Source organism: Flavobacterium sp. LHD-80 (assembly GCF_030929605.1).
Classification (GTDB): Bacteria; Bacteroidota; Bacteroidia; order Flavobacteriales; family Flavobacteriaceae; genus Flavobacterium.
Genome location: NZ_JAVFVS010000004.1, coordinates 519,043 through 749,728, shown reverse-complemented (window position 1 = coordinate 749,728; position 230,686 = coordinate 519,043). Strand labels below are relative to the sequence as shown.

188 protein-coding genes, 1 tRNA gene and 2 riboswitches (2 of these 191 running past the window's edge) are annotated in these 230,686 nt (G+C 33.7%); of the genes, 89 read left to right on the top strand and 100 right to left on the bottom strand.

The annotated features are described in order from the left end of the window. Together RB619_RS07765 and RB619_RS07760 are read right to left on the bottom strand one after the other, a co-directional pair. Positions 1-358: the 5' portion of a DUF3127 domain-containing protein gene (locus RB619_RS07765; RefSeq protein WP_308096065.1), read on the bottom strand. Its footprint begins 14 nt before the window's first position; 358 of the gene's 372 nt are visible here — the first part of the coding sequence; it begins with the start codon at positions 356-358; its stop codon lies beyond the left edge, outside the window. A 31-nt stretch (positions 359-389) separates the two neighbouring features. Then, on the bottom strand, positions 390-1,265 hold the full coding sequence (locus RB619_RS07760; protein ID WP_308096062.1) for a flavin reductase family protein: 876 nt from the start codon (positions 1,263-1,265) through the stop codon (positions 390-392). Between the two features lie 160 nt (positions 1,266-1,425). On the opposite strand from RB619_RS07760, the gene RB619_RS07755 reads away from it, so the two are divergent. After that, the gene (locus RB619_RS07755; RefSeq protein WP_308096060.1) at positions 1,426-2,577 is read left to right on the top strand and encodes a HAMP domain-containing sensor histidine kinase; all 1,152 of its coding nucleotides are present in this window, start codon (positions 1,426-1,428) and stop codon (positions 2,575-2,577) included. A gap of 100 nt (positions 2,578-2,677) precedes the next feature. Here RB619_RS07755 and RB619_RS07750 read toward each other — a convergent pair whose 3' ends face one another. Both RB619_RS07750 and greA read right to left on the bottom strand, forming a co-directional pair. After that, a complete protein-coding gene (locus tag RB619_RS07750; protein WP_308096057.1) occupies positions 2,678-3,067 on the bottom strand; it encodes an HIT family protein in 390 nt (129 codons plus the stop codon). 72 nt (positions 3,068-3,139) lie between these two features. Beyond that, a complete protein-coding gene (gene greA, locus RB619_RS07745) occupies positions 3,140-3,616 on the bottom strand; it encodes a transcription elongation factor GreA (RefSeq protein ID WP_053472608.1) in 477 nt (158 codons plus the stop codon). 155 nt (positions 3,617-3,771) lie between these two features. On the opposite strand from greA, the gene RB619_RS07740 reads away from it, so the two are divergent. Continuing rightward, positions 3,772-4,185 carry a hypothetical protein gene (locus RB619_RS07740; protein ID WP_155101260.1) on the top strand — a complete coding sequence of 138 codons (414 nt, stop codon included), beginning with the start codon at positions 3,772-3,774 and terminating at the stop codon, positions 4,183-4,185. Positions 4,186-4,230: 45 nt separating this feature from the next. Here the strand turns inward: RB619_RS07740 and RB619_RS07735 are convergent, their stop codons facing one another. The 5 genes from RB619_RS07735 to RB619_RS07715 all read right to left on the bottom strand — a co-directional run bounded on the left by RB619_RS07735 (position 4,231) and on the right by RB619_RS07715 (position 10,502). Further along, positions 4,231-6,381: a TonB-dependent receptor domain-containing protein gene (locus RB619_RS07735; protein WP_308096051.1), complete on the bottom strand. Its 2,151-nt coding sequence runs from the start codon at positions 6,379-6,381 to the stop codon at positions 4,231-4,233. 269 nt (positions 6,382-6,650) lie between these two features. Continuing rightward, entirely contained in the window at positions 6,651-7,052 is a 402-nt protein-coding gene (gene arfB / locus RB619_RS07730) for an alternative ribosome rescue aminoacyl-tRNA hydrolase ArfB (protein WP_308096049.1), read from the bottom strand. Next, positions 7,052-9,166: a DUF4301 family protein gene (locus RB619_RS07725; protein ID WP_308096046.1), complete on the bottom strand. Its 2,115-nt coding sequence runs from the start codon at positions 9,164-9,166 to the stop codon at positions 7,052-7,054. The genes arfB and RB619_RS07725 overlap by 1 nt, the downstream gene beginning before the upstream one ends. Beyond that, positions 9,127-9,750 carry a nicotinamide riboside transporter PnuC gene (gene pnuC / locus RB619_RS07720; protein ID WP_308096044.1) on the bottom strand — a complete coding sequence of 208 codons (624 nt, stop codon included), beginning with the start codon at positions 9,748-9,750 and terminating at the stop codon, positions 9,127-9,129. The genes RB619_RS07725 and pnuC overlap by 40 nt, the downstream gene beginning before the upstream one ends. Before the next feature lie 23 nt (positions 9,751-9,773). Beyond that, a complete protein-coding gene (locus RB619_RS07715) occupies positions 9,774-10,502 on the bottom strand; it encodes a geranylgeranylglyceryl/heptaprenylglyceryl phosphate synthase (protein WP_308096041.1) in 729 nt (242 codons plus the stop codon). Between the two features lie 93 nt (positions 10,503-10,595). Between RB619_RS07715 and RB619_RS07710 the strand changes: the two genes are divergently transcribed. The 3 genes from RB619_RS07710 (at position 10,596) to RB619_RS07700 (ending at position 11,956) form a co-directional block, all read left to right on the top strand. Further along, positions 10,596-11,192, top strand: coding sequence for a Crp/Fnr family transcriptional regulator (locus RB619_RS07710; RefSeq protein WP_308096038.1), 597 nt, complete (start codon positions 10,596-10,598; stop codon positions 11,190-11,192). An 81-nt stretch (positions 11,193-11,273) separates the two neighbouring features. Beyond that, complete coding sequence (locus RB619_RS07705) at positions 11,274-11,561, top strand: hypothetical protein (protein WP_308096035.1); 288 nt, start codon at positions 11,274-11,276, stop codon at positions 11,559-11,561. Next, the gene (locus RB619_RS07700) at positions 11,558-11,956 is read left to right on the top strand and encodes a group III truncated hemoglobin (protein ID WP_308096032.1); all 399 of its coding nucleotides are present in this window, start codon (positions 11,558-11,560) and stop codon (positions 11,954-11,956) included. Before RB619_RS07705 ends, RB619_RS07700 begins: the two co-directional genes overlap by 4 nt. 98 nt (positions 11,957-12,054) lie before the next feature. On the opposite strand, the gene RB619_RS07695 is transcribed toward RB619_RS07700, so the two are convergent. After that, entirely contained in the window at positions 12,055-12,705 is a 651-nt protein-coding gene (locus RB619_RS07695) for a 4'-phosphopantetheinyl transferase superfamily protein (RefSeq protein ID WP_308096030.1), read from the bottom strand. Positions 12,706-13,019: 314 nt separating this feature from the next. Here RB619_RS07695 and ahcY point away from each other — a divergent pair, with 314 nt between their 5' ends. The 9 genes from ahcY (at position 13,020) to RB619_RS07650 (ending at position 21,240) form a co-directional block, all read left to right on the top strand. Continuing rightward, positions 13,020-14,336, top strand: a complete 1,317-nt coding sequence (ahcY, locus tag RB619_RS07690; protein ID WP_308096028.1) for an adenosylhomocysteinase — start codon at positions 13,020-13,022, stop codon at positions 14,334-14,336. A 238-nt stretch (positions 14,337-14,574) separates the two neighbouring features. Then, complete coding sequence (locus RB619_RS07685; protein WP_308096026.1) at positions 14,575-16,893, top strand: patatin-like phospholipase family protein; 2,319 nt, start codon at positions 14,575-14,577, stop codon at positions 16,891-16,893. A 230-nt stretch (positions 16,894-17,123) separates the two neighbouring features. Beyond that, positions 17,124-17,408, top strand: coding sequence for a hypothetical protein (locus tag RB619_RS07680; RefSeq protein WP_308096024.1), 285 nt, complete (start codon positions 17,124-17,126; stop codon positions 17,406-17,408). 52 nt (positions 17,409-17,460) lie between these two features. After that, positions 17,461-17,793: a multidrug efflux SMR transporter gene (locus RB619_RS07675; RefSeq protein WP_308096022.1), complete on the top strand. Its 333-nt coding sequence runs from the start codon at positions 17,461-17,463 to the stop codon at positions 17,791-17,793. 74 nt (positions 17,794-17,867) lie between these two features. Then, a complete protein-coding gene (locus RB619_RS07670) occupies positions 17,868-18,332 on the top strand; it encodes a GNAT family N-acetyltransferase (protein WP_308096020.1) in 465 nt (154 codons plus the stop codon). 137 nt (positions 18,333-18,469) lie between these two features. Further along, entirely contained in the window at positions 18,470-19,312 is an 843-nt protein-coding gene (locus tag RB619_RS07665; protein WP_308096018.1) for a methylated-DNA--[protein]-cysteine S-methyltransferase, read from the top strand. 111 nt (positions 19,313-19,423) lie between these two features. Then, positions 19,424-20,137 (top strand): 2OG-Fe(II) oxygenase, encoded by a 714-nt coding sequence (locus tag RB619_RS07660; RefSeq protein WP_308096016.1) that lies wholly within the window; start codon positions 19,424-19,426, stop codon positions 20,135-20,137. 262 nt (positions 20,138-20,399) lie between these two features. Beyond that, a complete protein-coding gene (locus RB619_RS07655) occupies positions 20,400-20,645 on the top strand; it encodes an Ada metal-binding domain-containing protein (RefSeq protein ID WP_308096014.1) in 246 nt (81 codons plus the stop codon). After that, positions 20,632-21,240 (top strand): alpha-ketoglutarate-dependent dioxygenase AlkB, encoded by a 609-nt coding sequence (locus RB619_RS07650; protein ID WP_308096008.1) that lies wholly within the window; start codon positions 20,632-20,634, stop codon positions 21,238-21,240. The genes RB619_RS07655 and RB619_RS07650 overlap by 14 nt, the downstream gene beginning before the upstream one ends. 1 nt (position 21,241) lies before the next feature. Here RB619_RS07650 and RB619_RS07645 read toward each other — a convergent pair whose 3' ends face one another. Both RB619_RS07645 and RB619_RS07640 read right to left on the bottom strand, forming a co-directional pair. Further along, complete coding sequence (locus RB619_RS07645; RefSeq protein ID WP_308096007.1) at positions 21,242-21,565, bottom strand: MmcQ/YjbR family DNA-binding protein; 324 nt, start codon at positions 21,563-21,565, stop codon at positions 21,242-21,244. A gap of 55 nt (positions 21,566-21,620) precedes the next feature. Next, entirely contained in the window at positions 21,621-22,376 is a 756-nt protein-coding gene (locus tag RB619_RS07640; protein ID WP_374119676.1) for an NUDIX domain-containing protein, read from the bottom strand. Positions 22,377-22,671: 295 nt separating this feature from the next. On the opposite strand from RB619_RS07640, the gene RB619_RS07635 reads away from it, so the two are divergent. Continuing rightward, on the top strand, positions 22,672-22,929 hold the full coding sequence (locus tag RB619_RS07635; RefSeq protein WP_308096001.1) for a hypothetical protein: 258 nt from the start codon (positions 22,672-22,674) through the stop codon (positions 22,927-22,929). 48 nt (positions 22,930-22,977) lie between these two features. Here the strand turns inward: RB619_RS07635 and RB619_RS07630 are convergent, their stop codons facing one another. The 11 genes from RB619_RS07630 to RB619_RS07580 all read right to left on the bottom strand — a co-directional run bounded on the left by RB619_RS07630 (position 22,978) and on the right by RB619_RS07580 (position 40,613). Continuing rightward, complete coding sequence (locus RB619_RS07630) at positions 22,978-25,206, bottom strand: glycoside hydrolase family 3 N-terminal domain-containing protein (RefSeq protein WP_308095999.1); 2,229 nt, start codon at positions 25,204-25,206, stop codon at positions 22,978-22,980. A gap of 14 nt (positions 25,207-25,220) precedes the next feature. Then, positions 25,221-26,645 carry a glycoside hydrolase family 30 beta sandwich domain-containing protein gene (locus RB619_RS07625; protein WP_308095997.1) on the bottom strand — a complete coding sequence of 475 codons (1,425 nt, stop codon included), beginning with the start codon at positions 26,643-26,645 and terminating at the stop codon, positions 25,221-25,223. A gap of 2 nt (positions 26,646-26,647) precedes the next feature. Beyond that, on the bottom strand, positions 26,648-27,487 hold the full coding sequence (locus tag RB619_RS07620) for an endonuclease/exonuclease/phosphatase family protein (protein WP_308095995.1): 840 nt from the start codon (positions 27,485-27,487) through the stop codon (positions 26,648-26,650). A 62-nt stretch (positions 27,488-27,549) separates the two neighbouring features. After that, positions 27,550-28,626, bottom strand: a complete 1,077-nt coding sequence (locus tag RB619_RS07615; RefSeq protein WP_308095992.1) for a glycoside hydrolase family 16 protein — start codon at positions 28,624-28,626, stop codon at positions 27,550-27,552. Positions 28,627-28,661: 35 nt separating this feature from the next. After that, entirely contained in the window at positions 28,662-30,404 is a 1,743-nt protein-coding gene (locus tag RB619_RS07610; protein WP_308095989.1) for a cellulase family glycosylhydrolase, read from the bottom strand. A gap of 36 nt (positions 30,405-30,440) precedes the next feature. After that, positions 30,441-31,916, bottom strand: coding sequence for a glycoside hydrolase family 30 beta sandwich domain-containing protein (locus RB619_RS07605; RefSeq protein ID WP_308095987.1), 1,476 nt, complete (start codon positions 31,914-31,916; stop codon positions 30,441-30,443). A gap of 28 nt (positions 31,917-31,944) precedes the next feature. Beyond that, positions 31,945-33,414, bottom strand: a complete 1,470-nt coding sequence (locus RB619_RS07600; RefSeq protein WP_308095984.1) for a glycoside hydrolase family 30 protein — start codon at positions 33,412-33,414, stop codon at positions 31,945-31,947. A gap of 91 nt (positions 33,415-33,505) precedes the next feature. After that, the gene (locus RB619_RS07595) at positions 33,506-34,957 is read right to left on the bottom strand and encodes a glycoside hydrolase family 30 protein (RefSeq protein ID WP_308095982.1); all 1,452 of its coding nucleotides are present in this window, start codon (positions 34,955-34,957) and stop codon (positions 33,506-33,508) included. A 140-nt stretch (positions 34,958-35,097) separates the two neighbouring features. Beyond that, on the bottom strand, positions 35,098-35,916 hold the full coding sequence (locus RB619_RS07590) for a hypothetical protein (RefSeq protein WP_308095980.1): 819 nt from the start codon (positions 35,914-35,916) through the stop codon (positions 35,098-35,100). A gap of 66 nt (positions 35,917-35,982) precedes the next feature. After that, a complete protein-coding gene (locus RB619_RS07585) occupies positions 35,983-37,488 on the bottom strand; it encodes a RagB/SusD family nutrient uptake outer membrane protein (protein ID WP_308095977.1) in 1,506 nt (501 codons plus the stop codon). A 14-nt stretch (positions 37,489-37,502) separates the two neighbouring features. Next, positions 37,503-40,613, bottom strand: a complete 3,111-nt coding sequence (locus RB619_RS07580; protein WP_308095972.1) for a TonB-dependent receptor — start codon at positions 40,611-40,613, stop codon at positions 37,503-37,505. A 345-nt stretch (positions 40,614-40,958) separates the two neighbouring features. Between RB619_RS07580 and RB619_RS07575 the strand changes: the two genes are divergently transcribed. Then, on the top strand, positions 40,959-43,829 hold the full coding sequence (locus RB619_RS07575; protein WP_308095970.1) for a triple tyrosine motif-containing protein: 2,871 nt from the start codon (positions 40,959-40,961) through the stop codon (positions 43,827-43,829). Between the two features lie 37 nt (positions 43,830-43,866). Here RB619_RS07575 and murF read toward each other — a convergent pair whose 3' ends face one another. After that, positions 43,867-45,153, bottom strand: coding sequence for a UDP-N-acetylmuramoyl-tripeptide--D-alanyl-D-alanine ligase (gene murF / locus RB619_RS07570; RefSeq protein WP_308095968.1), 1,287 nt, complete (start codon positions 45,151-45,153; stop codon positions 43,867-43,869). Positions 45,154-45,268: 115 nt separating this feature from the next. Then, a complete protein-coding gene (gene gldJ, locus RB619_RS07565; protein WP_308095965.1) occupies positions 45,269-46,954 on the bottom strand; it encodes a gliding motility lipoprotein GldJ in 1,686 nt (561 codons plus the stop codon). A gap of 212 nt (positions 46,955-47,166) precedes the next feature. Here gldJ and porU point away from each other — a divergent pair, with 212 nt between their 5' ends. From porU to RB619_RS07525, 8 genes are all read left to right on the top strand, one after another. After that, complete coding sequence (gene porU, locus RB619_RS07560; RefSeq protein WP_308095963.1) at positions 47,167-51,003, top strand: type IX secretion system sortase PorU; 3,837 nt, start codon at positions 47,167-47,169, stop codon at positions 51,001-51,003. 42 nt (positions 51,004-51,045) lie between these two features. Continuing rightward, a complete protein-coding gene (gene porV, locus RB619_RS07555; protein ID WP_308095961.1) occupies positions 51,046-52,251 on the top strand; it encodes a type IX secretion system outer membrane channel protein PorV in 1,206 nt (401 codons plus the stop codon). A gap of 75 nt (positions 52,252-52,326) precedes the next feature. Then, positions 52,327-52,809, top strand: coding sequence for a cytidine deaminase (gene cdd, locus RB619_RS07550; RefSeq protein ID WP_308095958.1), 483 nt, complete (start codon positions 52,327-52,329; stop codon positions 52,807-52,809). A 158-nt stretch (positions 52,810-52,967) separates the two neighbouring features. Further along, on the top strand, positions 52,968-53,966 hold the full coding sequence (gene pdhA, locus RB619_RS07545) for a pyruvate dehydrogenase (acetyl-transferring) E1 component subunit alpha (protein WP_035645485.1): 999 nt from the start codon (positions 52,968-52,970) through the stop codon (positions 53,964-53,966). 4 nt (positions 53,967-53,970) lie between these two features. Beyond that, positions 53,971-55,611 (top strand): 2-oxo acid dehydrogenase subunit E2, encoded by a 1,641-nt coding sequence (locus RB619_RS07540; protein ID WP_308095954.1) that lies wholly within the window; start codon positions 53,971-53,973, stop codon positions 55,609-55,611. A gap of 94 nt (positions 55,612-55,705) precedes the next feature. After that, positions 55,706-57,559, top strand: coding sequence for a leukotriene A4 hydrolase C-terminal domain-containing protein (locus RB619_RS07535; RefSeq protein ID WP_308095952.1), 1,854 nt, complete (start codon positions 55,706-55,708; stop codon positions 57,557-57,559). Between the two features lie 520 nt (positions 57,560-58,079). Continuing rightward, the gene (locus tag RB619_RS07530) at positions 58,080-58,631 is read left to right on the top strand and encodes a carboxymuconolactone decarboxylase family protein (protein ID WP_308095949.1); all 552 of its coding nucleotides are present in this window, start codon (positions 58,080-58,082) and stop codon (positions 58,629-58,631) included. Positions 58,632-58,699: 68 nt separating this feature from the next. Next, positions 58,700-59,590: a helix-turn-helix domain-containing protein gene (locus RB619_RS07525; RefSeq protein WP_308095947.1), complete on the top strand. Its 891-nt coding sequence runs from the start codon at positions 58,700-58,702 to the stop codon at positions 59,588-59,590. Here the strand turns inward: RB619_RS07525 and RB619_RS07520 are convergent. After that, positions 59,587-60,831 carry a glycosyltransferase family 4 protein gene (locus RB619_RS07520; protein WP_308095945.1) on the bottom strand — a complete coding sequence of 415 codons (1,245 nt, stop codon included), beginning with the start codon at positions 60,829-60,831 and terminating at the stop codon, positions 59,587-59,589. The two genes, RB619_RS07525 and RB619_RS07520, sit on opposite strands and share 4 nt — an antisense overlap. A 114-nt stretch (positions 60,832-60,945) precedes the next feature. Here RB619_RS07520 and RB619_RS07515 point away from each other — a divergent pair, with 114 nt between their 5' ends. Together RB619_RS07515 and RB619_RS07510 are read left to right on the top strand one after the other, a co-directional pair. Beyond that, complete coding sequence (locus RB619_RS07515; RefSeq protein ID WP_308095943.1) at positions 60,946-61,527, top strand: tRNA-(ms[2]io[6]A)-hydroxylase; 582 nt, start codon at positions 60,946-60,948, stop codon at positions 61,525-61,527. 42 nt (positions 61,528-61,569) lie between these two features. Then, positions 61,570-64,326, top strand: a complete 2,757-nt coding sequence (locus RB619_RS07510) for an AsmA-like C-terminal region-containing protein (RefSeq protein WP_308095941.1) — start codon at positions 61,570-61,572, stop codon at positions 64,324-64,326. Between the two features lie 292 nt (positions 64,327-64,618). Here RB619_RS07510 and rpmA read toward each other — a convergent pair whose 3' ends face one another. Both rpmA and rplU read right to left on the bottom strand, forming a co-directional pair. Then, complete coding sequence (gene rpmA / locus RB619_RS07505; RefSeq protein ID WP_012023622.1) at positions 64,619-64,879, bottom strand: 50S ribosomal protein L27; 261 nt, start codon at positions 64,877-64,879, stop codon at positions 64,619-64,621. A gap of 24 nt (positions 64,880-64,903) precedes the next feature. Beyond that, positions 64,904-65,341 carry a 50S ribosomal protein L21 gene (rplU, locus tag RB619_RS07500; RefSeq protein WP_026728576.1) on the bottom strand — a complete coding sequence of 146 codons (438 nt, stop codon included), beginning with the start codon at positions 65,339-65,341 and terminating at the stop codon, positions 64,904-64,906. A gap of 275 nt (positions 65,342-65,616) precedes the next feature. Between rplU and RB619_RS07495 the strand changes: the two genes are divergently transcribed. Further along, positions 65,617-66,939, top strand: a complete 1,323-nt coding sequence (locus tag RB619_RS07495; RefSeq protein ID WP_308095937.1) for a pitrilysin family protein — start codon at positions 65,617-65,619, stop codon at positions 66,937-66,939. Positions 66,940-66,951: 12 nt separating this feature from the next. Next, complete coding sequence (locus tag RB619_RS07490; RefSeq protein ID WP_308095934.1) at positions 66,952-69,000, top strand: pitrilysin family protein; 2,049 nt, start codon at positions 66,952-66,954, stop codon at positions 68,998-69,000. A gap of 213 nt (positions 69,001-69,213) precedes the next feature. On the opposite strand, the gene RB619_RS07485 is transcribed toward RB619_RS07490, so the two are convergent. After that, positions 69,214-70,080 (bottom strand): DMT family transporter, encoded by an 867-nt coding sequence (locus RB619_RS07485; RefSeq protein ID WP_308095932.1) that lies wholly within the window; start codon positions 70,078-70,080, stop codon positions 69,214-69,216. A gap of 100 nt (positions 70,081-70,180) precedes the next feature. Here RB619_RS07485 and RB619_RS07480 point away from each other — a divergent pair, with 100 nt between their 5' ends. Next, on the top strand, positions 70,181-70,558 hold the full coding sequence (locus RB619_RS07480; protein WP_308095930.1) for a heavy metal-associated domain-containing protein: 378 nt from the start codon (positions 70,181-70,183) through the stop codon (positions 70,556-70,558). Between the two features lie 57 nt (positions 70,559-70,615). Here the strand turns inward: RB619_RS07480 and gldD are convergent, their stop codons facing one another. The 4 genes from gldD to mutY are packed head-to-tail and all read right to left on the bottom strand — an operon-like array spanning position 70,616 to position 74,021. After that, positions 70,616-71,176 carry a gliding motility lipoprotein GldD gene (gene gldD, locus RB619_RS07475; protein ID WP_155101310.1) on the bottom strand — a complete coding sequence of 187 codons (561 nt, stop codon included), beginning with the start codon at positions 71,174-71,176 and terminating at the stop codon, positions 70,616-70,618. A gap of 1 nt (position 71,177) precedes the next feature. Further along, positions 71,178-72,473 carry a gliding motility-associated protein GldE gene (locus tag RB619_RS07470; protein WP_308095926.1) on the bottom strand — a complete coding sequence of 432 codons (1,296 nt, stop codon included), beginning with the start codon at positions 72,471-72,473 and terminating at the stop codon, positions 71,178-71,180. 23 nt (positions 72,474-72,496) lie between these two features. Beyond that, positions 72,497-72,937: a single-stranded DNA-binding protein gene (locus RB619_RS07465; RefSeq protein WP_308095924.1), complete on the bottom strand. Its 441-nt coding sequence runs from the start codon at positions 72,935-72,937 to the stop codon at positions 72,497-72,499. A 37-nt stretch (positions 72,938-72,974) separates the two neighbouring features. Beyond that, a complete protein-coding gene (gene mutY / locus RB619_RS07460; RefSeq protein WP_308095922.1) occupies positions 72,975-74,021 on the bottom strand; it encodes an A/G-specific adenine glycosylase in 1,047 nt (348 codons plus the stop codon). A gap of 140 nt (positions 74,022-74,161) precedes the next feature. Between mutY and RB619_RS07455 the strand changes: the two genes are divergently transcribed. Next, positions 74,162-74,452 (top strand): HU family DNA-binding protein, encoded by a 291-nt coding sequence (locus RB619_RS07455; protein WP_007805026.1) that lies wholly within the window; start codon positions 74,162-74,164, stop codon positions 74,450-74,452. A gap of 385 nt (positions 74,453-74,837) precedes the next feature. Continuing rightward, positions 74,838-76,382 (top strand): ribonuclease E/G, encoded by a 1,545-nt coding sequence (locus RB619_RS07450; protein ID WP_308095920.1) that lies wholly within the window; start codon positions 74,838-74,840, stop codon positions 76,380-76,382. Between the two features lie 253 nt (positions 76,383-76,635). Here RB619_RS07450 and pbpC read toward each other — a convergent pair whose 3' ends face one another. Further along, entirely contained in the window at positions 76,636-79,011 is a 2,376-nt protein-coding gene (gene pbpC, locus RB619_RS07445) for a penicillin-binding protein 1C (protein WP_308095918.1), read from the bottom strand. 155 nt (positions 79,012-79,166) lie between these two features. Continuing rightward, positions 79,167-84,836, bottom strand: a complete 5,670-nt coding sequence (locus RB619_RS07440) for an MG2 domain-containing protein (RefSeq protein WP_308095916.1) — start codon at positions 84,834-84,836, stop codon at positions 79,167-79,169. A 231-nt stretch (positions 84,837-85,067) separates the two neighbouring features. Between RB619_RS07440 and RB619_RS07435 the strand changes: the two genes are divergently transcribed. Beyond that, positions 85,068-85,595 (top strand): hypothetical protein, encoded by a 528-nt coding sequence (locus RB619_RS07435; RefSeq protein WP_308095914.1) that lies wholly within the window; start codon positions 85,068-85,070, stop codon positions 85,593-85,595. Positions 85,596-85,597: 2 nt separating this feature from the next. Here RB619_RS07435 and RB619_RS07430 read toward each other — a convergent pair whose 3' ends face one another. Beyond that, a complete protein-coding gene (locus tag RB619_RS07430) occupies positions 85,598-86,041 on the bottom strand; it encodes a nucleoside deaminase (RefSeq protein WP_308095913.1) in 444 nt (147 codons plus the stop codon). 59 nt (positions 86,042-86,100) lie between these two features. Between RB619_RS07430 and RB619_RS07425 the strand changes: the two genes are divergently transcribed. Genes RB619_RS07425 through RB619_RS07415 form a run of 3 tightly spaced genes read left to right on the top strand, consistent with a single transcriptional unit; the run spans position 86,101 to position 89,884 of the window. Then, a complete protein-coding gene (locus RB619_RS07425; protein WP_308095911.1) occupies positions 86,101-87,021 on the top strand; it encodes an energy transducer TonB in 921 nt (306 codons plus the stop codon). A 39-nt stretch (positions 87,022-87,060) separates the two neighbouring features. Then, the gene (locus tag RB619_RS07420) at positions 87,061-88,848 is read left to right on the top strand and encodes a 1-deoxy-D-xylulose-5-phosphate synthase (protein ID WP_308095909.1); all 1,788 of its coding nucleotides are present in this window, start codon (positions 87,061-87,063) and stop codon (positions 88,846-88,848) included. A gap of 34 nt (positions 88,849-88,882) precedes the next feature. Further along, positions 88,883-89,884, top strand: a complete 1,002-nt coding sequence (locus RB619_RS07415) for a DUF3078 domain-containing protein (RefSeq protein ID WP_308095907.1) — start codon at positions 88,883-88,885, stop codon at positions 89,882-89,884. Between the two features lie 93 nt (positions 89,885-89,977). On the opposite strand, the gene RB619_RS07410 is transcribed toward RB619_RS07415, so the two are convergent. After that, positions 89,978-91,324, bottom strand: a complete 1,347-nt coding sequence (locus RB619_RS07410; protein WP_308095905.1) for a deoxyguanosinetriphosphate triphosphohydrolase — start codon at positions 91,322-91,324, stop codon at positions 89,978-89,980. Between the two features lie 90 nt (positions 91,325-91,414). After that, positions 91,415-91,876: an Lrp/AsnC family transcriptional regulator gene (locus RB619_RS07405; RefSeq protein ID WP_129053166.1), complete on the bottom strand. Its 462-nt coding sequence runs from the start codon at positions 91,874-91,876 to the stop codon at positions 91,415-91,417. Between the two features lie 158 nt (positions 91,877-92,034). Here RB619_RS07405 and metE point away from each other — a divergent pair, with 158 nt between their 5' ends. Next, positions 92,035-94,359, top strand: coding sequence for a 5-methyltetrahydropteroyltriglutamate--homocysteine S-methyltransferase (gene metE, locus RB619_RS07400; RefSeq protein WP_308095902.1), 2,325 nt, complete (start codon positions 92,035-92,037; stop codon positions 94,357-94,359). A gap of 302 nt (positions 94,360-94,661) precedes the next feature. Here metE and RB619_RS07395 read toward each other — a convergent pair whose 3' ends face one another. Beyond that, positions 94,662-95,249, bottom strand: a complete 588-nt coding sequence (locus tag RB619_RS07395; RefSeq protein ID WP_308095900.1) for an outer membrane beta-barrel protein — start codon at positions 95,247-95,249, stop codon at positions 94,662-94,664. A gap of 185 nt (positions 95,250-95,434) precedes the next feature. Continuing rightward, on the bottom strand, positions 95,435-96,019 hold the full coding sequence (locus RB619_RS07390; RefSeq protein ID WP_308095898.1) for an outer membrane beta-barrel protein: 585 nt from the start codon (positions 96,017-96,019) through the stop codon (positions 95,435-95,437). A 146-nt stretch (positions 96,020-96,165) separates the two neighbouring features. Here RB619_RS07390 and gldA point away from each other — a divergent pair, with 146 nt between their 5' ends. Beyond that, positions 96,166-97,062 carry a gliding motility-associated ABC transporter ATP-binding subunit GldA gene (gene gldA, locus RB619_RS07385; protein ID WP_308095895.1) on the top strand — a complete coding sequence of 299 codons (897 nt, stop codon included), beginning with the start codon at positions 96,166-96,168 and terminating at the stop codon, positions 97,060-97,062. A 307-nt stretch (positions 97,063-97,369) separates the two neighbouring features. Here gldA and RB619_RS07380 read toward each other — a convergent pair whose 3' ends face one another. The 15 genes from RB619_RS07380 to RB619_RS07310 form a co-directional block, all read right to left on the bottom strand. Next, the gene (locus RB619_RS07380; protein ID WP_308095893.1) at positions 97,370-98,779 is read right to left on the bottom strand and encodes a pyridoxal-dependent decarboxylase; all 1,410 of its coding nucleotides are present in this window, start codon (positions 98,777-98,779) and stop codon (positions 97,370-97,372) included. A gap of 116 nt (positions 98,780-98,895) precedes the next feature. Further along, a complete protein-coding gene (locus RB619_RS07375; RefSeq protein WP_308095892.1) occupies positions 98,896-100,119 on the bottom strand; it encodes a dicarboxylate/amino acid:cation symporter in 1,224 nt (407 codons plus the stop codon). A 161-nt stretch (positions 100,120-100,280) separates the two neighbouring features. Further along, positions 100,281-100,934: a class I SAM-dependent methyltransferase gene (locus tag RB619_RS07370; protein ID WP_308095889.1), complete on the bottom strand. Its 654-nt coding sequence runs from the start codon at positions 100,932-100,934 to the stop codon at positions 100,281-100,283. A gap of 201 nt (positions 100,935-101,135) precedes the next feature. Then, positions 101,136-102,092, bottom strand: coding sequence for a methylenetetrahydrofolate reductase [NAD(P)H] (gene metF, locus RB619_RS07365; protein WP_308095887.1), 957 nt, complete (start codon positions 102,090-102,092; stop codon positions 101,136-101,138). A gap of 164 nt (positions 102,093-102,256) precedes the next feature. Then, positions 102,257-104,932 (bottom strand): methionine synthase, encoded by a 2,676-nt coding sequence (gene metH / locus RB619_RS07360; protein ID WP_308095884.1) that lies wholly within the window; start codon positions 104,930-104,932, stop codon positions 102,257-102,259. Positions 104,933-105,170: 238 nt separating this feature from the next. Next, the gene (locus tag RB619_RS07355) at positions 105,171-105,614 is read right to left on the bottom strand and encodes a hypothetical protein (protein WP_308095883.1); all 444 of its coding nucleotides are present in this window, start codon (positions 105,612-105,614) and stop codon (positions 105,171-105,173) included. Between the two features lie 3 nt (positions 105,615-105,617). Beyond that, complete coding sequence (locus tag RB619_RS07350; protein ID WP_308095882.1) at positions 105,618-106,622, bottom strand: homocysteine S-methyltransferase family protein; 1,005 nt, start codon at positions 106,620-106,622, stop codon at positions 105,618-105,620. Between the two features lie 337 nt (positions 106,623-106,959). Next, positions 106,960-107,076, bottom strand: a riboswitch (SAM riboswitch). Positions 107,077-107,427: 351 nt separating this feature from the next. Then, positions 107,428-108,480 (bottom strand): NAD(P)/FAD-dependent oxidoreductase, encoded by a 1,053-nt coding sequence (locus RB619_RS07345; protein ID WP_142450282.1) that lies wholly within the window; start codon positions 108,478-108,480, stop codon positions 107,428-107,430. 98 nt (positions 108,481-108,578) lie between these two features. Further along, positions 108,579-109,160, bottom strand: coding sequence for a bifunctional precorrin-2 dehydrogenase/sirohydrochlorin ferrochelatase (locus tag RB619_RS07340; RefSeq protein ID WP_115888196.1), 582 nt, complete (start codon positions 109,158-109,160; stop codon positions 108,579-108,581). A gap of 100 nt (positions 109,161-109,260) precedes the next feature. Continuing rightward, positions 109,261-110,034, bottom strand: a complete 774-nt coding sequence (cobA, locus tag RB619_RS07335; RefSeq protein WP_308095881.1) for a uroporphyrinogen-III C-methyltransferase — start codon at positions 110,032-110,034, stop codon at positions 109,261-109,263. Beyond that, complete coding sequence (locus RB619_RS07330) at positions 110,027-112,117, bottom strand: HEPN domain-containing protein (RefSeq protein ID WP_308095880.1); 2,091 nt, start codon at positions 112,115-112,117, stop codon at positions 110,027-110,029. Before RB619_RS07330 ends, cobA begins: the two co-directional genes overlap by 8 nt. A gap of 81 nt (positions 112,118-112,198) precedes the next feature. Beyond that, the gene (locus tag RB619_RS07325; RefSeq protein ID WP_308095879.1) at positions 112,199-113,443 is read right to left on the bottom strand and encodes a GTP-binding protein; all 1,245 of its coding nucleotides are present in this window, start codon (positions 113,441-113,443) and stop codon (positions 112,199-112,201) included. Positions 113,444-113,594: 151 nt separating this feature from the next. Beyond that, the gene (gene cysD, locus RB619_RS07320) at positions 113,595-114,494 is read right to left on the bottom strand and encodes a sulfate adenylyltransferase subunit CysD (RefSeq protein ID WP_035645595.1); all 900 of its coding nucleotides are present in this window, start codon (positions 114,492-114,494) and stop codon (positions 113,595-113,597) included. 151 nt (positions 114,495-114,645) lie between these two features. Beyond that, positions 114,646-115,356 (bottom strand): phosphoadenylyl-sulfate reductase, encoded by a 711-nt coding sequence (locus RB619_RS07315; protein WP_308095878.1) that lies wholly within the window; start codon positions 115,354-115,356, stop codon positions 114,646-114,648. 27 nt (positions 115,357-115,383) lie between these two features. After that, complete coding sequence (locus RB619_RS07310; RefSeq protein ID WP_308095877.1) at positions 115,384-116,319, bottom strand: sulfite exporter TauE/SafE family protein; 936 nt, start codon at positions 116,317-116,319, stop codon at positions 115,384-115,386. Between the two features lie 278 nt (positions 116,320-116,597). On the opposite strand from RB619_RS07310, the gene RB619_RS07305 reads away from it, so the two are divergent. Next, positions 116,598-117,380 (top strand): sulfite exporter TauE/SafE family protein, encoded by a 783-nt coding sequence (locus tag RB619_RS07305; protein WP_308095876.1) that lies wholly within the window; start codon positions 116,598-116,600, stop codon positions 117,378-117,380. An 87-nt stretch (positions 117,381-117,467) separates the two neighbouring features. Here RB619_RS07305 and RB619_RS07300 read toward each other — a convergent pair whose 3' ends face one another. The 11 genes from RB619_RS07300 to RB619_RS07250 all read right to left on the bottom strand — a co-directional run bounded on the left by RB619_RS07300 (position 117,468) and on the right by RB619_RS07250 (position 128,618). Next, entirely contained in the window at positions 117,468-117,878 is a 411-nt protein-coding gene (locus tag RB619_RS07300) for an Rrf2 family transcriptional regulator (RefSeq protein WP_026728538.1), read from the bottom strand. Between the two features lie 132 nt (positions 117,879-118,010). Next, a complete protein-coding gene (locus RB619_RS07295) occupies positions 118,011-118,556 on the bottom strand; it encodes an RDD family protein (protein WP_308095871.1) in 546 nt (181 codons plus the stop codon). Between the two features lie 73 nt (positions 118,557-118,629). After that, positions 118,630-119,160, bottom strand: a complete 531-nt coding sequence (locus tag RB619_RS07290; RefSeq protein ID WP_308095870.1) for an alpha/beta hydrolase — start codon at positions 119,158-119,160, stop codon at positions 118,630-118,632. A 99-nt stretch (positions 119,161-119,259) separates the two neighbouring features. After that, on the bottom strand, positions 119,260-120,432 hold the full coding sequence (locus RB619_RS07285) for an aminotransferase class I/II-fold pyridoxal phosphate-dependent enzyme (protein ID WP_308095869.1): 1,173 nt from the start codon (positions 120,430-120,432) through the stop codon (positions 119,260-119,262). A 171-nt stretch (positions 120,433-120,603) separates the two neighbouring features. Further along, entirely contained in the window at positions 120,604-121,029 is a 426-nt protein-coding gene (locus RB619_RS07280; RefSeq protein ID WP_026728534.1) for an OsmC family protein, read from the bottom strand. Between the two features lie 77 nt (positions 121,030-121,106). Continuing rightward, positions 121,107-123,521 carry a bifunctional aspartate kinase/homoserine dehydrogenase I gene (gene thrA, locus RB619_RS07275; protein WP_308095862.1) on the bottom strand — a complete coding sequence of 805 codons (2,415 nt, stop codon included), beginning with the start codon at positions 123,519-123,521 and terminating at the stop codon, positions 121,107-121,109. Between the two features lie 2 nt (positions 123,522-123,523). Next, positions 123,524-124,507 carry an alpha/beta fold hydrolase gene (locus RB619_RS07270; RefSeq protein ID WP_308095861.1) on the bottom strand — a complete coding sequence of 328 codons (984 nt, stop codon included), beginning with the start codon at positions 124,505-124,507 and terminating at the stop codon, positions 123,524-123,526. 79 nt (positions 124,508-124,586) lie between these two features. Continuing rightward, positions 124,587-124,695: riboswitch (SAM riboswitch) on the bottom strand. A 270-nt stretch (positions 124,696-124,965) separates the two neighbouring features. Continuing rightward, complete coding sequence (locus RB619_RS07265) at positions 124,966-125,169, bottom strand: hypothetical protein (protein WP_308095860.1); 204 nt, start codon at positions 125,167-125,169, stop codon at positions 124,966-124,968. A gap of 555 nt (positions 125,170-125,724) precedes the next feature. Next, positions 125,725-126,813: an aspartate kinase gene (locus RB619_RS07260; RefSeq protein ID WP_308095855.1), complete on the bottom strand. Its 1,089-nt coding sequence runs from the start codon at positions 126,811-126,813 to the stop codon at positions 125,725-125,727. Positions 126,814-127,048: 235 nt separating this feature from the next. Continuing rightward, complete coding sequence (locus RB619_RS07255) at positions 127,049-128,353, bottom strand: O-acetylhomoserine aminocarboxypropyltransferase/cysteine synthase (RefSeq protein ID WP_308095854.1); 1,305 nt, start codon at positions 128,351-128,353, stop codon at positions 127,049-127,051. Positions 128,354-128,432: 79 nt separating this feature from the next. Next, the gene (locus RB619_RS07250) at positions 128,433-128,618 is read right to left on the bottom strand and encodes a hypothetical protein (protein ID WP_308095850.1); all 186 of its coding nucleotides are present in this window, start codon (positions 128,616-128,618) and stop codon (positions 128,433-128,435) included. Between the two features lie 802 nt (positions 128,619-129,420). Here RB619_RS07250 and metK point away from each other — a divergent pair. Next, the gene (gene metK, locus RB619_RS07245; protein ID WP_308095848.1) at positions 129,421-130,671 is read left to right on the top strand and encodes a methionine adenosyltransferase; all 1,251 of its coding nucleotides are present in this window, start codon (positions 129,421-129,423) and stop codon (positions 130,669-130,671) included. Between the two features lie 121 nt (positions 130,672-130,792). Here the strand turns inward: metK and RB619_RS07240 are convergent, their stop codons facing one another. The 4 genes from RB619_RS07240 to RB619_RS07225 all read right to left on the bottom strand — a co-directional run bounded on the left by RB619_RS07240 (position 130,793) and on the right by RB619_RS07225 (position 138,514). Then, complete coding sequence (locus RB619_RS07240; protein WP_308095846.1) at positions 130,793-132,259, bottom strand: M28 family peptidase; 1,467 nt, start codon at positions 132,257-132,259, stop codon at positions 130,793-130,795. A 283-nt stretch (positions 132,260-132,542) separates the two neighbouring features. Further along, complete coding sequence (locus tag RB619_RS07235) at positions 132,543-134,786, bottom strand: hypothetical protein (protein WP_308095842.1); 2,244 nt, start codon at positions 134,784-134,786, stop codon at positions 132,543-132,545. 92 nt (positions 134,787-134,878) lie between these two features. Continuing rightward, positions 134,879-137,533, bottom strand: a complete 2,655-nt coding sequence (locus RB619_RS07230) for a carboxypeptidase-like regulatory domain-containing protein (protein WP_308095839.1) — start codon at positions 137,531-137,533, stop codon at positions 134,879-134,881. A gap of 63 nt (positions 137,534-137,596) precedes the next feature. Further along, positions 137,597-138,514, bottom strand: coding sequence for a GLPGLI family protein (locus RB619_RS07225; RefSeq protein ID WP_308095836.1), 918 nt, complete (start codon positions 138,512-138,514; stop codon positions 137,597-137,599). A gap of 234 nt (positions 138,515-138,748) precedes the next feature. On the opposite strand from RB619_RS07225, the gene RB619_RS07220 reads away from it, so the two are divergent. Next, the gene (locus tag RB619_RS07220) at positions 138,749-139,564 is read left to right on the top strand and encodes a hypothetical protein (RefSeq protein WP_308095834.1); all 816 of its coding nucleotides are present in this window, start codon (positions 138,749-138,751) and stop codon (positions 139,562-139,564) included. Beyond that, positions 139,564-140,178 (top strand): deoxynucleoside kinase, encoded by a 615-nt coding sequence (locus RB619_RS07215; RefSeq protein WP_089052568.1) that lies wholly within the window; start codon positions 139,564-139,566, stop codon positions 140,176-140,178. The genes RB619_RS07220 and RB619_RS07215 overlap by 1 nt, the downstream gene beginning before the upstream one ends. A gap of 439 nt (positions 140,179-140,617) precedes the next feature. On the opposite strand, the gene RB619_RS07210 is transcribed toward RB619_RS07215, so the two are convergent. From RB619_RS07210 to RB619_RS07190, 5 genes are all read right to left on the bottom strand, one after another. After that, positions 140,618-143,170, bottom strand: coding sequence for a sodium-translocating pyrophosphatase (locus RB619_RS07210; RefSeq protein ID WP_308095830.1), 2,553 nt, complete (start codon positions 143,168-143,170; stop codon positions 140,618-140,620). Positions 143,171-143,282: 112 nt separating this feature from the next. Then, positions 143,283-143,813, bottom strand: a complete 531-nt coding sequence (locus RB619_RS07205) for an inorganic diphosphatase (protein WP_035645638.1) — start codon at positions 143,811-143,813, stop codon at positions 143,283-143,285. Between the two features lie 111 nt (positions 143,814-143,924). Next, positions 143,925-144,524, bottom strand: coding sequence for a DNA-3-methyladenine glycosylase 2 family protein (locus RB619_RS07200; protein ID WP_308095827.1), 600 nt, complete (start codon positions 144,522-144,524; stop codon positions 143,925-143,927). Between the two features lie 234 nt (positions 144,525-144,758). Beyond that, a complete protein-coding gene (locus tag RB619_RS07195; protein ID WP_374119674.1) occupies positions 144,759-147,263 on the bottom strand; it encodes a DUF5686 family protein in 2,505 nt (834 codons plus the stop codon). A gap of 64 nt (positions 147,264-147,327) precedes the next feature. Then, positions 147,328-148,305: a pyruvate dehydrogenase complex E1 component subunit beta gene (locus RB619_RS07190; protein ID WP_308095820.1), complete on the bottom strand. Its 978-nt coding sequence runs from the start codon at positions 148,303-148,305 to the stop codon at positions 147,328-147,330. A 492-nt stretch (positions 148,306-148,797) separates the two neighbouring features. Between RB619_RS07190 and RB619_RS07185 the strand changes: the two genes are divergently transcribed. The 4 genes from RB619_RS07185 to RB619_RS07170 all read left to right on the top strand — a co-directional run bounded on the left by RB619_RS07185 (position 148,798) and on the right by RB619_RS07170 (position 152,308). After that, entirely contained in the window at positions 148,798-149,544 is a 747-nt protein-coding gene (locus RB619_RS07185) for an electron transfer flavoprotein subunit beta/FixA family protein (protein ID WP_140508076.1), read from the top strand. Between the two features lie 76 nt (positions 149,545-149,620). After that, positions 149,621-150,589: an electron transfer flavoprotein subunit alpha/FixB family protein gene (locus tag RB619_RS07180; protein ID WP_308095815.1), complete on the top strand. Its 969-nt coding sequence runs from the start codon at positions 149,621-149,623 to the stop codon at positions 150,587-150,589. Positions 150,590-150,750: 161 nt separating this feature from the next. Further along, on the top strand, positions 150,751-151,374 hold the full coding sequence (locus tag RB619_RS07175) for a bifunctional nuclease family protein (protein WP_133523313.1): 624 nt from the start codon (positions 150,751-150,753) through the stop codon (positions 151,372-151,374). Positions 151,375-151,456: 82 nt separating this feature from the next. After that, positions 151,457-152,308, top strand: a complete 852-nt coding sequence (locus tag RB619_RS07170) for a thymidylate synthase (protein WP_308095811.1) — start codon at positions 151,457-151,459, stop codon at positions 152,306-152,308. A 40-nt stretch (positions 152,309-152,348) separates the two neighbouring features. On the opposite strand, the gene RB619_RS07165 is transcribed toward RB619_RS07170, so the two are convergent. Beyond that, positions 152,349-152,645 carry an isoamylase early set domain-containing protein gene (locus tag RB619_RS07165; RefSeq protein WP_115888168.1) on the bottom strand — a complete coding sequence of 99 codons (297 nt, stop codon included), beginning with the start codon at positions 152,643-152,645 and terminating at the stop codon, positions 152,349-152,351. A gap of 243 nt (positions 152,646-152,888) precedes the next feature. Between RB619_RS07165 and RB619_RS07160 the strand changes: the two genes are divergently transcribed. The 4 genes from RB619_RS07160 to RB619_RS07145 all read left to right on the top strand — a co-directional run bounded on the left by RB619_RS07160 (position 152,889) and on the right by RB619_RS07145 (position 155,740). Continuing rightward, positions 152,889-153,227, top strand: a complete 339-nt coding sequence (locus RB619_RS07160) for a 2TM domain-containing protein (RefSeq protein ID WP_308095808.1) — start codon at positions 152,889-152,891, stop codon at positions 153,225-153,227. Positions 153,228-153,245: 18 nt separating this feature from the next. Beyond that, positions 153,246-153,728, top strand: coding sequence for a dihydrofolate reductase (locus RB619_RS07155; RefSeq protein WP_308095806.1), 483 nt, complete (start codon positions 153,246-153,248; stop codon positions 153,726-153,728). A gap of 571 nt (positions 153,729-154,299) precedes the next feature. Continuing rightward, positions 154,300-155,031 carry a bifunctional demethylmenaquinone methyltransferase/2-methoxy-6-polyprenyl-1,4-benzoquinol methylase UbiE gene (ubiE, locus tag RB619_RS07150; RefSeq protein WP_133523318.1) on the top strand — a complete coding sequence of 244 codons (732 nt, stop codon included), beginning with the start codon at positions 154,300-154,302 and terminating at the stop codon, positions 155,029-155,031. Between the two features lies 1 nt (position 155,032). After that, entirely contained in the window at positions 155,033-155,740 is a 708-nt protein-coding gene (locus RB619_RS07145) for a porin family protein (RefSeq protein WP_308095803.1), read from the top strand. Between the two features lie 9 nt (positions 155,741-155,749). Here the strand turns inward: RB619_RS07145 and RB619_RS07140 are convergent, their stop codons facing one another. Beyond that, positions 155,750-156,478, bottom strand: a complete 729-nt coding sequence (locus RB619_RS07140) for an RNA methyltransferase (protein ID WP_308095801.1) — start codon at positions 156,476-156,478, stop codon at positions 155,750-155,752. Positions 156,479-156,515: 37 nt separating this feature from the next. On the opposite strand from RB619_RS07140, the gene RB619_RS07135 reads away from it, so the two are divergent. From RB619_RS07135 to accD, 3 genes are all read left to right on the top strand, one after another. After that, complete coding sequence (locus tag RB619_RS07135) at positions 156,516-159,089, top strand: BamA/TamA family outer membrane protein (RefSeq protein ID WP_308095799.1); 2,574 nt, start codon at positions 156,516-156,518, stop codon at positions 159,087-159,089. A 60-nt stretch (positions 159,090-159,149) separates the two neighbouring features. Beyond that, the gene (gene fbaA, locus RB619_RS07130; RefSeq protein ID WP_308095797.1) at positions 159,150-160,217 is read left to right on the top strand and encodes a class II fructose-bisphosphate aldolase; all 1,068 of its coding nucleotides are present in this window, start codon (positions 159,150-159,152) and stop codon (positions 160,215-160,217) included. A gap of 112 nt (positions 160,218-160,329) precedes the next feature. Next, positions 160,330-161,184, top strand: a complete 855-nt coding sequence (gene accD / locus RB619_RS07125) for an acetyl-CoA carboxylase, carboxyltransferase subunit beta (protein WP_026983883.1) — start codon at positions 160,330-160,332, stop codon at positions 161,182-161,184. A 189-nt stretch (positions 161,185-161,373) separates the two neighbouring features. Here accD and RB619_RS07120 read toward each other — a convergent pair whose 3' ends face one another. Beyond that, positions 161,374-162,261: a cupin-like domain-containing protein gene (locus RB619_RS07120; protein ID WP_308095792.1), complete on the bottom strand. Its 888-nt coding sequence runs from the start codon at positions 162,259-162,261 to the stop codon at positions 161,374-161,376. Positions 162,262-162,350: 89 nt separating this feature from the next. After that, a complete protein-coding gene (locus tag RB619_RS07115; protein ID WP_308095791.1) occupies positions 162,351-163,598 on the bottom strand; it encodes an ABC transporter permease in 1,248 nt (415 codons plus the stop codon). Between the two features lie 165 nt (positions 163,599-163,763). Here RB619_RS07115 and purH point away from each other — a divergent pair, with 165 nt between their 5' ends. The 6 genes from purH (at position 163,764) to rodA (ending at position 171,039) form a co-directional block, all read left to right on the top strand. Continuing rightward, positions 163,764-165,290, top strand: a complete 1,527-nt coding sequence (gene purH, locus RB619_RS07110; RefSeq protein ID WP_308095788.1) for a bifunctional phosphoribosylaminoimidazolecarboxamide formyltransferase/IMP cyclohydrolase — start codon at positions 163,764-163,766, stop codon at positions 165,288-165,290. 56 nt (positions 165,291-165,346) lie between these two features. Further along, on the top strand, positions 165,347-166,375 hold the full coding sequence (locus RB619_RS07105) for a rod shape-determining protein (RefSeq protein ID WP_008466528.1): 1,029 nt from the start codon (positions 165,347-165,349) through the stop codon (positions 166,373-166,375). Between the two features lie 112 nt (positions 166,376-166,487). Continuing rightward, the gene (mreC, locus tag RB619_RS07100; RefSeq protein WP_308095786.1) at positions 166,488-167,312 is read left to right on the top strand and encodes a rod shape-determining protein MreC; all 825 of its coding nucleotides are present in this window, start codon (positions 166,488-166,490) and stop codon (positions 167,310-167,312) included. Beyond that, positions 167,305-167,811, top strand: a complete 507-nt coding sequence (locus RB619_RS07095) for a rod shape-determining protein MreD (protein WP_308095784.1) — start codon at positions 167,305-167,307, stop codon at positions 167,809-167,811. The genes mreC and RB619_RS07095 overlap by 8 nt, the downstream gene beginning before the upstream one ends. Next, positions 167,808-169,787, top strand: a complete 1,980-nt coding sequence (gene mrdA, locus RB619_RS07090) for a penicillin-binding protein 2 (protein ID WP_308095782.1) — start codon at positions 167,808-167,810, stop codon at positions 169,785-169,787. Before RB619_RS07095 ends, mrdA begins: the two co-directional genes overlap by 4 nt. 16 nt (positions 169,788-169,803) lie before the next feature. Next, on the top strand, positions 169,804-171,039 hold the full coding sequence (rodA, locus tag RB619_RS07085) for a rod shape-determining protein RodA (RefSeq protein WP_308095780.1): 1,236 nt from the start codon (positions 169,804-169,806) through the stop codon (positions 171,037-171,039). A 332-nt stretch (positions 171,040-171,371) separates the two neighbouring features. Here the strand turns inward: rodA and RB619_RS07080 are convergent, their stop codons facing one another. The 6 genes from RB619_RS07080 to xrtF form a co-directional block, all read right to left on the bottom strand. Further along, positions 171,372-172,058 (bottom strand): VTT domain-containing protein, encoded by a 687-nt coding sequence (locus RB619_RS07080; RefSeq protein ID WP_308095778.1) that lies wholly within the window; start codon positions 172,056-172,058, stop codon positions 171,372-171,374. A gap of 137 nt (positions 172,059-172,195) precedes the next feature. Beyond that, positions 172,196-172,537, bottom strand: coding sequence for a heavy-metal-associated domain-containing protein (locus RB619_RS07075; protein WP_308095775.1), 342 nt, complete (start codon positions 172,535-172,537; stop codon positions 172,196-172,198). Between the two features lie 63 nt (positions 172,538-172,600). Next, positions 172,601-174,610, bottom strand: coding sequence for a TonB-dependent receptor domain-containing protein (locus tag RB619_RS07070; protein WP_308095773.1), 2,010 nt, complete (start codon positions 174,608-174,610; stop codon positions 172,601-172,603). A 104-nt stretch (positions 174,611-174,714) separates the two neighbouring features. Next, positions 174,715-175,113 (bottom strand): hypothetical protein, encoded by a 399-nt coding sequence (locus RB619_RS07065; RefSeq protein ID WP_308095771.1) that lies wholly within the window; start codon positions 175,111-175,113, stop codon positions 174,715-174,717. Between the two features lie 46 nt (positions 175,114-175,159). Continuing rightward, positions 175,160-175,606 (bottom strand): exosortase F system-associated protein, encoded by a 447-nt coding sequence (locus RB619_RS07060; protein WP_308095770.1) that lies wholly within the window; start codon positions 175,604-175,606, stop codon positions 175,160-175,162. Beyond that, positions 175,596-176,132, bottom strand: coding sequence for an exosortase family protein XrtF (gene xrtF, locus RB619_RS07055; protein ID WP_308095769.1), 537 nt, complete (start codon positions 176,130-176,132; stop codon positions 175,596-175,598). The genes RB619_RS07060 and xrtF overlap by 11 nt, the downstream gene beginning before the upstream one ends. A gap of 71 nt (positions 176,133-176,203) precedes the next feature. Here xrtF and RB619_RS07050 point away from each other — a divergent pair, with 71 nt between their 5' ends. The 21 genes from RB619_RS07050 to rpe all read left to right on the top strand — a co-directional run bounded on the left by RB619_RS07050 (position 176,204) and on the right by rpe (position 202,161). Beyond that, entirely contained in the window at positions 176,204-176,659 is a 456-nt protein-coding gene (locus tag RB619_RS07050) for a GAF domain-containing protein (RefSeq protein WP_308095768.1), read from the top strand. Between the two features lie 31 nt (positions 176,660-176,690). Beyond that, complete coding sequence (locus tag RB619_RS07045; RefSeq protein WP_308095767.1) at positions 176,691-177,302, top strand: hypothetical protein; 612 nt, start codon at positions 176,691-176,693, stop codon at positions 177,300-177,302. A 130-nt stretch (positions 177,303-177,432) separates the two neighbouring features. Beyond that, positions 177,433-178,380: an energy transducer TonB gene (locus RB619_RS07040; RefSeq protein ID WP_308095766.1), complete on the top strand. Its 948-nt coding sequence runs from the start codon at positions 177,433-177,435 to the stop codon at positions 178,378-178,380. A gap of 163 nt (positions 178,381-178,543) precedes the next feature. Further along, positions 178,544-178,810, top strand: coding sequence for a 30S ribosomal protein S15 (gene rpsO, locus RB619_RS07035; RefSeq protein WP_007804772.1), 267 nt, complete (start codon positions 178,544-178,546; stop codon positions 178,808-178,810). A 166-nt stretch (positions 178,811-178,976) separates the two neighbouring features. Beyond that, entirely contained in the window at positions 178,977-181,112 is a 2,136-nt protein-coding gene (locus RB619_RS07030) for a polyribonucleotide nucleotidyltransferase (RefSeq protein WP_308095765.1), read from the top strand. A gap of 263 nt (positions 181,113-181,375) precedes the next feature. Continuing rightward, positions 181,376-182,179 (top strand): hypothetical protein, encoded by an 804-nt coding sequence (locus RB619_RS07025; RefSeq protein ID WP_308095764.1) that lies wholly within the window; start codon positions 181,376-181,378, stop codon positions 182,177-182,179. A 19-nt stretch (positions 182,180-182,198) separates the two neighbouring features. Beyond that, positions 182,199-184,961: a TonB-dependent receptor domain-containing protein gene (locus RB619_RS07020; RefSeq protein WP_308095763.1), complete on the top strand. Its 2,763-nt coding sequence runs from the start codon at positions 182,199-182,201 to the stop codon at positions 184,959-184,961. 18 nt (positions 184,962-184,979) lie between these two features. Continuing rightward, positions 184,980-186,152: a DUF4249 domain-containing protein gene (locus tag RB619_RS07015; protein WP_308095762.1), complete on the top strand. Its 1,173-nt coding sequence runs from the start codon at positions 184,980-184,982 to the stop codon at positions 186,150-186,152. 71 nt (positions 186,153-186,223) lie between these two features. Beyond that, positions 186,224-187,828 (top strand): hypothetical protein, encoded by a 1,605-nt coding sequence (locus RB619_RS07010; protein WP_308095761.1) that lies wholly within the window; start codon positions 186,224-186,226, stop codon positions 187,826-187,828. Between the two features lie 241 nt (positions 187,829-188,069). After that, positions 188,070-188,462, top strand: a complete 393-nt coding sequence (locus RB619_RS07005; RefSeq protein ID WP_308095760.1) for a hypothetical protein — start codon at positions 188,070-188,072, stop codon at positions 188,460-188,462. Positions 188,463-188,874: 412 nt separating this feature from the next. After that, positions 188,875-190,206, top strand: a complete 1,332-nt coding sequence (locus RB619_RS07000) for a tetratricopeptide repeat-containing sensor histidine kinase (RefSeq protein WP_308095759.1) — start codon at positions 188,875-188,877, stop codon at positions 190,204-190,206. Then, the gene (locus RB619_RS06995; RefSeq protein ID WP_308095758.1) at positions 190,199-190,945 is read left to right on the top strand and encodes a response regulator transcription factor; all 747 of its coding nucleotides are present in this window, start codon (positions 190,199-190,201) and stop codon (positions 190,943-190,945) included. Before RB619_RS07000 ends, RB619_RS06995 begins: the two co-directional genes overlap by 8 nt. A 190-nt stretch (positions 190,946-191,135) precedes the next feature. After that, on the top strand, positions 191,136-191,387 hold the full coding sequence (locus RB619_RS06990) for a hypothetical protein (RefSeq protein WP_308095757.1): 252 nt from the start codon (positions 191,136-191,138) through the stop codon (positions 191,385-191,387). A gap of 174 nt (positions 191,388-191,561) precedes the next feature. Beyond that, on the top strand, positions 191,562-192,281 hold the full coding sequence (locus RB619_RS06985; RefSeq protein WP_308095756.1) for a hypothetical protein: 720 nt from the start codon (positions 191,562-191,564) through the stop codon (positions 192,279-192,281). A 19-nt stretch (positions 192,282-192,300) separates the two neighbouring features. After that, positions 192,301-195,036: a carboxypeptidase-like regulatory domain-containing protein gene (locus RB619_RS06980; RefSeq protein WP_308095755.1), complete on the top strand. Its 2,736-nt coding sequence runs from the start codon at positions 192,301-192,303 to the stop codon at positions 195,034-195,036. A 5-nt stretch (positions 195,037-195,041) separates the two neighbouring features. Further along, a complete protein-coding gene (locus RB619_RS06975; protein WP_308095754.1) occupies positions 195,042-196,280 on the top strand; it encodes a DUF4249 domain-containing protein in 1,239 nt (412 codons plus the stop codon). Further along, positions 196,268-197,989, top strand: a complete 1,722-nt coding sequence (locus tag RB619_RS06970) for a hypothetical protein (protein ID WP_308095753.1) — start codon at positions 196,268-196,270, stop codon at positions 197,987-197,989. The genes RB619_RS06975 and RB619_RS06970 overlap by 13 nt, the downstream gene beginning before the upstream one ends. A gap of 159 nt (positions 197,990-198,148) precedes the next feature. Next, positions 198,149-198,700, top strand: coding sequence for a sigma-70 family RNA polymerase sigma factor (locus RB619_RS06965; protein ID WP_308095752.1), 552 nt, complete (start codon positions 198,149-198,151; stop codon positions 198,698-198,700). Next, complete coding sequence (locus RB619_RS06960) at positions 198,690-200,138, top strand: hypothetical protein (protein ID WP_308095751.1); 1,449 nt, start codon at positions 198,690-198,692, stop codon at positions 200,136-200,138. The genes RB619_RS06965 and RB619_RS06960 overlap by 11 nt, the downstream gene beginning before the upstream one ends. Positions 200,139-200,220: 82 nt before the next feature. Continuing rightward, positions 200,221-201,084: an RNA polymerase sigma factor RpoD/SigA gene (locus RB619_RS06955; RefSeq protein ID WP_007804760.1), complete on the top strand. Its 864-nt coding sequence runs from the start codon at positions 200,221-200,223 to the stop codon at positions 201,082-201,084. A 414-nt stretch (positions 201,085-201,498) separates the two neighbouring features. Beyond that, entirely contained in the window at positions 201,499-202,161 is a 663-nt protein-coding gene (rpe, locus tag RB619_RS06950; RefSeq protein WP_308095750.1) for a ribulose-phosphate 3-epimerase, read from the top strand. Here the strand turns inward: rpe and RB619_RS06945 are convergent. Then, a complete protein-coding gene (locus RB619_RS06945) occupies positions 202,138-202,926 on the bottom strand; it encodes a DNA/RNA non-specific endonuclease (protein ID WP_308095749.1) in 789 nt (262 codons plus the stop codon). The two genes, rpe and RB619_RS06945, sit on opposite strands and share 24 nt — an antisense overlap. Before the next feature lie 93 nt (positions 202,927-203,019). Next, positions 203,020-205,203 carry a carboxy terminal-processing peptidase gene (locus RB619_RS06940; protein WP_308095748.1) on the bottom strand — a complete coding sequence of 728 codons (2,184 nt, stop codon included), beginning with the start codon at positions 205,201-205,203 and terminating at the stop codon, positions 203,020-203,022. 213 nt (positions 205,204-205,416) lie between these two features. Here RB619_RS06940 and surE point away from each other — a divergent pair, with 213 nt between their 5' ends. From surE to RB619_RS06915, 5 genes are all read left to right on the top strand, one after another. After that, entirely contained in the window at positions 205,417-206,196 is a 780-nt protein-coding gene (surE, locus tag RB619_RS06935; protein WP_308095747.1) for a 5'/3'-nucleotidase SurE, read from the top strand. Further along, positions 206,189-206,461, top strand: coding sequence for a hypothetical protein (locus RB619_RS06930; protein WP_308095746.1), 273 nt, complete (start codon positions 206,189-206,191; stop codon positions 206,459-206,461). The genes surE and RB619_RS06930 overlap by 8 nt, the downstream gene beginning before the upstream one ends. Before the next feature lie 68 nt (positions 206,462-206,529). Beyond that, a complete protein-coding gene (gene lpxB / locus RB619_RS06925; protein WP_308095745.1) occupies positions 206,530-207,648 on the top strand; it encodes a lipid-A-disaccharide synthase in 1,119 nt (372 codons plus the stop codon). Between the two features lie 12 nt (positions 207,649-207,660). Further along, a complete protein-coding gene (locus RB619_RS06920; protein WP_308095744.1) occupies positions 207,661-208,146 on the top strand; it encodes a C40 family peptidase in 486 nt (161 codons plus the stop codon). Positions 208,147-208,191: 45 nt separating this feature from the next. Further along, on the top strand, positions 208,192-210,228 hold the full coding sequence (locus tag RB619_RS06915; protein WP_308095743.1) for a ComEC/Rec2 family competence protein: 2,037 nt from the start codon (positions 208,192-208,194) through the stop codon (positions 210,226-210,228). Between the two features lie 7 nt (positions 210,229-210,235). On the opposite strand, the gene RB619_RS06910 is transcribed toward RB619_RS06915, so the two are convergent. The 6 genes from RB619_RS06910 to RB619_RS06885 form a co-directional block, all read right to left on the bottom strand. Next, entirely contained in the window at positions 210,236-210,685 is a 450-nt protein-coding gene (locus RB619_RS06910; protein ID WP_308095742.1) for a thioredoxin family protein, read from the bottom strand. Positions 210,686-210,932: 247 nt separating this feature from the next. Further along, positions 210,933-211,385, bottom strand: a complete 453-nt coding sequence (locus RB619_RS06905) for a thioredoxin family protein (RefSeq protein WP_308095741.1) — start codon at positions 211,383-211,385, stop codon at positions 210,933-210,935. A gap of 221 nt (positions 211,386-211,606) precedes the next feature. After that, positions 211,607-212,074 (bottom strand): thioredoxin fold domain-containing protein, encoded by a 468-nt coding sequence (locus tag RB619_RS06900; RefSeq protein WP_308095740.1) that lies wholly within the window; start codon positions 212,072-212,074, stop codon positions 211,607-211,609. A gap of 52 nt (positions 212,075-212,126) precedes the next feature. Then, on the bottom strand, positions 212,127-213,611 hold the full coding sequence (locus RB619_RS06895) for a peptide MFS transporter (RefSeq protein WP_308095739.1): 1,485 nt from the start codon (positions 213,609-213,611) through the stop codon (positions 212,127-212,129). 1 nt (position 213,612) lies between these two features. Next, on the bottom strand, positions 213,613-215,289 hold the full coding sequence (locus tag RB619_RS06890) for a peptide MFS transporter (protein WP_308096170.1): 1,677 nt from the start codon (positions 215,287-215,289) through the stop codon (positions 213,613-213,615). Between the two features lie 35 nt (positions 215,290-215,324). Then, complete coding sequence (locus RB619_RS06885; protein WP_308095738.1) at positions 215,325-217,496, bottom strand: S9 family peptidase; 2,172 nt, start codon at positions 217,494-217,496, stop codon at positions 215,325-215,327. A gap of 180 nt (positions 217,497-217,676) precedes the next feature. Between RB619_RS06885 and RB619_RS06880 the strand changes: the two genes are divergently transcribed. Further along, the gene (locus RB619_RS06880) at positions 217,677-218,990 is read left to right on the top strand and encodes a hydroxymethylglutaryl-CoA reductase, degradative (RefSeq protein ID WP_308095737.1); all 1,314 of its coding nucleotides are present in this window, start codon (positions 217,677-217,679) and stop codon (positions 218,988-218,990) included. A 102-nt stretch (positions 218,991-219,092) separates the two neighbouring features. Next, on the top strand, positions 219,093-220,001 hold the full coding sequence (locus tag RB619_RS06875; protein ID WP_308095736.1) for a GYDIA family GHMP kinase: 909 nt from the start codon (positions 219,093-219,095) through the stop codon (positions 219,999-220,001). A 9-nt stretch (positions 220,002-220,010) separates the two neighbouring features. Here RB619_RS06875 and RB619_RS06870 read toward each other — a convergent pair whose 3' ends face one another. From RB619_RS06870 to RB619_RS06840, 6 genes are all read right to left on the bottom strand, one after another. After that, complete coding sequence (locus RB619_RS06870; RefSeq protein WP_308095734.1) at positions 220,011-220,454, bottom strand: hypothetical protein; 444 nt, start codon at positions 220,452-220,454, stop codon at positions 220,011-220,013. Positions 220,455-220,724: 270 nt separating this feature from the next. After that, entirely contained in the window at positions 220,725-222,824 is a 2,100-nt protein-coding gene (locus RB619_RS06865) for a peptidylprolyl isomerase (RefSeq protein WP_308095732.1), read from the bottom strand. A gap of 108 nt (positions 222,825-222,932) precedes the next feature. Beyond that, positions 222,933-224,192 carry a hemolysin family protein gene (locus tag RB619_RS06860; RefSeq protein WP_308095730.1) on the bottom strand — a complete coding sequence of 420 codons (1,260 nt, stop codon included), beginning with the start codon at positions 224,190-224,192 and terminating at the stop codon, positions 222,933-222,935. 202 nt (positions 224,193-224,394) lie between these two features. Beyond that, the gene (gene lptC, locus RB619_RS06850) at positions 224,395-224,946 is read right to left on the bottom strand and encodes an LPS export ABC transporter periplasmic protein LptC (protein ID WP_308095722.1); all 552 of its coding nucleotides are present in this window, start codon (positions 224,944-224,946) and stop codon (positions 224,395-224,397) included. 50 nt (positions 224,947-224,996) lie between these two features. Next, a complete protein-coding gene (locus RB619_RS06845; RefSeq protein ID WP_308095720.1) occupies positions 224,997-226,226 on the bottom strand; it encodes a hypothetical protein in 1,230 nt (409 codons plus the stop codon). After that, positions 226,219-226,953, bottom strand: coding sequence for a type III pantothenate kinase (locus RB619_RS06840; protein ID WP_308095718.1), 735 nt, complete (start codon positions 226,951-226,953; stop codon positions 226,219-226,221). The genes RB619_RS06845 and RB619_RS06840 overlap by 8 nt, the downstream gene beginning before the upstream one ends. 104 nt (positions 226,954-227,057) lie before the next feature. Here RB619_RS06840 and RB619_RS06835 point away from each other — a divergent pair. The 3 genes from RB619_RS06835 (at position 227,058) to RB619_RS06825 (ending at position 229,318) form a co-directional block, all read left to right on the top strand. Continuing rightward, positions 227,058-227,133 (top strand) — tRNA-Phe (locus tag RB619_RS06835). Between the two features lie 449 nt (positions 227,134-227,582). Beyond that, a complete protein-coding gene (locus RB619_RS06830) occupies positions 227,583-229,079 on the top strand; it encodes an MFS transporter (protein WP_308095716.1) in 1,497 nt (498 codons plus the stop codon). Between the two features lie 14 nt (positions 229,080-229,093). Beyond that, positions 229,094-229,318, top strand: coding sequence for a DUF6814 family protein (locus RB619_RS06825; protein ID WP_155101478.1), 225 nt, complete (start codon positions 229,094-229,096; stop codon positions 229,316-229,318). A gap of 141 nt (positions 229,319-229,459) precedes the next feature. Here RB619_RS06825 and RB619_RS06820 read toward each other — a convergent pair whose 3' ends face one another. Continuing rightward, positions 229,460-230,686, bottom strand: partial view of an alpha-amylase family glycosyl hydrolase gene (locus RB619_RS06820; protein ID WP_308095713.1) — the 3' end only. The gene runs 1,647 nt beyond the window's last position; 1,227 of the gene's 2,874 nt are visible here — the last part of the coding sequence; its start codon lies off the right edge, out of view; its stop codon occupies positions 229,460-229,462.

Genomic DNA, 230,686 nt, shown 5'->3' with positions numbered 1-230,686 from the left:
CGTCTGGTTCGTCTTCGTTAATGCTAGCTGCTGGAGCAAATGTCTCTGCTGCTGGCATTGGAGCTCCTTGTGCTGGACCTTCTGGAGCTAATCTTTCGATTCTCCAACCTTGAATACTATTAAAATATCTAGTTTCACCTTGTGGGTTAACCCATTCTCTTCCTCTTAAATTGATAGAAACTTTTACTGCTTCACCTTGCTTATAGCTGCTTAATAAATCGCATTTATCTTGTGTAAATTCGATTAAAATGTGCTGTGGATACTGCTCATCTGTAGTAACTACTAATTCTCTTTTTTTGAATGAAGCACTAACTTGTTGCTCAGGATTAACCACTTTTACTTTTCCTATAACTTCCATCTTCGTCTATAATTAATTATTGTTTCTATTCTTATTTTTTAGCTAAAAGCACTTTCCAAGCCGATTCAATATCGTCATTATTCAGATATTTTTTGGCTTCTAAATGCACTTTTTCCTGATCATCTGAGCTTAAAACTCCTTTCACAGAAAAATTTTCTTTCACAAATATACTAACTTCTTCCATTGTAGGCAAGGCCTCAATATTTCCGAGCTTACCAAGATCATTTCCAGTAAAAACAGGGCTTTCCTTGATATAATTCGGAATTGCATCGACACCTACGCCAAGAGTTGTAAGCGGTTTTGGCACTTCAAAAAGCCCTTGATTAGATCTTGAATACCAGTCTTTTCCAAGTCGTGAAACCAAATCAATTTTATGCTGATCAATTGCTCCATTTTCATCTAAAATAGATTCATGAATATGCATTTTAACCACTTCACACAAAATCAAATTTCCTGCTCCGCCTTCTGTTCCTAACGGAATAATCTGCGTTATCTTACATTCAAACTGCACCGGAGATTCTTTTACACGATACGGTTTTACCAAATCTGACGGAATTTGTGTTAAACCAGCTTTTATAAATTCGTTTACACCTTCTGCATATTCGGTGCTTGCTAAAGAAGTCTGCTGTACCAAATCATAATTCACTACATTAATTACAACTTCGCGTGTTGCTTCGGCATTAATTAAAGTATGTTTTACAGTATTGTCTCGAACTCGTCTCGCTGGCGAAAAAATCAAAATTGGAGGATTGGCACTGAACACATTAAAAAAGCTAAAGGGAGACAAATTAGGAATTCCTTCTGCACTAATTGTACTTGCAAATGCAATAGGACGCGGTCCTACTGAACTTTGCAGATAACCATGCAATTTTGCCGTTGGTATCTCTTTTGGATCGATGCTAATCATAATTTTTTCTTTTTAACCAAACCTCATTTTGGTAACTGCAAAAGTATAGAAATGGTTTAATTCGAAGAAATAGTTTAAGACATAAAAACAAAAATCTTTAAACAAATGCAAAATATAAAATGCGTTTATTTCGTTATATTTATACCTCAAAAATTAATTTATGCATTTTTCTGAACGCAGAAATACAACTCGCTGGGTTATAATTCTTATTTCCTTTTTAATCATTACATTGATTCTTTGGAACACTTATACTTTTTTCCAAATTTTCAAAAATGAAGAGCGTCTGAAAATGAAGCTTTTTGCCGATGCGCAAATTACAATTGTAAATGCAGATGAAAATACAGATGTCGAACTGCCTCTTCAAATTTTCAGCAACAATACTTCGATTCCAGTGGTATTAATGCTTTATGACAATGTCGTAAGTTCAAAAAATGTTCCTGATGAAATCCTGAATGATAAAAAACAGCTAAAAGCTTTTTTAAAGAATTTAAGCAGTGAAAATGAACCTATAACTTTTGAGTACGCTCCAGGAAAATACCAACATTTGTATTATGGCAATTCGGCTTTGCTTAACAAATTAAAATATTATCCAATTGCTTTATTGCTTATCGTATTTCTCTTTGTTGCTTTGATTTACAACTTTTATAAAAGCACAAAAATGGCTACGCAAAATAAGCTGTGGGCAGGAATGGCAAAAGAAACGGCACATCAAATTGGTACGCCTTTGTCATCCTTAATTGGCTGGATTGAGATTTTAAAAACAGAAGATATTGATTCGTCTATCACTTCAGAAATTGAGAAAGACATCACACGCTTACAGACAATTACCGATCGTTTTTCAAAAATTGGTTCTGTTCCTGTTTTAGAAACGCATGATATTGTTACTGAGACTTTAAACGCTTTTAAATATTTACAATCGCGTTTTTCAAAACAAGTTGCTTTCTCTTATCATACGCCTCAAGACCCTATTATGGTTCAAATAAATCCAATTCTTTACAGTTGGACAATCGAAAATTTGGTAAAAAATGCCATTGATGCCATGAAAGGAAAAGGAAGTTTAGAACTTCAAATTGAACAAGATGTAAATCACGTAAAAATAAATGTAAAAGACTCTGGAACTGGAATACCAAAAAAGCAATTCAAAACCGTTTTTGAAACTGGTTTTACGACCAAAAAACGTGGCTGGGGTTTAGGACTTTCGTTAACTAAAAGAATTGTTGAAGAATACCATAGCGGCAAAATCAAAGTTTTACATTCTGAAATTGGAAAAGGAACTACTTTTCAGATTCAGTTAAATAAAAAAATGCAGTAAAATTAATTACTGCATTTTTTTTATTCTTATTAAAACCAAACTTTGCGGGGCTTCGGCTTCGCTCAGCCTGACAAATAGTTTGCTTTATCTTTCTAATGATTTACAAATTCGCTTGGATACTTTTCGCTAAAGCTTCAAACTCTTCTTGAGAAAGTTTTACTTTGTTTTGAAAGCGCATCTCATCCATATGGTTTAACGGAATCAAGTGCACATGCGTGTGAGGAACTTCTAATCCTACAACTGCAACACCTACTCTTTTGCACGGAACTGTTTTTTCTAAAGCGATTGCTACTTTTTTGGAAAACTTCATCAACCCTAAATACAGCTCATCATCCATATCAAAAATCTTATCGATTTCTTGTTTCGGAATGCAAAGTGTGTGTCCTTTTGCATTTGGGTTAACGTCTAAAAAAGCCAAAAAGTTGTCGTCTTCAGCAACTTTATATGCCGGAATTTCTCCATTTACTATTTTAGTGAATATTGATGCCATTTTTTCTGGTTAATCGTTTAACTGTTTATTCGTTTAACCGATTAAACAGTTAAACGATTAAACTAAAAATATTTAGTCTCTTGAAATTTCTAAAATTTCAAATTTCAAAACACCATTTGGAACCGTGATTTCGGCTACTTCTCCAACTGATTTCCCTAATAAACCTTTTCCAATAGGAGAAGTTACTGAGATTTTTCCAGTTTTCAAATCGGCTTCACTTTCTGCAACAAGTGTATATTTCATTTCCATTCCGTTGCTTTGGTTTTTGATTTTCACATTCGATAAAACCAAAACTTTCGAAACATCTAATTGTGATTCGTCAATTAATCTGGCATTAGAATACACTTCTTCCAGCTTAGCAATTCTCATTTCTAATAAACCTTGTGCTTCTTTTGCTGCATCATATTCTGCGTTCTCAGATAAATCACCTTTATCTCTTGCCTCTGCTATATCTTGAGATGCCTTTGGACGCATTACACTTTTTAAATGCTCCAACTCATCTTTTAATTTTTTTAATCCTTCTGCTGTATAATAAGATACTTTACTCATAACTTCATCGTTTATATAAATACAAAAAATCCCATCGGGACGGGATTTTGTATTACAAATATACTATTATTTTTAATAGTACATAATTATATGTTAATCATATAAAAATCAAAACTAAATATTTTATTTTTGTTTCCTTAATCCTTACTAAAAGAATGAAAAAAATCTGGCTCTTAATCGTCTTTGTTTGTGCACTTTCCGCCTGTAGCGACAGCGAACGCAGCAACAAAAATCCTTACATTCCAAACTACTCTGTAAATTTATCTGTTGACATGAATTTGCCAGCTTATTCGAATTTAAAATTTGTAAGTAATGGAGTCATTGTTCCTAACTTTGGAGCAAAGGGAATTATTGTTTTTAACGCAGGAAGCGGTTACAATGCTTTTGATGCTGCCTGCCCTAATCAGGAACTCACTTCTTGTACAGCAATGACAATTGACGGCATCAACGCAGTCTGTTCTTGCGACAAAACGCAATATAGTTTATTTACTGGCCTTGGAGGAAAAGAATATCCTTTAAAACAATATCGTGTCGAAGTCATAGGATCTGTGATTCACGTTTATAATTAAAATAAAAAAAGCCTGAAAGTTTAAATTTTCAGGCTTTTTTATTTTTTAGAATTTCAAAGTTAATCCGGCTAAGAAATTAATTCCCGCCTGAGGATAATAGTACGGATAAACATCCCACATATATCCGTTTGAAACATATTTTTTATCTAAAATATTGTTCACCATACCTGTGATCATAATAGATTTGAAAACCGATTTTGGCTTTATTTCATAAGATACATTCAAATCGTTTACAAAATAATCCGCCAGTTTTGCCGATGGCAATTCAATATTATTCATGTATTGCTCGCCAACGTATTTTTGCAATAACGAAATATGTAAACTCTGAATTGGACTATATACAATTATATTTCCTGCGATAACTTCTGGAGAATACGCAATTTTAGTTGTTCCGTAATTTTGTCCTTCAACAGCCAAATCAACATTTTTATTGCTGCTTAAAGTAAAGTTTGGTCGAAGAATAAATTGTTCCGAAAGTTTAATTGTAGCATCAAATTCAAATCCTAAACGGTAACTTTTATCCGTATTAGAGCGAATTGGCGCACCAACATCGTCTAATGTTCCAGTTAATATCAACTGATCTTTGTATGCCATGTAATAGAAATTAGAATTCAGCTGGAAGCTTTCCGAATTGAATCTCCAACCTAATTCAAAATCATTCAGTTTTTCTGGTTTTACATTTCCGCCTTCATAATCTGTTCTATTTGGTTCACGATTCGCTCGCGCATATGAAAAGTACAAAGTGTTTTTTTGATTGATTTCGTAGTTCAAACCCGCTTTCGGATTGAAGAAATTGAAGTTGTCATCAACTAAACCTGTTTCAGCACTATTCGCTTTATACTTTACATTTCGATATTGAAGATCTCCGTAGAAACTCAATTTCTCTGTAAACTGATAATTTGCTTTCGCGAAAATATTACCATCAGTTTTTGTTGAAAAATCGTCATAATAATGATCTCCCAATTCTGAGTTTGATGCATATCTCGCCCAAATCACTTTCCCGTAATGATCACCTTCGTATTTATTCCAGCCTCCGCCAAAAATAACATCCAGTTTTTCATCTTTATATTTTAACGAAAAAGTGGTTCCGTAGAAATCATTATCCAACCATTTTTGGCGTACTAAATCTGTTGTCGTGATTGTACCAACGGGATCTAGATTATAATCGGCCATATCAGCATCTTCTTTATAATTTTCGTAATATCCTTTTCCTTTTGTATAGTGAAAAGCTAAATTACTGCTCCATTTATCCGAAAATGATTCGCTCCAATGCAATTGATAATGATCTTGTTTGTAATTATCAGTCTCATTATCGTAAAAACGAACATTTCCAGATTCGTCTGTATACATACCAGCTGAGTTGAAAGTACGATTTTCATTCATCGTTTCGGGATCAATTCCGTTCCAAGATTGATATGTTTTCTCGGTTCCACCAAAAACCAAAGCTTTAATTAAAGTTGTTTTGCCAACATAAGTTCCCTGCAAGAAATAAGATTTCAAATCAGAACTCGCTCGATCAATATAACCATCCGATTTAATTCTAGACAAACGTCCAGCCAATTCGAAATGATCATTTAATAAACCTGTGCTGAATTTTACTGTATTTTTCTGCGAATTAAAACTTCCAAAAGAACTTGAAATTTCGCCATTTGCTTTTGAAGCGTAATTATCTGTCAGCATGTTTAAACTTGCTCCAAAAGCTCCAGAACCGTTTGTAGAAGTTCCAACGCCACGCTGTAATTGCAGACTTTCGACAGAAGAAGCAAAATCAGGCATGTTTACCCAAAAAGTTCCTTGACTTTCAGCATCGTTATACGGAATTCCGTTAATAGTGACATTTACTCTCGTCGCATCGCTTCCACGAACGCGGATACCGCTATAACCTATTCCGTTTCCAGCATCAGAAGTTGTAACTACCGAAGGAAGATAATTCATTAAAGTAGGAATATCTTGTCCAAGATTTCGGTATTTAATTTCTTTTTTATCCATATTACTAAACGTAACTGGAGTTTTTGCAGTAACACGAACAGCTGAAACCAATACATCATCAAGCTGATTTACTTTAGTAGAATCTTGTTCCTGAGAAAAAGAGAAAAGAGAATAGAATAAAGAGAATAGAGTAAAGAAAATAGATTTTTGGTTCAACTTAGAACCTTTGCAACTTAGTACCTTAGTACCTTCAAAAAGTGTTTTCATTCGTAAAAAATTACGAATAAAAGGGGGAATTATTCTTTTGTTAAATTAATAAAATTGTTTCACGACAAAATAAAGTGTGCACGCTCGATAGTGTCGTTTTTTCCCTTAGCAACATTACTCGCTCAGGTTCTTTGGGTATGATCTCAGCTCGTTATTTAGAGCACCCCTTTGAGACAGTGCAAATATAGAAAAGTATTAAGAGAAATGTATAAAGTATTAAGATTTTTCGTTTTTGAAGTTTCTTAATACTTAATTCTAAAATCTTAATACTAAAAATCAGGTTTTCTTCGTGATTGTTTTAAATCAGAAACATTTTTTTTATCCTTAATTCTTTTTTTAATTACAGATTTCGGAACTTTTGTAGCTTTTCTAACCTTCGGAACAAACAATCCTTTTTTGATTATTTCCAAAAAACGTTTTATAACAATATCTTTGTTTTTAAGCTGGCTACGATCTTCGTCGCAATTTAAAATCAGCATATTTTCAGAAGTTAAACGTGCGGCAATATTAGTTTGTAAAAGCAATTTTTCTTCTTCAGACAAGCCTTGTGAAGCATTTAAATCAAAAGACAAAACGACTTTTGAAGAAACCTTGTTCACATTTTGCCCGCCAGCGCCACTGCTTCTAACGGCTTTAAAAGTTAATTCTGATATGATTTTATCGATATCCATTATTGTGGCTGATGCGGAGCTTTCAGTAAATCGTTTACCGTTTTCACCGGATTAAAAGTAATTAACGGAACGGCAACAAAAATAGTCAGCCAGTGCGCCATTGATCCGTTCCATAATCCTGGTAATTCGTAATTTTTAACCGTTTTGCCATCAACGCTTTTCTCAACGATAAAACCTGTTTTTTGATCCACAAAACTCTGCAAATCAAACTTCTCTCCTTTATAATTTTTAATTCCGCAAACTAAATCTACTGGATTAAAGTGAGTTGCTTCAGCTAAAATTTTAGACTGTTTTTTATCTGATAAATCAACTTGAGAAGTTTCGACAATCTGAAGTGATTTTATTCCTTTATCGTTCATTACCCAAAACGGTCCTCCGCCAGGTTCACCTTCATTTTTGACCATTCCGCAAACTCTGATTGGACGATTTAAAAGCTCTTTTATTTTGCTGATTTTATTCTCAAAAGTAAACATCTCAAAATCGCTTGATATCTCAATATTTAGTTCTTCCGACAGAAAAAGAACCATTTCATCTAATTGGCTTTCTCTTATTTTTTCCTGATCAATTGCATTTAAAAAATTGAAAACTTTTTGTTGCGCTTCAATCAAAATTCCTGCCAGTGCTTTTTTGTATAATGTAATTTTATCAATATGATTTTGAATCACATTGTCAATATTTTTAATGAAAATAACATCAGCTTCCAGCGCATTTAAATTCTGAATCAAAGCACCATGTCCACCCGGCCTGAAAATTAGCGCTTCATTTTTATCCCTAACCAATCTATTTTTTGTGTCAACTGCAATTGAGTCTGTTCCAGCATTTTGATAAGAGTAACCAATATTAATTTGAATACCAGAATCCTTCTCCACTTTTTGCTTAAGTACATCAATTTCTTTTTCGAATAATCCTTGATGCGCCTGAGTTACTGTAAAATGGAGATTCGAAACTTTATTTGAAGAAGCATAATGAACGCATTCATTCAAATGTTCTTCAATAGGATTTGCAATATGATCTTTATATTTATGAAAAGGCAAAACTGCTTTTGGTTTATCTGCAAAAGCAAAATAATCCTGAGAAAGCAATGTTTTTATGAAATAGTAATTTTTATAATCGCGTTCTAAATTTTCAAAATCAGGATAAATTGATTTCAGTTTTTTATCAATTGCTTTAAAAAACGGAAACTTATCCATTGCTACAATAAAAATTGAAAGCTCTTTGTCTTTTTGTCTGTTTATGTAAGCGTTTATAGTCTCTTTTTCAATATCGAAATCATTTAAGAAAGCTCTTAAAAACTTAAACATTCTAGTAGCGGCGCCAGAAGCCGGAACGAATTTTTTAATTTTAAGTTTTTCTTTTTGCGAATCAAAAAAAGCAGCTTTTTCTTCAAATTCTGATTCCGAAAAAGCTAAAATTCCGTCTTCAATTGTTGCTGGACTTATTAAGTTACTTTTTGTGATTCCTTTTTTAAAGATTTTCAATTGCTTTAAAACATTATCAAAAGAAATTCCGCGCTCATACAATTGAACAAAATCTTCTGACGAAAAACCACGTTCTTTAGCCATCGCAAGTTCATCAATAATTGCAGTTGCTTTTGCCAAACGGCTTTCTTTATCGCCTGACAATGTTATAAAGGGCTTTCTTGTATCAATTAAAGTTTGCTTAAAAACAGAAAACACTGTTTCTCTTCCGTTTGGAGAGTCTCTAATATCATCTTTTTCCCAAGGAACATCAATATCCGTCAGGAAAAACAAATCGTATTCATGCTCAAGTGCAGCTTCATTTAAAAGCGGATCACAGAAACCATAATACATTTCAGAAAAAACTTTGGTAACCATTAAATTGGTGTCGCAGAACAGGTATTTTTTTGCTTGAGAAAGCTTTTCGTTTTCTAAAGCAGTTTGTCCGTATGCAATTGGCATCATATCATCAGCTACGCAAATATGCTGATTTTCTTCCCATTTTTCCTGCAAATAATCGCGTGCAAATTCAGGAACCCATTCGGTTTCGTAGTAATCTGCAAGCTGTTTTGCTAAAGTTGTTTTTCCCGTGCTTTCAGGACCAAACAAAGCAATTTTTATGATAGTTGTTTTTTGCTGTCTAAGATTTTTCTCCATTCTAAATAAGCTGAAATAGCCAAAATTGTAAAAATTAAATATTGAAGTGACAGCATCCCTAAGCCACGGTAGGCATAAAGAGGCACAACAATTATATCGCCAATAATCCAAAGTGTCCAGTTTTCGATTTTTTTCCTGGCCATGTACCACATTCCCGCAAAAAATATTCCCGATGAAATCATATCGACATAATTGTCTGGATTGATTTTATAATCGAAATATTTATAAATCCCGAAAACTACAAAAACGGTCACAATAAACAGTACGATTCCGATTATTTTTTCATTAAAATTTGTACGAGTAATAGGTAAATTATCTTCAACCGTTCCTCCTCGCGCCCACACATACCAGCCATAAATGCTCATAATTGAAAAATATCCGTTGATAATCATATCGCCAATGTAACCTGCGGCATATAACAGATATACCGAAATTACAGTCGCAATTAATCCTGTTGGATATACCCAAATATTCTCTTTTTTAGCAAACCAAACACTTAAAATTCCGAAGACAAATACCAAAAACTCTAAAGCAATATGCCACAATGGAGCATTTTTGTAACTGTCAAGAAAAAAATCTATCATTTGGTCTGGTTATTTGGTTGTTTTTATGATTCAAAAAAATGACTGTCGTTTTCAAAAGCAGTTCCAATAACTACTAAATCTGCACCTGCTTTGTATGCGTTTTGAATTCCGTGCAAATCTACAATTCCTCCTCCAACAATTATAGGAATTTCTATATTTTGCGAAATTAACTGTATCATTTCCAGCGGTACTGCGTTTTTAGCACCACTTCCGGCCTCTAAATACATTAATTTGTTCCCAAGCATTTCTCCGGCTTGTGCAGTTGCCAAAACCAAATCAAAATTTTCTCGATTCAACGGTTTTGTTTTACTAACGCGTGCTACCGCAGTTTCATTGCCACTTTCGATCAAAATATATCCCGTAGAAATAACCTCTAAATTTGTCTTTTTAAGAATTGGCGCCGCCTGAACCTGATATTCAATCAAATAATCCGGATTTCGGCCAGATAATAACGATAAAAATAAAATTGCATCGGCCTGAGGTGAAATTTGCGAAGGATCGCCTGGAAAAATAATCACAGGCAAATTTGTTTTTTCTTTTAACTGCGCAATTAATTCTTCTAAAATTGTATTTTCAACAATACTTCCTCCCACAAAAATATGCGTAGCCGGAGATTGATTTATTTTAAGTAATAAATGATCTAGATTTTCCAATGCAATTTTATCAGGATCTAGTAAAATGGCCAATAATTTTTGTCCACTTTTCTTAGCATCTAAAATCTGTTGGTGTATATTGAGTAATTTTTGCTCCATAATGGCCGTAAAAGTAAAAAGTTTTTGACGTAGAAGAACTATTTTGAATGAATTATATTTGTACAATCATCACTGATAACCAATGAAAAAATTATGATCACTACATCATTATTAGAAAAATATGGCGCCTTAAAAAAATCCTTCGAAAAAAATGATCTTATTTTTGAAGAAGGAAATTTGCCTACACATTATTACCAAATTATTTCGGGTGAAATTAAAATGAGTAATTATAATGATGACGGACGCGAATTTATTCAAGGTATCTTTTATAAAGATCAATCTTTTGGGGAACCGCCTTTATTTTTAAATCAAAAATATCCTGCGAATGCCATTGCTGTTGAAGACTGCGAAATTTTTCTTCTTCCAAAGCCAACCTTCATGAAACTGCTTGAAGAAAATCCTGTAATAAGCATTAAAATAATCGAAAACCTCGCCCAAAGATTATATTATAAATCTGTTATGGCTGCTGAAATTTCAACTCACGAGCCAGAACATCGAGTTTTAAAATTAATCGATCACGGAATTGCTTATTTTAATTTTAAAAAAGAATCTAATGGCTATCTCATTAATTTTACCCGACAGCAAATTGGTGATTTAACCGGACTGCGTGTCGAAACAGTAATCAGAACAATAAAAAATTTAGAAAAGAAAGGTGAATTAAAGATTATAAACCGAAAAGTATATCGATAAAAAAGTTCTTGTTTTATGATTTTAATCATAAAATGCAATTGTATTGTGCCTGTACCTTTGTGGTATAAAAATCACAATATCATGACACTATATCAATCAACATTCGACATTTTTAATAGAAATTATATGGGTTCTGCTGCAATGGCAGTAATTGGCCAAAGCTGTTTAGGTGGCGCCGCTGCCATGTACGTTTTAGCAAACGGAACTTCTATTCCGCAAATGATTCAGCTTGCAATTATTGTATTAGCTTGTGTATTTGCAAACACTTCAATATTAGCACAAATGAAGCATAAAACAGTTTTTAACTTTATTCTTTTAAGTGGAATATTAAGCGTATTCTTTATACTCTTGAATAGTTTTATTCTATGAAAAAACAAATAGAAAACAGAGCTGATGTTTCTTTTTTAGTACATCAGTTCTATGCTAAAATAAGAGCCGATAAAGAAATCGGCTTTTATTTTAATGAAATGATTACCGATTGGGATGCGCATCTCGAAAAACTGACTGATTTTTGGGAAACTAATTTATTTGCCGTGCGCAAATACAAAGGAAATCCGCATGCTGTTCATAATGAAGTTGACGAGCATTTTGGAAGCAAAATTACAGCAAACGAATTTGGAATTTGGCTGAATTATTGGGCGCAGACATTAGACGAACATTTTGTAGGCGAAAATGTAGAAACGCTAAAACGTCGAGCAAGAAAAATGAGCACTTTTTTATTTGTAAATATGTTTCAGCATCGACAAAAGGAAAGTGAGATTTAATTAGTTTCTTCAATGTTTGCAAGTAAGGTATGTTATTTCGAGGAACGAGAAATCACAAGATTGTGATTGTGACTGCAAACTGCCACTGCGACTAAAAACTATTTTTCAAACGCATAAACCAAAGTAAAAGTTCCTTCAAAATTATCTGATTTAACTTCTTGATACTGCACATTAAAATCTTTTACCAAATCATCAAAATGGAGACTTGCCTGCGTTTGAGTTTTATCTAACGAAAAATCTTCAACCTGAATATGGTCTTTAAAACTGATTCCTTTTTCATTTCTAATTTTAAAGATTGCTTCTTTAGCGCCCCAAATTACAGTTAGTTTTTTAATATATTCTGCTGTAAATTCTGGTTGTAAATAACTGCATTCAAAGTCAGTAAATTTATCTGCAATTCGCTGAATCTTTTCGCGTTGCAATTCCATGTCAATCCCAACAGTTTCATGACTTATAATAATTGCTGCAAAATGGTACGAATGTGTTATTGAAATATAATTATGGCAATCGAAATAAGGTTTTCCAAATTCGTCATAATGCAAATCTTTATCTGTAAAACCCATTTCCTGAATCAGCATACGAACACTCAAAAAAGCACGCTGATGCATTTGCGATTTCATTCCGTCTAGTCTCTTTTGTGTTTTTTCTTTCAACACAACTTTACTCAACAATTCTTCTAGAGATTCTGTTATTTCCCAAATTAAAATTTTTGTCGTTTCGTTGAACTGTATGATCTGAAATAAAGGCATTCTTTTTAATTGTAAATTATGAATGGTTAATTATAAATATGGGTGGCACATTTTAAACCATATATGTCATTTAAGAAAATATAACTGTTGGCTCAAAAATGTATTAGTAAATATAAGCAATTCAGTGCAAAGGTAATAGTTTCAGAATCTTTTTAAATGAACTTACATCGCTTATATGGTTTAAAAACGATTCCTAAACTAACATTCTAAAGATTAAGAATTTAAAGATTTCACAAATCTTAGAGAAAGTAGTAAAAATAAAAAGCTATTCCTTAAATTTGCAAAAAATTTACAATTATACAAATATAATATAAATGAGTACATCGACTACGCCTTATGTGGCTTTCAAAGTAAAAGACATTTCTCTAGCGGCTTGGGGAAGAAAAGAAATTGAATTAGCAGAAGCTGAAATGCCAGGTTTAATGGCGCTTCGTGCTGAATATAAAGACGAACAACCTCTTAAAGGTGCTCGTATCGCTGGATGTTTGCACATGACAATTCAAACTGCTGTTTTGATTGAAACTTTAATTGCTCTTGGTGCTGAGGTTACTTGGTCTTCTTGCAACATTTTCTCTACTCAAGATCAGGCTGCTGCTGCTATTGCTGCTGCTGGAATTTCAGTATATGCTTGGAAAGGTCTAGACGAAGAATCATTTGACTGGTGTATTGAGCAGACTTTATTCTTTGGTGAAGACAGAAAACCATTGAACATGATTCTTGATGATGGTGGAGATTTGACTAACATGGTTATTGATCGTTACCCAGAATTAGTTGCTGGAATTAAAGGTCTTTCTGAAGAAACTACAACTGGTGTTCACAGACTTTACGAAAGAGTAAAAGCTGGAACTCTTCCAATGCCTGCAATCAATATTAATGACTCTGTTACTAAATCTAAATTTGATAACAAATACGGTTGTAAAGAATCTGCTGTAGATGCTGTACGTCGTGCAACTGACTTAATGTTAGCTGGAAAAAGAGTTGTAGTTTGCGGATACGGTGATGTTGGAAAAGGAACCGCTGCTTCTTTCAGAGGTGCAGGTTCTATTGTAACTGTTACTGAAATCGATCCAATTTGTGCTCTACAAGCTGCAATGGACGGTTATGAAGTTAAAAAATTAAACACTGTAATTGCTAATGCTGATATCATCATTACAACTACAGGAAATAAAGATATCGTTCTTGGAGAGCACTTCGAGCAAATGAAAGACAAAACTGTTGTTTGTAACATTGGTCACTTCGATAACGAAATTGATATGGCTTGGTTAAACAAAAACCACGGTGCATCTAAAATCGAAATCAAACCTCAGGTTGACAAATACAACATCGCTGGAAAAGATATCATCATCTTGGCTGAAGGTCGTTTAGTAAACCTTGGTTGTGCTACAGGTCACCCAAGTTTTGTAATGAGTAACTCATTTACAAACCAAACTTTGGCTCAAATCGAATTATGGAACAATAGTGCTGCTTACAACAATGACGTTTACATGTTGCCAAAACATTTAGATGAAAAAGTTGCTGCTTTACACTTAGCTAAATTAGGCGTTGAACTTGAAGTTTTAAGAGAAGATCAAGCTGCTTACATTGGTGTTGAAGTTCAAGGTCCATTCAAACCAGAATACTACAGATATTAATCTATTTTAGATTTCAGTCCCGAGGCTTCGGGATAGATTTCTGATTTTTTAGAAATATATTTCAAACCCGACAGGTTTTAAAAACCTGTCGGGTTTTCTATTTTTAAGTAATAAATAAAATGTCTTTTTCGATACAGAATAAAGATTTCTTTCAAAAAATATGCTTTTCTAAGAATAACTCCTTAATTTTAAGAATTAAAATAAGTTACTATTTCTCAACTACATAAACACTGTACTCTTGAAAAAAACATCTTATTTATTCGTCTTCTTGTTTTTATTGTGTCTTCCGCACATCATTTTTTCTCAGGAAAAAAAACCTAAAGTCGTTTTAGTATTAAGCGGTGGCGGTGCAAAAGGAATTGCGCATATTCCGCTTTTGCAAAAACTGGATTCTCTGCACATTGTTCCGGATCTTATTGTTGGAAATAGTATGGGAAGCATTATTGGCGGTTTATACGCCATGGGATATTCCGGAGATAGTATCGAAAAAATCACCAAAAATATTTATTGGGACAAACTCCTTGGCGGAGGGCAATCATTGCGATCTGTAAGTGCAGAAGAAAAAAGAGAATTTCAAAGATATGTAGTGGGAATTGGCGTTAAAGATGGGAAACTTAATAGTATTGGTTCTCTTTTAAATGATCAAAATCTGAGGGAATACCTTTCCGAATTAACCTTTCCCGTATATAATGTTAGAGATTTTGATAGCCTACCAATACCTTTTAGAGCCATGGCTACAGACTTGGTTGAGGGAAAAGAAGTTATTTTAAGCAAAGGCAGTTTAGCTTATGCTATGCGGGCAAGTATGTCATTGCCTGCGATTTTCAAGCCAATGCCTTACGAAAAATCAGTATTAGTAGATGGAGGAGTCTTAAATAATTTCCCGACTGATGTTGCTCAAAAAATGGGAGCTGACATTATTATTGGGAGTGATGTTGGTGGCGGATTGGAACCCATAGACAAACTGAACAATGTTATGACAATATTGATGCAAACCAGTATGTTTCCGAGTAATATTAAGAATCCTGAAAATCGTGATCGCTGTACAATATTGGTTGACCATTTACCTAACTTGCGTTTCTCTACCGCCGATTTTGCAGATAGCAATGAAATTTACAAAGACGGTAAAATAGCAACAAATCAAAATCTTCCGGCTTTAATTGCTTTGTCCGAAAAACTAAAGGGATTTTCGCAACGAACTCACGCATTGCCGGATATGCCCAAAGAATTTGTTCTAGACACGATCGTTTATAAAAAAATAAGCCCTGAAAACCTTCCTTTGGTTGTTGGAAGAGCGAATTTGAAAACGCATGTAAAATACACGACCAAAGATTTAATAGCAGGAATTAACAGAGCTATGGGAACTAATCTCTTTGATGAGATTACATATAGCTATTTTGTCAAAGATGGCGACAAACTCGGAATTACCTTGTTTGGATTTGAACGCGCTAAAAATCAGCTCAACACCTCAATCCACTATGACACTTATAGAGGAGTCGGAATCATTTTTAATTACACCGGAAGAAACATTCTAGCAGACGCTTCTCGCCTTCTGGTAACGGTTGATATTGCAGAACAACCCAAAGCCAGAATCAATTATCAAAAGAATTTTGGCGGGCATAGAGAATGGTGGTGGGCAACTGAAGCTTATGGAGCTTTGTTGCGACAAGAAATTTACATAAACGGAAAGGCATCAGACAACATGCTTTATAATGCTTTTGAATTCAACAATGAGATAAACAGAAATTTAAATTCGCTGAAAAGTTATTTTGGTTTTGGCCTAAACTATCACTACACCAATTTAAAACCAAAATACGATCGAGAATACAATCCTAATGCAATTTCAATAAACAACTACAGCTTTAACAATATCGAATTCAACATGCATTATTCGTACAATGACATGGATAAAGTTTTCTTTGCTACAGAGGGAACCATTATAAAATCAAATCTATCACGTTCATTTCTAACCAATATTGACGCCTCTTTCTCTGACCCAGCTTTAACATCTATTTCCGGCTCAACAAATGGTTACACAAAATTTGGCTTAGGTATTGAGAAGAGAATATCTTTAAAAAAGAAAATTACAGGAATTGTTGGGTTTGATTCTTATTTTATCTTTCAAGATAAACTTAAAGACGATCAAATTCCGTTTTCAGGATTTGGATATGCTTCAAAATATTTCTTGGGAGGCATTATTCCAAGTTCTGGCGCTAATCGTTTTTCATTTGCTGGTCTTCACGAAGACGAGCTCAATGTAACACAATATCTAGGACTTAGACTCGGATCTCAAATAAATCTAACTGGAAAAATTTATCTGACACCTCATTTTAATATTGCAACTGTTGGTTTTGATACTTTTGATGATTACATCGACCATGCCTTTAGCCCAAAAGGAAATTGGGATGATAATATCGAGCCTAGTCTTGTAATATCTGGAGGAGCCGCAATTTCGTACCAGTCTATTTTAGGCCCAATTCATTTTGACACATCGTGGATAAATAATATAGACAAAGTAAGATTATTTTTCAGCGTTGGATTATCACTCAATCCATAGCAATTTTGTCAATCTAAAATTATCAGGGCGTGCCACCATTTAAAAAAAGGCCTAACTATGCTTTGCGCGCATTAGGCCTTTTCTTAAATGCTGTCGGGCTATCCGGGCTACTTCGGTAGCTTCCTCCTATCCCTCACGCGCACGTAAACCAAGAACTTTAAATATTGTGTTATTATTTTATGCCTCCTGAAATTTTAAATTTAAATTTGAACTCTAGAATATCAAAAAAAATGATCGAAAAAGTTTTATGTGAAACACATGGTTTAAAAGAAATGACTTTTGCCTGTATTCACATTGCAATGGCAATAGACTCAAAAGAAAAAGTAGGTTTTTATTATTCAGAAGTCAAAGAAGATCTTCCACAAATTGCATGGTGCGGACAATGCGAACAATGGCTTCTTGATAATGGAGAAGAGTGGACTGCCGTTTTTCAAGCCAAAGCCGATTTTAAAATGCTGTGCATTGATTGTTTTGATGCAGTAAAAAACAATGAAACAGAAATTCATATTCGATAAATAAATTCTTTTCGGTTTCAAACAAAGCTTAACTTTGTAAAAAACACAAACCATGAAGAACTTTTTATTTTTATTCGTTGCCATAATTTTCGAAATCATAGCAACTTCGGCATTAAAAAAATCTTCAGAATTTACTAAATTAATTCCGAGCATCATCACCGTTATTGGTTATTGCGGTGCGTTTTATTGTTTAAGTTTTGCGATCAGAACTATTCCTGTTGGTTTTGCTTACGCAATTTGGTCTGGAGTTGGGATTGTTTTAATTACAGCAATTGGTGCTATTTTCTTCAAAGAAATACCAGATTTACCAGCAATAATTGGCTTGGCTTTGATTGTAATTGGCGTGATTATAATTAATGTTTTTTCTAAAACTGTGGCACATTAAAATCTTTTGATTCAATTTCTGATAGTATCAAATGATACTATCACGAATCCTTAATTAAGGAAATATATTTAGCTATGAACTTTCGAAAAGCCACAATCTCAGATCTTCTAGAAATGCAGAAATTGTTTGTCCAAACTATTCAATCTGTCTGCAAAAACGATTATAATCCTGATCAGATAAATGCTTGGGTCTCTGGAGCAGAAAACACACAACGCTGGGTTGACGTTATCGAAAAACAATTTGTTTTACTTGCAATAATCGAAAACAAAATTGCTGGTTTCGGAACTTTGAAAGACAGCAATTACATTGATTTATTCTTCATTCACAAAGATTTTCAACGAAAAGGAATCGCCAACAAAATCTTTAACGAATTAGAACTTGAAGCTAAAAATCATCATTCAAAATCTATAACTTCTGATGTAAGTATAACTGCAAAACCATTTTTTGAAAAGAAAGGATTCGCTGTAAAAACCATACAAAAAAACATAGTAAAAGGCGTTGAGATTATAAATTACAAAATGGAAAAAGAATTGAAATAGTTTGTTTCAAGTTTCACGTTCCAACTCAACTTGAAACCTGAAACCTGAAACAAAACAAGCAAAAAACCATTTCCGCAAGTTTCGGATTTTATACCCGCCAAAACCAATCGATCTTTGCCTTATAAAATGGAAAGAAAATGAACACACAAGAAACCATTAATTATAATCGTATTGCAGAAGCCATCGATTATATCAAAGCAAATTTTAAAGATCAGCCTAATCTTGATGAGGTTGCAGAGAAAGTGCATTTGAGTCCGTTTCACTTTCAAAGGCTTTTTAGCGAATGGGCAGGCACAAGTCCGAAGAAGTTTTTGCAGTATACAAGTTTAGAGCACGCCAAGAAATTACTCAAAGAAAATCAGGCAACAATATCTGAAACGGCTTTTGAAACGGGCCTTTCAGGAACCAGCCGACTTCATGATTTATTTGTAAATATCGAAGGAATGACTCCTGCAGAATATAAAAATGGCGGAAAAAATCTCGAAATAAACTACAGTTTTGCCGAAAGTCCGTTTGGAAATATAATTGTCTCTTCAACTCAAAAAGGCGTTTGTTTTATGGCTTTCGCCGAAAGTGAAGAAATCGGATTTAATGATTTAAAACACAAATTCCCGAATGCAACTTTTTCTCGAAAATTAGATCTGGCACAGCAAAACGCTCTTTTTATTTTCCAAAATGACTGGAGCAAATTATCCGAAATAAAACTGCATTTAAAAGGTACCGATTTTCAATTGAAAGTCTGGGAAACCTTGCTTAAAATTCCGATGGGACAACTTTCAACTTACGGAACTATTGCACATCAAATTCAAAAACCCAATGCTTCACGAGCGGTTGGAACAGCAATTGGAAGTAATCCTGTTGCATTTTTAATTCCGTGTCATCGTGTCATTCAATCTTCTGGAATTTTCGGTGGCTATATGTGGGGAAATACCCGAAAAACAGCCATAATTGGCTGGGAAGGCGCGCAGATAAATCCATAGTTATTCTGCCACGAATTACACGAATGTTCACGAATTATTTTTTTTATCAATCAGAATAAAAATTTGTGCAATTCGTGTAATTCGTGGCAAAAAAAACAATCTAAAATAATTATGCAAAATATACAACACAAAATTGCTTCTCAAAACTGGGAAAGCATCACCGAATCTATGCACGAAAATGGATTCACAATAATTCCAAACATACTTACTAATGAACAATGTGAAGACTTAAAATTCGATTATGATAATCCAAATTTATACCGAAAAACGGTTGTCATGGAACGCTATCGCTTTGGTTTAGGTGAATACAAATATTTCAACTATCCGTTGCCGGATTTGATTCAAAACATAAGGTCATCAATTTATCCGAAATTGGCACCGATCGCAAATGCATGGATGAAAGCGTTAAATATCAATACTTTTTTTCCTGAAAAACACGAAGAATTATTAAAACAATGTCACGACAATAATCAACTCAAAGCAACTGTTTTAATTCTTAAATACGGTAAAAGCGGATTCAATACTTTGCATCAGGATTTATATGGAGATGTTTATTTCCCAATTCAAATAGTACTTTTTCTAAACGAACCCGATGAAGATTTTACCGGCGGAGAATTTGTATTGACACAACAAATGCCAAGAGCACAATCAAAGGCAATTGTGTTGAAACCAAAAAAAGGAGATATTTTAATTTTTACAACCAATTTTAGACCTGTAAAAGGAACAAAAGGTTATTATCGGGTTAATATGAAACATGGTGTGAGTGAAGTTCATTCTGGCGAGCGATATACATTGGGGATTATTTTTCATGATGCACTTTCGTGATTTTTGTTCGCAAAGTCACGAAGTCGCAAAGTTTTTTTAACAACGTTTCCATACAGTTTGTCATTTCGACGAAGGAGAAATCTTCGCGAGAAGCTCGACAAAGATTGGAGTATTGTTGCGGAGTTACTTGCGAAAATTTCTCCTTCGTCGAAATGACAAAAATGAGAAAAAACTTTGCGCCTTCGCACCTTTGCGAGAGATTTACACGCTTGAAGGCGTACTCTTGTACATCTCTCTACAATAAAAAATATATCTAAAATAAATGATTCAACACCAAAAAATATCTAATGCAGAATTGCTTCTTAAAATTAAAAATGCGGAAATTTGTTTTGGTGGAAACCAAAAATTAAAAATCTACGGAACTTTAAAATGTTCTTCGGGAAAAAGAATGAAACGTGAGAATCGCGTTTTCTTTTTATCTGAAAATGAAGCCAGACAAAACGGTTTCAGACCTTGCGGACATTGCATGAAAACCGAATATCAAAACTGGAAAAATGGACTTATTTAATCCCGAAAGTGACGAAAACACAAATCTGCTTCCGAAAGACGGAACTGTAAATTATTACGGAAAATTATTTCCCAGAACAGAAGCTGATTTTTATCGTGATACTTTATTAAATACAATCGAATGGAAAAACGATGAAGCAATAATCTTTGGAAAATTAATTTTGACCAAACGAAAAGTGGCTTGGTACGGTGATCAAGAATTTGAATATACCTATTCGAATACAACAAAAAAAGCACTTCCTTGGACAAAAGAATTACTGGAATTAAAGAAAATCATTGAAGAAAAAACGGGAGAAACGTTCAATTCCTGTCTGCTCAATTTATATCATTCTGGAGAAGAAGGAATGGCTTGGCACAGCGATGCTGAGAAAGATTTAAAAAAGAATGGCGCGATTGGTTCGGTAAGTTTTGGTGCTGAAAGAAAGTTTGCTTTCAAACATAAAGATTCAAAAGAAGTTGTTTCTCTAATTTTAGAACACGGAAGCTTATTGGTTATGAAAGATGAAACGCAAACGCATTGGTTGCATCGATTACCTCCAACAAAAACAACTCAAAAACCAAGAGTAAATTTGACTTTTAGAACTATTGTACGTTAAATTATTTCTTCTTTTTTGGAGCTACATTTTGGTAAGAAAGTTTCAAAGCATCTTCAAACATTTCGTGTCTTACTTTTGAAAGTTCAACAATTGTCCAACCTTGTTTTCCCCATTTATTTGGAATTGGATAAAAAATCATTTCGCTTGAAGCACAAAAAACAGATTGATCGATTTCGTTTAATTTTAGAACGGCACGATTATTTTTTTCATCAAAAGTGGCAAAAATTTTCTTGTTGACGCGAAAAGAGGTTTTCTCGAAATGCGGTTCTTCAGTTGCATCTGAAAATGCTAAAGCTAATTTTCTGAAAGTTTCAAAATTTACCATTGCATATCGTTTTAGTAAACCTGACAGGTTTTTGTTGACTATATTTTACTGTTTCTTACCAACCCTGATTCAATCCGTTTTTCAGGACTTCATCATATTTTTCTTTATCGAAAGAATATAAGTTTGGCGCTTTGTGTGCAACATTGCTTTTCTTTTCGTCAAGCTTATTGAGAATTCCGATATTAGTTATTTTTCTAAGAAAATTTCTTCTATCCAGTTTTTTGTCCAAAATCGTTTCATACAATTTTTGAAGTTCTGGAATCGTAAATTTCTCAGGCAATAAATTATAACCAATTGGCATTAAATTCAATTCAGTTCTCAAAGTGTTCAATGCTTTATCCAGAATTTCTTTGTGGTCTAAAATAAGTTCCGGAACTTCTTTATGGTCTATCCATTCTACAATTTCACGATCGCTCGAAGGTTTTGGGATCGTTTTTAAAAAATCAACCAAAGCATAATAGCCAATTGTAACAAAACGGCGCATTAACCATTTACCTTTTGCCTCTTCGATTTGTAAATATTCTAGAACCTGTTTATCAAAGTGCTGATCGTTTCTTTTTACTTTTCCAAAGGTGGCAAACTGTCTTAAAAAAATACCATCAACGCCAGTTCTGTCGTTTAAAATAGTTACCGCTGCAGTATCAATATCCTGATCTACAGGAATAAATCCACCGGGCAACGACCACTTCGGATTTTGGTCTACTTTGATAAGCAAAACCTTAAGCTGGTTATCGTGAAAGCCAAAAATGACACAGTCAATCGACAGCCCAGGCTGATAATTTTCATTATTTTCTATGATGTCTTTTAGCATTTTTGACATTTAATTGCGCCTTTTTCTTTATCAAATAACCCTGCAATTTACTCTATTTTTATAAAAACAAAACAATTAACAACGTTTAAAGACAAAAATAGCATTTGTTAAATAAGTGTGTCGCTCACAATTTTAACTTAAAATTAAAATCAAATATAAAAAAAATAAGTACATTGCGTCATAATAACACATTTAAATAATTTTGTTATTATTTTAAACAATACAGTAAGAAAATTAAGATGTAAATTTTGAATTTACCTCTTTTATATACATTCAGAAAGTCAATGTGAGAGCTATGAGTACGAATCCATTAAAAGATATAAACAAAAGAATAAGAACCAAAATCTGGACTTCTTTCGGATTTGTTTCGAAAACGTATTTATTGGAAGAATCTATAAAATACAGCCAACAGCAAGAAAAAATTTTCAACGAAATGATTGTTGAAACTGAAGCAAAAGATAAAAAGGCAAAACGCGAAGCTTTTGACAAAGCTTTGTACGCATCATACAAAGGAATTGGCGCTATGGATTTTATAAATACTGTTTTGAAATAATTCAAAACCTTTATAAAATCCATAACGCCAATTTAAAATTGACTTCTACTATTGTACTAATTCAAAGTCTGCTCTAAGTTTTATATCTGCTGACGAAGCTCCAATCATTACTTCGAAATCTCCTGGTTCAGCAACCCATTCTAATTTATTATTGTAGAAAGAAAGTTTCTCTTTGTCAATTGTAAATTCAATTGTTTTAGATTCTCCCGCATTTAATTTCACTTTTTGGAAATCTCTTAATTCTAAAACTGGTCTAACAACAGATCCGAATTTATCTTTCAAATACAATTGCACTACTTCTTCTCCGGCCACTTTTCCAACATTTGATAATTGGAAAGAAACTTTGATTGTCTCATTGCTTTTGATTTTTGCAGATGATAATTTCAAACCTGAATAATCAAATTTTGTATAACTCAAACCGTATCCGAATGGGAATTTTGGTGAGTTTTTCAAATCAATATAAGCCGAAACATAATTTTTTGAATCTTCATTTTTAGCTGGTCTTCCAGTACTGAAATGATTATAGTAAATTGGAATTTGACCAACTTCTCTCGGGAAAGTCATAGGCAATTTCCCTGACGGATTATAATCTCCAAATAAAACATTTGCGATTGCATTTCCAGCTTCTGTTCCTAACCACCAAGTGTATACAATTGCCGGAACGTTGTCTGCAGTCCAGTTAAAAATAAGTGGTCGTCCTGCATTTACTAAAACAACAACTGGTTTTCCTGTTGCCTGAATCGCTTTTACTAGATCTTCCTGAACACCTGGCAAATGCAAATCGCTTCGGCTTTTTGCTTCACCACTCATGTCGTGTCTTTCACCAATACTCAAAATAACAACATCGGCTTGTTTTGCAGTTTCTACTGCTTCAGCAAAACCATCTTTATTGTCTCCAGTAACATCACAACCTTTCGCGTAAAGTAATTTTGTATTTTTCCCTACTTTATTCTGCAAACCATCCCATTGTGAAACTACCCATTTATCGTAATTTACATCCGGCAATTCAACAGACCAAAATCCCATATTGGCTTTGTATTCTTTTACCATTGGCCCAATAAACGCAATTGTTTTTAGGTTTTTAGAAAGTGGCAAAGTTTGATTATCATTCTTTAATAAAACAATACTTTTTTGTGCTACTTCAAGCGCTGCTTTTCTGTTTTCAGAATTGTTTAAAACTTTCTCAGCTCTTTTATCATCTGAATATTTGTAAGGATCATCAAATAAACCTAATTCAAATTTTTTACGTAAAATACGTTTTACTGCATCATCAATCAAATCAATAGAAACTCTTCCTTCTTTTACTAAAGCAGCAAGATTGTAACGATACGCATTACTTTCCATGTCCATATCACTTCCTGCAGTGATTGCAGAATAGGCCGCTTCTTTAAGATCTTTTGAGTAACCGTGTGCTACCATTTCTCCAATTGATCCCCAGTCAGAAACTACGAAACCTTGAAAATTCCATTTTCCTTTTAAAATATCACGCTGTAAATGTGCATTTCCTGTCGCAGGAACTCCGTTTAAATCATTAAATGAATTCATAAAAGTTGCCGCACCAGCATCTAAAGCCGATTTGAAAGGAGGTAAATACGTTTCAAGCAACATTCTTTCACTCATATCAACAGAGTTATAATCTCTTCCTCCAACACCTGCGCCATAAGCCGCAAAGTGTTTTACGCAAGCCATAACCGAGTTTAAATCGCCTAATTTATTTCCTTGAAAACCTTTTACACGTGCATAAGCAATTTTAGAACCCAAGTAAGTATCTTCTCCAGCACCTTCCATAACTCTTCCCCATCTTGGATCACGGCCAATATCAACCATTGGAGCAAATGTCCAGTGAATACCGCTTGCTGCCGCTTCTGTTGCTGCAACTCTAGCTGCTAATTCGATAGCAGGCAAATCCCAGCTTGCTGCTTCAGCTAACGGAATTGGAAATGTTGTTTTATACCCATGAATAACATCTTGACCAAACAACAACGGAATTTTTAGACGTGACTGCATCGCTAATTCCTGATATTGTCTTGTATATTTTGTTCCAATGATATTCAGCATCGAACCAATTAAACCTTGTTTAATTTCAGATTGTTTGTTCGGATTTATCGTGATTGGCCCTGTTGCCTGATTATCACCCGTATATTGATTAAGCTGACCTATTTTTTCTTCAATAGTCATTTTTTTCAACAGATCATTCACTTTTTGATCTATTGTCTGCTGTTGTGCCACCGCAAAAAGCGAGGCCATCAACAAGGCAAATGTGGTTAATTTCTTCATGAATTTAATTTTGATTACCAAACGTAAGTTGCAACTGCGCCAGCGTTTAAAGTAGTTGAAATTTGTTTTTGATTGTATTTGATATTGAATGTCTCTGCTTCAGTTCCATCATTTTCAACAATTAGCACAATTTGTCCTGATGGTGTTTTGAAAGCAACATTATGTAAATTACCAGCGATATTACTTCCAATTCTTACTGATCCTTCAGGAATAAATTTTGAAGCATGACCAATAATATAATAGCCTACTTCTCTTTTAATATTCTGATTTTGATCGATCATTAAAGCGCCTTTGCAAGTAGAACATCCGCCTGGCGTAAATGGTTTGTAGTTTTCATCATTTGCCAATCCCCATGAAAGTGCATTTTTACTCCAGTTACGCATTGAACCAATCACCACATTTTTTACACTCCATTTCAAATCATTTTCAAAACTGCTTTTTGAACCGGTATACTGTTCTGTAAAATATAAATCTTTGTCTGGAAACGCATCGTGAACTGTTGTCAAAGCGTTGATATCACCTTCGTATAAGTGAAAAGCAGAACCAGTAACAAATGGATATGCTTTTGCATTTTTTAAAATCGTCAAAGGATATTCTGGTTTATTGCAATTGTGATCGTAAACAATAATTTTGGTTTTAATTCCCGCTGCTTTGAAAGCTGGTCCTAAATTATTTCCAATAAAATCTGCTTGTTGTTCAGCCAACATCAACATACTAGGATTGTTTCCAGGATGCAAAGGCTCATTTTGAGGCGTTATGGCATCAATTACAATTCCTTGCGCTTTCATTGCTTGAATGTATTTCACAAAATATTCAGCATAAACTTGGTAATATTTTGGCTGTAAACTACCTCCTTTTGAGCTTCCGTTATCTTTCATCCAAACTGGAGGCGACCACGGAGAACCCATAATTTTGATTTTCGGATTTATAGCTAAAATTTCTTTTAAAACCGGAACCACATCTTTTAAATCTGGGCCAAGATTAAAATGTTCCAACTTTAAATCGGTTTGGCCTTCTGGCATATCATCATACGAAAAAACTACTTCATTCAAATCTGAAGCACCAATACTGATTCTTAAATAACTTATACCAACTGCATCATTTTTTCTTGAAAAAAGCTCTTGAAGCAATGCTTCTCTTTTTGCCTTATCCAATTTCAAGATAGTCTGAGCACTTCCTCCAGTTAAAGAAAATCCAAAACCTTCAATAGTCTGGAATTTTTGCGAAGCGTCAACAGTGATGGTCTGATTCGAATTTACATCAGAATTAAAAACCAATTCTGGCTGTTTTTTCAATTTTGATGTTTCATCTGTGGTTGTAATCCAAGATGCAGCTTTTCCAGTATTGGAAGCTGTACTTTTTGAAGAACCGCATTTTATTTGAACTGCTATTAAAGGCAGTAAAAGTAAAATTTGAAGTTTTTTGCTACTATTTTTCATTTTTAATCTACTTCTATTAAAACAGGTAAATGATCTGATGGATATTTTAAATCTTTAGAATCACTTAAAACTGCATGTTTATAAATCTTTAATCCGCTATTTTTTGAAACAAAAATGTAATCAAGCAATAAGGTTACAGGTTTGTCATGTTTAAAATCGTTGAACGTTCCAGATGGTCCAAAAGGTTTTTCAACTGAAACATCTTTCGTGTCATCCATTACTTTTTTTACTTCCAAAATTTGTTTTGTATCAGGCTCCGAATTAAAATCTCCCATTAAAAAAGCAGGATATTTTTTTGCATTAACTACCGTAATTTTTGACAAAACAAGTTCAACGCCTTTTACTCTGGCAACCTCTCCCATATGATCCAAATGCAGATTAAAAACATAAAATATTTTCTTCGTTTTTAAATCTTTAAAAAGACCATACGTGCAAATTCTATTGTACGTCGCGTCCCAACCTTTTGAAATTACATCTGGCGTTTCTGAAAGCCAAAACGTATTAGACTCCAATAGCTGAAAACGTGCTTTTTTATAATAAATCGTACAAGCTTCTCCTTTTCCAACACCTTCTCTTGCAACTCCAAAATTTTTATATTCAGACAAAGCCGAAGCTATATCTGTAACCTGATTTGGAGTCGCTTCCTGAACTCCAAAAATATCAGGACTGTAAAATTGTATTTGAGAAGCAAAATAATTCTTTCGATTTGGCCACGCATTTTCTCCGTCAGAAGCAATATCCAAACGAATATTGTAGGTCATAATTTTTAGATTTTGGCCATAAAATGAATTACTTACAAAAAGCAAGAATACTGCTACACTAACTTTAATTATCTTTTTCATATTTTAAAAAATTTTAATCTGTAAAGCTAGTGTTTCCGAGACTTTACAGAAAAAAATTAATGTTAATTGTACACTCTTACGTAATCAACTTCGAAAGTTGCATTTGTAAAATTAGGATCAACAGTTCCACCAAAATTCCCTCCCATTGCTAGATTCAAAATCAAGAAAAAGTTGGCATTAAATGGTGTTGAACTAGTGTTTCCGTATGTATAAAATAAATTGTCGTCGACATAAAATTTAATGCTTTGCGCACTCCATTCGGCTGCATAAACGTGAAATTCTGTTGCTGAATTTGGAACTGTTGTTATAGCAGTATCAGGCGTATTCCCTGAACGTCCCGGCGAATGCAAAGAAGAATGGTTTACATTTGGATTATTCCCAACCGATTCTAAAATATCAACCTCACCACAGGCTGGCCACGGAGCTGTATCAATATTATCGCCCAACATCCAGAAAGCTGGCCATGTTCCTCCACCAACTGGCAATTTTGCGCGAACTTCGGCACGGCCGTATTTAAATGAGAATTTCCCTTTTGTAAGCAATCTTGCCGAAGTATAATGGCTTCCCATATATTCTTCTTTAATTGCTTTGATTTTTAAAAGTCCATTTTCAACAATTACATTTTCAGGACGAGTGGTGTAATATTCTAATTCATTATTTCCCCATCCGTTTCCAGTTCCTGTATTGTAACCCCATTTTGCGGTATTTGGAGCGCCATTTACGTCAAATTCATCAGCCCAAAGTAATTTTCTCGCGACAAAAACATTTACCGAAGTTGTTGTGCTTACAAACTGTAATCCGTTGTATGCAGAAACTATAATTGGGTAGCTTTTAGTTCCAGAAGTTGTAAACTCATAAGTTAAATCGCCCGCTGTAATTTCTTTTGTCTGATTATCAATCACCACTTTATATGATGTTGCATTTGAAGCTGTAATTGTCAATTTTACTTTTCCGCTTCCGTCGCCATCGGGTTTATCAGCAGTTTTGCCAATTACTTCTACAGTAACAGAAAGATTTGAAGGTCCGGTTGCTACGGGTGGTGTTTCATCACCTGCATCATTGCCACTGCTACAAGACAGGCTGACAAACAGCAATGACAACAAAAAACCTGTTTTCTTCATTAAATTATATAGTTTCATTGCATTTAGTTTTGATTAGTTTTTAATTGCGAAGCTTATTTTTTTGCCTCAGAAAAATCTAAATAATTCAAATTGAAGCCTCCTTTTTCAAAAACAGCTTTGATTTTATTTGTTCCTGCTTGTAAATCTACTCCAGATAAAACAACGGTTTTCCATTTATCATTTCCACCAGTTGCAGGAAGTACAATCGATTCTGATTTTTTACCGTCGGCTGTTTCAAAATGCACTTTTCCTTCTGATTTTTCGCTTGAATAACGTATGGTAACTTTGTATTTATTTTGCTTTTTAACTTCTGAAGTGAATTGAAGCCATTCGCCATCTTCAATAAAAGAAACTTGATAACCATTTGATCCAGCGTCTTTGCAAGGCAAAATATCTACGCCGTCATTTCGCATGGTATTTCCTTTGTTCCACTCATCAAACTTTCCTGTTTCAACTCTGTAATTGATAAAATCTTTATCAGAATAAGCGTATTCGTTTGTTCCCAAATCATATTGCGTTGCAGCAATTTTTCCAGGAATAGTGTGATTTTTATACGGTTTTGTGTCGTTTGTTTGAACTTGTCTGAACATTGCATCGACTACATCTGGCTTAACGGTTACGTTTTCCATTTTGTAATTATCAGCCATTTTCATAAGCGTTTTCTTTGCAAACTCTGGACTTGGTTTTTGCCCTCCATCTTTCCAATATTTCAATAAAACATCATATTCTGGAATTTTAGTAACCGAAGCCACACCAGCAATATTCTCGATTTTTTTCATTGGCCAAAATGCCCATCCAATGTTGTTTCCTTCAACCAAAGTCAGAACATCCTTAAACCAAACATTTGAATTTTCTCCACTTTCTCCTAACCAAATTGGTACATTGTATTGTTTTCTGTAATCCAACATTTTTTGAATTGAACCTACAGTGTTATAGTTCCAATATTTATGGAAACTCAATGCCATATTTTCATCCCATAAAGGAAAAATTCCGTTATAATTATTACCCCAGCAATTTCCTTCAATAATAACCATGTGGTTGGTATCGACTTCGCGAATTGCTTTTGTAACCGCTACCATTAAATCTCGTAACGGTCCGTTTGAATTTTCATCGCAACCATTTTTATTAGTTCCTGTGAAGTTCCAGTTTGGCTCGTTAATGATATCATAACCACCAATCCACGGATTATCTCTGTAACGAGAAGCCAGTTTTTTCCATAAAGCAATCATTTTTTTCTGATTCGCTTCACTGTTCCAAAGTGATGGCTTTGTAGTATCGTAATCAGAAATCGCAGCATCATTTCCTTGTCCGCCCGGCGCAGCGTGCAAATCCAAAATCAAATACAATTTGTTTTCAGCACACCATTTCAATAAATTATCGGTCATCGTGAAACCTTCTTCTAGAAAAGTAATTTCACCATTTTTTTCTTCCTGAATTGATGGCGTATACAAATTATAATGCATTGGAAGGCGAACCGAATTGAATCCCCATTTTGCTAACGAATCAATATCTCTTTTCGTGATTCCGTTTGCTTTATAAGCAGCATAAAACTCTTTAGTTCCCTGGTCGCCAATAACGTCCTGAATTTTTTGTTTGATCTGATATTGCGGACTCGCGAATGGCTGTGTCTGCAACATATAGCCTTCCTGAACCATCCAGCCACCAAGGCCTAATCCTCTTAAAATTATATTTTTGCCGTTTCCATCAACAATATTTTGTCCGTCTCTATGCAAAAAACCTTGTGCAAAAGAAACAGCTGTCAATAAAAACAATGCTCCTGTAATTATTTTTTTCATGCCGAAATTATTTATCCGTCGTTGTAAACTGCGTTATTATTTCCAAGTAAATGTTCCTACTGATCCTCCATCTAGAGTAACCGTAACCCATTTATCATTGAATTTAATATTGAAAATTTGCATATCAGCTCCGTCATTTTCAACAATTAAAACTTTTGAACCTGTTGGCGTAATGAAAGCGACATTTTGAAGACTTCCGCTAATATTACTTCCAATTCTAACAGAACCAGCTGGAACAAATTTCGACGCATGCGCAATAATATAATAAGCAACATTACGCTGAAAACTTTCACTTGAAGTTATGGTTAAAGCACCTTTGCACATATTACATCCGCCTACAGTATGAGGTTCGAATGAACCGTTATTAGCTAAATTCCATTCTAATGCATTCTTACTGTAATTTCTCATTGAACCAATAATTACATTTTTAAGATGCCATTTTAAATCGCCTCCAAATTCGCCTGTTGACGAAGTCCATTGTTCAGTGAAATACACGTTTTTAGTTGGAAAAGCATTGTAAACATTTGAAAGAGCGCTGATATCTCCAGCATACAAATGAAATGCTGAACCGTCTACAAAAGGAAATGCACCAGCATCACCCAAAATTGTTGTTGGGTAACTTGGTTGATCACAGTTATGATCATAAGCAATAATTTTTGCTTTTATTCCCGCAGCCTTAAATGCAGGCCCAAGATTTGTTTTTATAAAATTTGCCTGTTCAACAGCAGACATGTACATACTTGGATTGTTTCCATCATGCAAAGGTTCATTTTGAGGCGTTACTGCATCAATGGTAATACCTTCAGCTTTCATTTGCTGAATATATTTTACAAAATATTTGGCGTAAACATCATAATATTTTGTTTGCAATTTTCCTCCAATAAAACTGTCTTTATCTTTCATCCAAAGTGGTGCTGACCATGGAGTTGCTAAAATTAAAATCTTTGGATTGATTGCCAGAATTTCTTTCAAAAGCGCAATTACGCCAGTTTTATCTTTATCTAAACTAAATTTTGCCAAATCCATGTCTGTTTCTCCTGTTGCAAGATCGTCATATGTAAAAGGAGATGCATTTAGATCAGACGCACCAATACTGATTCTGATGTAACTGATTCCGATTGAAGTTTCGCCTGAACCAAAAAGTTCTTGTAAAAGAGCGCTTTTTTTCGCTGGAATCATTTGATTGATTACATCGGCACTTCCTCCGGTAAGAGTGTATCCAAAACCATCAACAGTCTGATATTTTATTGCTTCATCAACAACAATATTAGGAAACGTATTATAAGTAGTTCCAAATCCTAATGTTGTTGCCTGTTTAGCCAAAAGAACACTTTGATTGCTTTTTGTAAGCCAAAAATCAACATCATTTGTTACCGTCACCGGCGGAGTTACAACTGGCGGCGTAACTGGTGGCGGATCAGTCGCGTCATTTGAAGAGGAACATTTTACTTGAGCAAATATTGCTGAAGCAAAAAATAATGCTTTTATAGTGGTTTTTAAATTGAATTTCATTTTTATAGTTTTTTTAGTTAATAGACCGCTAGTAAACAATAGTTTGAATAGCGTGTGCCGGGATAGTAATAGTAGTTTTTAAAGTGTTGCTGGTTAAATTATACACAACATCTTTATCGGATTGGTTCATTACGATAGTGGCAATTTTTCCGTCGGTATTTTTGAATGACGTACTTAAAAGGGTTTTATCACTAATTGTCTGTGTTATACGTTTTGCATTTGCATGAATAAATTTTGAGAAATGACCAATATAATAATACATTGGTGTGTAGATTAATTCATCTTTAGTAACATCGGCGTGAATTGGTGCAAAACAAAAATTACCAACATGATTTGGACCTCCGTTTTGGTCAAGAAGAATATTCCAGTCTGTCCAGCCTACTGTTCCGTTGTTAAAATCATTAATCATGTTAAGACCATAACGTTCGGCATTTCCCCAAAACTGAAATCTTGTAGCATCAAATTTTTCAATACAGCCTTCTGTAAATAAAAGTCCTTTATTTGGAAAAGCTTTGTGAACTTCGCCCACAGATTCAAATCTTGGTGGTCCGCCACTCCAAGTTTCGTACCAGTGAAATCCAATTCCCCAAGCAAATTTTGAAACTTCAGGATCAGAGAAAACAAGATTAGCGCGTTTTTCAAGCATTTCGCCACGGTTGTGATCCCAAATAATTACATTTTTTGAACCAAGTCCTTCTTTTTGCAAAGTGGGTCCAAGGAAGTTTTTCAAGAAATCTCTTTCGGCTTCAGGCGTATAAATACAAGATTCCCATCTTTGTTTTGCCGCTGGTTCATTTTGAATGGTTAATCCCCAAATTGGAATACCTTCTTTTTCGTATGCTTTTATAAATTTCGCATAATAATTAGCCCAAGACTGAGCAAACTCTGGCAACAAAACGCCGCCGTGCAAAATATCATTATTGTCTTTCATGAAAGCTGGGGGACTCCACGGACTGACAAATAAAGTTAATTTCCCGCCGGCTGTTTCGATTGCTTTTTTTAGAAGTGGAATTCTATATTTTTGATCATGATCAATGTTGAAGGTTTTTAATTCCTTGTCACCTTCTGCAATGTAAGTGTAACTGTCACTGCTAAAATCGCAGCTATGAATGTTGGTTCTGGCTAATGAATAACCTATCCCTTTGTTTTTGTCGTAGTAAGCGGTTAGAAATTCCTGTTGCTTTTTTGGAGATAGTTTTGCAAAAACTTCAGCGCTTGCATCTGTAATCGCACCTCCAATTCCAAGGAAAGTCTGATCTGTATGTTCAGGATCTACATTGATAGATACTGATGAAGTTGTTTGTTGTGATGTGTTGTTTGAAATTAAATTATTCGATAATGATAATTTAAAATTCGTGTTTTCGGCTGTAGTGTAAACCGTTATTTTTTTATTTGATTTGGAATCAGAAACCGCAGAAGCACCTGCAATTTTTGATGAATTACAACTAAATTGCAGTAATAGTATTGGGACGATTAAAAGGCTGCTTATGGCTTTCATTATACTTTAAAAAAATCGATTTAATTTAGAAAAAGTAAATTGAGGGTCAATATGGATGATTCAAATCAACCCTCATTATTTACAAATAATATTAATATACAAGTGTTTGTATAGCATGCGCAGGAATCTTAACTACAGTCTTTTCAGCTGCTATAATTAAGTTATAGGTAATTTCTTTGTCTGACTGGTTCATGACAATTGTTGCCATTGTACCATCAGTATTTAAAAATGAAGTGCTCAATAAAGCGCTTCTGCTCACAGCAGTACTAACTCGAACTGCATTTAAGTGAATAAATTTTGAAAAATGTCCGATATAATAATAAGATGGCGTATAGATTAATTCACCAGTTGTTGTATCAGCGTGAATTGGTGCAAAACAGAAGTTTCCAACGTGGTTTGGTCCTCCATTTTGATCTAAAAGAATGTTCCAGTCTGTCCATCCAGCTGTTCCATTATTAAAATCATTAATCATAGAGATACCGTATCTTTCACCGTTACCCCAAAACTGATATTTTTTGGCATCAAATTTCTCAACACATCCTTCAGTAAATAAAAGACCTTTGTTAGGGTAAGCTTCGTTGACTTTTCCAACATTGTCAAACATTGAAGCCCCGCCAGACCATGTTTCGTACCAATGGAATCCCATTCCCCAAACGTACTTTGAAGCTTCTGGATCAGAATAAATTACATTTGCTCTGTAGTTCATCAAATCACGATTGTGATCCCAAACAATGATTTTTACATCTCCAAGTTTTTCTTTTTTCAAAGTTGGCCCAAGAAAGTTTTTGATAAAATCTCTTTCGGCTTCGGCAGTATAAATACAAGATTCCCAAGTTTGAACCGCCATTGGCTCATTTTGAGTGGAAGTTCCCCAAATCGGGATTCCTTCTTTCTCGTATTCTTTTATAAATTTGGCATAAAAATTAGCCCAAGTCTGATAATATTCAGGCAATAAAGTTCCACCTTTAAGCACATTTTTGTTGTCTTTCATGAAAGCATTTGGCGACCATGGAGCAACATAAGTTGTTAATTTCCCGCCAGCCTTCGCGATAGCCTGTTTGATTAACGGAATACGAAATTGTCTGTCATGCTCAATAGAAAAGGTTTTTAAATCCTTATCGCCTTCTTTGATATAAGAATAGCTTCCACTGCTAAAATCAGAACTCTGAATCGTTGTTCTTAGCAAAGAATAGCCTATACCTTTTTGTTTATCGTAGTAAGCATTTAAGAATTCTGCTTGTTTTTCTTTTGAAAGTTTAGCAAAAATTTCGGCACTCGCGTCTGTAATTGCGCCTCCAATTCCCATGAAAGTCTGAAACTTTTTTGATGGTTCAACAAATACAGATGATTCTACTTCTAGAGGCTGTTTTGATGCTGAAAAAGTTAAATTATCAGTAGATGTTAATCTTAAATTAGAATTCTCTGCTGTTGTATATACGGTTATTTTTTTTCCGTTGGTTGTAAATTCTTTTTTTGCTTTGGACTGGGCAAAAACAGCCACTGAAAACAAAAAACATAGAATTTTTAAACTATTATTTTTCATTCTTTCCTTATTAATTTATTTCTAATTACAAGTTCTCAGAAACTCATTTCCTGACAGCTTAAGGAAGGATTTAAAAAATAGCCCATACTCATAACGATTATGGGCTATTTACAACCAAACTTAAACTTAACTTAACTTTATTATTTTCCGCGTAATTCCACGCCTTTGATTGTGATACCGCCTGGAGCAATTCCACCACCGCATCTAATCATTAAATAAATTTTACCTGTAATATCAAATTTTACAACATTACTGATTACACCTAATCTAACATTTTTAGTACATCCAATAGCAGATAATTTACCAGAAACTGGAGTGTTTCCACAACCATCCCAAGTATTTAATCCCATTACTTTTCCACCATCACTGTAATCTCCAGTAATAGTTGCAGGATCTACTTTACCAGCGTAAACTTCAAACCACATATCTTTTGAAGCTCCACCAGAAATAACCATGTCAATTGTGTATTCTTTGTCTTTGATAACGTCGATTGCTTGATAAATTCCAGCATGACCACCACTTACAGTAGCACCTTTTGCACTATATGTCCAGTCTGCACCAGTACCGTAAATTACTTTTTTCCAGTTAGCCTGATCCGCAGCAGTTGCAAAAGAACCTCCTTTTACAAGGTTTCCTTTCACAGGATCTGAAGTTGCAACAGTAACTTGAGTAGTAGCAGTACCTAAAGCTCCTCCTGCTCCAACAGCTGTGTGCGTAATAGTGTAAGTTCCAGCATCTGGAAGAACAATAGTCTCAGTCATTTTTCCTGGAGAAGCACCAGTTCCAGTATCCCACATTGATGAGATTACACCTTTAGGCTGAGCAACTGCAAGATAAGTATTTACTGCACCAGCAACTGGTGTAAAAGTAAATGAAGCATCAACGTTTGAAGCTATTAGAGTATTAGGATTAACCTCGTCGTCACAGCTTGTTAGTGTACCTAATGCTATAGCTAGCATTAGGAATACACTTCTTTTTATATTTATATTTAGGTTCATTTTTTTCGGTTTTTTTGGTTAATTCTACTATTGATAGTTAGGATTTTGTTTCAATTTAGTTCCATTTAACTCAGTATATGGAATTGGGAAAATCTCATCTGTACCAGCGTTGAAACCTCTGTCAGATAATGCAGCTGCTGCATCTCCCCATCTTACTAAATCAAAAAATCTATGTCCTTCACCAGCTAACTCCATTCTTCTTTCAGCTTTGATAGCGTCTAATGTTACAGGAACAGATGCCAAACCAACTCTAGCTCTAACTGCATCAAGCAATGCTTGTGCTCTAGGTCCAGAACCTAATGCTTCTGCTTCCATCAAGTACGTATCAGCAAGTCTGATGATATAAGAATCTTGTTTGTAGTTTAACTCAGCAGCACCTCCACCAGTACGAACATCAGCTGTTCTAGGAAGGAATTTGTTCAAGAAATAACCTGTATCTTGGTAACCACCAATATAATCAGCTTCTCCAGCTGTTTTAAGCGCTTTTACGTCAAGAATTGTAGCAGCAAAACGTGGATCGTTTTTCATGAAATCATACAATTTTTGAGTTGGAACACTAAAACTCCATCCTGCTGGAAGATCTGGCGCGTTAGAACCTTTTTTAGAATAACCTCTAGGTCCAACCATAACGTTTAATGAGTTTCCTTCATCTCTTCCAGAACCCCAGAAATCCCAGTTTGAGTTTCCTGCACTAGAGTGAGATACTTCAATTAATGACTCTGAATTGAATTTGTTAGCAACAACCCATAAATCACTGAATTTAGCAAGTAATTTATTTCCGTATTGATTTGCTGCACCTGGAGTTCCATTTACTTGAGCCAAAACTGCAGCCGCCTCAGGCTTTTTACCTTCAAATAAATATACTTTTCCAAGTAATGCTTGTGCAGCACCTTTATTAAATCTTCCACCTTCAGTTGCTACATCAATAGTATTTGGCAAACCAGGAATTGCTTCAAGCAAATCTTTCTCGATTTGTGCGTAAACTGCCGCTGGTGTAGCTTGCTCTGGGCTGTAAATAGTTCCAGTGTTTAAAGGCTCCAAAATCAAAGGAATGTTTTTAAACAATCTTACTAAATTGAAATAGTAAAGTGCACGAAGTGTTTTTGCTTCAGCAATAAATCTAGTTTTCTTATTAGCATCCATCGTCGCAGCTGGAATTTTTTCAATCAAAATGTTTGCTCTAGAAACACCTTGGTAATGATCACTCCAGTAACTTCCTGGAACTAAGATCGAACTAAGTGAGTGTGTAGAGAAATTTTGAATTCCAGTACCGTCTGTAGGACCACCTCCACCAGCATAGAAATCATCAGATCCAGCATTTAGCATTGCTACCAAGTTCTCAAAACCACCTGTATTTTTTCTAATTGGATCATAAGTTCCAATCAAAGCAGCGTAACACTCTGATTCATTAGAAAAGTAAGTACTTGTGTCAAATTTTCCTTGCGGGTCAATGGTTACGAAATCTTCAGAACAAGATCCTAAAGCTGCCATTGCCAAAGCAATATATATGTATTTAAAATTTTTAGTTTTCATAATTCTTTAATTTTTTAAAATTGAATGTTTGCACCAAACAAAATAGATCTCGCTTGTGGATAAACTCCTTTATCTACACCATAAACTTGACCTCCAATTTCTGGGTCATATCCTGTATATTTAGTGAATGTGATTAAGTTTTCTCCTGTTAAGTAAAAACGAACTTTATCTGCACCAATTTTAGATGATATTGTACTTGGCATTGTGTATCCAAGCTGAACGATTTTTAAGCGTAAGTAATTACCATTTTCTAAATAAAAATCAGACATGTTAGTGAAGTTTTTATTTGGATCGTTATTACTTAATCTTGGATAATCATTTGAAGTTCCTTCACCAACCCAACGCTCTAAAGCTTTTGTCTGGTAGTTTGCATTCAAGATATCAAGTCTTCTTAACCCTTGGAAAATTTTGCTTCCAGCAGATCCTTGAGTAAAGGCCATGAAATCAAAGTTTTTGTAATCTAAGTTTACTGTAAGACCAAAAGTATATTTAGGCAAGTTAGTTCCTAAAAATTGTTTGTCATCATCAGAAATAGCTCCATCACCATTTGAATCTACCCAACGGAAATCTCCAGGCTTAGCATTTGGCTGGATTAAACCTCCTGATGCATTTTTGTAAGCTGCAACTTCTCCTTCGTTTTGAAAGATTCCTGCAGTTTTGTATCCATAAAATTCATTGAAAGAATGTCCAACTTGAGTTCTTGTAACAGGTCCCATAGACTGGAAACTAGCATCTCCAACAATGTAATTTGTAGATGAACCTACATAAGTGATTTCGTTTTTCAAGTAAGCAACGTTACCGTTAACTCCTAAGTTAAAATCACCAAGTCTTTTCTTGTAACCTAATTCAATCTCAAAACCGCTGTTGTCCATATCTGCAATATTAGCAGAAGGTGCATCAACAACTCCAACATAACCAGGAATAACAACGTTTCTTAAAATTCCTGAAGTAGTTTTTTTGTAGTAATCTACAGCAAGTGTGAAATCATTGAATAGTTTTGCATCAAGACCAACTGTTGTTTGTGCAGTTTCTTCCCATCCTAAATCAGCATTTGGCAAAGTAGAGTTACCGTAACCTGTTGTGATATTACCATTATTTCCTACTGCATAGTTATAACCTCCAACAACTAAAGCTCTGTATTTGAAATCATCGATGTTATCGTTACCAACAACTCCGTAACCTCCACGTAATTTTAATGTATTAACTACATTGTTTTCTTTCCAGAATCCTTCTTTCGAAATAACCCATCCTAAAGAGAATGAAGGGAAAACTCCGAATTTTTTGTTTTCACCAAAACGAGTTGATCCATCACGACGAACGATCCCTGTGAAAAGATATTTCTCTTGAAAATCGTAGTTAGCACGTAAGAACAATGAAGCTAATTTGTGCTCTGTTTTATCGCTAGTAGATGTTGATCTATCTGTTTGTGGAATATCGAAGTTCCAAGAAGCATCTTTATAGCTAGTGATTGGAAGTCCAAACATTGTAGTATTAACAGTAGTACCAATGTTTTCTACATAAGCACCTTGTCCAGCTAATACATTTACAGTATGATCACCAAATTTATTAGAGTAAGTTAAAATGTTTTCAAGAGTCCAAGCAAATGATTTCTCATTGTTCTGATTGTAATTGTTTCTATCAGCTTTAACGTTTGGATTTAAGAAGAAAACAGGAGTAAATGCTTGACTTCCCCAGTAAGCTAATTTACCACCAAGAGTAGTTCTGAATTTCAAGTGTGATGTAATGTTAGCCTCTAAGTAAGCATTTCCAACAAAATCATCAGACCAGTTGTAACCACCTAATCTTGTTTGAGTATAAGCTAATGGATTACTCATCTCTTGCTGAACTAAAGTAGAAATTCCGTAAGGATTTCCATTTGCGTCTCTAACAACATTTGGATTAGTATAAAAACCTGTGTTAGTGATAGCAGGATCTGTTTCAACTAATGGAGTAATAGGATCTAAGTTGATTGCAGAACTTAAAGGTCCTCCAAACTCACTATTTGTATTTCCAAGTGAAGCCGATTTTTGGTGTGTATATCCAAAAGTTTGACCAAAAGTAAAGTACTCAGAAATTTTGTGAGTTGAGTTTAAACGGAAATTTTTCTTTGTGTAGTTAGAAATATCCGTTGTAACAATACCTTCTTGATCTTGGATTCCGAAAGAAGCATAGAAAGTAGATTTTTCACCACCACCGCTGAAGCTTAATTCGTGCGTGTATCTGAAAGCTGAATCATTAAAGATTGCATCTTGCCAATCTGTTCCTTTACCTAAAGAATTTGGATTAGCATATTTAACAGGACCTCCGTCTGCTAAAGATTTTTCATTCATAATTGCTCCATACTGTGTAGCATTAAGCAAATTCAATTTTTTAGCTGGTCCAGAAATACCTGCAAAACCATTGTAGTTTACAGAAATTTTACCAGATTTACCTTTTTTAGTAGTAACTAAGATAACCCCAGTCGCAGCACGAGTACCGTAGATAGCAGCTGAAGCAGCATCTTTAAGAACCTCGATAGACTCGATATCACTTTGATTGATGAAACCAATTGCACCAGCATCTACTGCAATACCATCAATAACCCATAGAGGATCATTTCCACCTTCTCTAAAAGTAGTTATACCTCTAATACGTACCTTCGAAGCTGAACCAGGCTGTCCAGAAGTAGATGCAACAGAAACCCCTGCTACTCTACCTTGTAAAGACTGCTCAACACGCCCGTTTGGTACTTTCTCTAAATCTGCAGCTTTAACGCTAGAAATTGCTCCAGTAACTACTGATTTCTTTTGAGTACCGTATCCAACAACCACAACCTCATTTAATGACTGTGATTCTGGTTTTAATTGAAATGTAATTTTTGTTCTTCCGTTTACAGCTTCGCTAATTGTGCTGTAACCAATAAAAGTAACTGTCAAAACACCATTTGACGGTACTTGAATTTGGAATTTTCCGTCAAAGTCTGATGCAGTAGACTTTTTTGTACCTTTTAATACTACAGTTGCACCAGGAACTGGCATTCCACTTTCATCGTTTATTATTCCGTTTACCGTGACATCCTGAGCCACAGCTATAACCGAGAATAACAGAGATGAAATACAAAAAATAAGTAATTTTGTTAATTTCATTTTTCTAAAAATTTTGGTTAATTAATTAGTAATTTGATGCAATAATAATGTTATTTTTTTACTATCAACAAGTAAATTTCACTACAAAAACACATCAACTCAATTTTTTATACATTACAAAAACACATCATTTTTTTTTCAAATATTTGACTTACAGTAATTTAAAATTAAAAATTAAGATGTTATCGAAATGTTAATTATAAAAATAAACACTACAGTTGTATAAGATTGCTTATTTTTATCAATAAAATAGCTTTCTACAACGAGATAGTAGCGAGATTTACTTTATAAAACACTACAGACAAGGCATTTAACGCTCAAAATTTAAAAATTCTGAAAATTTTTATGAAATTGACAAAATCATATTTTATTATTACTTTTTTTACATTATTCACAATCAGTTTTTTTGGCCAAGTTAAAAACATTGGACTTCCTGATGTAAGAAATTACAAACGAAATGAATATAAAGGAGGAACTCAAAACTGGAATATTGGACAAGACAAGAACGGAAACCTTTATTTTGCGAACAATAATGGTCTTTTACAGTTTGATGGTTCTTCGTGGAGAAAATATCCGCTTCCGAATTTAACTTCTGTACGTTGCTTGAAAATTGCCAATGACGGAAAAATATTTGTGGGTGGTTATAATGAGTTTGGATACTTTAAACCAAACGAAAAAGGAAGATTGCAATACACATCATTATCAAAGCAGGTTGATAAAAACAAAATCAAAATAATCGACTTTATCTGGAAGATTCATTCTTTTGGAAATCAGACGATTTTTCAGTCTTTTGCGAGAGCCTATATCTTTAAAAACAACAAACTGACTATTCTAAAAGCACCTAAACGATTTCAGTTTTCATTTGTGGTAAACAATAAGCTTTATTTTCAGGACATTGAAAAAGGAATATTAGAATATAAAAACGGAAAACTTTACAGCTTACCAAATACAACAAGCTTTAACAATACTGAGATTTGGGCAATGTACAGCCTGACAAAAGATAAAATCTTAGTAATAACTCTTGAAAAAGGCTTATTTATTTATGAAAACAACACTGTAAAACCATGGAACACCGAAGCTAATAACTTTGTAAAAAAGAACAATTCATTAGGAGGCGTTACAATTAACAATAGCTTCATTGTTTTAAATTCGGTTTTGGACGGAATAGCAATTTGTGATTATAACGGAAAAATTATCCAGCATTTAAATCGAAAGAAAGGCCTGCAAAACAATACGGTTTTAACTTCTTTTATTGATAACAAAAACAATCTTTGGCTTGGTCTTGACAACGGTATCGCATTCGTAAATGAAGGTTCTCCGTTTACTTATTTCGGTTTCAGTTATGACATTAGTACTGTTTATGCCTCAGTTATACATCAAGGCAATCTATATGTTGCAACAAACCAAGGAGTTTTTTATCATGCATGGAACAACAGTTTTAAAGAAGATACTTTTAAACTTGTTGAAGGAACAACAGCTCAGTCTTGGAATGTTCAGGTAATAGACAACCAATTGATTTGTTCAAACAACCGTGGAGCATTAGTGATTTCAGGAGGAAAAGTAACTAATACGATCGATTCTAAAGGATATTTCGGCTTTAAGAGCATTCCAAATCATCCTGGCTTTTTTATTGGCTCCAATTATGATGGTTTTGCCATTTTTCAAAAAACAGCAAACGGTTTAGTACATAAAAATCAAGTTATCGGATTTGATAAATCTTCAAACAGCTTTGAGCTTGATGATTCTTTTTTATGGCTTAAAAAAGACGAATCCATATACCGAATGTCACTTAGTAGCGATTTAACTCGATTTTCTTCTATTAAAAAAATTGATCAGCTTACATCCCAATATAAAAACATTGGAAGTATTCAAAAAATTGATAATCAATTATACTTTCAGACAAACAATCATTTTCATAAATATTCTAAAGAACAAGATTTATTTTATGAAGACAAAAACATGTCTAAATTGTTCAAAAACATTCCTGTTATTAATAGCTTAACCCAAGATTCTCAATCTAATTTATGGTATGCTTTTGATGAGTCTCTAGGTGTTTTAATGAAAAAGAACAACTATTATACTAATATTGTTGCGCCATTTTCAAATTTGACTGGTAATTTAGTTAGCAGTTATTTATCGGTTAACACCATTGATTCAAACAATATTTTCATTGGATTAACAGACGGATTAGCACATTATGACCCTGAATTGCTTAATAATTTTGTTACCAAACCAAAAGCCTTTATTCGAAGTTTTTCATTTCCCGGCGACACCATTATCTTAGGAAACAATCAGAACAAAATTGAAAATATCCGAATTCCATATTCATCAAACCATGTTCGTTTTACATTTTCATCGCCTACTTATGAAAATTTGGAGAATGTCGAGTTCTCATATCAATTAGAGCCTTTTGACGACAAATGGAGCAATTGGTCAACTATTTCTATAAAAGAATATACCAACCTTCGCGAAGGCGAATACACTATGAAAGTTAAGGTAAGAAACAGTTACGGAATTCAATCTGAGCCGTCGACAATATCTTTTACCGTTTCTCCACCATGGTACCGACATTTCTTAGCGTTAATGATTTACTTTATTTTAATAATAATTGCTATTTATGTGATTTCTGATAGAATTAAAATGAAGATCAGAAAAAACAAATACTACGAAACGATCGAACAAAGAAGATTGTATCTTGAAAAAGAATCCAGAATTAGACAAGAACAATACGATCTTGAAAAAGAAATTGAAAAGCTGAAGAATGATAAGCTTCAAATTAAAATCTTAGCAAAAGATAAAGAACTAGTTAACAACTCTTTACAAGTTGTAAAGAAAAATAAAATTTTAAACGGAATTATTCACAAGTTAAAAGAGATTGACGTTGAAGCACTTGATGATTCAACGAAGTTTCAAGTCAGCAAGCTGAATAAAAGTATTGTGAAAGAAGTAAATACAGATAAAAGCTGGAAAGATCTGGAAAAACACATCAAGAACGTGCATTTCGAATTCTTAAAACGACTAAAAGAGAAATATCCAACTATTTCACCACGTGAACTTGATTTATCGACTTATTTATTAATGAATATGTCGACAAAAGAAATTGCAGAAATCATGAATATATCAACCGGTGGAGTTGAGTTAGCCCGATACCGTCTGAGAAAAAAACTCGGACTGAATAAAAAAGAAAATTTAATCGGATTCTTGATGAGTATTTAAATAAAAAAAGCCATTCGTTGTTGCGAATGGCTTTTTTTTATGAAATATACTCCAATGTTCGTTCCAAAGCCATTCCTCTAGAACCTTTTATTAGAATTGTATTATTATCAAAATGAAGCGTTTTTAAATAATTAGAAAAATCATCAAATGTTTCAAAAAACTGAAGTTTATCGTTCGAAATTTTATTCTCATAAAACATCTTTCCTATCAAATAACAAACTGATTCCGTTTGACTTGACAACGATTCTACAATGATTTTATGCTCTTGTGGGCTTTCTGCTCCTAATTCAAACATATCGCCCAGAATCATTATTTTATTCTGATTGTCCAATTGTAAAAAATTAGCAATTGCAACCGCCATACTGCTTGGATTGGCATTATAAGCGTCTAAAATAATTTGATTGGAACCTTTTTTCAGTAATTGTGATCTGTTATTCGCTGGAATATAATTCTCAATTGCTTCTTTAACTGCTTCATCAGCCACTTTAAAATAGTGACCAATAGAAACTGCCGCGTTTATGTTATTTGAATTATACAAACCAATTAAATGCGATTCAACACTGAAATTATCATAATCGATTACTACAAAAGGATTTGCCTCGATTTTTTTGATATTTAAATCAGCCACTTTATTATTCAGTCCAAAAGTAAATGATTTTATTCCAGCCGATTTTTCAATCTGAATTGGATCATCAAGATTCACAAAAGCAGTTTTATTATTTTTTGCCAAATACTGGTACATTTCACTTTTTCCTTGAATTACACCTTCTACTCCACCAAAACCTTCTAAATGCGCTTTTCCAAAATTGGTAATATACCCATAATTTGGCTGCGCAATTTCACATAAAAATTCAATTTCTTTTTTATGATTTGCACCCATTTCTACGATTCCAACTTCCGTTTCTTTAGTAAATGAAAGCAAAGTCAAAGGAACACCAATATGGTTGTTCAAATTCCCAACTGTAGCCTTTGTTTTGTATTTCTTAGAAAGAACAACATTAATAAGTTCTTTTGTGGTTGTTTTTCCGTTACTTCCTGTCAATGCTACTATTGGCAATTTCAAATAAGCTCTGTGAAATTTAGCCAGCTCTTGCAGTGTCTCCAAACTGTTTTGAACCAAAATAGTTCTTTCATCAATAAAGTATGATTCATTGTCAATAACAACAAACAATGCGCCCAACTTTAATGCTTCTTCAGCAAAAGTATTAGCATCAAAATTTTCTCCTTTAATAGCAAAAAACATAGAATCCTTTTCAATTTTTCTAGTATCAATTGAAAGCGATTTACATTGCAGAAACAGATTATGAATGTCTTGAATATTCATTTATATTTTTTTTAATAGATGATAAAAGTAGAAAAAAAACAATAAAAAAATTCCAAATTCCAGACTGAATATCAGCTTTGGAATTTGGAATTTTTTATATTGGAATTTCTAAATCTTAATTCCTTGGTGATTTTCTTTTTTCAGATTTAGATCCTACTCTTGACATTGCACATCTGAAACCAATGTAATCAGTTGCCATATCTTGAGGGAAATATCTTCTTTGAGCTGGGTCTAACCAGTAAGCTCTGTCTCTCCAAGAACCTCCTTTGTAAACTCTTACTTTATCATCAATCAAAGTAGTACGTTTACTAGAGTTGTCATACTTTCTGATCATTTTTCCTAAACTGTCAGTTGTAACGTTATGTTTAGGTGAGTTGTACATTGCTTGATCAGCTTTAGGTCCAGACTCTGAATCACCGAAGTCAAAATATCTAGAAGATTGTTTATCACCATCTCTATAGTTGATATTATTACTTGTGCTAAAGTTTTGTCTTAAATAAGTTTCTTGTTCGTCAACAGGAACCTGAGCAATTTCTCCCGGAAGATTTCTTGCTACAATTTTACCGTTGCTTAAAGTATCATACTTAATATTAGAAGTTGAAACGATTTCGATTTTACCATCTTTGCCAATTTTGTTTTTAGCATAAAGGTTACCTCTAAAGTAGTTGAAGTCGTTTGCTTCGTTATCAATAATAGGTCTGTAAACATCAGCTACCCATTCTGCAACGTTACCAGCCATATCATACAATCCAAAATCGTTTGCTCCGTAGCTTTTTACTTTATTAGTGATATCAGCTCCGTCATCAGACCAACCTGCAATTCCACCGTAATCACCGTTTCCTTGTTTAAAGTTAGCCAATTGATCACCTCTGTTTTTACGTTTTGATGAACGAGTATAATCTCCAGACCAAGGGTATTTCTTTTGTCCTTTGTAAATGTTGTATTCTCTTTGTCCAACATCTGCAGCAGCAGCATATTCCCATTCAGCCTCAGTAGGAAGTCTGTATTCTGGCAAAATAACTCCTGAAGAACGTTGTGCGTACACATTTTTCTCTTCTGGAACTACTCCGTCTTTTCCTGCTTTTGGTCTTCTTCCGCTAGGGTTTTTCTTTAATACAATTTCTTCATTTCCACCGTAAGTTGTAGATGGAGAAGCTAAATAAGCCTCAGTATTAAATAAACTTTCAGCGCTTACATCTTGTGTTTTAGCACCTTTTTTGATGTATCCGTCTTTTTCTAAAACAGCTTCGTTTACACGGTCTGTTCTCCATTTACTGAATTCAACAGCCTGAATCCAATTTACACCAACTACAGGATACTCAGCATAAGAAGGATGTCTTAAATAGTTATTAGTCATCGTTTCGTTATATCCTAAACGATTTCTCCATACTAATGTATCAGGAGATGCTCCCTCGTAAATGTTTTTGTAATTTTCTTCTGTTGGAGGGAAAACTTTTTTCAACCACTCAAGGTATTCTAAGTACATACCGTTCGTAACTTCGGTTTCATCCATATAGAATGACTGAACGTGTTGTTGAGTTGGTGTGTTATTCCAATCGTGCATAACATCATCCTGTACTTTACCCATAGTAAATGTACCTCCTTCAACAAAAACCAAACCAGGACCAGCCTGTTGTTTTTTCCCTGCATTTCTAGCAGCCGTTCCATTCTGACTATCTACATCCCATCCTGTCGCTCGAGAAGCGTGAGAGGAACTCGATTTTTTGCTACAACTAGCCGTGCCCAACATCAATACCATTGACATCATTAATTGCAAGACTACAATTTTGTTTACTTTCATACTCATTCTTAGGTGATAAATTTAGGTGTTGCAATATAATAATTAACATTTAATTAGCAACATCTGTTCTAATAATTTTATTTAGCTGTTTTTTACCAGAAAATAACCTATAGTTACGAACGCAAAAATATACTTTTTATTATTACTATAACATTAAATACTATATTTTTACTTACTAAAATATTTTACAAATAATTTCGTTTTCTCAACCTATGAAACAAGCCCTAATTTTATATTTTTTTTTAATTCCGATTCTTGGTTTTTCCCAGATAAATGGGAGCTTAACGATAGATTGGCAAGGCAAAAAAGAAATGAGTTTTGGCGATTTCAAAACTACGATTCCTTATTTTTCAGGAAACAGCTTTCGGTATGATACTACTAAAAAAAGCATAACATTACTCCTCAATTTAACCGAATCGAGCTACGCAGCGAACTCTTCAATTCAATTGTCGAATATTATTTACGAAGCAATTTCAGTTAATGATCTTGGCGATTTAACTCCAGAAAACATCCCCGAAAAACCAAATGAAACGTTAAAAACGACTTCATCAAGAGATCAAAAGCAAATTTTTCTTTCACTTTCACCAATTATTCGAGAAGGAAATGGTTTTAAACGAATAAGGTCTTTTTCGTATTTTTCAAACGGAACATCATCAAAAAACAACAGTACTTTTTCTTCTCAAAAAACAAGTGTTATTTCTAATTCTGTTTTAGCTTCAGGTGATTGGTATCGTTTTTACGTTGAAAAATCAGGCGTTTACAAAATATCAAAATCATTTTTGCAGAGTCTGGGGCTTGATGCAAGTAAAACAGATCCTAGACGAATTAAAATTTATGGAAATGGAGGGCGAATGTTGCCTCTGTCTAACAACACTTTGTATCCAAATGATTTAACTGAAAACGCTATTCAGATCATTGGAGAAACAGACGGAATCTTCAACAACGAAGATTATATTCTTTTTTATGCTGAAGGAGTTGAGAACTGGAATACCGAAAGCCAGACCAATCTTAACTTATTTGACTCAAAATCATATTATTATATTACAAGTGCTGGTGGCGACGGAAAACGAATTTCAAACTTAGGCCAGCCTTCTGGCAATGCAACTTTAGAACTAAACACGTTTGATGACTATCAATACCACGAAATTGACCAAACCAATATTGCACATTTAGGACGCCAATGGTTTGGAGAATCATTTGATATAAATCAAGAACAGGAATTTACTTTTGCATTCCCAAATCTAGACACCTCCGTTCCAGCCAAAATAGAAGTTGTTGCCGCTTCTGCAGCCTTTACCCCTACTTCATTTGCTGTAAGCGCAAACGGGCAAAGTATTGGAACCATCAATTTCAACACACTCGTTTCCAGTTCAGATATTAAATTCTACACCGGTAAATTAGCCGCAAACACAACTTTCACAGGTTCTGAAAGCGTAAAAATAAAACTTACCTATAATAATAACGGTGTACCGGGATCAAGAGGGTACCTCGATTACATCAATATAATTGCAAAAAGAAAACTGCTAGGAAACGGAAAACAATTTAAGTTTCAATATGATTTAGCCGGATCTACACCAGGAATTGTAAATTACACAATTGGAAACGCTACGGGAATATCTCAAATTTGGGACATTACCGACATATATAATGTATCTAAAGTTGAAAATTCAAATCAGGCAAGTTTTAGCCTCAAGGCATCGCTTGGTGAAATTAGAAAATATATAGCCATTGATGCTTCTGATTACTTTACACCTTTAAAAGAAAGCCAATCAAAAGTTACTAATCAAAATTTAAAAGGAACGCTTTTCAAAAATGCTCAAAACAGCTTTCAGGATATTGATTACGTAATTGTTTCTCCGAAATCTTTAGTTTCTCAAGCTGAAAAATTAGCAGCTTTTCACCGAAGTTATTCTAATTTAAATGTAAAAGTGATTTCTTTAGAAAATATCTATCAGGAATTTTCATCAGGAAAACAAGACATTTCTGCCATCAGAAACTGCATCAGATATATTTATGAAAACGCATCGTCGCCTGACAAAAGAATCAAATATGTAAATTTATTTGGAGACGCATCATACGATTATAAAGATAGAATTTCCAACAATACCAATATTGTACCTATATATCATTCCTTAATAAGTAATACGACAGGCGAAGCTTCGTTTGCATCTGATGATTTTTACGGATTAATGGATGCTGAAGAAGGAAACGTGACTAATTTTTTTGGTGGAATTGATATTGCAACTGGCCGAATGCTTGTTTCTGACAATGCGCAGGCTAACGAAATGGTAAATAAAGTTTTAGAATATCACGACACAAAATCATACGGAAACTGGAGGAATAATTTTGTTTTAGTAAGTGATGATTCTGATCAAAGTTCTGATGCAACGCTTCAATCGCGCCAAAATGCATTAGCAGATGTTATCGCAACTCAAAAACCTTTTTTCAATATTGACAAAATCATTTTAGACTCTTATACCCAAGAAGCTTCGGCAGGAGGATCGAGATACCCAAAAGCCCGAACTGATTTATTTAATGCTTTCGAAAAAGGTGCTCTAGTTTTCAATTATTTAGGGCACGGCGGGGAAGACGGATTGGCAAGTGAAAGAATTTGGGAGAAATCAGACGGACAAAATCTTAACAATCAATACAAATATCCTTTATTCATAACTATTACCTGCGAATTTTCAAGATTTGACGATCCAACTAGGCCAACTGCTGGAGAATATACCTATTGGAACCCAAAAGGAGGCGCGATTTCAATGCTGACGACAATTCGTTCTATAGGTCAGTTTAATGCAGAAAATTTCAATGATAGCTTAAGCAAAAATTTATTTTCTTACGGATCAAATCAATACACAACTATCGCTGAAGCGCTTCGAATTTCAAAAAACGAAAACCCGAGCTCGTCGAGCAACGTCATTTTTTATATTGGAGATCCAGCAATAATGCTTGCAATTCCAAAACCACGAATTAATTTAACAAAAATAAACGATATTGTGATTTCTCAGGCAATTCCTGATTTTAAGTCACTTTCAAAAATTAAGATTTCTGGCGAAATCACCGATGAAAACAACACACTTTTAAGCAATTACAACGGCGAACTCGCAACCGCAATTTTCGACAAACTAATTACAGCATCCACTTTAAACAACGATGGCTTCAGCCCATCTATGTCATTTAAAACTTTAGGAGAAACAATTTTTAGAGGCAATGCTACTGTCACAAACGGTCAATTTGAATTTAGCTTTGTTGTCCCTAGGGACATTCGAATCAATGTCGATTATGGCCGAATTAGTTTTTATTCAAAGAAAAACCAAACCTTAGAAAATCAATCTGGCTATAATACCACTATTAAAATAGGAGGAATAAATGAAAATGCACCTCAGGACAATATTAGTCCAAAAGTGAAGTTATATATGAACGATGAAACATTCGTTTCGGGTGGTATTACAAATGATTCTCCTTTTCTTTTAGCGTTTCTTGAAGACGAAAACGGAATCAACACAGCGAGTGGAATTGGGCATGATATAGTGGCAATATTAGATGGAGATGTTAGTAACCCCTACATTTTGAATGATTATTATCAAACAAAATTAGACGATTATACTAATGGCAATTTACGCTTTCCGCTTCGAAATTTAAAAGCAGGATTGCACACGATAAGCTTTACAGCATGGGATGTTTACAACAATCCCGTTACAAGTGAAATACAATTTATTGTTGTTGGAGATGAATCATTATCTTTAACCCACGTTCTTAATTACCCGAATCCATTTTCAACCTACACACAATTTTGGTTTTCGCACAACAGACCTTATGAACCACTGGAAGTTCAGGTACAAGTTATGACTATTACAGGAAAAGTAGTCTGGACGAAAAACCAAATTATTACAACTGAAGGGTTTCTGTCAAGAGAAATAACTTGGGACGGAAAAGACGATTATGGTGATCGGATAGGTAAAGGAGTTTATATTTACAAACTGACTGTCAAATCAAATTTGACAAACAAAAAAGCAGAAAAATACGAAAAGCTTGTCATTTTATAATAATATATATATTTGTACCACAAAATACCATTAAACCCCTAAATGAAAAAAATATCACATTTATTAATTTGTTTTTTAATTATTTCATACGCAAAAGCCCAAGAAACTCGACCTATTACAACCGGAGTTCCTTTCTTATTAGTTGCTGCCGATGCAAGAGCAGCAGGTTTAGCTGATCAAGGAGTAGCTACTTCGGCAGACGTTTTCTCACAGCAGTGGAATCCCGCCAAATATGCATTTTCTACTGATGCACAAGGGCTTTCAATCAGTTACACTCCTTATTTGACTGATTTAGCAAATGATATTTCACTTGGACAATTAACCTACTACAACAAAATTAGTGATCGAAGTGCCTTTGCAGGAAGCTTTCGCTATTTCGGTTTTGGAGACATCGAACTAAGAAGAACCGGTGACCCAAATGAAATCCCGAATATTGTATCGCCAAACGAATTTGCATTAGACGGATCGTACTCACAAAAATTAAGTGAGACCTTTTCGATGGCCGTTGGCGCAAGATACATTCGCTCAAACTTAAAAGTAGCTTCAGAAGATGTCGATGCAACTGCTGGAAAATCATTTGCTGTTGATGTTGCCGGATTTTATCAATCTGAAGAAATCGCTTATAGTGATTTCAACGGAAGATGGAGAGCCGGATTTAACTTTCAGAATATAGGTCCAAAAATTAGTTATGACAATGACGATTTAAGCGCTAATTTCTTGCCTGCTAATATGCGTCTTGGAGGTGGTTTCGACTTCATTCTTGATGAATATAATAAAGTGGGAGTAAGTGTCGAATTCACAAAATTACTTGTACCAACTCCTCCAGGACCTGGAACACCAGTAGATTTAAATGGCGATGGTGATTATACTGATCCAGGAGAAACCACACAAGAGCAAGCAAACACAATTGCTTACAACAAATATAACGACATAGGCTGGTTTGAAGGGATTTTCAAATCTTTTGGAGATGCCCCTGGCGGTTTTAGCGAAGAATTAAAAGAAGTTACTTATAGTCTTGCAGGAGAATATATGTATCAAGATGCTTTTGCATTTCGCGCTGGATATTTTCACGAAAGCCCTCAAAAAGGAGCCAGACAGTTTTTCTCTTTAGGAGCTGGTTTCAAATATAACATCGTAAAAGTTGACGTTTCGTACTTATTCTCAACTTCAAAAGTTAAAAATCCGTTAGAAAACACACTTCGTTTTTCTTTAACGTTTAACTTTGGAGACAAATATGACGAATATTAAACGATCTAAAATAAAAAATAACAACAATCCAAATTTCTATTTTTAGGAATTTGGATTTTTTTTCCGATAAAAACAATGAAAGAAATCAATATTACATCATCATTTTTAGTTTACAACGACATCACAGAACTTTCAGAAGAAATTCAGGATTTAATGAATCAAGCCGTTGAAATTAGAAAAAAAGCATATGCACCATATTCTCAATTTAAAGTTGGAGCCGCATTATTACTAGATAACGGAAAAATAGTTTTAGGATCAAATCAAGAAAATGCGGCGTATCCGTCAGGATTATGCGCAGAGAGAGTTGCGATTTTTCATGCTGGAAGTATTTATCCAGAAGCTAAAATCTTAAAAATAGCTATTACAGCTGCTTCAGACACCAATCAAACCACCGCTCCTATTCCGCCTTGTGGTTCTTGCCGTCAATCAATAGCAGAATATGAAATCAAACAAGATACCCCTATAGAAATCTATTTTATGGGTGAAATAGGCGAAGTTTATAAATCTGCATCCCTAAAAAATTTGCTCCCTTTTATGTTTGACAAAAAGTTCTTGTAAAAAAAAGCCAAAAAGTAGCGTTTAAATTTTAGTTCTTAAATGTAATGTCTTATTTTTGCATCCCGACCTTTCGGGCGCAAATTTGTGGGAGGAAACTATTTTGCGTTATAGGCAACAATTGATAACACAAACAAACTTTAGCAAAAGAAAGAATTCAGATGAAAGAAGTTACAAAAGAAGTATATTTAAAGTGGTACGAAGACATGCTGCTTTGGAGAAAGTTTGAAGACAAACTTGCAGCGTTATACATTCAACAAAAAGTTAGAGGTTTTTTACACCTATATAATGGTCAAGAAGCTGTATTAGCAGGTGCATTGCACGCTATGGACTTGACTAAAGACAAAATGATTACTGCTTACAGAAACCACGTACAGCCAATTGGTATGGGCGTTGATCCAAGAAATGTAATGGCTGAGCTTTTAGGAAAAGCAACAGGAACCTCTAAAGGTATGGGAGGTTCTATGCACATTTTCTCTAAAGAACACCGTTTTTATGGAGGACACGGAATCGTAGGAGGTCAAATTCCAGTAGGAGCTGGTTTAGCTTTTGCTGATAAATATTTCAACACTGGCGGTGTTACTATGACTTACTTTGGTGATGGTGCTGCTAGACAAGGTTCTCTTCACGAAGCTTTCAACATGGCAATGTTATGGAAACTTCCAGTTGTATTTATCGTTGAAAACAACGGTTATGCAATGGGAACTTCTGTAGAAAGAACTGCAAACCACACTGACATCTGGAAATTAGGTTTAGGTTATGAAATGCCTTGCGGACCTGTTGACGGAATGAACCCAGTAAAAGTTGCTGAAGCTATGCACGAAGCTATCGAAAGAGCGCGTCGCGGAGACGGACCAACTTTCCTTGAAATGAAAACGTACCGTTACAGAGGACACTCTATGTCTGATGCACAATTATACCGTTCTAAAGAAGAGGTTGAAGAGTACAAAAAAATTGACCCAATTACACAAGTTCTTGATGTAATCTTGGATCAAAAATATGCTACAGAAGAAGAAATTGAAGTAATTGACCAAAGAGTTAAAGACTTAGTTGAAGAATGTCAGAAATTCGCTGAAGAATCTCCATACCCAGACTTACAGCAATTATACGATGTAGTATACGCACAAGAAGACTATCCATTTACACCTCATAAACTATAACATCATGGCGATTAAAGTAACAATGCCTCGTTTGAGCGATACTATGACGGAAGGAACGGTAGCGACTTGGTTAAAAAAAGTAGGCGACAAAATTAGCGAAGGAGATATCTTAGCTGAAATTGAAACAGACAAAGCAACAATGGAGTTCGAATCTTTTAACGAAGGAACTCTTTTACATATCGGAATTCAAGCTGGAGAAACTGCTCCTGTTGATTCATTATTAGCTATCATTGGTAACGAAGGAGAAGATATTTCTGCTCTTTTAGCTGGTGGTGATGCTCCTGCTGCTGAAGCTCCAAAAGCGGACGCTCCTGCTGCTGAAGCAAAAACTGAAACTGCTGCTCCTGCAAAAGCAGCAACTGAATTACCAAAAGGTGTTGTAGTAGTAACTATGCCACGTTTGAGTGATACAATGACTGAAGGGACAGTAGCTACTTGGTTGAAAAAAGTGGGTGATGCTGTAGCTGAAGGTGATATTTTAGCAGAAATTGAAACAGACAAAGCTACTATGGAGTTTGAGTCTTTCAATGCTGGAACATTATTATACATCGGAATTCAAGAAGGAAACACTGCTCCTGTTGACAGCTTATTAGCTATCATTGGGCCAGCTGGAACTGACATTTCTGGAATTGCTGACAATTATACTGCCGGAGGCGCTGCACCTGCAAGTGCTCCTACTGCTGAAGAAACAAAAGCTGCTCCTGCTGCTGAAAAAGCACCAGAAGCTGCAAACAATACTTCTGACGGAAGAATTCTAGCTTCACCTTTAGCTAAGAAAATTGCTTCTGATAAAGGAATTCAATTGAACCAAGTTAAAGGTTCTGGAGAAAATGGACGTATCGTAAAAAGCGATATTGAGAACTTTACCCCATCTGCACAAGCACAACCTGCTGCTTCTGCACCTGCTGCAAAACAAGAAGCTTCTGCTCCTGCTGCACCAAAAGTTTTTGTTCCTGCTGGAGAAGTTTTCACAGAAGAGATCAAAAACTCTCAAATGCGTAAAATCATTGCAAAACGTCTTGCAGAATCATTATTCACTGCTCCTCACTACAACTTAGTGATTGAAGTAAGCATGGACGAAGCAATGCAAGCAAGAGCTGCTATCAACAGCGTTCCAGATACAAAAGTATCTTTCAACGATATGGTAATCAAAGCTTGTGCTTTAGCATTGAAAAAACATCCAAAAATCAACTCTACTTGGAAAGAAGATGCTATCATCATCAACCACCACGTAAACATTGGTGTTGCTGTAGCAGTTGAAGACGGATTAGTAGTTCCTGTATTGAGATTTACTGACGCTATGAGTTTATCTCAAATTGGTGGTTCAGTAAGAGATCTTGCTGGAAGAGCTAAAAACAAAAAATTAGGACCACAAGAAATGGAGGGAAGTACTTTTACAGTATCTAACCTTGGTATGTTTGGTATTACTGAATTCAATTCAATTATCAATCAACCAAACTCTGCTATCCTTTCTGTAGGTGCAATTGTTGAGAAACCAGTAGTTAAAAACGGTCAGATTGTAGTTGGAAACACAATGATGTTATCATTAGCTTGCGACCACAGAACAATCGACGGTGCAACTGGCGCTCAGTTCTTACAAACATTAAAACAATACATTGAAAGCCCAGTTACAATGTTGGCGTAATCTTTGTTAATTTTATAATTAAATCCCGTCCCGAAGTTTTTCGGGACGGGATTTTTTGTTTAATTTTCATCCTCAAAATTCAATACTTCATAATATGAAAAAACTAATCCTTGTAACTTTATTCTTGACAGCGATTGCCTGCCAGAAAAAAGAGCAAACAGAAAAACCGGCCACTGTTGTAGATGAACACAGTTATTCTAAACCAGAACTTGCCGTAGCAAAACACCTTGATCTTGATATTAAAGTTGATTTTGACACACAAACCATTTCAGGAAAAGCATCGTGGACGATTGACAATATCAGCAAAGGAACAGAAATTATTTTCGATGAAAACACTTTAAATATTACCAAAGTTACTCTGGGACAAGGCGAGGAAGAAAAAGAAACTAAATTCGAGCTTGGAAAAGACACTGAATTTCACGGAAAACCGCTTCATATTACTATTGAACCAAATACAACTAAAGTAAACATCTATTACAATACAACAAAAGATGCTGTTGCGCTTCAATGGCTAAAACCAGAACAAACAGCAGACAAAAAGAAACCGTTCTTATTCTCACAGGGAGAAAGCGTTTGGTCTAGAACTTGGATTCCGTGCCAAGATTCACCTGGAATTCGTTTTACTTATAATGCAAAAGTTACGGTTCCTAAAGATTTATTAGCTGTGATGAGCGCTGTAAATCCGCAGAAGAAAAATGATACTGGTGTTTATACTTTCAAACAAGACAAAGCAATTCCGTCTTATTTAATGGCAATTGCAGTTGGAGATATTGAATTTCAAGCCATTGACAAAAGAACTGGAGTTTACGCAGAGCCATCTGTTTTAAAAAGCGCAGCTTATGAATTTGCTGAACTTGGCAAAATGGTAAATGCTGCTGAAAAATTATATGGGCCTTACCGTTGGGGACGTTACGATGTATTGGTTTTACCTCCAAGCTTCCCTTATGGCGGAATGGAAAATCCAAACTTAACTTTCTTAACTCCAGGCGTTATTGCAGGAGATCGTTCACTTACAAGTTTGCTAGCACACGAATTAGGCCACAGCTGGAGCGGAAACCTAGTTACAAACGCAACTTGGGATGATATTTGGTTAAATGAAGGTTTTACAACTTATGTAGAACACAGAATTGGCGAAGCAATCTTCGGAAAGAAAGAATTTGAAATGCAAAATGTTATCACCAACAAAGAATTGACTGATAATGTTGCAGAATATGGAGATACAAATCCAGATACAAGATTAAAAGTTAGTTTAACAGGAAGAAATCCTGATGATGGAATCAGTCAAATTCCGTACGTCAAAGGATATGCTTTTTTAAGAGTTATTGAAAATGCTGTGGGACGTGACAAATTCGATCCGTTTATCAAAAATTATTTCGATTCGCATGCTTTTAAATCAATTACGACAGAAGATTTCGTGAAGTATTTAAACGAAAATCTTATTAAAGATGACAAACCATTGGCTGATAAAATCAAATTAGAAGACTGGATTTACAAACCAGGAATTCCATCAAATATTCTTCCAGTAAGTTCAGCTGATTTTGATGCTATTGACGCAATTCAAAAAAGCTGGAGAGAAACTGGCGTTGCAGGTTTAAGCAAAAAAATCACAACGACAGCAGAAAAACAGCATTTTATAGATCATCTTCCTGCTGATATTACTGCAAAAGAAATGGGAGCGATTGACAAGGAATTCAACTTTACAAAAGGCGGTAATTTCATTATCAAGCGTCAATGGTTTGTTCAAGCATTACGTCATCAATACAAACCTGCTTATCCTGCAATTGAGCAATTCCTGATCGGAATCAGCAGAACAGGTTCTGTAATGATGCTTTACAAAGAAATGGTTAAAACTCCTGAAGGAAAAGTTTGGGCAAAACAGGTTTTTGATAAAGCAAAATCGGGTTATCATGCAACAACTATTCAGGCTGTTGAAGGGGTTTTGAAATAAGTTTTTCTAGAATATAATTTTAAAAATAGGTTGTTCCTTAGGAACAGCCTATTTTTTTTACGCCTTATTTGTCATTCCGAGGAACGAGTAATCTCCGCAAGAAACTCCTCAATCAGAATCGACAATCTTTGCAGAGCCACTTGCGGAGATTACTCGTTCCTCGGAATGACAAGATTGCGAAAAAACTTCGCGAAAAACTTTATAATTTCCGGCAAAATAAACGAAAACATTCTTATAAAACCGAGTGCCCTAGCCCAGATTGCAGTGGAAAGCCCGGAACCGCAAACCCTTATTTTTCTTGCCAGAAAACAGCGACCAACGGAAGCTCGTTTTATGGCTTAGAAAAATAAGGGTTTGCGGTGAGGACTTGAAACGGAAAGCTGGATTAGCTCCTGAAAAAACAGCAAGGGAAAATTGTCCATCACATAGCGTCAATCCTCCATGTTCTAAAATCTGTAATCGTTGCAACTTTGTAATGTCAAAAGACAACAACAAATAACAACTTAAAAAATTAAATAAGATGGCACGATTAACAGCATTAAACCCAGAAGAAGTAACAGGAAAAACTAAAGATTTATTCAACGCAGTTCAGGCAAAATTAGGCGTTGTTCCAAACATGATGAGAACAATGGGAAATTCTCCAGCAGTTCTTGAAGGATATCTAAACTTAAGCGGCGCATTAAGCCACGGAAAATTAAGTGCAAAAACAGGTGAATTAATTGCATTAGCAGTTTCAGAAAGTAATTCTTGTGATTACTGTTTAGCAGCGCATACTTTTATTGGAGAAAAATTGGTAAAAGCAGATCCAGCTGTTTTACACGCCGCAAGAACAGGAAACTCTACAGATGCTAAAACTGAAGCGATTTTACAATTGGCTAAAACATTAATCAGCAAAGGTGGTTTAGTAAACGACGAAGATGTAAACAAAGCGAAAAATGCAGGAGTTTCTGATGCTGAGATTGCAGAAACTATTGGTCACGTAGCTTTGAATGTTCTAACCAACTACTTTAACAACGTAGCAAATACAGAAATTGACTTTCCAGCAGTTTCTAACTTAGAATTACACAACTAATACAAACAAAAAACAAGCTATAGAGATAGTTGTGAATTCATTTCATGACTATCTTTATATTTTTAAAAATGAAACCGAATATGAGCTCTCAAAATGTTTTCACTTTAATAAATCCGCAGAATGGTAATTTGGCTTTCAAAATTCTTTCGTTTGATGACAACAGCCATTTCGACCATTTACAGCGAAACAATTATTATTCTTTGATTTGGGTGACCAAAGGAAAAGGGAAAGTAAAAGCTGATTTTGCAGAACATCATTTTGAAGAAAACTCACTCCTCGCCTTTTCGCCTTATCAGCCTTTTATGCTTTGTGTAAACGAACCGATTGAAGGAATCGCGATTCACTTTCATCCTGATTTTTATTGCATTCACATGCACCAAAAAGAAGTTTCGTGTAACGGCGTCTTATTCAACAATATTTACCAACCTCCCTATGTTCAGGTTACAGAACAGGCTTCGCAAACTTTTAAAATGGTGATTAACCAAATGAAAGCTGAAATTCAGAATGCAGAATTGGCGCAATATGAATTGCTTATTTCGTATTTAAAAATATTCTTAATCACAGCTTCTAGATTAAAAACAGAACAATTAGAAGAAATGAAATCAGTACCAGATTCAAAAGAACCTGTTATTTTGCAAAACTTGAAAGATGCAATTGAACTGAATTTTAAAACCAAACATTCCGCAGGAAATTATGCCGATTTGCTTAATATTTCTCCAAAAGCATTAGCCAAACTAGCTAAGAATTATTTCAACAAAACCTTAACCGATTTAATATCGGAAAGAATTATTATCGAAGCCAAAAGAGAATTATACATGACCAACAAAACGGTCAAAGAAATCGCTTATGAATTAGGTTATGACGACGAACATTATTTCAGCCGTTTCTTTAAAACAAATGCCGATGTTTCACCTCAGATTTATCGCGAAACAGTTGGGTTTGGCAAAATGGAAGCTTAATTTTTATTCTTCGCTTCAATCCATTTTGACATATACATCGTGCTTTTATAAGCGTGATGTTGGAGCAGATTTCCCATAAAATTATGAAGACGATGACTTTCGGAATCAGCTAAAAGAGAATTTATCAATGAAGTTAATTTGTCTGAATAATTACTTTTTTGATAACACTCATTAATGATTGTAATTCCATTTTTTTGAGATTCTTTCCAGAGATTTTCATCTTGATAAAGTTCGATTGCTTTTTTTGCAAAAGCTTCGGGATTGTCTTCGATAAAACCATTCCAAGGTAAATCTAAATGCATGGCTTCTGAACCAATTGAAGTTGTTGCACTTGGTGTTCCGCATTGCATGGCCTCTAATAATTTTCCTTTTAAACCTGCACCAAAACGAATTGGAGCTAAAACAACTCTGGCATTTTTCACCACTTTATTAGCATCTTCTGCCCTTCCCATTATAAAAAAACTATTTTTAGGCTGATGCAATTGCAATACTTTTTGTGATGGATATGCACCATAAACTTCTAAAACAGCTTCTGGAAAATCCTTTTTTATAAACGGCCAAATTGCTTCTTTTAAATGCTGGACGGTATTCCAATTTGGTTCGTGAAGAAAATTTCCGATGAAAACAAAATTCTTTCGATCTTCAAAAGAGGGTAATTTCATCAGCTCTTCCTCATTCATTTCTTCAACTAAAAACGGAAGATAAAAAAGTAAATCATTACTTATTTTGAAAACATCGTTCAGAATATTCATTTCAAATTCTGAAATAATCAAAGACAAATCGCATCTTAAAATACTGGCTACTTCACGTTTTGCGACTTCTTCAGACAACAAATCCGAAAGCTCAAAAGTTCGTTTTTCCTTAAAAGCTTTTTGTCTTGCAGTTCTTAGACAATGCAAATCTTCAGTATCTAAAATTCTGATTGCTTTCGGGCATTTTTCGATTACTCTCCATCCAAATTGTTCTTCGATCATAAATCGGTCAAATAAAACTACATCTGGATTTAATTCGGAAGCAAAATCATCAAAACTGGAAGAATTAAGTTCGATACTTTTTTTAGAAACTCCAAATTCAGCTAAATCAACCATAAAATCACTGTCCTGCGCGGCGCTGGCAAATGTAATTTCGAATCCTTTTTCTTTGAAAATAGAAATCAACTGCATCATTCTTCCACCAGCAGCAGAAGAATTTGGCTCAGGCCGAACAAACCCAATAATTAAAAGTTTTTTTATCTGATTCATAATATTTGTTTCATATTACAAAATAATGCTTTTTTCCGCGGATTTGCACCCAATTTCCTGAGATTCGGTCATAAAAAAACACTAATTTTGTAGGAACATTTTTTTTAAAGAATTATGCTGGGATTAAAGCTAGCCACAGACCCTCGTTGGGTAAATATAGTGGAATCAAATATCGAAGAAATTTTAACGGATCACGCTTGGTGCGAGCAAAAAGCGGCTTCAAACGCAATAAGCATTGTTACCTATAACTCTGAATTAGAGGAATTAGTGACTGAAATGCTGGTAATTGCCAGAGAAGAACTGGAACATTTACAAATGGTTCATGATGTAATCAAAAAACGCGGACTTACTTTGGGGCGCGAGCGAAAAGATCATTATGTAAATGAACTTTTTAAATTCATGAAGAAAGATGGCAGCCGAAGAGACGCGCTTTGTGATCGATTATTATTTTCGGCCATGATTGAAGCAAGAAGCTGTGAGCGCTTTAAAGTACTTTCAGAAAATATTAAAGATCAAGAATTAGCTAAATTCTATCGCGATTTAATGATTTCTGAAGCTGGGCATTATACTACTTTTTTAGGATTCGCCAGAAAATATCAAGACAATATTGACATTGACAAACGCTGGAAAGAATGGATTGAATACGAAGGCTCCATCATAACCAATTACGGAAAAAACGAAACTGTACACGGGTAATTTTTTCTGAATATTTTCTAAAAACAAATACCACATTTTGACATGACTGCAAGTAAAAAGAAATCCATTATATTAAAAACCCTTAAATATCTTGGAATAACCTTTGTTGTTATTATAGGATTATTGTTTTTAACGCCAATTATTTTTGCGGACAAAATTAAAGAACAGATTAAAAAAACGGCAAACGAAAAGCTTAGTGCAGAATTAAATTATTCTGATGTTTCTGTTTCATTTTTTCATCATTTCCCTTCGCTGACTTTAACTTTAAGCGACTTAAACCTTAATGGATCTGCTCCTTATGCTAAGGAAAAATTCATTACTGCAAAGGAAGTTTCATTTGGAATAAATGTTGCCAGTCTGGTTTTCAGCAAAACGGTAAAAATTGATCAAATTTACTTATCAGATTGTTTTATCAATGTAAAAGTAAATGCAAAAGGTGAAGCCAATTATAATATTTACAAATCTTCAAAACCTTCAAATCCGAAAGACAGTACCGAAACTGCTTTAAAATTGGAACGAATTGAAATTTTAAACAGCAAAGTAATTTATGACGACCAGTCGACTAAAGTGCATTTTGATGCTTTTGGTTTTAACTATTTAGGGAAAGGAGATTTAAACCAATCGATTTTTGATCTTTATTCAAAAGCCAAAGTTGAAAAACTGAATATTGTTTATGAAGGCGAACCTTATTTGATGAACAAAAAAATCGATGCCGATTTGATTACAAAGGTAAATGTGAATTCATTATCTTTCTTCTTCCAGCAGAACAACTTAAAAATCAACCAGCTTCTTGTTGATTTTAAAGGAAAATTTGACTTTTTGAAAGACGGCTACAACATGGATTTTGTTATCAAATCAAACGACAGCAAACTCTATGATGTTTTCACTGCTTTGCCCCCAAAATACATAACTTGGCTTTCTAAAACCGAATTAAAAGGAAATACCAATCTTCTTTTGACATTAAAAGGCGATTATATTGCTTCACAAAATGTTGCACCAGAACTTGATTTGGATGTAAAAATCGACAGCGGATTTGTGAACTACAATAAAAGCGCTTTTCCGGTTTCCAATTTAAATCTAGACATCAAAACAAGAGTTCCGTCATTAAATCCAGATCTAGCTATTATTGATGCTAAAAATGTGTCATTAAACATAAATCAGGATTATTTAAAGTCGAAATTTTATGTAACCGGCGTAAACACACCAGACATCAATGCTGATTTTAAAGCAAAAATTGATCTTGGAAAATTGATGTCCGCTCTTGGAATTCCGAATGTCGTTTTAAAAGGAAATCTTGAAGGCGACGCAAAAGTTGACGGAAAATTTGACCAGAAAAAAAGGCTTTTCCCAAAAACTCAAGGAACGATTGATTTGGTAAACGGCTATTTAAAAACGCCTTATTACCCGAATCCAATTACCAATATTACTATCAAATCAAAAATTGATAATCAAAAAGGAACTTACGACGATTTGAAAGTAAAACTAAAACCAGCTCAGTTTACTTTTGAAGGAAAGCCTGTTTTTGTTGACGCCGACTTAAGCAACTTTGATGACTTATCTTATGATATTAAGGCCAAAGGCGAACTTGACGTAAACAAAATTTACAAGGTTTTTTCGCAAAAAGGACTTGATTTAGACGGTTTCGTAAAAGCTGATGTAGTTTTGAAAGGAAAACAAAGCGACGCCGAAAAAGGCAATTACAGCAAACTAAACAATAAAGGAACGCTTGAATTAAGAAATATCGGCATTACATCAGAATATCTGGCTAAAAAATTCATCATCAAAGAAGGAATTTTTAAAATCAATCAGGATAAAATGTACTTCAATAATTTCCTAGCCGCTTACGGGCAGTCCGATTTTAGAATGAATGGTTATTTACAGAACGTTTTTAATTATGCAACCACAAATACAGGCGTTTTAAGAGGTTCTTTTAAATCTTCATCACGTTATATTAATGCTGACGAATTCATGTCTGAAACAACTTCAGGAACTTCTGTAACAGCAAATTCGGCTCCAAAAGCAGAAGCTAAATCAGGAAGTACACAAACCGGAGTAATTATTATTCCAACAAATCTGAATTTAAACTTCACGGCTAATGCTCAAAAAGTTAATTTCGACAAATTAAATCTTCAAAATGCTACCGGAAACCTAAGCATGAACAAAGGCAAGCTGACGATGCAAAATACAGGTTTTGACCTAATTGGATGCAAAGTAACTATGAATGCCAATTATCAAGCTGTAACTCCTCAAAAAGCAAATTTTGATTATGCGATAAAAGCAACCGATTTTGACATAAAAAGAGCGTATAACGAAATTGAAGTTTTTAGAAAAATGGCCAGCGCCGCCGAAAAAGCACAAGGAATTGTTTCTTTGGATTATCAGCTAAAAGGCCGTTTAAATGCAAATATGGAACCTGTTTATCCTTCTCTGGTTGGAGGCGGAACGCTTTCTGTAAAAGATGTAAAAGTACGAGGGCTGAAAATGTTTACTGCGGTAAGCAAAGAAACCAACACAGAGTCAATAAAAAATCCTGATCTTTCGAAAGTTGATATTAAAACTACGATCAAAAATAATATTATGACCGTTGAGCGTTTTAAATTTAAGTTTGCCGGTTTCCGACCAAGAATTGAAGGCAAAACAACTTTAGACGGAAAATTGAATTTAAAAATGCGTTTAGGATTACCTCCTTTTGGTATTTTCGGAATTCCGCTTACAGTTACAGGAACCCAGGATAATCCAAAAATAAAGGTTGGTAAAAAATCTGAAGATTTAGAAGAAACTAAAGATACTGAGGAATAAAAATTAAATTCCAAAATTGGAAATTCCAAATTCCAATTTTTATCATACGCCTTTGTCAAAGTTCAAAACTTTGACAAAGGTTTTTGTTACTTTCAAACACTCAGCATAATCTTGTAATCCTGACGGAGGAAGGATCACACTAGAAACTCGACAAAGATTGGCGACTTTGATTGCGGAGTTTCGCGTGTGATCCTTCCTCCGTCAGGATGACAAAACTGTGAGCAGAAATTATTATAAACAAAAAACCCGATCATTTCTGAACGGGTTTTTTATAAAAAGTAATCTATGATTATTATGCCTCGAATGGGATAATAGATACATAAGATTTGTTATCTCTTTTCTTTTGGAACTTAACAACTCCAGCTACTCTTGCGTGTAGTGTGTGATCTTTACTGATGTAAACGTTTTCACCTGGATTATGTTTTGAACCTCTTTGTCTAACGATGATGTTACCAGCAATAGCAGCTTGACCACCATAAATCTTAACGCCTAGACGTTTTGATTCTGATTCTCTACCATTCTTCGAACTACCGACACCTTTCTTGTGAGCCATGACGTATGAGTTTAAATATTGTTATTATTCTTTAGTAGTCTCTTTTTTTGCTTTTGGAGCTGCTTTTTTTGCTTTTGGAGCTTCTACTTCTTCAGTAGCTGCTTCTTCTGCTACAACCGCTTTTTTAGCTGCTGCTTTTTTAGTTCCTCCTGCTGCAGTAATACCTTCAATTACAATTTGAGTAAGATATTGTCTGTGACCATTTCTTTTTTTGTATCCTTTTCTTCTTTTCTTTTTGAAAACGATAACTTTATCACCTTTTAAGTGTTGTAACACTTTAGCTTCTACTGAAGCACCTTCTATAGCTGGGGCGCCTAAAGTTACATTTCCGTTATCATCTAATAAAAGAACTTTGTCAAAAGAAACTTTTGAACCTTCTTCGTTAGCTAAACGGTGAACATAAACCTTTAAGTCTTTGCTTACTTTAAATTGTTGCCCTGCTATCTCTACGATTGCATACATATCAAATTGATTTATTGATTTTTAAGGTTGCAAATATACAACTAATAATTTACTACGCAATCCCTTGTAGCAAAAATATTTTCTTTGGCTTTAAAGACTGTTTTACAAGGTTTTCTAATGATTTCTAAAATAAAAAAAGATGTAAAATACTATTAATTTTTACTGGTAAATACATAAATTTTAAAACAATACACAAAAAAGACTATTTTTGAAGTAACTATAATCAACTTTTTGCTACCTATTTATTTTAGGTATCATAAATTTATTAATCGTATATGAAAAATTCTATAATGATGTTAAGTGCAGCACTAATGCTCGGCGGAGTAGCTCATGCTCAAAAGGTAGCTTTTGAAGAGTATAATTTAGATAACGGAATGCATGTAATTCTGCATAACGACCCATCAGCACCAGTAGTTATAACTTCTGTAATGTATCACGTTGGCTCAAAAGACGAGCGTCCTGACAGAACTGGTTTTGCACATTTTTTCGAACATTTATTATTTGAAGGAACTCAAAATATAAAACGTGGTGAATGGATGAAAATCGTTACTGCAAACGGAGGCGTAAATAATGCCAATACTTCAGACGACAGAACTTATTATTATGAAGTTTTCCCATCAAACAATTTAGAATTGGGTTTATGGATGGAATCTGAAAGATTAATGCATCCTATTATCAATAAAATTGGAGTTGATACACAAAATGAAGTCGTAAAAGAAGAAAAAAGAATGCGTTACGACAATCAGCCATACGGAAATATTCTTCCGGAGGTTAAAAAGAATATGTTCAAAAATCACCCGTATCGCTGGACAACTATCGGCTCAATGAAAGATTTAGATGCTGCAACTCTTGAAGAATTTCAGGCATTCAACAAAAAATTCTACACACCAAATAATGCCGTTTTAGTTGTTGCTGGAGATTTCGACAAAGCAAAAGCCAAAGAATGGGTTCAGAAATATTTTGGTCCGATTCCAAAAGGCGAAGAAGTAAAAAAACAAACTTTTACCGAAGAGCCAATTACGCAAACAATAAAAGCAACTTACGAAGATCCTAATATTCAAATTCCGATGGTTGTTGCGTCGTATAGAACGCCTTCAATGAAAACCAGAGATGCACGAGTTTTAGATTTAATCTCCTCTTATTTAAGTGACGGAAAAAGCTCAAAATTGTACAAAAAAATCGTTGACGATAAAAAAATGGCACTTCAAATTGGTGCTGTAGGTTTTAGTCAAGAAGATTATGGAACCTACATTTTATACGGTTTGCCAATGGCGCCTTATACAACAGCCGATATTTTAAAAGAAATGGATGAAGAAATCGTAAAAATTCAAACCGATTTGATTTCCGAAAAAGATTACGAAAAATTACAAAACAAATTCGATAATAATTTTGTGAACGCGAATGCAAGCGTAGAAGGAATTGCTGAAAATCTTGCTTCTTACTACCTTCTTTATGGCGATGTTAACTTGATCAATACTGAAATTGACATGTATCATTCTATAACGAGAGAAGAAATCAGAGAAGTTGCCAAGAAATATTTAAACCCGAACCAACGCTTGATTTTAGATTACATACCAACCGTAAAATCTCAGAACTAAGAATATCGAATCATGAAAAATATACATACTTTTTTAATCCTTTTTTTCCTAACTGGAATTATGACAGCACAAGATCGTCCACAACCAAAACCAGGAAACGCCCCTGTAGTCAATATTAAAAAGCCTCAAACTTTTATGTTGGCAAACGGCATGAAAGTTTTAGTTGTTGAAAACCATAAATTACCAAGAGTCAGTTTCAACTTAACCCTTGACAACGCACCTTTTACCGAAGGAAACAAAAAAGGTGTTGATGAATTGACAACAAGCTTAATTGGCAATGGAACCAAAAAAACAACCAAAGAAGCTTTTAATGAAGAAATTGACTTTTATGGAGCCAATATCAACTTCACCTCTCAAGGTGCTTATGCAAGTGCTTTGTCAAAATATTCAGGACGTGTTTTAGAACTTTTGGCAGAAGGAGCTTTACAGCCAAATTTCACTCAAACCGAATTTGACAAAGAAAAAGCCAAACTTTTAGAAGGACTTAAGGCCGATGAAAAAAGCGTTCCTGCCATTGCTAATCGTGTTGTTGATGTTTTGGCTTTTGGGAAAAACCATCCTTCAGGAGAGTATTTATCTGAAGAAACAGTAAAAAATGTAACCCTTGCAGATGTTCAAGCAAATTACAATACGTATTTTGTTCCTGAAAATGCCTATCTAGTAGTTATTGGAGATGTTAAGTTTAAAGAAACTAAAGCTGCCGTAGAAAAACTTTTTAGTGGATGGAAAAAACAAGCTGCACCAAAAAACACGTATCCAAATCCTGAAAATGCATCTAAACTTCAAATTGATTTTGTAGATGTTCCAAATGCGGTTCAGTCGGAGATTTCATTGGTAAATATTGTGAATTTAAAAATGAGCGATCCTGATTTTTTCCCTGCTGTTATTGCAAATCAAATTTTAGGAGGTGACTTCAACAGTTATTTAAATATGAATTTACGCGAACAACACGCGTGGACGTATGGCGCAAGTTCCAACATTGGAAGCGGAAAATATGTAACGAAATTCAGAGCTTCATCAGCAGTTAGAAACACAGTAACCGACAGTGCAGTAGTTCAATTCATAAAAGAAATCAAAAGAATCCGCACAGAAAGAGTTGATCCAGAAGTTTTACGAAATGTAAAAGCAGGATACATTGGCCGCTTTGTTATGCAGGTTGAAAAACCTCAAGCCGTAGCGCGTTATGCTTTAAATATTGAAACAGAAAAACTTCCAGCTGATTTCTACGAAAAATATATCCAAACCATCAATAATGTAACGGCTGATGATATTTACCGCGTTGCGAACAAGTATTTTTTGCTTGACAACATGCGAATTGTTATTGCGGGAAAAGGTTCTGATGTGATTTCTGGCTTAGAAAAACTTCAAATTCCGATTTATTATTTTGATAAATACGGAACTCCCGTTGAAAAACCAGCAACTAAAAAAGAAGCTCCTTCAAATGTTACAGCACAAACCGTTTTCCAAAATTACATTAAAGCAATTGGCGGTGAAAAAGTAGTAACAGCCGTAAAAACACTTTACATGAACGGAAGCACTACAATTCCGCAAGCTCCAACTCCACTGACTTTTACTTCAAAATTAGATTCAAAAGGAAAAATGATGGTTTCACTTGCCATGGGAACTATGAATTTAATGAAGCAAGTTGTAAATGATAAAGGCGCGTATATTGAGCAACAAGGCCAACGTAAAAATTTAGAAGGCGATGATCTTAAAGAAATGAAGGCTAACGCCGCACCTTTTGAAGAATTGCAATTGCAAAAAAGAACTGATTTAAAAGTTGACGGCATCGAATCAATTAACGGAAGCGACGCTTATGCGATAAAAGACGGAAAAACAACTTATTTCTATGATGTAAAATCAGGATTGAAAGTTGCAGAATCTAAAGTTCGTGAACAAGGCGGAAAATCAACTACACAAATAACAAACTTTGGTGATTATAGAGAGGTAAAAGGAGTAAAAGTTCCTTTTAATCTAATTCAGAATGTTGGTTTTGAATTAGACATCAAAATGTCTGATATCAAAATTAACGAAGGAGTTTCTGATGCAGATTTTCTTTAGAAGTTTCTAAGGTTCTGAGATACTAAGATACTAAGATTCTAAGATTCTAAGTTTTTTTCTCATAGGCTTTGTCAAAGTTTAAAACTTTGATAAAGCTTTTTTTTTATCAATACGTTTGTCAGGCTGAGCGAAGTCGAAGCCCCGTCCCAATTGGCACGCCCTTCTCCCGAAGCCTCGGGATCGCTCAGGGTGACATTCGTTAAGAACAATCTCTTATTTCTTCGCCGACAAATAAACCCCAATCAAAATAATAAACGCACCAAAAAATTGAATCAGAGTAAGCATTTCATTATCCAATAATCCCCAAAAGAAAGCCACAATCGGAATTAAATAAGTAACCGAAGTCGCAAAAACAGGAGACGATATTTGGATCAATTTAAAGAACAAAACATTTGCAATTCCGGTTCCTAATACGCCCAAAATCATCACAAAAAATATGGAATGCTGTGTGACATCAATATTTATTCTTTGAGGAATATCAGTTGTGCTTAAAATGATTAATGCAGGCAAAAGCAAAACGGTAAAATTTCCGGTCGTAATGCTTAACGAATTCAAATCAGATAAATACTTTTTGATCAAATTCACATTTATAGCATAACAAAGCGTTGCAATTACAACCAAAACAACATAATAATAGTTCTGACCTGGATGTGCTGATGCACCGCTCAAAACCAATAACAAACATCCAACCAAACCAACAAAAACACCTAAAACTTGTCGCTTTTGAAATTGAATTCCAAAAATAAGTATTCCTAAAACCAAAGTATTTAAAGGCGTAAGCGAATTTAAAATAGCTACAATCGAACTATCAACTTCTGTTTCAGCAATGGCAAAAAGATAGGCCGGAGCAAAAGTTCCAAAAAGTGAAGTGATGGCAACAAATTTCCATTGACGGCGCGAAATCTTCTTCAGACTTTTAAATCCTATAATCAACAAAAACAAAGCGGCAAAAATAATTCGGAATGAACCAACTTGAATGGCTGTTAAACCAACCAATCCTCTTTTGATCAAAATAAAAGAACTTCCCCAAATAAGAGAGAGAACCAACAAATAAGCCCACTTTAATTGTTTTGCATCCATAAACACATTTTTACTGCAAATTTGTATTATTTTTACGAACTGACCTCTTGAATTTTATTAATTTTGCAACAAACATATTGACAACTTAAAATTCTATATAATGAAATTCACTAAAATAATAGCATCGTTAGTTATTGCCGGCTTAGTATTCGTTAGCTGTAAAAAAGAAGAAGACAAAAACTTAGCCAACATAAAACCTTTAGAAACAACTACTACAGAACACAAAGTAATCGCAGCTGAAAATGTTCAAACAGCAAGTTTCGAAATCGAAGGAATGACTTGTGCAATGGGATGCGCTAAAACAATTGAAAAAGAATTATCAAATCTTGACGGAGTTGAAAAAGCCGTAGTTGATTTTGACAAAAAAACAGCAACGGTTACTTTTGACAAAACAATTCAAAATCAAGAGTCTTTGACTAAAATTGTTCAAGGAACTGGAGATGGAAAAACATATAAAGTTTTGAATTTTAAATCTTAAGTTGAAATTTTACAAAACAAAAAAAGGCGTTCAATTTGAACGCCTTTTTTATTTACTTTATTTCCACTTCAAAGTTTCCATCAATCTTTGCATATCATTCTTGATATAACTCGCCGCCGGCATAATTGAATCAAAATTAGGTTTAGCGTAAAAATAAACTGAACCCGTTATAAAGTGCTTTGTACTATCTGTAACGTAAAATTGAGAGTTTGTAGCTGCGTTTCCATCTACTTGATAAAACATTCCGTAAACCTTTTTTTCGGGATTTAAATACGGTTGTTCTAAAATATCATCAGCTTTGATAACGTGCTCGTAAGTCAGTTTTTGAGCATCTTTTAAAAGTTTATTAATATCGCCGTGAACTGGCTTATAAGTCAGATAAATAGTGGCTTTCATTTTTGGGTAGGTAATCGCAAATCCGCAATCTTTTTCACCTTTAATAATTGCCGCTTCATTCATATCAAAAGCAAACGGACAGTTATTTTCAAAATGAACATATTTTGCTTCTGGATAATCTAAACGCAGAAAACTTGCCGGTTTTGGCAATACATCATCTTTACAACTTACTACAGTCAGAGTCAGTAAAATTACTGCTGTTGAAATTATCTTTTTTAACATTTTAATCTATCGTTACTTTTATTTGTTTTACACGCTTTTTATCTACCGTTTCTATTGTAAAAACACAGTTTTCAAAAGCTATTTTTTGATCTTTTTTCGGGAAATTTCCTAAAATTTCCAAAATAAATCCGGCTAGAGTTTCTGCTTCGCCTTTTCGCGCCTCAAATAAATCTTCATCAACATCAATAATTCTGTAGAAATCTTTCAAATTGATTTTTCCTTCAAACAGAAAATTCTTTTCATCGATCTGCGAAAAATTCAAATTTTCATCATCAAACTCATCACTAATATCTCCAACTATTTCCTCTATAACATCTTCTAAAGAAACTAATCCAGAAGTACCACCATATTCATCAACCACAATCGCCAAATGGCTTTTAAGGCTCTGAAAATCCTTTAGTAAGTTATCCAGTTTTTTATTCTCAGGAACAAAAAAAGCTTCTCTCATTAAAGAAGTCCAATCGAACTCTTCTTTATCAATATAAGGCAGTAAGTCTTTAACAAACAGAACGCCTTCAATTTGATCTATATTGTCTCGGTAAACCGGAATTCTCGAAAATCCTTTTTCTATAATTTTAGAACAAACTGTCGCAAAAGGCTCCGAAATTTCTAAAGCAAAAATATCAATTCGCGGACTCATAACCTGTTTGGTATCTGTATTTCCAAAAGAAACAATTCCTTCTAATATTTTTTGTTCTTCAGTTGATGTTCCTTCAGAATCTGTAAGTTCCAACGCCTGAGAAATTTGATTTATAGAGAAACTGTTCTTCTGCTTCCCTAATTTATGCTGCAAATATAGAGTAACACTGCGCATTGGCAAACTTATTGGCGAAAGTAATTTGTCTAAAAAAGCGATTGGATAGGCAACTCGTTTTGCGAATTTCAGATTGTTCCGACTGGCATAAACTTTAGGCAAAACTTCGGCAAATAACAAAATCAGAAAAGTAACCAGAATTACTTCTAAAAAGAATTTGAAAGCAGGTGAAGTTATATGAGAAAAGATATTTCGGCCAATAAAGGAGAACAAAATAACAACCCCGATATTCAAGAAATTATTAGCAACTAATAAGGTTGCCAACAATTTTTTAGGCTTATCCAAAAGATTTGAAATAATTTTTCCCTTTGAGTGGTTTTCCTGCAGGGCTTCGTCTAAATCTTTTTGAGATAATGAAAAAAGAGCGATTTCGGCGCCTGAAACAATGGCTGATAGAAACAGCAAAATAAATATTCCGACAAAACCAATGATTAAATTAGTGTCTAAAGTTGTAGCAAAAAGTAAACTGGGCTCTGGGTCCAAACTGAAAAAAATTAGTTAAACAATCAAAAAGGCAGGTCGTTTACAGGCAAGCCTTCATTTGCTGCGTCAAAGTTAGTGTTTTTTGTGGATTCTGACTCGTGATTTGGCTTATGATTTCCAGTTTCTTTTTTGGTAGTCAAGAAAGTAAACTCTGTTACCTGAATTTCTGTAGTGTATTTTGTTGTACCATCTTCCGCTTGCCATTGACGTGATTTTATCCGGCCTTCAACATATATTTTATCTCCTTTAGATAAATACTTTTCACAAATTTCGGCGGCTTTATTACGTACAACTAAATTATGCCACTCTGTCGAAGTTATTTTTTCGTTTGTAGTTTTATTGATGTATACTTCGTTTGTAGCCAGCTGAAAACGTCCTATGCAATTTCCTCCATCAAAATAATGCATTTTTACATCATCTCCCAAATGGCCAATTAACATCACCTTATTTAATGTTCCGTTCATAGTTTTTTTGTGGTATTTCTACCAAAGATACATTTTTTTAGCAATTTATTTCCTGCTTTTCAATAAAATTATAAATCACAATTGGAAAAGGAAAACTTTTTAACTCACTGGCATTCACACCGTTCTGTAATTCTTCACTTATTTTCACTTTCCAGAATTGTATATGAAGATGTTGATGTGAAAGTTTGTGCAAAACGGTGGTTTCTATACATTCCTCTATACCTATAATAGTATAGGAAGAAAAAATGTCGTTTTGAACTGCTTTTGAAACAATATCAAGGCCAACAATTTCATCAGTTTCTAAAAGCGGAAATTCATATAAGTTATGCCAAATTCCTTTAGCAGTTCTTTTTTGAATCAAAGTATTTCCTGAAACATCTTCTAAAACCAAATAATTAAAGAAGCGGTTTGTCACTTTTGTCTTTTTCAATTTTACAGGCAAAGCATCTACTTTCTTTTTTTGCAATGCGGCGCAACTATCATTGAAAACACAAATCATGCAATTTGGACTTTTAGGAACACATTGCAATGCACCAAATTCCATTATCGCCTGATTAAAGATCGCTGGATTATCTTTTGGCATTAATTCAGAAGCCAATTCCGCAAATTCTTTTTTTGTACCTGGCAAAGCAATATCCGATTCAATATCAAAATAACGAGACAGCACTCTAAAAACATTTCCGTCAACAACAGGAACAGCTTCATTATAAGAAAAAGAAGCGATGGCGGCCGCTGTATATTCGCCTACTCCTTTCAGTTTTAATAAACTTTTATAGTTTTCTGGAAAAATCCCGTTAAGCTCATTTGCCACATATTGAGCTGTTTTATGCAAATTTCGAGCTCGAGAATAATAACCTAATCCCTGCCAAAGTTTTAAAACCTGCTCTTCTGATGCATTTGCCAAATCAAATACAGTAGGAAATTCCTTCGTAAAAGCAAAAAAATAAGGCATTCCTTGAGCAACTCTCGTTTGCTGCAGCATAATTTCTGAGAGCCAAATTAGGTACGGATCGGCCGTTTTACGCCAAGGCAAATCGCGCTTGTTTTGTAAATACCAATTTATCAATACGTTATGAAAATCCATTTAAAAATACTTAGAAAACAAAAGTAAATGTTTATGTAATTAAAATTTAACGATTTAGCTTGATTAATTATTTTTTTAATTCCTATATTTGCAAACTCAAAAAAATAGTACATCATTTATAAAATAAAATAGGAAAGAAAATGACGAAAGCAGATATCGTAGCGAAAATTTCAGAGAAACTAGGTCTTGAAAAAGGAGATGTTCAAGCAACAGTAGAAACTTTTATGGAAGAAGTTAAAACTTCATTGGAAACTGGAGACAATGTTTACCTAAGAGGTTTCGGAAGCTTTATCGTTAAAACAAGAGCTGAAAAGACTGGTAGAAACATTTCAAAAAACACTACAATTAAAATTCCAGCACACAACATCCCTGCGTTTAAACCTGCAAAAGTTTTTGTAGAAGGAGTAAAAACGAACAACGAAGCAAAATAATACTATTAATTAACATAAAATCTGACACGATATGCCAAGTGGTAAAAAAAGAAAGAGACATAAGGTAGCTACTCACAAACGTAAAAAAAGAGCGAGAGCTAACCGTCACAAAAAGAAAAAGTAGTTTTAAACTACTTTTTTCTTTTTAAACGTTCATTGAAATTGAAAATTAGTATTCAGTCATCAGTTTTTAGTCTTCAGTCTACTGATTACTTAGAACTGCAAACTGCCAGCTAGTTTTCGCCGGGTTAATACCTGTTAAAAATATTGTTTAATCCATCCTTACAATTCAGTTATGAGTTATGAGTTATGAGTTATGAGTTGCAAAACTTGAAACTTGAAACCCAAAAACCTGAAACTAAAAGTCTGGATAAAAATTTACAGTGTGAATAAAGAATTAATCATTAGATCTAGTTCTGATGCAGTAGATTTTGCCTTATTAAAAGATGGAAAACTAATTGAATTACACAAAGAAGAAGAGAAAAGCAACTTTCAGGTTGGTGATATTTTTATTGCCAAAATCAGAAAACCAGTTGCTGGACTTAACGCCGCTTTTGTAAATGTAGGCTTCGAAAAAGATGCTTTTTTACATTATCACGATCTAGGTCCAAACTTAGCTTCTCAGCTGAAATTCATAAAACTTGTAAGCGCAGGTAAAATAAAAGATTTCTCCCTAAAAACCTTTCAGTTTGAAAAAGAGATTGACAAAGATGGCATCATTACTGATATTTTAAGTGCCAATCAATCTGTCTTAGTTCAAGTAGTTAAAGAACCGATATCGACCAAAGGTCCAAGAATAAGTGCTGAGCTTTCTCTTGCTGGAAGATTTATCGTTCTAGTTCCTTTTTCTGATCGTGTTTCTATTTCTCAAAAAATAGAAGACAAAAAAGAAAAGGATCGTCTAAAAAAACTTGTTCTATCGATCAAACCTAAAGGATTTGGTGTTATTGTTCGTACAGTAGCCGAAGGCAAAAACGTAGCCGAATTAGAAAAAGATTTGCAGAACCTGCTTGGCAGATGGACTGCAATGTGTAAAAAATTACCAACTGCTCATCATCCATCAAAAGTATTAGGAGAGCTTAATAGAGCTTCTTCAATATTAAGAGATGTATTTAACGATACCTTCAGCGGTATCCAGATAGATGATGAAGAGTTGTTCCACCAAACGAAGGAATATCTGCAAGAAATTGCACCTTCGAAACAATCGATTGTTAAGTTTTATCAATCAAATGACACTCCAATTTTCGAGAAATACAATATAGAGAGACAAATCAAAACTTCTTTTGGCCGAACTGTTTCCATGAGTAAAGGTGCTTATCTTATCATAGAACACACTGAAGCATTGCACGTTATAGACGTCAACAGCGGAAACCGTTCTAACAAAGCAACCAACCAGGAAGATACCGCCATGGAAGTTAATATGATTGCCGCTGCAGAAATCGCCAGACAATTACGTCTGCGAGATATGGGCGGAATTATAGTTGTTGATTTTATCGATATGTCTAATCCAGAAAACAGGAAAGTTTTGTTCGACTTCTTGCGAGAAGAAATGAGCGACGATAAAGCAAAGCATAAAATATTACCGCCGAGTAAATTTGGTTTGGTCCAAATTACCAGACAGCGCGTAAGACCAGAAGTTAACATTAAAACTAGAGAAGAAGATCCAAATAAAGTCAACGGTGAAATTGAAGCACCAATATTAATAATTGACAAGATCACCTCTGATTTAGAAAGACTTTTAAAAACCCACAATAAAGTTGTGCTTAATACACATCCATTTGTGGCTGCATACCTCAGCAAAGGTTTTCCATCATTACGTTCAAAATGGTTTTTTGAACATAAGAAATGGGTGAAAATCATACCTCGTGACGCTTACACGTACTTAGAATACCATTTCTATGATAAAAAAGGAAATGTTATTTCAGAATAAAAAACAAAACCGCCCCGATGCATCGGGGCGGTTTTTTTATGTCCTTTTTTTCGCCACGACCCGAGCGACAGCGAACAGGCGAAGCAATTCACGAATTTGCACGAATTAATTTGTATCAATTGGCGTAATTAGTGGCAAAAACTATTCTCGAACTATTTCAATGCTTCTGAAAAATGATGTCACCCTGAGCGGAGTCGAAGGACGCTCCAATTGGCACGTGGGCTTCGACTCCGCTCAGCCTGACAATCCGTTATTATTCTCTTACTATTTCAATTTTCCGTCTAATTTCATTTCCAGAAGCATCCACAACTGTAATATAATGTGTTCCTGTTGTTGGTGTAATTGGCAATTCATGAAATGTTTTTGTAGTTGCTTTATAAACATCATCTACATACCAAAACAATTCTTTATCCCTTTCTGAATACGCTACTTTTAAAATTACAGGCTGTACATTACTATTGAAATCTTTAGTCAAATAAATTTTGCTGTTTGTTTTTGGATAAATAAAATCCATTGTTGTGGTTTGCGTTCCTTCACAACCTTCTTTAAAAGGTGGCAATGGTAAATATTCAATATGCTGGCTTTTATAATACCAAGCCATAACTGGGGGCAGAACAAACCAGTTCTTATTTACTATATTCTCAACACTTTCACAACTGCTGTTTACCTGAAACTGCTCTGTTTTATCTAAATGAATTGTTTTATGATAGGGACAAACTTTTGTTGATTTTCCTTTTTTTGAAACCCACTGTTTAATTTTAGGACAGTTTTCTTTGGCCAAATAACCGCTTAATCGGCAAACCTCAACTTCTTCTAAATCTTTATAAGGCGTATCAAACCATCTTTGTCTTGGCAATAAATTAAAAACGTCAAATAAAATGGGCGCAGCGCTGGTAACTCCAGTTAAAGTCGGTCTTCCTTCTCCGGTTGCATTTCCAACCCAAACTCCCACTACATATCTGGAATTTGTTCCAATGGCCCACGCATCTCTATTCCCGAAACTTGTTCCTGTTTTCCAAGCAATTTTCAACGAACTGTCATAAAATTTCCAAGCTTCATCTCCTTCAGGCCTGTTAACTTCTTCCATTGCATTATATGTTAACCAAATTGATCCTGCACCCAAAATATTCTTTTGATCTGTTTCTGAACCAAAATCGGGTTTGAAATCATTTTTATAATTTAATTCTGTAAACTCATTTGTTCGATATTTTGCTTGATTCTTCATATAATAATTTAACGTTGAAGACAAATTCGCATAGGTTCGGCACAAATCCCACAAATTACTTTCGGCACCACCTAAAATAAGCGACAAACCGTAATGATCAGGCGTTTTATTAATATCTCTCAATTTAAATTTCTGCAGTTCTTCATAAAATTTATTGACCGTAAATTCCTGAAGCATCAAAACCGCCGGAATATTCAGTGAACGTGACAATGCCCGGTGTGCTGGAACAGCACCGTCAAATGTCAAATTGAAATTTTGAGGCGTATAACCTGAAATTTGCGTTGGAATATCGGCAACTAAAGTATTTGGCAATAATTCTCCATCGTCCAACATTGCTGCGTACAAAAGCGGTTTTAGAATACTTCCTGTACTTCTTGGCGCATCAATAATATCAACATCTTTTTGGTGATCTTGGTCTGCGGGAGAATTTCCAACATAGCTCATCACATTTCTGTTTTGAACATCGATTACCAAAATTGCTAAATTATGGACTTCATTCTGTTTGTACTGATTGTAATAATATCTCGCAATTTGATTTACTCTATTCTGCAATGCATAATCTATTGTTGTTTTTACTCGTGTTCCTTCTTCATTTTTAGCCACTCTTTGCAGTAAATGTGGTGCAATTTGAGGCAAATCATACGGTTTTTGAGGCAAAGGTTCTTCTATAGAAAGTTCATACGTCTGCTTGTCAATTATTCCTTCTTGATAAAGTTTCAACAACAATCTGTTTCGTTTATTCAATAATTTTATCTGATTTTTTCCAGGATAAATTAAACTTGGTGCATTTGGCAACACAGCTAAAACAGCATTTTCTGCCCAAGATAATTGATTGGCTTGAACGCCAAAATAACGCCAAGAAGCCATTTCTAATCCCACAACATTTCCTCCAAATGGCGCATGTGCAGCATACATTTCAAGAATTTCGTCTTTAGAATAGCCTAATTCTAATCTTGTTGCTAAAATAATTTCGATTATTTTCTCGAAATACGTTCTGTTTTTTCCTTTTCTAGATAATCGAATTACTTGTTGTGTCAATGTACTTCCACCTCTGACTACTTTTCCAGCTTTCTTATTTTGTTTAAAAGCATTTATCATAGCGCCCGGATTAAACCCTGGATGTTTGTAGAAATACTCGTCTTCAAAATAAACGATGCATTTTTTAAATTTATCTGGAACGCTGTCCTGCGCTGGAAATCGCCATTGTCCGTCGCGGGCAATTTTGGCTCCTAGCAATTCTCCTTCATTGCTTTCAATTACAGTTGAGTAAGGTTCTTTAAACAAAGTTCGCGGTATAGAAAAATAATAAAGTAGCAAGAGCAGAAATGCAATTGCTGATTTAATTTTATTTCTTTTTATCCAGTTTATAATGCGTTGAAGAAACGCTTTTAGTTTATTTTTCAAGACTGTTTTAATTTAACCGCAAAGAGCGCAAAGTCATCCGCAAAGTTCGCAAAGTTTTTTGCCCACAGATTTTACTGATGAAACAGGTTTTCGCGGATTAATTTAGTAAAATCTGTACAAATCCGCTCAATCCGTAAAACCCGTGGGCTATTTTTTTATTTCACAACCTCAACCCAGAATCCTTTTGTTCTTGCTAAGAAAGAATTATCATACATGGCTTCACATTGCAATCCAGGCAAATAATAATTTCCTAGATACGATGCGTTTAGCAGAATTCGGAAAACTTTGGTTTCTCTTGATTTCATTCCGAAGTAGAAATTAGTTCTGTCGTCACGAATATCGATATAATCCGCAGTATTATTTACGGCATCTCCATAATCTGTGAAACGAGTATTTACAATTTCGAAGCCAGAAGGCAGAATTTGAGATAATGCGACATTCTGAATACTTTCATTCCTTTGGTTTTTAATTGTAACCTCAGCAATAAATTCTGTTCCTTGATTAATTTTTGAAACATTAATAACACTTCCTTTTCTGTTTTTGAAAACAATAGAAGCCGAAACATCAGTTTGAACTGCATTTTCCTGTCCAATTGGCAATATTCCTGTGTTCAATACACGAACATAAACTGTATTATTTTTAATATTTTTCAGTGTAACACTATTTGTTCCGCTAGCAGTAGGCAAACTACGGTCAGCGATTGTTTTTTGCGTGTTTATCGTTTCTCCTTTGCCGTTTTTGCTAAATTGAAGATTGATTCCTTTTGGACCATTCCCAATTGCAAATTTCGACATCGAATACAAACAATAAGCCGTAGTCTGTGTGCTCATCCATTGATTAGCGGACATTTCTTTTGCCAATTTTGAAGCCGTTGTAAATGCTTTTTGTTTTTGTCCCAAAAGCAGTAATGTTTCCAAAGCCATTGCACGGTTTCTTTCACTTGAGCCGTAATAGTAATAACTATATCCATCTGAATCGCCATCAATACTTGTTGTCAAAAATAAACTTTGTCCAGCCGATTTTTGTCCTGCCAAAACATACGCTGCTGCCAAACGAAGTTTACTTTCATTAGAAATGCCTTTTGTTTCTCTCAATCTGTTCATTGATGATAAATCGGCGTTTCCTGCTAAAGCCAAAGTATATAATCTGTAAGCCTGAGCTAGATCATTTCCGTATTTCGGTTCAAAACGCCATTGTTTTGCTTCTTTTTGCTGGTATGAAAGCCATTTTGATTTGAAATTAATTGGCAATACATATCCTTTTTTCTCAGCTTCGATTAAGAAATGTCCAGCGTAAGATGTTCCCCAATCATCAGCGATTGCATTTCCTTGCCAATACGGCATTCCGCCGTTAGACAATTGGAAATTTCCTAGTCTTGCAATTCCTGCCGTGATATTCTTTTGAATTAATCCTTTGCGAATTGCATCAATGTCAGCAACGTCTCCTAAATACAATTGCGGAAAAACTGATGAAGTGGTCTGCTCTACACAACCATGCGGATACTGAATCAAAAATTGCATTCTTCCATTCAAATTCATTGATGGCATTGAGGAAACTTCTAATCTCGCTTTATTACTTCCAGCTATACCAAATGTCTTCCACGAAAGTGTTTTGGTGCTGTTTGGAGCTAAAACAACATCAGTAAAAGTACTCGTAACCGGATTCGGATTTGTCATGTCAATTTCGACATCATAACTCGATTTTTCATTTCCTGAAGTTGCGATAACCTGAACTTTAGCTATTCCTGTAGCTGAACCAACAACCAAATTGAAATACGCCATTTTTTCGTCTGGCGAAGTAAAAGTTAAGGATTGAGTAGCACTTCCCATTACTTTTAAACCATTGCTAGTTTTAATCTGAATTGAAACATTTTTAATATTATTCTCTGTTGCAAAAACAGTAACCGGAATTGTTACTTTTTCTGAAGGCGAAATTTTTCTCGGCACCGATGCCAAAACCATCAACGGACTTTTAACTGGAGTGGCTTTTTCAACACTTCCATAAGCACTTGTATTGGCATCTCCAGCAACAACCATAGTTCTCACAGAGCCAATGTATTTTGGCAATTTTAATTGATGCGATTTTGTTTGTCCTTTTTCTAGTTTAAATGGTCCATAATACAATACAACAGGTTTAAATCGGTTTGCTTTTTTAGCTTTTCCGCCACCTAAATCCTGATCTCCACCAATACTGAAAATCTGATTTATTTTTCCGCCGTAAGCACCAATTACATCATCATAAACATCCCAAGTTTTTACACCTAAAGCTTCACGAACATAAAAACTATCCCACGCATTTGGCGTTTTAAAACGAGTTAAATCCAATAGTCCTTCATCGACAACAGCAATTGTATAGGTCATTTCTTTGCCAGATTTCTCTCCCACTTTTACCGTAAACGGCTGTTCTGGTTTCAAAATATCCGGCATAATAATCGTTGGTGCCAAAATCGTGTTTTTGTCTACGACTTCAATCGGAACAATTCCGTACATACGAATTGGAGAATCATTTTTAGTTGAAGCGTGAGGCTGTAATAATGTAATATTGAAATATACATTTGGCGCCATTGCAGAAGTAATTGGAACTTCGACTTTGGTTTCTCCTTGTTTTGTTTTTGCCCAAAGTGTCTGAACCACTTTTGATCCGTTTTCGATTGAAATCAAAGCGCGTCCGCCTTCACTTGAAGGGAATGAAATTTGTGCTTTTTCTCCAACGGCATAATTCTTTTTATCTGTAGAAAACACCAACATATTGGCTGTTGAAGCATCTCTATTTCTTGTTTTTCCAGACCAAATTGGCCAGTCTATATTTACAGTTAAAGCCGTTGCATGTCCGTCCGCACTGTCTGAAACTCGAATCAAATAACGTCCCCACTCTTCATCAGTTAAAGAAAACTGAACACTTCCTTTTCCGCTTGAATCCGTATTTATTACAAAAGTTTTATACGAAGTTGTCGCATTCGAAGAATTATAATTTGATAAATTATCGCTCGAAGCATCCCACCACCAGCGCCAATCTACTTTAAAAACTTTTACTTCTAAGTTTCGTACTGATTTTGGTCTTCCATTTTCATCCACCGTGACAATATCAAAACGATTATTCGTTCTTGTTTCAAGCATATTGTACTTGTTTAACTCCGGAGACTTAATTCCGACATACGTTTTATACGGAGAATAAGTTGTTGACATAACATCTGTACTAAAATCACCGCCTTCTTCATACACTTTTGTGATGAAAGAAGCGCGCAACATTCCCGGCGCCTGACCTTGTAATTTTGGCTGAATATTTACTGATGCTTTTCCGTTTTCATTTAATTTTCCAGAGAAAACGTTGATTTCTTCTGTGCTGAATTGACGAACTAAATCATCAAAACTATATTTCTCATAACCTTTAAATGTTGTTGTCTGTGGCGAAAATTTAGCCTGCATTTCTACATTTAAATTTTTAGCAATTGCGCCATGAAGCCAAGTCACTTCGAGATTATCGGTATTTGGATAAGATGACGAAAGTGTTTTTCTGGTAAAAGTATTTTTGATTCTTAAACGATTTGGTTTGATCGTTTCAATTTTGATGCTTTTATAAAATTTCGCCCCGCCAACGCTTACCATTGCTTCCCAATTTCCTGTTGGTGCGTCTTGGTTTGTTGGAACCGTAAAAGCATAATGATTCAATTCATTTGTTTTTTGAACTGTCTGATAAACCGTTTTTCCGTTCGGATCGTTTAATCTGAATTTAATTGGATGTGATTTTGGCAATTTGTTAGACGCATCATTTAAAATGAAAGACAAATACAAATTATCGCCCGGACGCCAAACGCCACGTTCGCCATAAATAAATCCTTTTAAGCCTTTTTGTAAAGTCTCACCGGCAACATCAAAATTACTTACAGATAATGAAAGTCCGTCGTCGAGTTTCACATAAGTCGATTGCTGGCCCAAAGTTACAATTGCAAAATAAGCGAATTTATCCAATTGAAAAGATGCAATTCCTTCACTGCTGGTTGCTTGTGTTCCTATTTTTTGCTGTTGAAAATTATATAAATCAACTCTTGCATTCGAAACTGGTTCTGTTGTAACTATATTATTTACCGCAAAAACATACGATTTATTTTCTCCTCTTTTTGCAATAACTCCCAAATCTGTTGCTAAAATATTGGTTGCAATTTTGGAGTTGTAATAATACGAACTTGAACAAGGATCTTGACTTTCTCTCCACTCATAATCATCATAATAATAATCGTCGTATGAGTTCCCACTGTAGTTTACATCATTTTCATCAACTTCTTCTTCCTCTTCATCATTTTGATCAGCATCTGAAGTTGCACATTTGTAAAGCGAATATTTCTTTTTAAAGACAAATTCAACTCTATAAATTGCTCCTGGTTCGGGCGTAATTAATTTGGATAAATCCAATGCAAAAGTGTTCCATTTACTCGGATTAATAAGTTTGCTTTCAATTAAATTCAGTGTTGTTTTTGCAACAGGCTGTGCCACTTTCTTGAGATTTTGGCCTCCGTTTAATTCATTATATTGAAGAAACTGCAGAATATTGTTTTTATAGATTTTATAAACCTTCACGTCAACTGCACTCAAGTTTACAGCTTCAAAATTCAATTTCAAATTATTTGAACTTGGCAGAATTGTTCCGTTTTTAATAAAGCGGACATTTGGTTTTATCTGATCAAAAGAAATTTTCTCAGTAAAGTTCGCCTCCAGTTTTTTGCCATATTGGCTTTCAATTCCCTGAAAAACCTCAAGCGTTAAATCTCCAACGACAATCTCATCAGAAGCTGTTTCTTCATTTTGAACCACTTCTACAGGTTCATCTACCGCCGCCGCTGCACTATCTACAACAACTGCTGCAGAATCCACCAGTGAAACTGCTGTTTCTTCAACAGCAACCGGATTCGGCTTTTCTTTTTTAGCTTCCTTTTCATTATTAAAATAAACCTTCAGCAAATTTCCTTGTGTAGAAAACTTCAAATTATTTGTATTCTGAATCGAAACTAAACCTTTAAAATCCTGTCCTTTTTCTAGAGGTTCTGAGAAATTAATCGAAATCGACTGATTATTTCCATCCGGAACTTCAACTTTTACGATTTTAAATTCGTTTATATTGGTAATTGGGAAATCGATTTGTCCTTTCTGATCAATATCAAAATCACTTCCATCGTATAAAATTTCCACATTTGTTGCTTCAGAATAACGCTGAATACTATCAATGATAAAGTTGAATTCTTTGCCGAAACCTGATGTTTTCTCAAATTTAATTTTAAGATTATTTCCTTTTTGTTTGGCTTCGACTAACTTTCTAGCGGTTTCAACATCAATATTATCAGCAGTTTTTAAAACACAGTTCAAATATTGATATTCTTTGCTGTACGACTGAATATCGGCCGTATTGATCGTAAAATCTTGTTTTATTGTTTTTACTGTAAAGTTGAATTCAGAAAGGTCTTTTTCTTTCTCTTTTGGAAGTGCAATAAGTTTATTCAGCTTTAAAGTGACCTGATATTCTGTACCTGGTTTTAGCTTTTTTTCTGGAATAAAAGCAATTGTATTTGGCGAAAGTGCTACCACTTTTCCGTCAACGCTTGGCGAAATATCAAATAAATCGCTGTCTAAAACTTGGTTGGCTTTCCATTCTTTTTTATCAAAAGCCAAAACTACCCTAATATCAGATTCCGACGAGACTATTCCTCCCGTGAAACTGACTATATACTCTTTAAATAATGAAAAATCAGAATTAAAATCGGCTGCTGATTTTCTGCCGCAAGATTGAAAAATAAAAAACACACAAAACACGAGAACTAATCCTTTTGCTTTCACTTTTATTTAGAGTTAATGGGTTACAATTTTTAGGAAATATGAGAACATTTTAACATTTGACTGTTACATCCTACAACTATCAAACGATTAATATATTGTAGTAAATATAAAATATTTTCTGCGCTTTTTTAAGAAGAAATTTCTTTAGTAAAACATTTAACTTTTGTTGAAGTATAAAGCCCGTTTTTAATCAAAAAATAATATCTTTCGGAGGCTTTTAATTTTTAAATTATGTCGAAATATTCCTCAGAAGATGAGTTCATGATAAAGAACAAGTCGGTAATTGTATACCTTTTTCTAATAATAGCTTTTATTATATCTGTATTATATTTCGACTATTTTGTTCTACCGACTTCAAAAACAAATGACATTATAACGCATTATGCAATAAGAACATCTGGCGGAAAAAATGGTTCTAAACAAAAAGTTTCTTATCATTATTATACACAGAAGGGATTTACGTTTTCAACTGCAAAAGATTATATCGAAGAAAATGATATCGAAATTCAATATTCATTATTATTTAAATCCGTTACAGAAGTAAGATCAAAGAGCAAAGACTACACAAATCTTCTTTCCAACGATTTAAGCGTCAATGGAATTCAGTTTTACTTTTGTGGAGTGCTTCTCCTTTCAATAGCGATAAGTGTAAAAATATTGTTGTCAAAAAAAGGTTTTTCTGAAAACACATTTTATAATATCGTTTGTTTTAACGGTTTTATGATTTTTGTATGTCTTTATATGACGTACTTATTTTGAAGTTATTTACGTCTTTCTAGAAAAAAACGTTTCATCAAATCTGCCGCTTCGTTTGCCATAACTCCAGAAACAACGGTAGTTTTAGGATGCAATTTTGTTCCCATAGCAATGAAACCGCGCTGTTCGTCGCGTGCGCCAAAAACAATTTTTGAAATTTGACTCCAATACAATGCACCGGCACACATTTGACAAGGTTCAAGCGTTACATAAAGTGTGCAATCCTTCAAATATTTCCCGCCAAGAAAATTTGCAGCTGCAGTTATGGACTGCATTTCGGCATGAGCGGTGACGTCGTTTAATAATTCAGTTAAATTATGACTTCTTGCAATAACTTTATCAGCTACAACAACAATAGCTCCAACAGGAATTTCGCCTTTTAAGTAGGCTTCTTCTGCTTCCTGCAGGGCTTTTTTCATAAAATATTCGTCGGTGAAAGGATTTTCCATAAATGCAAAAATAAGGTTTTGAAATAATTTTTATTACATTTAATTTCTGATATCTGAATATGGAAAGAAAATACAAAATAACAATTCCTGAACCATGCCATGAAAATTGGGACGAAATGACGCCAAAAGATAATGGTCGTTTTTGTATGAGTTGTTCTAAGACGGTTGTTGATTTTACATCGATGATACCAGAGGAAATTCAGCATTTTTTTATTCAGAATCAAAGTGAAAAAATTTGCGGAAGATTTAGAAAATCGCAAATAGAAACGATCACAATTCAAATTCCGAGTCGGGTTTTATATTCACAAACACAGTATCATAAAATATTTTTGCTTGCATTGTTTATTGCGATGGGAACCACTTTGTTTAGCTGTCAAGACAAAGACGGAAATAAGAAAAAAATTGACACAATTGAAGTCGTTGAAGATTCTGCGAAGAATCATGACGAGAAGCTACAACAAATTCCGCCTCCACCGCCTCCACCCAAACAAAAAGGGAATCATAAGAATTCTGAAAAGCTAAATAAAATGATTAGCGGAGAAATAATCCCTGAAAATCAGACAACAAACGATAATAAGTCCAAAGATAAAAAGACAGCGTTTTATTCTTCTACTGAAAAAATAAACTGTGAAAAAACAACTAAACAAGATTCTATTGTAGAAGAAGACAACACTTTTTATATGGGTGCCGCTATTGAAACAACGGCACATTATCCGGATGGAATTAATACCTTTTATCAATTGTTTTTAAAAGAATTTAAGATGCCTGAAGAAGTTGAAACTCCCAAGACCCCAGTTATCGTTTCGTTCGTTATAGGAAAAGATGGTTCTTTATCAACATTTGAATTCCCAAAAAATGCAGACCCAAAAATAAAATCTGAAATAATACGGGTCTTAAAAAAATTGCCTAATTGGAAACCTGGAACACAAAACGGCAAGAAAACCATGATAAAATATAGCATGCCGATAGCATTTCAATAAAATTAAATTTAAAACCGTAAATTTGCTTTTTACCTTACAATGAAAAGCAATTTACTTTCAAACATATACAATCCCGCTGATTTACGTCTACTCGACGAAACTCAATTACCACAGCTGGCGAAAGAATTACGAGATTTTATAATTGATATTGTCTCTGTAAAAGAAGGCCATTTAGGAGCCAGTTTAGGAGTTGTAGAACTTACAATTGCTTTGCATTATGTTTTTAATACTCCAGAAGATTTATTGGTTTGGGATGTGGGACATCAAGCGTACGGACATAAAATTTTAACCGAAAGAAGAGAAAACTTTCATACGAACAGACAAATAGACGGCGTTTCTGGTTTTCCAAAAAGAGCTGAAAGTGTTTACGATACTTTTGGAGTCGGGCATTCTTCTACTTCTATTTCAGCTGCACTCGGAATGGCGATTGCGTCTAAATTAAAAGGCGATTTTGATAAACAGCATGTTGCTGTAATTGGCGACGCCTCAATTGCAAGCGGAATGGCTTTTGAAGGCTTAAACCACGCCGGAGTTACTGATGCTAATATTCTAGTTATTTTAAATGACAATGCTATTGGGATTGATCCAAGCGTTGGTGCATTAAAAAAATACTTGACTGCCGTTAAAAACGGTAAAAACCCGAGACAGAATAATATCATCAAATCGCTGAATTTTGATTATTCGGGACCAATTGACGGACATGATTTTCCAACATTGATCAAAGAATTAAATCGATTAAAAAAGATAAAAGGTCCAAAGTTTCTTCACATTGTAACCACAAAAGGAAAAGGTTTGCAACAAGCCGAGGAAAATCAGGTGAAATATCATGCACCAGGAAAATTTGACGCTTCGACCGGAGAAATTCATATAAAATCAGAAGAAAATCTTCCTCCAAAATATCAGGATGTTTTTGGCTTAACTATTTTAGATTTGGCCAAAAAGAATGAAAAAATTATCGGAATCACGCCCGCAATGCCATCCGGAAGTTCCTTAAAATTCATGATGGATGAATTGCCCCAGCGTGCTTTTGATGTTGGAATTGCCGAACAGCATGCTGTAACACTTTCTGCCGGAATGGTAACACAAGGCATGATTGTATATTGCAATATTTACTCTACTTTTTTACAACGTGCTTATGATCAAGTGATTCACGATGTTGCTTTGCAAGATTTACCAGTTATTTTTTGTCTTGACAGAGCTGGATTAGTCGGAGAAGACGGCGCAACACATCATGGGGTTTTTGATATTGCTTATTTAAGAGCAATTCCTAATCTGATTATCTATGCGCCAATCAATGAAATTGAACTGCAAAACATTTTATACACGGCACAATTAGGACTAAATCACCCAATCGCGATTCGATATCCGCGTGGAAGAGGTGTTTTACCGAATTGGGAAGTAGAAAATTTCGGACATTATGAAAAAATTGAAATTGGCCCTGCAAAATGTCTAAAAGATGGTACGAAAGTTGCTGTGCTTTCGACCGGAACAATTGGAAATAATGTTATTGAAGCTTTAAAAGAATGTGGCAATCCAGACAATATTGCTCATTACAGCTTCAGCTTCATTAAACCATTAGACATCAATACATTAAAACACATATTCTCAACCTTTGAACAGATTATTACAATTGAGGATGGGGTAAAAAATGGCGGTTTTGGAAGCGCTATTTTAGAATATGGTGCAGCAAATAATTTTAAAAATAAGATTGAAATTTTAGGTATTCCTGACCATTTTATTGAGCATGGAAGCATTCCGGAACTGCAACATTTATGTAAAATTGACGTTAAAAGTTTAATAAATCTTTTTTCAAACGATTCAAAATAATTATTTTGCACAACCAAAAACTAAAATAAACCTAATGAAATTATTGCGTTCTACCCTTTTGCTGTTATTGCTATTGTGTACTTCACATAACTTTGCTCAGATTATTCAAACTACTTTAGATCCTAATCAACTACCAAAACTCCCATCAAACTGGACTAAAAAAAATCAACTGGGATTTGATATTTCTGAGATCGCGTTTGTAAACTGGAGTGCGGGGGGAACAAGTTCTATTTCGGGTTTATTTAAAGGCGAATTTGGAAGAACTTACATCAAAGGAAATCATAAGTGGGTAAACGAGCTTATTGTTAAATACGGTTTAAATAAGCAAGACGGAATTGAATTAAGAAAAACCGATGACGCCGTTCAATTCAATTCAACTTACGGTTTTAGAAAAGATACCGTTTCAAACTGGTATTATTCTTCAAAATTAAATTTCAATACGCAATTTACAAACGGTTACAATTATCCAAACCGAGACGTTGCGATTTCGAAACCATTTGCGCCAGCTTACATTTTCCTTGGAGCCGGAGCTGAGAATTCAAACAAAAAGAAAAACAGAACTTTCTATTTCTCTCCAATAACATTAAAAACAACTTTGGTTTTAGATCAATATTTAGCAAATCAAGGAGCATTTGGGGTTAAAAAAGCAGTTTATATTGTAGATCCTGCTGATCCAACTGCTAAAATATTAGTCGAAGAAGGTCAGAAAGTAAAAGCCGAGTTTGGTATACTTGCTACAGGATATATGAAAACAGAAATTTACAAAAACGTTTTCTACGAAAATCGTCTGAGTTTATATACCGATTATTTGAATAAATTTGGAAACGTCGATGTCGATTATGACACCAAATTAGATCTTGTTGTTAATGCTTACGTTAAAGCAAATATAGGTTTGCATATTGTTTATGATGACGATATTAAAACCAAAAAAGATGTTATTGACCCAACTACAGGAGCAAAATCACAAGTTAACGACGGACCACGAACGCAATTACGTCAAGTTCTTGGTGTTGGTCTAGTGTATGCTTTTCAATAAATTACTTCAATAAATTACTTCAATAAATATAAAGAAAGAGCCGATAAGACATATTTGTTTTATCGGCTCTTTCTTTTATAGGTAAACAGGAAGTTATCTCTTTTTTCGCCCCTGAATCATTTCGTACAATTCCAGTGCATTTCCATCTGTCAAAAGCGAAACATAATGACAAATATGAAGCAAACGCTCGTATAAATTGCCTTTTTCTAAATGATGTTTTTCAGGAAGCATTTTCAGGATAAGTTTATCATAATTGGAAGCTGTTCCTTCATATTTATTATTAAATGCCGTAATGAATTTATCTAATAAAGTCTGGATAATCTGGTAACCTACAATTTCCTTTTCGATTACTTCACGGCTTTGATAGATTTTATCGACACTTAATTTGATGATATCATTCATCTGCGCTTTGTATTTGCTTTTATCTGTTAAAGCAAAAGGGAAATTTCCAGCTAAAATTGCTTCTTCATTTTCAATAAAAACATCAACAGCATCATTAATCAGAGCACCAATTGCCAAAGCACGTAAATAACTGATTCTATCTTCTTTGGTTTCTAATAATTTGTATTTGGCAACACCAATATTATCTTTTACCAATTTAATTAAATATTCTAAAGCATAATCTTCAGAAACCAAACCTAAATTGATTCCGTCTTCAAAATCGATAATCGTGTAGCAAATATCATCTGCAGCTTCGACTAAATAAGCCAAAGGATGACGTTCAAAACCAATATCTCCTTCTTCTTTATTAGCAATCATTCCCATATCCTGAGCAACTTCTTCAAAGAATAGTTTATCCGATTGAAAGAAACCGTATTTTTTATCCGAAATATTGGTCGTTGGTTTTTTAGGAAGACTCTCTTTTGGGTATTTCATAAAGGCCCCTAAAGTCGCGTACGAAATTCTAAGTCCCCCTTCAATTCCTGGACGGCTTGCTGTAAGTACCGAAAATCCGTTGGCATTTCCTTCAAAATCAATTAAATCCTGCCATTGTTTTGCGGTAAGCTTGTCTTTGTATTTTAATCCTTTTCCGATTGAAAAATATTCGCCAATCGCTTTTTCACCAGAATGTCCAAAAGGCGGATTCCCAATATCGTGCGCCAAAGATGCGGCCGCAACAATAGCGCCGAAATCATTCATATGATAACCGTGAATTTCTTTTAAATAAGGATATTTTTCAATGATTTTTTTACCAACCAAACGTCCTAAAGACCTTCCTACAACAGAAACTTCTAAACTGTGCGTCAATCTTGTATGAACAAAATCTGTTTTTGAAAGCGGAATAACCTGTGTTTTATCCTGCAAAGATCGAAACGCCGATGAAAAGATAATTCTGTCATAATCGACTTCAAAACCTAAACGTGTATCATCTTGTTCTACGCGTAATCTTTTGCTTGTATCTCCTTGACGTTTTAATGATAAAAGTTGTTCCCAGTTCATTTGATTTTAGATTGCAGATTATTGATTTTAGATTTTAGATTGAGGATCTAAACATCAAAAATACATTTTATTTTAAGATTTTCTTTCTCTTTAAAATTCTAATGCCGTACTATGCTTAATTTCTCCCATTACAAAAATACTATTCGTATTTCCAATGTTTTCAATTGTTGACAATTTATTCATTACAAAATCCTGATAACTAGCCATATCCTTTACTAGAATTTTTAGCATAAAATCATAATCGCCGGCAATATTATAGCATTCAATAATTTCAGGAAGTGCGACAATATCTTTCACAAAATTGCTTCCCACATTTTTGGCGTGTTCTTTTAGGCGGACGTTACAAAAAACCGTCATGCCGCGATTCATTTTTTGCTTGTCTAACAACGCTACATATTTAGTTATAAAACCATCTCTTTCTAATCGTTTTATACGTTCATAAACTGGCGTAACCGTTAAGAATAATTTACTTGCAAGGTCTTTTGTATTGATATTGGAGTTCTCCTGAAGATGTTTCAGGATCAGCAAATCGGTTTTATCTAGATTTTCCATAGTTTTTTTTACTGCTAAAGGTTCATTTAAAAGATAATCACAGTAAATAAATCTTTAAATTAAGGTCTAAAAAATACATTTTACTGAAATAAAGCTCAAATATAAGTTTTAAAATCCATTAACATAAATTTGTTCAGTAAAAAATACTGAATCAAAAAATGAAAACAAACAACTTAGGTTACCCACGAATTGGCAGCAACAGAGAACTTAAAAAAGCATCTGAATTGTACTGGGCTGGAAAAATTTCTGCTGACGAACTTATCGCAACCGGAAAAGAAATCCGCAGCAAAAACTGGCATTTGCAAGCCTCAGCAGGCGTTGATTTAATTCCGTCTAACGATTTCTCTTTTTATGATCAAGTTTTGGATTTAACTTTAACTGTTGGAGCAATTCCGGCACGTTATCATGAATTAGCAAAAAACAATTCGGCTTTAGATTTGTATTTTGCAATGGCAAGAGGATCACAAAAAGAAGGTCAAGATGTTGTGGCAATGGAAATGACAAAATGGTTCGATACCAATTACCATTATATTGTTCCTGAATTCACGAAGAACCAAAAGTTTGAATTGTTTTCTGAAAAAATAATCAATGAATTCAAAGAAGCAAATGCTATCGGAATTAAAACAAAACCCGTTTTAATTGGACCAGTTTCGTATTTATTGTTAGGAAAAGAGAAAGAAGAAGGTTTTCACAGAATTGAGCTTATTGATGCTTTGCTTCCGGTTTATTTCGAAATTCTAGAAAAATTACAAGCCGAAAACGCCGAATATATTCAACTTGACGAACCTTTCTTAGCCTTAAATTTAACGGATAAAGAAAGAAACACTTTTACTAGTGTTTATAACGAAATCAACATTCGTTTTCCAAAACTTAAAATTGTTTTAGCGAATTATTTTGACTGCTTTGGAGAAAATCTTGAAACTGCTTTGGCTTTGCCCGTTGACACTTTCCATTTAGATTTGGTTCGTTGTCCGCTTCAGTTAGATGATATTTTGGAGTCTGGAAAATTGGCTTCAAACGCAAATCTTTCACTTGGAGTTGTTGACGGAAGAAATATCTGGAAAAATGATTTCAAAAAATCATTAGAAATAATCAAAAAAGCGGTTGATGCTTTAGGTGAAAGCCGAATTTTAGTTGCGCCTTCTTGTTCTTTAATTCACAGTCCGTGCGATTTAGATTTAGAAACAAATGACGAAACACTAACGCCAGAAATCAAACAATGGCTAGCTTTCGCGAAGCAAAAAATCAATGAAATTGTAATTTTAAAGCAATTATCTGCTTCAAACGAAATTGACGTTAAAAACTCTATTGATTACGAAAGAAATGTAATTGCAAATGAAAACCGCAAAACGTCAAAACTAATTCATAATAACGAAGTGAAAGCGCGTGTTGCCGGAATTACAGTTTCTGACGACCAACGAAAAAGCGCATTTTCTGTAAGAAGAAAAAGCCAAATCGAAGCTTTAAAATTACCATTATTTCCAACAACAACTATTGGATCTTTCCCCCAAACCGCTGAAGTAAGAAGCTGGAGAGCAAAATTCAAAAAAGGAGAATTATCTACTGAAGAATACAACGATTTAATCGAAAAAGAGACCGAAGCTACCATTCGTTTTCAAGAAGAAACCGGAATTGACGTTTTAGTTCACGGAGAATTTGAGCGCAATGATATGGTGGAATATTTTGGCGAACAACTATCTGGATTTACATTCACTAAAAATGGCTGGGTTCAAAGTTACGGAAGCCGTTGTGTGAAACCGCCAGTTATTTACGGTGACGTTTCAAGACCAACTCCTATGACTGTAAAATGGTCAAAATACGCGCAATCTTTGACTCCAAAATGGGTAAAAGGAATGCTTACAGGTCCGGTTACAATTCTGCAATGGTCATTTGTTCGTAATGATCAGCCTCGTTCTGAAACTTGTACACAAATCGCTTTGGCCATTCGTGATGAAGTTGTCGATTTAGAAAAAGCTGGAATCAAAATTATCCAAATTGATGAACCAGCAATTCGCGAAGGTCTTCCTTTAAGAAAAGAAGAATGGGCTAAATATTTAGATTGGGCTGTTCGCGCTTTCCGTATTTCTGCAAGTGGCGTAAATGATGACACCCAAATTCACACACACATGTGTTACAGTGAATTCAACGACATCATTCAAAATATTGCCGATATGGATGCCGATGTCATCACAATTGAATGTTCTCGTTCGCAAATGGAGCTTTTAGATGCGTTTGCCAACTTTAAATATCCAAACGAAATTGGACCAGGAGTTTATGATATTCACTCGCCTCGTGTGCCTTCAAGCCAAGAAATGGTGAAATTATTAGAGAAAGCTTCGGCTGTAATTCCGGTAGATCAGTTATGGGTAAATCCTGATTGCGGACTAAAAACCCGTCATTGGGACGAAACTAAAAAAGCCTTAATTGAAATGGTAAATGCAGCACAAGAAATGAGAACTGCAGTTGAAAATCCTGTGAGTTAATACTTTTATTTAAATATAATTTTTGTTTTTTTATGTCAGCGAGTGGAGCCCAAAATTAGTTATGATTCGGTTTTGGCTTCACTCTTGCTGGCATTATTTTTTTTATTTAGAAGCAGAAATTTCGTTTTTATAACACGTTCAATCCCGCTATCCGCTATATCTTTTCCTGGCTAAAGAAGCCAGAAAAAGGATACCACTTCTATCGGGGCTAAGCTAGAACTTTTTATTTTCAGAAGACATTTTAGTTTAAAAAAAAAGCATCCATTAAAACGGATGCTTTTTTTTTATATGCTGTTTCGAAATTAAAAATTCTTTGAAACTCCTACAGAAAATGCTTTTCCTAAATTAAAATTAAAGCTCTTAATAACATTTACACCATCTTCATAATTATAAGTATTATAGTTTAAGCCTCCAATATTAAAATTCAAACCAAATCCCTTATGAACATTAATGAAAATTGCAGGAGTAAGACCAACATAAAACCCATTGGCTTTATTATCTGTCGAAATAGCGCCATTAATGCTGGTATTTTTTTGATTAATAAAACCTGATCCTAAATCTACGTAAGCAGAAAAAGTTTGATTTAAAGGTTTAGTATAACGCAAAAAACCTCCTAAAGAAAAATAATCTGATTTGTTTTCAGAATATTGAACTGTACGGAATTCCGTTTTTGAGGTTCCAATTCCTCCTTCAATACCAGCAGTCCAGTTTTCATGAAATTGGTATCCCACTTTTGGCGAAAAAATAAAAGATCTGGATTTAGTTTCTGAACTTTCTGCTGATCCATTCTGAGAATTATATTCAATACTTCCCATAACTAATATAGATCCTTTTTGAGCATTTGCATAACTGCATAAAGTTAATGCAAGAATAAGTAACATTTTTTTCATGTGTGTATGTATTAAAATTTTGTAAGTATTTCGCAACAACAATGCCACTATTTTTAATCATTCTAAACATAAAACAAAACAAACTGATTCACAGCCACTTAATCGAATAAAAAATTATCTGATTCCCGAAAAATAAAAAAGCACCCCAAATTGGAGTGCTTTCTGAAATTGAATAAAAATTAAGATTAGAAGTTTTTAGAAACTCCAATATTAAATGTCTGACCAAAGTTGAAGAAGAATTTACTGTAATCTTCTCCATTGTTATCAAAACTTAATGTTTCGTAACCTAAACCACCAATATTGAAGTTTAGACCAAAACCTTTTTTCATGTTAATAAAAAGTGCTGGAGTTACACCAATGTACGTACCATCTCCTTTATATTTCACATAACTTTTTCCGTTATTAGCGTAGATCTTGTTTTTTTCGCTTTGGAAACCTGCTCCCATATCAGCAAAAACAGAAAATGTTTGGCTTAACGGTACAGAATAACGTACAAAAGCTCCAATTCTAAAATTGTTGTCTTTACGGTTCGAACCTACTACATCAACATCAGATGAACTTGCAGAGATCTCTCCCCCCACAGTCCAATTATTATTAAATTGGTAACCTACTTTTGGGGAAAAAGTAAATGTACTTGTTTTCTCTTCGCTAAATTGGTATTCTGATTTTTCAGAAGTGTAACCAATGTTTCCAGCTACTAAGATTGTTCCTTTTTGCGCATTTGCAAAACTGCAGATAGCTAGGGCAGCTATCACTAAAAATTTTTTCATGATTTGGGTAAATTTTAATTTAGCATTCCTTTAACAATAACGATGCCGTGAATAAAGGGCTCTCCTCTTTTTTATCATTATTTTTAAAAGACAAAATGTAGCAATCGAAACTATTTCTGTTTACTTTTGCAGTAAATAAAAAGTCAATGTCGATAGAAGTAAACAGCATATCAAAAAGTTACGGAGAGCAAAAAGCTTTAAATGAAATTTCTTTTAAAATTGAGAAAGGAGAAATCGTTGGATTTCTTGGTCCAAATGGAGCTGGAAAATCTACTTTAATGAAAATTTTGACCACCTATTTACTTTCCGATAGTGGCTCAGCCCTTGTAAATAGCCACGATGTCATGACAAACACTAAAGAGGTACAACGCTCGATTGGGTATTTGCCAGAACATAATCCGCTCTATTTAGATTTGTATGTTCGTGAGTATTTGGCTTTTAATGCCGATGTTTATAACGTTCCAAAATCACGAATCGAAGAAGTAATTCAACTGACAGGACTGACACCAGAAAGCCATAAAAAGATAAGCCAATTATCGAAAGGATACCGCCAGCGCGTTGGACTTGCGAATGCTTTATTGCACAATCCCGATGTTTTAATTTTGGATGAACCAACTACAGGTCTGGATCCGAATCAGTTAATGGAAATTCGAAATGTAATCAAAAATGTAGGGAAAGATAAAACCGTTTTTTTATCAACACACATTATGCAGGAAGTCGAAGCAATTTGCGATCGTGTCATCATTATTGATAAAGGACAAATTGTAGCTGATAATAAATTAGACCATTTAGTGTCTGCCAATAAAGAGCAAGTTATTGAAGTTGAGTTTGATTATCAAGTAGAACAACAGCTTTTGGCTAAGCTGGAAAATATCACTTCATACGTTAACACACATGACATGACGTGGGAACTGACTTTTGTAACGGAAAAAGACATGCGTCCAGCAATCTTTGATTTTGCCAATGAAAATGGATTAAAAACTTTACAACTGAATCAGAAAAACAAAAATCTAGAAGCTGTTTTTAGAGAAATTACGAAGTAGTTTTTCAAAACAATACAATATTAAAACCAATTTGTTCTTAAAGAATAAATTGGTTTTTCTTTTTTCAGCTGACTCTTAAAACTTTCTTTTTAAATACACTTTAGCAACTCGTTTTCAAACGATTAATAATTTATATACTTTTTTTATTTATTTTTATTTAGACTTGATATAAATAGTCTTATATTTGCAAAGAGAAATGGTACAATTTCATACTTTAATCAACCTTTCGATTCTTGTTTTTTGTTTTTTTTTGTGTTAGTAAAGAGCCTGTATGTAGTTAACAGGCTCTTTTATATTTTTAGATCCTCTATATTTCCAGATCTAAAATTGAAGTTTTCATTTCCTCAATAATAATCTTAATATCCTCTTCGGTTGTGCGCCAATTCACAAAAGAAGCTCTGATTCCTTTTCTATTTTGATAAAAAGTTGGTGTCATAAAAACTTTTCCTCTATCATTCAAAATCGTCAAAAACTCATTTACTTTCTCCTGATTGTAATTTCCTTTTAAAGTAAAACAAACATTATTAAGACGAATTGGAGCTAATAATTCAAAACTTTCCGTTTCAATCAAAGCGTTGGCAAAATGAAGTGCCAATGCCGTACTGTTTTCAACAATATCTTTAAAACCGTCTTTTCCATAAGCGCGCAAAGCAAACCACGCCGGAAGTGCACGTAAACGTCGTGAATTTTCAGGAAGCACATTTAAATAATTAAAATTCTCCAGAGGATTTCCTAAATAAGGCGCATTAGAATTCTGGAAAGTTTCAATCTGTAAACTCAAATGCTCTTTTTTTAGCAAGTAAAAAGCACTTTCATAAGGTACATTCAGCCATTTATGACAATCTATTGTAATGCTGTCTGCACCCTCCCAGCCCTCAACTAAATGTTTGAATTTATCTGAAACAGCAGCAAATCCGCCGAAAGCAGCGTCAATATGCCACCAGAAATTGTGTTTTTTGCGTAATGCTGCAATGGCTTCAAAATCGTCAAAATCTGCAGTGTTAACCGTTCCTGCACTTGAAATCAAGATAAAAGGTCTTCCGTTTAATTTTTTAATATTTTCTTCTAAATCAGATAAATCAATCGCTTCACGGTTACCTTCTATTGTTTTTATAGCCGTATAATTTTGACTTCCAATTCCTAGCATTGACAAACATTTAATAGAAGAAGAATGCGGTGTCGCGGTTAAAATCGGAATTGATTCTGAGATTCCTTCTTTTGCAAAATCTTTTCCTAATTGCTTCCCAAACCATTGTCTAGCAACACCTAAACAGGTAAAATTAGACATTGTAGCGCCAGTTACAAATCCACCTGAGAATGTATCGGGCAATTCTAGCAACTGCAGTAAAAAATTAATTGTTTCAAATTCAATTAATGCCGATGCACCGCCCTGTGCTTTTATGGCCTGTGTATTTTGATCGTAAACTGAAGCCAGCCAATCTCCGACAATTGACGCTGGAGTTGAACCTCCGGTAACAAATCCTAAATAACGCGGTCCCGGTGAAGAAACCATAAGTGGCGCCAATCTTTCGTTAAATTCTTTTAATGTTTCAATCGAACCTAAACCAAATTCATTTAATGTGCCTGAAGGATCAATTGTGTTTTTATTTGAAGTAGGAATCGTTTCGAGATTATTTAAAAAATCAATTCCTTGTTGTTTTGTTTTTTCTAAGATATTTTCTAAATCGTTTAGATCGTGTTGCAGTATTGTGTTCATATTATATAGTATTTGATCTATCACAAATTGTCAAGCTGAACGAAGTCAAAGTCTTAACACAAAGTGAATGAAAGTAAGTTTTAGAATTATTTTTAAGAATGAGAAACTTTATAAAGCTACCATTTCGTTTTTTCTGAAAATCGCGAAACCATCATTGAACAAATTACATCTCCATTTGCATTTAACAAAGTTGCAATTGGGTCTACTAAAGTTCCTAAAATCATGGCGACTGGCAGTGCTTGTTCCATTGGGAAACCATAAACGGTTATGGCTAGGATTTCACCAATATAACCTCCATTTGGAATTCCACCTTCAACGATCGAAACAATTACAGTGATTCCTAAAGCCAAAAGAATCGTCATTGGGTCTGTAAAATCTTTTCCAAACATGGCGAATAAAAAAATTATTTTTAAGATAGATGACATACTCGAACCGTCTTTATGCAAAGGCGCACCAAGCGGAATGACCAAATTACGAACATGTGCCGGAATTCCCATTTTTTCTGCTGCTTCTAAATTGGCCGGAATCGTAGCAATACTGCTGCAAGTTCCTACTGCAGTTAATGACGGCGCTATATTATTGCTCCAAAAAACTTTAAAAGCCCTTTTTCCTCCGGCAACAAGTGCATACAAACTAAAAAACACAAAGAAATAAAAGATACAAGCAGCGTAATAAACTGCCATAGGTTTTGCATAAACTCCTAACAATTGTGGTCCGAAAACACCAACCTGATAAGCGAAGTAAGCTCCCAAACCAATTGGAGCAAATTTCATTATAATATTCAATAACTGCTTCATTACCTCGTTTCCAGAATCTAGAAAACTCTTGAAAGCATTTCCTTTTTCCCCAGATTGTAATGTTGCAAAGCCAATTAAAAATGAAAATATAATCAAAGCCAGCATGCTTTTTCGCGAAAGCAATTCAAAGAAATCATTTGCAGTAAGCAATTTTGCAATTTGATCACCAACTGAACCTGATTCAATTTTTTCAAACGGAACTTTTGCAATAGCGATATCTTCATGAATTGGAAAAAGATAAACAGCACAAATCATCACAATTGCTGAAATAAGAATTGTTGCCAAAAACACCAATACCATAATGATAAACAGTTTTCCTAATTTCTCCGTTCGTTCCAAATTAGCAATCGAAGAACCAATCGTGAAAAAAATAAGCGGAATAATAGCTGTAAAAAGCAAATTCAGGAATATATCACCAAGTGGTTTTATCACCAAAACTTTTTCCCCAAACACCAATCCAAAAATACTCCCGATTATAATACCGCCCAAAAGCAAAAGTATACTGCTATAATTCTGTAAAAAATTTATTTTTTTAACTTCCATAGTTGCTAAGATTATAATTCAAAGATTAATAATAAGGAATGAAAGTACTAAAAAAAACGGCGAGAATTAATTATTTTTTGCCACGGATTGAAGGGATTTACACAGATTAAAAAATCCTTTTAAATCTTTTATCCCGATAGCTATCGGGAGTGGCAAAAAAACTATTTTTCCAGAACAATCGTAGTAAAAGTCCTGTCGGCAAGTTCGCCCGTTTTGCTTTTTACTTGTTCTGCCTGACTTTCGATATAAACAATTTTAAAAGGTGTTTTACCAATTAATTTTTGTGCTTTTTCTGTACTGTAAAGCTCAAATTCAAATTGTGTAAATGGAAGTTGCTTCATGAAATCTTCTTGAGCAAAGGTTACACAGAAATTCCCATTTTGCTTTAGAACTCTATAGATTTCGGCAAGCAGTTTTTCTGGTTCCTGCCAAAAGTAAATTGTATTTACAGTAAATATTTTATCGAAAGATTCATCTTCAAACGGAACTGCGTTTCCGTCATAAAGTGAAAAGAAAGCTTGTTTTTGAGAGACAAAATTTCGGTTAATCTGGCGTGCTTCCTGAAACATCAGTTCCGACATTTCCAGTCCGTAGTATTTTAGATTGTCTGCTTGTTCGAAAAGAAATTCAACATGCCCCCCATTTCCGTGACCCAATTCCAGAATTTTATTTTCTTTAGAAATATTGAGATTCTGAATCGAATGCTTGGTCATATTGATGTTTGTTTCATTCATCATATTTCCCATTTCGATTCCCTTTTCTCCCGTTGGATGTTTTAATTGAGAGGCTATGGCTTGTAGTTCTTCTTGTTTCATGACACGAAATTTAAACTTCTAAATTAAACAAAATCCTTCAGCAATTTATTGTTACTTAGCTCGGATCCCAACTAACGCTTGTTTTGTCATTTCGACGAAGGAGAAATCTCCACGAGAAGCTCGACAAAGATTGGATTCTCGTTACGGAGTTACTTGCGAAGATTTCTCCTTCGTCGAAATGACAAGTTTGAGTAGAAAGCCTTAAAAAACCTGACTCGCGATCTGGCGAATATTCTCTGATTTCCCCATTGAATAATAATGCAAAAACGGAACTCCAGCTGCTTTTAATTCCAATGACTGCTGAATCGCCCATTCTATTCCGACTTGTTTGATTTCAGCGTTGTTTTTACATTTGTCAACCGCATCGATTAAATCTTCTGGAAGATCAATTCTAAAAATCTGTGGTAAAACTTGCAAGTGTCTTTGAACAGCAATTGGCTTAATTCCAGGAATAATCGGAATTGTGATGCCCATTTCTCTTGCTTTTTCTACAAAGGCAAAATATTTAGAGTTGTCAAAAAACATTTGTGTTACCACATAATCTGCTCCTGCGTCAACTTTTTCTTTTAATCTTTTCAAATCTGATTGTAATGATGGTGATTCTAAATGTTTTTCAGGATAACCTGCAACACCAATGCAAAAATCAGCTTTGTTGTCGATATCCATCACTTCATGCAGATATTTTCCGCAGTTTAGATCATTGATTTGTTTTACCAAATCAATCGCATAATGATTTCCACCAACTTTGGGCACAAAAGATTGTTCGTCCTTCATTGCATCACCGCGAAGCGCCATTACATTGTTGATTCCTAAATACTGACAATCAACCAGCATATATTCGGTTTCTTCTTGTGTAAATCCACCGCAAAGCAAATGCGGAACAGTATCAACATTATATTTATGTTTTATAGAAGCGCAAATTCCAAGTGTTCCCGGGCGCATACGAGTCAGTTTTTTGTCCAAAAGCCCGTTACCACGATCGATGTAAATATACTCTTCGCGAGAAGTGGTTACGTCAATAAACGGCGGTTTAAACTCCATCAACGGATCGATATTATCATACAATTCCTGAATGCTTTTCCCCTTTTGAGGCGGAATAATTTCAAATGAGAATAGTGTTTTTCCTTTGGCGTTTTCTATATGCTCTGTTACTTTCATTTCTTAAGTTATGGGTTATGAGTTAAGTGTTTTGAATGGGTTTGTGTAAAAAATCTGAATCAAAAACTTAAATCAAATATTTGTTGCTTCAAGTTTAAAGTTTCAGGTTTCAAGTTGCTGTAGAGAACTTGAAACTTTAAACCTGAAACCTGAAACTTTTTTTGTTAATCTGCTATATTAGGATTTAACCATTTCATAGCGTAATCTGTTGGGACATTACGTCGTTTGGCGTAATCTACAACCTGATCTTCTTTTATTTTTCCGAGTCCGAAATAGCGGCTTTTTGGGTTCCCGAAATAATATCCAGAAACCGATGAAGCTGGCCACATTGCCATACTTTCTGTCAACGTTACTCCAATTTCTTCGGCTACATTTAAAAGCTTCCAAATCGTTGGTTTTTCCAAGTGATCTGGACAAGCTGGATAACCTGGTGCCGGACGAATTCCTTTATAATTTTCTTTAATCAATTCTTCGTTGGTTAACGATTCCTCTGAATCATAACCCCAGAAATCTTTACGCACTCTCTCGTGAAGATATTCGGCGAAAGCCTCAGCAAAACGATCCGCAAGCGCTTTAACCATAATCGAATTATAATCGTCTAGATTTTTCTCATATTCTGCTGCCCATTCATCAACACCAAAACCGGTTGTTACGCAGAAAGCTCCCATATAATCTTCGATTCCGCTGTCTTTTGGCAGAATAAAATCGGCTAAAGCGATGTTCGGCGCGCCTTTTGTTTTTTGTGATTGCTGACGAAGCGTTAAGAATTTCTCTAAAACTTTTCCGTTTTCATCACGCAATTCGATATCGTCATCATCAACCTGATTCGCAGGGAAAATTCCGTAAATACCTTTTGCTTTTAGTTTTTTCTCTTCCAGAATTACTTTCAGCATTGCCTGCGCATCGTTAAAAACAGAAGTCGCTTGTTCTCCCACAACCTCATCCGTTAAAATCGCAGGATATTTTCCGTACAATTCCCAAGTCTGGAAAAATGGTGTCCAATCAATATATGGAACCAAAACATCCAATTCAACTTCGACAACTTGTTTGCCAATTACTTTAGGTTTAGTTGGTGTGTATTCCGACCAATCCAATGGTAATTTATTTTTACGGGCATCTTCAATCGTCAGGAAGTTTTTATCTCTTGAACGATTTAAAAATGTTTCTCTAAAAGAATCGTATTCTGCACGAATATCTGCCGCATATATTTTTCGATTATGATCTAACAGATTTCCTGCAACCGTAACAGCTCTTGAAGCATCGTTTACGTGAATTACAGTTTCTCTATATTGAGGCGCAATTTTCACGGCGGTATGCGCACGTGAAGTTGTTGCCCCTCCAATCATAATCGGAATTTTAATTCCTTGTTTGTCTAATTCTTTGGCCAAATACACCATTTCGTCAAGCGAAGGCGTGATCAGTCCGCTTAACCCGATGATATCTACATTATGTTCAATCGCAGCCGAAATAATTTTTTCCGGAGGCACCATAACGCCAAGATCTACAATCTCGTAATTGTTACAAGCCAAAACTACAGAAACGATGTTTTTTCCAATATCATGAACATCACCTTTTACAGTTGCCATCAAGATTTTTCCGTTTCCTTGTTTGTCTCCCGCTTGTTTACTCGCTTCGATAAATGGCAATAAGTAAGCCACTGCCTTTTTCATTACACGAGCCGATTTTACTACCTGAGGCAGGAACATTTTTCCGCTTCCAAATAAATCTCCAACCACATTCATTCCCGTCATCAAATTGATCTCGATAACTTCAATTGGTTTTGTCGCTGCCAAACGCGCTTCTTCAACATCTTCTTCAATAAAAGCATCAATTCCTTTTACCAATGAATGCGTAATACGCTCCTGAACGGTTCCAAAACGCCATTCTTGAACTGCTTTTTCGTCGCTTTTTACTTCTCCCTTTACATTTTCAGCAAAGTCCAGAAGTCTTTCAGTCGCATCGTCGCGTCTATCTAAAATTACGTCTTCAACGTGTTCTAATAAATCTTTCGGAATATCATCGTAAATTGTAAGCATTTCTGGATTAACGATTCCCATCGTCATTCCGTTTTTAATCGCATGGTATAAAAACACCGAGTGCATCGCTTCACGAACCGTATCATTTCCTCTAAAAGAAAACGAAACGTTACTCACTCCACCGCTAATATGCGCATGCGGAAGATTTTCACGAACCCATTTTGTCCCTCTAAAGAAATCCAAAGCGTTTAATCTATGTTCTTCCATTCCCGTTGCAACCGGGAAAATATTCAAATCGAAAATGATATCCTGCGGAGGGAATCCTACTTTATTCACCAAAATATCATACGAACGCTGACAAATCTCCACTCGACGATCATAATTATCGGCCTGACCTACTTCGTCAAAAGCCATGATAATTGCCGCCGCTCCGTAACGCTTGATTAATCGCGCGTGATGAATAAAAGCTTCTTCTCCTTCTTTTAACGAAATCGAGTTTACAACGCTTTTTCCTTGTACTACTTTAAGACCGGCTTCAATGATTTCCCATTTCGAACTATCGATCATAATCGGCACTCTCGAAATGTCTGGTTCTGCAGCAATTAAATTCAAAAATTTAGTCATCGCAGTAACACCGTCAAGCATTCCTTCATCCATATTAATATCGATGATTTGTGCTCCACCTTCTACCTGTTGTCTTGCAATATCAAGCGCCTCGTCATATTTCTCTTCCTTGATTAGTCTCAAGAATTTTCTTGAACCGGTTACATTCGTACGCTCACCAACATTCACGAAAACACTTTCCGGCGTAATAATCAACGGTTCTAATCCTGATAATACAAGGTCTCTTCTTTTTTCTGTCATTTCTTTCTAAGTTACTAAGATCCTGAGATTCTAAGGTTCTAAGTTTTTTATTCTATTTTCTTTCCTGCGAGGTTTTTAAAACCTTGTAGGTATATTCGTTTTCAATATTTTAATTTGGGCGTGTCCTTCGGGCGGGCTATCCGTTACAAGTCCTCGCACTTCCTTCGTCAGGCTGTGGGCTTTTCACTTCTATCCCTCACGCAAACTCGGTTTCATAATAACTTTTTTTTTACCAAAATCATTTCCACTTTGATTTCTCTATGTACTTACAAGTTACACCCCCATCATATATATAGTATTTCGTTCTAGTAAAACCTGCTTTTACTAACGCAAGTGAATCAGGCTTTAATTCCTCTTCTAAAATTATATAATGTTCTTCAGGTTTATTTAAATCATATTTTATTTTATAAAATTTATCTTTTAAATCAGAGCCATTTTTCACAGAAACCTGTGATAGAATCTTTCCATTCGAATAAAAATAATATCTTAAATAATCTTGTCTTCCCTTGTGTTCAATTCTAGTTGCAAAACCAATCGTTTCGCCTTTAAATGTTTTCTTATACTTGTCGAATTCATTACTATTATAATTCCCTTTAATAATAAATAAAATTGTCCCTAAAAGAGAGATAATAAGTATTACCCAAGTAGATTTTTTATTAAATTCTTCGCTTTCTTCAAACATTTTCTAAACTAATACCGGCGCCACTCTTGGCTTATAATCCTTCGCAACCTCAGCCATTAATCGAATATGATCTGGAGTTGTTCCGCAACAACCGCCAATTATATTAATCAAATTATCCTCTAAATATTCTTTGATGAAAGCCTGAGTTTGTTCTGGCGTTTCATCGTATTGTCCGAAAGCATTTGGCAAACCTGCGTTTGGATGTGCCGAAACATTAAAACTTGTGTTATGCGCTAATGTTTTTAAATACGGTTTCAGCAAATCAGCTCCAAGAGCGCAATTGAAACCTACGCTTAATAACGGAATATGTGAAACTGAAATCAAAAACGCCTCAACTGTTTGCCCAGAAAGTGTTCTTCCTGAAGCATCGGTAATTGTTCCTGAAACCATGATTGGAATATCGAGATTGCGTTCTTCTTTTACTTCTTCAATTGCAAAAAGCGCGGCTTTTGCGTTTAATGTATCGAAAATGGTTTCTACTAAAAGTAAATCACAGCCACCGTCCATTAACGCCTCAGCTTGTTGTTTGTAGGCAATTCTTAAATCGTCAAACGTTACAGCTCTGTAACCCGGATCGTTTACGTCTGGTGACATACTTGCTGTACGGTTTGTCGGTCCGATTGAGCCGGCTACGAAACGAGGTTTTTCTGGATTTTTTGCGGTAAACTCATCGGCTACTTGTCTTGCGATTTTTGCCGATTCGTAGTTTAACTCGTAAACCAAATCTTCCATGTGATAATCGGCCATACCGATTGTCGTTCCTGAGAAGGTATTGGTTTCTACAATGTCGGCACCGGCTTCATAATACGCGGCGTGTACATCGCGGATCGCTTGTGATTGTGTTAGAGATAATAAATCGTTGTTTCCTTTTAACGGATGTGGAAAATCTTTGAAACGCTCTCCTCTGAAATCTTCTTCGGAGAAATTATAGCGTTGCAACATCGTTCCCATTGCTCCATCAAGGATTAGGATATTTTTTTTTATTGCTTCTTGTATCGTAATTGCCATATTTTTTTGTTTTAGCTACTAAGACGCTAAGGTTCTAAGATGCTAAGTTTTTTTATTATGATTGTGAAGGTTCTTTTAAACCCGATAGGTTTTTAAAACCTGTCGGGTTTAGCCTTCGATATTTTTTCACATTAATTCCAAAAGTTCACTATTGCTGGCTCATTAGCCCCGATGGAAGCAAATATCCTTTTATTCTGGGGTTCAGAATAAAAGATATTTGTATACAGCGGGAACTATTGACTGCAAAAATGCGCCAATGATTCGCTCCTGATACAGAATCTGTTTCAGTAAATTATATGTTATCGAGAAAAGTTTTGAGAAATACGAGTATGTATTTGTGTTATCTATCTTTAATACTGGAAAATGTCGTATAAAGTAGAATTTAGCACCTTCTTTATGATAAAGGGTTGCTAAGGTTTCATCGGGTCTATCCCTCCGCCTTTCGTGATAACTGACAATAATTTTAAGAACAGCGCAAAGGTATGAAATAGGCTTTCGATTTGCAAATGTTTTTTTTTTTAAAGATGCTAAGACTCTGAGATACTAAGATTCTAAGTTTTTTTTCTTTTTACGCAATTTAGCTCCGGAGGAGCATAATATTTATAGAAAAACGACGAGCGCAACACAAAAGCTCCAGCGGAGCGACATATATTTCGCTCCGCTGGAGCTCTTTTGCAAACGAATAATTTCTTTTCTATAAATATTTCATCCCTCTGGGATTAATTAAAAAAGCTCAAACTAAAAGTTTGAGCTTTATATATAAAAATCTTAGCACCTTAGTCCCTTAGAACCTCAGCACCTCAAATTAAACTATCGCTTTAACAACCGCTTTTGGTGCTTCTTTACGAGTTCCGTCGAAACCGTCTACTCCTGAAACTGTTGTATATTTCAATACGTATTTTTTTCCTGGATTGATGATTCCGTATGCGGCCTGGCACATTAAAGTTGCTTCGTGGAAACCACAAAGGATCAACTTTAATTTTCCTGGATATGTGTTTACGTCTCCAATAGCAAAGATTCCCGGAATGTTTGTCTGGTAATCTAATGCATTGTTTACTTTGATGGCATTTTTCTCGATTTCTAATCCCCAGTCGCCGATTGGACCTAATTTTGGTGTTAATCCGAAAAGCGGGATGAAATAATCACATTCGATTTTACGGTGTGCTCCGTTTTCTTCGATGTCTAATGATTCAACGTGCTCAGCACCATTGATTCCGATAACTTCTGCCGGTGTGATTAATTTGATTTTTCCAGCTGTTTTTAATTCCTGTACTTTTTCTACAGAATCTAAAGCGCCTCTAAATTCGTTTCTTCTGTGAATTAAAGTTACTTCTGAAGCTACATTTGCTAAGAAAATACTCCAGTCTAAAGCTGAATCTCCTCCTCCTGCAATTACAACTCTTTTGTCTCTGAATTTCTCCGGATTTTTGATGAAGTATTTTACTCCTTTATCTTCATAAAACTCGATATCTTCGATAAGTGGTTTACGAGGCTCAAAACTTCCTAAACCTCCAGCAATTGCAATAACTGGCGCGTGGAATTTAGTTCCTTTATTTGATGTTACAATGAAAGATCCGTCTTCTTGCTTTTCAACTGTTTCAGCACGTTCTCCTAATGTAAATCCTGGCTCAAATTGTTTGATTTGCTCCATTAAACCGTCAACTAAATCACCGGCTAATACTTCTGGAAAACCTGGAATATCATAAATAGGCTTTTTAGGATATAATTCTGAAAGCTGTCCTCCTGGCTGAGGCAAAGCATCTAAAATGTGGCATTTTAATTTCAATAATCCTGCCTCGAAAACGGCAAATAAACCTGTTGGGCCTGCTCCAATTATAAGTATATCTGTTTTAATCATTATGGTTGTTGTTTATAATCATTCTTAATAACGCAAAGAAACGAATAAATCCTTGTACTTTCAATGATTTTTATCATTAATTTCTTTCCGAAACTTTTTTACTCTTTATTTTTTAATGAAGAGGTTATCTCGTTCATTCTTTTAACCTTTTCTTCAAAATTGCCTTTTAAGGTTTTTCTGTATTCATTCAGATTTTCAACCATTTGATTGATATCTTCTGGAATTACTTCTTCGAAAAACTCACGCAATCTTTTTGCTGTTGTTGGAGATTTTCCGTTTGTTGAAATGGCTATTTTTACATTTCCTTTTGTTACGATTCCGCCTAAGTAATAATCACATAAATCGGGCGTATCGGCTATATTGCAAATCAAATAGCGTTTTCTCGACAATTCGTAAACTCTTTTATTCACTTTTAAATCGTCTGTACAGGCAATTACCATGTGACGCTTTTTGAGCATTTTCTTTTTGAACTTCGCTTCCGTCAATTTAATTGAAGGATGATTTTCGGCTAAAACTTTAATTTCCAAATGAAAATCCGGCGCTACAACCTCAACATTTGCATTTGGACTCGACTTTAACAAAAAAGAAAGCTTCTCCAAACCTACATTTCCTCCTCCAACAATTAAAACATTCAGATTGTGAAGTTTTAAGAATATTGGATATAATTCGTTCTGTTCCATTTTAATTTAATTTCATCTAAACAAAATTAGATGATTTTTTGATGCATATTGAATTAAATATCCATGCGTTCCCGAGGTTGAAACCTCGGGCTATGTTTTATTATCTTGTGATTTCTTTTGATAGAAATTCTTCGTAAAATCCTTTTAATTTGTTGCTTTCGCGGACAACTTCGCCTAAAACAATAATCGACGGTGAACCTAATTCTTTTTGTTTTACAACTTCTAAAATCGAATCTACTGTTCCAACTCCAACTTTTTCATCTGCTGTTGTTCCGTTTTGGATGATTGCAACGGGTAAATTTCCTTTGTCTTCTTTTTGAAACAAATCGATGATTTGAGGCAATTTGTGCATTCCCATTAAAATCACAACTGTTGCAGAAGATTTGGCTGATAAGGCAATATCTGAAGATAATTTTCTATCTGATGTTGTTCCGGTAATGGCCCAAAAGCTTTCTGAAACGCCACGTTTTGTGATTGAAATTCCCTGACTTGCGGGAACTGCAACTACTGATGAAATTCCTGGAACTACGATGGTTTCTATTCCGAAACTTTCTGCAAAATCAATTTCTTCACCGCCTCTTCCGAAAATAAATGGATCTCCGCCTTTTAATCGAACTACGTTTCCATACGTCAAAGCATTATCTACAATCAACTGATTGATTTGATCCTGCGTGTAAGCATGATTTCCGATTCTTTTTCCAACAAAAATTCGGATCGCATTTTTAGGTGCGTAATCCAGAATTTCTTCGTTGGCCAAAGCGTCGTACAAAACCACATTAGCTTCAGCCAATGCCTTTACAGCTTTTAGCGTAAGTAAATCAGGATCGCCCGGACCTGCACCGACTAAAGTTATTTTGGGTTTTATATTAAGCATTTTCTAATTCCTGAGCTCTGAAAGTTTCGATTTTATCAAAGAAAACAACTGCCTGAGCAATGTAATCTTTAGCGAAAGCTTCTGATGGTTCATTTTTATTGATTTGGTAAACCAAGTCTTTAAAAGTTGAGTTTAATTCGATTTTATTATTTTCAACAAAAACAGTATCAAACAAGTCTACAATTCCTGCGTGGTGATTTGTTTTTTGGTTTTCTGACAACAATAAAGCTTTTGCTCCATTTACAAATCCAGCGTAAGCATGATAGATTGCATCTGACCATTTTTTCTCGTCGAAAGATTCTTGAGCCAAGATTAATTTCTCTTTTGCTTCGAACAATAATGTTGCTACTAAATCGATCACAACTCCGGCGCATTCTCCAACTCCAACTGCTTTTACATAGTTGTCTGCATTACCCCAATCCACAAAATCGGCTTCTGTTAAATTGGTTACATCAGCATACGGTTTTAAGATTTCGTAGAAATATTTTTCTCCTTTTGTATCATAATAATCCAGGAATTTTTGCCCGCTTCCGTTAGCATCAAAATCATTTAAAATGGTACGCAACGCATCAGGACCTCTACGACTAGGCACTTTGATTACTTTATCTGCAAAACGTCCTGCTCCGTTTCCTAATCTTCCTCCGCCTAACAAAACCTGTAAAGCCGGAGCCACCAGTTTTCCTGAGTTGATAGACATTCCTTGGAATCCAATTGCAGACATATTATGCTGTCCGCAAGCATTCATACAACCTGAAATTTTAATTTCGATTTCGCTGTTGTTTAAATACTGAGGATATTCTGCCGTTAAAACTCGTTCTAATTCTTCTGCAATACCGGTACTACTTGCAATCCCCAAATTACAAGTATCAGTACCCGGACATGCCGTAATATCTCCAACTGAATTATATCCTAGCTGAACAAAATCCAACTTCGCTAATTCTTGATAAAAGAATGGTAAATTCTCTTCTTTTATGTGACGTATTACAATATTTTGACGCAATGAAAAACGTAATTCATTTGCTCCGTAATTCTTAATTAAATTGGCTAACAATCGTGCTTTATCTGTATAAAAATCTCCTAATAAAACTTTGATTCCAATTGCATAATATCCGTCTTGTTTCTGCTTGATTACATTCGATTTTTTCCACGCTTCGTATGCTTTTGAATCTTCGATTGTAACTTGCGGAACTTCTAATAATGGTTCTGTAATTGGGCCGTCAAAAGCCGTTGTATCAATTTCGTATGTTTCAAAAGCGATTGCTTTTTTCTCTTGTTCAACCAAATCAAGGAAAACATCTCTTCCCATTTCTTTGATTAAGAATTTCATACGCGCTTTCATTCTTTTAGCACGTTCTCCGTATCTATCGAAAATACGGATGATTCCTTCTGCTGTTGGAATGATTTCGTTAACTGGAACAAACTCTGAAAGCAATTCGGCATGCGCTGGCTGAGATCCTAAACCTCCTCCAAACATGATTTTAAATCCGCGTTGTCCGTCTTTAATTTTCGGAATAAATCCTAAATCATGCAAATAACTCAAAGCCGTATCTTCGTCTGAAGAAGAGAACGAAATTTTGAATTTACGTCCCATTTCCTGACAAATCGGGTTTCTTAGTAAGTATTGAAAAAGTCCGTGTGCATAAGGCGAAACATCAAATGGCTCGTTTACATCAACTCCAGCCAATTCGCTTCCTGTAATATTTCTAACGGTATTTCCACAAGCTTCACGAAGTGTGATATCGTCTTTAGCCAAATCTGCCCAAAGTTCTGGTGTTCGGTCTAAACTCACGTAGTGGATCTGGATATCCTGACGTGTTGTAATGTGCAAACGCCCTGTAGAATATTCATCAGAAACTTGCGTGATACGTACTAATTGCTCGCTGGTCACTTTACCATAAGGCAATTTGATACGAATCATCTGAACGCCTTCCTGACGCTGACCGTAGATTCCACGCGCTAAACGTAGACTACGAAAACGTTCATCATCAATTTTTCCTCCACGGAATAAATGAATCTTTTTTTCTAATTCGATAATCTCCTTCTGAACTACCGGATTTTCTATTTCTGTTCTAAAACTTTCCATTTCTCTTTAGTTGTTGGTTGTCAGTTGTTGGTTGTTGGTTTGCTGGCAGATAACTATCAACCAAAAACCATCAACTATCAACTAGCGAATGAATCCTACTCCTGCTGTTGTGTTTGTTGCTGTATCAATTAAGATGATAGCTCCGTTTGATTTGTTTTCGTTGTATGAATCAAAATATAACGGTTTGCTTAATTTGATCGTTACTTCTCCAATTTCGTTAATTGCCAATTGTGAAGCTTCTGTCGTTCCTGAGTAATCTGTAGCAATTGTATTTTTAATGCTTTCTACTTTTGCTAAAACTCTGTTTGTATTATGCTGTACCAAATATTTAGTTCCTGGAACCAGTTTTTTACTGTCCATCCAACAAACTGTTGTGGTAATGTCTTTTTCAATTTTTGGAAGCTCGCATGATTTTACAATCATATCACCTCTCGTTACATTGATATCATTTTCTAATTCGATTGTAATTGAAGAACCTGCAACGGCTTCGTCAAATGTTTTATCGAAAAAGTGAATTTTAGATACTTTTGATTCTGTTAAAGAAGGAAGAACCGTTACAGCATCTCCAACTTTAATTGAGTTTCCGTATAATTTTCCTGCGTATCCTCTGAAATCGTGATATTCTTCTGTTTTTGGACGAATAACGGTCTGAACTGGAAAACGTGCTTTTCCTGCTTCAAAAACATCAGAAGCGTGTAATCCTTCTAAATGTTCCAAAACTGTTTGTCCATCATACCAAGGCATATTTTCTGATTGATCAACTACGTTTCCGCCGTTGATTGCACTTAACGGAATGTAACTTACATTCTGCTCCTTGAAAGTACTTTTTGCATTTAATGCCTGAAAATCAGCTTTGATTTTATTGAAAACTTCTTCAGAATAATCAACCAAATCCATTTTGTTAATCGCAACAATTACCTCTTTTACTCTCAATAAATTATTGATGAAAAAGTGACGGTATGTTTGCTCAATAACGCCTTTTCTGGCATCAATTAAAATGATAGAAACCTGAGAAGTCGAAGCACCTGTAACCATGTTTCTTGTATATTCTACGTGACCCGGAGTATCGGCAATAATGTAACTTTTCTTTGCAGTCGAAAAATAAATATGCGCAACATCAATCGTGATTCCTTGTTCTCTTTCTGCTACTAAACCATCCGTTGCCAAAGAAAAATCAAGATAATCGTAACCTTTTTGTTTACTGCTTTTTTCGATTGCTTCTATTTTATCAGTCGTCAATGATTTTGTATCGTACAATAATCTCCCGATCAAAGTACTTTTTCCGTCATCTACACTTCCTGCTGTTGCTATTTTTAAAACGTCCATTCTGTAATATTTTGTTTCAGGTTTAATTTTTGTTTCAAGTTGAAAAACTTTGTCTAAAATTTAAATCTGTATGTTTTTGCTTTCTTGATTTTTACTTTTAAAATTTCGTTCCGAATTGCATTTACAATTAACAATTCATAATTAACAATTATTAAAAGTATCCTTGTTGTTTTCTCTTTTCCATTGCCGCTTCAGAACGTTTATCATCAATTCTCGCTCCTCTTTCAGAAATTGTTGATTCTCTAATTTCGCCTACAACTTCTTCGATTGTTGCTGCGTAAGATTCAACTGCTGCGGTACAACTCATATCTCCAACGGTTCTGAAGCGAACAATTCTTTCTTCGATTTGTTCGTCTTCTTCTTGGTACACAAAAGGAGAATGCGACCAGATTAAACCGTCTCTCAAAAAAACTTTTCTTTTATGTGAAAAATAAATTGACGGAATTTCGATGTGTTCTTTTTCGATATAACTCCAAACATCTAATTCTGTCCAGTTTGAAATTGGGAAAACACGAACGTTTTGCCCATTTTCAATTTTTCCATTCAAAATATCAAACAATTCAGGTCTCTGATTTTTTTCGTCCCATTGTCCGAAATCATCACGAACTGAAAAAATACGTTCTTTAGCTCTTGCTTTTTCTTCATCACGACGCGCACCTCCAATACAAGCATCAAACTTAAATTCTTCAATTGCATCTAAAAGTGTTGTAGTCTGCAGGCTGTTTCTACTAGAATATTTTCCAGTTTCTTCAACTACTTTTCCTTCATCAATAGCATCCTGAACATTACGAACGATCAACTCTAAACCTAATTCTTCTACTAATTTATCTCTGAAAGCAATGGTTTCAGGGAAATTATGTCCCGTATCTACGTGCAATAGAGGAAACGGAATCTTAGCAGGGAAAAATGCTTTTTGCGCCAAACGCACTAATGTGATAGAATCTTTTCCTCCTGAGAAAAGTAAAACCGGTTTGTCAAACTGTGAAATTACTTCTCTGAAAATGTATATCGCTTCACTCTCTAAAGCGTTTGTTTTTAATACTGAACTCATTGTTTTTTTGTTTGATATTTTGATTGTTTCAAGTTTTAGGTTTCAGGTTTCAGGTTTCAAGTTGTCACCTCATCTAAAAATCTCCACTCTTTATTCTATAATCTATATTCTATTCTCTGCAGAAGTCTTGCCTCTTGCTTCTTTCTTCTACTTACTCTTTCTTAGCACTATGAAGCCCACACTCTTTATGGCTTGATTCCCACCACCATCTTCCGGCTCTGATGTCTTCTCCAGGAAAGATTGCTCTGGTACAAGGCGCGCATCCAATACTTACGAAACCTTGTTTGTGCAATGCATTTTGAGGAACATTGTTTTCAGACAAATACGTTTCAACTTCTTCTAAAGTCCATTTTAGCAACGGATTGAATTTTATGATTTCGAAGTTTCCATCGTATTCAAACAAACTTAAATCATGTCTGTTTTCTGATTGTTCAGCTCTTAGTCCCGTAATCCAAACTGAGTTTCCTGCCAAAGCTTTTCTCAACGGAACAACTTTTCGAATAAAACAGCATTCTTTTCTGTTTTCAACTGAATCGTAAAAGCTGTTTGGGCCTTTTGTTTTTAGAAGATTTTCTACCGCAGTTGCTTCTGGAAAAAAAACTTCAATAGGTCTTTTATACTTTTTTAATGTTTTATGAAAAACGTCATATGTTTCTTGAAACAATCTTCCTGTATCTAAAGTAAAAACGGTAATATCAGTATTGCTTTTTGCAATAAAATCTGTAATTACCTGATCTTCCTGTCCAAAAGATGTTGAAAAAATTACTTTTCCCGGAAATTTTTCTGCTAAAAAAACTAAGGTTTCGTCAAGCGAAAAATCTCTTGTTTTATCTAATAATTCTTGTACAATAATCGCACTCATAATCTCTCTTCCTTTCTAAACTTATTTTTACAATAATTTAGATAATGTTTTTAAACTCAATAATATAATTAGAATTCCAACCGCAATCATCATTGGTTTTCTTTTGATTTTATTTACTAAAAAAGCTCCTAATGGTGCTGAAATTACGCCTCCTAAAATCAAACCAAAAATAACCTGCCAACCATGAATTCCTCCAAAAAGCATAAATATTATACCACTTGCAAACGAAATTGCAAACTCAGCTGCATTTACAGAACCTATAGTATATCGTGGATTTCTTCCTCTTCCTAATAATGTTGAAGTTACAATTGGCCCCCAACCGCCGCCACCAACAGAATCCATAAAACCTCCAAAAGTGGCTAAATATCCAAGTTTTGTAGTTTTCTTTTTAACGATTGTCTTCCTTAGTGCTTTTTTAATAATTATAACTGCCAAAACAATCATATAAACTGCAATAAAAGGCTTAATAACATCTCCGTTAATAACATCAGACAATAAATAAGCTCCTGTTATAGCTCCTAAAACACCCGGAATTAATAAATGCTTTACCAGTTTTTTATTAATATTTCCGAATTTATGATGCGAAATCGCCGATGCTCCTGTTGTAAACATTTCTGCAACGTGAACTCCTGTACTGCTAATAACAGGCGGAACTCCATATGCCAGCAAAAACGAGGTACTAGTTGCTCCATAACCCATTCCTAAAGTACCATCTACTAATTGAGCAAAAACACCAATCGCAAAAAACACTAAAAACTCCTGGTTAAAACCTTCAACAAATCCGCTCCATGAGAACTCTGTGTAGTGATTATAAATTAAGGTAGTCAACAAACCTACCAATAGAACTAAAGGCACTACAACCCATAGTTTTTCTTTTATTGATGCATCTGACCTAACATCGTAATTGTTGATTTTCAATTCTTTTTCCATACTCTTTGTACTGGCTTTTGATGCAAAATCCATTACCCTATCGGGTTAATAGATTACTATGCAAAATTAATACTTATTTCTAAATATCAAAACATTATTTAATTTTTTTACAGCACTAGTTCTCTTTACGTTAAGTAAGCGATACTTTTTTCCGATTTTAAAAATTCGTTTCCAAAATTAAAATCATACAACACTGTATTACAGCAAAATAAACAAGTAATGACATTTGTTTACAAATATAACATTTTAAAGTCTACCATATCTATAGGATAATTATAAAATTGTTATTATTTTTACGCCAAACTTTTTTTATGGATTTTCAGATTGGTCTTGTAATTGCCGGGTTAGTAGTTGGTTTTATTGTTGGTTTAACAGGTGTTGGTGGAGGCTCTTTAATGACCCCAATTTTATTATTTTTTAATATTCCGCCAACAACGGCAGTAGGCACAGATTTACTTTATGCCGCTTTTACGAAAGCTGGAGGAATATTTGTTCACCACAAAAAAGGAAACATAAACTGGAAAATTACAGGATGGCTAACATTAGGAAGTGTTCCCGCTGCTTTAATGACTTTATGGATATTAAACAGCATCAAAACAGATATTGACACTATTAATCGCGTCATAAAAATCAGTTTAGGCTGGGCATTATTATTCACATCTATTGCTATTATATTCAAAAACAAGATTCTGAAATTCTCTCAAAAACATGCTGGAGATAAATTCCACAGTGAAAGTCACACTCAAAATATGCTAACTATTGGAATTGGAGTTTTACTTGGTGCAACGGTAACGGTAACATCTATTGGCGCAGGTGCGCTTGGTACGGTAACTTTATTTTTTCTTTATCCACTATTACCATTACCTCGTTTAGTTGGAACTGAAATTGCTCATGCTGTTCCACTAACACTTGTTGCTGGTATTGGGCATGCTTCAATGGGAAATCTGGATATAGGATTACTTGGACAGCTTTTAATGGGATCACTTCCTGGAATATACATGGGAAGTATGCTAAGCGGAAAAGTTCCGGATCAATTTCTTAGAAATGCTATAGCAGTAATGTTATTCTTTACCGGATATAAATTGATTTTCTAACTATAAAGTTTCACCATATAAGTTATATAAGCTCATTTTAGACTTTGCGGTAAAGCTTAAATTAAATGAACTTATATGGTTTAGAAATTAAAAAGCAATATCTGCCAAAGAATTGCTTTCTAATATTTTAAGTGTATTATCTCTAACTTCTGTCATTAATCGTCGGGCAGCGCAGGTAGATTCGTCATCACAATCATCACATCTTTCGTAAAAATTATGACTTGCACACGGAAGAAGTGCAATTGGTCCTTCAAGAATTCGGTAGACTTTAGCCATACTAATATCTTTTGGATCTTTGATTAGATAATAACCACCGCCTTTTCCTTTTTTTGCACCCAGAAAACCTGAATTTCTAAGGAGCAACAAAATACTTTCTAAAAACTTAATCGAAATATGTTCGTTTTTCGCAATTTCAGCAATCTGGACAGGTTCGTTATTTTCTCGTCTCGCCAAATAAGTTAAAGCTTTAATTCCGTATTTTGTTTTCTTTGAAAGCATCTTTAAATTTTAAATTGCAAAATAATTGTTCAGAATTTAATGTTCGAAAACGATACATTTTATTTCTACAACAAAAATAGGCTTTTTAAATGAGATTACTAACAGAATAGAAATTATATTCTACTTATTCTATCAGATTACTTCGTTACTTCCAATCAAATTGAATTCATGGAATGATTTTATTTCTTCAACAAGTGCTTTTTTATTCACAACATAAGTATCAGACATAGAATCGTGCCATCCTCTAGTTCCTAAACAGGAAAATATTTCGAAGGGAATAAAACGGCATAAAGTTCTTCTTAAAATGGTGGCGAAATCTGGTTTTTCGCCATATTCATCAACTACAGTAGTTCCTGTAATAAATTTGCCTAAAGATCTTCCAAATAATCCCTCTGTCAATAAGTAATAAAAAAAGTAAATAAGCATTATTACAAAATTCCATCCAAAATCCCCTAATTCGTCCATCCAGATACTTAAACCTGTCAAACCAAATAAACCTATAAGAACACCAGCAAAAACGCAGATTCCCATAAATAATAAAATTACAAATATGACATCTAAAATGTAATTTAAAAAGCGAATTCCAACTGAAGCCAGCAATCTATCATCAAGAATATAACCCGAATTACTCATATACGAATTGGTGATTTTATAAGTATTAGTTTTAGTTCCTAACAAAAATATATTTTTTGCTCAAATTACACCAAAAAGAATGACGATTTTTAATAGTATAAAATTCACAGCCAAAAAACTACGTTTTGACTGTTTTCAGAATCTCATCGCAAATTAGTTGAGCATTCTTATTTTCTAAATACAATTGATGTTTTTGGTTATCGAAAATTTCAGAGGGAACATTCAACTTCTGGAACCATTCAAGACTAGGTTTATTTGAGTCATTTTCTCCAAAATACAATTTGATATTGCAGTTAGGCAATTTATCTTCGTATCGCAGTCTGGTTGATGAAACTGCAAACAAACAATCTGTTTTTAAAGCTTTTAAAGAAGCTTTCCATGCAATTGTTCCTCCTATACTAAATCCTAAAACTATTACTTTTTCATTTTCTAATTGGAGTAAATTTTCAATTGCCTTCTCAATTCCACCATTTAAAAATTGGCTGTGTATTTCTGTTTCTGTAAGATCAAATGCATGAAGGTTTGCTAATTTGAGAACGTCATAATATTGAATCTCAAAAGTAGATTCTAATTTATCTGTATAGAATTTTATCCAATTAGGATTTTCTCCTCCAAATAAATCCGATAAAATAAGTAATCTGGGTTTCATGTTTTACTTTTAAAATTGCTATTTCCTGAATTAGAAATTTCAATATACAAAAAAGGGCTATTTTAAAAAAATAGCCCTTTAACTTATTATATTTTATATTTATTCCAGCGCTTGCTTCAAATCTGCAATTACATCTGCAACGGTTTCTAAACCTACAGAAACACGAACTAAACCTTGCGTGATTCCAACTGCCAATTGATCTTCTTCAGATAATTTACTGTGTGTTGTAGAAGCTGGGTGCGTTACAATTGTTTTTACGTCTCCAATATTTGCCGAAAGCGAACACAATTTAATTTTATCCAAAAACTTTCTTCCTGCTTCAAGCCCTCCTTTAATTTCGATAGCAATAATGTTACCGCCTAAAAGCATTTGTTTTTTAGCAATTTCATATTTTGGATGTGATTTCAAAAACGGATATTTCACACTATTTACATTCGGATGACTTTCTAAAAACTCGGCTACTTTTAAGGCGTTTTCGCAATGTTTGTCAACACGAACTGCCAAAGTCTCTAAACTTTTAGACAAAACCCAAGCATTAAAAGGTGACATTGCCGGTCCTGTATTTCTTGAAAATAAGTATATTTTACGAATTAACTCAGCATCTCCAACGGCAACTCCGCCCAAAACACGACCTTGTCCATCGATTAGTTTTGTTGCCGAATGAACTACGATATGAGCTCCATATTTGATAGGCTGTTGAATATATGGCGTAGCAAAACAGTTATCGATTATTAAAATCAAATTGTGTTTTTTAGCAATTTGACCTAACAATTCCAAATCAATTACATCTACACCTGGATTTGTAGGCGTTTCAGCGTATAAAATCTTCGTATTTGGCTTAATAAAACTTTCAATAGTTTCTGGTTTATTAATATCAAAATAAGAAGTTTCAATTTTCCATTTTGGGAAATACGTCATGAACAATGCATGAGTTGATCCAAAAACACTCCCAGCAGAAACGATATGATCTCCTGATTCTAGCAATGCGGCAAACGTAGAGTATATCGCTGCCATTCCGGTTGCAAAAGCGTAACCTGTTTCGGCACCTTCCATTGCACAAACTTTGTCTACAAATTCTGTTGTATTTGGATTGCTAAAACGTGAGTAAATATTGCGGACTTTTTCTTCCGTAAAAGATGCTCTCATATCCTCGGCATCTTCAAATACAAAACTTGACGATAAATATAACGGAGTTGAATGTTCCTGAAATTGTGTTTTTTCTAAATGTGTGCGTATGGCTTGTGTTTCAAAACCAAATTCTTGTTCGTTCATTGTTTTTTATTTAACACGAATTGCACTAATTAGCACGAATTCGCCTGTTTTTAAAATTTCACAAAGACTCGCAAAAGAAACTCAGAGATTCACTAAGCATTTTATGCGAATTTTTATTACTTAACAAGTCCAAAGAATTATCTAATTCTCAAATTGACTAATTTTCTAATTCTATAAAGCTTCGTTGTTCAAGACAACTTTATACTTAATGGTTGCAGTTGGCTCAACAGTTTTGGCAACTGAACAGTATTTCTCAAAAGAAAGCTGTGCCGCTTTTTTAGCTTTTTCAGGATTTATTTCTCCTTCTAGATAAAAAACCACATCGATTTCTTTAAAAGGTTTTGCTTCTTCAATCTGAACGCGTGTTCCTTCAACCTCAGCGTTAAAAGAAGTAATTTCCTGACGCTGTTTTTTCAAAATCGAAATCATATCGATCGCACTGCATCCGGCAACGCCCATTAATACAAGCTCCATTGGACTTGCACCTAAATCGCTTCCGCCAAATTCAGCTCTGCTGTCAACGTCAACTACATGTCCGCGTTCATTTTTTACTTTGAAATGAAATGCGTCGTTTACTCTGTTTAAGGTTACTTTCATTGTGTTGTTATTTTTTTTGTTTTTTGTTTGAGTTCAAATCAGAAATCTAAAATCTGCTCTCTAAAATCTAAAATCAATTACCCTTTATCAGACAATCTCAAAATATCTCCAAAAACGCCTCTTGCCGTAACCGCAGAACCTGCACCGGCTCCTTGAATCACAATTGGACGATCTCCGTAAGATTCTGTGTAAATTTCGAAGAAAGAATCAGAACCTTTTAAACCACCAAGAGCAGTGTCTGAAGGAACAGAAACTAATTTTACTTCTAGATTTCCTTTATCATTTTGCAAATCACCAGACAATTCACCAATGTATCTTAATACATGATTTGGTTTTTGATCGGCTTTTATTTTCTCGTAAATTGGATCGAATTCTTTTAATTTGGTTAAGAAATCAGCAACATTTCCATCTCTTAAATGTTCCGGAATTAGATTTTGAATTGAAATTTCTTCAAACTCATTCTGCAAATCTAATTCTCTAGCCAAGATTAATAATTTTCTACCCACATCATTTCCGCATAAATCCTCACGAGGGTCGGGCTCTGTATATCCGTTATCAATTGCTTCCTGCAGAATTTCGCTGAACGGAGCATCTTTTGCAGAGAAATTATTGAATAAATAACTCAACGTTCCTGAGAAAACTCCTTTAATTTTTGTGATGTTTTCACCTGAAAGATGCAGTAATTTAATTGTGTCGATTAATGGCAAACCTGCACCAACATTGGTTTCGTATAAATAATTCTTTTGGTTTTCAGCCAAAGCTTTTCTCAATTCTTTGTAAAAACCATACGTCAATGTGTTGGCTACTTTATTCGAAGAAATCAAATCAAAACTGCTTTCTACAAGCGGAATATAATTTTCTACAAATGATGCACTTGCCGTATTATCAATCGCAATTAAGTTTTCTAAATGATGCTCATTTGCATAAGCGATAATATCATTAATTGAATATTCTTCGCCTTTTGTCTGGATGTCATTTTTCCAGCTTGAAGTTACGCCATTTCTGTTTAATAAAAGCTTTTTAGAATTTGCAATTGCAAAAACATTCAACTTAACATCTTTACGTTTTTCAATCGCTGCAGCCGATTCTAAAATTTGATTAATCAACGTTCCGCCCACTAATCCATGACCAAAAATGGCGATGTTGATTTTTTTAGAAACTCCAAAAATCTCTCCGTGAATTACGTTTAAAGCTTTGTTCAATTCTTCTTTCTTCACAACCAAACTCACGTTTTTACCCGTAACCGTGTTGTTGAATAAAATTGGAACTATTTTGTTTTTGATTAAAGCAGTATATGGTTTGTGGAAAGTACTTAAATCCTGCCCAATAATCGAAATTACCGAAACATTATCTGTTACTGTAATCTGATTTACATCTTTAGAATAAAAGTCGTTTTCGAACTCTTTTTCTAACTCCACCATTGCAAGCGTCGCTTTTTCTTTGGCCACAACCAATCCGATTCCTCTTTCTGAAGAACCTTGCGAAATAATACTTACGCTGATGTTGTGATCGCCCATTACTTTAAAAATACGGGCATCAACTCCAGATTTTCCAAGTAATCCACGTCCTTCAAGATTCACCAAAGACACATTTTCTAAAACAGAAAGCGTCTTGATTCCTTCTTTAGCAGAATCTGAAGTGATTAAAGTACCGCGATTTTCGTGGTTGAAAGTATTTAAAATACGAAGCGGGATGTTTTTTTCTAATAGTGGAATAATCGTTTTTGCATGCAAAATTGTTGCTCCAAAATTAGCCAACTCGTTTGCTTCATTAAACGACAAATATTCGATTTTTTTAGCGTCGGCAACTAAATCAGGATTTGCTGTGTAAATTCCGTCAACGTGCGTGAAGTTTTGAAGTTCTTCAGCATTTAAATAATTGGCAATCAACGAAGCTGTATAATTACTTCCGTTTCTTCCCAAAGTAGTAGTGTCGTTGTTATTATTTGAACCAATGAAACCTGTAACAATATTTACCGTTTCACCATTATGAAGTTTGAAATAATTGATAACGTTTTTCTTTGAAAGTTGTTCCAAAGGCTGCGCGTCACCAAATTTTGAGTCAGTTTTGAGTAATTCTCTCGTATCAACAAAGTTTGCTGGAATGCCTTTTTCAAGTAAAATAGCGGTCAATAATTTAGCCGAAAGCAATTCACCTTTCGACAAAATCTGATCTTTGATTTTATTGCTGTAATCGCCAATCAAGCTTACGCCTTCAAAAAGTTTATCCAGAATATTGAATTCTTCAGACAAATCTACCTGACCATAATCAGAAGTTTGATATGCTTTAAAACTCTCCAAAAGCGGTTTGTAATTCCCGTTTTTGGCAGCAATTCTTAAAATATCTTCTAATTCATCTGTTGCATTTCCTCTTGCAGAAACGACTACGGCAATTTGCTCGCCTTGATTTACTTTATCAGAAATGATTGAAACGACTTTATTTAGCCCTTCTCCGTTCGATAATGATTTACCTCCAAATTTTAATACTTTCATTTTTATTTTGCTATTATTTCTGCCTTAAAAATATCGGCAAGTAAAAGATCTAATTGTTTGTACTCTATTAAAAAAGCGTCGTGTCCGTGAACCGAATCTATTTCGCTGTAAGAAACATTTTCTTTGAACTTTTTTAATTCATTATAAGTTTCCAGATTTTCTTTTGGTGTAAAAAACAAATCTGAGTTGATTGCTATGATATGAATCGATGCGTTTGATTTTGATATTAACGCCTCGAAATCCTCACTATTTCGGGTAATATCTATAGTTTTAAGCAGTTGGTTCATCAATTTATAAGATGCCAATTGAAAACGCTGCTGTAATTTTTTTCCGTGATGCGCCAGCCAGCTTTCAATATTAAAAATCAAAAGATCCTGATTAATGGTTCGCTGAAATTTTTCCTTGAATGATTCTGGAGAACGGTAACAAAGCATGGCGTGGATTCTGGCATCTTCAATTGGTTTTGAAGAATTATTCAGAATCTGCTCTTGCAGATAACAATTTGCAATCATCCAGTCGGTAGATTTCCAATCGGTTGCAATCGGAATTAAATGTTCTGTAATGTTTGGTTCCAATGCCAAGATTTCCCACGCAATTCCACCTCCAACAGAACCTCCAATTATAGCAAACACTTGTTCGATATGAAGCGCTTCTAATCCTTTGATAAAAACTCTTGCAACATCTCTGGTTGTAAAATCGTGATAATTCTCAATTACAAATGAATCGTTCCCGTTTCCTGGAACATTAAATGCCAAAACGGTGAATTTATGGGTATCAATTGTTTTTCCGTCGCCAATTAAGTCATTCCACCATCCGTTTGGGCCAGTCACTTGCGCATTGCCTGTCAAAGCATGGTTGACCAAAACAATTGGTGCTGTATGCAAAGGCAAACCAGAAAGCGTAAAACTTAACGGTAATGATGAAAATATCGCACCACTCTCTGTGATGAAATTTTGAATTATAATGGGATTGGGTATATTTTCCAATTTCAAATCTTTTTAATTATGATTTGTATGTGGAAATATTAGAAAGAAAGTCTAGAGTTTGAAACTAGAAAAATTCTTGTTGTTATCTTTCCACGTTTGGGCGTGGTAGAATGCAGCACCTTCTTCGAATTAACGAAGGGTTGCTAAGGATTCATCGGGTCTAATCCCTCCTCCTTTCTTTATAACATTTCAATACGTTTTTGAACTTAACGGTGCAAATTAACTACTAATTTCTTAAACTAACAAATTTTATCGAAACTGATTCCTCAATTTCTTAAACATACTTTAAAATAAGTCGATCCCGAAGCCTCGGGATAAAGTCATAAAGTCAAAAGAATTGGCATCAAATAATGCAACAATCTCTTTGTTTATTAAAAACTATTATACGCAAAAAATTACCGAACAAAATGCCCAGTAAAATTAAGCCGGTTTTACCCTATTTTATGATGCTTTTTGATTTAGATAAAAAGCGTTTCATTCTCTTTTGAATACATTAAGAACAATAAAGAATCTGATTCTTTTTTTACCTCTTTTTTATCTGTCTCCGTTAATCCGAATCTTGGATGAACCAATTCATTTGTTGGCGGCGGCGGATTGTTTCTTTTAGCTCTTATGCTTTTCAATGTCAAAAATGTTTTTGATAAGTAGTTTAATGTGCTCATGATATTTAAGTTTAAGTTAGTTTGCGTTTTATAATCTTTACTTTTTCTTTAATTCTTTGTTATGCCAGTCAAATGGAATAAAAAAACCCTTTCGGATTTTTAATACCAAAAGGGTTTAAGTTTTTATAGAACTTATATATACTTTTAGTATCAACAGACGCGTACACAAATACGTGCGACGTTAAACATCTTGTTCATCTGTAGGGATTTATTCATTTGTTGTTTGACTTCTATTTGAAAAAAATTCTGCATTTAATTTTCTTTAATGAGCTTTTTGATTTGATTAACTTCAAAAAGCGATTGTTTATTTTAACAATTAAGCGTCTCTTTTTAACAGATCTTACTTGTCTTACAAATTTGCGATATTTTTTTTAATTTTCCAAGTTATAAAAGCTTAATTTTTCTAAAAAAACGTTAAAAAACAGCTTTTTGCCGTTAAAAAACATCTTACAAAATCAAGATTTCAAATTAAAGAAGTTTTATCTTACAAAATATTAACTAACTTTTTCTGTTTCAATCTGTCAAAGAACTATTTTTCTATTATTTAAAAACCACTTAAAGCCAGACAGCTTCTTTATTTTTGATTTTTTCGGCTACTTTTAAAATATCTGTTATAATTCCTCTCGAAATTGCCTGTTTGCACGGTGACGCTCCTTGTATAACAATAGGAACATCAGCATACGATTTTGTGTAGATTTCGAAAATAGCATCTGATCCTTTTAATTGACCAATTGCAGAGTTTGCAGGTTCTGAAACCAGTTTGACTTCTAGAGTATTTTTTTCGACATCAAATTCACCTACATATCGCAGTACATGATCTTCTGCCTGAGTGATTTTTGCAATCTTATACCATTTATCAATTGCTTCCTTATTTAAGATGCCATTTTTCTCCAAATGTTCTTCTCTTATAATAGGATTGATTTTTATATCAGATAATTCGAATTCCTTCCCAATTTCTCGAGTCAAAATCAATAATTTTCGAGCCGTATCGTTTCCTGACAAATCTTCTTTAAAAGTAGAACGCATCAACCCCAGAAGACTGGCATCTTTTAAAATTGATGAAAAAGAATTTTCTTCGGCAGAAAATCGATTAAAAACATAACTCAGATGATCCGAAAAAACACCTCTAATCTTAGTGATTTTTTCGCCAGAATAATACAAATCTCTTAATGTCTGTAAAACCGGAAATCCTGTATCAACTGAGGTTTCATACAAAAATTCTTTATCGAATTTCTTAAGGTTTTCTCTCAATTGTTTATAAAGATCAATCGGGAGCGTATTGGCTTTTTTATTGACGGCGACAATATTAAAACCGTTTTCAATCAAAGTATTATAATGACTAATCAGTTCGTCACTGGCCGTAGCATCAACAGCAATCAAGTTTTCGAATTCATTTTCTTTTGCAAATTCAACAATGTCTTCAACCCTGAAAGGAACAGCCAATTCTCTAAAATTGGTTTCCCACGCATATCCAACGCCTTCTTTCTCGAAAAAAGCAACAGTTGAATTGGTTATTATTGGAAAATGAAAATCAACATTTTTACTCTGCAGAAAAAATTCCTGACTTTCGATAATTTGATTGATTAAAGTGCTTCCGATATTTCCAATCCCGAAAAGAATAATATTTATTTTAAGCTTTGACATAATTTCTAACATTTAAATATTTAACCATATAAGTAATATAAGTTCATTTAATAGCAACGTTTATTGTTTAGAGATCTCGTGTTTCGAGTTAGACGCACTGCTGTGCGCCTCTACTAAAATGAACTTATATTACTTATATGGTGAAAATTTTATCTTGAATTTTTTAATCATAAAAAATCACCCTTAGCGGCACCACACCGCTAAAGGCAATTTTTCAAACAAAAAACAAAAAAACCTAATTTTTATTGATACTATATTGCGCTTGCGTAACGCTTTCAAAAACCGCTTTTAAGTCGGCGATTAAATCTTCAATATCCTCGATTCCAACTGAAAGTCGGACTAAATCTTTAGAAACACCTGTTGCCAATTGATCTTCTTCAGACAATTGTTGGTGTGTTGTGCTTGCTGGGTGTATAATCAATGATTTTGTGTCGCCAATATTGGCTAATAATGAGAACAATTTGGTTTCATCTACCACTTTTTTGGCCGCATCAAAACCTCCTTTTAGTCCAAAAGTGATAATACCGCTTTGTCCTGCAGGCAGATATTCCTTGGCTAAATCATAATATTTATTCGATTTCAAGCCTGGGTAATTTACCCAAACCACCTCATCTTGTTTTTCTAGCCATTCAGCCAAGGCCAAAGCATTTTCACTGTGTTTTTTAATTCGGATTGGCAACGTTTCTAACCCCTGAATAATTTGAAAAGCATTAAACGGACTTAAAGCCGCTCCAAAATCACGCAATCCTTCAATTCGTGCTTTTGCAATAAAAGCTGCATTTCCTAAAGCTTCGTGATATACTAATCCGTGGTATCCTGCTGAAGGCTCTGTAAATTCAGGGAATTTTCCGTTAGACCAGTCAAAAGTTCCGGCATCAATAATGACGCCACCTAATGAAGTTCCGTTTCCGGCTATATATTTTGTTAAGGAATGAATTACAATATCGGCACCATATTTAATAGGGTTTAATAAATAAGGTGTCGCAACTGTATTATCTACTATAAAAGGCACTTTGAATGCTTTGGCTTCCGCCGAAATTCCTTTTAAATCCAATACGTCTAATTTTGGATTTCCTAATGATTCTACAAAGAAAGCTCTCGTATTTTCTTTTGCTGCTTTTGTGAAGTTTTCTGGTTTTGAAGGATCTACAAAAGTGGTTGTAATTCCTAATCGAGGCAACGTTACATTTAATAGATTATATGTTCCTCCGTATAAACTGTTTGATGCCACAATGTGATCACCCGCTCTTAGTAAAGTCAGCAAAGTTGTTGAAATTGCCGATGCTCCAGATGCCGTAACTACAGCTGCAATTCCGCCTTCTAGCGCTGCTAACCGTTGTTCTAAAACATCATTTGTTGGGTTATTTAATCGTGTATAAATAAATCCGGCTTCGGCAAGACCAAATAAATTGGCTGCATGATCAGCATTATTAAACACATATGATGAAGTCTGATAAATTGGCACTGCTCTTGTTCCTGCATTTTTAGTAACATCGTGTCCTGCGTGTAGTGCGTTTGTTGCGAATTTTTGTGTGCTCATGATTTCTTAATTTTTTAAATATTGTTGATACTATATATTATATTGATATTGTTTTTTTGAGATTGATGCTGAAACTCCTTTATACAAAAAAACCTTCTTGTTCTTCGAGATCATACATTTGAAACAATAATGATCTTTGAGCTTTTACTCGCTGCTCTGTATTGATTCGTATAACTTCTCTAGTTATGTCTTCTGATTTATTATTATTTTTTTGAGAATCGTTTCTCAATAAATACTCTATTGCGATTGAATTTAATGTTTTCATAATTTGAAAATTTAAGTGTTGAAATTAAAAAAGCCCTTTCGGATGGCTACCAAAAGGGCTTTTAGTTCTAACTAAAACCAAGATTTAACTTTTACTTTTGGCAACAGCAAATTGGGATGCACATTTGCATCACCTGACAACACATCATCATATTATTATTTGCTATTGTTTTCATTTCTATTTTTATAATTGAATTGTTTCTTTTTAAACTCGACTAATTCGATAGAGTAAATGTAATAAGTATTTTTTTAACCACCAAATTAAAAATCAAATTTTCTTGTTATTTTTTTTCTTCCTAAATAAATACGTCTTTTTAAACTTACTATTGAACAAAAAAAAACCTCCGCGGTCTGCAGAGGTTCCTATATCTATTTTTGAAAAAAAAAAATTACAACAGAGTCTCTGCGGATAATTCCGGCATCATACAAGACATCATATTGCAAACTATTAATTTCATTTGTTTCTTTTATTTAACGAGGCAAAGTTGCGAACTATTTTTTAATCGACCAAACAAAAAGGAAAATATTTTCTATTACCCTATCAAACTAATATACTTCTGTTAAATTTCTCTTTAAAAAAATAAAAAAAGTTGAACTTTAATTTGCAAATCAAAATGGTTTTATACCTTTGCACCCGAATACAGAGGAAAAATTTGAACTGATTGCAACCTCTTCATAATGAAATGGTTCGTTATGAGTGCCGAGAGATTAATTTCGGCAGTAAAAAATGCTAAAGCAGAAACTCTCCTTTAGCCCTTTTTAGCAATTATTTTCCTCGCTTAATTTTAATTTAATACATTATTATGGCTTATTTATTTACGTCAGAATCTGTTAGTGAAGGGCATCCAGACAAAGTTGCAGATCAAATTTCGGATGCATTAATTGACAACTTTTTGGCATTTGACGCTGACTCAAAAGTAGCTTGTGAAACATTAGTTACAACAGGTCAGGTTATTTTAGCAGGTGAAGTTAAATCGAATACTTATCTTGATGTTCAGCAAATTGCACGTGAGGTAATCCGTAAAATTGGATATACTAAAAGTGAATACATGTTTGAAGCGAATTCTTGTGGAATTCTTTCAGCAATTCACGAACAGTCTGCAGACATTAACCAAGGTGTTGACAGAGCTAAGCCAGAAGAGCAAGGTGCCGGAGATCAAGGAATGATGTTTGGTTACGCTACAAACGAAACTGAAAACTTCATGCCATTGGCACTTGATTTATCTCATAAATTATTACAAGAGTTAGCAATTTTAAGACGCGAAAACAAAGAAATCACGTATTTACGTCCAGATGCTAAATCTCAGGTAACTTTAGAATACAGCGACGATAACAAACCAACTCGTATTGACGCGATCGTTATCTCAACACAACACGATGATTTTGATGAAGAAGCTGCAATGTTAGCTAAAATCAAAAAAGATATTATCGAAATCTTGATTCCAAGAATTATCGCTAAAAACCCAACGCACGCGCATTTATTCAACGATAAAATCAACTACCATATTAACCCAACTGGAAAATTCGTTATTGGAGGACCTCACGGAGATACTGGTTTAACAGGACGAAAAATTATTGTTGATACTTACGGTGGAAAAGGTGCTCACGGTGGTGGTGCATTCTCTGGAAAAGATCCAAGTAAAGTAGATAGAAGTGCTGCTTATGCTACACGTCATATTGCTAAAAACTTAGTTGCTGCTGGTGTTGCTGACGAAATCTTAGTTCAGGTTTCTTATGCAATTGGAGTTGCTGAGCCAATGGGGATTTTCATTGAAACTTACGGAACTTCTAAAGTACACTTAACTAACGGTGAAATCGCTAAAAAAGTAGAATCTATCTTTGATATGCGCCCTTACTTTATCGAGCAACGTTTGAAATTAAGAAACCCAATTTACAGTGAAACTGCTGCTTACGGACACATGGGACGTAAACCAGAAACGGTTACTAAAACTTTCTCTGCTCCAGGTGGAAACGAAAAGACAGTTACTGTTGAATTGTTTACATGGGAAAAACTTGATTTTGTTGACCAAGTTAAAGCTGCATTTGGATTGTAATTTTAGACTACTTAGACTAACTTAGATTGTTAGAATTTAGACAACTACTTTAATCTTAAACATAAAAAATCCCGATTTCTAATTTCAGAAATCGGGATTTTTATTTTAATACAATTCAACTTTATCTTTCTAATTGTACATTTGGCAACGTTTTAGGGCGATTGACATCATTAGACAAAATCCAGCCTGTGCGGTACATCCATTCTGTCATTTTGCGCAGTTTTACGTAATCAATATTTTCAGACTCATCCATTGGTGTATGATATTGACTATGTAATACACTTGTAAAGAAAACCGCTGGAATTCCTTTTCTAGCGTAAGGCAAATGATCTGAACGGAAGTAAAAATATTCTGGATGTTCTGGCCTGTCCCAAAGTTTGTCCAAATCAAATTTTGGCCCTTCGTCATTTGCTTTTTTGGCAATGGCAACCAAATCAGATGAATTTTCATGAGGTGAACTAGACCCCAATAATGCTGCCTGATTTACATTGTTTCTTCCAATCATATCACCGTTTAAAACTGCTACAATATCTTTTTCGGGAACGGTAGGATGTGCTGCATACCATCTTGAACCTAACAAACCACGCTCTTCAGAACCATGAAATACAAATAAAGCGGTTCTTTTTCCTGGTTGTTTTTTATAAGCTCTCGCTATCGCCAGCATTGCTACACAAGTACTCGCATTATCATCGGCACCATTATAAATAGAATCCTGACCGTATTTTTGACGCACACCATCATGATCCTGATGTCCGCTGAAAAGTACATATTCATTTTTCAATTTAGGATCTGTTCCCGCAATTGTCCCAACAACATTTACTGAAGGATATTTGTAAGTTTCAGAAACTACTTCAGTCGACAAAATATCTTTAGTCGTTTTCAAATAGTCTAATTGGTCTCCATGCACCCAAAAAACAGGCATTGTCGCTCCTATTTTATCACGAAAACCTTCAATTCCGTAAATTCCTCTTGTCATTTGCGGTTCTACCTGAGACCAGCTTTGTTCAGCTAATTCATCAGCAACCATAATCAATGCCACCGCACCTTTTTTAACTACAAGATCGTAGTATTTATTTCGTACTAAACCTGGATAACGTCTGTCAAAAAGCGAAATATCATCTGCAATTCCTTCTTTTGATGCTAATAAAACGACTGCTTTTCCTTTTATATCGGCTTTTTCAATTTCTTCTTTTGTTGCCGCTCCTAAATACACTAAAGAACCTTCAACTTTTATGTTAGTCGTTTCTGCAACCAGAACTTCCTTCCATAATTTATATTCTTTTTGGCCAATTTTAAATTTTGTATTTGGTGTAACCTGATGCCTATACAAATCAAAAAACTGAAAATACGTTCCGTCATCACCCGCTGGAGCCATTCCGGCTTCTTTGGCTTTATTGGCAAGCCACATCGATACTTTTAATTCATCTAAAGTTCCAGCTTCACGGCCGTTAAAGTGGTCGCCGGCCATTTGGTACATATCCGTTCTAAGATCTTTATCAGTTATTGCCGAAACTAATGGTTTTTTAACTGCCTGTGCAAAAGTCACTGCGCTAGAGGCAAGTAAAACAAGGATCATTTTGTTTTTCATAAATTTTAATTTTATAATCCAAACTTAATCATTTCAACACAAAAACTTTGATTTTTTAACATCAAAAACAGGGAATAGCAAAGATTAATAAACAAAAATGGCTGTCAACAAAGACAGCCATTGCATTTTTCACAACAATTAAATTTTATATGGCACGCGGATGATATTAATTAAACTGACAAAAAAACGGATTTTTATATTAAGTCGGTGAAACTCAGTTTCATCCGCGTTATCTGTGTGCTTAATTTAGTTGTTAGTATGCTAACCGACAATCGCAAAATTTTTAATACGTTCCGTTTTGCATTTTGGTCAAAGTCTCTTTAATATCAGCTGCTGTTTCTGGCTCCCTAACAGCATTTACATATTTAACTGCCAAAGTTTGTGTTTCAATTGCTTTTTGTTTTTGGCCGTCTTTGTAATATAATTGTGCCAAAGTATCTAAGTAATACGAATTGTTCTTGGTTACAACTGAACTGTATTCAGACCATTTAATTGCTTCTTTTAAAAAACCAGCATTTTGTGGTTGCAACACTACTGACCACGCAGCATTATTACAAAGATTAGAATGATACTCTTTAAAAGAATTCCATCCATCATATGAATATGGCGAAGAAGAATCTAAAGTCGAAAACATTGTGTCCAATTTTTCAATTGGACTAGATGATGTTAAATTAGAATCAAAATAGGTACTGAACTCTTTTAAGAAATCAATATTTGAAACGGATGCATCTTCTGCATTGTTTAAATATTGAAAATAATTGCTGTACGATTCAAAATTTCCTTTTCCTAAAGCAATAATCTTTTTATAAATCGAAATATTCTTCTCCTTATTTATATCTGAAGATGATTTTTCTTGGGCAATATAAGTATTAGCCTGCAATGCCGAAGAAATTTCAGAAATTACATTTCCTAAATTATGTACTTCTCCTTCCTTAGTATTAAATGCTGTGCGGTTGTTTTCAATTTCTTCAGAATGCTTCAGCAGATAATCAATTGCTAAAAAATCAGTGTCGTTAAGGATTCTGTCATCGTTAAAAAGCTGTTTTGTAAATCCTTGATTTTTGATTTCTTTTGCAATTGTTTCTACTAAATACATGTCTGGCTTTTTATCTTTTTGATGTGCTTCAATCAAAGTTTTCCAAGTTTGCGCAACTGTTTTTTTATCTAAAGACGTTTTCGTCATTACAAATTCTTTAGAGTTTGGATCTTCCGCAACGTAATCATAATCATATGAAACCTCTAAAACCGAAGCTCTGTTAAAAGCTCGGATCAAATCTGCATCTGTTGTTTTTTTGTTTTTAAAGATTTTATCAATATAAACGAAAGCATTGGCGCGTTGCAGTCTTTTATAAAAATCACCGTAATACCCAAATTGATAACTCTGATCAGCTAATTCAGATTTTGAAGTTGCTAAAATATCTCCATCTGCATTTAAAACAACTATACTTGGATCGTTTGTTATCTTGTTATTTTTAAGCCATTTTTTATCATCGGCGCCAGCCATATAATAATTGTAAACATCATAAACCGGATTGTAACCATCATACATATTATAACCCGTCTGCGTTTCTTGATCCTTTATAAAGGCATCAAAATTTTCTTTTCCTGTAATTTTATTGCTATTGAAATAAAGAACTAAAAATTTGATTTTTGCTTCCTTTGTTGCAACTAATGCATTTTTTAGATTGTTTTCGATTTTTAATTTAAAATCATTTTGTAAAGGAACTGCAGGAGGATTAACAGTATAATCTCCAACAGTAGCACTATCCACCGCAGTAGCAGCCGAACCAAAATCTTCCGTTGCCAAAACAATTTCTTTACCTGGATAAGTCCAATTTGAAATGGTTTGGTTTTCAACAGGAATTACTTTTTTTGTCTTTTCCGGCTGAGGATTTTTTTCATTTAAAAACACCAAAGGATTTTTTCCTGCGGGTTCAGAAATCTTTAATTCATTTGTTTTTCTGTCATAATAGCCACCAATTTTCAAATCACCAACAGCTCCATATTCATAATTGATGCTTACTTCAGCAACATCTTTTGGTAAAGCATATTTGCAAACATTGCTTTTTCCGTCATAATCTTCATAAACCAAGTACAAATAATCCGTTTTTTCGATTTCAAATTCTAAATCTGCTTTTTCCCAATTCGGATCTGTTTTTACTTTGATATCTGAAAGTCTTTGGTAAACAACATTTTCAGAACCTTTTTGTGTACCTATATAAATGGAATAATAAGACGAATCTGAAAATTTAATTTTTGTTTTTTTTGCCTTTTTATCGATTACATAAGCAAGTTCAAAATTACTTTCAGATTTTTCATTTTGAATAAAAATTAAAGAATCGCCTTTGATTTCATAGTTTCCCGAATAAAAAACTAGTTCGTATTTATTATTATCGAGCAAATTCAGTTTGATTTTTCCGCCTTTATTTGTAGATAAATAAGTTCCTTTTTCTATTCCTTTCACTTGAGAAAATGAAAAGAAAACCCCTGTAATAATGAGTAATACACTCCACACAAACTTGCGCATGACTAATTTTTTTGCTGTTAATAATCTTAAGCAAAGATATTCTATTCTAATAGAAACAAGTCATTAAAATTGATGATTTAGCAATTAAAATACTACAAATTATATTTCATTGAAAAGATGATATAACGCGGCTGAACAGTGTATTGCGAAACTCTTGTAGAAAACTGTGAGAAACTGTCGTCATTAAGATAAGTAGTATTTAATAAATTGGTTGCAGAAACTTTATACTCCCATTTACTGTCTTTTTTCTGATAAACCAAACTGGCGCTCAAAAAGTCGTATTCGTTATCAACCGTTTTATTTCCGTTATAATAATGGTAGAATTCATACTCTGAAACGAATGAAAAACTATTCCAGAAATAATAATCCAATCTTGCAAAAGGCTTGTCTGTGTAATAAGTCGAACCGCTGTATTGATTTATTAAAGCATTATAACCAAGTTCTAAATTGGGTAAGTTCTTATAGTTTGTCGATGCTTTTACGGTATAACTCTGCACAAAACTTTCTGTTGTTGACAAGACATTATTCTGAATGTTATTGAATTTTGACCAATTTAAACTTGCCGTTGCCGATGCTTTGTAATTCTTTAAAAAAGAACGTCCATAACTTCCCATTCCGCTTAAAGTTTCATCGGCTAAATTAGAATTGTATGGAACTGAGGATTGATTAATTCCATCAAAATTAGCTTTTGTTTTTATTGCGTCAACTTTTTTAGTGTATGTTGCGTTGGCAAAAATATTCTCGAAATTAAACATATTGTATTTAAAATAACGAAGCGAATGTACTTGTGAAGTTGCGTTTTCTAAGAAACGATTTCCTCTGAACAAACTGCTGTAATCAGACAAAACATATCCAGCTGCCAATTGATTAATATCTGTAAAATCATTTGACAAAGAGAAATTATAAGTCAGCGTTTCTGATTTTTTGATTTGATATAAAGCAAAGAAATCAGGCAACACTTTGGTAAAACTTTGAGAATAATCTGTTCCAAGCTGTCCGTTTGTCATTTGATACGAATGCAGACTTACTCCAGGCGTCAAAGTAAATTTTCCTGTCAATATTTTGTAATGAAATCCTAAAAAAGCATCGTTAAATCTATAATCAACATCATTGTTGTTTTCTGCCGCATCCAAGTCATTTTTATCTCCATTATCCAGCATTTGGAAAATATGCGAATTAAAATTTTGGTACGAATACGTGTTTCCTACAGTAACATTGAAATTGCTTTTTGGCGTTACCATATAATAGTAATCCAGTTTTGCATCAACCTTATTTGTTTTTACAAAACGATCCTGATTCAAGTCATTTCGATTTTGCCCTGAAATATATCCAGCCAAATCAAAAGGCTGTGAACGAAGATTAGCATTATAAAATGGGTTTTCATCTTGATATAAGTGCTGCATTTCAAAAGCAAAAATATTTTTATCGCTTTGTGTGTAATACAAACTCAAATTCTGATTAATTGAAGTTGGATCTTGCTTTTTTCCTGTCAAAATAGTTTCAATTGCAGAAACATTATTTACAACCGATTCGCGCAACAAATCGGAATCTTCTTCTTGTTTTGTCAGTTTGGTCAAAATATCATAATCAAACTGAAATTTGTCGTTTGGCTTGTAAGTTGAACTTAATTTAAAAAGCCCCAAATTATTTTTTTGATGCGTTAATTCATCACGTTTTTGCTGATCGCCTGAGTCTAAAATCGTTGTCTGTGATTTCGTTTCTAAATCAGTTTTTGAAGTGGAAAGAATTCCGAAACCACTAATATTCCAAGCTTTATTGACCGAATATGCGAAGTTTGTTGCACCAAATTTGGTTTCAATTTCTTTAGCTCTATTGTTTCTTAAAATTGAAATCCCTAAATCATTTGACGAAACATTAAAATTGCTTCCGCCCTTTTTCATCATATTTTTGAAACCGCCCGTAAATTTGAAATAATCCTGAGCTGTCAAAGGCAATTCTCCAATATTATTAAAATTGGTAATTAAATTAATGCTGTATTTTGGACTGTAATAAAATAATTTCGGATTAATAATATAACGACTGTCGAGTTCCGCAACGCCAACACCTGCAGTAACATCTCCAAACCAGAAATTCTTTTTGCCTGATTTCAGTTTGATATTCATCGCAACATTGTCCTGATCATTTTCTAAGCCTTTTAACTGGCTTACTTCGTTGTAATTTCTTAAAACTTGAACTTTATCTATAGCATCGGCTGGAATGTTTTTTACACCAAGTTTGGTATCTCCGTCAAAAAAATCTTTGCCTTCTACCATTAATTTGCTGACTTTTTTTCCTTCAACTTCAATTTCACCATCAGCATTTACCTCAACTCCAGGCAGTTTTTTCAAAACATCTTCCAACTTTTTTTCAGTTCCAGATTTAAATGAATCGGCATTGTAAACAATTGTATCACCTTTTATCGAAACCGGCATTTCGCGAACAATTTCAACACCTTCAAGCTCAATTCCTGCACCATCCATTACAATATTCTGAACGATATTTTCTGTATTGGTCGAAATTGCCACTTCTTTAGATTTCATTCCAAGGTAACTTACCTTAATTGTATAAGCAGTATTAGGCTTTAAAGTCAGCTGAAATTTTCCTTTATCATTTGTAATGCCATAAGAATCCATTGCTTTAGTGCCGTTATTCACAGCCATAATATTAGCCATTTCCAACGGATTTTTTTGTTCGTCCTGAATAACGCCGTCAAAACGGACACTTTGCGCAAAAGATATCGAGGTCATTAAAAAAATGACATAAAAAAGTATATTTTTCATGGAGAAAACTAAAAGATGATGTGCTTACAATTATCGTCTAATCATTACTGGACCACCGCCTGGACCGCCTTCGCGACCACGGTTCATTTCTCTAAACTCTTCCATTTTTTTGATTACTGTTTCATCGTAATCTTTCTGAGAAATTGTTTTTCCTTTTGTAGGTGCTTTTATTTCAACTTTATCTTTGGCATTCAAAACAATTTTCGAACATAAAATAGTTGTTCTTCCGTCGTTTACCTCCAAAATTAAACCTGGAAGACCCCAATAATTTTCTGGACCTTGGTTCACGGGAATTTCTGGAGAATACCAAGCTGTTATAATAATTTCTTTAGGGATTTCGAAGTTATCCTGAAAGTTAGTTTTGGTTTCACCTGAAGTTTTTTTAGCATCGTCTTTTTTCTCTTCCGGTTTTTTATCATCAGCATTTTTTGGTCTCAAATTTCTAAAATCAGTTTTGCTTGCTTCTCTTACTGCCGTAGCTTTATAGCAAGTATAACCCCCAATTTGTTTGGTTTCTGATTCCATTTTCCAAGTTAATTTTGGCAAAGAATCAACTACCAAAAACTCTTTCCCCATAAATTCTTTATCAACGGTATACGATTTAGTTTTTACATTTTTATAAAAAGTGCCTCCGCCTCCCATAAATGAATTCATCATAATACGCATGCCACCTTGCTGTTGCCCGGGAGCTTCTAGTTTTTCTTCTTCTTTGTAAATTGAAACCGATTTATCAAAATTTAAAATAAAGGTTTTTTCAAGCATTTTTTTCATACGCTCTTCCATGTTTTTTTGCATTTCAGGCGTAATATCGCGGTTTCCCGGACGCATTCCATCAAGTTTTGGCGCTTGCGTTTTTGACTCATAAACGGCCATTCCCTGGAAATCCTTTTGCGCCTGCATTTGAGTAAATACAAGCATCAAAGACATATAAAAAATCACTTTTTTCATTACATTTTATTTTAAATTGGCAATTTGTTTTAAAACTTATACTCAAATGTATTATTATTTTTAAAATACTAAAAATATAATATATCAACGCGTTTAAGACATAGACAGAATACGTTATTTTTTAGACTATTACGATTGAGAAAGGTTTAAATGACAAAATCATCAAAATCTCTTCATTTTAAACTTTTATAGTAAGGTTTTTTGTAATTTGGCTCGACACAAACTCCAAAAAACATGACTAAAACAGCAATAAATATTTTATTTTTTCTTTTACTTGCTGTTATTCCGACTGTTCTTTCGGCACAAAATCCAAAAATAAATGCAACCCAAATTTCTCATACAAACTATACTGCTGATGAGTATTTAGGCCAAGATTCATTCGGGTTTAGTTATCAGATCAGAAATAATGTTTTCAGTAAATTTAAAGGAAGCGAGGTTTTTGAATACAAAAATGTTTCTTTAGGAAGAATCACAAAAACTGACTTGCAGAATCCGCTGAAAATCGTTTTGTATTATGAAGATTTCAATACTGTTGTTTTGCTCGACAATCAGCTTAACAAAATGACTGAAATCAACTTTTCATTAAATGCAACGCCAATTGTTGTAAGCGCAATTGGAATGTCAACTCAAAATCAATTATGGATTTACAATGCGCTAAACCAGCAAATTGGACTTTTTGATTATTTAAAAAATGAATATAAAACGGTTTCAATTCCGTTGACAGATTCCATTAAATATTATCAAACCGATTTTAATACTTTTTATTGGATTGATAAAAAGAACAACTGGTATTCCTGCGATATTTTTGGAAAAATCACAAGCCTTGGAAATGTACCCGACTTTGATAAAATCGAAATAATTGATGCTCAAAACTACATTTTCAACAAAGGTAATCTGTTGTATTTAAGCAACATTAGCAAGGAGAAAACAGTTGCAATTTCTGAAATTGAAATTTTAGAAAAATCGTTTGACAATTTCTATTACAAAGACCAAATTTTATCTATTTTTACAGCTAAAGAAATTGTAAATTATAAAATCGTAACACCGTAATGCACATAGCAATAGCAGGAAATATCGGCGCAGGAAAGACAACATTAACAAAGTTATTGGCCAAACACTTTAAATGGGAGCCTCATTATGAAGATGTGGTTGACAATCCATATTTAGACGATTTTTACCACCAAATGGAACGTTGGTCATTTAATTTACAAATCTATTTCTTAAATAGCCGTTTCCGTCAGGTGCAGCAAATTCGCGAAAGCGGTAAAAAAATCATTCAGGACAGAACGATTTATGAAGATGCTTATATTTTTGCTCCCAATTTATATTCAATGGGATTGATGACAAGCCGTGATTTTGAAAATTATACTTCACTTTTTGAATTGATGGAATCTCTTGTGAAAGCTCCGGATTTATTGATTTATTTAAGAAGTTCTATTCCAAATTTAGTGGGACAAATTCACAAGCGCGGACGCGAATATGAGAACTCAATTTCAATCGATTATTTAAGCCGTTTGAACGAAAGATACGAAGCTTGGATTCAGACATATACTAAAGGAAAACTATTAATTATTGACGTTGATAATATTAATTTTGTTGATAATCCTGAAGATTTAGGAAACATTATTAATAGAATTGATGCTGAATTGAACGGGTTGTTTTAAAACACGAATTACACGGATTTACACGAAATAAAAAATGCCTCTAAAATTATTTAGAGGCTTTTTTAGTTTTAAGAAACTTTGTCAAAGTTTAGACCTAAGATTACTACTCAATAATTGTCAAATTTAAGCCGAATAGTATAGTCCCTAAGGGACATTATTCCAATCTTTTTTTATTTTTCTACCAATATTTAACTCCTAAAAGGAGTTTAATTTACTATTCTCTATTCTACTCTTTGTCTAATTTTTGTTCTTATTAAGATATATCTATCTCGTAGAGATTATATATCGGTAGAACAATATCGCTCCACCTAAATTTTGTCTCATAGGGACTTTATTTTATTCAGTAAATGAAAATGCCTCTAAAAAATTTTTAGAGGCATTTTCTATTTCTAAAAGCTTTGTCAAAGTTTAAAACTTTGACAAAGTCATCAAATAATTCTTATTTAGCAGCTTCAATTTTAGCTTTTACTTCTTCTTCAGTTCCTTCATAAACTTCAGTTGTCGTTTTGCCATTTTCTGTTTTTGTAACTGTTCCAATGGTTTTGCCATTTTCTTTTCTCAATTCAACACGAAGCGCTTTTTTCTCGTATTTACTTGTGTCAAAACAATCTGTTTTTTGGTGAACAAATTTCCCGTTTGCGTCATAATGTGCTAGGCATTTTGCAGTTTCTTCTGCCGTACAACCTTTTTCTTTGCACATTTTAGTGCATTCTTCTTTAGTCATTGTTGACAAATCTCCGCATTTAGAAACTCCACCTGCATGCATTTCTGTTTTAACGCAACAAGAACCTTTTTCTGCCATTCCTGAAGATGAATGTCCTTCACCTAAAATTGGCGCAACAACCAACCCGATCAAACAAGTCAATTTAATTAAAATATTCATTGATGGTCCAGAAGTATCTTTAAACGGATCTCCAACTGTATCTCCAGTTACCGCTGCTTTATGCGCATCAGAACCTTTATAAGTCATTTCTCCATTGATCATAACTCCAGCTTCAAAAGATTTTTTAGCGTTGTCCCAAGCACCTCCGGCATTGTTTTGAAAAACTGCCCAAAGTACTCCAGAAACCGTAACTCCAGCCATATATCCGCCTAACATTTCAGCAATTAACTGATTATTATCCGAATAAACCAATTTCCCTAAAAGTACAATTGCAATTGGAAATCCAATAGTCAAAATTCCTGGAAGCATCATTTCGCGTAAAGCTGCTTTTGTAGAAATCTCAACACATTTTCCGTATTCTGGTTTTCCAGTTCCTTCCATAATTCCTGGAATTTCTTTGAATTGGCGACGTACTTCGTAAACCATATCCATTGCAGCTTTTCCAACAGAATTCATCGCTAAAGCTGAGAAAACTACCGGAATCATTCCGCCCACAAATAACATCGCTAAAACTGGCGCTTTAAAAATATTAATTCCGTCAATTCCTGTAAACGTTACATATGCTGCAAATAATGCTAATGAAGTTAAGGCTGCAGAAGCGATTGCAAATCCTTTTCCTGTTGCAGCTGTTGTATTTCCAACAGAATCTAAAATATCAGTTCTTGTACGAACTTCTTTTGGCAATTCGCTCATTTCTGCAATTCCTCCTGCATTATCAGAAATTGGTCCAAAAGCATCAATTGCTAATTGCATTGCAGTTGTAGCCATCATTGCTGAAGCTGCCAGCGCCACTCCATAAAATCCTGCTAAAGCATAAGAAATCCAAATTGCGACTGCAAACAAAATTACCGTTGGGAAAGTAGAAATCATTCCGGTTGCTAAACCTGCAATAACATTTGTTCCTGCTCCAGTTGAAGATTTTTGAACAATTGCTAAAACCGGTTTTGTCCCTAATCCTGTATAATATTCTGTTACCGATGAAATAGCTCCACCAACAACTAAACCTACTAAAGTGGCATAGAAAACACGCATTGAAGAAATTTGCTGTGATCCTTCTCCAAAAAATTCCATTGTCATTACTTCTGGCAACATATGCTGCACCAAAAAGTAGCAAGCAATTGCAGTTAAACCAATAGAAACCCAGTTACCTATATTTAATGCTTTTTGAACTTGAGCTTCTTTTGCATTATCATCTGAAATTTTTACAAGCATAGTTCCGATAATTGAAAACAAAATTCCGAAACCAGCAATTGACATTGGAAGCAAAATTGGACCAATTCCACCGAAAGCATCATTAATACTTCCGCCCATATCTTTTATAACATAATTCCCAAGAACCATTGCTGCTAAAACTGTCGCAACATAAGATCCAAATAAATCAGCTCCCATACCGGCAACGTCACCCACGTTATCTCCTACGTTATCTGCAATTGTTGCTGGATTACGAGGATCATCTTCTGGAATTCCAGCTTCAACTTTACCAACTAAATCGGCACCAACATCAGCAGCTTTAGTATAAATTCCACCACCAACTCTCGCGAAAAGGGCAATTGATTCTGCTCCTAATGAAAATCCAGCTAACGTCTCTAAAACAACCGTCATTGTCTCAGTATCTTTCCAAACACCGCCAGATAATAAATTAAAGAAAATTATAAAAAAAGCTGTTAAGCCTAAAACTGCTAATCCTGCAACACCAAGTCCCATTACAGTTCCTCCACCAAAAGAAACTTTCAAAGCTTGTGGCAAACTTGTACGTGCTGCTTGTGTTGTTCTAACGTTTGTTTTGGTCGCGATTTTCATTCCTATATTTCCTGCATAAGCTGAAAATAACGCTCCAAAAATGAATGCAATTACTATAAATAAATGTGTTTTTACTCCCGGGATAAAAGTAATTCCTGCTAAAGCTATGCTCGCAATAATTACAAAGATGGTTAATAGTTTATATTCGGCTTTTAGGAAGGCTAAGGCTCCTTCGTAGATGTAATCTGAAATCTCTTTCATCTTACCGTCTCCGGCATCTTGTTTTAAAACCCAAGTCCTTTTTATTCCCATGAAAAGTAATCCTAAAACTGCCATAACTATTGGCAGGTAAATCATAAATGCATTCATAATATTTTAATGGTTTTGGTTAATAGTCAACAATCTAACTGAAACGAATTTAAACAAAAAAGCAATACTCCTGACGGAGTATTGCTTTTTTTATAATAGAATAGGGTAAAAATTATTTAATGCTAAATAATCCCTCTGGTTTATTTTCAATGTCATCAAAACGCTTTGTACACTCAGCAATAATTGCATAAGCTTCGTTCACGTCTCCCCATCCTTCAACATCAACTTTTTTGTTTTCAAGGTCTTTATAAACTTGGAAAAAGTGTTCGATTTCTTTTACTAAGTGTGGGTTGATATCAGAAAGGTCATTTAATGAATTCCAGATTGGATCTGAAACAGGTACACAAATAATTTTTTCGTCTGGTCCTTTGTCATCTGCCATGTGGAAAACACCAATTGGCTTAACTTCCATTACACATCCAGGGAAAGTTGGTTCGTTTACTAAAACCAATACATCAAGAGGATCTCCGTCAAGTGCTAAAGTTTCTGGAATAAACCCATAATCAGCTGGGTACATCATTGAAGAGAACAACATTCTGTCGAAACGCATTCTTTTGATCTCAAAATCGTACTCGTATTTATTTCTGCTTCCTCTTGGTATTTCGATTAATACATCGAAAGTCGTTAGTTTGTCTGCGGTCATTTTCGTTTTTTATTATATCTATAATTTCGGTTGCAAAAGTAACCAAACATTCCATTTTTACAATAAAAAAACAGGTTAAATTATCTGCATTATCTATTAAAAAACAAGCATTTAATACGTAATTGTTCGATTTCGCTTTTTTAAGTAATAATGCCAGAGCAAATAGGTCGCGTAAGAGCGATACGGACTCCATTGTTCGGCATGAATTTCCATTTTTTGTTTATCGTGAATATTTAATAATTCTTTGATGGTATTGATCACTGCAATATCGCCAAGCGGAATCAAATCGGGTTCTTGAAGGCAAAACATTAAATAAATATCAATTGTCCAATTTCCAATTCCTTTTAGCTTGATAAGTTCTTCCCGAACTTCTTTTGCCGATTTTGAAGGCAGGCTTTCAATATCTAATTCTTTGTTTAAAACCGCTTCTGCCAAAATCTTAATGTATTTTGTTTTCTGACGGCTTACGCCAAGACTCCTAAATTCTTCATCAGACAAAACCGCCATTGTTTCAGGAGTACAAACTGTAAATGCTTTTATTTTTAAAAATGTGGCTTTCGCCGAATCTACAGAAACCTGCTGTTCCAATATCAGCAATACCAAAGTCTCAAAACCCTGAGGGCGTTTTGGAATTGGAGGTAATCCGTACTTTTCGATTATTTCTTGAAAAATCGGGTTTTTATTGGTTAGAAAATCAATAGCTTCTTGCATAAGTATTTAAGTCTTTGCCAAAATTAAATAAAAAAGGATCTCGTAAAGGAGTAGAGACGCAAAGTTTTTTCACGCAGATTCTGCAGATTTGAGCAGATTTATTCTAAGAATTAAAAATATAAAATCTGCATTTATCAGCTTAAATCTGCAGAATCTGCGTGAAACAAATTGCACAAAAAAAAGCCGCAAAGATTATAAACCTTTGCGACTTTGTTACTTTGAACCTTTGCAACTTTAAAAATAGAACCCGAAAGATCCTTTTACTGCAAATTTATTAGCGTCTGGAGTATTCAGATAACTTCCTCTCCATGAAAAATCGATACGGAAAACTTTGAAGATATTTCCAATTCCAGCATTGTATTCCCAGTACACATTTTCAGGCGCATTGTAGGGCTGACCTGAAGCATTTATAGCTCTATTTGCATCAGAAATAGTTCCATGAACCGCTTTAATTCCAACAAATTCTCTCCAGTTCAATTTTCGCATAAATGGAACTCTAGCAAATAACCTTCCACCAAAATCATGATTCCATTGCAAAGTGGTATATTGATCTGTAATGAATTCGTAAAAATTCAAATTACTGAATGTATTCTCAATAGTCCAATACGTCTGGTTACCAGGAACAACACTCATTAAACCTAACGGAATTGTACCAAATGTTTTACCGGTTTCAAGAATAATATTTGATCTTCCTAAAGGTCCAATAATTATTGGTTGTTTGTAATAAATCTGTATTTTTTCGTAAGCAAAATCACTTTCAAAAACACCTTTTAAACCATAACTGAAATTCACAAAGAAATGGCTAAACGGACTATCAACTAAATCTCTCTCCACTCCATAACCAATAGTTTTTCGGTTTGGCATGTATTCAAATTGAATATTAGCTTCTGACTGCCTCACTTTACTTTCAACAACACCTGCTGGATTTGATGGACTTGGTAAAGTAGTATAATAATCCAAACTAAATGTTTTTGATGCCGACTCTAAAGTTCGATATGAAAAACCGGTTTGAACAATAAAATTCTTTTTAGGCTCAATTTCAAAAGAAACATTACTCAAATTAATGTTGGTCAATTTACCATTGCTTCCCGTTGTAAACAAAGCTGAAGATGCAAAACTTCGTCCCAAAATATCATTTGTTGTCGTTAAACTTGCACCAATTTGTTCAATATCACGCCTGTTTCCTCCAGAAATAATGATTCGTTTTTTCTTGTCGACCATCCATTTTCCAGAAACACCGTATTTGAATTTATTATCATCAAAACCATAAGCTGTATAAGCTTGAATACGCCATGGATCATTTGGTCCAAAATACGTTCGGCCACCGGCACGTATTCTTAAACCTTCGACTTCATTGTAACCAAATGTTGAAAAAATAGGTCCAAAATCGAAGTTTTTAAACTCTACATAACCACTTCCTAAAATAGAGACGAGACTATACAATTGCTTGAATCGCTTGACGGTCTGTAAAGTATCAAGCATTTTATAAATTCCTGCTTCGTCTTTATTGAGTTTCTCAAAACGATTTTCTTCCCAAAATTCGGGCGGACGATCGTAAACAGCATTGTCTATAAAATTGACTTCTTCTTTATAGAATTTCTCTGGTTTCTGAATATTGAATTTATGATTTCTGTATAAAGTCGTTCGTTTTCCATAAACTCCTTTTGATTTTTCTTTTTTATTCAAAGCAAAATCAGACATCATATAATCACGCGTCAAAAGGAAAACCGAATCATTTTCGACTTCAAATTCCTGTTCGATATAAATATCTTTTACCCAGTTAATATTGGCACTTTTTGTTACGCCCATATTAATTTTCTTGATGGCAAAAGTGGAATCGTTTACCCAAAAATCTCCTTTAAAAGTCAATTCGTTTTTTCTTCTTGGATAAAAAACAATATTATAACACCATTTTTTGTCAATGTAAGCACTGTCTTTCAGGACATAATTATAGACATCAATTCCTGTTCTTGAAAGCGGACTTGTAAAACTTTTGTCAAAAAATTTAAGGTGATTATCGTAAATATTATAATCGGAATAAAGGTCTTTTACGAAAGATAAAATCTGCTGATTTCCGTTGAAACCAGACATTTTATTACCCGTAATATTTTCTTTTACTTTCTTTAATTTGTTATCGCCATAAACATCATAAACCGATTCGTTGATAAAAATTGGCAAGTACGTTTTTCCGGTAACATCAGAAGTATCAACATGTTCAAACACAAACTCCATGCCTTTAAAAAGTTTGTTTTTCATCAAAGCACTGTCGATCGTGTTCATGTCAAACTCGACTTTTTCGTACTTCTGCATTTGATATTGATTGAATTGGTAAAGTCCGTTTTTACGTTTTCGTTCCCAAATTTTCCTTAAAATATCTAATGCTGGATTATTCTTTTTAGATGTTTTTCCCGTATAAATTACAACTTCATTAAGTGCTTCGGCTTCGCCTAAAACAATTTTAAAATTATAATTGACTGCTTTTTCTAGAGGAACCTCTTTATCTGAAAATCCTGCAGAACTTACTACCAGTGCAGTATAAGTATTAGGCGATTCTAGATAAAAACGTCCATCTTCATTTGAAACAATTCCGGTATTAGAACCTTTAAAAACAATATTTGCAAAAGGTATTGGCTGATTTGATTTGTCCAAAACAATTCCACTCACTTTTGTTTGTGCAGTTCCAAGATTCACAAAGGCGAATACAAAAAATAGGCTGAGTAAAATTATTCTTTTTATCATTTGGCAAAAAAAAACTTCATCAATTAATATGACTGATGAAGTTTTATAAGTATTGTTGATTTTTTTATTTGTACATTACTTTCTTTACTGCTTTTACTACATCACCAGCATTTGGCAACCAGTCTTTAAGCAATACAGGAGAGTAAGGTGCAGGAGTATCAGCAGTTGTGATACGCTGAATTGGCGCATCAAGGAAATCGAATGCTTGTTCCTGAACGATATATGTAATTTCAGAAGAAATACTTGCAAATGGCCAAGCTTCTTCAAGAATTACTAAACGATTTGTTTTTTTAACAGATTTAAGAATCGCTTCATTATCCATTGGACGAACTGTTCTTAAATCGATAATCTCACAAGAAATACCTTCTTTAGCTAATTCATCAGCAGCAATAAAAGCTTCTTTAATGATTTTTCCGAAAGAAACAATAGTTACGTCTTTTCCTTCACGCTTAACATCAGCAACTCCTAATGGAATTGTGTATTCTCCGTCTGGCACTTCACCTTTGTCACCATACATTTGTTCAGATTCCATGAAAATAACTGGATCATTATCGCGAATTGCCGATTTTAAAAGTCCTTTTGCATCATAAGGAGTTGAAGGAACTACAACTTTAAGACCTGGAGTATTTGCAAACCAGTTTTCTAAAGCTTGAGAGTGAGTTGCTCCTAATTGACCTGCAGAAGCAGTTGGTCCACGGAAAACGATTGGCACATTAAATTGTCCACCAGTCATTTGACGCATTTTAGCAGCATTATTTATAATTTGATCAATACCAACTAAACAAAAGTTGAAAGTCATATACTCAACAATCGGTCTGTTACCATTCATTGCAGAACCTACTGCAATTCCTGTAAAACCAAGCTCAGCAATTGGAGTATCGATTACTCTTTTTTCGCCAAACTCAGCAAGCATTCCTTTTGAAGCTTTGTATGCTCCGTTGTATTCTGCAACTTCTTCGCCCATTAAATATATGGATTCATCGTGACGCATTTCTTCGCTCATCGCTTCGCAAATGGCCTCTCTAAATTGTATTGTTCTCATATTTATATTGTATGTTGAATTTTCTGAAGAGCAAAAATAAATATTTTAAATCACTTAAAAGCATAAATTAAATTTAAAATCGCATGAACTTTCTTCTCTTCTTATGCTTTTAACTTTTTAAAACGTGTTGCGATATTTACGAAATCGATATAATTGTTAGTATTCTATATGTAAAAACACTTTTAATACAAATACACTCTTATTTGTGTAATTATGATTTTGAATTTAGATTCTTTTAAACGTAAAAAATCAAAATCTAGTATAAATTCGTCCCGATTTCTACAGTTGAACAGCTTTGCACGATTACGAAATTCCTAAGAATCAGGCAAAATAGCTGAATTTTCATTTTTGAAAAACCCCAAAAGACACTTCAAATTTCAGAATCTTCGAAAACGTAATAGTTTTTAAAAAATATTATGCATGCATAGTATATTATTCCAATTTTAATTTCTAAATTTGTCAAAGCATATTACAAATTCAAAATATATACTTATGAAAATATTGGTTTGCATCAGCCACGTGCCTGATACTACTTCAAAAATTAACTTCTCCAATGGTGATTCAGAATTTGATACCAATGGTGTACAATATGTAATAAACCCAAATGACGAATTTGGTTTAACACGCGCAATTTGGTTTCAAGAACAACAAGGAGCAACTGTAACTGTTGTTAACGTTGGAGGTCCTGATACTGAGCCAACTTTACGTAAAGCATTAGCAATTGGCGCAAACGAAGCAATTCGTGTAAACGCTAACCCAACTGACGGTTTTTTTGTTGCAAAACAATTAGCAGAAGTTATTAAAAATGGCGGTTACGATCTTGTAATTGCTGGAAAAGAATCTTTAGACTATAACGGTGGAATGGTTCCTGGAATGATTGCAGGAATTTTAGGCTCTAACTTTTTAAACTCTTGTACAAGCGTTACTGTTGACGGAAATAATGTAAAAGCTGTTCGTGAAATTGACGGTGGAAAAGAAACTGTAAGCACTACTTTGCCTTTAATTATCGGTGGTCAAAAAGGTCTTGTTGAAGAAAAAGATCTTCGTATTCCAAACATGAGAGGAATCATGACGGCAAGAACTAAAGCTTTAACTATTCTTGAGCCAGTTGATGCTCCTGTAAATACTAAAGCGGTAAAATTTGAAAAACCAGCTCCAAAATCAGCGGTGAAATTAGTTTCTCCTGATAATTTAGATGAGTTAATCAATTTATTACACAACGAAGCGAAAGTAATCTAGTATTCAGTAATCAGTTTTTTAGTGTTCAGTTTTCAAACGTGAAACCTGAAACGTGAAACCTCAAAACAAAAACATCATGTCAATATTAATATATGCAGAATCTGCAGAAGGAAAATTTAAAAAAGTTGCTTTCGAATTAGCTTCTTATGCTAAAAAAGTAGCTGAATCATTAGGAACAACTGTTACAGCTTTGACTGTAAACATAAGCGACGTAAGCGAATTAGGCAAATACGGCGTTGATAAAGTTTTAAAAGTAAACAACGATAAATTAGCTGGTTTTACTGCAAAGGCTTACGCCGATGTAATCAAACAAGCTGCTGAAAAAGAAGGAACAAAAGTAGTTTTACTTTCTTCTACAACAGACAGTATTTATCTTTCATCATTAGTTGCAGTAGCTTTAAATGCTGGTTTTGCTTCAAATGTTGTTGGATTGCCAGTTAGCACTTCTCCTTTTCAAGTAAAAAGAAATGCTTTCTCAAACAAAGCTTTCAATATTACTGAAATCTCTACAGATGTAAAAGTTCTTGGTTTAGCTAAAAACTCTTACGGAATTTTCGAAAGTGCAGGAGCTGCTGCAGCAGAAGATTTTAATCCATCAATTGGAGATAATGACTTTGGTGTAAAAGTAGAATCTGTTGAAAAAGTAAGCGGAAAAGTTTCTATCGCTGACGCTGATATCGTAGTTTCTGGCGGACGTGGATTAAAAGGTCCAGAAAACTGGGGATTAGTTGAAAATTTAGCCGAAGTTTTAGGTGCTGCAACAGCATGTTCTAAACCAGTTTCTGACTTAGGCTGGAGACCTCACAGCGAGCACGTTGGACAAACAGGAAAACCAGTTGCAACTAATTTATATATTGCAATAGGAATTTCTGGAGCAATTCAGCACATCGCCGGAATCAACTCTTCAAAAGTAAAAGTAGTAATCAACAGCGATCCTGAAGCGCCTTTCTTTAAAGTTGCTGATTATGGAATTGTAGGTGATGCATTCGAAATTGTACCTCAATTAACTGAGAAATTAAAAGCTTTTAAAGCACAGCATTCTTAATTTAAGAATTCTTAATATTATAGCTGCCTAAAAACAAGATAATCGTATCTTTGTTTTAAGGCAGCTTTTTTGTTCCATATTTTTTGATTAAAATTGCAGCTTTATTTTCCAATCAAAAATAGTATTAAAATGTGGCCTAAGTGCCCTTTTTACAATCATATATGAGTCTAGTAAAATTATCTATAAAAGGAATTTCATACAGTCAAACTCAAAATGGCGCTTATGCCTTAATTTTGAATGAAGTTGATGGCGAAAGAAAATTACCTATCGTAATTGGTGCTTTTGAAGCCCAATCGATTGCTATTGCCTTAGAAAAAGAAATAAAACCTCCTCGCCCATTAACGCACGATTTATTCAAAAACTTTGCAGAGCGATTTGATATTGTCGTAAAACAAGTAATCATACACAAACTTGTTGACGGCGTTTTTTATTCAAGCTTAATCTGCGAAAGAGATAAAATTGAAGAAATTATCGATGCACGAACTTCTGATGCAATTGCATTGGCATTACGCTTCAACGCACCAATTTTCACATATAAAAACATCTTAGATAAAGCCGGAATTTATTTAAAATCGAATACTGCCGACACAGATCAAGGTTCTCAGGAAATTGATGACGTACTTTCTAATCCAGAAACTTTTGGCCACGAAGAAGAAACCAATCAATCTGGAGATGTATACGCAAAACACAGTCTTCAAGAATTGAATGAACTTTTAGATCAAGCTGTTTCTCAGGAAGATTACGAAAAAGCAGCAAAAATTAGAGATGAAATCTCGAAAAGATAAATTTATGTTTAATCGTGGATTTGTTTAATCGTTTAATTGATTAAACAGTTACACGAATAAACGATTAAACGATTAAACAACAATGAAGCAATACTTAGATTTAGTAAAACACGTTTTAGAAAACGGAAATCAAAAAGGAGACAGAACCGGAACAGGAACTAAAAGCGTTTTTGGTTACCAAATGCGTTTTGATTTAAGTGAAGGTTTCCCAATGGTTACAACTAAAAAACTTCATTTAAAGTCCATCATTTACGAATTGCTTTGGTTTTTAAAAGGAGATACGAATATCAAATATCTTCAGGAAAACGGAGTAAAAATATGGGATGAATGGGCCGATTCAAATGGCGATTTAGGCCCGGTTTACGGACACCAATGGAGAAATTGGAACAGTGAAGAAATTGATCAGATTACGGAACTGATTTCTGAATTAAAAACAAATCCTAACAGCCGACGAATGTTGGTTTCTGCATGGAATCCTTCAGTTTTACCCGATACTAAAAAATCATTTGAAGAAAATGTTGCCAACAACAAGGCCGCTTTGCCTCCTTGTCATGCCTTTTTCCAATTTTACGTAGCGGCTCCAGATTTAGAAAAAGGAGAAACGAAAGGAAAATTGTCTTGTCAATTATACCAAAGAAGTGCTGATATCTTTTTAGGAGTTCCTTTTAATATCGCTTCCTACGCATTATTAACGATGATGATTGCACAGGTTTGTGATCTTGAAGCTGGAGATTTTATCCACACTTTTGGAGATGCACATATTTACAATAATCATTTTGATCAATTGGAATTACAGCTTTCAAGAGAGCCAAAACCTCTGCCAAAAATGATCTTAAATCCAGCGATTAAAAACATTTTTGATTTCGATTATAATGACTTTACGCTTGTCGATTATGAACCACATCCAGGAATCAAAGGAAGTGTTGCTGTATAAAAACATAAAAAAATCCGCTTAAAATTTAAGCGGATTTTTTTTATACTGCTAAAACACTGTTTTCGCTTCCAGCAAAATCATTCCATTTATAAGAATCTGCTTCAGGCTCGTTCACATACACGCCATCAATCAAGTATTTAAACTCATAAATAGCATCTTTTACTAAGTCGTAAGTTGCTTTAAAAGTTCCGTTTTTTAATTTACTTAAAGTTCCTTCTTCTGGATTCCAATTATTGAAATCTCCAACTACAGCAGCTGTACTTGCATCTTTTGCATCTATAGAAAAGGTAACTTTTACCACTGGTTTTGTTTTGATAAATTGCTTCTTTAAAGACATAACTATTTAGTTTTTAGATTGATATGCCTAAATTACACAAAATCATTCGAACTTTCTGCATCCAATATCCGATTTACGACAATGGTAAAAATGCCTATTTATTTTAATCATATCCATAAATTAATCAATGATATTTTTTTGATTTCAAATTCTTAACTCATTCAAAGGCAAATATTATAGAATCAAAATTCTGTGTTTTCAAAATAAATTTTAACTTTATAACCTCATTTCATTTACTATCATATGGAAAAAGAAGTACACGAACAATATGAATATGCCAGAAGGAGACTCAGACAAAAGAAAATTCTTTATTTTCATTTTGTACTTTTTCTAATAGGAAGCTTATTTTTATTTGTTGCCAACAGATTTTTTGGTTTTGGTGAAGGAAGCAGTCAAAATTGGTGTATTTGGGGCATAACGATATGGTTCTTTTTATTCATTTTACACTTTATAAAAGTTTACATTACAGACAGATTCATGAACAAAAAATGGGAAAGAGAACAAATTGACCGACTTGTTGCATTGCAGCAAAAAAGAATCAGTCAATTAGAGTCCAAAATAAACGAGGATACTGAAAAATAAAATTTAGTTTAGATTGCCATGATTATAATGATAGCGGCTGTAGCCGAAAACAATGCCCTTGGAAAAAACAATGATTTAGTATGGCATTTGCCAAATGATTTTAAAAGATTCAAATCGCTGACAACAAATCATCATATTATTATGGGAAGAAAAACTTTTGAAAGCTTCCCAAAACCTCTACCAAACAGAACTCATGTAATCATTACCCGTCAAAGCGATTATAATCCTGAAGGCTGTATTGTTGTTGACAGCATCGAAAAAGCTATTGAGGCCTGTCCTGAAAACGAAGATTCATACATTATAGGAGGTGGAGAAATCTACAATCTAGCATTGCCATTTACTGATATTATTGAAATAACCAAAGTGCATCATACTTTTGAAGCAGATACTTTTTTTCCTAAAATAAACGAAAAAGAATGGCAGCTTGTTGAGAGCGAAGAAAACTTTAAAGATGATAAGCATCTTTATGATTACACTTACGAAACGTATATCCGTAAATAAAAAAACATCCTCTTTTGAAGGATGTTTTTTAAAAACGATTGATTTTAAAATCTGGCTTATTCCAGAACTAGTTTTGGTAAAAAAATCACAAATGTTTAAAACATTTGAAATAACTGAATAACATAAATGTTAATTGAGAACAAGTCTCAAAAGAGCCTTTAATAACAAATACCACTAAGATATTAAAGGCAAGAAAATTAAAATTTCCAAAAACAAATTTAATCCTAAGAACGTATTTTGCACTCTTAAAAAACTTCAGTGCTATTTAAAAAAAAAACACTTTCAAAACTACTTTCAGGAACAAATAAATTACAAGTGCAAAAAGAGTAATCATTTGTTTTTAAGCCCTATTTTTAATCAATCATTAAAATTTCATCATTTTATCTTTGACAAATTTGAGTATAAATCCAGCACTGCACAATACCCACTTTTAGTGATTTTTTTAAAAATACCCACTTTTGGTGATGCTTTCTAAACAGCAAAAACTATTCTTTTAAAACATTTGATTTACAAATTAAAAAAGCCAATTACAGTTAAGTCAGATTGTATTATATTTGCCTAAATAAAAAAAATGTCTGAGAAAATAACTCCATATAAAGACTCCTCTTTAGGAAAAAAAGAACAGGTTGCCCAAATGTTTGATAACATTTCTGGGAACTATGATAATTTGAATCGTGTAATTTCTTTTGGGATTGACGTAAAATGGCGAAAAAAAGTTTTAAAAATAGTTTCTGACACTAAACCTAAAATTATTCTCGATATCGCAACCGGAACTGGCGATCTTGCAATTTTAATGGCACAGACAAATGCTGAAAAAATTATTGGTTTAGATATCTCAGCAGGGATGCTTGAAGTTGGAAAGAAGAAAGTTGAAGAAAAAAATCTGTCTAATACAATTGATTTAGTTTTAGGCGATTCTGAAAATATTCCTTTTGAAGATAATTATTTTGATGCTATAACAGTTGGTTTTGGTGTTCGAAATTTTGAGAATTTAGAAAAAGGATTTGCTGAAATTTTAAGAGTTTTAAAACCAAATGGCGTATTTGTAATTTTAGAAACTTCAGTCCCAGATAAAACTCCATACAAACAAGGTTATAAATTTTACAGCAAAAACATTCTCCCAATTATAGGAAAATTATTTTCTAAAGATAATGCAGCGTACGGATATTTATCTGAATCGGCGGCGGTTTTTCCATACGGAGAAGCATTAAACAATATTTTGAGAAAAATTGGGTTTATAGATGTTGTGGCAATGCCTCAAACTTTTGGAGTTGCAACCATTTATTCTGCTTCTAAAAAATAGTATGAAAAAAACAGTAATCTTACTTTTATTAGTCTTATCGACAAAAGGATATTCGCAATTTGCTAAAAGCATGTTTAGCAAAGATCCCATTATCAATCTTGAAAACTGGCAAAAACAGCGCCTTTATTTTGGATACTATTTGGGCTTCAACAGCTTTGACTTTAAATTTGACTATAAAAATGTTGTAAACCAAGATATTCAGGTAAAAAAAACTACCGGATTTAATGTTGGTGTTGTAGCAGATTTAAGATTGCAGGAATACATAAATCTGCGTTTTGAACCAGGATTGTACTATACAAAACGCGATTTATATTATCCGAACTTCAGCTCTAAAAATGATTATTTAAGAGAAGTAAATAGTACTTATATTCATTTTCCGTTGCTTTTAAAATTCTCGTCTCTGCGTACAGGAAACATTCGTCCATATTTAGTTGGAGGAATGTCGACTACACTTAATTTATCAAGCAATTCAAAATCTCAGGATGACAATTCTGAACAAAAATTCAGAGTAAAACCTTGGACAGCCGCTTATGAAATGGGAGTTGGAATTGACTTTTTTACAGAATATTTCATTTTCTCTCCTTCAATCAGAGGAATGTTTGGCATAACAGATGAATTAGTAAGAGACAATGATCCTAATAGTCCATGGACAGGAAACATTGATTCTATGAAATCTAGAGCGATTTTAATAAATTTTACTTTTCACTAAAACAAATACCTAACTATTTCGTTTAAATTCACTAAGAATAATTGCGGTTGCGGTAGCTACATTTAAACTTTCGGTTTTTTGCAGCTCTCCAAATCTAGGAATCGTAAGTCGGCTTGTGACCATTTTTTCAATTTCTGCCGAAATACCATTGGCTTCATTACCCATAATAATGATTCCGTTTTGAGGCAAATTTGATTTATAAATATTCTCGCCGTCCATAAAAGTTCCAAAAACTGGCAGTTTAGTTTGAGCGATAAAGTTTTTCAAATCAACATAATTTACATTTACTCTGGTTATAGATCCCATTGTAGCCTGAACAACCTTTGGGTTATAAATATCTACAGTTTCTTTAGAGCAAATAATTTGTTTGATGCCAAACCAGTCGCAAAGACGCAGGATCGTACCTAAATTTCCAGGATCACGAATATCGTCTAAAGCCAAAATCAAACCTGAGTCGCTAATTTTATTTTCGGCAGGGATTTTGAATACAGCCAAACAAGAATTTGGAGTCGACAAAGCACTTATTTTTTTTAACTCCTGTTCATTAATAAGGGTTCGTTTTGAAGACTGAACTGTTTCAAAATCATTTTGCGTTGTGTATAAATGCTCTAATTCAAAATTGGATTGCAACAATTCTTGAATTACTTTTACTCCTTCGGCAAAAAATAATTGATTTGCAAAACGCTGCTTTTTTTGATGTAAGCCTGAGATAAGTTTTATTTGGTTTTTACTAACCATAAAATAATGTACTTTTGAATTAAATATTTAAAAACACTTGAGAAATAATTCCACAAAAATAACAGCATTTATTCTAATAGCAACACTTATTTGTGCTTGTAATGCCGTAAAAAGAGTTCCAGATGGAAAAAACCTTCTTGTAAAAAATAATATTCTTGTAAACGGAAAGTCTTCAAATGACGAAATTGCCACGAATCAAATGTATCAAAAACCTAATGGAAAGCTGCTAGGTTTCAAATTACGTTTAAACTTATACAATTTAGCCAATTTAAATCCAGATTCAACTTATCAAGCACAATTTGATAATCATCCTGGCCGATACGAACGTTGGTCAAAAGTGCTTTCGGCAAAACAAGTTGATCGTCTTGGTCAATCTTTTATAAACAAAGGACTAAATGATTTCTTAAAAAATACCGGAGAAGCTCCCGTAATTATTGATACTGCAAAGACAAAAAAAACGTTGCTTAGATTAAAGTATTACTATTTGAATAATGGTTTTTTCAAAGTACAAACAGACTATACTATTGATACCATTGGAATTAAAAGAGCCAAAATAAACTATAATATTACAACTGGACCAGCTTATACTTTAGATTCTATTCGAACTACAATTTTAACTCCTGCGTTGGATTCGCTTTATCACACAAGCAGAGAACCTTCTATTTTAAAATCTGGAAATCAATACAAAACCACCGATTTTGAAGAGGAAAAAAATCGTATTACTACTTACTTCAGAAATAATGGCGCTTATTATTTCCAGCCCACTTATGTAACTTTTGATATTGATACAATTGGCAAAAAAAATAAAGCCGACGTAAATTTAATTATCAATAATAATAGTATTCAAGAAAAAGATTCAAGCAGAACTGAGCCTTTCAAACTGTATAAAATCAGCGATGTTAACATTTATACGGATTATTCGCCTGCAAACGCAAAAACAAAAATCACTGACAGTGTATCGTACAACAACTTTAATTTGTACAGTTATAAAAAACTAAAATACAAACCGCGTGCTATAACCGATGCTGTTTTTATAACTAAAGGAAGTATATTTTCAGACACTAGAACAACGCTTTCTTCTCGATATTTGAACAATTTAAAAATTTTCAACTATCCTTCAATACAATATGAGGTTGACAAAAGAGATTCAACAGCACAATCTTTAATTGCTAATGTTTATTTAACGCCAAGAAAAAAATACAGTTTTGGTGCCACTTTTGACGTTACTCACTCTAATATTCAGGATTTTGGTATTGGAGCAAGTATTTCTGAAACTATTAGAAATGTCTTTAATCGAGCAGAAACACTTGAAGTTTCAGCGCGAATGAATATTGGCTCATCAAAAGACATGGCAAATCCAAATAATAATTTCTTCAATGTTTCTGAATACGGAGTTGATTTAAAACTGAATTTTCCAAGAATCCTGATGCCTTTTGGAACAGAAAAAATTATTCCAAAGAGAATGATTCCTTCCACGTCAATCTCGAGCGGTTTTTCGAAACAGCGAAATATTGGTTTGGACAAAGAAAACTTTACAGGAGGAATTGCATACAATTGGTCTCCAAAACGACACAACACTGCAAAATTAGAATTGCTGAACGCACAATATGTAAGGAACTTAAATCCAAACAACTATTTTAATGTTTATACTTCTTCATATGATGAATTGAATGGAATTGGTAAAGATTATAATGTAAATGATGAAAACTGGGGAACTACACCAGAAGAGCAAGCCCGAAAAGACTTAACTATACCAAAAGGAACCACAGGATTTACTGATGACGTCTTAAATAACAGGACTGCATTATTGCCTGGAGATCCTCAGTATAAAGATGTAGAAAGCATCGAAGAACGAAGAGTGCGTTTGACTGAAAATGACTTTATTTTAGCCACAAGTTATACTTTCACTAAAACAACTAAAAAAGATCTTGCCGACAATAATTTCTATCAGTTTAAAACCAAGGTAGAATCGGCTGGAACTTTATTATCAGCCATTTCTAATATTGCAAGTCTGCCAAAAAACACAAATGGCAATTATGAGATATTCAATTTAGAATATTCAGAATACATTAAAACCGAATTCGATTACATCAAACACTGGGATTTTGGAAAAGAGAAAGTATTGGCTGTACGCAGCTTTTTCGGGATCGCGATTCCTTTTGGAAACTCAAATTATATTCCGTTTTCACGAAGTTATTATTCAGGAGGTTCAAATGACAACCGTGCATGGCAACCTTACTCATTGGGTCCGGGAAGTACAGATGCGATGGATGATTTCAATGAGGCAAATATGAAGATTGCATTTAGTGCAGAATATCGTTTTAAAATTCTTGGAGATGTTAAAGGAGCCATCTTTGCAGACGCCGGAAATATCTGGAATGTGCTCGATAATGTTATTGATGAGAAGGCAAAATTTGACAACGTAAACGATTTAGCTGAAATTGCTTTGGGTACAGGATTTGGATTACGATACGATTTAAGCTTTTTTGTTGTTCGATTAGATTTAGGCTTCAAGACTTATAATCCGGCACATGAGAAGGGAGACAGATGGTTTAAAGAATACAATTTTGGTCACTCGGTTTTAAATTTTGGAATAAATTATCCTTTCTAATGCTAATTAATTCTTATTTTTGCAACCTAAAAACTAAAAACAACTATAAAAAAAATTACAATGGCACACAATATTAAACCAGGAGTAGCTACAGGAGATCAAGTTCAAGAGATTTTTAATTACGCGAAAGAAAAAGGATTTGCTTTACCTGCAGTAAACGTTACTGGATCAAGCACAATCAACGGTGTTCTTGAAACTGCAGCAAAACTAAACGCGCCAGTTATTATTCAATTTTCAAACGGAGGAGCTCAATTTAACGCTGGAAAAGGATTATCTAACGCTGGTGAAAACGCAGCTATCGCTGGAGGAATCGCTGGAGCAAAACATATCCACACTTTAGCTGAGGCTTATGGTGCAACTGTAATTTTACACACTGACCACTGTGCAAAAAAACTTTTACCTTGGATTGATGGTTTATTAGATGCTTCTGAAAAACATTTTGCAGAAACAGGAAAACCATTATTCAGTTCTCATATGATCGATTTGTCTGAGGAGCCAATCGAAGAAAACATCGAGATCTGTAAAGAATATTTAGCTAGAATGAGCAAAATGGGTATGACATTAGAAATCGAGCTTGGTATTACAGGTGGTGAAGAAGATGGTGTTGACAACTCTGATGTTGATAGCTCAAAATTATATACTCAACCAGAAGAAGTAGCTTATGCTTACGAAGAATTATCTAAAGTAAGCCCTAAATTTACTATTGCTGCTGCTTTTGGAAACGTTCACGGTGTTTACAAACCAGGAAACGTAAAATTAACTCCAAAAATCTTAAAAAATTCTCAAGATTTCGTTCAAAACAAATTCAACACAGGACACAATCCAGTTGATTTCGTTTTCCACGGAGGTTCAGGTTCTACACTTGAAGAAATCAGAGAAGGAATTAGCTACGGAGTTATCAAAATGAACATCGATACTGATTTACAGTTTGCATACACTGAAGGAATCCGTGATTATATGGTTAAAAATCTTGACTATTTGAAATCACAAATTGGTAACCCAGAAGGTGCTGATGCTCCAAACAAAAAATATTACGATCCAAGAAGATGGGTTCGTGAAAGCGAAGTAACATTCAACGCAAGACTTGAACAAGCTTTTGCTGATTTAAATAACGTAAACACTTTATAAAAGTGTACAGTATTCAGTTTTTAGTGTTCAGTTTTCAAACTGATTTCTGAACACTAAACTTAAAAAAACTGAACACTGAAATTTTATTACTGAACACTGAAAACTAGAACAAATGGCTTGGTTTAAAAGACAAGAAAAAGGGATTACGACCGCTACAGAAGACAAGATGGACGTTCCGAAAGGATTGTGGTACAAATCTCCTACTGGAAAAATTATTGATGCAGACGAATTAGCAAGAAACTTATTCGTAAGCCCTGAAGATGATTTTCACGTTCGAATTGGAAGCGCAACCTATTTTGAAATTTTATTCGACAACAACGAATTTGTTGAGTTAGATAAAAACATGACATCAAAAGATCCTTTGCATTTTGTAGATACAAAAAAATATGCCGAAAGATTGAAAGATGTAATGGAAAAAACTCATCTTAAAGACGCTGTACGTACGGGAGTAGGAAAATCTAAAGGAAGAGAACTTGTAATTTGCTGTATGGATTTCGCTTTTATCGGTGGATCTATGGGAGCGGTTGTAGGTGAAAAAATTGCAAGAGGTATTGATCACGCGATCAAAAATAAACTTCCTTTTGTAATGATTTCTAAATCTGGTGGAGCTCGTATGATGGAAGCTGCTTATTCTTTAATGCAATTAGCAAAAACTTCTGTAAAACTAGCTCAATTAGCTGAAGCTAAATTACCTTATATTTCTCTTTGTACAGACCCTACAACGGGTGGAACAACTGCATCATATGCAATGTTAGGAGACATCAATATCTCTGAGCCAGGCGCTTTGATTGGTTTTGCTGGTCCGCGTGTTGTTCGTGACACTACAGGAAAAGATTTACCAGAAGGTTTCCAAACTGCTGAGTTCTTATTAGAACACGGTTTCTTAGACTTTATCACGCCTAGAAAAGAATTGAAAGATAAGATCAACTTATATATCGATTTGATTCAAAATAATACTATTAGATAGTTTTAAAACTATTCAAAATAGAAAATCCCAAGAATTGCTTCTTGGGATTTTTTTGTTTTTAATATTGACTATGTTTCGTTCCTACGGAACTTCTTAATTCTATTTCCATTTTTCAACGGAATAAATTCCGTCTCTACCAATATTTTATTCCTACGGGATTTTTCTTTGAGCAAAAAAAACAATTCTAAATTAGCTCGCTTTTTTCAAATCCTTTTTCAATTCTTTTTCAGCAATTTTAAAAACTAATTTTTCACGCCAGATTGCATAACGCTCTCTAAAAACAACTTTAATAGCACTGTCAACTGCGCCATGCATAAACAAACTCCAAACACTGGCCAGTTTTCGAGAAATTGATGAATCCCAAGCACGAAGTGTGAGTGAAAAAGAACCATCTATATAACGCATCCAATGCCACATTCCGGTTGGCATAAATAAAGTATCGCCGTGTTCCAGAAAAACTTCATACCCCTCTACTCCTTTTAACGCAGGAAATTTTTCAAAATCAGGATTGGCAACATCATAATCTTCTAATGCGTAAGTTGTATTTGGAAGGCAATACAATCTTTTTTTCCATTTGTTGTCAAATAAAATAATGTGCTTTCTTCCGCCAAAATGAGTGTGAAAAAGATGCGGTAAATCGATATCATAATGCAAAAAAGTAATGGCCTTAGAACCACCAAAAAACATTGCCGGCATACTTTCTATAAAACCTCCCATTAATTCTTTTGGAATTTTTACATCGTCAATTAATTCAGGTCTGTGTTTGAAAAGATTGAAGAAAAAAATACGTAATTGTGTTGGCTCACGTTTTATCAAATCCAGATATTCGCCAAATTTCATGCTTGCAATTGAAGCATTGATAACTTTCGTTGGATCTGCTTTTGAATTATCAACAAGCTTAACCTCAATATCTCCAGCAATTTGCTTAAAATATTCTGTTGACCATTTTTCTCTTGCAGGCCAATCTTTGGTAAGCCCTTTTATGATCAAAGGCTTTCTCTTGTCCAAATAATTCTTTTTAAAATCTTCTTTGGAAATAGACTCAACAGTATCAACAGATCTAAGGTTAAAGCTCATTTATTTAGCATTTTAAGTTGTTGGTCTACCAAAAATATCTAATTATTTTCAGTCATCAAAATTTACAGTAAAATAACACAAAAACAATATTACATTCCAGTTCGAATTGCTTCTACGGGATCTAAATTTGCTGCTGAAATTGCTGGAAGAATTCCTGAAATTATCCCTACAAAAATGGACAATCCTGCTCCAATAAAAATATTCCAGAAACTCAAAACAAATTCGAATTCTAACAAATTAGTCAAAAGAAGCGAAAGAAGCCAAACAATAAACAACCCAATTACACCGCCGATCAAACAAAGCATAACAGCTTCAAACAAAAACTGGAATAATATAAAACGATTTTTTGCTCCCAAAGATTTTTGAATACCAATTAAATTCGTACGCTCTTTTACAGAAACAAACATGATATTTGCCACTCCAAAACCTCCAACTAAAAAAGAAAAAATACTGATGAAAATTCCGGCTGTTCTTAATGTACCCAAAATTCCATCAATAAAATCAGTAAAACCAGAAAGCACATTCACAAAGAAATTATCAATTTCGCCTGCCTTCATGCCACGAATTGCGCGCAGTTTTTGAGCAACCTCGGCTTTATAGGCTTCCATATCAACACCTTTTACTGGCTTCAAAACGATTACAGGCGTCATTGCATCACTGTCTCCGTACATGCGGCGTAGAAAATTGGCTGGCAAATAAACTGATGTATCGTTACTATCTCCAAAAAAACCTGCACCTTGCTTTGCTATTACACCAATCACCGTAAAACGCTGTCCGTACAAACGGATATTTTTTCCGAGTGGATCACTTGTTCCAAAAAGTCCTTCGGCGATATCATATCCTAAAACAATAACGGCTGTCCCAGAATTCGATTCAGATTCATTATAAAACCTTCCTTTATCAAAACTTAATCCATCGACATCTACCATTTCAAATGAAGATGGAATAATATTAACATCGGCAACAGTTTTTGAGTCGTATTTCAAACTTTCATGATTCACAAAAAGCTGGTATCCAACTTGATCTGTATCATTCATTGAGTTTTTCAACGCTATATACTCATCATACTTCACATTCGGGAACTGTTCTCTCTTCCATTGTGGAATTTCTGAAGGACCAAAACAATATTTCATTAAATAAATTGTATTTTTATCTAAGCTACTCAAATCTTTAGAAATTTTTCGGTCTAAAGAATCAACTGCAGCCAATACAGCAATAATTGAAAAAATACCAATTGTAACACCAAGTAATGACAATAAAGTACGTAATTTATTATTTCGTAAAGCATTGATGGCAAAGCTGAGACTTTCTTTTAATAATCTAAGGTAAAGAAGCATATAGTAGTATTTTTCAATAAAGTAAAATTCAATAATTTAAAATCAAAAACCTAATAAAAGTTAACTTACTCATCAGTAGATTTTTTTAGCATAATGTTACATTAATTTTCTTTAAAATAATATTTAAAAAAACTACTTTTGCAGTCTGAAAATCATAACTACACAATGAGCACAACTAAAAAAATACAATCAGCACTAATTTCAGTTTTTTCGAAAGATGGATTAGAGCCAATCGTTAGAAAATTACACGAGCAAAACGTAACACTTTACTCGACTGGAGGAACTGAAGATTTCATTAAAAACCTTGGAATTCCAGTAGTTCCTGTTGAAGATATTACTTCTTTCCCAGAAATTCTTGGAGGAAGAGTAAAAACATTGCATCCGAAAATTTTTGGCGGAATTTTAAATCGTCAAGATAACGAGAGCGATGTACAGCAAATGAAAGAATTTGACATTCCTCAAATTGATTTGGTAATTGTTGATTTGTATCCTTTTGAAAAAACAGTTGCTTCAGGTGCAAGCGAGCAAGATATCATCGAAAAAATTGATATCGGCGGAATTTCATTAATCCGCGCAGGCGCAAAAAACTTCAAAGACACTGTAATTGTTGCTTCGGTTAACGAATACAGCCTTTTATTAGATTTGATTACAGAGCAAAATGGTTCTACAACTCTTGAAAACAGAAGATTGTTAGCTACAAAAGCATTCCACGTTTCTTCTCACTATGATGGAGCTATTTTTAATTATTTCAACACAGACGAGACTATTTACAAAGAAAGCATTGCAAACGGTCAAGTTTTAAGATACGGTGAAAATCCTCACCAAAAAGGTTTCTTCTTCGGAGATTTTGATGCTATGTTCAACAAAATTCACGGAAAAGAATTATCATACAACAATTTATTAGATGTTGATGCAGCTGTAAATTTAATTGCTGAATTTAAAACTGACGGTCCAACATTCGCTATTTTAAAACACAACAACGCTTGTGGTTTAGCTTCAAGAAAAACAATTAGCGAAGCTTATTTAGCGGCTTTAGCTTGTGATCCTACTTCAGCTTTTGGCGGAGTGTTAATTTCTAATACTAAAATTGATTTAGAAACAGCTCAAGAAATCAACAAATTATTCTGCGAGGTTGTAATCGCTCCAGCTTATGACGATGAAGCAGTTACAGTTCTACAAGAGAAGAAAAACAGAATTATTTTAATTCAAAATGAAGTTGAATTACCAAATCGTCAAGTAAGAACTTGTCTTAATGGTTTGTTAATTCAGGACAGAAATAATATTACGGATAATAAAGAGCATTTAAAAACCGTTACAATAACAGAACCTACTGCTCAAGAGATCGAAGATTTGATCTTTGCTTCTAAAATCTGCAAGAACACAAAATCAAACACAATTGTATTTGCAAAAAACGGAACATTGATTTCATCAGGTACAGGTCAAACATCAAGAGTTGATGCATTAATGCAAGCTGTTGACAAAGCGAAAGCATTTGGATTTGATTTAACTGGAGCTTCGATGGCAAGTGACGCATTTTTCCCTTTCCCGGACTGTGTAGAATTAGCTAAAAAAGCAGGAATAACTGCTGTAATTCAGCCAGGAGGTTCGATAAAAGACGAATTAAGTATAAATTATTGCAACGAAAATAATCTTGCAATGGTATTTACAGGAACACGTCATTTTAAACATTAATTTGTTTAACTTTGTTCGATAAATAATTTATAACATTTTAAACCCCTAAAAAACTTATGGGATTTTTTGATTTCATGACTGAGGATATTGCAATAGACCTTGGTACCGCAAACACTTTAATCATTCATAATGATAAAGTTGTTATTGACAGCCCCTCTATCGTAGCACGCGACAGAGTATCAGGCAAAATCATCGCCGTTGGTAAAGAAGCCAATATGATGCAAGGTAAAACGCATGAAAACATCAAGACCATAAGGCCACTGAAAGATGGAGTAATTGCTGATTTTGATGCTTCGGAAAAAATGATCAACATGTTCATTAAAAGTATTCCTGCATTGAAAAAAAGAATGTTTACGCCAGCTTTACGAATGGTAGTATGTATTCCGTCTGGAATTACTGAGGTTGAGATGCGTGCAGTAAAAGAATCTTGTGAAAGAGTAAACGGAAAAGAAGTTTATTTGATTCATGAGCCAATGGCAGCAGCTATTGGTATTGGTATCGATATCATGCAACCAAAAGGAAACATGATTGTTGATATTGGAGGTGGTACAACTGAAATCGCTGTAATTGCATTAGGCGGAATTGTATGTGATAAATCTGTAAAAATTGCAGGTGACGTTTTCACAAATGATATCGTTTATTACATGCGTACACAGCACAACTTATTTGTTGGAGAAAGTACTGCTGAAAAAATAAAAATTCAAATTGGAGCAGCTATCGAAGATTTAGATGGTCCGCCAGAAGATATGTCAGTTCAAGGTAGAGATTTGCTTACAGGAAAACCAAAGCAAGTTGATGTTTCTTACCGTGAGATTGCAAAAGCATTAGATAAATCAATTCAGCGTATTGAAGATGCAGTAATGGAAACATTATCTCAAACTCCTCCAGAATTAGCTGCCGATATTTACAATACAGGTATCTATTTAGCTGGTGGTGGATCGATGTTGAGAGGTCTTGACAAACGTATTTCTCAAAAAACAGATTTACCTGTTTATATTGCTGAAGATCCATTAAGAGCTGTAGTTCGCGGTACTGGAATGGCACTAAAAAACATTGCAAAATTTAAAAGTATCTTAATCAAATAAGATTCGAAAAACAACAATCAATATACTTTTATTAGGGTCAAATTTCTACTGTTTGACCCTGGTAAATTTTGAAACCTTAAGCATATCCTGAAACAAAATAACCAGACAAGAAATGCAGCAAATTTTTAATTTCATTATAAGAAACAGTAATCGGTTACTGTTTTTGCTGCTTTTAGGTATTTCGTTGACGCTCACAATTCAATCACATTCTTACCACAGAAGCAGAGTAATCAGTTCAGCTAACTTTTTGAGCGGAGGTGTTTATGAAAGAATTAATCGTATAGACGAATATTTGAATTTAAGAGCTCAAAATGATGAACTTGTACTTGAAAATGCAAGATTAAAAAGTCTTTTATTCAACAAAGAAGACACCACAAAATTACCTTTGCCTGATACAATTAAAGGAGTAAAACCTGCTGACATCATTGTATCAAAAGTGATTCATAACACATACAACACACACGAAAACTTTCTTACTTTAAATTCTGGAGCCAATGAAGGTGTAAAACCAGATATGGGAGTAATAAACAGCTTAGGAATTGTTGGGGTAATTGACAACACTTCACCACGATATTCTACTGTAGTGAGTATCTTAAACATGAAATCACAAATCAACGCCAAACTTAAAAAGTCAAATCATTTTGGCTCTTTAACATGGGACGGAAAGAGTACTGGTTTTGTACAGCTGAAAGATGTTCCGAGATTAGCTTCGGTTAGAAAAGGTGACACTATTGTAACTGGAGGACAATCTGTAATTTTCCCTGAAGGAATCAATATTGGAACCGTTGAAACAGTTTACAAAGAAGAACAGACCAGTTTTTATGTTATAAAAGTTAAGTTATTTAACGATATGACAAATCTTGGACACGTTTATATTATCAAAAGTAAAGACAGAGAAGAACTTATTAATTTAGAAAAAAAGGAAAAAGATGAATAGCGCATTGTTAGTCAATATTTTTCGATTTATTATGTTACTGACAATTCAGATTGTTATTTTCAACAATATGAATTTTTTAGGATACATAAGTCCTTTTCCGTATATTCTTTATATCATTCTTTATCCTGTAAACAGTAATAAATCAGGATTGATTCTTTCAAGCTTTTTACTTGGATTAACAATGGATATGTTTTGCAATTCGGGAGGAATTCATGCGACATCGTGTGTAATTTTAGCATATTACAGACCTTATATTTTTAAGTTTTCATTTGGACTGAGTTACGAATATCAAACCATTAAACTAAACGAATCTTTAACGCCTGAACGGTTTTCATTTATATTAGTTTCTGTTTTGTTGCATCATATCATATTGTTTGTTCTCGAAGCATTTCAATTTAAATTCATTTGGGATATTTTGCTTCGAACATTGTTCAGCTCGATTTTTACAATAATAACTTCAATCATAATAATTTACCTTATTAAGCCCAATAAACGATGAGAAAAGTGCTGTTGCCCGCTTTAATTATTATCGCAGGATCTTTACTGTTGATCAGGGTATTTTATTTGCAAATTGTTGACGATTCATTTAAGCTAAAATCAGAAAACAACGCGATAAAAAAACAGTACGACTATCCTGAGAGAGGTTATATTTATGATAGATATGGCAAATTATTAGTAGCCAATCAGGCTTCTTATGATATCATGGTAATACCACGTGAAATTAAAGAAGATTTGAATGTTACTGAATTCTGTGCTTTACTTAATATCACAAAAGAAGAATACGACAAAAGAATTGCGAAGGCTAAAGTTTACAGCCCACGTCTTCCTTCTGTATTTTTAGCACAATTAAACAAAACTGAATTTGCTGCTTTTCAAGAAAAAATCAGAAAATTTGAAGGCTTTTATTTCCAAAAAAGATCGCTTCGTGATTACGAAGTTGATTATGGTGCTAATATTTTTGGATTCATAACTCAGGTAACTGAAAAATTAATTGCTAAAAATCCATACTACAATAGCGGAGATTTAATTGGACAACAAGGTGTTGAACAAAGTTACGAAGAAGTTTTGCGCGGTATAAAAGGTGTAAAATACATTCAGAAAGACAAATACAATAGAGAAATTGGCTCCTATAAAGACGGGAAATACGACACGATTGCTGTTGCCGGAGAAGATATTAATTTAACTATTGATGGTGAACTTCAAAAGTATGGCCAAGAGTTAATGATCAATAAAAGAGGTGGAATTGTTGCTATTGAACCTAAAACCGGTGAAATTTTAGCACTTGTTACCGCTCCATCTTTCGATCCTGGAATTTTAGTTGGAAGACAAAAATCTAAAAATTATACACTTTTATACCATGATTCGATTGCAAAACCTTTATATGATAGAGGATTGCTAGCAGAATATCCTCCTGGATCGCCTTTTAAATTATTGACTGGTTTAGTAGCACTTCAAGAAGGCGTAATCGATGAAAACACTTTCACTGTTACATGTCATCACGGTTTTAGCTATGCTCGTGGCCGTTTTATGAGATGTCACTGCAGCGGAGGACAATTGCAATTGCACAGAGGTATTTATCAATCATGCAATACTTATTTTGCAACCGCATACATGAGAACCATTAACAAGTATACAAAGCCAAGCGCTGCTGTAGATGTTTGGAGCTCTCATCTTAAAAGTTTTGGATTAGGTGAGTTTATGGGCTATGATCTCCCAACTGGAAAAAGAGGAAAAATTCCGACTTCCAAAACCTATAAGCGCATGTATCCTAACGGAGGATGGAGAAGTACTGCTATTGTTTCTAACGCAATTGGTCAGGGAGAAGTTGTAATGACTCCTATCCAGCTTGCCAACATGATGGCAACGATAGCTAATCAGGGGTATTATTACACACCTCATATCATCAAAAAAATTGAAGGAAAAACTATTGATAAAAAGTTCACAACTAAGCACACTACAACTATCGACCAAAAATATTTCCCTCCAATTATAAGCGGACTGTTTGATGTGTACAACATGGGTACAGCTAGCAGATTAAGAGTGGAAGGAATTGATATTTGCGGTAAAACAGGAACTGCGGAAAACTTTGCCAAAATTGGAGGAAAAAGAGTCCAACTTGAAGACCACTCTATTTTTGTTGCTTTTGCTCCAAAAGACAATCCTAAAATTGCTATTGCGATTATGATTGAAAATGGAGGTTTTGGTGCAAGTGTTGCCGGACCGATTGCGAGTTTGATGATTGAAAAATATCTACGAAAAAAAATCACAAGAACGGATTTAGAAACAAGAGTATTAAATAAAAGTTTAGCCTCTGAATATGCTAAACTCGGAGGAATGAGTGAAGCTGGTAAAATTGAATCTGTTCCGAAAGATTCTGTTTTGCAAGCTAAAATTGTAAAACCAAAAGTACCAGCTGCAACGACAACAAAAACAGAAGTCAAAAAAACAGCGGTAGATACCACTAAGAAAAACTAACAAAGGATTATTTCAGATGAAAAATCAAAGTGTAAAAAATAATATTGACTGGATAAGTGTTTTTATCTATACCACGTTAGTAATATTAGGGTGGCTAAACATCTATTCTTCTTCATTATTATCTACAGAAGGCACTTATCAAAAACAATTAATTTTTATTGGATGTACTATTCCTTTAATATTTGTTGTGCTTTTTGTTGATGGAAAATTTTACGAGAAATATGCCAGTATTATTTTTGGTGTATCGTTATTATCACTTGCTGGTTTGTTTCTTTTCGGAAAAACCATTGCTGGTCAAAGATGTTGGTATGCAATTGGAAGTTTTACTTTACAACCTTCTGAGTTTGCCAAAGCCGCTACATCATTAGCATTAGCAAAATATTTAAGTGACACTCAAATCAATCTCAAGGAAGTAAACAGGCAAGTTCAGGCACTAGCTATTGTATTTTTACCGGTTATTCTTATTTTACCTCAGCCGGACCCGGGAAGCGCCTTAATCTATAGTATTTTCATCATCGTATTGTACCGCGAAGGATTGCCATCATGGTACGTGTGGACTGGATTCATAACAATTCTGTTATTTGTACTCACACTGGTTTTAGAACCGTACGTTGTAATCTTGATTGCAGTAGTTGTATTGGCAATAATCCATTTTAAAGGCCGGGTTGTAGACCGAAATTTACTTATGAGCGCCATATTTCTCGCCATTATTTCTGCTTTTGTTTTCTCTGTAGATTATGTTTTTGATCATGTTTTCAAACAACACCACAGAGACCGTTTTAATATTTTACTTGGTAAAACAGTTGATATGAAAGGTATTGGTTATAATACTAACCAATCTGAAATTGCAATTGGATCTGGTGGATGGCTTGGAAAAGGCTTTTTACAAGGAACTCAAACAAAAGGAGGATTTGTACCCGAACAACATACGGATTATATTTTTACAACCGTTGGTGAAGAATGGGGATTTGTAGGCTCACTGGTTGTTATTGCACTTTTTGTTGGTTTATTTTTAAGAGTAATTTATCTAGCAGAAAGACAAAAAACTAAATTTAGCCGCGTTTACGGTTACTGCGTTGCCGGAATCTTATTCATTCACTTTTTTGTGAATATTGCCATGGTTATTGGTATTTTCCCAACTATTGGAGTTCCATTGCCGTTCTTTTCGTATGGAGGTTCCGGACTCTGGGGCTTTACCATTTTGCTGTTTATCTTCTTAAAAATGGATGCTAATAAGGTTAATGAATGGTAGGTCTGAAAATTGTTAATTGTTAATTGTTAATTGTTAATTGTTAATTGTTAATTGTTAATTGTTAATTGTTAATTGTTAATTGTTAATTGTTAATTGTTATTACAATTTTTAAAAATTTCTCTGGAATTTATTTCTTTAACAAAAACATAAAAGAAAACATCTATTAACACTTATATGTAGATATAGCCTGCGGTTTAAACCACAGGAACACAGGAATATTACGTCCATGCGGTTGAAACCGCAAGCTATATATTATAATCTAAAAAACACACTTTCCTTTATAAAGGATATAAAAAAAGTCCGAAGCTTTAAAACTTCGGACTTTTTTATGTTTATATTTTTTCCTGATGGCTTGTTCTCTTTTTGATAAGCTTTAAGAAAACCGGGAATGTTGATAGTACAATTATTCCTATTACGATAACTTCTATATGCTCTTTCAAATCTATTCCTTGTTCTAAAAACACTCCGTATAAATAATGTCCTGAAAAGATCAATATAAAAGACCATAAAAAAGAACTTAATACATTATAGAACATAAATTTCTTTTTATCCATTGAAACTATTCCTGCGATAATTGGCGCGAAGGTTCTAAAGATTGGAAGAAAACGAGCGTAAATAATTGCTTTTCCGCCATATTTTTCAAAAAAATCTTTTGACTGCAACAAGTATTTTTTCTTGAACCAAAATGTATCTTCTTTTTTAAATAGATAATAACCGCTTTTAGCTCCAAACCAATATCCAGTCATATTTCCTAAAACTCCCATTATTGCAACAAGAGTCGAAAGTATAAAAACGTTTATAAAATCACTCGGAATATAAACCACATTTTGAATCAGATCACGGCTGTAAATCCCTGATAAAAAAAGCAAACTGTCTCCAGGAAGAAAAAAACCAGCAAAAAGTCCGGTTTCAGCAAAAACAATAAACAGCACAATGTATAAACCAATTTGAAAACCGCCGATACTTAAAGTGATATAAAATTCAGGGTTGACTAATTGTGTCCAATCAAAATTATTCATAAAAATGGTTTGGTTATACTTAATTTAAGTTCGTGAAAGTAACAATAATTTAGTAGAGCCACAATAAAATACGGTATTTTAAAGATAAATTAACTATTAAAAAAGCCCCAGTAATAAACTTGGGGCTCCTAATATTATTATTCTCTTACATACTTGCAACAGCTGTGCAAATTATCATAATCCGTTTGCGTTGCTTTCACGTCTTTGGTATCGTGACCAACTTTAGCAATCGCATTGTTTAAATCTGCTGGAGATGATTTTTCTTCGTTTAAAATTACCGCAAGCTGATGCGAAGCCACGTCCCAAGTTGCCGTTTTTACACCCGGAACACTAAAAGCAGCTTTTTCAATACGTTTCTTACATTGCTCACAATTTCCGTTAACTTCTGTAGTATATTTTAGATTCTTATTTTTCTTAGTTTGAGCTTGCACCGAAAATCCTAAAAAACTAATTACGGCTATTAAAATTATTCTTTTCATCTTATTTAATATTAAAATTTGAAATTATTATTGTTATTGAATTTTGCAATTGCTATTGCAGTATTATTTTATTTTAAATCGTAGACCTGCGTAATACATTTGTCCAAAAATTGGCGCGTAAGCTACTGAAGCATCAAAATTTGGTCCAAAAGGATCATCTGCTCCTAAAATTGCTTTTTGCTGTTTGTAATTTCCAATGTTTTCCCCTCCAATATACACTTCAAAAACAGGAGAAAAAACTCTTGTCACCTGCGCATTCATCACAGCGAAAGAAGGCGAAAAATCAGGAAACTGATCTTCTGGCGGATTTGAAGCGGTATAAGGCAACTGCTGTTTTCCTGTCCAGTTAAAAGTATAATCAAATTTCCATTGTTTCCCATCATCTGAGGCTGTTGTTTCATATTCCAGATTTCCTAAAAAGCGATGTTTTGCCTGAAGCGGACGTTGAAAAGTTCCTCTTAAATAATCGGTCTGGATATCATAATATTTATAAGCTGTTCTTAAATTCAAGTTATGAACTAACTCATAATTAAATTCGGCCTGAAAACTATTGGCAAACGAACTTCCTTTTAAATTATAGAATAAAACTTCCTGCGGACTTTGCATTAGATCGACAACGGCTTGATTTTGAAAATCGGTTCTGTAGAAATCAAAACCAGCTTCGGCATTTTTATTAAAAAGTCTGAATTTTTGCGAAAAACTGATACCGTAATTCCATGCAATTTCAGGATTTAAACCATAAATTTTTCCGCTATTGTCTAAAATCGAAAAGTTTCTTGAACTTGCAAAAAGTTGTTGATTTTCGGCGAAAATATTAGCAGAACGTTTTCCTCTTCCAGCAGAAAAACGAAGAACGCCATTTTTCCACGGATTATATCGCATGTGCAAACGAGGCGTTACGAAAAAACCTAATCTATTATGATTGTCGACTCTTCCTCCCAAAATCAAACTGAAATTATCTGTATTATCATAAGTGTATTCAAAAAATGCACCAACCGAATTATCAATTCGGCTGTAATCATTTACATTCACAAACTCCTGATACTGATCGTAAGTAAAATTTAATCCCGTTGTAAATTTATGCATAGTATTGTTGATAATCGAATTGAAAATCAAATTCGAATAAAAACTATTCTGCTTTATATCATATAAATTCAAACCGAAATAAGAGTTTTGATTATGGCTGTTAAAAGCATTTTGAAAACCAATACTTTGATAAGGCATATCTTTAAAAACATAGCCAATTTTAGTTGACACATCAAAACGCTCTGTATTGATTTCAGAACCCCAATGATTTGTTGTGCCACGATCAATATCTTTATCAAAATCAACTTCACCAGTTTGCTTTTTATCATTCATATATCTGAAATTGATAAAACTAACTAAGCCACTTTCCGGATCGTAATATTGATATCGATTTAAAATATTGATTTGTTTTCCTAATGGATTGTCTAAAAAACCGTCATTATTCATATCGTTTTTTGCGACACGAGTATTTCCGTGAACAAACAAACTTGTTGCCCATTTTTCAGATAATTTTTTATTGAAATGTGTATTCAATTCAAAACGAGCATCTGTAGAACCATAAGCATTTAAGAAAAACGGAATATCGCTCAAAGGCTTTAAAAGCTCCGTATTTATTTGTCCCGAAATGCTTTCATAACCGTTGATGACACTCCCCGCTCCTTTTGTAATTTGAACACTTTCGATCCATGTACCTGGCGTAAAAGACAATCCATAAGCCTGAGAAGCACCACGAACTGATGGAATATTTTCTTCGGTTATCATTAAATACGGACTGGTCAAACCTAACATTTTGATTTGTTTGGTTCCTGTTAATGCATCCGAAAAATTGACATCTATAGAAGGATTTGTTTCAAAACTTTCGGCCAAATTACAGCAGGCCGCCTTTAGCAGTTCTTTACTTGTAATTATCGATGTGTTGGATGTAAGTGTATAGGATTTTTTAATTCCTTTTTGCTTTTTGGTGACTTTAACTTCCTGCAAATCTTCTTGTGAAAAAGCAGTTACAGAAAATAAAACCATGCCCAAAAGCATTATATTTTTGTGCATATAAATGATTTTAATGTTATTAGAAAAAGCTGTTTTTATTGCTTTAAAAAAGACAAACAGCTGCAAACAAGCCACAAAGATTGGCTTGTTTCTAAACATTATAATCAGGAATAAAAAATATATTGATTGTATAATTTGAATAAGGGGGGCGCATTCGCATCAGAATAATACGAAATGATCTGATTGCTTTTAAAATTTGGAACCGATAAAAAAGCAATTGGCTTATATTCCTGAATTACAGCCGGAAAATCAAGCTGAAAAAAGAATATTTTGAAAGTAGCATTGTCCGATTTCTTTTCAAAATGAACTACTTTGTCTTTGCAACAAGATGATTTTTTTTCTTTTTCTCCACAACATTTCTTTTCTGGAGAAGCTTGCGCTGTAGTATTTAACGAAACAGAAGCAATTTCGCCTCCGCAATAATGCACATCAAATGCAAACCCAATGTTGGAAACCAACAAAAGGAAAGCTAGAAATAATCCTGTGCACTTTTTTAAATTCATATTGCAAAATTATCTAAAAAGACTGGAAAAAAGCTTTAATGATTTGTTATTTTTTTAAATTTTGACTTTGGTAATAAAATGCGGGAATAAACAGCAAAACAAATATGGGCTGAATTATGAAGCGACGGACATAAAAAAGAAGCCAATTTGCATTTGGAAAATAATTCAAAATCACAAAAAAAGCGATAAAAAGAATTACAAGAAAAAAAGCATATAAAAACGTACTGAACTTAATAATCTCAATATCTCGAAAAAGTACATAAATTAAAATCAAAGACAAAACTGTATTTAAAAAATACCGAAAAAAAAGCCCGAAAAATAGCTTAAGGCCATCAACTTCAGGATACGGCAGATTCTTAAAATCAATTTCAAAATAATCTAAAAAAGGATCATAAAAAAGACTTTTTTCTAATGTGCGAATAATACCAAAACATATCACAATACAAACTGCAAACAAAATTTTGTATTTATGTTCTATGATTTTACTTAGCATATTTCGAAAATTTGTTTACCCAAATAACCCATAAAACAAATACAAATCCGTAAATAATCAATGGAAAAAGAACACCATGCAGAAAATGCTCATACTGCGGATAATGAAAAAGCAAAATGGTTAAAAAAGCAATTCGAAGAATATTTAGGATATAAATAAAAAGTGCTCCAAATAAAATAAAAAGCAAAGTTGTTTTGAATTTTCCCGAAAAAGCAATTACAAACGAAATAAACAAAATTATAACACTGACCGCATTACAGCCTTCTATAATTCTTATTGTAAATTTATTATTGTACCAAACTTCCAAACAAGGCTCCGTTATGCTTTTTACAATTCGTATATCTGAATTAAAAAGATGCATTAAACTTTCTACGTTAGCACCTACAATTTTTGAAATCCCGTCAACTTCCAAAGAATCAAAACTGTTCAAATAAAATTTATAAACTATTGTGAGTAAAATATAAGCGGCGAAGAAAGTGCCTATAAAAATCAAGAAAGGTTTAAATTGTATTAAATATTTTTTCAACGGAATTTTTTTTCAAATTTATGTATTTTTTAAGTCAGGCTTTAAATACTTTTGTATAAAATTTATTTATCATGACTTTTCAAGAATTACAACCAAAAATAAGCGCTATTGTAGCTGATACAAAAACGGTTAGAGACGAAAAACTATTGGCAATCTGCCAACTGTTAAATGAAAATGTAGAATACTACAATTGGGTTGGTTTTTATTTTGCCAATCACGAAGCCAAAACACTTCATCTAGGGCCTTACGTTGGTGCAGAAACAGATCATACTGTTATTCCGTTTGGAAAAGGAATCTGCGGACAGGTAGCAGAAAGCAATGCTAATTTTGTTGTTCCCGATGTTGCTGCACAAGACAACTATATTGCCTGCAGTTTTACTGTAAAATCTGAGATCGTTGTACCACTTTTTGTTAATGGAGTAAATATTGGCCAAATCGATATTGACAGCCATGTTATTGATCCATTTACTGAAGCTGACGAAAGATTTTTAGAGTTTGTGAATGAAGAGGTTGCGAAATTATTCTAGAAGAACTATTTTTAGATAAAAATAGAACTGAATGAAAAGAAACATCTTCATTTTTCTGCTTCTGATAATTTCAGTTCATCTCTCTGCGCAAATCAATATGGTTTCAAAAAAAATCTTTTTAGATTCGCTGAACCAAGAATGCACTCCAGAAAACTATTCCTATACAAGAATAATCACAAACTATTCCCAAAAAAGTGTCCGTTATGTTATAACTGATTTTTATAAGAATGGAAGAAAGAAAATGACTGGAGCAACTTTAGACAAGGATATTCTAAAAAAAGATGGCGAATTTATTTGCTATTACAAAAATGGGGCAAAAGAGTCTGTTGTAAATTATTCGCAAGACCATAAAGAAGGTAAAGAAATCAATTGGTACGAAAACCAAAGCAAAAAATTTGAAAAACAGCATATCTGGAATCCAAAAACTAAAAGTGTTCAGACTTTAATTCTTAATTTCTGGACTAAAGAGGGAGAACAAACCGTAATTGACGGGAATGGAGAATATGAAGAAACGGAAGGATTTATAACTCAAAAAGGAGAAATCAAAAATGGATTGAAACAAGGTATTTGGCAAAAAAATAATTCCTCGACAAACTTTTCGACTACAGCTAATTATGACAAAGGAATTCTGATGTCAAAGTAGCGGAGATGAAAAACAATACAAAAACTTGTTATTACTTATTGAATGAGAAATTAAATGCTAAAAATTCAGCATTAAAGAAAATAGTATTGCTCATTAAATAGAATAACACTATTTTTACTACAAAAAAACAATGCGCAAAACCTTCTTTTATTTAATTTGCTTAATAATCTCACAGAATATTTTCGCACAAAAAGATTTTTCAAAAGCTGTTTATCTAGACTCAGCGTACAATGAAGCTTCAGTAGAAAACTATAAATACAAAAGAGTCATTGAAGACTACTACACAGACAAAACCTCATATAAAGTAGTTGTATTTTACAAATCTGGCGCTAAAAAATCGATAGGAACGACCTTAAACAAAGATATTCTTAAAGGCGATGGTACTTTTATTTCATATTATGAAAATGGTGTTAAAGAGTCAATTACAACTTATTCTGAGAATTGGAAAACTGGAAAAGAATACAAATGGTACGAAAATGGAAATCCAAAATTTGAAAAAGAAAATATTTTAGATATAAAAACTAAAACTCTAAAAACACTGCTCGTAAAATTCTGGAACAAGGACAACCAGCAAACCGTAATAGACGGCAACGGAGAATGTGACGATGTTGATAAAGACTATCAAGCAAAGGGGAAAATACAAAATGGACTAAAAGATGGCATCTGGCAAGGTACCGATCTAAAAAACAAAATTACCTACACTGAAAATTATAATCAAGGAGATTTGATTTCTGGTATCAGCACAGACGCAAACAACATAAAATATTCGTATTCAAAAGTATATGAAAAACCAATGCCAGAAATAGGAATGGATGATTTTTACAAAAGAATTGCGAAAAATTACAAAACTCCAACAGAAGCCTTTAAAAATAAAGTGGCAGGCAAAATTTATGTCACTTTTGTAGTCGATGAAATGGGAAACATAACAAAACCTGTAATTATAAAAGATTTAGGTTATGGAACTGGTGAAGAAGCATTAAGAACACTAAACACTTCAGGAAACTGGATTCCAGGAAAAATAAGGGGGATAAAAAGAGCTATTCTTTTTTCTCTGCCAATAACAATTAGAGGCAAATAATTTCTAAAAAAACAACTGTCTAGATCATTAAAACAGAATTTTCTACACCTCTATTTTAAGATTCTTTTATTTTTGTTTGATTTTTTTGTTTTTTTAATCTAATTTTGCACCCGTCTTACAAAAGTTGTATTGACATACATAAAAATCATTAAATAATATTGGAATGTATTTAACTAAAGAAAAGAAAGAAGAGATTTTCGCACAACACGGTGGTGCAACAAACACTGGAAGCGCAGAAGGTCAAATTGCATTGTTCACTTACAGAATTTCTCACTTAACTGAACACTTGAAAAAAAATCGTCACGATTACAACACTGAGCGTTCTCTTGTACTATTAGTAGGTAAAAGAAGAGCTTTGTTGGATTACTTGAAAAAGAAAGAGATCAACAGATATCGTGAGATTATCAAAGTATTGAATATCAGAAAATAATCAATATAGAAAAGAGGTGCGAAAGTGCCTCTTTTTGTTTTTACATTACAAGCATTTACAAGAAAAAAAGTTTGGTTTTTCATTGGGTTTTAGATAACAACAACTACACACAACAACAACTACAACACAACTAAAACCCATTGTATAATCAAAAAGGAAAAAATTTATGATTCCACAATTATTTGTAGAAAAGATCGATTTAGGTGATGGAAGAAGCATCACAATCGAGACAGGACGTTTAGCTAAACAAGCTGACGGTTCTGTAGTAGTTAGAATGGGCGACACTATGATTCTTGCAACAGCAGTTTCAGCTCGCACATCAAACCCAGGCGTTGATTTTTTACCATTAACGGTAGATTACCGCGAAAAATTCGCAGCAGCAGGTCGTTTCCCTGGAGGTTTCTTTAAAAGAGAAGCACGTCCAAGCGACAGCGAAGTATTGACAATGAGATTAGTTGACCGTGTATTGCGTCCGCTTTTCCCAGACGATTACCATGCTGAAACACAAGTTATGATTCAATTAATGTCTCATGACGAAGAAGTTATGCCAGATGCTTTAGCTGGTTTAGCTGCTTCTGCAGCATTAGCTGTTTCAGACATTCCATTTTACAACTTAATTTCTGAAGTTCGTGTTGCACGTATTGACGGAAAATTAGTGATCAACCCAAGCAGAGAAGAATTAGAAAAATCTGATATCGATATGATGATTGGAGCTTCTATGGATTCTGTTGCAATGGTTGAAGGTGAGATGAAAGAAATTTCAGAAGCTGAAATGATCGAAGCTATTAAATTTGCTCACGAAGCTATTAAGGTTCAAATTGAAGCTCAATACCGTTTACAAGCTGCTTTTGGTAAAAAAGAAATTCGTACTTACGAAGGTGAGAAAGAAAACGAAGAAATTTACAAAAAAGTAAAAGCCGCTGCATATGATAAAATTTATGCTATTGCAAAAGTTGGTTCAGCTAAACACGAAAGAGGCGCTGCATTTGCTGAAGTAAAAGAAGAAGTTAAAGCTTTATTTACTGAAGAAGAATTAGCTGCTGATGGTGATTTAGTTTCTAAATATTTCTACAAAACAAACAAAGAAGCTGTTCGTAATGTAGTATTAGAATTAGGAGTTCGTTTAGATGGTAGAAAAACTACAGACATCAGACCAATCTGGTGTGAAACTGATTATTTACCAAGAGTTCACGGTTCATCTTTATTTACACGTGGAGAAACTCAAGCTTTGGCAACTGTAACTTTAGGAACTTCTAGAGAAGCAAACCAAATCGATTCTCCATCTGAACAAGGTGAAGAGAAATTCTACTTACACTATAACTTCCCTCCTTTCTCAACTGGTGAAGCAAAACCACTAAGAGGAACTTCAAGAAGAGAAGTTGGTCACGGTAACTTAGCTCAAAGAGCATTGAAAAATATGATTCCTGCTGATTGTCCTTACACAATTCGTATTGTTTCTGAGGTTTTAGAATCTAACGGTTCTTCTTCTATGGCAACAGTTTGTGCTGGAACAATGGCTTTGATGGACGCTGGAGTTCAAATGGTAAAACCAGTTTCTGGGATTGCTATGGGATTGATTACTGACGGAGAGAAATTTGCTGTATTGTCTGATATCTTAGGAGATGAAGATCACTTAGGAGATATGGACTTTAAAGTAACTGGAACTGCTGACGGTATCACAGCTTGTCAAATGGACATCAAAATTGATGGTTTACGTTATGACATTATGGAGCAAGCTCTTGCACAAGCACGTGATGGACGTATGCATATTTTAGGAAAATTAACTGAAACTATTGCAACTCCAAGATCTGATGTAAAAGCACACGCACCAAAAATCATCACTAGAACTATTCCTGGAAACTTTATTGGAGCATTGATTGGACCTGGTGGAAAAGTAATTCAAGAATTACAAAAAGCTACTGGAACAACTATCGTGATCAACGAGGTTGACGAACAGGGTGTTATAGAAATTTTAGGTACAGATCCTGCTGGAATTGAAGCAGTATTAGCAAAAATTGCTTCTATCACTTTCAAACCACAATTAGGAGAAGCTTACGAAGTTAAAGTAATTAAAATGCTTGATTTTGGAGCTGTAGTTGAATATACTGCTGCGCCAGGAAATGAAGTATTGCTTCACGTATCTGAATTAGCTTGGGAACGTACTGAAAACGTTGCTGATGTAGTTAAAATGGGAGATGTTTTCCAAGTGAAATACTTAGGAGTTGATCCAAAAACTAAAAAAGAAAAAGTGTCTAAAAAAGCACTTGTTCCAAGACCTCCACGTGAGGAGAAAAAAGAGTAATCAGATCTTAGTTTACTAAAGGTTTATTCATAGCAAAAACCCCGTTTCATAATCATGAAACGGGGTTTTTCGATTTTCACACCTACTTTTCAACCTAAAAGCGTACGGTTAAAATACTTAACTACAACGTTTTCAGAAAACACATTATGTCCTAAATAATGTTGTTGGTTTAAAAAACGATGTTGTTGGTTTAATTTATTTTTAAAAAGAAGGTTATTAACATAGTTTTATATAGAAAATAACTACATAAAACAAAAATATTGATGAGAAAGGACATTGCAAGGTCAAGAATTAAAAAAATATTATTTAGTAATGTCTCTTTTAAATTGGAACTATATTGTAAAAACCTATCATTAAAAATCACAAATTGCTCAACAATAATTTTCATCCTACTATTACTTTCAATTAACAGTTTTTCTCAAACTAAAGAAAAAAAAGATGTTTCTAATTATTTAGACAAAACAATTGGCGAAGAAATTTTAAACATAAATAATGGCAAAATCCATATTGATTCCTATAATTTAAAAAATAGCCACAACTATTATTTAAATAAAAACTTTGTCAACGGATCTGTTTTTTATGATAATCAATTATATGAAAACATCCAGATAAAGTATGACACCTACAAAGACGAACTTGTTAAATCATTCGAAAACAATAATACATTCGGCATAACGCTCATAAATGAAAAAGTAGATTATTTTTTTATTGAGGACAAAAGATTTGTCAATATTGACACTAAATATAAATATCCGAAAACCATCACTGGTTTTTTTGAAGAAAAATATTTAGGCAAAAATCTCTCCCTATATATTAAGCACATTAAAACTGCCAAAGAAACTATTATTGAAACTAGTTTGTATACAGAATTCAAAGAGTATAGCGATTACCAACTTCTTTATAATTCAAAATTTATAGCTGTAAATACACAAAAAGAAATTTTAGTCACATTTCCTCAACTAAAAAAAGAAATAAAAGAGTATTACAAAAAAAATAAAATTCTGGAAGAGACAAATCCATACCAGTTTAAAGCAGATTTGATAAAATTTATTGACAGCAATTTATAAGCTCTATTCCGAAATCTAAATGAAAAAGTACTTTATCCTTTATTTATTTTTTTTATTGCCGATTTTTCTCTTTTCTCAAGAAAAAAATATTTCAATAAAATATTCGAATGTAACGCGAAAAGAAGCTATTGAAATTGTTGAAAAAAACACTTCTTTTCACTTCTATTTTGAAGATCAATGGCTATCTAATACAGATCTTATTTCAGGAGAATTTAATAATACCTCTATTTCAGTAATTTTAGATGCTATTTTCAATAACACTACAATAAATTATATTATTGACCAGAACAACATTATTTTAAGTAATGGTTTATTGATATCAAACACTATAACAGAGGACTATTTTAAAAATGCCGATAAAATAAGTACTGCCAAAACTTCAAATTCGCCAATAGTTCCCATTTACAACAAGCAATACCTGACTGATTCTAAGAAAGATTCAGATTCCATTATTTCCCTTGGAAAACAGTCCTTAATTAATGCATCTCAATCTTATACCCTCTCTGGTTATATCAAAGACAGAATTTCAGGAAAACCAGAATACAATATTACTGTTAAAGTAAAGGACAAAGACATAAGCACAACAACTGATGAAAATGGTTATTATAGCTTTAGAGTTCCAGCCGGTATCAATATAATCGAAACGCAATCCATCAAACATGAATCAAAGACTAAAAAAATTGTGCTTTACAGTAATGGAAAAGTAGATTTTAATTTAGATGAAAATGTAAATGCCCTGAAAGAAGTTGTTATCGAAAATAAAAGAACAAAAAATACAACCTCAGTAGTTGCAGGCCTTACAAGTATTAATATCGAGAACATCAAAAATGTTCCTTTAATTTTAGGCGAAAGAGATATTTTTAAAGTTGCGACAACGCTTCCTGGTATAAAAACAGCAGGAGAAGGCTCTGCGGGCTTTAATGTTCGTGGAGGAAAAGACGATCAAAACTTGTTTTTATTAGACAACGCTTCTTTATACAATCCATCTCACTTTTTAGGTTTCTTTTCTTCTGTAAATCCATTTACAACAAAATCAGCTGATATATACAAAGGAAGCATTCCTGCAGAATTTGGGGGGCGACTTTCTTCTGTTTTTGATATTAAATCTAAAAATGGAAATACCGAAAAAGTTTCTGGTGAAGCAGGAATTGGCCCAGTAATGAGCAATGTTGCTCTCGAAATTCCAATAGTAAAAGGAAAATCGAGCTTAATATTTGGCGGAAGAGCAAGTTATTCTGATTGGATTCTAAAAACAATTAAAGATCCCGAACTAGACAATAGTCAAGCTTCTTTTTATGATTTGATTTTAAAATACAATCATCGTGTTAGTGCAAAAGATAATTTGGAAACCTCTTTCTATTATAGTCATGATAAATACAGCATCAATTCCGACTCTATTTACAAATACAGCAATTTATTAGCAACAGTAAAATGGGATCATGATTTTAATGCTAAAAACAAATCTTCCTTAATTGTCACAAATAGTCAATATAAATTTAACATCGACTACGATTCACAACCTGAAAAATCATTTGATTACGGTTACAAAATCAATGAAACTCAGTTGTTTTTTAAAATGAGGTATGTTCTGAATGAAAAACACTCATTTAATTATGGTGTTAGCAGTAAAATTTACAATATCAATCCTGGTTTTCTAGAACCAACAGCCGATAACTCTCAAATTAAACAAACCACACTGGAGAAGGAAAAAGCTTTGGAGTCGGCTGTGTTTTTTACTGAAAATTACAAGGTCAACGACAAACTTTTGATTGATTTAGGGTTACGTTATTCTTATTATGCCGCACTTGGTCCTTCTACCCAAAACATTTACCGGGACGATCTTCCTAAATCTGAAAGAACTGTTGTTGATACTAAAACTTATTCAAATAACGAATCTATAAAAACGTATGGAGGTTTTGAACCTAGAATTTCTGCTCGTTATTTTATACTTCCAGATTTATCTGTAAAAGCAAGTTTTGACAGAACGTATCAATACATGCATTTGCTGTCAACGAATACGACACAATCTCCAATGGATGTGTGGAAGCTTTCAGATTTAAATACTAAACCACAATCTTCAAATCAATTTTCGCTCGGGCTTTTCAAAAATATAATTGAAAATTCATTGGAATTAAGTTTAGAAGGTTACTATAAGCGTTCAAAAAATATCCTGGATTATAAAGTTGGTGCCGAATTATTTCTAAACGAAAACATAGAAACCGAACTTCTTCAAGGAGAAGGAAAAGCTTATGGCGTTGAATTTTTGATCAAGAAAGAAAAAGGAAATTTTAATGGCTGGTTAAGCTATACGTATTCTAGAGCTTTGATAAAACTTGACAGTAAATTTGACTCAGAAAAAATAAATAGTGGTCAATATTTCCCAACGAATTATGACAAACCACATGATTTTAGCGCCATTTTAAATTATAAATTTACAAAGAGATACAGTTTATCAACTAATTTTGTTTACCAAACAGGAAGGCCGGTCACTTTCCCAATTGGATCGTATGAGTTTGCTGGAGAGGATTTTACTTTATACAGTAATCGCAATCAATATAGAATTCCAGATTATTACAGATTGGATATTGGTCTTAATTTTGAAGGAAATCACAAAATAAAAAAACTCGCTCATAGTTTCTGGAATCTTTCTGTCTATAATGTTCTTGGAAGAAATAATCCTTATAATGTTTATTTTGTTACTGAAGACAGAAAAATCAAAGCGTATAAAACATCGATTTTTTCTGTTCCAATTCCAACAATAACTTATAACATCAAATTTTAATTCATTTATCTTATCAATATGAATTTATCAATAATCAAAAAAATGACATTGGCTCTTTTTGCAACAGCTGTTTTGGCAAGTTGTACGGAACAATATATCTATCAAAATCAAGATTTTGAAGATGCAATGACTGTTGAAGCAACATTGACAAACGAATTAAAATATCAGGAAATAAAAATTTCGAGAACAAGGGTCCTAAATGACACCGTAAGAATTCCCGAATCTGGAGCCGATGTTATTGTTGTTGATAGCGATAAAACCGTATTTCATTTTAATGAAAAAGATGGAAAATATATTTCTGTAATTGAATTTAAAGTAGAACCAAGCAAAAACTATCAATTAAAAATTACAACTAAATCAGGAAAATCATATGTTTCTTCACCACAAGCTTTAACTACAATAAATACTATTGATCTAGAAACCACAGTCGCAGAAAAAGATGGCACAAGAGGTGTTCAAGTAACCGTCAATAGTTTTGACCCAACAAATACATCCAAATATTACCGTTATGAATATGAAGAAACTTATAAAATAATAACCCCACACCCTATTGAAACACGTATTAATTTGGTAAAGCAAAACGGCTATTATAGCTACGTAAAAGTTCCTGCTCCACCTAATATTCAGACTTGTTATACCACTAAACACTCTACAGGAATCAGACAAACCAGCACAGCCGATTTGACTGAAGATCGTGTAAAATATCCGATTCGTTTTATAGCCGACACAGATTACATGTTGACAAATCGTTATAGCATTATGGTTTCCCAATACACACAAAGTCAAGCTGCATATGATTATTATTATACATCCAAAAAAATGGTTGATTCAGGAGAATTATTATCTCCAAATCAACCTGGATATGTAGTTGGAAATATAAAATCAACAACAAATTTAAATGAAAAAGTTGTGGGTTATTTTGAAGTTGCATCTGTCGCAAAAAAGAGAATCTTTTTTAGCTTCAAAGATTTTTTCCCTTCCGACAAGCCAACTGAGTATTTTACAACATGCAATGCCAGACTCTACTATTTTAATGAGATCGAAAAAAATGATTACGACTTAATCAAAACGCATGATTATATTGGAGATGGCCCAGGATTTGGTCCTACGGGATTTTACATGGTTGAAAAAGAATGCGGCGATTGTACAACATTTTCTTCTAACGTAATACCTTCATTTTGGGAAAATTAAATATAAGATTAGCTCTACTACTGCTATTAGTAATTTTTACCTATAAAAGTAATGCCCAAAATAATGTCACTTTGGGTACAGAAACATTATTAGTTAAAACCAACACATCAGTAGTTTTGACCGGCGAAACACTATACTGCCAGTTATATTGTTTAAACAAAACGACTGTATTTTCTGATATCAGTGAAATCGCATATTTAGAAGTAATTAACGATCATAGAGAAAGTGTATTTAAAACTAAAATTAGCCTCAAAAATGGAATTGGTTCAGGCGATTATTTTATTCCAACAACATTAACAACAGGGAACTATAAACTTATTGCCTACACGAACTGGATGTTAAACAACAGTCAAAATAACTTTTTTGAAAAAGACTTCACCATTATAAATCCGTTTGAAGAACATATCAATATGGTTATTGATAGTACTTCTAAAAAACCTGAGGCTTATAAAAATGAAACAGAAAACGCATCTGCAAACATTCTTTTGAACCTTAACAAAGAAAAATATTCAAAAAGAGAAAAAGCTACACTTGTACTAGCAAAAATATTGGATAGAGGGAATTATTTTTTAAATATTCGAAAAATAGATTTTATTCCTGCAAACTCAACTAATGAAACTATTGCTACTGATGTAAATTTAAAACAAAACATACAGGTACTTCCAGAAACTAGAGGCGAAATTATAAACGGATATATAAGTCCGAAAACAGCAAATTCTGATTTAAATAATAAAATAGTTACGCTATCGGTTCCAGGAAAAAATTTCATTTTCAAAACAACTAAAACAAATAGTAACGGGAAATTTACTTTTTTGATTGACAAACAAACCCATGATTCAGACTGTTATGTACAATTATCAGAATCTGATAGAGAAAATTATACTATTGCAATAGACAAAACTCCAAGTCCGGATTTATCAAATTTAGTTTTCTCGAATAAAACATCAATTTCGAACAAAAATTTAAAAGCGATTCAAGAACGGTCATTGGCAACTCAAGTAGAAAACGTTTATTTTTCACAAAAAAAAGACAGCCTTGTTGAAGCTGTCAATACAGATTTCTTTTTTCAACCTACTGAAAAAAAATACAATCTGGATAGTTTTGAAAGATTTAGAACATTTAAAGAAACAATAATAGAAATTGTTACCGAACTTAATTTTAAAGATTATAATCAAGTTCCTTCGCTATATTTAAGAGATACAAAATATAATATAACGCAATCTCCTGAACCGTGCCTAGTTTTAGTTGATGGCTTGCAAATTCAGGATATAAATGCATTATTTAATTACAATGCTTATCAAATAGAAAGTATCAGTGTTATTGACAGACCCTATTGTTACGGCCCTAAAATATTTAACGGAATTGTCAGCATCATCACAAAAAACAAAGATTTTGCAACAATTTATACTGACAAAAATATTTTAAAAACAACTATGCTTAGACCTGAACCTGCAAAAGTATATTTTGAACCAAAATATGAAACATCTAATACACACAACCGAATCCCTGATTATAGATATCAATTACTTTGGAAACCTAATTTAGCTCTTACAAGTAACGAAATAACGATTCCTTTTTATGCATCTGATATTTCTGGAGATTATGAAATCCTACTTGAAGGACTCACAGAAACTGGTAATTATGTTCATTTTTATAAAACATTTAAAATTGAGTAAACTTGCAAAAATCTCTTAGTCAAAACCCCAATTCATGTAGTTGAATTGGGGTTTTCTTTTTCTTTCCCTATTAGCATTTGTTTAAGGTTCTGGTGATTTATTAAAACAAATAATTTCCCAATTTCTGAATTAAATAATATCTAAAAGCACTAAAAATCAAGGTTTTTATTGTATTTATTGTAAGAAAAAAATACCTTTAGCTTATCAAAAATAATTAAGTATTAACCTTAAAACCATTCTTATGGCATACACCGTTTTACAAAACTCCAGAATTAATACTGGTGCTTTTATTTTTTCGCATCCTGAGACAGTCATTTATCCTGTATCTCCGCTAGTTTCTGCAAAATTCTACACCCCAGAGGGAGGAGCACTGACATTAAAAATCAGAGCGACTTTATACATCAACTCTGAAGACCCTGCAAATCCAACTGTTGAAGAACCTACAGAAGAGAATAATACACTTACACTCTTTTTTGATTATAATTTTTCTGAAGAAACACCTGAAAGCTGTGATGTCTGGTATGTTGAAGTCGATTACACTTCTGATACAGTCGGAGAAATTACTGAAATTATTTCTTACCTAAAAGATATAGATCCTGAAACTTCAAGAGGAACAAAAACAAATGTGCCTTAAAATGAAGCTTAAAAATATCAAAATTTATTTTTGCTTATTATTTATAATTCCGTTTTACCTTTTTTCACAATCCAAACAAATTAGTTTATTTGAAAAAAAAATACTTCAACAAAAAGCTATAGCGTTTAAAAAGGAAAATAATTTTGTAAAAGCCCAGTCTTTTTATTTAAAAAAAGACTGGGATTCTACATTGCTATATTCCATGAAGCAATTGAGTGTTTCAAAAAACAAGCTTGCCGCAGATTACTGCCACTATTTTAGAGGCGTCTCTTTTTTTAATAAAAAGTTTTATAAAGAATCGCAAAATGAACTTTTTGCCATATCCGAAAATTTTCAATTATCACATATAAAGTACTTCTTTTTAGGTGTGACTTATTTGGAAACAAAGAAACTTGACAAAGCTTTACATTTTTTGCAGCTAGCCGAAAAAAAAACAATAGCGATAAATGACTCAGACTATATTGGCAATATCTACAGCGGTCTTGGCACAACTTATATTTTCCTTAAACAATATGATTTAGCCGAAAAATATCTGCTTAAGAATATTAGCTTACGCGAAAAAAATCCAGATAAGGACAAACTTTCTAATGCATACACCAATTTGGCTGCTTTATATTACGAATTGTATAAAGATGATTTAGCCATTTATTATTACACTAAAGCATATAATGTTTCCAAACAAAGCAAAGATTTTACCGTAAAAAACTTTTCGGCCTTCAATATGGCAATTGTTGAGGAAAACAGAAATGATTTTAAAAAAGCTTTAGCGTATCGAAAAGAAGCGGACCAATGGAAAGATTCTTTAAACAATCAAAATAAGATTTGGGCTCTCGCAGATTATGAGAAAAAATTTGCTGTTGCTCAAAAACAAAAGCAAATAAAAGTTCTAGAAGTAGAAAATCAGCTAAAAAACACACAACGCAACAGTTTATTTTTCTCTGCAATTGGTTTGCTTTTAGCTTTAACAGCTGGAGTTTATTTTTATGCCCAAAAAGCAAAAAATGGAAAAATCATATTAGCACAAAAAAACAAACTCGATCAGCTCAATGCTACGAAAGATCAATTGTTCTCTATTGTAAGCCATGATTTACGTTCTTCTGTAAATGCTCTTAAAACGAGCAATTCGAAATTAGCAACAACGCTTGAAACTAAAAATTATGACCAATTAAACCAGCTTATTATTCAAAACAGCTCTATTGCAAACGGCGCCTACAGTTTATTAGACAACTTACTGCATTGGGCTATGTTGCAAACCAAGCAATTGTATTTTCATAAAGAATCCGTTCACTTAAATTCTATTGTACAGCAAGTGGAGTACAACTATAAGCCTTTGCTTCTTGATAAGTCAATTACATTTGAAAATTCAATCTCAAAAAATATTTTTATCTTCGTAGATATTGATTCTCTCAAAATAGTCTTTCGAAATTTATTAGATAATGCTATTAAATTCTCAAAAGAAAATGGAAAAATCAGTTTCTACACCGCAGAAAGCACTTCCGAATTTTGTCAGCTTATTATTGAGGACAACGGCATTGGAATGAGCGAGGACATTATTAGAGAATTACTAAACGATAATGAGCTTTTAGCCAAAAAAAATGATTCTGAAGTTATAGGCACCGGATTAGGAATGCAATTATGCAAGCAAATGATCAAAAAAAATGGTGGTGAACTAAATATCGAAAGCGAACTAAATATTGGAACCAAAATAATACTGACATTACCAAAAACAAACAACAATGGATAATATTCATGTTTTAATTATAGAAGACACACCGGAACAAAGTGATGCTTTGATCAAAGTGTTGCTCGAAAATAATTATACCGTTGTAGGTGTTGCCAGAAATTTTACTGATGCGCTTAAACTTTTTTATGAGCATCCTGTTGACATTATCATTATTGATGTTTTTTTAGACGGAAAACCAGACGGAATTACATTTGCTGAGTCCATCAATATTATTCCTAATGCAGCAAAACCATTTGTGTTTTTGACCAGTTCAAAAGATCGCCAAATTTTTGAACGTGCTAAACTTACCAAGCCTTTTAGCTTTTTGATGAAACCTTTCAATGAACTCGAAATTCTGTATGCGATCGAAATGGCAGTTGAGAAATTTTATGCACAAACTGATGTTTTTTTAAGCGACGAACAGGATACTGTTATCAGCAATGATCACTTATTTATAAAGAAAAAAAACGCGCTGAAAAAAGTTTCTATAAACGATATTCTTTATATTGAAGTTGAAGAACGTTACTGCAACATTATTACTGAAAAAGAAAAATTTGTCATTTTGATTTCATTGACAAAAATCAGCGAATTGCTGGATAAGAATAAATTCGTAAAAACACATCGAAATACGATTGTAAATTCAGATAAAATAGAAGAGATCATTCTAGCTGATAATCTTATTATTTTAAAAGGAAATCACAAGATAAATCTAAGTGACACTTATAAAGATTTTATAAAAAAAATCAATATTTTATCTTAATACAAATCGCGACAAACATTTCAAAATCCTCTTTTTAAAGAGGATTTTTTTTATTTCTATATGCTTATTATAGTTCATAAATGGATTTTTCAGGATTTCATGACAATAAAAACCGCCTTCATGACATTTTCAAAAAAATCGAGCAAAATCGAAATTACTTTTGCTAAACAAATTAACAAAACAGTTTTAAATGAAAATCGAGCTAACCAATAGACCAGAAATGAAAACCTTATCTCTTTTAAAACAATTAATATCAAATCCATGGATTGGCGCTCTCGCATCACTGGCGATATTAATTCCCAGTTTATATATAATCCTGGATGATGTTACTGTTCTTAGAAAAGAATATATCCTGTTGCTAATAGCCTTCCCGATCTATCTAAAATCACTCAAAAAAATATTTGATGAAATTCTGGATTCACCAGATGATAGTTTAAAATAATAATAAGTTTTGCCCCCTTTTTTTAAAAACACTTTGGTTTACTGCTAAACCAAGGTGTTTTTTACGTTAAAAAGTGAATATTTTATTACATTTTAACAGTTGTTCGTGTTATTTATAACTTTTTTTTAATACTTTTGAATTCAACCGAAACAAAATCAAAAATCCACCAATCCTTTGAAAAATTCCCAAAAGAAGGTAATATTCCTAAGTTTATTTGGATTATTATTAAACATTTATTCCATACACAGTCAAAGCGTCAAAGAAATCGAAACCTTCAACTGGTTTGATAAAAATACAGGCATCGAATCGTTAGATATTAAAAATGGACGTGCTCATCTTAACTTTGACAAAACCGTCGAAAACCAACATCGCTACTATGGCCCTGATGAATTCAGAAAAGGAAGCGTTAGATACAATTCTCAAAATTATTTTGATTTATATTTAAAATACGACATCTACGCTGATGAACTTGTTCTTCGTCCTTATGATGAACAAAACAATACCAAAATAAATCTCATCAAATCAAACGTTTCTAATTTTAAAATTGGCAATGAAACTTTTGTGAATCTAAAAGAGTTGAATAACACTGCTTTTAAAGGAGGTTACTACGAAGAAATTGCAATCAACAGCAATCAAATCTTTTACATTAAATATTACAAGGAGAAAAAGAAAAACATCAAGGAAGAGTTCAATCTAATTGAATATACTCCTCGATATGAGTTTATTTTGTGGAAAGAAAATAAATTCAATTTAATCAATGACAAAAAAGCAATTATCGCATTATTTCCTGAAAGCAAAAGAAAAATAAATGATTTCTATCTCATGAACCGCAACCTCAGAAAGGAAAACACATCATTATTCATGAAAAATTTAATAAAATTTATCAATAATTAAAACCTGAAGAAACATACAAATGAGAATATTTACTATCCTTTTATTATTTTTCGGTTTTAATCAGATACTGCATTCACAAGGCGAAAAAAATACAATAAACATTACTTTTAATAACATAAACAGAATCGCTGCCTTAGAAAAAATCGAGGCTTCGACTTCTTATAAATTTTATTTCCAAGAAAATTGGTTTGATAAAAATGTCTTGATCTCTGGAGATTATGCTAACAAAACTATTGAAGAAGTTTTGTCTAAGGTGCTAGAAGATACTGAGCTTAATTTTTACATTAATAAAAATAAAATCATACTAACAAAAAATAGCATTATTTACGATAAGCTTCAAAACAAAAAAAATGCTAATGCACCTGTCTTTTTCCAGCAATATGACTCGGTTAAAAAAGACAAATCAGGTACAACGGCTCCTATTGCATTAATTGGTAAAGAAGCTACCGATACAGATGTAGATTTATATACTTTATCTGGCCATATTACTGATTTGAAAGATGGAAAACCATTGGCAGATATTAATGTGAAAGTAAAAAACACTGCCATTATTTCGACTACCAACGCCGAAGGATTTTACAGTTTTAAACTTCCAACCGGATTAAGTACAATCGAAGTTGAATCATTATTTTACAATAGCACTGCTAGAAAAATAATGATTTACAGCAACGGTACTTTAGATTTTACTATTGTTGAAAAAATCAATCAGCTTGATGAAGTTTTAGTAAAAGGAAAAGACACTCAAAACATTCGAACTGCCATTACTGGAGTAACCACTATTGAAGCCGAAGGTGTAAAAAACATCCCGTTGGTTCTTGGAGAAAGAGATATTTTGAAAGTGGCTTTAACGATTCCTGGAATTAAAACTGCAGGTGAAGGATCTTCTGGATTCAATGTCAGAGGAGGAAAAGAAGATCAAAATTTAGTATTATTAGATAATGCAACAATTTACAATCCTACGCATCTTTTTGGCTTTTTCTCTTCAATTAATCCTTATACAATCAACAAAGTAGACATTTACAAAGGCGGTATTCCTTCTGAATATGGAGGACGTTTATCATCTGTTTTTGACATTGTTTCTAAAAACGGAAATACTGAAAAAATTTCTGGAGAAGGAGGAATTGGACCTGTAACAAGCAACCTTACTTTATCGGTTCCTGTTGTAAAAGATAAAGCTAGTTTATTAGTTGGCGGAAGAGCAACGTACTCCGATTGGATTTTAAAAACATTAGATGATGATCGACTAAAAAACAGTCAAGCTTCTTTTTATGATTTATTTGCTAAATACAATCACAAAATCAATAAAAATAACAGCGTTGAAGGAACTGGATATTACAGTAGAGACAAGTACAGCTTAACTCCAGATTCATTATTCCAGTACAGCAACCGATTAATTTCATTGAAATGGAAACATGCATTCAATGAAAAAAACAACAGCGAATTCAACGTTACAAATAGTGAATACAAATACAGCATAAATTATCAATCTGTTAATCCTGAATCTTTCTTGCTTAAATATAAAATAAACGAGAGTCAGGCGAGTTTAAAATTCACTAGCGAACTTACCAGCAAGCACAAGCTTACTTATGGAGTAGCTACTAAATTATACAAAGTAAATCCGGGAGAATTATCGCCAAATGGAGAAAACTCAATAGTAACACCAATTACAATAGAAAATGAAAAGGGACTCGAATCGGCGGCATTTCTCTCTGATAAATTTCAGATTTCCGAAAAACTTTTGTTAGATGTTGGAGCACGTTATTCTTATTATATGGCGCTCGGCCCATCAACACAAAATGTTTATGCGGACGGCGTACCAAAAACTCCAAACACAGTAATTGAGCAAAAAACATACGGAAATAATGACGTCATTACTAAAAATGGAGGTTTTGAACCAAGAGTTGGTCTGCGTTATATTTTTAACGAAAGTCTTTTTGTAAAAGCTGGTTTCGATAAAAACTATCAGTATATTCACTTGCTTACAAACAACACAACACAATCGCCAACTGATACTTGGAAATTATCTGATTTGAATGTAAAACCAGAAAGCGGCTTACAATATTCATTGGGTATTTTCAAAAAATTAGAATACAACGATCTTGAATTAAGTGTTGAGGGGTATTACAAAACTTCTAAAAACATTTTAGATTACAAAGTTGGATCGCAGATTCTTTTAAATCAAAACTTAGAAACCGAATTGCTTCAAGGAGACGGAAAAGCTTACGGTATCGAATTTTTGTTGAGAAAATCAATTGGACGTCTTAACGGATGGATTGGCTACACATATTCAAGATCATTTATAAAATTAGACAGCCAGTTTAATGATGAAAAAGTAAACAACGGTGATTATTTCCCGAGCAATTTTGACAAGCCACACGATTTCAGCATCGTTATGAATTATAAATTCACGCATCGTTACAGTTTTTCTTCTAATTTTGTATACCAAACAGGAAGACCAATTACCTACCCTATTGGAAAATATAATTATAACGGCGCAGAATATACTTTATACAGTGACCGAAATAAGTTTAGAATACCTGATTATTACCGATTGGATATAGGATTAAACATTGAAGGAAATCACAAGATCAAAAAATTAGCGCATAGCTTCTGGAATATATCGATCTATAATGTATTAGGAAGAAACAATCCTTATTCGATCTTCTTTGTTACTAAAGAAGGACAAGTAAAAGCTTATCAAACATCAATTTTCGCAGTTCCAATACCAACTGTTACTTATAATTTTAAATTTTAACCGTTATGAAAAAAATCTTTTTAATTAGATTTCTAATAACAATACTATTCTTTGCGGTATTTGGCTGTACAACACCTTATACCTATCAATCAAGCAGCGGATTCGAAGATATCATTGTAATTGAATCTACCATTACCAATCAAAATAAAACGCAGTCAGTTAAACTTACAAGATCATATAAGCTTGATGACAAAAGCCCAACTTTTGAAACAGGCGCTGTTGTTTTTGTAACTGATAATCAAGGTAATAAATATGATTTTAAACAAAATACTGATAACTATACTTCTGTAACTCCTTTTCAGGCATCAGCAGACAGACAATATCAGCTACATGTAAAAACTAAAGATGGCAGAACTTATATTTCAAACAACGAAACATTGCCACACCAAACTGAAATAGAAAGTCTTGCTGCTACTAAAGTAACCAAAGACAACCAACTTGGAGTTGAAATCACAGTAAATAGCTATGATCCAACAAATAGCTCTCATTATTATAGATATGAATATGATGAAACCTATAAAGTTGTAGCTCCTAAATATTATCCTAAAAAAGCAGTTCCTGTTTTTTTTCCGGCGGGTTCTTATCCACCAGGACAGGTTGTTTTTGAAGATAGAACTGAAGATGTGAGAACTTGCTACTCTAACAAAAGCTCAAATGAATTGCTTTTAACCAGCACAAATGATTTATCTGAAGATAGAGTAACCAACTTCCCTGTTCGATTTATTGCCAGCACTGACTATATTATTAGCAATAGATACAGCATCTTAGTAAAACAGTATGTTCAGAGTCTTGCGGCTCATACATTTTCTGAAACACTAAAAGAGATATCAAATTCAGGAAGCATTTTATCTCAAACACAGCCTGGTTTTTTCTACGGCAATATAAAATCAGTAGATAATCCAGGAGAAAAAGTGATTGGCTATTTTGATGTATCTTCTTATTCTGAAAAAAGACTATTTTTTAGCTTCACTGATTTATTGAATGGTGAACCTTCTCCGAAATATCCTTACATCTGCCCTGCACCAATACCGGATGATCAGACTAAACAATATATTTTTAATTATTGTTTTAACAAAAATCCAGATTTTAGATGTCAAGGCGAACTAATTTTAAATCTGCTTTCAAGTGGCCTTAAAGTTTATTTTCCAACCGAAGAGCCAACTGACTACATTTTATACCCTATTGAATGCGGCGACTGCACTTCTTTTTCATCAAACGTAAAACCACCATTTTGGATAGACTAAAATACATATTATTCATAGCGTTAACTTTTAGCGCTCAGCAAATCACTTTTGCTCAAAAGAACAATTCTGTAAGCGAACTAAATGAGGTTGACAAAAAAATAAATGAGTCAATTTATCTAAGTACAAATGCCAACTCATTTCTTACAGGTGAAAAATTGCTTTACAAAGTATTTTGCATCGACAAGGCAGCGAATAAAGCTTCTATTTTCAGCAAAATTGCATACGTACAACTAATTGACAATAGCAAAAAAGCCGTTTTTACTCATAAAATTTTTCTAGAGAAAGGAACTGGAAGTGGAGACTTTTTCCTGCCGACTACTCTAGAAAGCGGCAGCTATAAATTAGTTGGATATACCAGCTGGATGCTGAATAAAAATGCACCTGAATACTTTTCGCTTAATCTTTATATTATAAATCCATATAAAGAAAACCCAAGCAACAGTACCGTTTCTTACAATGCAGTTCCATCTGAAACAGTAAGCAATAGCAATATTTCATTTGATTTAAAAAGCAAATCATACAATAGTAGAGATCTGGTTGAATTTGGCATTAAAACAAATTCTGATGAGTTTGCTCAAGGAAATTATACAGTCTCAGTGAGAAAAACAGATGGTTTTATATCTCAAAACAAAACAACCTTCAACAGCGCAGAAAAAAGTGTTTCAAGTGAAATTACAACTAGTCAAGTGATACTTCCAGAACTAAGAGGTGAAATCATAACAGGAAAAATATCTTCAACTACTGCAGATATTAAAAACAAAAAAGTGGCGCTTTCGATTGTTGGAAAAAACTCTGAATTACAACTTGCTAAAACTGATGATCAGGGAAGATTTCTTTTTATTTTAGAAAAGGAAAATCCAAATTCAAATATTATTGTACAAGTTCTTGAAAGTGGCAAAGAAGATTATGTAATTGAAATTGACAAACAAAAGGATTTAGATCTTTCTAATTTAACTTTTCCAATAGTTCAATTCAATTCAGATTTCCAAAAGAATATCACAGACCGATTAATTTCAACTCAAATTGAAAATGCCTACTATGATGTTAAAAAAGACAGCTTAATAACACCTGCTGTTCCTGCTCCATTTTTCGGCACTTCATCTGAAGAATTCAAACTGGACGATTTTACGAGATTTCCTAATATCGAAGAAACAATTACTGAGATTTTAAAAGGTGTTTATTATAGAAAAAACAATAATGAATATGCCATTCATGTTTTTGATTATGATGAAAATTATGAATCTTCAATTCCAGCCTTAATTGTTGTTGACGGTTTGATTATCGAAAACCTGAATGAGTTTTTTGCTTTTAGTCCTAAACTCATTTACAAGGTAAATGTGGTAAGGGGAATCTATTATTATGGCTCAAAATCTTTTAACGGTATTGTTTCTTTTACCACTAAAAATGGCGATTATGACACGAAACTGAAAGGTCAATTTATTATAAGACCTGAAATTTTAAGACCTCAGGTTAAGAAAAACTATTTTAATCCTGATTATGCAATCAGCAAAAGCGTGAGAATTCCAGATTATAGACACCAGCTTTTATGGCAACCTAATATTGATTTGAGCAAAACAAATTCAAATATTAAATTTTATGCCTCTGATGTATCAGGAACTTATGAAGTTACGCTTGAAGGATTTTCAGCTAATGGAAAACCTGTTTTTATCAAAGATTTTATAGAAATAAAAGAAGAAGCCAGCAACTAATTTATTTCAAATAATACAAACACAAACAAACCTCTGTTTCTAAAACTTGAAATAGAGGTTTTTTTTTATTATTTGACGCAACCTTTTTATTTTTTTCACACTATTAATTAAACACCATAATCCGAGAATAAAAAAGCAATAAATATCCTGAAATAAAATTTGAATTTAGACCAACTCATAAAGGGCTGCATAAAGCAAAACCGAAAAGCACAAGAAGAATTATATCATGTATATAAAAAAACTCTATTTGTGTTAAGTCTAAAATATTGCAGTAATGATGCTGAAGCTGAAGATAATCTTCACGATTCTTTTGTGGAAATATTTACCAATATAAAAAATTACAAAGGAAACGGTAGTTTTGAAGGTTGGATCAAACGAATCACGATCAATAAAGCAATAACACGCTACAAACAATCTTATGTCCTAACAGCCATTAAAGACGAATATTTTCAGGATGATTTCATAAATGAAAACGAAATCAATCTGCCACTTGACACGATATTATCTTTTATTCAAGAATTACCACATCAATACCGGTTGGTTTTTAGCTTGTATGAACTAGATGATTTTTCGCATCAGGAAATCGCCAGTATGTTATCAATTTCTGAAAACACTTCAAAATCAAATTTACATCGGGCAAAACAGATTTTAAAAGACAAGATTACATCAAAAAGTACATTTTATTATTCGAAGCAAAAAAATGGAAAATAGAACTGAAATAGGAAAAGCAATTAAGAACAAACTGGCTGACTTGGATAAAAATCCAAGCGACTTTGCATGGTCAAAAATTGAAAAAGATTTAAATCAAAAAAGACATAAACGAATTTTAACTTGGGCAATTCCGAGTTTAATTGCTGTTATATTTTTTTCAGCACTTTTTTATTTCAATACTAATCTTCAAGAAGTAACCCCAAAAAAGTCTTCACAAGAAATACAGCCAAAAAAGAAAACGAATACAGAAACTAATGCTTCAAAAGCAAATCAAAAACCCATCTTATTAAAAACAGAGCCAGATCAAACCACTACAATTTCAAAAACTAAAAGTGTTAAACTGATCAAGGAATCGAGCAAATTAGTTACAACTACCGACGAATATGAAGAATATGAAGTGGTGAAAAAATACAAAGTTGTTGTAAAAAAACAGCAGATAAAAACAGCACCTATAAAATTGGGAGCTTCTAAGAAACCACTTAAAGCAAGTCTTTCTAAAAATGCTAAAACCTCGGCAAAACATAAAACAGCAAAAAACACTTTAAACAAAAAAGTGAAACCTGACCATTTGAGCCAAAACAAAAAAACAGAAACGAAATGGCCAGTAAATTATACTCCAGAAAAAATAGTTTTAGACACTTTAAAAAACAATAAAATTGCATTAAAAACAGATCAGATACAAAAAGATACAATCGCAAACATCGACAGTTTAAGTATTAAAAAAACAACTGCTCCAAAGAGAGAATACAAAAAAACCGTTTACAACACAAAACCTGAAGAAAATCGTCCTGATTTTAGCATCCATGCTTTTTACGGTCCAGCAATTTCTGGTTCTTTAAATGGTTTATCTATGATTAGCCCAACAATGGATAATTTGCCAAAAAGCCACCCAATAACGTCTCATTACGGCATATATGTAAAAACAATGTATGATCGAATTGGTTTTAGAACAGGATTTTCAAAAATAAATCTAAAAACAACAACACTGCTCGATCAAAACTTAATTACAGATTTTGAAAACATTAATCTGAAACCTGAAGTGAATATAAAAGAGACATTTGGCACTTCTAATGACGTTGAGTTGCTTCAAAAACTTTCTTATTATGAAATTCCGCTGGAGTTCAATTATGCCCTAAAAAAAGATGAAAGCAAATTTGAAGTCGATGCTTTCACTGGGTTCAGTTTTTTATTTTTAGATAAAAACCAGCTGTTTTTAAAATCAGAAAAAGTTTCAATGCAGGAAGTTGGCGAGGCAAAAAATATTTCTGGGCTGAATATTTCATACGATCTAGGAATCGGAATTACTTATAAATTAACAGATAAAATAGGTTTAGATATAAATCCGCTCTTTAAGTATTACCTCAATACTTTTAAAGAAAATGGCGAAGCAAAACCTTACAGTTTATCATTGCAAACAGGAATTAATTATAAATTTTAAAATATTTTTTAATTAGTTGTAACTTTTTTGATACTTCATACGTATAACCATTTGTACACTTAAAAATTGAGGAGACAAAAACATGAGACAACTTAAAATCACCAAGCAGGTAACTAATCGTGAAACTGCATCGTTAGATAAATATCTACAAGAAATCGGAAAAGTTGACCTAATTACCGCGGATGAAGAGGTAGAATTAGCACAAAGAATTAAGGCGGGTGATCAAAGAGCATTAGAAAAATTAACAAAAGCCAACCTACGTTTCGTTGTATCGGTGGCTAAACAATATCAAAATCAAGGATTAACTCTTCCTGACTTAATTAACGAAGGAAACTTAGGTCTTATCAAAGCAGCACAACGTTTTGATGAAACTCGTGGATTTAAATTTATCTCTTATGCAGTATGGTGGATTCGTCAATCGATCCTTCAAGCATTAGCAGAACAATCACGTATCGTTCGTTTACCATTAAACAAAATTGGTTCTATCAATAAAATCAACAAAATGTATGCATTATTAGAGCAATCTAATGAGCGTCCACCTTCTGCTGAAGAAATTGCAAAAGAACTTGACATGACTGTAAATGACGTAAAAGAGTCTATGAAAAACTCTGGACGTCACTTATCTATGGATGCACCTCTTGTTGAAGGTGAAGATTCTAACCTTTATGACGTTTTACGTTCTGGAGAATCTCCAAACCCAGACAGAGAATTAATTCACGAATCATTACGTACTGAAATCGAACGTTCATTAGAAACATTAACTCCAAGAGAGGCTGATGTAGTTCGTTTGTATTTTGGTCTTGGCGATCAACACCCAATGACTTTAGAGGAAATTGGAGAAACTTTCGACTTAACTCGTGAGCGTGTTCGTCAGATTAAAGAAAAAGCAATCCGCAGATTGAAACACACTTCTAGAAGTAAAATCCTTAAAACATACTTAGGATAAATAATATTTGTTTCAGGTTTAAAGTTTCAGGTTGCTTTGCGTATCTTGAAACATAAAACTTGAAACCTTTGTAACGCAAACAACAGTTTGATTGACTGTTCGTTTTTTGATTGATGATTGAAACTCCGGCTGATTACCGGAGTTTTTTATTTTATCTTTTTTAACGTAGCGTACAAAAAGTTTTTTCGCAAAGTTCGCAAAGAAAATTATAATGCTTATTCTCTAAGTATTCAAAAGATCTCAAAGCTTTGTGAACTTTTGAATACTTAACAAGCAATACTTAAAGAACTTCGTGCGCTCTGTGAAAAAACTTTGCGCACTTTGCGTTACTTATTAAACATAAGAACTTTGCGTAATTCTTTGCGCACTTTGCGGTTAAAATCTACCTTTGTATAAAACAACACACAATAGACAATGAAAAATACACTTATTGCTCCTTCAGTTCTTGCTGCCGATTTTGCAAATCTGCAACGTGATGTAGAAATGATCAACAACAGCCAGGCAGATTGGTTTCATATTGACATCATGGATGGTGTTTTTGTTCCGAATATTTCTTTTGGAATGCCTGTTTTAGAAGCAATTTCTAAACACGCAAAAAAAACGATAGACGTACATTTAATGATAGTTGATCCAGATCGTTATATCAAAACTTTTGCCGATTTAGGAGCCAATAATCTAACTGTACATTACGAAGCCTGCACGCATTTACATAGAACTTTACAAGCCATTAAAGCCGAAGGAATGAAAGCCGGAGTTGCAATCAATCCACATACGAATATTGATTTATTAGAAGATGTTATAAACGATATTGACTTAGTTTGTATTATGAGTGTGAACCCGGGTTTTGGCGGACAATCCTTTATCGAAAACACGTATACTAAAGTTCAAAAACTTAAAGCTTTAATCACTCGCAAAAATGCTTCAACATTAATTGAAATTGACGGCGGTGTAACCAGCAAAAATGCAAAACAATTAGTAGAAGCCGGAGCCGATGTTTTAGTTGCAGGAAGCTTTGTTTTTAAAGCCGAAAATCCAACGCAGACTATTCAAGAATTAAAAGTCCTTACTGCTTTTTAAGTTTTTCAAATTCGGAAAGAAATCAATTCCAGTCATTTTTTCCAGAGTTTCAATTGGAACTACGAAATCATAAATAGATTTCTCGCTATCTTCATTCGGAACTAAAAAAGCAATTGCTTTGTGCTCTTTTCCAGATTTAGCTACAATAATTTTATAAAAATACTTAGGGACAGCAACATTTTCTGTCCCTATTTTTTTATCTGAATCTTTCAAAACACCACCAGTTACCACATAAATATCATCGTATTTCTGGGCGAAATAACGTGTTTTCTGTTCAATTCTATTCCAAATTCCGCTATTGAAATCATGTTTTTGAGGCGAAATATTTGAGGTATAAAAAGTATCATTATAAGCATCTTTATTAAACTCCATATCACCAGCCGGACAAAGATGCCCTTTGTCATATCCTGATTTTTTATAATTTCTCCAGTCTGCAGAACCCGTTGTTACTTTGGGATCTTCAATAAAATAAGGACGTTTATAATCTCCATTTTTTAAATATTCCTTCTTTAGTTCATAAGCAACCCATTCGGCCTGCTCAAATTTTTCATTATAAGAAAGTGTGTAATATTTATGCTTTACAATTTGCCCTGTAGTTGAAGTTGGCAAATACGAAACCGTATATAAAGAATCTGTAGCATTTTGAGCCGAAGCAGAAGTAAAAGATGCTGGTTTTTCCTGCACTACTTCTTCCCTTTCTGAATTTTCTTTTTTACAAGAAAACAACATTAAACTAGCCAAACCTAAAACAATATAATTCTTCATCTTTTCTTTTATTACGAAATAAACTTACAAAAAAATGCTCCATAAATAATATATCTATGGAGCATTTTAATAACAAATTAATTCTTTATCGAACTAAGATTTTACCAGTTTATCCTTTTTCATTTTAGGAGTTACCGTATTTTTCACTAAACCTTTAGTTTGCAAATCATCTAAAACATTTAAAGCTTCTTCTACATAAACATCTTTAGATAATGCTTGATGCCAAGCTTCTCTTTTTTCTTTTAATGTAGCATCATTATTCATTTCAAGTTCTTCATAAGGCAATGATTTGAAAACCAAATTGTTTTTATAATCTGCAATTGGCTTGTATTTTTTACCTTCACTTTCAACTTGTTCTTGAGTCGCTTTAAAGTTCTTAATATTCAAACTATAAGTGTTCTCTTTATTTTTAACGTCGATCCATTTTGCATTGTCTTCAATTAATCTGAATTGATCATTGTTTGCAATTCTGTTTCGGCTATTATTAATCGCCTGAGTGAATTTTTCGTTAGAAGTCCAAGTGCTGTAATCCGCTGGATCAATTTTATCCCAAGGCATTGCGTTATCAATATCACGCTCACCCATTTTTAAATAAGCATAACGATCTGGCATTACGACATCACTATGAACACCTTCTAACTGAGTTGAACCACCATTGATTCTATAGAATTTTTGTCCCGTAATTTTTAAAGCACCAAGGTCACCGTAATTTGCATTACGCACAAATTGGTTCAAATCAAGAACGTTTTGCACTGTTCCTTTTCCATAAGTTTGTTTACTTCCAATGATTACTCCACGTTTGTAATCCTGAATTGCAGCTGCCAAAATCTCCGAAGCCGAAGCTGAGAAACTGTTAACCATAATTACTAATGGTCCGTCCCACTCGATTTTTTTATCTTTATCGTATAAAACTTCTTTCTTTTTACCAGCAGATTTTACCTGTACAATTGGCCCTTCTTCAATGAATAAACCAGCAATATCAACAACTGTAGAAAGAGATCCTCCTCCGTCATCACGAACGTCAAGTACGATTCCGTTGATATCTTCTTTTTTCAATCTTTCTACTTCAAGAGCAATATCTTTTCCGGCATCACGACCATCTTTATTTTCAAAATCAATGTAGAATTTAGGTAAATAAATCACACCGTATTTTAATCCGTTTCTTTCAACAATACTAGATTTAGCATACGTTTCTTCAATTTCAACAACATCTCTGATGATTGAAATTACTTTAATCGTTCCGTCAACTTTTTTAACTGTAAGTTTTACTTCAGTTCCTTTATGACCTTTAATTTTTTTCACAACATCATCAAGACGCATTCCCACAACATCCACTGGCTCTTCGTTTCCTTGTGCCACTTTCAAAATCATATCGCCTGCTTCAAGCTGTTTTCCTTTCCATGCTGGACCTCCAGAAATTAATTCATCAATTTGAGTAAAATCATTTTTCTTAGTCAAACGAGCGCCAATACCTTCTAATTTTCCACTGATGTTAACATCAAAACGATCTTTTTCTTCTGGTGCAAAATAACTTGTATGAGGATCAAAACGAGTCATGATTGAATTCACGTATACAGAGAACCAATCTTCTTTGTTCAAATCTTTAATCAAACTGAAATTGTCATCTAAAGATTTTAAAGAACTCTCACGAGTTTCTTTCTCTAAAGTTTCAAATGATTTTTCTTTGTAAGCAGGATCGCTTTTCTTTTTATCCTCTTCTAATTTTTGTTTTGTAACCAATGAAGAAAGTGTCGATAACTTAATTTGTTTTCTCCATCTTTCATTGATTTCTGTTGCATTTTTAGCATAAGGAAGATGCTCATAATCGGCATTAAAAGTCTCATCAACATTATAATTGAAAGGCTGTGCTAAAATAGTCTTGTAACGTTTTTTGCTTTCTTCCATACGTTTCATCAATCTTGTATAAGTAAGATTAAAAAACGTAAGATCTTTGTTCAAAAACTGGTCATCAAGCTGTAATTCGTACTGCTTAAACTCGTCAATATCAGACTGCAGGAAAAACCTTTTTGAAGGGTCTAGCGCATCGATATAATCTTTAAAAATTCCCTTAGAAAACTCATCATTGATTTCCGCCGGACTATAATGTCCTTTTTCAATAACAAAAGCAAGTAATTCTAAAAGTGTTTTATCTCTATTTGGATCCGGATCTTCAGACTTATCTGCATTTATTTTAAACGCAAACAAGGTAACAGATAAGCATAATACGGCTATAAGTATTTTATAATTTCTTTTCATAAACTTAATAATAGCATTCATCAAATTTTTTAATCTAAGTTACGGTAAAAACTGTGCCAACAAAGCCAAGCTCACTATAATTTTTTGTTAAAGATATAAAAATGTTTGTTGTTCAAAAGTCCTTTAAGATTTAGTTTACAATTTTTATTTATTTGTTAGTATTCTACCAAAATCTGTTGCTACATTTGCCTAAAGAAGCCTTAATTTTGATAAAACAAAAAATCCTCACCTAGCATGAAAGCCGAAAAACCCTTAATATTAGTAACCAATGACGACGGAATTCTAGCGCCCGGAATTAGAGCTTTAATTAGCGTTATGGAAACTATTGGCGAAGTTGTCGTTGTAGCTCCAGACAAACCTCAAAGCGCCATGGGACATGCCATTACCATAAACAATACTTTATTTTTGGATAAAATTTCAAAAGACGACGATTCAATTACCGAATACAGCTGTTCCGGAACTCCTGTAGATTGCGTAAAATTAGCCGTAAATGAGATTTTGAAAAGAAAGCCAGACCTTTGTGTTTCGGGAATAAATCACGGCTCAAACTCTTCCATCAATGTAATTTATTCTGGAACAATGAGCGCTGCCGTTGAAGCCGGAATTGAAGGAATTCAAGCCATCGGATTTTCCCTTTTAGATTTTGACTGGAATGCCGATTTTGAACCTATAAAATCATTCGTAAAAAAAATAGCACTTGAAACGCTTGCCAATAAATTACCTACTGGCGTCGTTTTAAATGTAAATTTTCCGAAATTAAAAGAAAACGAAATAAAGGGAATAAAAATTTGTCGTCAAGCGAAAGCGTATTATGCACAGAAATTTGACAAAAGACAAACACCTTTTGGAAAAGATTATTACTGGCTGACCGGAAAATTCACAAACGAAGACAAAGGCGAAGATACAGACGAATGGGCACTGGAAAACGGATACATTTCTGTAGTTCCGGTTCAGTTTGATTTAACCGCTCATCATTCAATGCAACAACTTAATACCTGGAAATTAAATGAATAAACTAGACCTACTGATTGGTTTTATAATCGGAATTATAACTTCGCTTATAGGAAGTTATCTTTTTATAAAATTATTTACCTCTTTTGATCTTTCAAACGGCCTTCAAACCATAAAACAATACGGATATTTAGGAAAAGTAATTACTTTAGGAACCGTTTTAGACCTTCTTTTGTTCTTATTCCTTTTAAAAAGAGATAAAGAAATGATGGCAAGAGGTGTTGTTTTTGCTGTGATTGTTTTGGCAATTTCGACTTTGTTTATTTAAATCTTATCTTTGTTCTGCAAAAAAAATGCTGTGCTTTTAAATTACTGCACATTTTTAAAAAACTCAATATGAAATATTACATAATAGCTGGTGAAGCTTCTGGAGATTTGCACGGTTCGAACTTAATGAAAGCTTTGTATGAAGAAGATCCGCAGGCAGAAATCAGATTTTGGGGCGGTGATTTAATGCAGAAAGCTGGCGGAACTTTAGTAAAACACTATCGTGACTTGGCTTTTATGGGATTCGTTGAAGTTGTTTTTAATTTGAAAACAATTTTGAGCAATATTAAAATCTGCAAAAAAGACATTTCTGAATTCAAACCAGATGTATTAATTTTTATTGACTATCCAGGCTTCAATATGCGTATTGCAAAATGGGCAAAAGCTCTAAATTACAAAACGCACTACTATATTTCGCCGCAAATTTGGGCTTGGAAAGAAAACAGAATTACAGCGATCAAACAAGATGTCGATAAAATGTTTGTGATTCTTCCGTTTGAAAAAAGTTTTTACGAAGACAAACATCATTTTCCAGTTGATTTTGTTGGGCATCCGTTAATCGATGCAATCCAGAATCAGCCTGCTTTTGATGAAGCAACTTTCAGAAAAGAAAATAAATTAGGCGAAAAACCTATTATTGCCGTTTTACCAGGAAGCCGTAAACAGGAAATCACAAAAATGTTGAGTGTTATGCTGAGTGTTGTTGATGATTTTCAAGATTATGAATTTGTAATTGCCGGCGCTCCTAGTCAGGATTATGAATTTTATCAGCAGTTTATAAAAAATAAAAATATTGCATTTGTTTCTAACAGAACTTACGATTTGCTTCGCTCTTCAACAGCGGCTTTAGTAACTTCAGGAACTGCGACCTTAGAAACTGCTCTTTTTAAAGTTCCAGAAGTAGTTTGCTATAAAGGAAGCGCCATTTCATATCAAATTGCCAAACGTATTATCACACTGAAATATATTTCACTTGTCAATTTAATTATGGACCAAGAAGTTGTAACCGAATTGATTCAAGACCAATGCAATACAAAACGTATTAAAGAAGAATTGCAAAAACTTTTAGAACCGGCATATCGTGAAAAACTATTGAAAAATTACGATATTCTAGAACAAAAGCTTGGCGGTGTTGGTGCCAGCAAAAAAACAGCAAAGCTTATTGTTGCCGACTTAAAGCAAGCTTAAACTTTTTTGATTTTGAAAAAAATAATTGTTTTACTTCTTTTAGCAATCACTTTTGCTTCTTGTAAATCTTCTTCTAGTGCCGTGAGCAAAAAGGAGCCAAAACGAGAAAACAAGTACATTGTAAATCATTTAATTGAAACCGCCACAGAAAATATTGGTGTAAAATATAAAGCTGGCGGTACAACAAAAGCTGGTTTTGACTGTTCTGGTTTGGTTTATGCCACTTTTGAATCTGAAAATATAAAATTACCAAGAAGCTCTTTTGAACAAGCGAAAATCGGAATTGTTATTTCTTTGAAAGATGCTAAAAAAGGAGATTTGATTTTCTTTAAAACCAACAAAAGCAAGCAGATAAACCACGTTGGATTGATTACAGAAATCAATTCAAATGAAATCAAGTTTGTTCATTCTTCCACTTCAAAAGGCGTGATTATTTCATCGACAAAAGAATCGTATTACCAAAATTCTTTTGCACAAATCAATCGCATTGTAGAATAATAAATTTATACTCTTTTTCTTACAAAATTTTAATACTTTTAAAACATGAAAGTATTAGATTTTCCCTTGGTCAGAATTACCTTTTGGTTCCTTGCCGGTATTTTGTTTTTTTATTATACGAAAATTTCGCTCGCAATTTCAATCACGGCGTTAATTATCAGTACAATTGCTTTTTTGATTTTATACTTTCCAAGTAGAAAAAACAAAGCAACAATTCCTTTTTTTGGTCTAAGCACTTACTTTACAGCATTTTTTATAGGCGGAATTACACTGCTATTACACACAAATTCGCTTCAAAAATCAAACTACATTCATTATCAAAAAGCATTTAAAATTCCATCTCAAATAACTTTTACACTTCATGAAAAACTCAAAAGCAATTCGTTTAGTGATCGATATACAGCGCTAATAAATAGCATTGATGACAAAGCTTATTCTGGAAAAATCATAGTAAATATTGCAAAAGACAGTACCGATAATTCCTTGGTAATTGGAAACCGAATTAAAGCAAAAACCACTTTGCAAACTAATAAATCAAACAAAAATCCGAATCAGTTTGATTATGCTAAATATCTATCTGATCGACAGATTTATGCTCAAATTTATTGTACCAAAACTCAATTCAAGATTAATAAAATCATTCAAAAAGATATTTGGTACTATTCAGATTGTCTTCATCAGCGCATCATTCACAATTTAGAAAAAGCACATTTTAATGCGGTCGAAATGAATGTGGCTCTTGCCTTGATTTTAGGCCAACAACAGGAAATTTCAGCAGATATTATTCAAGATTACCAATACTCTGGCGCTACACATATTTTATCAGTTTCTGGGCTTCACGTCGGTTTTATAATGCTGTTAATAAATTTTATTTTAAAACCAATTCCAAACACAAGAAAAGGTTCTTTTATAAAATTAATTTCGGTGCTAACAGCTCTTAGCTTTTTTGCCGTTATTTCAGGCTTATCTCCATCCGTTTTGCGTTCTGTAGTAATGTTTTCATTTTTATCAATTGGAAATCATCTTCGTCGAACTGGCAATATTTATAATACTCTTTTAGTTTCAATGCTTTTAATTTTGCTCTTCGAACCTTATTTCTTGTTTGATGCAGGTTTTCAGCTAAGTTATATTGCTTTGTTTTTTATTATTTGGCTTCAGCCTTTATTAAAAAAGCTATGGACGCCAAAGAACAAAATCGTCGTTTATATCTGGGATGCGCTTACGGTTTCATTCGCGGCACAAATAGGCGCTTTTCCACTGTGTTTGTATTATTTTCATCAATTTCCTGGATTGTTTTTTATTACAAATATTGCAATTATTCCGGTTTTAGCCTTTGTAATGATTGCTGGTATTATTGTAATGGTTTACGCAGTTTTTGATACGCCACCATTTTTCTTAGCCAAAATTCTAGAGAAAAGTATTTATCTTTTAAACGAAATAATCCATATTGTTGCATCAATAAAATCATTCGTGATATTGGATATCAGTTTTAGCTTTTATTTTCTGATCAGCTTTTATGTACTTATATTCACAACAATTATTTGGTTTAAAAAACCCGCTTTCTTAAAATTAGCAATGGTTTTAATCGCAATTATTTTTGTTCAGATTTCATTCATTTACACCAAAAAAGAAACGGAAACACAAAAAGAAATGATTGTATATAACCTCAAGAAAAAAACAATTATCACAATACGATCTGGAAAAAATATTGCTCTTTTCACAAATGATAATCTTCTTTTGAAGGATTCAAAAAACAGTACTTTAAGCTCTTATTTGGTTGGAAATTTTGCAAAAATAAAATCCGTAAATCAACTACAAAACTTAATATACTACAACAGAAAAAAAATCTTCATTATAGATAGCTCTGGCATTTATGATAAAAAAATACAACCCGATATTTTGCTACTGACACAATCGTCAAAAATAAATTTAGACCGACTTCTAACTGAAACTCATCCTAAAGCGGTTATTGCTGATGCCTCAAATTCTAATTCGATTCAAAAAATATGGAAAACTACCTGCATCAAAAAAAATATCCCTTTTCACGCCACAGCCGAAAAGGGATATTATAAGTTAAAATAAAATTTTATTATTCTGGATTCAGCATAATATTAGCTTCCGATATCCATGCTTTTGCCGTCACTGGCTTATAAGGCAGTCTACCTAACAGATTAAAGGTTGTCTTGGTTTTTCGCACAGAAGCTAACGTCAAACAAGCTTGAGGCAATTCTATTACACCAAGTGCCGCTTTCAAGCTTACATTTTGCTCTTTTTCAGCATCTGATATTGTTGTATCTGATAAATCCAATTTTACCAAAACAACATTGTCACGAGCCCAAACAACAAAATCTGGTGTATTAAAAATTTCATTTTGAAGTTTAGTTGGCGCGCCAGCAATTGTAAAGAATATAAACAACGGTCTTTTTTGTTCCATACTTGCTGCAACAGCATCTGTCATTGAAGTTTTCCACACTAATCCTTGAGAATGTAGAAAAAACGAACCTAAAAATAATAGCAGGGTCAGTACTTTTTTAATCATAATTATTTGGGGTTTGAAGTAGGTTAATTTCGACTAAAGTACTATAATATCCCACTAAAACCCACATCATTAAACAAAAAATTGAAAAAAAACATAAGAAAATCGAATTTGCTAATAAAAAGTTAAATAAATATAAAAATGAAAAAAAATGATGGCGAATTTTTTAAACTTTTCATTGCGATTAAAAAAAAATCCCCATCTTATTTTCATAAAAAGGGGATATTTTAACTAAAAAATAAGTTAATCCTTATTCACTAGGATGTAAAATTCCATTTGACTCTGCAATCCATGCTTTAGCTCCTCCTGGCTTGTAGGCAATTTTTCCTAAAGCACTAAATGTAGTTTTGCTTTTTCTGATAGAAGCACTTGCAAAACACACCTGAGGAAGCTCATCAACGCCAAAAGCATTTTTCAATCTAAGGTTCTGTTCTTTATCACTGTCTGATGCAGAATTATCAGAAAGATCCAGTTTTACCAAAATCACATTGTCGCGCGACCACACGGCAAAATCTGGAGTTTTAAAAATTTCATTCTGAAGATTCTCTGGTACACCTGAGGCAGTGAAAAGAATTAACATTGGTTTTCTTTGTTCATTACTTATTGCAATTGCATCTGCCATATTGGTTTTCCAAACAAGATTTTGTGCTTGCATAAAAAATGAACCTAAAAAAAATAGTAGGATAAGTAATTTTTTGGTCATATTATATTGGTTTTGGTTAGATAGAGGAACGAAATTAACATAATATTTTAATTATCCAATTTTTATTAATACAAAAAATACATAATGCATTTTTTTATAACTAAAAAAAAATCAAATACATAATTCCACCAAAAAATAACTAAAAACTTTTCCTACGAAATAAAAAAAGCTCCTTATGCAAATGAGCATAAGGAGCTTTTTATTTTAATTTACTTAAAAATTTAAGATTTCTTTGGGTTTACGATTCCGTCAGCAACCGTCAGCCATGCCGATGGTCCTCCGGCAACGTAGCCCGTTTGACCTAAACCTTTAAAGTTTACTTTTCCATCTTTAGATTCAGCACTTGTAAAATAGATAGTTGGAAATCCCTGTATTCCAAATGCTTGTTGTAACTCATTATTCTGGTTTTTGATTTCAGGAGTCTGTGGTGTTCTTCTTGGGTAATCCAATTCAACCAAAACAACATTATCAGTCGCCCATTTTTTAAATTCAGGAGTTTTCAAAACTTCATTCTGTAATCTTATGCACCATCCGCACCAATCACTTCCTGTAAAAAACATCAACATAGGTTTATGAACAGTATTGCTTACTGTAATAGCTTCTCTTACATCAGTATACCATTTAAGTTCCTGAGCTTGAGACACAAAACCTCCTATTAAGAACAATGTAATTATGTATAATTTCTTCATCTTAGTTTTCTTTGGTACAAATTTAAACAAAAAAAGAATCGCTAAATACGATCTATTTTACTTCTTGCATTAATTTTTTGATCAACGGCATAGCAATTATGAAAGCAACACCAGCAACTACAGCATAAATTGCTAATTGATAATAACCATCAGTATAAGCAATCAACTTAGACATTAAGGTAGTCCCAGTATTTGCATTTGACATTTCGGCTCCTAATTTTCCAGCAGCAAACTGCCCAAATGCACTAGACAAAAACCATAATCCCATCATCATTCCAAACAATCTTTTAGGAGACAACTTAGTAATTACAGACATTCCGATTGGACCAATACATAATTCCCCAAGTGTATACAGAAGATATCCTAAAGCAAAAACATCTAGAGAACTTAATCCGTCTTTATTAACAAAAAATCTTGCCGCATAAAAAATAAAGAATCCTGCTGCTAATAAAAGGAATGACAAACTAAATTTTATAATCGTATTTGGCTCAATTTTTCGCTTCGCCATATATATCCACAACAAACCAACTAATGGACTAAAAATAATCACATATAATGAATTTATACTATTATTCACCACATTAGGATCAATATTGAAAAACAACAATTTAGTAGATAAATTATCTTTTGCAAACAAAGACAACGAACCTCCCGATTGCTCAGAAATAGCCATAAACATAAAATACGCAAAAATAAAGATAAATGCCGCCAACAGCTTAAGTTGCTGTTTTCCTTCTTTAATCATTATTAATTCATATATAAAATATATTAATGCCAAAATCCCTATCGTATACATAAAATACTCTGTATAATCAGAATTTATAACCATTATGTAAACAAGTGGAATTACCACTATAGAACCAGCATAAACTAAGATTTCGTAAAGATTGCGTTTTTTAGGTGTCTGTTTTTCTAATGGAGAATTTCCAATTGGAGCAAGGTGCTTTTTAGTCAAAAGAAATGTTACAACCCCGATAACCATAACAATAGCCGCGGAAAGGAAGCATAAACTCCAAGAATAGTTTTTCCCTAAATAAATAGGAATAGCTCCTCCTAGCATTCCGCCAATGTTGATTCCTGCATAAAACAATCCGTAACCTGCGTCACGGCGCCCATCTTCTTCGTGATATAATTCGCCAACCATTGAAGAAACATTTGGCTTAAAAAAACCTGTTCCAATAATAGAAAGTGTTATTCCGTAATAAAAGAAATCATGCGGATTTGCAGCAATCAGTAAATTACCCAAAATCATAACGATTCCTCCAAAAAGAAGTGATTTTTTAAAACCTAAAATTTTATCCGCAAAAATCCCTCCAATAAATGTAAAAGCATAAACAAAAGCCTGTACAGCGCCATATTGAAGATTTGCTTCCCCTTCAACCAAACCTAATTGGTCTACCATGAAAACTGCTAAAACCCCTCTCATTCCGTAGAAGCAAAAACGCTCCCACATTTCAACCAAAAACAAGTACCACAATTGTTTTGGGTACTTGCCTTTAAAATTTTGAATTTCTTCTAATGTAATTGTCTTTTCCATTTTATCTAACACCGTGCATCATTTTCTTTAAGAATGGTGTTAAAGCAAATAACACAATCGCTGCAATACCAGTAAGTACAACAAACACCATGAAGAATTCATATAAGTTATGAATCTCGAATCCAGCAAAAAAGTGATTCGCTGCACTAATTTGGTGTTTTTCCAAAAGCGCTAATTGCTCAGCTGTTGGAGTAACAGTTTTGTCTAAAATTGCTTGAAGATCGATTCCTAATTCTTTTGCTTTTGCAAATTTATCACCTGTAGCTGGCAAAATTGCTCCTAATGTTCCTCCTAAAGCATAACCAGAAGCATTCGACAAGAAAAACACTCCATATAATAAAGAAGCAAAACGTTTTGGAGATAATTTACCAACCAATGACAATCCAATTGGCGATAAACATAATTCAGCACATGTATTTAAGAAATATAATAAAATCAACCATTTAACCAATAATAAACCAGAAGTTCCGATATAAGAAACCTGAGTTGCAATCATAAAGAAGCTCACAGAAATTATAACAAGTCCAAAAGCCAGTTTTACTGGAGAAATTGGTTCTTTATCTTTTGCTCTCAATGTATCCCATAATACACTAAACGGAACAGCTAATAACACCACAAATAATCCGTTAAAAATCTGCACCATAGATGCAGGCATCAGAAAACCAAAGAAATGTCTATCCGTTTGATTATCTGCAATAAAAGTTAAAGAAGAACCTGCTTGCTCAAACGCCGCCCAAAAGAAAATAATAAAGAACGAAACTATATAAATTACAATAATTCTATCTCTCTCGATTTTTGTCAATGACGAATCTGATACAATTAGTCCTGCCAAGGCTAAACCGCTTGAATAAATTAAAGTATAAATTAAATTTTGACCTACAACATAGTGGAAAAAGAATCCTAAAGCGATAAATGCAATTCCTGCAATTGTCAAAGCTTTACTCGAAAAGTTTGCTTGCTGCGCTTCTCCTTCTTCAAAATCAGAAGCGTCATTTTTAGAAGGAAGGCCACCTAATGGTTTTCCTTCTGGAGAAACTACATATTTATTCTTTAAGAAGTAAAAAAGTATTGTCCCTAATAACATAGCGATAGAAGCCGCCAAGAATCCCCATTTAAAAGCATGAACATCTCTAAAACCACTAGCATCTTTAACATCTCCTAAAAGAGGGCAAATAGATTGTCCTAAGAACGCTCCAATATTAATCCCCATATAGAAAATAGTAAAAGCAGAATCCAGCTTTGTTTTTTCCTGTTTTGGGTATAAACTTCCCACCATACTAGAAATATTTGGCTTAAAGAAACCATTACCAAAAACAATCGTTCCTAAACCGCAGAACATAATCACTCTTGCTAAATCTTGATTTCCTTCAAAAACACTTCCGCTGGTAAACAACAGCAACTGTCCCGTCGCCATTAACAATCCGCCAAGCAAAATACAGTTTCTATTTCCAAAATATCTGTCTGCAATAAAACCTCCAAGCATTGGAGTCAAATAACAAAGTCCAAGAAAACCTCCATAAATTAATGACGCTTCTTCTTCCTTCATTAATAATGAGTTCACAAGAAATAAAGTCAATAAAGCTCGCATTCCATAAAAATTGAATCGCTCCCACATCTCCGTCCCAAACAATACCCAAAGTCCTTTTGGATGCGCAGTTTTTACTTTAGTTTCTCCCATATTATTCATTCTTATTTAAGGTTAATATTTTAGATTTATAAATTTTCTTTGATAAAGTTACTCATTTTATTATAAAGCTGAATTCTGGTTTTTCCGCCAATAATTCCGTGGTCTTTATCTGGGTAAATTTGAGAATCAAATTGTTTGTTTGCCTGAATCAAAGCTTCCATCATCTGCATTGAATTCTGCACGTGCACGTTGTCATCACCTGAACCGTGAATCAATAGGAATTTGCCTTTTAATTTTTCAACATGGTTTATAGGAGAGTTTTGATCGTATCCAGTTGGATTTTCCTGTGGCGTCTGCATGTATCTTTCTGTGTAAACACTGTCATAGAATCTCCAGTTTGTAACTGGCGCAACAGCAATTGCCATTTTGAAAACATCATTTCCTTGGAAAATACAGTTTGAAGCCATAAATCCACCATAGCTCCATCCCCAAATACCAATTCTTGAAGCATCAACATACGGATAAGAACCAATCACTTTTGCAGCATCGATTTGATCTTCAACTTCATATTTACCTAATTGTAATTGTGTTACTTTTTTGAAATCAGCACCTTTATATCCAGTCCCTCTTCCGTCAACACAAGCCACGATATAACCTTGCTGTGTAAGCATCATGAACCAATATTCGTTTGAGCTTCCCCATCCGTTTACAACCTGCTGTGAACCTGGACCAGAATACTGAATCATGAAAACTGGATATTTTTTTGAAGCATCGAAATCTTTTGGCTTCATAATCCATGCATTCAATTCATTCCCTTTAGCTGTTTTTAAAACAAAAAACTCTTTTGAAGGAAGATTATATCCTTTTAATTTGTCAGCAAGAGCTTGATTGTTTTCTATAACCTGAATTTCTTTCCCTGCTTTTGCATCGTTTAATGTATAAACAGTAGGCTGAGAAGCGCTAGAATAGGTATTAATGAAGTATTGGAAGTTTGGACTAAATGTCGCTTTATTTGTTCCAACTTTATTCGTCAAAGCAACTTTGTTTTTTCCGTCTAATGAAATGCGGTAAACTGCTCTGTTTATAGATCCATTTTCTGTAGACTGATAGAAAATAGTTTTCGTTTTTTCGTCAAAACCGTAGTATGAAGTAACTTCCCAGTTTCCTTTTGTAACTTGATTTTTAAGCTTTCCGGTTTTATCATAAACATAAATATGATTAAATCCGTCTTTTTCGCTTGTCCAGATAAAACTGTTGTCTTTTAAGAAAGTTAAGTTATCTGTAACATCAACATAAGCTTTGTCTTTTTCGTTTAAAACTACTTTTGCCGCAGCAGTAGTTCCATCAACAAACAACAAATCTAAATTATCTTGGTGGCGATTTAAAACCTGAGCTGATAATACATTATTATCATTTGTCCATTGCATTCTTGCAATATAAAAATCATTGTAGTTTCCTAAATCAACTTTTTTAGAAGTACTTGCCGCTGCATCATAAATATGCAATGAAACTGCTGAATTCTTTTCTCCTGCTTTAGGATATTTGAAAGTTTCGATTTTCGGATATAAATCTTTGTGAAATATTGACATTGAAAACTCTGGAACTTGGCTTTCGTCAAAACGGATATAAGCTAATTTTTTACTGTCTTTACTCCAGTCAAATGCACGTACAAATGCAAATTCCTCTTCATAAACCCAGTCCGTAATACCATTTATAACAGCATTCTTTTTTCCATCAGTTGTAACAGCAACTGATTTTTTTGAAGCAACATCATAAATATAAAGGTTGTTTTCTTTTGCGTAAGCGATTTTTGTTCCGTCTGGCGAAAAAGTTGGTTCCTGAATTTGGAAATCAACCAATTTAGTCAAGCTTTTTGTTGCAATATCATAAAGAAAATAATCTGCAGTGAAGGAATGACGGAAAATTTTATTTGAATGACACGCAATTAAAATCTTTTTTTCAGAAGCATCAAAAGTGTAAGCGTCAATTCCGTCAGCAAGCTCTTTGAAGTTTTTAGTATCGATTAAATTTGATACTTTTTTTAGCGTTGCAAAGTCATATAAATCAACCTGTGCGCTTCCACTTGCCTGATCGACATTTAAAACAGTATATTGATTGGTATTTTTTAAGGATTGCATTTGGTCCATTCCTTTAGCCCGAAATATACCTCCAAAAATGTTTTCGACAGTTATTTTCTGCTGTCCAAAAACCACCGCAGTTAAAAATAAAAGTACTGCAGTAAATTTACTTGTATTCATTATAATTATTTTAAATATAAAAAGAGCCCAATTTTAGTAAAAAAAATAAACATAATACACATTTTAAGTGTTAAATGTTAAAAAAAATAACGATTGCGTACTTTCACAACTCAAATAGATTGCAATCAAAACTCTTAAAATAGTATCTTTGTGCGCACAATATTATTTAACACACTGAGAATGAACAACGCTGTTGCCGGATTTTCTAAATTATCCAAAAAAGAAAAAATAAACTGGATCGCAAACGAATATTTTTCTACTCCTGAAGAGGCTCTAAATATTATAAGAAATTACTGGAATTCAGACGAAAAGCTTCAGCAGCTTCATGATGAATTTATCGAAAATACAATTACCAACTTATATATTCCGCTTGGAGTTGCTCCCAATTTTTTGATTAATGGGAAATACAAAACCATCCCAATGGCAATTGAAGAAAGTTCTGTTGTTGCTGCAGCATCAAAAGCAGCAAAATTCTGGGCAACACGCGGCGGGTTCAAAACAACGATAATTAATACCGAAAAAATTGGCCAGGTGCATTTTACCTTTAATGGAAATTCGGAAAAACTACAATCTTTCTTCGAAGAAATCAAACCTAAATTTTTCTCTGAAACGCAAAGCATTACCAAAAATATGCAACAGCGTGGAGGCGGAATTTTAGATATTCAATTAAAAGACAAAAGAAACCTGCTTGAAAATTATTTTCAGCTTCATGCAACTTTCGAAACGAAAGACAGCATGGGCGCCAATTTCATCAATTCTTGCCTGGAGCAGTTTGCTTCGACTTTGAAAGAGGAATTTCAAAACTCTGATTTATTTTCTGAAGAAGATGCGCTTCAAGTAATTATGAGTATTTTATCTAATTATGTACCACATTGTCTTGTAAGAGCCGAAGTTTCCTGCCCAATTGAAGATTTGTCAGAAAAACATATCACAAACCCACAAGAATTTGCAGAACGTTTTGTTCAGGCGGTTCAAATTGCCGAAGTTGAGCCTTTTAGAGCCGTAACACACAACAAAGGAATTATGAATGGCGTTGATGCAGTAGTTTTAGCAACTGGAAACGACTTTAGAGCAATCGAAGCCGGAGTTCATGCTTATGCATCAAAAAACGGTCAATACTCAAGTTTGTCACATGCAAAAATCGAAAACGGGATTTTTACTTTCTGGATCGAAATCCCTTTAGCTTTAGGAACTGTAGGCGGCCTAACTTCATTACATCCGCTGGTAAAATTATGTCTGGAAATCCTACAAAAACCTTCGGCGACTGAATTAATGGAAATTACAGCTGTTGCGGGTCTGGCACAAAATTTCGCCGCTTTGCGTTCTCTTACAACAACTGGAATTCAGGAAGGACATATGAAAATGCACCTTAATAACATCATCAATCAGTTTGAAGCAACTCCTGAAGAGCGTCAGTTAATTAAAGCTCATTTTAAAAAAACTGCAGTATCGCATAGTGCTGTAGTGGAGTTTATCGAGAATTTAAGAAAATAATTAGAAGCCAATCCCGCTATCCGCTACAATCTTTTGCCTCCCGATAGCTTTCGGGACCGGCATAAAAGGATTTTCACTGCTATCGGGGCTAAAAAATCACGTATGTCAACAACCTTTTACAGTAACGGAAAATTATTCATCTCTGGAGAATATTTAGTTTTAGACGGCGCAGATGCTTTTGCTTTGCCAACTAAATTTGGACAGAATTTAATTGTCGAAAATGCAAAAGACAAAATCATCGATTGGAAAAGCTATGATTACGATAACACGCTTTGGTTTGAAAATACAATTTCATTTGACGAAATCATCAATAAAACAGATTCAGAAATTGAAACTGTAAAAACAACGCTGATTAATATTCTTCATGAAGCTTATTTATTAAATCCAGATTTTATAAATAATTCTGATGGATACAAAATCACAACAAACTTGACATTTCCAAGAAATTGGGGCTTAGGAACTTCATCGACTTTGATTAACAATATCGCGCAATGGACAAAAATTAATGCTTTTACATTACTGAGAAACAGTTTTGGCGGAAGCGGTTACGATATTGCGTGCGCTCAAAACGACACTCCTATTCTTTATAAAATAGAAAACAACAATGTTGAACCTGTTGACTTCAACCCTGATTTTACAAAAAATATTTTCTTTGTTTATCTGAATAAAAAACAGAACAGCAAAGCCGCCATTCACGCCTACAATAAACACAAAGATCAAAATTTAGCTAAAAGTGTTGCTGAAAACAATAAAATCACCAACGCAATTTTGCATGCTAAAACACTAGCAGAATTTGCAAAAGCAGTTGAAAGGCACGAAAACCATTTAAGTGACATTCTAGAAATTCAAACGATAAAAGAAAAAGCTTTTCCTGATTTTAATGGTACAATTAAAAGTCTAGGTGCGTGGGGAGGCGATTTTGTGATGGTAATTTCAAAAGAAAACCCAGCAGCATATTTTCAGTCAAAAGGATATGAAACCATTCTTACTTATGAAGAAATGATTTTATAAAAACTTCAGTTAGAAATTCACTTTTTTATCTTCAGCAGTTTCTGATTGCAGGTGACGAACCTTTTGATTCTCTAGTTCATTAGATTCGATAAGTGTGTTGTGAAGACGCTCTGCCATCTTTTCTATACTATTGTTGATAGAATCATAGACAAGTTCCATTCTGCGATGCTTTTCTTCCTTTACAGCTTTTAAAACATCTTCAACAAAACCTTTGTCGTATTTTTCAGCTACAGAATCACGTGTATTCGTTAACCTGATGACATAATCGTTACTTAAGATCGTAACCTTGAAATGTTGCTCTTCGTTGCTTAAATAGTATTTACCGCCTAATTCATCAACATTGATGTCGGTGCTGCTTACTTTTAAAAGCTCAATGATTATTCCGTAAATATGATTCTCAATTTTGGAATAAACCCGTGGTTTTCTCCGAAAAAGATTAAACGCAAAAAACATTAAACATCTGATTATTAAAGTACTTACTCATTTTCTCTCACTATTTTTTAAATACTATACAGATAAATTTTATTCTGTTTAAATAAAAATTTCGACAAATAAACTGTAATAATTTTAATATCCCAAATTTTTTAAATTATATTTCTATTATTCCTATATAATTTAGAAAAAAAGCGACAATTTGTATTACAAAATTTAAAAATCATTAAACAAAAAACCCGAAACACTCAAAATGTTTCGGGTCTTGTATTTTGATTTAAGTACTAAAAACTAGTAGTTAAACTGTAATCTATTATCTTCAATTTTAGCATTGCTTTTTAAAGCTGGTAAAACTCTATTTGTGTCAGATGCACTTTGAGCTTTTAACTTAGCAACATACTCAGCATGGTTTGCAATAGCAGGAGCTTTAACAGTGCTAACGTTTTTCACAACGTAAACTCCAGTATTTCCTTCAATTGGAGCAGAAACTTTATTTGCAGCTAAAGCAAATGCATTTCCAACAACTTTAGGCTCTTGTCCAACTCCACCTGGCAACACTGGGTTATCCATAGTAACGTCAGTCGCTTGCTGAACTGCTACACCAGCACTCTTAGCCATAGCTTCGATTGTTGATCCAGTTAATTTAGCTTTTAAGATTTCAGCTTTTTTCTTGTTTTTTAAGATAGACTCAACATAAGGTCTAGCTAAAGTTACAGATACTAAACCTGATTTGTTTTCGCTTTTGTATTGAGCAATTACGTGACCAATATTAGCTAATTCAAAACGTTTAACATCACCAACGCTTGTTTCTTTATCAAATGCCCATCTGATGATGTTACGTTGGTTTCCTAATGGACCAAACGCTTCATCCATAGCTTTTGCAGTTACTGGAGCAGCAACTTTTAAACCTAATTCTTTTGCAGTAGCATTGAAATCTTTATCAGCAGCATCCATTTCGAATTTAGTTGCTAATGTAAATACTTTATCAGAAGTAGCTTCAGATGGCTCGATTTTTTGAGCAATTGTAGCTAAACGAATTCCGTCTTGTTTGTCTGTAATTTTGATAATGTGGAAACCGAATGGAGTTTCAACCAATCCAACTTTACCAATTCCGTTACCGAATACAAAATCATTGAATGGTTTTACCATTTGGCCTTGACCAAAATATCCTAAATCTCCACCTTGTTGTGCAGATGAATCATCAGAGCTTGTAAAAGCAAGCATCATGAAACTGTCTGGATTGGCTTGAACTTGAGCTAAAATTTCTTCAGCTTTAGCTTTTGCCTCTTCTTTAGTTCTTTTCTCTTTTTGGTTTGGTGTTTGAGAACCTTCGTAACCAATTAAGATATGACTCGCTTTTGCGTTAACACCAGCTTTAAATCCTAAAGATTTAGAAATTGCGTAGTATCTTCCGTAAACATATGGTCCGTAAATTGCTCCTGCAGGCAAGCTGAATAATTTATCAGCGTCAACAGCTGGCAAAGCATTTTTAGGAACATAAGTAGAATCGTAAGGAACATCAGAATTTGAGTTTACAAATTCTGCAATGTTTGTAGCGCTTTTAAAACCAGCTAAAGTATCATTTTTACCAGTTTTAGCATTGTAAACAACACTTCCGTTTAATAATCCTGTGATTTTAGCTTTGATTTCAGCTTCGTCTTCTTTTGAAGCTTTGTCTTCAACTAAAACATATTGAATTTCACGAGTTTCATCCGCTTTGAATTTTTTCTCGTTTTTCTTCATATAATCTACGATATCAGCATCAGAGATTTTTACATCACTATCTTTAATAGAAGAATATAAAGCTGCAGCATAACTAAAGTTTACTTTGTTAGCTTCCATTTCATATTTCAACTTTCCTTCACTAGCAGTAGTGTAAAGTCCAGATTTGATTAATGTATTGTAGATTTGGAATTTTGCATTTAATTCTGCATCTTTTTCTTTAGCAGAAATATATTGAGCCGCTTCAGGATTAGTTTTGAAGTATTCTTTGAATTTTACAACATCAAACATACCTGCTGCATTTAAAAACATTGGATTTTTACCAATATTTGGATCAGCTTTTAAAACTTCAATTAAATGCTTTTCACCTACTCTCAATCCTAATTTATCAAATTGAGAAGATAATAAAGCGATTGAAACTTCTTGATCCCAAACTCTGTTTGCAGCTTCAGTGGAAGTAATTCCTTGACCACTTTTTTCAACATTACTAACTTTAACTCTAAAGTCTTCAAATGAAATATCTTTTCCGTCGATGCTTCCCACATCTTTTGAACTTTGACTAAATGTTCCTTTATTAAATAGATCTTGTATTATAAATGCAAATAATGCAAGTGCAATAACTCCTATCAATAAAGCGGAACGCTGTCTAATTTTTGCTAAAACTGCCATTTTTATTATCGTTAATTTTATATTCAGTTTGCGAAAATACAATTATCTAGTTAATAACAATACAACTAGCGTTTTATTTTCAACAATTTTTTTAATTATTAAAAAAAATCAGTCTTTTATGGACATTTTCACCAATTCGATTTTCTTATTTGTTGCCTCTTCGATCACAAAATGATAGTTATCGATTACAATCTGATCCCCTTTTTGCGGAATTTTCTTAGTAGAATTCACTATAAACCCTCCCAAGGTTCCATATGAGTCTTCTTCAGGAATTTCTAATTTGTAGGTTTCATTTAAATATTCGACATCCAATCTGGCCGAAAATAAGTACTCACCTGCTCCTAATTCTTGCTCCAAAAGCTCTTCATCAAGATCATGTTCATCTTCAATTTCTCCAAAAAGCTCCTCTACAATATCTTCTATGGTAATAATTCCAGAAGTTCCTCCATATTCATCTAACACAACGGCAACGTTTTTTCTTTTTTTGATAAGAAGATTCAAAGCATCTTTAATCAAAATTGTTTCAGGGACAAACTCTACTGTCATTAAAACAGATTTGATTGTTGCTGGTTTTTTAAACAAATCAAAAGAATGCACATAACCCACAATATCATCAAGTGAATTTTGACTGACTACGATTTTAGAATAACCTGTTTCAATAAAAAGCGCTTTTAAGTCTGCAACACTCTCAAACAGATCTATATCGACAATTTCTGTACGAGGCGTCATAATATCGCGCGCTTTTACGCCCGAGAATTCTAATGCATTCTGAAAAATCTGGATTTCAGAATCAACTTCTTCATCATCCTCTACAGAATTCATTTGCTCTGTAATATAATTTCCCAATTCTACTTTACTAAAGTACAACTGCACCTGATCACCTTCGGTCTTAAAAAATTTCTTTAAAACGAAGTCAGAAATCCAGATAAAAAAAGTTGAAATATAATAAAACAGCTTGTAGAAAATATAAGCCGGAACTGCAAAAAACTTGATTAAAGAATTTGCATAGATTTGAAAAAACACCTTTGGAAGAAATTCGGCTGTCAATAAAACAATAAAAGTTGAAAGCGCAGTTTGAACAAGCAAACTTGTCAAAGCAGAAAACTGAAATCCGAAACCAACAAAACATTGAAGAATTAAATCTCCCATGTAAAATCCGTAGATTACAAGTGCGACATTATTGCCAATAAGCATTGCGGCAATAAATTTCGAGGGATTCTGAGTTAGTCTGGTTAGGATTCTTGACAAAAAGTTATCTTGCTTTTTCTCAATTTCAAGATAAATTTTATTGGAGGAAATAAAAGCTATTTCCATTCCCGAAAAAAAGGCAGCTAGTATTAAACATAATATTATAATACTAATTTCCATTTTTACTGTTTTTTATTGCGATCGTCAAATTTTTTGACAAATTTCCTTCTGAAGAAAAACATAAAAACCGCCATTCCAGCAATTAAAAAACTTAAGGGATAATTGGCATTACCTTCATTAAGTTTTGTTACGCCGTCATATATAAAGTAAACTGCAAATGCAATGTATACGTATTGTGTATATTTTAAATAACCCATAATATTTATTCGTTTGATTCGATTTCACCGCTTATTCGCTGTGAATTAATCATTTTAAAATCCTTGCTAAAATCTATTCCCTGCCCGTTTGATACTCCTTTTGCATCTGTAAGCTTGAATTTTCTTTCTGTATAAAACCACTCATTTTTTTGATCAAAATAAAGCTGTTCTGTTTCCAACATCTGACCTGCTTCTGAAGTAATTTTTACTTTTCCCTGCAAATCAATAATTCCTGTGTTTTTATAAGAAACCGCGTAATTTGACTTTATAAAAGTACGCTTTTGTTTTTTATCGTATAAAGTAACATCAATTCCTTTTGGAAAATCTGTGAACGGAAATTCAAGATTAGAATAATCCAGCATTTTAGGGCTTATCAAAACACCAGTAATACGGCCAGAATCAGTATATTTTATATTTACAGTATCAGCATCACTTCCCGGAACGAATTCGGCAAAATTACTTCTCTGCACTTCTTTAAAATTACTTTCGCACCCAAAAAACAGTGTCACAGCAAGAACTGTGACAACGGTTAAAATATATCTTTTTGGTAAATTCATTTGCCAAAAGTAGTAAATTGTAGTGAGCTTATAAAAATATAACTGAGGTATTACTCGATTTTATGTTGTCTAAACCATCTGTCGTTGAAAGAGAAACTTGCACTAAAGTTTAAATAATTCTCTTGAATCAAGCCTGCAGAAGTCGTTCCTCTTTTACCAAATTCAATTCCTATGTTTACATTTGAAAAAGATCCACTAATTGGAAAACCAGCACCTAAAGTCATCCCTACATCATTTATAGACTCATTATTTATTACTAATCCCGTTTTCTCATATTTCAAACCAGCTCTGTAGGTAACTCTGCTGAAATAATTTGTAAATGAGGTATAGTTAGGAATATAATATCCTCCAAGAGCATATTTTGAATATTTTTCATAACGAACATCATCGCTTGTATTGTAGTAATTTTGAAATTGACCTTCTCCTTGAAATGCCAATGTAGTACCAACAAGCCATTTTCTAGGAATACCAACACCCGCACCAATTGTCAATTTGTTTCCCATTTTTAATTTTGCCGCAACCGGATCAAACGTAATAGGATCTGGATCACCGCTTACCGAAATAACCCTTGTATTGTCAGCATTTAATGTACTTGCAAATGTGTAGTTTAAACTAGTAAACAACATCGTTTTTTTATAAATCTTAGTCTGATACATTGTCCCTATATTAAAATTAATACCAGACAATTCAGATTTGTTTGTTTCTGAAGTCGAATTTGCAACGCCAGTAATTGCTTCTACACTTGTTGTAGTAATCGAACCGAAGTTATATTGTGCATCGGCTCCAATATTCCAGTTTGGTTTGATTTTATAACCCAAACCAAAGAACACTTTATTAACACCACCTTTTCCTTGAAACTGGCTGTTTGTTGCCCCCTCTGTATCTGTGTTATCATTCAAAATTTTATATCCAACTGAAGTTAACGGAACCAAACCAAAAGCTGCTCCAAATTTCCCCATTGGGATTCCCACTGCTAAATAATCGAAAGTTGCACGCTGTGCTTTTTCAGACTGAGTAGAATTTTTTAGTGTAGAAGTACCAAAACTTCCTCCAACTGTAAATGTAGTTTGTCTTAAACTCGCATAACTTGAAGGATTATCAACATTCAAGTGAATACTATCTTGTTCTATCGAAACCCCAGCCATAGATCTATTTTCTAGAGTACCTTTAAATCTTGCATCTCCAATTCCGTAAAAAGAATATGGCGAAGCTGTACCTTGCTGAGCAAATGAAACGAACGAGATAAGTAAACAAGCACTTATTATAATTTTTTTAATCATTGTCGATTTTATATTGAAATGTTTGGTTCAAACTTTCTAAAAGGAAATTTGAATTGGCAAATATGGTATTTTTTAATCGTTTAGCCAAAAATTCTGCATCGCCTCCCGTTAAAATTATTATAAAATTTGAAAACGCAGCCTGATATTCATCGATAAAACCGTCAATCTCATAGACGAACCCATTGACAACTCCGGAATGAATAGCTTCTTTAGTTGAGTTTCCTACATATGATTCTGGTTCTTGAAATGTCAGCAGAGGCAGTTTTGCCGTGAATTGATGCAATGATTCGTATCGCAATCTAAGGCCCGGCGAGATTGCGCCACCAAGATAATTGTCGTTTTCGTCGATAAAATCATAGGTTATACAAGTTCCGGCATCAATAACTAATCTGTTTTTTTTAGGGAATTGTAAAGTTGCGCCAGATGCCAAAATCATTCGGTCAATTCCTAATGTTTTTGGTGTTGCATACTTATTATGAAAAGGAAAAATATCTTCGTGGGTAAAAAAGTGAATATTTAATCGATTTTCGAAGATTAAAAAAGATTGTTTTTCTATACTTCCAACAGAAGCAACAACCAAATCGGAGCAATTTTGAAATTTTTCTAATATTTCTTTAATTTTTTTTTCGAGTTCATTTTTCTCAAAAACAAAATTCTCTAAAGCAGTATTTCCCTCAAAGACAGATGCTTTTATTCTTGTGTTCCCAATATCTACAGTTAAAATCATATCTATTTTATTACCCTTGCGAAGATACGAATTGATTTTTTTAAAAAAATGTTTTGGATAAACAAAAAATGATTCTATCTTTGCACCCGCATTGAGCACAAGACGGTACCTTAGCTCAGATGGTAGAGCAATGGACTGAAAATCCATGTGTCCCTGGTTCGATCCCTGGAGGTACCACCAAAACCCGAATAGCAATATTCGGGTTTTTTGTTTTTATGATCTAACCGCAAAGAGCGCTAAGATTTACGCAAGGTTCGCAAAGTTTCATTTTAAGCTTTGTGAACCTTGCGTTTTTTTCTTTGTGTGCTTTGCGGTTAAATTGCATTATTTTATCTACTTAAACCCATCATTTCCATTTTCAATATTTAACGGCAAAGAGCTCTAGGACTTACACAAGGTTCGCAAACTTTTATTTTAAGCTTTGCGAACCTTGCGTTTTTTTCTTTGTGTGCTTTGCGGTTAATTTTACTTTTTCTCAGACTTTATAAAGCATATACTACTAAAAAAACAAAAGTCAATAAATACATTCTTTTTGTTAAAAAAGTATTAAGTGAATATAAAAATATCTTCTATATTCGTAAAACTATAATTTTATTATTTAATCATTATTAAGTACACAAAACAGTTTTATGAGCAAAACTTCTACTAAAGGTATTTGGAAAGTTATTTCGGCGTCCTCGATGGGAACAATGATTGAATGGTACGATTTTTATATTTTTGGGAGTTTGGCAGTTGTTATTTCGACAAAATTCTTTCCGAGTGATAATCCAGCTGCAGCATTTTTATCGACTTTAGCAACTTTTGCTGCCGGATTTGTGGTACGACCTTTTGGAGCTTTATTCTTTGGAAGACTTGGCGATATTATTGGACGTAAATACACTTTTATGGCTACGCTTTTATTAATGGGTGGTTCTACTTTTTTAATAGGCTGTATTCCGAGTTATGAAACTATTGGATTTGTTGCTCCTTTATTAGTATTAATTCTGCGTTTGCTTCAAGGTCTTGCACTAGGCGGCGAATATGGCGGTGCCGCGACTTATGTTGCAGAACATGCGCCAGTTGGACAAAAAGGATATTGGACATCTTGGATCCAAACTACAGCGACAGTAGGTTTATTTATTTCACTAATGGTTATTTTGGCCACTAAGAATGTACTTTCTGCTGCAGATTTTGATGCTTGGGGATGGCGTGTTCCGTTCTGGGTTTCGATCGTTATGGTTGGTGTTTCGTATTTAATCCGAAAAAATATGGATGAGTCTCCAGTTTTTGCAAAAGCGAAGAAAGAAGGAACTACGAGTACAAATCCGTTGAAGGAAAGCTTTGGAAACCGATACAATTTAAAATTTGTTTTGTTAGCTCTTTTTGGAGCAACAATGGGACAAGGCGTTGTTTGGTATACCGGCCAATTCTACGCTATGAGTTTCATGAAAACCGTCATGAATATCGATTCATCTCAAGTTGATGAACTATTAGGAATTACTTTGCTTCTAGGAACTCCGTTTTTCATTGTTTTTGGATGGCTCAGTGATAAAGTCGGACGAAAATACATTATGATGCTTGGAATGCTCCTTGCTGTTTCTTCTTATTGGTCGATTTATGATGAAATGTACAATACGGTTAATTTCAATGAGAAAACAGAAATTGTAGAAAAAACCACAAAAAATATTGAAAAAACCACTAATAATGACGTAATAACCACCATTTCAAAAACCTATACCGACGGAACTACGTATATTGAAAAGAATACAGATTTTAATAACAATAAAAAATCACAGAGTACTATTACAATCAATATAAATTCTGCCGATAAATGGAAATTAATTTTTTGGGTTTTCATTCAGGTTTTATTTGTTACAATGGTTTATGGGCCAATTGCAGCTTTTTTAGTGGAGATGTTTCCAACTAAAATACGATATACTTCGATGTCTCTTCCTTATCATGTTGGAAATGGGATTTTTGGAGGATTGCTTCCTGCAATTTCGACCTACCTTGTAACGCACGCCAAAGCACAAGGAGAACCGAAGTTTTATTTGGAAGGACTTTGGTACCCAATTATTATTGCTTCGATCTGCTTTGTAATTGGAATGGTTTACATTGATAATAAAAACAAAACGAATCACCTTTAATACCTACATATAATATGAATACAGTTAAGAAAATTTTAGGTGTTTTGTGGATTATACTATCCATTGCTGCCGCTTATTTCTGCGTGTTTGAATTTGGCTTGCCAAAAATTTTATCAGACCAGCAGGATGATACGGTATTTGGAATTATAACCCTATTCATTCTAACCCCGTTAATCGTTTTAGGCTTGGGAACTTTTGGCTATTTTTCTCTGATTGGAGAATACAATGAGAAAAAATAACCAAAACAACTTAAACAAAAAAGGGCTGTCTAGAAATAGACAGCCCTTTTAACTACTAAAAAACCAAAATTTAAATACCTATTAAAATTTCAAACCTAAAAGCAACTATTTGCTTTTTGTCTAAATTTTAAACTGACGTATTTATTTCTTTATGAATTTCATTACTTGAATTTTATCATTTTCATCATGCGCTTTTACCACATATAATCCTGTTTTCAATTCGCTTACATTGTATTGAAAATCTGCACTTCCATTTGAAGTAAAGCTCTTTACTAATTGTCCTGATATCGAATAAACCTGAACTTTAGATACTGCTACATTCAAAGTAAAATAATTTGAAACCGGATTTGGATATAAATTCACAGTGTTTGTTTTGTCAAAATCTGGAATTGCTAAATTGGCTGTTTTATTCCCATAAATTCTATATTCTCCAGGACCTAAATTTACTGTTGCATTAACATCAGTTACATTTAAGGAAGAATTATCCATTAAATTGTACCATGTTCCTGTATATTGAAAACCTGTCGCAACATTTTGCGCTGTTACATCAAAATTGGCTAAAATCAAAACATCTTTTAGTTGCGTTGCCACCAAATTGCTATTTGTAATTTTAATATTCACAGTCAATGTGTTAGTATTTGCCATTGTCGCTGTTCCTGAAAATACTGGCTCAGTGACTTTCATGTTGATCATTTTTGCCCAATCATAATAAATTTTATTGCGATTGGTATCGCCTAACCAATTTTCAGCCCATTGTGGCTGTGGTTTTGTATCCAATTTACAATCGCCAGAAATAGTTGCAGAAGCATCATTTACGGTTCCGTCGTTACAGGTAAAAATCGAATCATCCCATCCAAGTTCGCCAAAATGCCAAATCATTTTTGGGCCAGGAATCAAAAGTGAAACTGCACCAACTGCAGACATTCTAGATAAAGCCGTATTTAAAGTTTTTACATTATATGTTCCTGATGAATTTCCGTACTGCACATTTTTATACATTAAACGTTCTTCGTCATGACTTTCAGCATAACCCATCAAACGATTTCCGGTAAAACCACGGCTAGAACTCATCATTCTTGAGATATTGTTGCTTGTAGAATATCCCATTGATAATTGATTATATTGATCTGTCATTTTACCCCACATCATAACACCTTTACTTGGCGTTTCGCCAACACGGTAATTTGCCCATTGCTGTTCTTCGCTGTCAGAACCTAAATGTTCAAAAATGGTATAATGTGTTGGATCAAGACCCCAAGAATAATCAGCATATTTTTTTAGAATATCAACTCTATCTTGCTGATATGCATTGGTACAAGTTTCATCTGAAGCTGTACAAGCTTGAGTAAATCCTTTTGTTAAATCCCA

Coding starts and splice junctions, on each gene's coding strand:
- metF (WP_308095887.1), bottom strand. CDS start 102,092: ATGAAAGTAACAGAGCATATAGAAAACGCCAAAGGAAAAACACTATTC.
- arfB (WP_308096049.1), bottom strand. CDS start 7,052: ATGGATATCGATAAAATCATATCAGAATTAACTTTTAAAGCCGTTAGA.
- RB619_RS07325 (WP_308095879.1), bottom strand. CDS start 113,443: ATGGACGTTTTAAAAATAGCAACAGCAGGAAGTGTAGATGACGGAAAA.
- RB619_RS07680 (WP_308096024.1), top strand. CDS start 17,124: ATGATCGAAAAAGTTTTATGTGAAACACATGGTTTAAAAGAAATGACT.
- RB619_RS07420 (WP_308095909.1), top strand. CDS start 87,061: ATGAAAAGCAATTTACTTTCAAACATATACAATCCCGCTGATTTACGT.
- RB619_RS07525 (WP_308095947.1), top strand. CDS start 58,700: ATGAAACCGAATATGAGCTCTCAAAATGTTTTCACTTTAATAAATCCG.
- RB619_RS07725 (WP_308096046.1), bottom strand. CDS start 9,166: ATGGAGAAAAATCTTAGACAGCAAAAAACAACTATCATAAAAATTGCT.
- RB619_RS07285 (WP_308095869.1), bottom strand. CDS start 120,432: ATGAACGAACAAGAATTTGGTTTTGAAACACAAGCCATACGCACACAT.
- RB619_RS07175 (WP_133523313.1), top strand. CDS start 150,751: ATGAGTCTAGTAAAATTATCTATAAAAGGAATTTCATACAGTCAAACT.
- RB619_RS07430 (WP_308095913.1), bottom strand. CDS start 86,041: ATGGAAAATCCTTTCACCGACGAATATTTTATGAAAAAAGCCCTGCAG.
- RB619_RS07305 (WP_308095876.1), top strand. CDS start 116,598: ATGGATTTTCAGATTGGTCTTGTAATTGCCGGGTTAGTAGTTGGTTTT.
- RB619_RS07540 (WP_308095954.1), top strand. CDS start 53,971: ATGGCGATTAAAGTAACAATGCCTCGTTTGAGCGATACTATGACGGAA.
- RB619_RS07200 (WP_308095827.1), bottom strand. CDS start 144,524: ATGCAAGAAGCTATTGATTTTCTAACCAATAAAAACCCGATTTTTCAA.
- RB619_RS07215 (WP_089052568.1), top strand. CDS start 139,564: ATGCACATAGCAATAGCAGGAAATATCGGCGCAGGAAAGACAACATTA.
- RB619_RS07650 (WP_308096008.1), top strand. CDS start 20,632: ATGGACTTATTTAATCCCGAAAGTGACGAAAACACAAATCTGCTTCCG.
- RB619_RS07490 (WP_308095934.1), top strand. CDS start 66,952: ATGAAAAATATACATACTTTTTTAATCCTTTTTTTCCTAACTGGAATT.
- RB619_RS06960 (WP_308095751.1), top strand. CDS start 198,690: ATGGAAAATAGAACTGAAATAGGAAAAGCAATTAAGAACAAACTGGCT.
- rplU (WP_026728576.1), bottom strand. CDS start 65,341: ATGTATGCAATCGTAGAGATAGCAGGGCAACAATTTAAAGTAAGCAAA.
- RB619_RS07580 (WP_308095972.1), bottom strand. CDS start 40,613: ATGAAATTAACAAAATTACTTATTTTTTGTATTTCATCTCTGTTATTC.
- RB619_RS06870 (WP_308095734.1), bottom strand. CDS start 220,454: ATGTTTTTTGCGTTTAATCTTTTTCGGAGAAAACCACGGGTTTATTCC.
- RB619_RS07620 (WP_308095995.1), bottom strand. CDS start 27,487: ATGAAAAAGATAATTAAAGTTAGTGTAGCAGTATTCTTGCTTTTTGTA.
- RB619_RS07005 (WP_308095760.1), top strand. CDS start 188,070: ATGGCATACACCGTTTTACAAAACTCCAGAATTAATACTGGTGCTTTT.
- RB619_RS07310 (WP_308095877.1), bottom strand. CDS start 116,319: ATGGATTTTGCATCAAAAGCCAGTACAAAGAGTATGGAAAAAGAATTG.
- RB619_RS07115 (WP_308095791.1), bottom strand. CDS start 163,598: ATGCTTCTTTACCTTAGATTATTAAAAGAAAGTCTCAGCTTTGCCATC.
- RB619_RS07180 (WP_308095815.1), top strand. CDS start 149,621: ATGTCAATATTAATATATGCAGAATCTGCAGAAGGAAAATTTAAAAAA.
- RB619_RS06945 (WP_308095749.1), bottom strand. CDS start 202,926: ATGAAGAATTATATTGTTTTAGGTTTGGCTAGTTTAATGTTGTTTTCT.
- RB619_RS07240 (WP_308095846.1), bottom strand. CDS start 132,259: ATGAAAAACAAAATGATCCTTGTTTTACTTGCCTCTAGCGCAGTGACT.
- RB619_RS07750 (WP_308096057.1), bottom strand. CDS start 3,067: ATGGCATCAATATTCACTAAAATAGTAAATGGAGAAATTCCGGCATAT.
- RB619_RS06980 (WP_308095755.1), top strand. CDS start 192,301: ATGAGAATATTTACTATCCTTTTATTATTTTTCGGTTTTAATCAGATA.
- purH (WP_308095788.1), top strand. CDS start 163,764: ATGAGCACAACTAAAAAAATACAATCAGCACTAATTTCAGTTTTTTCG.
- metE (WP_308095902.1), top strand. CDS start 92,035: ATGAAAACAAACAACTTAGGTTACCCACGAATTGGCAGCAACAGAGAA.
- RB619_RS07140 (WP_308095801.1), bottom strand. CDS start 156,478: ATGGTTAGTAAAAACCAAATAAAACTTATCTCAGGCTTACATCAAAAA.
- lpxB (WP_308095745.1), top strand. CDS start 206,530: ATGAAATATTACATAATAGCTGGTGAAGCTTCTGGAGATTTGCACGGT.
- mutY (WP_308095922.1), bottom strand. CDS start 74,021: ATGGATTTTCATAACGTATTGATAAATTGGTATTTACAAAACAAGCGC.
- RB619_RS07425 (WP_308095911.1), top strand. CDS start 86,101: ATGGAAAGAAAATACAAAATAACAATTCCTGAACCATGCCATGAAAAT.
- RB619_RS07190 (WP_308095820.1), bottom strand. CDS start 148,305: ATGAGAACAATACAATTTAGAGAGGCCATTTGCGAAGCGATGAGCGAA.
- RB619_RS06905 (WP_308095741.1), bottom strand. CDS start 211,385: ATGACCAAAAAATTACTTATCCTACTATTTTTTTTAGGTTCATTTTTT.
- RB619_RS06990 (WP_308095757.1), top strand. CDS start 191,136: ATGAAAATCGAGCTAACCAATAGACCAGAAATGAAAACCTTATCTCTT.
- RB619_RS07165 (WP_115888168.1), bottom strand. CDS start 152,645: ATGTCTTTAAAGAAGCAATTTATCAAAACAAAACCAGTGGTAAAAGTT.
- RB619_RS07045 (WP_308095767.1), top strand. CDS start 176,691: ATGAAAAGAAACATCTTCATTTTTCTGCTTCTGATAATTTCAGTTCAT.
- RB619_RS07300 (WP_026728538.1), bottom strand. CDS start 117,878: ATGCTTTCAAAGAAAACAAAATACGGAATTAAAGCTTTAACTTATTTG.
- RB619_RS07605 (WP_308095987.1), bottom strand. CDS start 31,916: ATGAAATTCAATTTAAAAACCACTATAAAAGCATTATTTTTTGCTTCA.
- RB619_RS07395 (WP_308095900.1), bottom strand. CDS start 95,249: ATGAAAAAAATGTTACTTATTCTTGCATTAACTTTATGCAGTTATGCA.
- pnuC (WP_308096044.1), bottom strand. CDS start 9,750: ATGATAGATTTTTTTCTTGACAGTTACAAAAATGCTCCATTGTGGCAT.
- porU (WP_308095963.1), top strand. CDS start 47,167: ATGAAACAAGCCCTAATTTTATATTTTTTTTTAATTCCGATTCTTGGT.
- RB619_RS07535 (WP_308095952.1), top strand. CDS start 55,706: ATGAAAAAACTAATCCTTGTAACTTTATTCTTGACAGCGATTGCCTGC.
- RB619_RS07760 (WP_308096062.1), bottom strand. CDS start 1,265: ATGATTAGCATCGATCCAAAAGAGATACCAACGGCAAAATTGCATGGT.
- RB619_RS07340 (WP_115888196.1), bottom strand. CDS start 109,160: ATGGAACAGAACGAATTATATCCAATATTCTTAAAACTTCACAATCTG.
- RB619_RS07265 (WP_308095860.1), bottom strand. CDS start 125,169: ATGAGCACATTAAACTACTTATCAAAAACATTTTTGACATTGAAAAGC.
- rpsO (WP_007804772.1), top strand. CDS start 178,544: ATGTATTTAACTAAAGAAAAGAAAGAAGAGATTTTCGCACAACACGGT.
- RB619_RS07700 (WP_308096032.1), top strand. CDS start 11,558: ATGAAAAAACAAATAGAAAACAGAGCTGATGTTTCTTTTTTAGTACAT.
- RB619_RS07095 (WP_308095784.1), top strand. CDS start 167,305: ATGAATAGCGCATTGTTAGTCAATATTTTTCGATTTATTATGTTACTG.
- RB619_RS07030 (WP_308095765.1), top strand. CDS start 178,977: ATGATTCCACAATTATTTGTAGAAAAGATCGATTTAGGTGATGGAAGA.
- RB619_RS06930 (WP_308095746.1), top strand. CDS start 206,189: ATGAATAAACTAGACCTACTGATTGGTTTTATAATCGGAATTATAACT.
- RB619_RS07510 (WP_308095941.1), top strand. CDS start 61,570: ATGACTGCAAGTAAAAAGAAATCCATTATATTAAAAACCCTTAAATAT.
- RB619_RS07735 (WP_308096051.1), bottom strand. CDS start 6,381: ATGAAAACACTTTTTGAAGGTACTAAGGTACTAAGTTGCAAAGGTTCT.
- RB619_RS06900 (WP_308095740.1), bottom strand. CDS start 212,074: ATGAAGAAATTATACATAATTACATTGTTCTTAATAGGAGGTTTTGTG.
- RB619_RS07105 (WP_008466528.1), top strand. CDS start 165,347: ATGGGATTTTTTGATTTCATGACTGAGGATATTGCAATAGACCTTGGT.
- RB619_RS07410 (WP_308095905.1), bottom strand. CDS start 91,324: ATGAACTGGGAACAACTTTTATCATTAAAACGTCAAGGAGATACAAGC.
- RB619_RS07345 (WP_142450282.1), bottom strand. CDS start 108,480: ATGATTAAAACAGATATACTTATAATTGGAGCAGGCCCAACAGGTTTA.
- RB619_RS07195 (WP_374119674.1), bottom strand. CDS start 147,263: ATGATAAAAAGAATAATTTTACTCAGCCTATTTTTTGTATTCGCCTTT.
- RB619_RS07755 (WP_308096060.1), top strand. CDS start 1,426: ATGCATTTTTCTGAACGCAGAAATACAACTCGCTGGGTTATAATTCTT.
- surE (WP_308095747.1), top strand. CDS start 205,417: ATGAAAGCCGAAAAACCCTTAATATTAGTAACCAATGACGACGGAATT.
- RB619_RS06880 (WP_308095737.1), top strand. CDS start 217,677: ATGAACAACGCTGTTGCCGGATTTTCTAAATTATCCAAAAAAGAAAAA.
- rodA (WP_308095780.1), top strand. CDS start 169,804: ATGAAAAATCAAAGTGTAAAAAATAATATTGACTGGATAAGTGTTTTT.
- RB619_RS07615 (WP_308095992.1), bottom strand. CDS start 28,626: ATGAAACTATATAATTTAATGAAGAAAACAGGTTTTTTGTTGTCATTG.
- RB619_RS07025 (WP_308095764.1), top strand. CDS start 181,376: ATGAGAAAGGACATTGCAAGGTCAAGAATTAAAAAAATATTATTTAGT.
- RB619_RS07280 (WP_026728534.1), bottom strand. CDS start 121,029: ATGAAAGTAACCTTAAACAGAGTAAACGACGCATTTCATTTCAAAGTA.
- gldJ (WP_308095965.1), bottom strand. CDS start 46,954: ATGAAAGTAAACAAAATTGTAGTCTTGCAATTAATGATGTCAATGGTA.
- mrdA (WP_308095782.1), top strand. CDS start 167,808: ATGAGAAAAGTGCTGTTGCCCGCTTTAATTATTATCGCAGGATCTTTA.
- RB619_RS07465 (WP_308095924.1), bottom strand. CDS start 72,937: ATGAACGGAACATTAAATAAGGTGATGTTAATTGGCCATTTGGGAGAT.
- RB619_RS07160 (WP_308095808.1), top strand. CDS start 152,889: ATGGAAAAAGAAGTACACGAACAATATGAATATGCCAGAAGGAGACTC.
- RB619_RS06995 (WP_308095758.1), top strand. CDS start 190,199: ATGGATAATATTCATGTTTTAATTATAGAAGACACACCGGAACAAAGT.
- RB619_RS07040 (WP_308095766.1), top strand. CDS start 177,433: ATGCGCAAAACCTTCTTTTATTTAATTTGCTTAATAATCTCACAGAAT.
- RB619_RS07220 (WP_308095834.1), top strand. CDS start 138,749: ATGACTAAAACAGCAATAAATATTTTATTTTTTCTTTTACTTGCTGTT.
- RB619_RS07485 (WP_308095932.1), bottom strand. CDS start 70,080: ATGGATGCAAAACAATTAAAGTGGGCTTATTTGTTGGTTCTCTCTCTT.
- RB619_RS06890 (WP_308096170.1), bottom strand. CDS start 215,289: ATGGGAGAAACTAAAGTAAAAACTGCGCATCCAAAAGGACTTTGGGTA.
- RB619_RS06830 (WP_308095716.1), top strand. CDS start 227,583: ATGAGCAAAACTTCTACTAAAGGTATTTGGAAAGTTATTTCGGCGTCC.
- RB619_RS06885 (WP_308095738.1), bottom strand. CDS start 217,496: ATGAATACAAGTAAATTTACTGCAGTACTTTTATTTTTAACTGCGGTG.
- RB619_RS07060 (WP_308095770.1), bottom strand. CDS start 175,606: ATGCTAAGTAAAATCATAGAACATAAATACAAAATTTTGTTTGCAGTT.
- RB619_RS07350 (WP_308095882.1), bottom strand. CDS start 106,622: ATGGCAATTACGATACAAGAAGCAATAAAAAAAAATATCCTAATCCTT.
- RB619_RS07530 (WP_308095949.1), top strand. CDS start 58,080: ATGGCACGATTAACAGCATTAAACCCAGAAGAAGTAACAGGAAAAACT.
- RB619_RS07575 (WP_308095970.1), top strand. CDS start 40,959: ATGAAATTGACAAAATCATATTTTATTATTACTTTTTTTACATTATTC.
- pdhA (WP_035645485.1), top strand. CDS start 52,968: ATGAAAGAAGTTACAAAAGAAGTATATTTAAAGTGGTACGAAGACATG.
- lptC (WP_308095722.1), bottom strand. CDS start 224,946: ATGAATTTACCAAAAAGATATATTTTAACCGTTGTCACAGTTCTTGCT.
- RB619_RS07370 (WP_308095889.1), bottom strand. CDS start 100,934: ATGAAACAAGAAGAACTACAAGCCATAGCCTCTCAATTAAAACATCCA.
- RB619_RS07225 (WP_308095836.1), bottom strand. CDS start 138,514: ATGAAAAAAGTGATTTTTTATATGTCTTTGATGCTTGTATTTACTCAA.
- RB619_RS07210 (WP_308095830.1), bottom strand. CDS start 143,170: ATGAATGCATTTATGATTTACCTGCCAATAGTTATGGCAGTTTTAGGA.
- RB619_RS07205 (WP_035645638.1), bottom strand. CDS start 143,813: ATGACCGCAGACAAACTAACGACTTTCGATGTATTAATCGAAATACCA.
- RB619_RS07520 (WP_308095945.1), bottom strand. CDS start 60,831: ATGAATCAGATAAAAAAACTTTTAATTATTGGGTTTGTTCGGCCTGAG.
- RB619_RS07610 (WP_308095989.1), bottom strand. CDS start 30,404: ATGAAAAAAATAATTACAGGAGCATTGTTTTTATTGACAGCTGTTTCT.
- RB619_RS07630 (WP_308095999.1), bottom strand. CDS start 25,206: ATGAAGAAATTAACCACATTTGCCTTGTTGATGGCCTCGCTTTTTGCG.
- gldD (WP_155101310.1), bottom strand. CDS start 71,176: ATGTTAAAAAAGATAATTTCAACAGCAGTAATTTTACTGACTCTGACT.
- RB619_RS07705 (WP_308096035.1), top strand. CDS start 11,274: ATGACACTATATCAATCAACATTCGACATTTTTAATAGAAATTATATG.
- cobA (WP_308095881.1), bottom strand. CDS start 110,034: ATGCTTAATATAAAACCCAAAATAACTTTAGTCGGTGCAGGTCCGGGC.
- RB619_RS06910 (WP_308095742.1), bottom strand. CDS start 210,685: ATGATTAAAAAAGTACTGACCCTGCTATTATTTTTAGGTTCGTTTTTT.
- RB619_RS07185 (WP_140508076.1), top strand. CDS start 148,798: ATGAAAATATTGGTTTGCATCAGCCACGTGCCTGATACTACTTCAAAA.
- RB619_RS07590 (WP_308095980.1), bottom strand. CDS start 35,916: ATGCTAGCTATAGCATTAGGTACACTAACAAGCTGTGACGACGAGGTT.
- ubiE (WP_133523318.1), top strand. CDS start 154,300: ATGTCTGAGAAAATAACTCCATATAAAGACTCCTCTTTAGGAAAAAAA.
- RB619_RS06975 (WP_308095754.1), top strand. CDS start 195,042: ATGAAAAAAATCTTTTTAATTAGATTTCTAATAACAATACTATTCTTT.
- thrA (WP_308095862.1), bottom strand. CDS start 123,521: ATGAAAGTATTAAAATTTGGAGGTAAATCATTATCGAACGGAGAAGGG.
- metH (WP_308095884.1), bottom strand. CDS start 104,932: ATGACAGAAAAAAGAAGAGACCTTGTATTATCAGGATTAGAACCGTTG.
- RB619_RS07415 (WP_308095907.1), top strand. CDS start 88,883: ATGAAATTATTGCGTTCTACCCTTTTGCTGTTATTGCTATTGTGTACT.
- RB619_RS07070 (WP_308095773.1), bottom strand. CDS start 174,610: ATGCACAAAAATATAATGCTTTTGGGCATGGTTTTATTTTCTGTAACT.
- RB619_RS07675 (WP_308096022.1), top strand. CDS start 17,461: ATGAAGAACTTTTTATTTTTATTCGTTGCCATAATTTTCGAAATCATA.
- RB619_RS07375 (WP_308095892.1), bottom strand. CDS start 100,119: ATGGAAGTTAAAAAAATAAATTTTTTACAGAATTATAGCAGTATACTT.
- mreC (WP_308095786.1), top strand. CDS start 166,488: ATGCAGCAAATTTTTAATTTCATTATAAGAAACAGTAATCGGTTACTG.
- RB619_RS07155 (WP_308095806.1), top strand. CDS start 153,246: ATGATTATAATGATAGCGGCTGTAGCCGAAAACAATGCCCTTGGAAAA.
- RB619_RS06865 (WP_308095732.1), bottom strand. CDS start 222,824: ATGGCAGTTTTAGCAAAAATTAGACAGCGTTCCGCTTTATTGATAGGA.
- fbaA (WP_308095797.1), top strand. CDS start 159,150: ATGGCACACAATATTAAACCAGGAGTAGCTACAGGAGATCAAGTTCAA.
- RB619_RS07315 (WP_308095878.1), bottom strand. CDS start 115,356: ATGAGTGCGATTATTGTACAAGAATTATTAGATAAAACAAGAGATTTT.
- RB619_RS07290 (WP_308095870.1), bottom strand. CDS start 119,160: ATGAAACCCAGATTACTTATTTTATCGGATTTATTTGGAGGAGAAAAT.
- greA (WP_053472608.1), bottom strand. CDS start 3,616: ATGAGTAAAGTATCTTATTATACAGCAGAAGGATTAAAAAAATTAAAA.
- metK (WP_308095848.1), top strand. CDS start 129,421: ATGGCTTATTTATTTACGTCAGAATCTGTTAGTGAAGGGCATCCAGAC.
- RB619_RS06895 (WP_308095739.1), bottom strand. CDS start 213,611: ATGGAAAAGACAATTACATTAGAAGAAATTCAAAATTTTAAAGGCAAG.
- RB619_RS07435 (WP_308095914.1), top strand. CDS start 85,068: ATGTCGAAATATTCCTCAGAAGATGAGTTCATGATAAAGAACAAGTCG.
- cdd (WP_308095958.1), top strand. CDS start 52,327: ATGAAAGAAATCAATATTACATCATCATTTTTAGTTTACAACGACATC.
- RB619_RS07665 (WP_308096018.1), top strand. CDS start 18,470: ATGAACACACAAGAAACCATTAATTATAATCGTATTGCAGAAGCCATC.
- RB619_RS07600 (WP_308095984.1), bottom strand. CDS start 33,414: ATGAAAGCCATAAGCAGCCTTTTAATCGTCCCAATACTATTACTGCAA.
- RB619_RS07075 (WP_308095775.1), bottom strand. CDS start 172,537: ATGAAAAGAATAATTTTAATAGCCGTAATTAGTTTTTTAGGATTTTCG.
- RB619_RS07670 (WP_308096020.1), top strand. CDS start 17,868: ATGAACTTTCGAAAAGCCACAATCTCAGATCTTCTAGAAATGCAGAAA.
- RB619_RS06940 (WP_308095748.1), bottom strand. CDS start 205,203: ATGAATGCTATTATTAAGTTTATGAAAAGAAATTATAAAATACTTATA.
- RB619_RS07250 (WP_308095850.1), bottom strand. CDS start 128,618: ATGAAAACATTAAATTCAATCGCAATAGAGTATTTATTGAGAAACGAT.
- RB619_RS07405 (WP_129053166.1), bottom strand. CDS start 91,876: ATGGAAAATCTAGATAAAACCGATTTGCTGATCCTGAAACATCTTCAG.
- RB619_RS07645 (WP_308096007.1), bottom strand. CDS start 21,565: ATGGTAAATTTTGAAACTTTCAGAAAATTAGCTTTAGCATTTTCAGAT.
- RB619_RS07495 (WP_308095937.1), top strand. CDS start 65,617: ATGAAAAATTCTATAATGATGTTAAGTGCAGCACTAATGCTCGGCGGA.
- RB619_RS07260 (WP_308095855.1), bottom strand. CDS start 126,813: ATGTCAAAGCTTAAAATAAATATTATTCTTTTCGGGATTGGAAATATC.
- RB619_RS06840 (WP_308095718.1), bottom strand. CDS start 226,953: ATGATTTTAACTGTAGATATTGGGAACACAAGAATAAAAGCATCTGTC.
- RB619_RS07655 (WP_308096014.1), top strand. CDS start 20,400: ATGATTCAACACCAAAAAATATCTAATGCAGAATTGCTTCTTAAAATT.
- RB619_RS07255 (WP_308095854.1), bottom strand. CDS start 128,353: ATGAGCACACAAAAATTCGCAACAAACGCACTACACGCAGGACACGAT.
- RB619_RS06955 (WP_007804760.1), top strand. CDS start 200,221: ATGAGACAACTTAAAATCACCAAGCAGGTAACTAATCGTGAAACTGCA.
- RB619_RS07380 (WP_308095893.1), bottom strand. CDS start 98,779: ATGAACACAATACTGCAACACGATCTAAACGATTTAGAAAATATCTTA.
- cysD (WP_035645595.1), bottom strand. CDS start 114,494: ATGAGTTCAGTATTAAAAACAAACGCTTTAGAGAGTGAAGCGATATAC.
- RB619_RS07585 (WP_308095977.1), bottom strand. CDS start 37,488: ATGAAAACTAAAAATTTTAAATACATATATATTGCTTTGGCAATGGCA.
- RB619_RS07020 (WP_308095763.1), top strand. CDS start 182,199: ATGAAAAAGTACTTTATCCTTTATTTATTTTTTTTATTGCCGATTTTT.
- gldA (WP_308095895.1), top strand. CDS start 96,166: ATGTCGATAGAAGTAAACAGCATATCAAAAAGTTACGGAGAGCAAAAA.
- ahcY (WP_308096028.1), top strand. CDS start 13,020: ATGAGTACATCGACTACGCCTTATGTGGCTTTCAAAGTAAAAGACATT.
- RB619_RS06825 (WP_155101478.1), top strand. CDS start 229,094: ATGAATACAGTTAAGAAAATTTTAGGTGTTTTGTGGATTATACTATCC.
- accD (WP_026983883.1), top strand. CDS start 160,330: ATGGCTTGGTTTAAAAGACAAGAAAAAGGGATTACGACCGCTACAGAA.
- RB619_RS06915 (WP_308095743.1), top strand. CDS start 208,192: ATGAAAGTATTAGATTTTCCCTTGGTCAGAATTACCTTTTGGTTCCTT.
- RB619_RS07695 (WP_308096030.1), bottom strand. CDS start 12,705: ATGCCTTTATTTCAGATCATACAGTTCAACGAAACGACAAAAATTTTA.
- RB619_RS07515 (WP_308095943.1), top strand. CDS start 60,946: ATGCTGGGATTAAAGCTAGCCACAGACCCTCGTTGGGTAAATATAGTG.
- porV (WP_308095961.1), top strand. CDS start 51,046: ATGAAAAAAATATCACATTTATTAATTTGTTTTTTAATTATTTCATAC.
- RB619_RS07715 (WP_308096041.1), bottom strand. CDS start 10,502: ATGGAGCAAAAATTACTCAATATACACCAACAGATTTTAGATGCTAAG.
- RB619_RS07330 (WP_308095880.1), bottom strand. CDS start 112,117: ATGGAAAGTTTTAGAACAGAAATAGAAAATCCGGTAGTTCAGAAGGAG.
- RB619_RS07235 (WP_308095842.1), bottom strand. CDS start 134,786: ATGCGCAAGTTTGTGTGGAGTGTATTACTCATTATTACAGGGGTTTTC.
- RB619_RS07390 (WP_308095898.1), bottom strand. CDS start 96,019: ATGAAAAAATTTTTAGTGATAGCTGCCCTAGCTATCTGCAGTTTTGCA.
- RB619_RS07120 (WP_308095792.1), bottom strand. CDS start 162,261: ATGAGCTTTAACCTTAGATCTGTTGATACTGTTGAGTCTATTTCCAAA.
- murF (WP_308095968.1), bottom strand. CDS start 45,153: ATGAATATTCAAGACATTCATAATCTGTTTCTGCAATGTAAATCGCTT.
- RB619_RS06845 (WP_308095720.1), bottom strand. CDS start 226,226: ATGATTAAAAAAATTATAATAAGTGCTTGTTTACTTATCTCGTTCGTT.
- RB619_RS07230 (WP_308095839.1), bottom strand. CDS start 137,533: ATGACCTCGATATCTTTTGCGCAAAGTGTCCGTTTTGACGGCGTTATT.
- RB619_RS07480 (WP_308095930.1), top strand. CDS start 70,181: ATGAAATTCACTAAAATAATAGCATCGTTAGTTATTGCCGGCTTAGTA.
- rpe (WP_308095750.1), top strand. CDS start 201,499: ATGAAAAATACACTTATTGCTCCTTCAGTTCTTGCTGCCGATTTTGCA.
- RB619_RS07065 (WP_308095771.1), bottom strand. CDS start 175,113: ATGAATTTAAAAAAGTGCACAGGATTATTTCTAGCTTTCCTTTTGTTG.
- RB619_RS07015 (WP_308095762.1), top strand. CDS start 184,980: ATGAATTTATCAATAATCAAAAAAATGACATTGGCTCTTTTTGCAACA.
- RB619_RS07710 (WP_308096038.1), top strand. CDS start 10,596: ATGATCACTACATCATTATTAGAAAAATATGGCGCCTTAAAAAAATCC.
- RB619_RS07455 (WP_007805026.1), top strand. CDS start 74,162: ATGACGAAAGCAGATATCGTAGCGAAAATTTCAGAGAAACTAGGTCTT.
- RB619_RS07740 (WP_155101260.1), top strand. CDS start 3,772: ATGAAAAAAATCTGGCTCTTAATCGTCTTTGTTTGTGCACTTTCCGCC.
- RB619_RS06875 (WP_308095736.1), top strand. CDS start 219,093: ATGTCAACAACCTTTTACAGTAACGGAAAATTATTCATCTCTGGAGAA.
- RB619_RS07145 (WP_308095803.1), top strand. CDS start 155,033: ATGAAAAAAACAGTAATCTTACTTTTATTAGTCTTATCGACAAAAGGA.
- RB619_RS07640 (WP_374119676.1), bottom strand. CDS start 22,376: ATGCTAAAAGACATCATAGAAAATAATGAAAATTATCAGCCTGGGCTG.
- RB619_RS07080 (WP_308095778.1), bottom strand. CDS start 172,058: ATGAATAATTTTGATTGGACACAATTAGTCAACCCTGAATTTTATATC.
- RB619_RS07625 (WP_308095997.1), bottom strand. CDS start 26,645: ATGAAAAATAGTAGCAAAAAACTTCAAATTTTACTTTTACTGCCTTTA.
- RB619_RS07355 (WP_308095883.1), bottom strand. CDS start 105,614: ATGTTTGAAGAAAGCGAAGAATTTAATAAAAAATCTACTTGGGTAATA.
- RB619_RS06860 (WP_308095730.1), bottom strand. CDS start 224,192: ATGGAAATTAGTATTATAATATTATGTTTAATACTAGCTGCCTTTTTT.
- rpmA (WP_012023622.1), bottom strand. CDS start 64,879: ATGGCTCACAAGAAAGGTGTCGGTAGTTCGAAGAATGGTAGAGAATCA.
- RB619_RS07595 (WP_308095982.1), bottom strand. CDS start 34,957: ATGAAAAATAATAGTTTAAAAATTCTATGTTTTTTGTTTTCAGTGGCT.
- RB619_RS07660 (WP_308096016.1), top strand. CDS start 19,424: ATGCAAAATATACAACACAAAATTGCTTCTCAAAACTGGGAAAGCATC.
- RB619_RS07635 (WP_308096001.1), top strand. CDS start 22,672: ATGAGTACGAATCCATTAAAAGATATAAACAAAAGAATAAGAACCAAA.
- RB619_RS07050 (WP_308095768.1), top strand. CDS start 176,204: ATGACTTTTCAAGAATTACAACCAAAAATAAGCGCTATTGTAGCTGAT.
- RB619_RS07170 (WP_308095811.1), top strand. CDS start 151,457: ATGAAGCAATACTTAGATTTAGTAAAACACGTTTTAGAAAACGGAAAT.